This is a genomic window from Amycolatopsis sp. NPDC005003 (genome assembly GCF_053600695.1).
The window spans coordinates 1-224,200 of the sequence record NZ_JBSGAI010000007.1 but is presented as its reverse complement, the minus strand read 5'-3'; the positions used below and the strand labels follow the sequence as shown (position 1 = coordinate 224,200).

218 protein-coding genes, 2 tRNA genes and 1 rRNA gene (1 of these 221 cut by a window edge) are annotated in these 224,200 nt (G+C 71.1%); 135 read left to right on the top strand and 86 right to left on the bottom strand.

Features of this window, described 5'->3' with window-relative positions:
• The 4 genes in view from ACWED2_RS11365 to ACWED2_RS11350 are tightly spaced (at most 52 nt apart) and all read right to left on the bottom strand, a layout consistent with a single transcriptional unit that may run on beyond the window.
• Positions 1–2,401, bottom strand: the 5' portion of a protein-coding gene (locus tag ACWED2_RS11365; protein ID WP_449690328.1) for an ATP-binding protein. Its footprint begins 290 nt before the window's first position; the window shows 2,401 of its 2,691 coding nt (coding positions 1–2,401); it begins with the start codon at positions 2,399–2,401; its stop codon lies beyond the left edge, outside the window.
• Positions 2,398–3,789: an alpha/beta fold hydrolase gene (locus ACWED2_RS11360; RefSeq protein ID WP_449690327.1), complete on the bottom strand. Its 1,392-nt coding sequence runs from the start codon at positions 3,787–3,789 to the stop codon at positions 2,398–2,400. Before ACWED2_RS11360 ends, ACWED2_RS11365 begins: the two co-directional genes overlap by 4 nt.
• A 52-nt stretch (positions 3,790–3,841) precedes the next feature.
• Positions 3,842–4,480 carry a pyridoxine/pyridoxamine 5'-phosphate oxidase gene (locus tag ACWED2_RS11355; RefSeq protein WP_449690326.1) on the bottom strand — a complete coding sequence of 213 codons (639 nt, stop codon included), beginning with the start codon at positions 4,478–4,480 and terminating at the stop codon, positions 3,842–3,844.
• Between the two features lies 1 nt (position 4,481).
• Positions 4,482–5,132, bottom strand: a complete 651-nt coding sequence (locus ACWED2_RS11350; RefSeq protein WP_449690325.1) for a hypothetical protein — start codon at positions 5,130–5,132, stop codon at positions 4,482–4,484.
• 82 nt (positions 5,133–5,214) lie between these two features.
• Here ACWED2_RS11350 and ACWED2_RS11345 point away from each other — a divergent pair, with 82 nt between their 5' ends.
• Together ACWED2_RS11345 and ACWED2_RS11340 are read left to right on the top strand one after the other, a co-directional pair.
• Positions 5,215–5,745 (top strand): DUF2020 domain-containing protein, encoded by a 531-nt coding sequence (locus tag ACWED2_RS11345; RefSeq protein WP_449690324.1) that lies wholly within the window; start codon positions 5,215–5,217, stop codon positions 5,743–5,745.
• A gap of 146 nt (positions 5,746–5,891) precedes the next feature.
• Positions 5,892–6,344 carry a DUF6918 family protein gene (locus tag ACWED2_RS11340; protein ID WP_449660347.1) on the top strand — a complete coding sequence of 151 codons (453 nt, stop codon included), beginning with the start codon at positions 5,892–5,894 and terminating at the stop codon, positions 6,342–6,344.
• Between the two features lie 63 nt (positions 6,345–6,407).
• Here the strand turns inward: ACWED2_RS11340 and ACWED2_RS11335 are convergent, their stop codons facing one another.
• The gene (locus ACWED2_RS11335) at positions 6,408–6,947 is read right to left on the bottom strand and encodes a hypothetical protein (RefSeq protein WP_449690323.1); all 540 of its coding nucleotides are present in this window, start codon (positions 6,945–6,947) and stop codon (positions 6,408–6,410) included.
• 154 nt (positions 6,948–7,101) lie between these two features.
• Between ACWED2_RS11335 and ACWED2_RS11330 the strand changes: the two genes are divergently transcribed.
• Positions 7,102–7,620, top strand: coding sequence for a peptidylprolyl isomerase (locus tag ACWED2_RS11330; RefSeq protein ID WP_449690322.1), 519 nt, complete (start codon positions 7,102–7,104; stop codon positions 7,618–7,620).
• 197 nt (positions 7,621–7,817) lie between these two features.
• The gene (locus tag ACWED2_RS11325) at positions 7,818–8,612 is read left to right on the top strand and encodes a rhomboid family intramembrane serine protease (protein WP_449690321.1); all 795 of its coding nucleotides are present in this window, start codon (positions 7,818–7,820) and stop codon (positions 8,610–8,612) included.
• Here the strand turns inward: ACWED2_RS11325 and ACWED2_RS11320 are convergent.
• Both ACWED2_RS11320 and crgA read right to left on the bottom strand, forming a co-directional pair.
• Entirely contained in the window at positions 8,609–8,986 is a 378-nt protein-coding gene (locus ACWED2_RS11320) for a PH domain-containing protein (RefSeq protein WP_449690320.1), read from the bottom strand. The two genes, ACWED2_RS11325 and ACWED2_RS11320, sit on opposite strands and share 4 nt — an antisense overlap.
• Positions 8,987–9,098: 112 nt before the next feature.
• A complete protein-coding gene (crgA, locus tag ACWED2_RS11315; RefSeq protein WP_043787021.1) occupies positions 9,099–9,365 on the bottom strand; it encodes a cell division protein CrgA in 267 nt (88 codons plus the stop codon).
• A gap of 243 nt (positions 9,366–9,608) precedes the next feature.
• On the opposite strand from crgA, the gene ACWED2_RS11310 reads away from it, so the two are divergent.
• From ACWED2_RS11310 to ACWED2_RS11295, 4 genes are read left to right on the top strand one after another with little or no spacing between them, the layout of a single operon-like run.
• On the top strand, positions 9,609–10,631 hold the full coding sequence (locus ACWED2_RS11310; protein ID WP_449690377.1) for a class E sortase: 1,023 nt from the start codon (positions 9,609–9,611) through the stop codon (positions 10,629–10,631).
• Positions 10,631–10,786 (top strand): hypothetical protein, encoded by a 156-nt coding sequence (locus ACWED2_RS11305; protein ID WP_086853103.1) that lies wholly within the window; start codon positions 10,631–10,633, stop codon positions 10,784–10,786. Before ACWED2_RS11310 ends, ACWED2_RS11305 begins: the two co-directional genes overlap by 1 nt.
• A 53-nt stretch (positions 10,787–10,839) precedes the next feature.
• Positions 10,840–11,334, top strand: coding sequence for a protein-tyrosine phosphatase family protein (locus tag ACWED2_RS11300; protein WP_449690319.1), 495 nt, complete (start codon positions 10,840–10,842; stop codon positions 11,332–11,334).
• Entirely contained in the window at positions 11,331–12,320 is a 990-nt protein-coding gene (locus ACWED2_RS11295) for an LLM class flavin-dependent oxidoreductase (protein ID WP_449690318.1), read from the top strand. The genes ACWED2_RS11300 and ACWED2_RS11295 overlap by 4 nt, the downstream gene beginning before the upstream one ends.
• Here the strand turns inward: ACWED2_RS11295 and ACWED2_RS11290 are convergent.
• From ACWED2_RS11290 to ACWED2_RS11280, 3 genes are all read right to left on the bottom strand, one after another.
• A complete protein-coding gene (locus tag ACWED2_RS11290) occupies positions 12,289–12,681 on the bottom strand; it encodes an SCO5389 family protein (RefSeq protein WP_449690317.1) in 393 nt (130 codons plus the stop codon). The two genes, ACWED2_RS11295 and ACWED2_RS11290, sit on opposite strands and share 32 nt — an antisense overlap.
• Positions 12,682–12,778: 97 nt before the next feature.
• Positions 12,779–13,513, bottom strand: coding sequence for an ABC transporter permease (locus ACWED2_RS11285; protein WP_449690316.1), 735 nt, complete (start codon positions 13,511–13,513; stop codon positions 12,779–12,781).
• Positions 13,510–14,223, bottom strand: a complete 714-nt coding sequence (locus tag ACWED2_RS11280) for an ABC transporter ATP-binding protein (protein ID WP_449690315.1) — start codon at positions 14,221–14,223, stop codon at positions 13,510–13,512. Before ACWED2_RS11280 ends, ACWED2_RS11285 begins: the two co-directional genes overlap by 4 nt.
• Before the next feature lie 169 nt (positions 14,224–14,392).
• Between ACWED2_RS11280 and ACWED2_RS11275 the strand changes: the two genes are divergently transcribed.
• Together ACWED2_RS11275 and ACWED2_RS11270 are read left to right on the top strand one after the other, a co-directional pair.
• Positions 14,393–16,216: a histidine kinase gene (locus ACWED2_RS11275; RefSeq protein WP_449690314.1), complete on the top strand. Its 1,824-nt coding sequence runs from the start codon at positions 14,393–14,395 to the stop codon at positions 16,214–16,216.
• Positions 16,156–16,809, top strand: a complete 654-nt coding sequence (locus ACWED2_RS11270; RefSeq protein WP_449690313.1) for a response regulator — start codon at positions 16,156–16,158, stop codon at positions 16,807–16,809. The genes ACWED2_RS11275 and ACWED2_RS11270 overlap by 61 nt, the downstream gene beginning before the upstream one ends.
• On the opposite strand, the gene ACWED2_RS11265 is transcribed toward ACWED2_RS11270, so the two are convergent.
• The gene (locus ACWED2_RS11265; protein ID WP_449690312.1) at positions 16,806–18,125 is read right to left on the bottom strand and encodes an FAD-dependent oxidoreductase; all 1,320 of its coding nucleotides are present in this window, start codon (positions 18,123–18,125) and stop codon (positions 16,806–16,808) included. The two genes, ACWED2_RS11270 and ACWED2_RS11265, sit on opposite strands and share 4 nt — an antisense overlap.
• A 112-nt stretch (positions 18,126–18,237) precedes the next feature.
• Between ACWED2_RS11265 and ACWED2_RS11260 the strand changes: the two genes are divergently transcribed.
• The 3 genes from ACWED2_RS11260 to ACWED2_RS11250 are packed head-to-tail and all read left to right on the top strand — an operon-like array spanning position 18,238 to position 20,299.
• Positions 18,238–18,882, top strand: coding sequence for an aminodeoxychorismate/anthranilate synthase component II (locus ACWED2_RS11260; protein WP_449690311.1), 645 nt, complete (start codon positions 18,238–18,240; stop codon positions 18,880–18,882).
• Complete coding sequence (locus ACWED2_RS11255) at positions 18,879–19,670, top strand: ABC transporter ATP-binding protein (RefSeq protein WP_449690310.1); 792 nt, start codon at positions 18,879–18,881, stop codon at positions 19,668–19,670. The genes ACWED2_RS11260 and ACWED2_RS11255 overlap by 4 nt, the downstream gene beginning before the upstream one ends.
• Entirely contained in the window at positions 19,658–20,299 is a 642-nt protein-coding gene (locus ACWED2_RS11250) for a hypothetical protein (protein ID WP_449690309.1), read from the top strand. Before ACWED2_RS11255 ends, ACWED2_RS11250 begins: the two co-directional genes overlap by 13 nt.
• Before the next feature lie 144 nt (positions 20,300–20,443).
• On the opposite strand, the gene ACWED2_RS11245 is transcribed toward ACWED2_RS11250, so the two are convergent.
• Positions 20,444–21,373, bottom strand: coding sequence for a helix-turn-helix domain-containing protein (locus ACWED2_RS11245; RefSeq protein WP_449690308.1), 930 nt, complete (start codon positions 21,371–21,373; stop codon positions 20,444–20,446).
• Positions 21,374–21,462: 89 nt separating this feature from the next.
• Between ACWED2_RS11245 and ACWED2_RS11240 the strand changes: the two genes are divergently transcribed.
• On the top strand, positions 21,463–22,050 hold the full coding sequence (locus ACWED2_RS11240; RefSeq protein WP_449690307.1) for a DinB family protein: 588 nt from the start codon (positions 21,463–21,465) through the stop codon (positions 22,048–22,050).
• A 1-nt stretch (position 22,051) separates the two neighbouring features.
• Here the strand turns inward: ACWED2_RS11240 and ACWED2_RS11235 are convergent, their stop codons facing one another.
• The 3 genes from ACWED2_RS11235 to ACWED2_RS11225 are packed head-to-tail and all read right to left on the bottom strand — an operon-like array spanning position 22,052 to position 23,145.
• On the bottom strand, positions 22,052–22,252 hold the full coding sequence (locus ACWED2_RS11235) for a helix-turn-helix domain-containing protein (protein WP_449690306.1): 201 nt from the start codon (positions 22,250–22,252) through the stop codon (positions 22,052–22,054).
• 33 nt (positions 22,253–22,285) lie between these two features.
• Positions 22,286–22,774 (bottom strand): NUDIX domain-containing protein, encoded by a 489-nt coding sequence (locus ACWED2_RS11230; protein WP_449690305.1) that lies wholly within the window; start codon positions 22,772–22,774, stop codon positions 22,286–22,288.
• Positions 22,775–22,821: 47 nt separating this feature from the next.
• On the bottom strand, positions 22,822–23,145 hold the full coding sequence (locus ACWED2_RS11225; protein WP_449690304.1) for a hypothetical protein: 324 nt from the start codon (positions 23,143–23,145) through the stop codon (positions 22,822–22,824).
• A gap of 263 nt (positions 23,146–23,408) precedes the next feature.
• On the opposite strand from ACWED2_RS11225, the gene ACWED2_RS11220 reads away from it, so the two are divergent.
• Positions 23,409–23,726, top strand: coding sequence for an effector-associated constant component EACC1 (locus ACWED2_RS11220; protein WP_449690303.1), 318 nt, complete (start codon positions 23,409–23,411; stop codon positions 23,724–23,726).
• Positions 23,727–23,791: 65 nt separating this feature from the next.
• Here the strand turns inward: ACWED2_RS11220 and pknB are convergent, their stop codons facing one another.
• From pknB to ACWED2_RS11185, 7 genes are all read right to left on the bottom strand, one after another.
• A complete protein-coding gene (gene pknB, locus ACWED2_RS11215) occupies positions 23,792–25,765 on the bottom strand; it encodes a Stk1 family PASTA domain-containing Ser/Thr kinase (protein ID WP_449690302.1) in 1,974 nt (657 codons plus the stop codon).
• Positions 25,762–27,108, bottom strand: coding sequence for a serine/threonine-protein kinase (locus ACWED2_RS11210; RefSeq protein ID WP_449690301.1), 1,347 nt, complete (start codon positions 27,106–27,108; stop codon positions 25,762–25,764). Before ACWED2_RS11210 ends, pknB begins: the two co-directional genes overlap by 4 nt.
• A 3-nt stretch (positions 27,109–27,111) precedes the next feature.
• Positions 27,112–28,581, bottom strand: coding sequence for a peptidoglycan D,D-transpeptidase FtsI family protein (locus ACWED2_RS11205; protein ID WP_449690300.1), 1,470 nt, complete (start codon positions 28,579–28,581; stop codon positions 27,112–27,114).
• Positions 28,578–30,065, bottom strand: a complete 1,488-nt coding sequence (locus tag ACWED2_RS11200) for an FtsW/RodA/SpoVE family cell cycle protein (protein WP_449690299.1) — start codon at positions 30,063–30,065, stop codon at positions 28,578–28,580. Before ACWED2_RS11200 ends, ACWED2_RS11205 begins: the two co-directional genes overlap by 4 nt.
• Entirely contained in the window at positions 30,065–31,462 is a 1,398-nt protein-coding gene (locus ACWED2_RS11195; RefSeq protein ID WP_449690298.1) for a PP2C family protein-serine/threonine phosphatase, read from the bottom strand. Before ACWED2_RS11195 ends, ACWED2_RS11200 begins: the two co-directional genes overlap by 1 nt.
• A complete protein-coding gene (locus tag ACWED2_RS11190; protein ID WP_003079002.1) occupies positions 31,459–31,920 on the bottom strand; it encodes an FHA domain-containing protein FhaB/FipA in 462 nt (153 codons plus the stop codon). The genes ACWED2_RS11195 and ACWED2_RS11190 overlap by 4 nt, the downstream gene beginning before the upstream one ends.
• A 100-nt stretch (positions 31,921–32,020) precedes the next feature.
• Positions 32,021–33,256 carry a DUF3662 and FHA domain-containing protein gene (locus ACWED2_RS11185; protein WP_449690297.1) on the bottom strand — a complete coding sequence of 412 codons (1,236 nt, stop codon included), beginning with the start codon at positions 33,254–33,256 and terminating at the stop codon, positions 32,021–32,023.
• 130 nt (positions 33,257–33,386) lie between these two features.
• Between ACWED2_RS11185 and ACWED2_RS11180 the strand changes: the two genes are divergently transcribed.
• A tRNA-Leu gene (locus ACWED2_RS11180) sits at positions 33,387–33,469 on the top strand.
• Positions 33,470–33,635: 166 nt separating this feature from the next.
• Here the strand turns inward: ACWED2_RS11180 and ACWED2_RS11175 are convergent.
• The 3 genes from ACWED2_RS11175 to ACWED2_RS11165 form a co-directional block, all read right to left on the bottom strand.
• Entirely contained in the window at positions 33,636–34,367 is a 732-nt protein-coding gene (locus ACWED2_RS11175) for a S1 family peptidase (protein WP_449690296.1), read from the bottom strand.
• A 115-nt stretch (positions 34,368–34,482) separates the two neighbouring features.
• Positions 34,483–35,235: a S1 family peptidase gene (locus ACWED2_RS11170; RefSeq protein ID WP_449690295.1), complete on the bottom strand. Its 753-nt coding sequence runs from the start codon at positions 35,233–35,235 to the stop codon at positions 34,483–34,485.
• A 145-nt stretch (positions 35,236–35,380) separates the two neighbouring features.
• A complete protein-coding gene (locus ACWED2_RS11165; protein ID WP_449690294.1) occupies positions 35,381–35,755 on the bottom strand; it encodes an FKBP-type peptidyl-prolyl cis-trans isomerase in 375 nt (124 codons plus the stop codon).
• 142 nt (positions 35,756–35,897) lie between these two features.
• Here ACWED2_RS11165 and ACWED2_RS11160 point away from each other — a divergent pair, with 142 nt between their 5' ends.
• From ACWED2_RS11160 to ACWED2_RS11145, 4 genes are all read left to right on the top strand, one after another.
• Positions 35,898–39,116, top strand: coding sequence for a penicillin acylase family protein (locus ACWED2_RS11160; protein ID WP_449690293.1), 3,219 nt, complete (start codon positions 35,898–35,900; stop codon positions 39,114–39,116).
• A gap of 84 nt (positions 39,117–39,200) precedes the next feature.
• Complete coding sequence (locus ACWED2_RS11155) at positions 39,201–40,241, top strand: trans-sulfuration enzyme family protein (RefSeq protein WP_449690292.1); 1,041 nt, start codon at positions 39,201–39,203, stop codon at positions 40,239–40,241.
• Positions 40,242–40,301: 60 nt separating this feature from the next.
• Positions 40,302–41,099 (top strand): hypothetical protein, encoded by a 798-nt coding sequence (locus ACWED2_RS11150; protein WP_449690291.1) that lies wholly within the window; start codon positions 40,302–40,304, stop codon positions 41,097–41,099.
• The gene (locus tag ACWED2_RS11145) at positions 41,096–41,680 is read left to right on the top strand and encodes a class F sortase (protein WP_449690290.1); all 585 of its coding nucleotides are present in this window, start codon (positions 41,096–41,098) and stop codon (positions 41,678–41,680) included. The genes ACWED2_RS11150 and ACWED2_RS11145 overlap by 4 nt, the downstream gene beginning before the upstream one ends.
• Here the strand turns inward: ACWED2_RS11145 and ACWED2_RS11140 are convergent.
• Both ACWED2_RS11140 and ACWED2_RS11135 read right to left on the bottom strand, forming a co-directional pair.
• A complete protein-coding gene (locus ACWED2_RS11140) occupies positions 41,666–42,706 on the bottom strand; it encodes a patatin-like phospholipase family protein (protein ID WP_449690289.1) in 1,041 nt (346 codons plus the stop codon). The genes ACWED2_RS11145 and ACWED2_RS11140 overlap by 15 nt on opposite strands.
• Before the next feature lie 75 nt (positions 42,707–42,781).
• Positions 42,782–43,525: a FadR/GntR family transcriptional regulator gene (locus tag ACWED2_RS11135; protein WP_449690288.1), complete on the bottom strand. Its 744-nt coding sequence runs from the start codon at positions 43,523–43,525 to the stop codon at positions 42,782–42,784.
• 66 nt (positions 43,526–43,591) lie between these two features.
• On the opposite strand from ACWED2_RS11135, the gene ACWED2_RS11130 reads away from it, so the two are divergent.
• The 9 genes from ACWED2_RS11130 to ACWED2_RS11090 all read left to right on the top strand — a co-directional run bounded on the left by ACWED2_RS11130 (position 43,592) and on the right by ACWED2_RS11090 (position 51,936).
• Complete coding sequence (locus ACWED2_RS11130; protein ID WP_449690287.1) at positions 43,592–45,082, top strand: ABC transporter substrate-binding protein; 1,491 nt, start codon at positions 43,592–43,594, stop codon at positions 45,080–45,082.
• Positions 45,079–46,023, top strand: a complete 945-nt coding sequence (locus ACWED2_RS11125; RefSeq protein ID WP_449690286.1) for an ABC transporter permease — start codon at positions 45,079–45,081, stop codon at positions 46,021–46,023. The genes ACWED2_RS11130 and ACWED2_RS11125 overlap by 4 nt, the downstream gene beginning before the upstream one ends.
• The gene (locus tag ACWED2_RS11120) at positions 46,023–46,829 is read left to right on the top strand and encodes an ABC transporter permease (RefSeq protein WP_449690285.1); all 807 of its coding nucleotides are present in this window, start codon (positions 46,023–46,025) and stop codon (positions 46,827–46,829) included. Before ACWED2_RS11125 ends, ACWED2_RS11120 begins: the two co-directional genes overlap by 1 nt.
• The gene (locus tag ACWED2_RS11115; protein WP_449690284.1) at positions 46,826–47,557 is read left to right on the top strand and encodes an ABC transporter ATP-binding protein; all 732 of its coding nucleotides are present in this window, start codon (positions 46,826–46,828) and stop codon (positions 47,555–47,557) included. The genes ACWED2_RS11120 and ACWED2_RS11115 overlap by 4 nt, the downstream gene beginning before the upstream one ends.
• Positions 47,554–48,324 (top strand): ABC transporter ATP-binding protein, encoded by a 771-nt coding sequence (locus ACWED2_RS11110; protein ID WP_449690283.1) that lies wholly within the window; start codon positions 47,554–47,556, stop codon positions 48,322–48,324. The genes ACWED2_RS11115 and ACWED2_RS11110 overlap by 4 nt, the downstream gene beginning before the upstream one ends.
• Positions 48,317–49,078, top strand: coding sequence for an SDR family NAD(P)-dependent oxidoreductase (locus ACWED2_RS11105; protein WP_449690282.1), 762 nt, complete (start codon positions 48,317–48,319; stop codon positions 49,076–49,078). Before ACWED2_RS11110 ends, ACWED2_RS11105 begins: the two co-directional genes overlap by 8 nt.
• Positions 49,079–49,087: 9 nt before the next feature.
• Entirely contained in the window at positions 49,088–50,473 is a 1,386-nt protein-coding gene (locus ACWED2_RS11100) for an amidase (protein ID WP_449690281.1), read from the top strand.
• A gap of 79 nt (positions 50,474–50,552) precedes the next feature.
• Complete coding sequence (locus ACWED2_RS11095) at positions 50,553–51,074, top strand: RNA polymerase sigma factor (protein WP_449690280.1); 522 nt, start codon at positions 50,553–50,555, stop codon at positions 51,072–51,074.
• Positions 51,067–51,936, top strand: coding sequence for a CU044_5270 family protein (locus tag ACWED2_RS11090; RefSeq protein WP_449690279.1), 870 nt, complete (start codon positions 51,067–51,069; stop codon positions 51,934–51,936). The genes ACWED2_RS11095 and ACWED2_RS11090 overlap by 8 nt, the downstream gene beginning before the upstream one ends.
• Positions 51,937–51,975: 39 nt before the next feature.
• On the opposite strand, the gene ACWED2_RS11085 is transcribed toward ACWED2_RS11090, so the two are convergent.
• Together ACWED2_RS11085 and ACWED2_RS11080 are read right to left on the bottom strand one after the other, a co-directional pair.
• On the bottom strand, positions 51,976–52,827 hold the full coding sequence (locus ACWED2_RS11085; RefSeq protein WP_449690278.1) for an HpcH/HpaI aldolase/citrate lyase family protein: 852 nt from the start codon (positions 52,825–52,827) through the stop codon (positions 51,976–51,978).
• Complete coding sequence (locus ACWED2_RS11080) at positions 52,824–53,894, bottom strand: HpcH/HpaI aldolase/citrate lyase family protein (RefSeq protein ID WP_449690277.1); 1,071 nt, start codon at positions 53,892–53,894, stop codon at positions 52,824–52,826. Before ACWED2_RS11080 ends, ACWED2_RS11085 begins: the two co-directional genes overlap by 4 nt.
• Before the next feature lie 422 nt (positions 53,895–54,316).
• Between ACWED2_RS11080 and ACWED2_RS11075 the strand changes: the two genes are divergently transcribed.
• From ACWED2_RS11075 to ACWED2_RS11065, 3 genes are read left to right on the top strand one after another with little or no spacing between them, the layout of a single operon-like run.
• Positions 54,317–54,970, top strand: a complete 654-nt coding sequence (locus ACWED2_RS11075) for a hypothetical protein (protein WP_449690276.1) — start codon at positions 54,317–54,319, stop codon at positions 54,968–54,970.
• A 32-nt stretch (positions 54,971–55,002) separates the two neighbouring features.
• Positions 55,003–55,653: an SDR family oxidoreductase gene (locus tag ACWED2_RS11070; protein ID WP_449690275.1), complete on the top strand. Its 651-nt coding sequence runs from the start codon at positions 55,003–55,005 to the stop codon at positions 55,651–55,653.
• Positions 55,650–56,600: a ribose-phosphate diphosphokinase gene (locus tag ACWED2_RS11065; RefSeq protein WP_449690274.1), complete on the top strand. Its 951-nt coding sequence runs from the start codon at positions 55,650–55,652 to the stop codon at positions 56,598–56,600. The genes ACWED2_RS11070 and ACWED2_RS11065 overlap by 4 nt, the downstream gene beginning before the upstream one ends.
• On the opposite strand, the gene ACWED2_RS11060 is transcribed toward ACWED2_RS11065, so the two are convergent.
• Positions 56,597–57,892, bottom strand: a complete 1,296-nt coding sequence (locus ACWED2_RS11060) for a D-arabinono-1,4-lactone oxidase (RefSeq protein WP_449690273.1) — start codon at positions 57,890–57,892, stop codon at positions 56,597–56,599. The genes ACWED2_RS11065 and ACWED2_RS11060 overlap by 4 nt on opposite strands.
• Positions 57,893–57,977: 85 nt before the next feature.
• Here ACWED2_RS11060 and ACWED2_RS11055 point away from each other — a divergent pair, with 85 nt between their 5' ends.
• Entirely contained in the window at positions 57,978–59,162 is a 1,185-nt protein-coding gene (locus ACWED2_RS11055; protein WP_449690272.1) for an amino acid deaminase/aldolase, read from the top strand.
• Between the two features lie 694 nt (positions 59,163–59,856).
• Here the strand turns inward: ACWED2_RS11055 and ACWED2_RS11050 are convergent.
• The gene (locus tag ACWED2_RS11050) at positions 59,857–60,504 is read right to left on the bottom strand and encodes a TetR family transcriptional regulator (RefSeq protein WP_449690271.1); all 648 of its coding nucleotides are present in this window, start codon (positions 60,502–60,504) and stop codon (positions 59,857–59,859) included.
• 130 nt (positions 60,505–60,634) lie between these two features.
• Here ACWED2_RS11050 and ACWED2_RS11045 point away from each other — a divergent pair, with 130 nt between their 5' ends.
• Together ACWED2_RS11045 and ACWED2_RS11040 are read left to right on the top strand one after the other, a co-directional pair.
• Positions 60,635–61,951 (top strand): GH1 family beta-glucosidase, encoded by a 1,317-nt coding sequence (locus ACWED2_RS11045; protein ID WP_449690270.1) that lies wholly within the window; start codon positions 60,635–60,637, stop codon positions 61,949–61,951.
• Positions 61,952–61,976: 25 nt separating this feature from the next.
• Positions 61,977–63,236 carry an MFS transporter gene (locus ACWED2_RS11040; protein ID WP_449690269.1) on the top strand — a complete coding sequence of 420 codons (1,260 nt, stop codon included), beginning with the start codon at positions 61,977–61,979 and terminating at the stop codon, positions 63,234–63,236.
• 385 nt (positions 63,237–63,621) lie between these two features.
• Here the strand turns inward: ACWED2_RS11040 and ACWED2_RS11035 are convergent, their stop codons facing one another.
• Both ACWED2_RS11035 and ACWED2_RS11030 read right to left on the bottom strand, forming a co-directional pair.
• On the bottom strand, positions 63,622–64,038 hold the full coding sequence (locus ACWED2_RS11035; protein WP_449690268.1) for a hypothetical protein: 417 nt from the start codon (positions 64,036–64,038) through the stop codon (positions 63,622–63,624).
• Between the two features lie 12 nt (positions 64,039–64,050).
• Entirely contained in the window at positions 64,051–64,389 is a 339-nt protein-coding gene (locus ACWED2_RS11030; protein ID WP_103342174.1) for a hypothetical protein, read from the bottom strand.
• A 330-nt stretch (positions 64,390–64,719) separates the two neighbouring features.
• On the opposite strand from ACWED2_RS11030, the gene ACWED2_RS11025 reads away from it, so the two are divergent.
• The gene (locus ACWED2_RS11025) at positions 64,720–66,105 is read left to right on the top strand and encodes a helix-turn-helix transcriptional regulator (protein WP_033261021.1); all 1,386 of its coding nucleotides are present in this window, start codon (positions 64,720–64,722) and stop codon (positions 66,103–66,105) included.
• 22 nt (positions 66,106–66,127) lie between these two features.
• Positions 66,128–67,015: a phosphotransferase family protein gene (locus ACWED2_RS11020; RefSeq protein WP_449690376.1), complete on the top strand. Its 888-nt coding sequence runs from the start codon at positions 66,128–66,130 to the stop codon at positions 67,013–67,015.
• A gap of 211 nt (positions 67,016–67,226) precedes the next feature.
• Here ACWED2_RS11020 and ACWED2_RS11015 read toward each other — a convergent pair whose 3' ends face one another.
• From ACWED2_RS11015 to ACWED2_RS11000, 4 genes are all read right to left on the bottom strand, one after another.
• A complete protein-coding gene (locus ACWED2_RS11015) occupies positions 67,227–68,255 on the bottom strand; it encodes a copper resistance D family protein (protein WP_449690267.1) in 1,029 nt (342 codons plus the stop codon).
• Positions 68,255–68,803, bottom strand: a complete 549-nt coding sequence (locus tag ACWED2_RS11010) for a copper resistance CopC family protein (RefSeq protein ID WP_449690266.1) — start codon at positions 68,801–68,803, stop codon at positions 68,255–68,257. The genes ACWED2_RS11015 and ACWED2_RS11010 overlap by 1 nt, the downstream gene beginning before the upstream one ends.
• Positions 68,804–69,556, bottom strand: a complete 753-nt coding sequence (locus ACWED2_RS11005; RefSeq protein WP_449690265.1) for a YcnI family copper-binding membrane protein — start codon at positions 69,554–69,556, stop codon at positions 68,804–68,806. It abuts the gene before it with no gap.
• Positions 69,557–69,626: 70 nt separating this feature from the next.
• Complete coding sequence (locus ACWED2_RS11000) at positions 69,627–70,127, bottom strand: hypothetical protein (protein ID WP_449690375.1); 501 nt, start codon at positions 70,125–70,127, stop codon at positions 69,627–69,629.
• A 292-nt stretch (positions 70,128–70,419) separates the two neighbouring features.
• Between ACWED2_RS11000 and ACWED2_RS10995 the strand changes: the two genes are divergently transcribed.
• Genes ACWED2_RS10995 through ACWED2_RS10980 form a run of 4 tightly spaced genes read left to right on the top strand, consistent with a single transcriptional unit; the run spans position 70,420 to position 73,961 of the window.
• Complete coding sequence (locus tag ACWED2_RS10995) at positions 70,420–71,067, top strand: ABC transporter permease (protein ID WP_354813638.1); 648 nt, start codon at positions 70,420–70,422, stop codon at positions 71,065–71,067.
• Positions 71,060–72,226, top strand: a complete 1,167-nt coding sequence (locus ACWED2_RS10990) for an ABC transporter ATP-binding protein (protein WP_449690264.1) — start codon at positions 71,060–71,062, stop codon at positions 72,224–72,226. Before ACWED2_RS10995 ends, ACWED2_RS10990 begins: the two co-directional genes overlap by 8 nt.
• Positions 72,223–73,005 (top strand): ABC transporter permease, encoded by a 783-nt coding sequence (locus ACWED2_RS10985; protein ID WP_449690263.1) that lies wholly within the window; start codon positions 72,223–72,225, stop codon positions 73,003–73,005. Before ACWED2_RS10990 ends, ACWED2_RS10985 begins: the two co-directional genes overlap by 4 nt.
• A complete protein-coding gene (locus tag ACWED2_RS10980) occupies positions 73,002–73,961 on the top strand; it encodes a glycine betaine ABC transporter substrate-binding protein (RefSeq protein ID WP_449690262.1) in 960 nt (319 codons plus the stop codon). The genes ACWED2_RS10985 and ACWED2_RS10980 overlap by 4 nt, the downstream gene beginning before the upstream one ends.
• A gap of 488 nt (positions 73,962–74,449) precedes the next feature.
• Here the strand turns inward: ACWED2_RS10980 and ACWED2_RS10975 are convergent, their stop codons facing one another.
• The gene (locus tag ACWED2_RS10975) at positions 74,450–74,911 is read right to left on the bottom strand and encodes a DUF6474 family protein (protein ID WP_449690261.1); all 462 of its coding nucleotides are present in this window, start codon (positions 74,909–74,911) and stop codon (positions 74,450–74,452) included.
• Positions 74,912–75,001: 90 nt separating this feature from the next.
• Between ACWED2_RS10975 and ACWED2_RS10970 the strand changes: the two genes are divergently transcribed.
• The 3 genes from ACWED2_RS10970 to ACWED2_RS10960 all read left to right on the top strand — a co-directional run bounded on the left by ACWED2_RS10970 (position 75,002) and on the right by ACWED2_RS10960 (position 78,006).
• Complete coding sequence (locus tag ACWED2_RS10970; protein WP_449690260.1) at positions 75,002–76,642, top strand: TM0106 family RecB-like putative nuclease; 1,641 nt, start codon at positions 75,002–75,004, stop codon at positions 76,640–76,642.
• Positions 76,643–76,722: 80 nt separating this feature from the next.
• The gene (locus ACWED2_RS10965) at positions 76,723–77,352 is read left to right on the top strand and encodes a PadR family transcriptional regulator (protein WP_449690259.1); all 630 of its coding nucleotides are present in this window, start codon (positions 76,723–76,725) and stop codon (positions 77,350–77,352) included.
• Between the two features lie 6 nt (positions 77,353–77,358).
• Positions 77,359–78,006, top strand: a complete 648-nt coding sequence (locus ACWED2_RS10960; RefSeq protein ID WP_449690258.1) for a class I SAM-dependent methyltransferase — start codon at positions 77,359–77,361, stop codon at positions 78,004–78,006.
• A gap of 42 nt (positions 78,007–78,048) precedes the next feature.
• On the opposite strand, the gene ACWED2_RS10955 is transcribed toward ACWED2_RS10960, so the two are convergent.
• Positions 78,049–78,807 (bottom strand): SDR family NAD(P)-dependent oxidoreductase, encoded by a 759-nt coding sequence (locus tag ACWED2_RS10955; protein WP_449690257.1) that lies wholly within the window; start codon positions 78,805–78,807, stop codon positions 78,049–78,051.
• Positions 78,808–78,953: 146 nt separating this feature from the next.
• Here ACWED2_RS10955 and ACWED2_RS10950 point away from each other — a divergent pair, with 146 nt between their 5' ends.
• From ACWED2_RS10950 to ACWED2_RS10940, 3 genes are all read left to right on the top strand, one after another.
• Entirely contained in the window at positions 78,954–80,258 is a 1,305-nt protein-coding gene (locus ACWED2_RS10950; protein ID WP_449690256.1) for a UDP-glucose dehydrogenase family protein, read from the top strand.
• Between the two features lie 124 nt (positions 80,259–80,382).
• Complete coding sequence (locus ACWED2_RS10945) at positions 80,383–80,775, top strand: VOC family protein (protein WP_449690255.1); 393 nt, start codon at positions 80,383–80,385, stop codon at positions 80,773–80,775.
• 27 nt (positions 80,776–80,802) lie between these two features.
• On the top strand, positions 80,803–82,569 hold the full coding sequence (locus tag ACWED2_RS10940; protein ID WP_449690254.1) for a gamma-glutamyltransferase family protein: 1,767 nt from the start codon (positions 80,803–80,805) through the stop codon (positions 82,567–82,569).
• A 66-nt stretch (positions 82,570–82,635) separates the two neighbouring features.
• Here ACWED2_RS10940 and ACWED2_RS10935 read toward each other — a convergent pair whose 3' ends face one another.
• Entirely contained in the window at positions 82,636–83,421 is a 786-nt protein-coding gene (locus ACWED2_RS10935; RefSeq protein WP_449690253.1) for an SDR family NAD(P)-dependent oxidoreductase, read from the bottom strand.
• An 86-nt stretch (positions 83,422–83,507) separates the two neighbouring features.
• On the opposite strand from ACWED2_RS10935, the gene ACWED2_RS10930 reads away from it, so the two are divergent.
• On the top strand, positions 83,508–84,365 hold the full coding sequence (locus ACWED2_RS10930) for a helix-turn-helix transcriptional regulator (RefSeq protein WP_449690252.1): 858 nt from the start codon (positions 83,508–83,510) through the stop codon (positions 84,363–84,365).
• A 39-nt stretch (positions 84,366–84,404) separates the two neighbouring features.
• On the opposite strand, the gene ACWED2_RS10925 is transcribed toward ACWED2_RS10930, so the two are convergent.
• The 3 genes from ACWED2_RS10925 to ACWED2_RS10915 are packed head-to-tail and all read right to left on the bottom strand — an operon-like array spanning position 84,405 to position 86,144.
• On the bottom strand, positions 84,405–85,295 hold the full coding sequence (locus ACWED2_RS10925) for a VOC family protein (RefSeq protein ID WP_449690251.1): 891 nt from the start codon (positions 85,293–85,295) through the stop codon (positions 84,405–84,407).
• Positions 85,288–85,812, bottom strand: coding sequence for an RNA polymerase sigma factor (locus ACWED2_RS10920; protein ID WP_449690250.1), 525 nt, complete (start codon positions 85,810–85,812; stop codon positions 85,288–85,290). Before ACWED2_RS10920 ends, ACWED2_RS10925 begins: the two co-directional genes overlap by 8 nt.
• Positions 85,809–86,144: a hypothetical protein gene (locus ACWED2_RS10915; RefSeq protein ID WP_449690249.1), complete on the bottom strand. Its 336-nt coding sequence runs from the start codon at positions 86,142–86,144 to the stop codon at positions 85,809–85,811. The genes ACWED2_RS10920 and ACWED2_RS10915 overlap by 4 nt, the downstream gene beginning before the upstream one ends.
• Before the next feature lie 85 nt (positions 86,145–86,229).
• Here ACWED2_RS10915 and ACWED2_RS10910 point away from each other — a divergent pair, with 85 nt between their 5' ends.
• Both ACWED2_RS10910 and ACWED2_RS10905 read left to right on the top strand, forming a co-directional pair.
• Positions 86,230–87,081: a helix-turn-helix domain-containing protein gene (locus ACWED2_RS10910; protein ID WP_449690248.1), complete on the top strand. Its 852-nt coding sequence runs from the start codon at positions 86,230–86,232 to the stop codon at positions 87,079–87,081.
• Between the two features lie 19 nt (positions 87,082–87,100).
• Positions 87,101–87,298, top strand: coding sequence for a DUF397 domain-containing protein (locus tag ACWED2_RS10905; RefSeq protein WP_449690247.1), 198 nt, complete (start codon positions 87,101–87,103; stop codon positions 87,296–87,298).
• Here the strand turns inward: ACWED2_RS10905 and ACWED2_RS10900 are convergent.
• Positions 87,264–88,688 carry an MFS transporter gene (locus ACWED2_RS10900; protein WP_449690246.1) on the bottom strand — a complete coding sequence of 475 codons (1,425 nt, stop codon included), beginning with the start codon at positions 88,686–88,688 and terminating at the stop codon, positions 87,264–87,266. The genes ACWED2_RS10905 and ACWED2_RS10900 overlap by 35 nt on opposite strands.
• Positions 88,689–88,790: 102 nt before the next feature.
• On the opposite strand from ACWED2_RS10900, the gene ACWED2_RS10895 reads away from it, so the two are divergent.
• From ACWED2_RS10895 to ACWED2_RS10875, 5 genes are all read left to right on the top strand, one after another.
• Positions 88,791–89,624: a helix-turn-helix transcriptional regulator gene (locus tag ACWED2_RS10895; RefSeq protein ID WP_449690245.1), complete on the top strand. Its 834-nt coding sequence runs from the start codon at positions 88,791–88,793 to the stop codon at positions 89,622–89,624.
• 74 nt (positions 89,625–89,698) lie between these two features.
• Positions 89,699–90,805 (top strand): sensor histidine kinase, encoded by a 1,107-nt coding sequence (locus tag ACWED2_RS10890; RefSeq protein ID WP_449690244.1) that lies wholly within the window; start codon positions 89,699–89,701, stop codon positions 90,803–90,805.
• Positions 90,802–91,470, top strand: a complete 669-nt coding sequence (locus ACWED2_RS10885; protein WP_449690243.1) for a response regulator — start codon at positions 90,802–90,804, stop codon at positions 91,468–91,470. Before ACWED2_RS10890 ends, ACWED2_RS10885 begins: the two co-directional genes overlap by 4 nt.
• Positions 91,471–91,674: 204 nt before the next feature.
• The gene (gene gmd / locus ACWED2_RS10880; protein ID WP_449690242.1) at positions 91,675–92,670 is read left to right on the top strand and encodes a GDP-mannose 4,6-dehydratase; all 996 of its coding nucleotides are present in this window, start codon (positions 91,675–91,677) and stop codon (positions 92,668–92,670) included.
• On the top strand, positions 92,667–93,581 hold the full coding sequence (locus ACWED2_RS10875; protein WP_449690241.1) for an FkbM family methyltransferase: 915 nt from the start codon (positions 92,667–92,669) through the stop codon (positions 93,579–93,581). Before gmd ends, ACWED2_RS10875 begins: the two co-directional genes overlap by 4 nt.
• Positions 93,582–93,585: 4 nt before the next feature.
• Here the strand turns inward: ACWED2_RS10875 and ACWED2_RS10870 are convergent, their stop codons facing one another.
• The 6 genes from ACWED2_RS10870 to ACWED2_RS10845 form a co-directional block, all read right to left on the bottom strand.
• On the bottom strand, positions 93,586–95,961 hold the full coding sequence (locus ACWED2_RS10870; RefSeq protein WP_449690240.1) for a glycosyltransferase: 2,376 nt from the start codon (positions 95,959–95,961) through the stop codon (positions 93,586–93,588).
• On the bottom strand, positions 95,958–97,094 hold the full coding sequence (locus ACWED2_RS10865) for a hypothetical protein (protein ID WP_449690239.1): 1,137 nt from the start codon (positions 97,092–97,094) through the stop codon (positions 95,958–95,960). The genes ACWED2_RS10870 and ACWED2_RS10865 overlap by 4 nt, the downstream gene beginning before the upstream one ends.
• A 24-nt stretch (positions 97,095–97,118) precedes the next feature.
• The gene (locus ACWED2_RS10860) at positions 97,119–98,396 is read right to left on the bottom strand and encodes an alginate O-acetyltransferase AlgX-related protein (RefSeq protein WP_449690238.1); all 1,278 of its coding nucleotides are present in this window, start codon (positions 98,394–98,396) and stop codon (positions 97,119–97,121) included.
• Positions 98,393–100,777, bottom strand: coding sequence for a glycosyltransferase (locus tag ACWED2_RS10855; protein ID WP_449690237.1), 2,385 nt, complete (start codon positions 100,775–100,777; stop codon positions 98,393–98,395). Before ACWED2_RS10855 ends, ACWED2_RS10860 begins: the two co-directional genes overlap by 4 nt.
• 1 nt (position 100,778) lies before the next feature.
• Positions 100,779–101,996: a hypothetical protein gene (locus ACWED2_RS10850; protein ID WP_449690236.1), complete on the bottom strand. Its 1,218-nt coding sequence runs from the start codon at positions 101,994–101,996 to the stop codon at positions 100,779–100,781.
• A gap of 108 nt (positions 101,997–102,104) precedes the next feature.
• Positions 102,105–103,262: a hypothetical protein gene (locus ACWED2_RS10845; RefSeq protein ID WP_449690235.1), complete on the bottom strand. Its 1,158-nt coding sequence runs from the start codon at positions 103,260–103,262 to the stop codon at positions 102,105–102,107.
• Positions 103,263–103,477: 215 nt separating this feature from the next.
• Between ACWED2_RS10845 and ACWED2_RS10840 the strand changes: the two genes are divergently transcribed.
• The 4 genes from ACWED2_RS10840 (at position 103,478) to ACWED2_RS10825 (ending at position 107,209) form a co-directional block, all read left to right on the top strand.
• Complete coding sequence (locus ACWED2_RS10840; protein ID WP_449690234.1) at positions 103,478–105,259, top strand: hypothetical protein; 1,782 nt, start codon at positions 103,478–103,480, stop codon at positions 105,257–105,259.
• A gap of 98 nt (positions 105,260–105,357) precedes the next feature.
• Positions 105,358–105,981 carry a hypothetical protein gene (locus tag ACWED2_RS10835; protein ID WP_449665879.1) on the top strand — a complete coding sequence of 208 codons (624 nt, stop codon included), beginning with the start codon at positions 105,358–105,360 and terminating at the stop codon, positions 105,979–105,981.
• A gap of 220 nt (positions 105,982–106,201) precedes the next feature.
• Complete coding sequence (locus ACWED2_RS10830) at positions 106,202–106,774, top strand: DUF2716 domain-containing protein (protein WP_449690233.1); 573 nt, start codon at positions 106,202–106,204, stop codon at positions 106,772–106,774.
• A gap of 33 nt (positions 106,775–106,807) precedes the next feature.
• On the top strand, positions 106,808–107,209 hold the full coding sequence (locus ACWED2_RS10825; protein WP_449690232.1) for an immunity 7 family protein: 402 nt from the start codon (positions 106,808–106,810) through the stop codon (positions 107,207–107,209).
• A 245-nt stretch (positions 107,210–107,454) separates the two neighbouring features.
• Here the strand turns inward: ACWED2_RS10825 and ACWED2_RS10820 are convergent.
• A tRNA-Gly gene (locus tag ACWED2_RS10820) sits at positions 107,455–107,527 on the bottom strand.
• A 187-nt stretch (positions 107,528–107,714) separates the two neighbouring features.
• Here ACWED2_RS10820 and ACWED2_RS10815 point away from each other — a divergent pair.
• The 11 genes from ACWED2_RS10815 (at position 107,715) to ACWED2_RS10765 (ending at position 119,484) form a co-directional block, all read left to right on the top strand.
• Positions 107,715–109,337, top strand: coding sequence for a zf-HC2 domain-containing protein (locus ACWED2_RS10815; RefSeq protein ID WP_449690231.1), 1,623 nt, complete (start codon positions 107,715–107,717; stop codon positions 109,335–109,337).
• A gap of 128 nt (positions 109,338–109,465) precedes the next feature.
• Complete coding sequence (locus tag ACWED2_RS10810; RefSeq protein WP_003076880.1) at positions 109,466–109,906, top strand: hypothetical protein; 441 nt, start codon at positions 109,466–109,468, stop codon at positions 109,904–109,906.
• A gap of 12 nt (positions 109,907–109,918) precedes the next feature.
• Positions 109,919–110,779 carry an Fpg/Nei family DNA glycosylase gene (locus ACWED2_RS10805; RefSeq protein WP_449690230.1) on the top strand — a complete coding sequence of 287 codons (861 nt, stop codon included), beginning with the start codon at positions 109,919–109,921 and terminating at the stop codon, positions 110,777–110,779.
• A 99-nt stretch (positions 110,780–110,878) separates the two neighbouring features.
• Complete coding sequence (locus ACWED2_RS10800; protein ID WP_449690229.1) at positions 110,879–112,204, top strand: histidine kinase; 1,326 nt, start codon at positions 110,879–110,881, stop codon at positions 112,202–112,204.
• An 83-nt stretch (positions 112,205–112,287) separates the two neighbouring features.
• Complete coding sequence (locus ACWED2_RS10795; protein WP_449690228.1) at positions 112,288–113,133, top strand: S49 family peptidase; 846 nt, start codon at positions 112,288–112,290, stop codon at positions 113,131–113,133.
• A gap of 145 nt (positions 113,134–113,278) precedes the next feature.
• A complete protein-coding gene (locus tag ACWED2_RS10790; RefSeq protein WP_449690227.1) occupies positions 113,279–114,667 on the top strand; it encodes a glycoside hydrolase family 16 protein in 1,389 nt (462 codons plus the stop codon).
• Positions 114,668–114,749: 82 nt separating this feature from the next.
• A complete protein-coding gene (locus tag ACWED2_RS10785) occupies positions 114,750–115,583 on the top strand; it encodes a LytR/AlgR family response regulator transcription factor (protein WP_449690226.1) in 834 nt (277 codons plus the stop codon).
• Positions 115,584–115,596: 13 nt separating this feature from the next.
• The gene (locus ACWED2_RS10780) at positions 115,597–116,130 is read left to right on the top strand and encodes a hypothetical protein (protein WP_449690225.1); all 534 of its coding nucleotides are present in this window, start codon (positions 115,597–115,599) and stop codon (positions 116,128–116,130) included.
• Between the two features lie 31 nt (positions 116,131–116,161).
• The gene (locus ACWED2_RS10775) at positions 116,162–117,952 is read left to right on the top strand and encodes a sodium/solute symporter (protein ID WP_449690224.1); all 1,791 of its coding nucleotides are present in this window, start codon (positions 116,162–116,164) and stop codon (positions 117,950–117,952) included.
• A 132-nt stretch (positions 117,953–118,084) separates the two neighbouring features.
• Positions 118,085–118,444 (top strand): rhodanese-like domain-containing protein, encoded by a 360-nt coding sequence (locus ACWED2_RS10770; protein ID WP_086847539.1) that lies wholly within the window; start codon positions 118,085–118,087, stop codon positions 118,442–118,444.
• A 2-nt stretch (positions 118,445–118,446) separates the two neighbouring features.
• Positions 118,447–119,484 (top strand): DUF4328 domain-containing protein, encoded by a 1,038-nt coding sequence (locus ACWED2_RS10765; RefSeq protein ID WP_449690223.1) that lies wholly within the window; start codon positions 118,447–118,449, stop codon positions 119,482–119,484.
• On the opposite strand, the gene ACWED2_RS10760 is transcribed toward ACWED2_RS10765, so the two are convergent.
• Positions 119,481–120,071: a TetR/AcrR family transcriptional regulator gene (locus ACWED2_RS10760; protein ID WP_449690222.1), complete on the bottom strand. Its 591-nt coding sequence runs from the start codon at positions 120,069–120,071 to the stop codon at positions 119,481–119,483. The genes ACWED2_RS10765 and ACWED2_RS10760 overlap by 4 nt on opposite strands.
• A gap of 95 nt (positions 120,072–120,166) precedes the next feature.
• Between ACWED2_RS10760 and ACWED2_RS10755 the strand changes: the two genes are divergently transcribed.
• Complete coding sequence (locus ACWED2_RS10755) at positions 120,167–121,516, top strand: DHA2 family efflux MFS transporter permease subunit (protein WP_449690221.1); 1,350 nt, start codon at positions 120,167–120,169, stop codon at positions 121,514–121,516.
• Positions 121,513–122,349 carry a mycothiol conjugate amidase Mca gene (gene mca, locus ACWED2_RS10750; RefSeq protein ID WP_449690220.1) on the top strand — a complete coding sequence of 279 codons (837 nt, stop codon included), beginning with the start codon at positions 121,513–121,515 and terminating at the stop codon, positions 122,347–122,349. The genes ACWED2_RS10755 and mca overlap by 4 nt, the downstream gene beginning before the upstream one ends.
• Positions 122,350–122,618: 269 nt before the next feature.
• Here the strand turns inward: mca and ACWED2_RS10745 are convergent, their stop codons facing one another.
• The gene (locus tag ACWED2_RS10745; protein ID WP_449690219.1) at positions 122,619–123,785 is read right to left on the bottom strand and encodes a cytochrome P450; all 1,167 of its coding nucleotides are present in this window, start codon (positions 123,783–123,785) and stop codon (positions 122,619–122,621) included.
• Between the two features lie 53 nt (positions 123,786–123,838).
• Here ACWED2_RS10745 and ACWED2_RS10740 point away from each other — a divergent pair, with 53 nt between their 5' ends.
• The 4 genes from ACWED2_RS10740 (at position 123,839) to ACWED2_RS10725 (ending at position 127,081) form a co-directional block, all read left to right on the top strand.
• Positions 123,839–124,720 carry a DUF5926 family protein gene (locus tag ACWED2_RS10740; protein WP_449690218.1) on the top strand — a complete coding sequence of 294 codons (882 nt, stop codon included), beginning with the start codon at positions 123,839–123,841 and terminating at the stop codon, positions 124,718–124,720.
• Positions 124,721–125,180: 460 nt separating this feature from the next.
• Positions 125,181–125,534, top strand: a complete 354-nt coding sequence (locus ACWED2_RS10735) for a DUF952 domain-containing protein (protein ID WP_449690217.1) — start codon at positions 125,181–125,183, stop codon at positions 125,532–125,534.
• Between the two features lie 210 nt (positions 125,535–125,744).
• Positions 125,745–126,257 carry a SigE family RNA polymerase sigma factor gene (locus tag ACWED2_RS10730; protein ID WP_449690216.1) on the top strand — a complete coding sequence of 171 codons (513 nt, stop codon included), beginning with the start codon at positions 125,745–125,747 and terminating at the stop codon, positions 126,255–126,257.
• On the top strand, positions 126,254–127,081 hold the full coding sequence (locus tag ACWED2_RS10725; protein ID WP_449690215.1) for a hypothetical protein: 828 nt from the start codon (positions 126,254–126,256) through the stop codon (positions 127,079–127,081). Before ACWED2_RS10730 ends, ACWED2_RS10725 begins: the two co-directional genes overlap by 4 nt.
• 103 nt (positions 127,082–127,184) lie before the next feature.
• Here the strand turns inward: ACWED2_RS10725 and ACWED2_RS10720 are convergent, their stop codons facing one another.
• From ACWED2_RS10720 to ACWED2_RS10710, 3 genes are all read right to left on the bottom strand, one after another.
• The gene (locus ACWED2_RS10720; protein ID WP_449690214.1) at positions 127,185–127,739 is read right to left on the bottom strand and encodes a ferritin; all 555 of its coding nucleotides are present in this window, start codon (positions 127,737–127,739) and stop codon (positions 127,185–127,187) included.
• 150 nt (positions 127,740–127,889) lie between these two features.
• On the bottom strand, positions 127,890–129,077 hold the full coding sequence (locus ACWED2_RS10715; protein ID WP_449690374.1) for an arginine deiminase: 1,188 nt from the start codon (positions 129,075–129,077) through the stop codon (positions 127,890–127,892).
• A gap of 40 nt (positions 129,078–129,117) precedes the next feature.
• Complete coding sequence (locus ACWED2_RS10710) at positions 129,118–129,930, bottom strand: CPBP family intramembrane glutamic endopeptidase (RefSeq protein ID WP_449690213.1); 813 nt, start codon at positions 129,928–129,930, stop codon at positions 129,118–129,120.
• Positions 129,931–129,952: 22 nt separating this feature from the next.
• Here ACWED2_RS10710 and ACWED2_RS10705 point away from each other — a divergent pair, with 22 nt between their 5' ends.
• Positions 129,953–130,414, top strand: a complete 462-nt coding sequence (locus ACWED2_RS10705; protein ID WP_449690212.1) for a PPOX class F420-dependent oxidoreductase — start codon at positions 129,953–129,955, stop codon at positions 130,412–130,414.
• Here ACWED2_RS10705 and ACWED2_RS10700 read toward each other — a convergent pair.
• On the bottom strand, positions 130,406–131,200 hold the full coding sequence (locus tag ACWED2_RS10700; protein ID WP_449690211.1) for a DUF2470 domain-containing protein: 795 nt from the start codon (positions 131,198–131,200) through the stop codon (positions 130,406–130,408). The genes ACWED2_RS10705 and ACWED2_RS10700 overlap by 9 nt on opposite strands.
• Before the next feature lie 151 nt (positions 131,201–131,351).
• Here ACWED2_RS10700 and ACWED2_RS10695 point away from each other — a divergent pair, with 151 nt between their 5' ends.
• Positions 131,352–132,377: a hypothetical protein gene (locus tag ACWED2_RS10695; RefSeq protein WP_449690210.1), complete on the top strand. Its 1,026-nt coding sequence runs from the start codon at positions 131,352–131,354 to the stop codon at positions 132,375–132,377.
• Here the strand turns inward: ACWED2_RS10695 and ACWED2_RS10690 are convergent.
• From ACWED2_RS10690 to ACWED2_RS10670, 5 genes are all read right to left on the bottom strand, one after another.
• Positions 132,344–133,582: an MFS transporter gene (locus ACWED2_RS10690; RefSeq protein ID WP_449690209.1), complete on the bottom strand. Its 1,239-nt coding sequence runs from the start codon at positions 133,580–133,582 to the stop codon at positions 132,344–132,346. The genes ACWED2_RS10695 and ACWED2_RS10690 overlap by 34 nt on opposite strands.
• Positions 133,583–134,029: 447 nt before the next feature.
• Positions 134,030–134,518 (bottom strand): DUF4231 domain-containing protein, encoded by a 489-nt coding sequence (locus ACWED2_RS10685; protein ID WP_449690208.1) that lies wholly within the window; start codon positions 134,516–134,518, stop codon positions 134,030–134,032.
• A gap of 44 nt (positions 134,519–134,562) precedes the next feature.
• Complete coding sequence (locus ACWED2_RS10680) at positions 134,563–135,300, bottom strand: hypothetical protein (protein WP_449690207.1); 738 nt, start codon at positions 135,298–135,300, stop codon at positions 134,563–134,565.
• Between the two features lies 1 nt (position 135,301).
• Entirely contained in the window at positions 135,302–137,110 is a 1,809-nt protein-coding gene (locus ACWED2_RS10675; RefSeq protein ID WP_449690206.1) for a substrate-binding and VWA domain-containing protein, read from the bottom strand.
• Between the two features lie 83 nt (positions 137,111–137,193).
• Entirely contained in the window at positions 137,194–138,363 is a 1,170-nt protein-coding gene (locus tag ACWED2_RS10670) for a homogentisate 1,2-dioxygenase domain-containing protein (RefSeq protein ID WP_449690205.1), read from the bottom strand.
• Positions 138,364–138,448: 85 nt separating this feature from the next.
• On the opposite strand from ACWED2_RS10670, the gene ACWED2_RS10665 reads away from it, so the two are divergent.
• Positions 138,449–139,303, top strand: a complete 855-nt coding sequence (locus ACWED2_RS10665; protein WP_449690373.1) for a hypothetical protein — start codon at positions 138,449–138,451, stop codon at positions 139,301–139,303.
• The gene (locus ACWED2_RS10660) at positions 139,300–139,941 is read left to right on the top strand and encodes an IclR family transcriptional regulator (RefSeq protein ID WP_449690204.1); all 642 of its coding nucleotides are present in this window, start codon (positions 139,300–139,302) and stop codon (positions 139,939–139,941) included. The genes ACWED2_RS10665 and ACWED2_RS10660 overlap by 4 nt, the downstream gene beginning before the upstream one ends.
• Here the strand turns inward: ACWED2_RS10660 and ACWED2_RS10655 are convergent.
• Together ACWED2_RS10655 and ACWED2_RS10650 are read right to left on the bottom strand one after the other, a co-directional pair.
• Positions 139,938–140,576 carry a DUF998 domain-containing protein gene (locus ACWED2_RS10655; protein WP_449690203.1) on the bottom strand — a complete coding sequence of 213 codons (639 nt, stop codon included), beginning with the start codon at positions 140,574–140,576 and terminating at the stop codon, positions 139,938–139,940. The genes ACWED2_RS10660 and ACWED2_RS10655 overlap by 4 nt on opposite strands.
• 56 nt (positions 140,577–140,632) lie before the next feature.
• A complete protein-coding gene (locus ACWED2_RS10650; protein ID WP_449690372.1) occupies positions 140,633–141,220 on the bottom strand; it encodes a TMEM165/GDT1 family protein in 588 nt (195 codons plus the stop codon).
• 186 nt (positions 141,221–141,406) lie between these two features.
• On the opposite strand from ACWED2_RS10650, the gene ACWED2_RS10645 reads away from it, so the two are divergent.
• The 5 genes from ACWED2_RS10645 (at position 141,407) to ACWED2_RS10625 (ending at position 149,817) form a co-directional block, all read left to right on the top strand.
• Positions 141,407–142,366, top strand: a complete 960-nt coding sequence (locus ACWED2_RS10645; RefSeq protein WP_449690202.1) for a S41 family peptidase — start codon at positions 141,407–141,409, stop codon at positions 142,364–142,366.
• Between the two features lie 79 nt (positions 142,367–142,445).
• Positions 142,446–143,918: a cytochrome ubiquinol oxidase subunit I gene (locus tag ACWED2_RS10640; protein WP_449690201.1), complete on the top strand. Its 1,473-nt coding sequence runs from the start codon at positions 142,446–142,448 to the stop codon at positions 143,916–143,918.
• Positions 143,919–144,146: 228 nt separating this feature from the next.
• Positions 144,147–145,154, top strand: coding sequence for a cytochrome d ubiquinol oxidase subunit II (gene cydB / locus ACWED2_RS10635; RefSeq protein ID WP_449690200.1), 1,008 nt, complete (start codon positions 144,147–144,149; stop codon positions 145,152–145,154).
• Positions 145,151–148,372, top strand: coding sequence for a thiol reductant ABC exporter subunit CydD (gene cydD, locus ACWED2_RS10630; protein WP_449690199.1), 3,222 nt, complete (start codon positions 145,151–145,153; stop codon positions 148,370–148,372). The genes cydB and cydD overlap by 4 nt, the downstream gene beginning before the upstream one ends.
• Positions 148,373–148,431: 59 nt before the next feature.
• Positions 148,432–149,817 carry a histidine kinase gene (locus ACWED2_RS10625; RefSeq protein ID WP_449690371.1) on the top strand — a complete coding sequence of 462 codons (1,386 nt, stop codon included), beginning with the start codon at positions 148,432–148,434 and terminating at the stop codon, positions 149,815–149,817.
• A 208-nt stretch (positions 149,818–150,025) separates the two neighbouring features.
• Here ACWED2_RS10625 and ACWED2_RS10620 read toward each other — a convergent pair whose 3' ends face one another.
• Positions 150,026–150,652: a response regulator gene (locus ACWED2_RS10620; protein ID WP_410562524.1), complete on the bottom strand. Its 627-nt coding sequence runs from the start codon at positions 150,650–150,652 to the stop codon at positions 150,026–150,028.
• Positions 150,653–150,937: 285 nt separating this feature from the next.
• Here ACWED2_RS10620 and ACWED2_RS10615 point away from each other — a divergent pair, with 285 nt between their 5' ends.
• Positions 150,938–151,405: an excalibur calcium-binding domain-containing protein gene (locus ACWED2_RS10615; RefSeq protein WP_449690198.1), complete on the top strand. Its 468-nt coding sequence runs from the start codon at positions 150,938–150,940 to the stop codon at positions 151,403–151,405.
• Positions 151,402–152,052: a class F sortase gene (locus ACWED2_RS10610; protein WP_449690197.1), complete on the top strand. Its 651-nt coding sequence runs from the start codon at positions 151,402–151,404 to the stop codon at positions 152,050–152,052. The genes ACWED2_RS10615 and ACWED2_RS10610 overlap by 4 nt, the downstream gene beginning before the upstream one ends.
• Here ACWED2_RS10610 and ACWED2_RS10605 read toward each other — a convergent pair.
• Both ACWED2_RS10605 and ACWED2_RS10600 read right to left on the bottom strand, forming a co-directional pair.
• The gene (locus tag ACWED2_RS10605; protein ID WP_449690196.1) at positions 152,022–154,292 is read right to left on the bottom strand and encodes a helicase-associated domain-containing protein; all 2,271 of its coding nucleotides are present in this window, start codon (positions 154,290–154,292) and stop codon (positions 152,022–152,024) included. The two genes, ACWED2_RS10610 and ACWED2_RS10605, sit on opposite strands and share 31 nt — an antisense overlap.
• 14 nt (positions 154,293–154,306) lie before the next feature.
• On the bottom strand, positions 154,307–155,122 hold the full coding sequence (locus ACWED2_RS10600) for an excalibur calcium-binding domain-containing protein (RefSeq protein ID WP_449690195.1): 816 nt from the start codon (positions 155,120–155,122) through the stop codon (positions 154,307–154,309).
• A 191-nt stretch (positions 155,123–155,313) separates the two neighbouring features.
• On the opposite strand from ACWED2_RS10600, the gene ACWED2_RS10595 reads away from it, so the two are divergent.
• Both ACWED2_RS10595 and ACWED2_RS10590 read left to right on the top strand, forming a co-directional pair.
• A complete protein-coding gene (locus tag ACWED2_RS10595) occupies positions 155,314–156,693 on the top strand; it encodes an exonuclease domain-containing protein (protein WP_449690194.1) in 1,380 nt (459 codons plus the stop codon).
• 51 nt (positions 156,694–156,744) lie between these two features.
• Positions 156,745–157,080, top strand: coding sequence for a DUF3024 domain-containing protein (locus ACWED2_RS10590; RefSeq protein WP_449690193.1), 336 nt, complete (start codon positions 156,745–156,747; stop codon positions 157,078–157,080).
• Here the strand turns inward: ACWED2_RS10590 and ACWED2_RS10585 are convergent.
• Complete coding sequence (locus ACWED2_RS10585; protein ID WP_449690192.1) at positions 157,077–157,394, bottom strand: nucleotide pyrophosphohydrolase; 318 nt, start codon at positions 157,392–157,394, stop codon at positions 157,077–157,079. The genes ACWED2_RS10590 and ACWED2_RS10585 overlap by 4 nt on opposite strands.
• Before the next feature lie 145 nt (positions 157,395–157,539).
• On the opposite strand from ACWED2_RS10585, the gene ACWED2_RS10580 reads away from it, so the two are divergent.
• From ACWED2_RS10580 to ACWED2_RS10570, 3 genes are all read left to right on the top strand, one after another.
• The gene (locus ACWED2_RS10580; protein WP_449690191.1) at positions 157,540–158,460 is read left to right on the top strand and encodes a nitrate- and nitrite sensing domain-containing protein; all 921 of its coding nucleotides are present in this window, start codon (positions 157,540–157,542) and stop codon (positions 158,458–158,460) included.
• An 88-nt stretch (positions 158,461–158,548) separates the two neighbouring features.
• Positions 158,549–159,880, top strand: a complete 1,332-nt coding sequence (locus ACWED2_RS10575) for a DUF6880 family protein (protein ID WP_449690190.1) — start codon at positions 158,549–158,551, stop codon at positions 159,878–159,880.
• Positions 159,881–160,108: 228 nt separating this feature from the next.
• Positions 160,109–161,614, top strand: coding sequence for a hypothetical protein (locus ACWED2_RS10570; RefSeq protein ID WP_449690189.1), 1,506 nt, complete (start codon positions 160,109–160,111; stop codon positions 161,612–161,614).
• A gap of 3 nt (positions 161,615–161,617) precedes the next feature.
• Here the strand turns inward: ACWED2_RS10570 and ACWED2_RS10565 are convergent, their stop codons facing one another.
• The 3 genes from ACWED2_RS10565 to ACWED2_RS10555 all read right to left on the bottom strand — a co-directional run bounded on the left by ACWED2_RS10565 (position 161,618) and on the right by ACWED2_RS10555 (position 163,662).
• Positions 161,618–161,773, bottom strand: coding sequence for a hypothetical protein (locus tag ACWED2_RS10565; RefSeq protein ID WP_449690188.1), 156 nt, complete (start codon positions 161,771–161,773; stop codon positions 161,618–161,620).
• A 219-nt stretch (positions 161,774–161,992) separates the two neighbouring features.
• Complete coding sequence (gene coaA, locus ACWED2_RS10560) at positions 161,993–162,925, bottom strand: type I pantothenate kinase (RefSeq protein ID WP_449690187.1); 933 nt, start codon at positions 162,923–162,925, stop codon at positions 161,993–161,995.
• A gap of 116 nt (positions 162,926–163,041) precedes the next feature.
• Positions 163,042–163,662, bottom strand: coding sequence for a macro domain-containing protein (locus ACWED2_RS10555; RefSeq protein ID WP_449690186.1), 621 nt, complete (start codon positions 163,660–163,662; stop codon positions 163,042–163,044).
• Positions 163,663–163,760: 98 nt separating this feature from the next.
• On the opposite strand from ACWED2_RS10555, the gene pheA reads away from it, so the two are divergent.
• The 3 genes from pheA to ACWED2_RS10540 all read left to right on the top strand — a co-directional run bounded on the left by pheA (position 163,761) and on the right by ACWED2_RS10540 (position 166,039).
• Complete coding sequence (pheA, locus tag ACWED2_RS10550) at positions 163,761–164,669, top strand: prephenate dehydratase (RefSeq protein ID WP_449690185.1); 909 nt, start codon at positions 163,761–163,763, stop codon at positions 164,667–164,669.
• On the top strand, positions 164,666–165,283 hold the full coding sequence (locus ACWED2_RS10545) for a histidine phosphatase family protein (protein WP_449690184.1): 618 nt from the start codon (positions 164,666–164,668) through the stop codon (positions 165,281–165,283). The genes pheA and ACWED2_RS10545 overlap by 4 nt, the downstream gene beginning before the upstream one ends.
• Positions 165,284–165,400: 117 nt before the next feature.
• Positions 165,401–166,039 (top strand): DUF4232 domain-containing protein, encoded by a 639-nt coding sequence (locus tag ACWED2_RS10540; RefSeq protein WP_449690370.1) that lies wholly within the window; start codon positions 165,401–165,403, stop codon positions 166,037–166,039.
• Between the two features lie 51 nt (positions 166,040–166,090).
• Here the strand turns inward: ACWED2_RS10540 and ACWED2_RS10535 are convergent, their stop codons facing one another.
• From ACWED2_RS10535 to ACWED2_RS10520, 4 genes are all read right to left on the bottom strand, one after another.
• A complete protein-coding gene (locus ACWED2_RS10535; protein ID WP_449690183.1) occupies positions 166,091–166,567 on the bottom strand; it encodes a hypothetical protein in 477 nt (158 codons plus the stop codon).
• Between the two features lie 39 nt (positions 166,568–166,606).
• Entirely contained in the window at positions 166,607–167,872 is a 1,266-nt protein-coding gene (locus ACWED2_RS10530; RefSeq protein ID WP_449690182.1) for an MFS transporter, read from the bottom strand.
• 164 nt (positions 167,873–168,036) lie between these two features.
• A complete protein-coding gene (locus tag ACWED2_RS10525; protein ID WP_004558570.1) occupies positions 168,037–168,387 on the bottom strand; it encodes a metallopeptidase family protein in 351 nt (116 codons plus the stop codon).
• Positions 168,387–169,415 (bottom strand): septum formation family protein, encoded by a 1,029-nt coding sequence (locus ACWED2_RS10520; RefSeq protein WP_449690181.1) that lies wholly within the window; start codon positions 169,413–169,415, stop codon positions 168,387–168,389. Before ACWED2_RS10520 ends, ACWED2_RS10525 begins: the two co-directional genes overlap by 1 nt.
• Before the next feature lie 154 nt (positions 169,416–169,569).
• On the opposite strand from ACWED2_RS10520, the gene ACWED2_RS10515 reads away from it, so the two are divergent.
• The 4 genes from ACWED2_RS10515 to ACWED2_RS10500 are packed head-to-tail and all read left to right on the top strand — an operon-like array spanning position 169,570 to position 172,698.
• A complete protein-coding gene (locus ACWED2_RS10515) occupies positions 169,570–170,109 on the top strand; it encodes a hypothetical protein (RefSeq protein ID WP_091305857.1) in 540 nt (179 codons plus the stop codon).
• Positions 170,110–171,276, top strand: a complete 1,167-nt coding sequence (locus tag ACWED2_RS10510) for a glutathionylspermidine synthase family protein (protein ID WP_449690180.1) — start codon at positions 170,110–170,112, stop codon at positions 171,274–171,276. It begins immediately after the preceding gene.
• A 37-nt stretch (positions 171,277–171,313) separates the two neighbouring features.
• Positions 171,314–171,766, top strand: coding sequence for a DUF350 domain-containing protein (locus ACWED2_RS10505; protein WP_449690179.1), 453 nt, complete (start codon positions 171,314–171,316; stop codon positions 171,764–171,766).
• Positions 171,767–171,789: 23 nt separating this feature from the next.
• The gene (locus ACWED2_RS10500) at positions 171,790–172,698 is read left to right on the top strand and encodes a haloalkane dehalogenase (RefSeq protein ID WP_449690178.1); all 909 of its coding nucleotides are present in this window, start codon (positions 171,790–171,792) and stop codon (positions 172,696–172,698) included.
• 130 nt (positions 172,699–172,828) lie between these two features.
• On the opposite strand, the gene ACWED2_RS10495 is transcribed toward ACWED2_RS10500, so the two are convergent.
• The gene (locus tag ACWED2_RS10495; RefSeq protein WP_449690177.1) at positions 172,829–174,121 is read right to left on the bottom strand and encodes an aspartate aminotransferase family protein; all 1,293 of its coding nucleotides are present in this window, start codon (positions 174,119–174,121) and stop codon (positions 172,829–172,831) included.
• 118 nt (positions 174,122–174,239) lie between these two features.
• On the opposite strand from ACWED2_RS10495, the gene serS reads away from it, so the two are divergent.
• Positions 174,240–175,502 carry a serine--tRNA ligase gene (serS, locus tag ACWED2_RS10490; protein WP_449690176.1) on the top strand — a complete coding sequence of 421 codons (1,263 nt, stop codon included), beginning with the start codon at positions 174,240–174,242 and terminating at the stop codon, positions 175,500–175,502.
• A gap of 64 nt (positions 175,503–175,566) precedes the next feature.
• Entirely contained in the window at positions 175,567–176,568 is a 1,002-nt protein-coding gene (locus ACWED2_RS10485; protein ID WP_449690175.1) for a DUF3558 family protein, read from the top strand.
• Here the strand turns inward: ACWED2_RS10485 and lhgO are convergent.
• Together lhgO and ACWED2_RS10475 are read right to left on the bottom strand one after the other, a co-directional pair.
• Entirely contained in the window at positions 176,565–177,755 is a 1,191-nt protein-coding gene (gene lhgO / locus ACWED2_RS10480) for an L-2-hydroxyglutarate oxidase (RefSeq protein ID WP_449690174.1), read from the bottom strand. The two genes, ACWED2_RS10485 and lhgO, sit on opposite strands and share 4 nt — an antisense overlap.
• A 62-nt stretch (positions 177,756–177,817) precedes the next feature.
• Complete coding sequence (locus ACWED2_RS10475; protein WP_449690173.1) at positions 177,818–180,934, bottom strand: BTAD domain-containing putative transcriptional regulator; 3,117 nt, start codon at positions 180,932–180,934, stop codon at positions 177,818–177,820.
• Positions 180,935–181,060: 126 nt separating this feature from the next.
• On the opposite strand from ACWED2_RS10475, the gene ACWED2_RS10470 reads away from it, so the two are divergent.
• The 7 genes from ACWED2_RS10470 to ACWED2_RS10440 all read left to right on the top strand — a co-directional run bounded on the left by ACWED2_RS10470 (position 181,061) and on the right by ACWED2_RS10440 (position 187,888).
• Positions 181,061–182,194, top strand: coding sequence for a DegT/DnrJ/EryC1/StrS family aminotransferase (locus tag ACWED2_RS10470; RefSeq protein ID WP_449690172.1), 1,134 nt, complete (start codon positions 181,061–181,063; stop codon positions 182,192–182,194).
• A 23-nt stretch (positions 182,195–182,217) separates the two neighbouring features.
• Positions 182,218–183,147 carry an NAD-dependent epimerase/dehydratase family protein gene (locus tag ACWED2_RS10465; protein WP_449690171.1) on the top strand — a complete coding sequence of 310 codons (930 nt, stop codon included), beginning with the start codon at positions 182,218–182,220 and terminating at the stop codon, positions 183,145–183,147.
• Between the two features lie 32 nt (positions 183,148–183,179).
• On the top strand, positions 183,180–184,376 hold the full coding sequence (locus ACWED2_RS10460; protein WP_449690369.1) for a glycosyltransferase family 4 protein: 1,197 nt from the start codon (positions 183,180–183,182) through the stop codon (positions 184,374–184,376).
• On the top strand, positions 184,363–184,992 hold the full coding sequence (locus ACWED2_RS10455) for an acyltransferase (RefSeq protein WP_449690170.1): 630 nt from the start codon (positions 184,363–184,365) through the stop codon (positions 184,990–184,992). Before ACWED2_RS10460 ends, ACWED2_RS10455 begins: the two co-directional genes overlap by 14 nt.
• 250 nt (positions 184,993–185,242) lie before the next feature.
• Positions 185,243–185,752, top strand: coding sequence for a SigE family RNA polymerase sigma factor (locus ACWED2_RS10450; protein WP_449690169.1), 510 nt, complete (start codon positions 185,243–185,245; stop codon positions 185,750–185,752).
• Positions 185,749–186,462, top strand: coding sequence for a hypothetical protein (locus tag ACWED2_RS10445; protein ID WP_449690168.1), 714 nt, complete (start codon positions 185,749–185,751; stop codon positions 186,460–186,462). Before ACWED2_RS10450 ends, ACWED2_RS10445 begins: the two co-directional genes overlap by 4 nt.
• 85 nt (positions 186,463–186,547) lie before the next feature.
• Entirely contained in the window at positions 186,548–187,888 is a 1,341-nt protein-coding gene (locus ACWED2_RS10440) for a M20/M25/M40 family metallo-hydrolase (protein ID WP_449690368.1), read from the top strand.
• Here the strand turns inward: ACWED2_RS10440 and ACWED2_RS10435 are convergent.
• Both ACWED2_RS10435 and ACWED2_RS10430 read right to left on the bottom strand, forming a co-directional pair.
• A complete protein-coding gene (locus ACWED2_RS10435) occupies positions 187,885–188,841 on the bottom strand; it encodes a Gfo/Idh/MocA family protein (RefSeq protein ID WP_449690167.1) in 957 nt (318 codons plus the stop codon). The genes ACWED2_RS10440 and ACWED2_RS10435 overlap by 4 nt on opposite strands.
• On the bottom strand, positions 188,838–189,944 hold the full coding sequence (locus ACWED2_RS10430) for a DegT/DnrJ/EryC1/StrS family aminotransferase (protein WP_449690166.1): 1,107 nt from the start codon (positions 189,942–189,944) through the stop codon (positions 188,838–188,840). The genes ACWED2_RS10435 and ACWED2_RS10430 overlap by 4 nt, the downstream gene beginning before the upstream one ends.
• Positions 189,945–190,093: 149 nt before the next feature.
• On the opposite strand from ACWED2_RS10430, the gene ACWED2_RS10425 reads away from it, so the two are divergent.
• The 10 genes from ACWED2_RS10425 (at position 190,094) to ACWED2_RS10380 (ending at position 200,698) form a co-directional block, all read left to right on the top strand.
• Positions 190,094–190,813: a UDP-N-acetylglucosamine acyltransferase gene (locus ACWED2_RS10425; protein ID WP_449690165.1), complete on the top strand. Its 720-nt coding sequence runs from the start codon at positions 190,094–190,096 to the stop codon at positions 190,811–190,813.
• Between the two features lie 10 nt (positions 190,814–190,823).
• Positions 190,824–191,069 (top strand): acyl carrier protein, encoded by a 246-nt coding sequence (locus ACWED2_RS10420; RefSeq protein WP_326945597.1) that lies wholly within the window; start codon positions 190,824–190,826, stop codon positions 191,067–191,069.
• Positions 191,062–191,799 carry an SDR family NAD(P)-dependent oxidoreductase gene (locus ACWED2_RS10415; protein WP_449690164.1) on the top strand — a complete coding sequence of 246 codons (738 nt, stop codon included), beginning with the start codon at positions 191,062–191,064 and terminating at the stop codon, positions 191,797–191,799. The genes ACWED2_RS10420 and ACWED2_RS10415 overlap by 8 nt, the downstream gene beginning before the upstream one ends.
• Entirely contained in the window at positions 191,796–193,190 is a 1,395-nt protein-coding gene (locus ACWED2_RS10410; RefSeq protein WP_449690163.1) for an AMP-binding protein, read from the top strand. Before ACWED2_RS10415 ends, ACWED2_RS10410 begins: the two co-directional genes overlap by 4 nt.
• Positions 193,187–194,239, top strand: coding sequence for a LuxE/PaaK family acyltransferase (locus tag ACWED2_RS10405; protein ID WP_449690162.1), 1,053 nt, complete (start codon positions 193,187–193,189; stop codon positions 194,237–194,239). The genes ACWED2_RS10410 and ACWED2_RS10405 overlap by 4 nt, the downstream gene beginning before the upstream one ends.
• On the top strand, positions 194,236–195,477 hold the full coding sequence (locus ACWED2_RS10400; RefSeq protein WP_449690161.1) for an acyl-CoA reductase: 1,242 nt from the start codon (positions 194,236–194,238) through the stop codon (positions 195,475–195,477). The genes ACWED2_RS10405 and ACWED2_RS10400 overlap by 4 nt, the downstream gene beginning before the upstream one ends.
• A gap of 12 nt (positions 195,478–195,489) precedes the next feature.
• Positions 195,490–196,449, top strand: coding sequence for a lysylphosphatidylglycerol synthase transmembrane domain-containing protein (locus ACWED2_RS10395; RefSeq protein WP_449690160.1), 960 nt, complete (start codon positions 195,490–195,492; stop codon positions 196,447–196,449).
• 242 nt (positions 196,450–196,691) lie between these two features.
• Positions 196,692–198,485, top strand: a complete 1,794-nt coding sequence (locus tag ACWED2_RS10390; RefSeq protein WP_449690367.1) for a hypothetical protein — start codon at positions 196,692–196,694, stop codon at positions 198,483–198,485.
• Positions 198,482–199,960, top strand: coding sequence for a glycan biosynthesis hexose transferase WsfD (gene wsfD, locus ACWED2_RS10385; RefSeq protein ID WP_449690159.1), 1,479 nt, complete (start codon positions 198,482–198,484; stop codon positions 199,958–199,960). The genes ACWED2_RS10390 and wsfD overlap by 4 nt, the downstream gene beginning before the upstream one ends.
• A gap of 9 nt (positions 199,961–199,969) precedes the next feature.
• Positions 199,970–200,698: a lysophospholipid acyltransferase family protein gene (locus ACWED2_RS10380; protein WP_449690158.1), complete on the top strand. Its 729-nt coding sequence runs from the start codon at positions 199,970–199,972 to the stop codon at positions 200,696–200,698.
• Between the two features lie 16 nt (positions 200,699–200,714).
• On the opposite strand, the gene ACWED2_RS10375 is transcribed toward ACWED2_RS10380, so the two are convergent.
• On the bottom strand, positions 200,715–201,512 hold the full coding sequence (locus ACWED2_RS10375; protein ID WP_449690366.1) for an HAD family hydrolase: 798 nt from the start codon (positions 201,510–201,512) through the stop codon (positions 200,715–200,717).
• A gap of 96 nt (positions 201,513–201,608) precedes the next feature.
• Here ACWED2_RS10375 and ACWED2_RS10370 point away from each other — a divergent pair, with 96 nt between their 5' ends.
• Positions 201,609–202,490, top strand: coding sequence for an LLM class flavin-dependent oxidoreductase (locus tag ACWED2_RS10370; RefSeq protein WP_449690157.1), 882 nt, complete (start codon positions 201,609–201,611; stop codon positions 202,488–202,490).
• 127 nt (positions 202,491–202,617) lie between these two features.
• Here ACWED2_RS10370 and ACWED2_RS10365 read toward each other — a convergent pair whose 3' ends face one another.
• Entirely contained in the window at positions 202,618–204,627 is a 2,010-nt protein-coding gene (locus ACWED2_RS10365) for a DUF6541 family protein (RefSeq protein ID WP_449690156.1), read from the bottom strand.
• 79 nt (positions 204,628–204,706) lie between these two features.
• Between ACWED2_RS10365 and glf the strand changes: the two genes are divergently transcribed.
• From glf to ACWED2_RS10340, 5 genes are all read left to right on the top strand, one after another.
• Positions 204,707–205,930, top strand: a complete 1,224-nt coding sequence (glf, locus tag ACWED2_RS10360) for a UDP-galactopyranose mutase (protein ID WP_449690155.1) — start codon at positions 204,707–204,709, stop codon at positions 205,928–205,930.
• Positions 205,923–206,441, top strand: coding sequence for a phosphatase PAP2 family protein (locus ACWED2_RS10355; protein ID WP_449690154.1), 519 nt, complete (start codon positions 205,923–205,925; stop codon positions 206,439–206,441). The genes glf and ACWED2_RS10355 overlap by 8 nt, the downstream gene beginning before the upstream one ends.
• A complete protein-coding gene (locus ACWED2_RS10350) occupies positions 206,438–207,403 on the top strand; it encodes a decaprenyl-phosphate phosphoribosyltransferase (protein ID WP_449690153.1) in 966 nt (321 codons plus the stop codon). The genes ACWED2_RS10355 and ACWED2_RS10350 overlap by 4 nt, the downstream gene beginning before the upstream one ends.
• 107 nt (positions 207,404–207,510) lie before the next feature.
• Positions 207,511–208,035 (top strand): hypothetical protein, encoded by a 525-nt coding sequence (locus ACWED2_RS10345; RefSeq protein WP_449690152.1) that lies wholly within the window; start codon positions 207,511–207,513, stop codon positions 208,033–208,035.
• A 75-nt stretch (positions 208,036–208,110) separates the two neighbouring features.
• The gene (locus ACWED2_RS10340) at positions 208,111–209,628 is read left to right on the top strand and encodes a hypothetical protein (RefSeq protein WP_449690151.1); all 1,518 of its coding nucleotides are present in this window, start codon (positions 208,111–208,113) and stop codon (positions 209,626–209,628) included.
• Positions 209,629–209,842: 214 nt separating this feature from the next.
• Here ACWED2_RS10340 and ACWED2_RS10335 read toward each other — a convergent pair whose 3' ends face one another.
• Complete coding sequence (locus tag ACWED2_RS10335; protein ID WP_449690150.1) at positions 209,843–210,736, bottom strand: IS982 family transposase; 894 nt, start codon at positions 210,734–210,736, stop codon at positions 209,843–209,845.
• A gap of 178 nt (positions 210,737–210,914) precedes the next feature.
• Here ACWED2_RS10335 and lpdA point away from each other — a divergent pair, with 178 nt between their 5' ends.
• From lpdA to lipB, 5 genes are all read left to right on the top strand, one after another.
• Positions 210,915–212,288, top strand: coding sequence for a dihydrolipoyl dehydrogenase (gene lpdA / locus ACWED2_RS10330; RefSeq protein ID WP_449690149.1), 1,374 nt, complete (start codon positions 210,915–210,917; stop codon positions 212,286–212,288).
• 55 nt (positions 212,289–212,343) lie between these two features.
• Entirely contained in the window at positions 212,344–214,140 is a 1,797-nt protein-coding gene (gene sucB, locus ACWED2_RS10325; RefSeq protein WP_449690148.1) for a 2-oxoglutarate dehydrogenase, E2 component, dihydrolipoamide succinyltransferase, read from the top strand.
• Between the two features lie 97 nt (positions 214,141–214,237).
• Positions 214,238–215,113: a TIGR01777 family oxidoreductase gene (locus ACWED2_RS10320; RefSeq protein WP_449690147.1), complete on the top strand. Its 876-nt coding sequence runs from the start codon at positions 214,238–214,240 to the stop codon at positions 215,111–215,113.
• Positions 215,110–215,733 (top strand): phosphatase PAP2 family protein, encoded by a 624-nt coding sequence (locus tag ACWED2_RS10315; protein WP_449690146.1) that lies wholly within the window; start codon positions 215,110–215,112, stop codon positions 215,731–215,733. The genes ACWED2_RS10320 and ACWED2_RS10315 overlap by 4 nt, the downstream gene beginning before the upstream one ends.
• Complete coding sequence (lipB, locus tag ACWED2_RS10310; RefSeq protein ID WP_449690145.1) at positions 215,730–216,470, top strand: lipoyl(octanoyl) transferase LipB; 741 nt, start codon at positions 215,730–215,732, stop codon at positions 216,468–216,470. The genes ACWED2_RS10315 and lipB overlap by 4 nt, the downstream gene beginning before the upstream one ends.
• 109 nt (positions 216,471–216,579) lie before the next feature.
• Here lipB and ACWED2_RS10305 read toward each other — a convergent pair whose 3' ends face one another.
• Together ACWED2_RS10305 and ACWED2_RS10300 are read right to left on the bottom strand one after the other, a co-directional pair.
• A complete protein-coding gene (locus ACWED2_RS10305; protein ID WP_449690144.1) occupies positions 216,580–217,515 on the bottom strand; it encodes an LLM class F420-dependent oxidoreductase in 936 nt (311 codons plus the stop codon).
• Between the two features lie 5 nt (positions 217,516–217,520).
• The gene (locus ACWED2_RS10300; protein WP_449690143.1) at positions 217,521–218,132 is read right to left on the bottom strand and encodes a TetR/AcrR family transcriptional regulator; all 612 of its coding nucleotides are present in this window, start codon (positions 218,130–218,132) and stop codon (positions 217,521–217,523) included.
• Between the two features lie 130 nt (positions 218,133–218,262).
• Between ACWED2_RS10300 and ACWED2_RS10295 the strand changes: the two genes are divergently transcribed.
• The 6 genes from ACWED2_RS10295 (at position 218,263) to ACWED2_RS10270 (ending at position 223,674) form a co-directional block, all read left to right on the top strand.
• Positions 218,263–218,784: a hypothetical protein gene (locus ACWED2_RS10295; protein WP_449690142.1), complete on the top strand. Its 522-nt coding sequence runs from the start codon at positions 218,263–218,265 to the stop codon at positions 218,782–218,784.
• A gap of 19 nt (positions 218,785–218,803) precedes the next feature.
• Positions 218,804–219,754 (top strand): oxidoreductase, encoded by a 951-nt coding sequence (locus ACWED2_RS10290; RefSeq protein WP_449690141.1) that lies wholly within the window; start codon positions 218,804–218,806, stop codon positions 219,752–219,754.
• A gap of 24 nt (positions 219,755–219,778) precedes the next feature.
• Positions 219,779–220,780, top strand: coding sequence for a lipoyl synthase (lipA, locus tag ACWED2_RS10285; RefSeq protein WP_449690140.1), 1,002 nt, complete (start codon positions 219,779–219,781; stop codon positions 220,778–220,780).
• A 44-nt stretch (positions 220,781–220,824) separates the two neighbouring features.
• The gene (locus ACWED2_RS10280) at positions 220,825–221,472 is read left to right on the top strand and encodes a DedA family protein (protein WP_449690139.1); all 648 of its coding nucleotides are present in this window, start codon (positions 220,825–220,827) and stop codon (positions 221,470–221,472) included.
• Positions 221,473–221,489: 17 nt separating this feature from the next.
• Entirely contained in the window at positions 221,490–222,359 is an 870-nt protein-coding gene (locus ACWED2_RS10275; RefSeq protein ID WP_449690138.1) for a patatin-like phospholipase family protein, read from the top strand.
• Between the two features lie 103 nt (positions 222,360–222,462).
• Complete coding sequence (locus tag ACWED2_RS10270) at positions 222,463–223,674, top strand: L,D-transpeptidase (RefSeq protein WP_449690137.1); 1,212 nt, start codon at positions 222,463–222,465, stop codon at positions 223,672–223,674.
• 436 nt (positions 223,675–224,110) lie between these two features.
• Here the strand turns inward: ACWED2_RS10270 and rrf are convergent.
• Positions 224,111–224,200: ribosomal RNA gene (gene rrf / locus ACWED2_RS10265) — 5S ribosomal RNA — on the bottom strand; the annotation flags it as partial.

The window sequence follows — 224,200 nt, the reverse complement described above, 5'->3', positions numbered from 1 at the left end:
AGTGCGCACGGGATTCGCCGACGTCCTCGGCGAGGTAAGCGAGCAGGTCCTCGGCCACCGCCCGGACGATGGCGCGTTCGGCGTCTTCGCCCAGCATCGCCGTCGCGACGTCGAGCTGGCGACGCGCCTGGACGGTGTCACCGCTCCAGCGCGCGAGCTCGGCCTTGGCCAGGGCGAGCTCGGCCTGCGCGTTCGGCCAGGCCACCCCCTCCGCGCACCGCTGGGCCTCGGCCAGCGCGGCCGCGCTCGCCTTTTCGTCGCCCAGCAACCAGTACAGCTGGGCCTGCCGCGACCGCATCCGCACGACGTCCTCGATGGCGCCGACCTCGGTCACCACCTCGATGGCCTGCTCGTAGTACTCGCACGCTTCCGCGAACTCCCCGCGCACGGTGATGCGGTCCGCCAGCTCGGTGAGGGCGAACGAGGTGCCCCACCGTTCGCCGAGTGCGCGGAACTCGGCGACGGCCGTCTCGAGCAGCGTGTCCGCTTCCCGGCCGCCGTGGCCGAACTGGACGCGCATCTTGCCCAGCTGCAGCCGGGCCACCGCGCGCACCCACGGGTCTTCGTCGGCGAGCAGCGGCTCGAACGCCGTCAGCGCTGCCTCCGGTCCGTGCAGCAGGCGCTCCAGCGCCGCGGCGAACCGCAAGGCCAGCGGCGGGTTTTCGACCTGCACGCCGATCTCGTACGCCTTGCGGATCCAGTCCTCCGCGCGGTACTCGTCGCTCTGCTGCCCGGACGTCACGAACTGGACGACGAACGTGTAGACCAGACCGCGGATCTCGTCGGGCACCTCGCCGGGCACGGCCGTGGCCGCCATGACCAGCTCGTTGCCCTCCGCCCGGTGCCCGGCGAGCCACCAGTACCAGCCGGCGGTGGCCGCGAGCCGCATCGCCTCGGCCGCTTCGCCCGCCGCGAGTGCTCCGCGCATCGCCGCGGTGATGTTGTCGTGCTCCGCCTCGAGCGTGGCGAGCCACGTCAGCTGCTCGGCGCGGCGAAGGTGCGGCTCCGCGGTCTCGACGAGCTCGGTGAAGTACGCCAGGTGAGCACGCCGGGCCACGTCCGTCTCGCCGGCCTCGGCGAGCCGCTGTCCGGCGTACTCCTTGATCGTGCCGAGCATGCGGTAGCGCTCGCCGACGACCACCACCAGCGACTTCTCGGTCAGCGACGTCAGCAGGTCGAGGACGTCGAGGGCGTCGTCGTTGCCGCAGATCCGCTCGGCCGCCTCCAGGCTCGCCCCGCCGGAGAACACCGAGAGGCGTCGCAGCACGACGCGTTCGGCGTCGGAGAGCAGCTCCCAGCTCCAGTCGATCACCGCGCGCAGCGTCCGGTGCCGCGGGAGCGCGGTCCGGCTGCCGCCGGTGAGCAGGCGGAACCGGTCGTCGAGCCGGTGCGCGAGCTGGTCGAGCGACATCGTGCGCAGGCGCGCGGCGGCGAGTTCGATGGCCAGTGGCATCCCGTCCAGCGCCCGGCAGACGCGCGCCAGGGTGCCGGCGTCCACCGCGAGGTCCTTGCGCACCGCGCCGGCCCGGTCCCGCAGCAGCCGGACCGCCGGAGCGGCCTCGATCTCGGCCGGATCCGCGTCCTCCGCCGGCAGGACCAGCGGCGCGACCTGCCACAGCGCCTCACCGGTGATGCCGAGCGGCTCCCGGCTGGTCGCGAGGATCCGCAGCCGGCGGCACTCCCCGAGCACCCGGTGCGCGAACGCCGCCGCGGACTCGATGACGTGCTCGCAGTTGTCCAGGATCAGCAGCATCGAACGCTCGCGCAGGGCGGCGATGACCCGTTCCGTCGGCTCCGCGTCCGGTGCCTCGCCGACGAGCGAGTCCCGCAGCTTGAGCGCCCCGAGCGTGGCCTGGGCGACGTCGTCACCGGGGCCGATCCCCGCCAGCTCGACCAGCCACGCGCCGTCCGGGAAGTCGCCGAGCAGCGTGCGCGCGGTTTCCGTGGCCTGCCTGGTCTTCCCCGAACCGCCCGGCCCGATCAGGGTGGTGAGCCGGTGTTCGGCGACGAGCGCGCGGACCGCGGCGACATCGGCGTCCTTGCCGACGTAGCTGGTCAGCTCGGCCCGCAGGTTCGTCTTCCGGGTCTCTTCCCGACGGCCGAGCTCGCCGCGCAGCAGCGCGACGTGCACTTCGGACAGCTCCGGTGACGGGTCGACGCCGAGGGAGTCGGCCAGGGTCTCCCGCGTGCGCTCGTACGCGAGCAGCGCCTCGGTGTCGCGGCCGGTCGCGACCAGTGCACGCATCAACGCGGCGACCAGCCGTTCCCGCATCGGGTGCGCGGCGACCAGGTCGGTCAGCTCGGTGACCAGCTCCGCGCCGCCGCCGAGCCGGACCTCCGAACAAGGGCGAGGGACACCGTCCGACACCGAAGTGCGGGACGCGGTCTTCGCGGCCCTCACCGCAGGAAGCTGAGCACCGCGTCCCGTCCCGCGTGGCCGCGCTCGCGGTTCTGGATCGAGTGCGACTCGCCCGGCACGACCACCAGCTCGCCGCGCGGGGCGCGGGCCGCCTCCTCGCGGGCCCACTCCACCGGTGTCGACAGGTCGCGGTCGCCGTTGAGCAGCAGGACCGGGACGTCCGGCAACGACCCCGCCGGGTTCGAGCCCGGGCGTTCCGGCGGCCACGGCAGGCAGCTCTGGATGAACCCCTGCTGCGTCGCGACGCCGGTCGTGTACGGCCAGGTCGCCGACTCCGGCAGCGCGCGGGAAGCCAGCGACAGCAACGGACGGCGGAGCGCGAGCGGGGTCGCGGCGGAGCCCCACGGGAACCGGCCGTCCGCGCACAGCGTGGCTGCGTGGAGGCCGGCGCTGAACGCCGCCGGGTCGTCGCCGCCGGACTTGTACGCCTCCAACAGGTCGTCGAGCCGTGCCGGGGCGCCGCCGCGGGCTTGGTGCAGCGCGCCGATGATGTCGCCGGCCGCCGGGTTGCGGTAGGTCGGGTCGGCGAATTCGTACGACACCACCGTGTCGAAGATCCGCACCCCGTCCGCCGTGCTCCGGTGGCGGACCACCCACGCCAGGTCCTCGGCCGGGTCGTAGCCGCACGCCGGGGCCACCGCGCACGCCTCGCGCAGCACGCGCGCCTCCGCCGTCATGCCCGTCAGGTACAGCGACGCCGAGGCGGAAGCGTGGTGCGGCAGCACCGAATCGAGGATGACCTTGCTGACGTGGTCCGGGTGCGCGATCGCGTACCGCGCCGCCGTGAAGGAGCCGTACGAGACGCCGTCGACGACCAGCTTCGGCACCCCGATTGCCTGCCGGAGCTGGTCGAAGTCCGCCACGCTCTGGTCGGTCGAGTACAGCGGTGCCGTGTCGCCGAGGATGCGCGCGCACTCCTGCACCGCGCCCACGGACGGCGTTGCGATGTCCGAACTGCCCATCTCGGCCTGCAGCCCAGGACACTGCAACGCCCCCGACGGCCCGGTGCCGCGCTGGTCGAGCATGACGATCCGGTAGTCCCGCGCGACTTCCGGCAGCCGGAGCTTGGCGATCCGCGAGATGGTGCGGACGCCGTCCTGGCCGGGGCCGCCGGTGAGGAACAGCAGGACACCCTTGGGCGCGTCGGCGTTGTCCGCGGTCGCCACGGGTAGCCGGAGGGTGCCCGGCACGCGGCCGGTGTGGTCGAGCGGGACGGTCAGCATCGAGCACGTGAAGCCCGGTTGTCCCGGGCACGGGTGCGGATCCGTCAGCTTCGGTCGTCCCCCAGGACGCGCGTCGGCCGCGGCCACACCCCCGAGTGCGGCGGTCAGCGCCAGGACCAGCCCGGCGGTCAGGATCTTCGAGCGCATGCCTGCATCATGCGCACACGCGCGCCGGGCACGCATACCCCCGAACGGCTCGTCACGGCCAGAGGCGCTCGCGGACCCAGCCCTCGCCCGACTTCCGGTACCGCAGGCGGACGTGCCGCCGGTCGTGGCGGGCCTGCCAGAACTCGACCTCGTCCGGGTCGACGAAGTACCGCGTCCACGTTTCCGGGGCCACGTCCGGGTTGTCCTCGACCCAGCGCTCCGCCTCGGCGGCCGCGGCGTCGAGCTCCGCCGGGTCGGGCAGCACCTGGGACTGGTGGCCGATGAACGCCTCGACGCGCGACGCCGGCGGCCGGGCGAGGAAGTCCGCCGCCGACACCTCGGGCGCGGCGGGGGAGACCGGGCCGCGCAGCCGGACCTGCCGGCCGCGGCCGGGCCAGAAGAACGTCAGCGCGGCTCGCGGGTCCTTGCGCAGCTGCAGCCCCTTCGGGCTCTCCGAACTGGTCGCGACCGCCCAGCCGGCCGGGCCGACGTCCTTGAGGATCACCACGCGCGCGTCGGGCGCGCCATCGGCATCCACTGTGGACAGCGTGACCGCGTGCGGGGCGAGCACGTGCTCGCCGGCTTCGGCCAGCCACTCGAGGAACAGCGCCTGCGGGTCCGGCGGCGCCGTTTCCGGCGTGAACACGGGGAGTTCTTCGGGGAACGACGGCCAGCCGCGCAACTGCACCATGTCAGTAACCGTACGGACCCTGCTGGGGCGCCTGCCCGGGCGGTGGGTAGACCGGCGGCCGCGGACCGGTCGGGCCGGCGTACGGCGGAGGCGGCACCTGCGGCGCCGGCGGCGGCATCGGGTGCTGCGGCTGCTGCTGGGCCTGCTGCCACTGGATCTGCTGGTAGACCTCGGCGGGCTGCGGGAAGCAGTACGTCAGCTTGGCGTTGACCGAGCCCTGGACCGCGGCGCCCCAGAACTTGCCGCCGACGAACGCGTACATCTGCCCGGCCGAGAGGTCCACCGCGACCATCCGCGTCTCGCCGCCGAACTGGTTGCCCGACTTCGCCGACGCGGCCTGCGCGGCGTCCGGGTACACGCGGCCGCCGACCAGCCCGGCGATGACGACGGACGCCGCCGTCAAACCCATGGTGCCGACCAGGTTCGCGCGGGCGTGCTGGGTGGCGCGGCCGGTGAAGTCGTACAGCGCGGCCGCGGTGACCTCGGGAACGGCGGCGGCGACCACGCAATAGTTCATCGTCGAGAGCAGCACCGACTCGGTGAACAGCCCGACGACGGCCGTGGCGGGCCCGATCTGCACGGTGTTCAGCCGGCCGCCGGCCCGCTGGATGCGCTCGGCCATCGCGCCGAGGTACTGCTCGGGGGTGAGCACGCCGCCATCGTCGCACGCCCGGTCGTCACGCCGACGTCAGCCAGCGGTTTTCACACACGCTTCGTGGTTCACTGTCCCCGCTATGCGACGACTCGTACTTCTCGCGCCCGCCGTGGCCCTGCTGGCCGGCTGCAGCGCCACCATCGTGACCGGCACCGCGGCGCCCAGCCCGCCGTCCGCGTCCACCGCAGCGGGCACCGGCAGCCTGCCACCGGACCCCCAGCCCGGCGCGACGGAAGACTGCCCGTACCTCGACAGCGAGTTCGTGGCCGAGTCGAACGGCCAGCACGTGTCGAAGGTGCGCGTGTCCGCCGACCAGCCGCACCCGGCGTGCTTCTTCTACCGCCCGGACGGGAAGGTCCAGCTCACCGTCCGTGTCTACGTCGGGGACGCGAAGACGGCGACGGCGCTGGTCAACAAGGCGGCGCCGCTCGACTCGTCCAACCCGGCGAGCGACCCTTCCGGCTGGAAGGGAGGCTATTTGTCGACCGACGACGGCGCTGTCTACGCGGTCGCGAAGGGGGCTACGGCGGTCATCGCTTCCACCAACCAGAAACAGAGCGTAAAGGCACGCACAGTGGTCAAGAAGGCTATCGCTGCCCTGAAGCTCTAGGTAGCGACCTCCGCACGGGTGAGTGATGTTGATCTTGTATTACCCTGTGCGTCACGCGCAGGCTTCGTGGACTCGCGCACCGCAGCCGCCGGGGACCCCCACCCCGGGGCGGGGCACCAACTCTGCAACGACAAAGGACAAGATTCGTGGCTGACACCCTCAAGGAAATCCTGCTCGACTCCGGCCGTCGCCCGGCTGTCGTCTCCGACTTCGAGAGCCTCGTCGACGCCGAGGTCTCGGACAAGGGCGGCGTTTCGGGTGCCGTCGTGAAGACCGGCTTCGCCGCGGTCAAGAAGATCAAGCCGGGCATCATCCCCTCGGCCGTCGACACGCTGCTGCCGGACTTCGCCTCCGCGCTCGAGCCGTTCTACGGCGACTACCGGGCCAAGGGCGGCAACGACTTCGGCGCCTACCTGTCCAGCCGCTCGGACGAGGCTTCCGACGCGCTGCTGAGCGTCACCGACTCGCGCGCGGAGAAGAGCAGCCGCGACAGCATCAAGAAGGTCTACTCGAAGCTGCGCCCGAACGGCAAGAAGAACGTCGAAGAGGCGCTGCCGCGGCTCGGCCAGCTGATCGACAAGCACGCCGCTGCCGTCTGATCGGTTTCAGGCACGACTGAAGAGGCCCCCGGTTGCACCCCCGGGGGCCTCTTCGCGTCGTGTTCAGTTCTTCTTTTCGGCCGGCGCCGCGGACGGAGCCTTGCCGTTCGCCTGCGCGGCCGGCTTCGCCGGTTCGGCGGGCTTCGGCGGTGCGGGCGGGGTGGCCTTCGGCGGCGCGGGCGCGACCGGCGGCTCCTGCTTCGAGCGGACGACGTAGGCGGCACCGGCGCCGACCACGACCAGGCCCAGCAGCCACGGCCACTTGCGACGGCTGCGAGTGCCCTTGGCGGCCGACTTGGCCTCGGACACAGCGGCGTAGAAGTCCTTCTTCGCCGCCTTGAAGTCCTTCTTGCCGCGGCGCTTCGACTCGCCGGCCGCCTTCGCGGCCTTGATGGCGGCCTTCTTCGCCTTGCGACCCGGCTTGCGCAGCTCGGACAGGCGCGCGAGCGCCTCCTGGCGAGCGGCCTTCGAGCTCTTCTTGAGCTCCTTGCGGGTCAGTTCCGTCTTCTTCGCGAGCTTCTTCTGCGCGCGCCGCCCCTGCTTGACACCCTCGGTGACGAGTTTGTCGGCGGTCTCGACGGCCTGGGCTGTCGCCCGGGACATGGGCTTCACCTCATCATTCGTTTTGGCACTGCTCTGTTACCCGTAACCTATCGTGCCCCTTTTTCCGCTCGCCCGCTCTGCCCTTCTGGGGTCAAACCCCAGACCCCAGCCGGGGGGAGCCCCCCGACCCCCCAAAGCCGCGTGAGATGGCACGATGGCATTCGTGAAAGCTACGCTGCACACCAACCAGGGTGACATCCACCTCAACCTGCTCCCGGACCACGCGCCCAAGACGGTCGCGAACTTCGTCGGGCTGGCGGAAGGCACCAAGGAGTACACCCAGCCGAACGCGGCGGGGACGAACTCCGGTCCCTTCTACGACGGGTCGATCTTCCACCGGGTCATCGACGGCTTCATGCTGCAGGGCGGCGACCCGACCGGCACCGGCCGCGGCGGCCCCGGCTACAAGTTCGGCGACGAGTTCCACCCGGAGCTGCAGTTCAGCAAGCCGTACCTGCTGGCCATGGCCAACGCCGGGCCCGGCACGAACGGCTCGCAGTTCTTCATCACCGTCGCGCCGACCACCCACCTGAACTTCCGGCACACGATCTTCGGCGAGGTGGCCGACCAGGAGTCGCGCAACGTCGTCGACGCGATCGCCCGGACCGCGACGGGGCCGGCGGACCGCCCGCTGACCGACGTCGTGATCGAGAAGGTCAGCATCGAGCACTGACGGCTTCGTCGCGAGGGTTTCGGTAGGTTGGTCTCATCGTGAACCAACCGCCGAACCCCGCCGCCGAACAAGCCGCGCTCCCCGGGTGCTGGTGGCACCCGAACCGCCCGACCGGACTGAGCTGTTCCCGGTGCGGGCGTCCGGCGTGCCCGGATTGCCTCCGCGAAGCCCCCGTCGGTTTCCAGTGCACCGACTGTGTGCACTCGGGCGGCCAGGAGCAGCGCCGCCAGCACCGGGGGTACCAGGAGGCCGGCTTCGGCCAGCGCACCGTCTTCGGGGCGCGCCTCTCCCAGTCGGTGCTGGTCACCCAGGTCATCCTCGCGGTGAACGTCCTGGTCTTCCTCTTCACCGCCTTGCAGGCCCAGAGCCTCAACGACAACGACTTCTCGGCCGCCTTCCAGCGCGGCAGCCTCTACGTCGACGCGACCCTGGGGCACGGCGAGTGGTGGCGGGTCCTGACCAGCGGGTTCCTGCACTACGGGCCGATCCACATCGCGGTCAACATGTTCTCGCTGTGGATGATGGGCCGCGCCCTGGAGCAGATCTGCGGCCGCGGCCGCTACCTCGCGCTCTACTTCACCTCGATGCTCGGCGCGTCCGCCGCGGTCCTGCTCTTCGACGACCCCCAATCGCGGACGGCCGGCGCGTCCGGCGCGCTGTTCGGCCTGATGGGGGCCTACGCGGTGATCGTGGTGAAGCTGCGGCTGAACCCGACCGGGCTGATCATCACGCTCGCGCTGAACGCCTTCATCACCTTCGGCATCTCGGGCATCTCGATCTACGCGCACGTCGGCGGGCTGGTCACCGGAGCGCTGGTCACCGTCGCCCTGCTCTACGCGCCGCAGGTCAACCAGGCGCGCTGGCAGGCCGTGGGGCTCACGATCATCGTCCTGGCGATCGTCGGCCTGCTGGCGTACCAGTCCGCGCAGTACGGGTCGGTGACCTGCGGATTCGTCCCGTACCGCGGTATCCAGACCTACTTCTGCGCCTAGCCGCGCGCCCGCAGTGTGCTGAGGACGTCCAGGACGTCTCGCGGGTCTTCGCCGAGGTCGAGCCACCCGAAGACGTACAGCTGCTCGTCGTGCTCGATCTCCAGCGTGACGCCGTCGCGGCCGAATCGCCTGGTGGTGCGCAGCCGGGTGCGCGTCCGCGCCCACGGCAGCCGGTGCGTGCCACCCAGCGTCCGGGCCACCAGGCCCTCGGCGTCGGCCGCCAGCCGCGGGCGGACGACCGTGGCGTGGGCGGCGAACGCTCCGACGGCGACGGCGGCCAGTGCGAACAGCACCAGCCCGCCGCGGTCGCCGGTCAGCGCGTCGATGACCACGCCGGCCAGCAGCAACGCGGTGACGGCCCAGGCCGATACCACAACGGCCTGCCGAGGCGCCCAGGAGGTGGGGTAGTTATCCACAGGGGTTATCCACACTGGGGATGAGTCACACCGCTGTAATTCGACGTCAAGCCGCCGATCGGAGTAACAATCAACGCCAGCGCATCGTCATGAGCAGACCCGCGATCATCAGCGCGAACCCGCCGGCGAAGTTCCAGTTGCCCAGGTCGGCCATCCAGGAGATCTTGTCCCCGGCGATGTAGTTGACCAGCAGCCACACCAGCCCGAGCAGCATCAGCCCGAACATCGGGATCTTCCAGGCCAGGCCGGTCGGCCCGGCGGCCCGCACCTTCACCGGCGTGCGCCGGTCGGCGGGCGGGGTGTACGCGGTCTTCTTGCGGACCTTGGACTTGGGCATCGTGTGTTCCTCGCGGTGCTCTTCGGGCTCGTCTGGTGGCGATGTCCCGCTGAGGGTGCGCAACCGGCGCCACGTGCACACGTTAACGTAAACGACCGCAGGAAAGCAGCGGCCGGGAGTGGTCGGATTTCCCGTACCGTGACGTCGGGGTCACCAAGTGTTGGACGCGGCTTGAGAGGAGCTTGCGTGACTACGCGCGAAGGGCCGGATGACGACCGGCGCAGAACCCCCGGTCAGCGGCCCATGCCCCCGCGCCGTCCCGTGCCGCCGCCGCGCGGCCAGGTGCCGCCTCGCCAGCCCCAGCGCGGCCCCCAGGGGCAGCCGCCCCGGCGTCCGCAGGGCCCGCCGTCCCGCCGCTACACGAGCCCGCCCCCGCCGCCCGGCTCGAGCGAGGAGACGGTCGTCTTCGCCCCGGTCGGCAAGGGCGGCACCGCGACCGCGGAGAAGCCCGGCCCGGCCCCGCTCGGCAAGGGTGGCGTCGCCATCCGGACGGCCGGCGAAATCCTCATCACGCTGGGCCTGGTCGTGCTGCTGTTCATGGTCTACGAGCTCTACGTGACCGACCTGTTCTCGGCGGGCAAGCAGTCCGAGGCGAGCGACCAGCTCGACGGCGAGTGGGCGCACGACCGCACGCTGCACCCCGAGCTGATCGACGGCAAGGCGTTCGCCCGCATCCACATCCCCAGCTTCGGCGTCGACTACAACTTCACCATCCAGGAAGGCACCGACGACGCCGCCCTCGAGGTCGGCCCCGGCCACTACAAGGGCACCTCGCTGCCCGGCGAGCCCGGCAACTTCGCCGTCGCCGGCCACCGCGTCGGCAAGGGCGCCCCGTTCAACGACCTGGACAACCTCTCCTCCTGTGACCAGATCGTGATCGAGACCTCCAGCGACTTCTACATCTACAAGGTCCTGCCCTACGACGACGAGGTGAAGGACTGGGCCGGCGGCAAGGGCGCCGACCCGAAGTGCAAGGGCGTCTCGACCCTCCGCGACCCGAACGCCGAAGACGGCGGCGCGTACAGCGAGACCTTCGGCCGCAAGGTCGTGCTGCCCAGCCAGGGCACCGCGGTGAACCCGGTCCCGTACAAGGGCGCCGACGCGCTGCCGAAGGCCCAGCAGGCCGCGCTGCTCACGCTCACCACCTGCCACCCGCAGTTCTCCGCCAAGGAGCGGCTCATCATCACTTCGGTGCTGACCCAGCAGGTGCCGAAGGACCAGGTCAAGAACTACGGCGACCTGCTCGCGAAGATCGGGGAGGCCTGATGTACGCCTGGATCTGGCGGAAGCTCCCCGGCCCGTTCGCGGCGAAGCTGACGATCTCGGTCGTGCTGGTGCTCGGCGTGATCGCGCTGCTGATGTTCGTGGTGTTCCCGTGGCTGGAGCCGCGGCTGTGGTTCAACGAGGTCGCGGTCAACTGAGCCGGAACCCGGCGGCCGCGCGGTCCGTTCCCTCTCTCGGGAGAGGGGAAGCCGTGAAAACACGCCAGAAGGACCGGGACAACCGGCCGCCGGAAGAGCCCTGGAACGAGATCCGGCCGGGCCTGTGGATGGGCGGGCATGTCCGTGCGGGCGAGGAGCCGGTCGTGGTCGGGCTCGAGTTCGACCTCGTGCTGAGCCTGTACCAGCGTGCGGGCCACGGTCCGCCACCCGGCGTCGAGCACCACTTCGCCGAGATGCCGGACGGGCCGCTGACCGAGGCCCAGATCGCCGAAGTCGAGCGCTTCGCCGTGCTGGCGGCGGCCGCGGTGCGCGCCGGCCGCAAGACCCTCGTCCGCTGCCACGCCGGGCTCAATCGGTCCGGCCTGGTCGTCGCGCAGACGCTCGTCGAGCTCGGGCTCGGCGTGCCGGAGGCGATCGCCCTGATCCGGCAGCGGCGCTCGCCGTGGGCGCTGCACAACCCGCTCTTCGTGGAGTACCTCGAGAGCGGGCTGCCGATCGCGCGCCTGCTCGTCGGGCTGGACGCTTGAGGTTCGGGGTCTTCCTGGTCAGCGGCCGTTTTCCCGGCCAGGCGGACGCCGACGTCCTCCGCCGGTCCGTCCGCGCGGCCGAGCTGGCCGAAGAAGCCGGCTTCGACGACGTCTGGTTCGCCGAGCACCACTTCGTGCCCTACGGCGTCTGCCCGTCCGCGATCACCCTCGCCGCGCACGTGCTCGGGCGGACGTCGCGGATCGGCGTCGGTACGGCGGTCAGCGTCCTGTCGACCACGCACCCCGTCGCGCTGGCCGAACAGTGGGCGATGCTCGACGCCGTTTCCGGGGGACGGCTGCGGCTCGGCGTCGGCCGCGGTGGGCCGTGGCAGGACCTCGAGGTCTTCGGGACCGGGCTGGACCGGTACGAGACCGGCTTCGAAGAGGCCCTCGACGTCTTCCTGCGCGCGACCACCGGCCGCGTCGACGCCCGGGGGAGGCACTTCGCCTTCCGGGAGGTGCCCGTGGTGCCGACGCCGGAACGGCGGCCGGACGTCGTGGTGGCGTGCGGTGGGCCGACGTCGGACGCCGTCCGGCAGGCGGCGGACCGCGGCTTGCCGCTGCTGCTCGGCCTGCACGCGGACGACGAGGAAAAGGCCAAGACGGTCGCCGCCTACGGGAAGCCCGCGGCCCACGTCTCGACCGTGCTCTGCCAAGTGGGCGATCCCGACGTGGTGCGAAAGACCCTGCCCGGCTGGCTGAAGGACGGGCTCGGAGCGCACGTCACGGTCGACGGACGGCCCGGCCCCCGCCGGGATCCGGGTGAGTACACCGAACGGCTCTGCGCGATTCACCCGGTCGGGGACGCGGCGCACTGCGTCCGGACGCTGGGAACGAGCCTCCGGCGTACCGGCGTCTCCCACGTGCTGATGCTCGTGGAAGCTTCGGGTACGCCGGAAGGCACGTTCGAGAACATCGCGCGGATCGGCGCCGAGGTGCTGCCGGCGCTGCGGGCTAGCAGTCCCGCAGCTCCGGGCTCTGGTTGAGCAGCTGACCGCGCGGCGAGACGAACGCGCGGTAGCGGTCGCTCTCCAGTTCGGACTGCTTGAACACGGCGACCCGGTGGCAGTTCTGGAACGCCAGCTTGACGCCGAAGTGCCGCTCGAGACCACCGCGGATCGCGTCCGAGGCCAGCGCCCGCAGCAGCTGCCCGCGGGCGGCCTCGCTCGGCGGCGGCGTCTCGTTGTCGGCGAAGCCGTCCGCCGCGCCCTCGGCGTCGGCGATCACGCCGGTGATGACTTCCCAGGCGTACGGCAGGGATTCCTTGACGCAGGTGACGAACTCGGCGTCGGTGACCTCCCCGCGCTCGGCCTTCTCCAGCAACGCGGGTGACACGTCCAGGGACATCGAACCTCCAGTTTGAGCAGGGCCACCCTCTTGGCTACCGGCCGGGTGGCCCGCCCACAAGAGAAAACGATGATCATCACCACTTTGGCGGAAGGGGTCACTCCCAGCGGAACAACCGGGTCGCCAGCGCCGTGCCGAGCACCGCGAACGCGGCGAGCGCGGCCAACTGCAACGGCTGCACGCCCGTCCCGACCCAGGTGTCCTGCAGGGCCTGCGAACCCGGCGGGAGGTAGTCGCCGATTCGCTGCAGCACCGACGGCAGCAGCGGGCGCGGCAGGTACACGCCGCCGAAGAACATGATCGGGATGAACATGACCATCGCCAGCGCACCGGCGCTCTTGGCCGTGCCCGCGATCGAAGCCGTGATGAGGCCCAGCGAGAAGGTCGAAACCACCCCGAGCAGCAGCGTCACCGCGAACATCGGCGGGTGCTCGGGCAGCGGGACGTCGTAGACGACATTGCCGACGCCGAGTACGAGCGCGATGCCGGCCAGCGCCACCGCGACGTGGATCACCAGCTGGGCCACCAGCAGGTTCGCCGGGTGCACCGGGGTCGTGGCCAGCCGGCGCAGCACGCCCTGCTCGCGGTACGCGGCGACGGCGGCCGGGATCGACTGCAGTGCCAGCATCGCGAGGGTGATGACGATCAGAGACGGCACCCACGCGTCGATGAACCGGTGACCGCCCGCCTTTTCACTCGGTTCGGTCATGCCTGGGATCGCGCCGATCGCGAGCAGCAGGACCGACGGCAGCAGGAGACCGGAGAGCGCCATGAACGGCGTCCGGAGGAAGATCTTCGTTTCGGTGGCGGTGATCTTGGCGAAGGTGGTCATCGGGCACTCCTGGTCAGCGAGACGAACGCGTCGTCCAAAGTGGAGGCTCCGGCCGCGGCGCGGAGCTCGGTCGGGGTGCCGGTGGCGACCACGCGCCCGGCGTCGAAGATCGCGACGCGGTCGCAGAGCCGCTCGGCTTCGTCCATGAAGTGGGTGACGAGCAGCACCGTGACGCCGATGGCGCGGACGCCTTCGACGAGCCGCCACGTTTCGCGGCGGGCGTGCGGGTCGAGCCCGGTGGTGAGTTCGTCCAGGATCGCCAGCTCGGGCCGACCCACCAGGGCCAGCGCGATCGAGACGCGCTGCTTCTGGCCGCCGGACAGCTTGCCGAAGTAGCTGCGGGCGTGGTCCCGCAGGTCGAGCTGGTCGAGCAGGACGTCGATGTCGGCGGACTCGGGGTAGAAGGAGGCGAACAGTTCCAGCGCCTCGCGCACCCGCAGCTTCGCCGGCAACTGGCTCTCCTGCAGCTGGACGCCGACGCGGCGGGTCAGCGCCGCGCGGTCGGTCGCCGGGTCCAGGCCGAGGACGGCGATCGTGCCGCCGTCGGCCTGGCGGAGCCCTTGGAGGCATTCGACGGTGGTGGTCTTCCCGGCGCCGTTCGTGCCGAGGATGCCGAAGATTTCGCCGCGCTCGACGGTGAAGGAAACGCCGTCGACCGCGACCCGGGTGCCGTAGCGCTTGCGGAGGTCGGTGACTTCGATGAGTGGCATGGGAATCAAGCTACGAACCGGGCACCGCTTCGGTAATGACGCTGAAACCCCAGCTCAGGTAGCGTTTTGCTGAAGCGGGGGTGGGGCTGGGCCCACCCCGTTCGTGGGGCTTCGGGCAGTGCGCGGGCGCGCGCCGATCGGCGAGGATCGCGGGGGAAGGAGGTGCCGGATGCCGTACCTGCGTGCGCTGGGCCGGGCGCTGGCGCTGGCCGCCTTCTCCTTGCTCAGCTGGCTCGACGTGCTCGTCGAGCTGATCGCCTTCGCGCTCCTGTGCGTCGGCCTGGTGTTCTTCCTCGGCCCCGCGGTCGAATGGGCGCGTGGCCGGTCTTCGGTGGCGCGGGCGCTGGCTGCGCGCTGGTGCGGCGCCGAGATCGCCTCGCCGTACCGGCCGGAACCGCCGGAGCCGGTGCGCGAGCGCGACGGCTGGTACCGCGACGGCAACCAGCTCTACAAGCGGGCGTTCTGGATCCGCTGGCAGCACCGGCTCACCTGGGCGCTGGAAGACCCGGCGGCCGGGCGTGAGTTCACCTGGCAGCTGGTCAACCCGCTCGTCACGGTGCTGCTGCCGGTCGCCGTGCTGCTCGGCGGGCCACGGGTGCTGCGTGGCTACGGCCGGTGGACGCGCTGGTGGCTCGGGCCGCGCCCGGCTGTGGAGCGCGGGCGCAAGAACTGGGTGCACCGGCATCTCGAATCCCTCGGCCACCAGTTCGGCATCTTCGTGCTTTCTCTGTTGCAGCTGCTCTTTTCGGCGATCCAGCTGGTCGTCATGGTCGGCGCCCCGATGCTGGCGGCCCGGGTCGTGCAGTGGAGCCGGTCGACCACGGACACGCTGCGCCGCGAGGTGGAGAACTGGACGGCGGTGCGGATCCCGCGTCCGTACCTGCCGCCGCCCGCGTTGCCGGTGCCTCGCGCCGACGGGCTCTACCAGGTCGGCAGGCAGTTGTACGAGGAGCCGTTCTGGCCGGTCCAGCAGGCCCGGATGCGGTGGATCATGCGTGATCGGGCCACCTGGCGGGACATCGCGGGCGGTGCACTGAGCACCCTCGTGTCGCTCGTGTGCTCGCTGCCGGCGCTCGCGTTGTTCGGCTGGGCCATGACCGGCCTCGCGCAGCTCTGGCTGTGGCGGCCGTTCGTGTCCGCGCGCGCGGAGTGGTTCCCGCTGCCCGCGGTGACGACACACCTCGGCGCGCTCGCGCAGACGCCGTTGATCCTGCTGGCGTTGGCCGCCGCACTGGCGCCGGCACCGTGGTTCGCTCGCCAGCAGGCGCGCTTCGCCCGCCTGTGGTTCGGGCCGACCGAGTCGTCCCGGCTGGCCCAGCGCGTCGAACGGCTGAAGCAGACCCGCTCCGACGTCACGGTCACGCAGGCGGCCGAGCTGCGCCGGATCGAGCGCGACCTGCACGACGGCATCCAGTCCCGGCTGGTCGCCATGGGCATGAAGCTGGGCGCGGTCGAAGCGCTGGTGGACACCGACCCGGCGGCGGCGAAACGGCTCGCCGCGGAGCTGCGCGCGGCGTCGTCGGAAGCGCTCACCGAGCTGCGGGTGCTGATCCGGGGCATCCACCCGCCGGTGCTGTCCGAACGCGGGCTGCTGGACGCCGTGCGGGCGCTGGCGCTGGACAGCCCCCTGAAGGCGCAGGTCACCGGGTCGTTGCCGGGACGGGTCGAGGAGCCGGTGGAGGCGTGCGTGTACTTCGCGGTGTCGGAGCTGCTGGGCAACGCGGCGAAGCACGGCGCGAAGCGGGTCACCATCGAGGTGGGGTTCGCGGACGAGCTGCTGACGGTCGTGGTGACCGACGAAGGCCCGGGCGGCGCGAACCCGGCGCTCGGTTCGGGGCTCCGCGGAATCGAGCGCCGGTTGGGCGGCTTCGACGGTAGGTTGACGCTGACCAGCCCGATCGGCGGCCCGACGAAGGCGACCCTGGAGATCCCTTGTCAGATCGAAAAAGAACCCTCGTCGCCGAAGACCAGTACCTCCTCCGAGACGGCCTGACGCATCTCCTGACCGCGCACGGCTTCGACGTCGTCGCGGCGGTTGCCACCGGCCCGGAACTCGTGGCGGCGTTGCGTGAGCACCGGCCCGAGGTGTCCATTGTGGACGTCCGGATGCCGCCGACGAACACCGACGAGGGACTGCAGGCCGCGCTGGCGGCCCGCCGGGAAGTTCCCGGGCTGCCGATTCTCGTGCTGTCCCAGCACGTCGAGCAGCTGTACGCGCGCGAGCTGCTGGCCGACGGCACAGGCGCGATCGGCTACCTGCTCAAGGACCGCGTGTTCAACGCCGAGCAGTTCATCGACGCCGTCCGCCGGGTCGCCGCGGGTGGCACCGTGATGGACCCCGAGGTGATCGCGAAACTGGTGGCGGGCAACGCTTCCGATCCCCTCGCCGCGTTGACCCCGCGCGAGCGCGAGGTCCTGGCGCTGATGGCGGAAGGCTGCTCCAACGCGGCGATCGCCTCCCGCCTGCACTTCAGCGAGGGAGCGGTCGGCAAGCACACGGCGAACATCTTCGCGAAGCTCGACATCACGGCTTCGGACGACACGAACCGCCGCGTGCTGGCCGTCCTGGCGTACCTGGGTTCCTAGCCGCGCGAGATGCGGGTCATCTCGTCGCGCTCGACGACCTTGATCCGCTCCCGGCCCGCCGCCGCGCCCAGCGACTTCTCGTGCGCGTCGAGGCGGCCCCAGCCGTCCCAGTTGGTGAACGGGATGCCGCGCGTCTCGAGGAAGTCGAGGATCGCGTCCGGGTTCGCGTGCTTCGGGGCGGAGAGGGTGTCCGCGTCCGCCAGGAGGCTGGCGATCGTCTCCGCCGCGTCCCCCTTCGTGTGGCCGATCAGGCCGATCGGGCCGCGCTTGATCCAGCCCGTCACGTACACGCCCGGCAGCTGGTTCTCGTCCAGGTCCAGCACGCGCCCGGCCTGGTTCGGCACCACGCCTGCCACGTGGTCGAACGGCAGCTCCGGCAGGTGCGACGAGAGGTAGCCGACCGCGCGGTACACCGCCTGGACGTCCCAGTCGTGGAATTCGCCGGTGCCGCGGACGTTCCCGTCGCCGGTCAGCTCGGTCCGCTCGGTGCGCAGGCCGGTCACGCGACCGTCCTCGCCGAGGACCTCGGCCGGCGAGTGGAAGAAGTGCAGGTGCAGCCGTCGCGGGCGGGAGCCCGGCTCGCGGATGGCCCACTCCTGCAGCGTCTTCACCACCATGTCGATCTGCTTCGACGCGCGCAGGGCCGCGATGCTGCCCTCGTCGAACTCGATGTCCTCCGGGTGGACGATGACCTCGACGTTCGGCGAGTGGTCCAGCTCCCGCAGCTCCAGCGGCGTGAACTTCGCCTGCGCCGGGCCGCGGCGGCCGAACACGTGCACGTCGGTGACCGGGCTGGCCTTGAGCCCCTGGTAGACGTTGTCCGGGATGTCGGTGGGCAGCAGCTCGTCGGCCGTCTTCGCCAGGACGCGCGCCACGTCCAAGGCGACGTTCCCGACGCCGAGGACCGCGACCGAAGAGGCGGTCAGCGGCCAGGTGCGCGGCACGTCCGGGTGGCCGTCGTACCAGGACACGAAGTCGGCGGCGCCGTAGCTGCCGTCCAGGTCGATGCCCGGGATGTCGAGGGCGCGGTCGGCGGACGCGCCGGTCGAGAAGATCACCGCGTCGTAGAACTCGCGCAGCTCGTCGAGCTTGATGTCGGTGCCGTAGTCGATGTTGCCCAGCAGCCGGATGTTCGGCTTCGAGAGCACCTTCTCCAGCGCCGTCACGATGCCCTTGATGCGCGGGTGGTCGGGCGCGACGCCGTAGCGGATCAGCCCGAACGGCGCGGGCATGCGCTCGAACAGGTCGATCGTGACGTCGGCGTCGGACTTGTCCAGGATGTCGGCGGCGTAGATGCCGGCAGGACCAGCGCCCACCACGGCCACACGAAGAGATCGGCTCACTCGCTCCACGGTAAGTTAGGGTCGCCTTACTTAAAATGTGATTTGGCGTACGGTCCACGGACTGGGAGCCGGTAAGCTCGGCGGTATGCGCGTTCTCGTCGTCGACAACTACGACAGCTTCGTCTACAACCTGGTCCAGTACCTGGCCCAGCTCGGCGCCGACTGCACGGTCTGGCGCAACGACGTCGTGGACCTCGACCGCGTTCCCGAGTTCGACGCCGTGCTCGTCTCGCCCGGCCCGGGGACGCCCGAACGTGCCGGCCAGAGCATGGACGTCATCCGGAAGTGCGCCGAGACGCGCACGCCGATGCTCGGCGTCTGCCTCGGCCACCAGGCGCTCGGCGTCGTCTACGGCGCGACCGTCGACCGCGCGCCCGAGCTGCTCCACGGCAAGACGAGCCAGGTGCGCCACACCGGCGCCGGCGTCCTCAAGGACCTGCCGGAGGAGTTCACGGCCACCCGGTACCACTCGCTGACCGTGCTGCCCGAAACGATCGCCGACGACGTCTTCGAGATCACCGGGCGCACCGAATCGGGCATCGTGATGGGCATGCGCCACCGCGAGCTGCCCCTGGAAGGCGTCCAGTTCCACCCGGAGTCCGTGCTCACCGAGGGCGGCCACCGGATGCTCGCGAACTGGCTGGCCACCGCCGGTCACCCGGTCGATCCGGCGCGGGTGAACGAGCTCGAGCGGGCGACCAAGGCGCTCCAGAAGGCCGCTGTTGCGTGATCCGGCTGGAGGGGGTCGGCAAGCGGTACGGGCGCGGTGACTTCGTGCTGCGCGACGTCGACCTGACCGTCGAGCCCGGGCACGTCGTCGGCATCCTCGGCAGCAACGGCTCGGGGAAGTCGACGCTGCTGCGGATCATGGCCGGCGTCTCGCACCCGACCACCGGCACGATCGGCGGCACCCCGCGGATCGGCTACCTGCCGGACCGCTTCCCGGCCGGCCAGCGCATGGGTGCCCGCGCCTACCTGCGGCACATGGCGCGCATCCACGGGCTCGCCGACCTCTCGGTGATCGACCCGCTGCTCGAACGGCTCGCCCTCGTCGGCGGCCCGACGGCGCCGCTGCGCACGCTGTCCAAGGGCAACGCGCAGAAGGTCGGGCTCGCCCAGGCCGTGATGGTCCGGCCCGACCTGCTGATCCTCGACGAGCCGTGGTCCGGCCTCGACGCCGGGACGCACGCGATCCTCGGCGAGCTCGTCGCCGAGACGCGGGCGCGCGGGGCGAGCGTCGTGTTCACCGACCACCGGCCACAGGTGGTCCACGACCACGCCGACGTCGTCCACCTGATGACCGAAGGCCGGCTGACGGCCGAGAGCGCGGAGCCGACCACGCGGATCGTGCTGCGCGGCGGCGGCACCGGCTGGACCGACGAGCCGGGCGTGCGGCACGCCGTCGCCGAAGGACCCCAGGTGGTGCTGACGGTCGAAGTCGCCCGCGTCGACGCGGTGCTGAAGCGGGCCCTCGACGGCGGCTGGTCGGTGCGGGAGGTGGCGCCGTGCTCGCCATGACCCGGTACTACCTCGCGCTGCTCGGCCATTCGCAGCGGTACCTGCCGGCGTTGCTGGCCTACCTCGCGCTGTGCGTGATCCTCTACGCCGATCCGCATTCGCCGCCGCTGCCGCTGTTCGGCATCAGCGCCGGCGGGTTGCTCGTGGTGTCGTGCTGGCTGACGATCGCGCTGCTCGACATCGAAGACCCGGTGCAGCGCCTGGTGACACTGAGCCACGCACGCCGGTGGCGCCGGATGATCACCGGCGCTGTGGTGACGGTGCTGGCCTGTTCACTGGTCCTCACCGCGATCACCGAGGTGTGGTCGGCGCTCAAGTCGTTCAAGATCCAGCCGGCCGCGCTCGGCATCGGGTTGCTCGCGCACCTCGCGTGCGCGGTGCTCGGCATCGCGATCGCCCTCCCGTGCTCACGGCTGCTGGTCCACCGCATCGGCTGGACGGTGCTCGCCGCGGTGATCACGCTCGTCGTCGTGCTGCTGGCGAAGATCCCACTGGTCCACCCGCTGTTGCACGCACTGACCGACGAAGAGCCGGTCGCCGGCTCGCTGGTACTGGCCCTGGTGACGGCGGTGGCGATGCTGGCCGTCAGCTACTTCGCCGTCTCGGAACTGGTGCGCCGCCGCTCTTGAGTTGTGCTACGTCGGCCACTGGCTCAGGGATGACCTGCAGGACCGGCTGAACGCTCCTGCAGCCCGTCCCGCACGACCACGATGGTGCAGGCCATCCTCGTCCTGCACCATGTCCAGAACCCGATCTACCCAGGTTGAAAATGCTCAGTGATGGTGATCGCGGGCAAACTGGGCCGGCGTCTGGCCGTAGTAGCGACGAAACATCCGGATGAAGTGGCTGCTGTCGGCGAACTGCCAGTGTGCCGCGATCTCCGAAACCGTGGGGTGGGACGGCGAGAGGAGCGCGCGGCGCGCCTGCTCGAGGCGACGTCGGCGGATGTACGCCGCGACGGGCTCGCCGGTTGACGCGAAGGCCCGGTGCAACGTTCGCAGCGAGACCTTGAGGTGGCGCGCCAGCAGCGCTGGTGTCAGGTCCGGGTCGGTGAGTAGTTGATCGGCGAGGTTGCAGGCCGCGTGGACCAGCGGGCCGGCAAGGCCGGGTTCGGTGCCGTCGAGGTACCCGTGCAAAACCCCGCGGACCAACTCCACCAATGCGTTGCGGCTGGCGTGGACGCCGCCATCGCTGAGGTCGCCGAGTGTCGCGTGGACAACACTCGTGTGTGCCAGCAGCATACGAACCTCCGCGGCGCTGGCCGGGCCGGTCGCTTGCGTGCCGTCGGCGAACAAGCCCAGCGCCTCGGCCGGCAGCCCGATCACCTGGGCGGTAGTGCCCGCGGCGACGTCGTAGCCGGTGAACCCAGTCGAGCGGCTCAGCAGGAACTGGCCGGCGTCGACAGCTATCGTGTCGCGTTCACGTCTGAGGATGTAGGCGCCACGATGCACCACGTAGAACCGCAGTTCGCCACTGTCGGGAAGCGCGGAATCGACCCGTACATGCGTGGCGGTTTCGAAGTTTGTGATGACCGAGTCCCCGACGCGGGAGGCAAGACCACGAACGACGGCTCCGGCTGTGGCTTCGTGGTGGAACGCGGGCAACGTGAAACCGTCGCCGACCTGCGCTTCCCAGCCGTCGCGGAAGGCGTCGACACCGAACCGTTCGGTGTCCAGCCGAACCGAGCCCCGCCCTGAGTCCATCCGGCCATCCAACCACGTGGCACGCATCGTCGATCGAGACGGCACGCGTGTCCAAGACCGCGGCGGTACCGGATTTCTAGGGTCGGGACGTGGATCCGAAAATCTATCTGCACCTGTACTTGCAGCAGGTGCGCGACGTCCTGGTGTGGAAACTCGACGGCCTGTCCGAGTACGACGCGCGCCGGCCGCTCACCCCGACCGGAACCAATCTGCTCGGACTGGTGAAACACCTGACGGGCAACGAGTTCGGCTACTTCGGCGAAGTGTTCGACCGACCCGCCCACGCGGGGGAGTGGCTGGTCGACCGCACTCAATCAGAGGACTTCCTCGCCCGCCCCGACGAGACACGCGAGGACATCATCGCGCAGTACAAACGGTCGTGGGAGCACGCTGACGCCACCATCGCGGCACTCGATCTCGACTCACCCGGCAACGTGCCCCACTTTCCCGAAGGCATGCGCGACGTGACCTTGCAGTGGATGCTCGTCCACATGATCACCGAGACCTGTCGGCACGCCGGTCACGCCGACATCGTCCGCGAGCTCATCGATGGCCACGCCGGCTACCACCCAACGGTCAGCAACCTTCCCGACGGGTGGTCCGAGTTCCACGATCGTGTCGAGATCGCGGCACGTGAGGCCGCCCGTATCACCGGCGACCGCACGCAGGACACATAGTTCAGAACGTCCGCAGGGCGAAGAAGCCGCCCACCACCGGGCGAGCCTGAGTGGCGGGGCGACTAGTCGTCCGAGTGCCCTGCTCGATGCGCGCCACGGTGTCGACACCGACTGAGGCGGCCTCGACGAGCCCTTCCTGCGAGAAGTCGCGGGCCTTGCGGATGCGCGTCAAGTTCTCGGCGAGCGGGTTGTGAGCGGTCATCCGTCCTCCGACTGCGTGCGCACGGTAACGAGACTATCGCGCTATGCGCCTGCCGTCTTCGCAGATCAGCAGCTCACCGGCACGCACAGCGTCGAGCGCAGACGCCATCCGCCGGGCGAGGACCGGCTTAAGTCGCGGCGTCGCGACGTCGAGCGGCAGCAGCGCCACCGACAGGATCTCGGGGTCCGTGATCGGCAGTGCCTTGATCTCGGCCTCGGTGACGAGGCCACCGTCGAAGACGAACGCCATCCCCTCCGGCATTCGAGAGTCGTCCGGGATGTAGTCGATCACCAGCAGGTTGCCGAGGGGTCGGTCGATGCCGACTTCCTCGGAGGTCTCGCGGGCCGCGGTGCGCCAGGGCGGTTCGCCCTCTTCACAGGAGCCGCCCGGGATGTCCCGGTGCGACTTGTACGACGGCTCGACGAACAGCACGCGGTCGGCCTCGTCACGGAACAGGACGCCGGCGGACATGCGTTTGCGGTTGAGCGAGCGCACGTAGTCGTCGAACGGGAGCAAGTCCACCAGGCGAGGCTACCGGCGGCGAGCGAAGGCCCGCTGATCTATGCCTTTCAACGTCGAGCGGAGGGTTCGATGACCGCGTTGGACGACGGGCCGATGACCGACGCCGACTCGGGCCAGGACTTCCGGGAGTGGCACGAGTTCACCGGGGCGACGGGTGGGCTCACCTCTACCGGCACTCGGAGATGGCCAACCCGCGGCTGGTCATGCTGCTTACCCTCCAGCCGGACGACGCAGCCTACGTCGCCGGCCTGCGCACCCTCGGCCGCCAACTCCTCCACATCGGCGCAGCCCTCACCCACCGCGCCGAGGAACTGGACGGCACCGAACTCGACGTCCCATTCCTGCTCACCGCCCCCGGCACTGAAATCCACGACCGAACGCAGCGCCGGCGCCCTCGCCGTCGCGCTGCGCCGCCACCATGGCGCCGCCCTGTACTTCCACCCACCAAACCGCCCTGACCACCTGCGAACAGACAGCCCAGGCACTACGACGAGAACGCGTGGCCCTAAGCCCCAGTCGACGCGTCCTGCCTGACTGCAAATTGCAGAGTTCAATTTCCGGCCCGGGCTTCCAGCGGGACCGCGCGGCCGACTAAGGTTCGTGGCCTCTCCGGTTCTGGGTGAAGGGAGATCGGGTGACGGCTGGGATCGTCGCGATCACCGTGCCAAACTCCGGCGGCGAGCTTCCGGGGCTCGCCGAATGGCTGCGCGGCGAAGACGAACTCCGCGGCCGCGTCCAGGTCTTCGATTCCGTCGTGGTCGGCGTTTCGAGCACCTCGGCCGGCGTCTTCTGCCGCTCGCTTTTCGCGTGGCTGACGCGGTACCGGGAAGCCAGCGTCTCGCTGAAGGTCAAACGCTCGGGTGCGGCCGAGGAACTCGAACTCGACTTCGGGGCCGCGAGCGACGCCGAGCAAGTTCTCGGTGCGGTGCAAGGGTTTCTCGACCAGCCCTGACCAACGGCAGTCCTGACCACAGGAAAAGGCCCGCACGGCGAACCGTGCGGGCCTTTTCCTGTGGATCAGCGTGACGTTGTCGTTGTGGGGAAGGTGATGGACGGGAAGCCGTTGCCTTCCGACACGTTGACCGTGACGTTCTGGTCCCGGTTGATCATCGTGCCGGCCTGCGGGTTCTGACCCGTGATCGTGCCCTCGGGCGCGTTGCTCTGCTTGTCGGACTTCTGGTTCAGCTTGCCGGTCCAGCCCATGCTCGACAGCTTGTCCTGCGCTTGGTCGAAGGTCATCCCGGCCAGGAGCGGCATCTGGATCTGGCTCGAGCTGTCCGGACCGCTCGACACCGTCAGCACGATCTGGCTGCCCACCGTCAGCTGCCCGCCGTTCGGGTTCTGGGTGATGACCGTGTCCTTCGGCACCGTGTCCGAAGGCTGGTCGACCCGCCGCGTCGTGAAGCCCTGGCCTTCCAGCGTCGACTTGGCCTTCGAGTACGGCTGGCCGGTGAAGTCGGTGACCGCCTTGAGCTGCTTCGACTTGCCGACCGTGATTTTCACGGTGGCGCCCTGGTCGACCTGGGAGTTCGCGGCCGGGGTCTGCGTCTGCACCAGGCCGGCCTGGTTCGGGTCGCTGACCTCGGTCTCCTGGACGTTCGAGTCGAGGGTCAGCTTCGCGTCGGCGATCAGCTGCTCGGCCTCCGCGCGCGTCTTGCCCTTGAGGTCCGGCACGTTCGCCTTGCCCGGCGCGACGCCGACGTACAGCGTGATCGTCGTGTTGGGGGCGACCGAAACCCCGACCGCCGGATCGACCTTGACGATCCGGTTGACGTCGTCCTGGGTGCACGACGGGCTGCCGTCGGTCGGCTGCACCCCGCAGGTCACCGGCTTCTGCTCGATCTTGCCGTTGAACCCGCTGCTGCTCAGCATCTCCCGCGCCTGCGGGACGGTCTGGTGCACCACGTTGGGGATCGCCACGGTGCTCGGGTCGTTGCTCTTGAACGCGTTCGACAGCCACATGATCAGCAGCACCGAGCCCAAGACGAAGATCGCTGCCAAAACAGCGAAAATCGTGCGGCGGCGCCGCTTGGCCTTCGGGTCTTCATCGTCCGGCTCGCTGTACTCGTCGTAGCGCTGCGGCTGCCGCCGGTCGGCGTTCATCACCTGCGTGCGCTCGTCTTCGGACATCACCATCGGCGCCACCGGGCGCTGGCCCGAGAGGGTGCGCACCAGGTCCGAACGCATCTCCGCCGCCGACTGGTAGCGGTTCGCCGGACCCTTGGCCAGCGCCTTCAGCACGACCGCGTCCAGCTCCGGCGCCACGGCCGGGTTCACCGACGACGGCGGGTTCGGGTCCTCCCGGACGTGCTGGTAGGCGACCGCGACCGGGGAGTCCCCGGTGAACGGCGGCTCGCCGGTGATCAGCTCGTAGAGCACGCAGCCGGCGGCGTAGACGTCGGACCGCGCGTCGACCGATTCGCCGCGGGCCTGCTCCGGCGACAGGTACTGCGCCGTGCCGATCACCGCTGCCGTCTGGGTCATCGAGGCCTGGCCGTCGTGCATCGCCCGCGCGATGCCGAAGTCCATCACCTTGACCGCGCCGTTCTTCGTGATCATCACGTTGGCCGGCTTGACGTCCCGGTGCACGATGCCGTGCCGGTGCGAGAAGTCCAGCGCCGCGCAGACGTCGGCCATGACCTCCATCGCCCGCTTCTGCGACATCGGGCCCTCGGTCTTGACGATGTCGCGCAGCGTCCGGCCTTCGACGTACTCCATGACGATGTACGGCAGCGGCCCGAACTCGGTGTTCGCCTCACCGGTGTCGTAGACCGCGACGATCGCCGGGTGGTTCAGCGCGGCGGCGTTCTGCGCCTCCCGGCGGAAGCGCTCCTGGAACTGCGGGTCCCTGGCGAGGTCGGCACGGAGGATCTTGATCGCGACTTCCCGGCCGAGACGCACGTCGTGGCCGTGATGGACCTCGGACATGCCTCCGTAGCCGAGCGTTTCGCCCAGCTCGTACCGGTTGGAGAGCAGTCTGGGTGTGCTCATCTCTGGATGCCGTTCCATTCCGTCCAAGGTGTGGTCATGAGGCCTCGCCGGCCATCGTCGGTCGGGCCGGGGGTGTCGGCCGGGTAGAAGCCCGAAGACTGCTCCGCGGGCACCTGTCTGCCCGGGACCACCTGGCTCTGCGGCTGGCCGTTGTGCGGCGAGCCGTTGCCGGCACCCAGCATCTTCGCCACCAGCACGATGCCCGCCACCAGGACAACGAGCAGGATCGCCGCGAGAAGCGCCCACCAGCCCCACTGCGTCTTCTTCCGGGCGGCCGGCAGCATGACCTGCCGCGGAGCGGGGCGGGACGGCGGGCCGATGGCGATCATCGGGTTCATCGCGGGTGACGGCGGGCCGCCCGGCATCGGCTGCTGCTGCGGGGGCAGCTGCTGCTGGGGGATCGGCACCGGCATCGACGGTGGCGGCGGCTGCTGCTGCACCTGCGGCGGCACCACGGGCTGCTGGCCCGTCGTGTAGGTGGCGTTGACCAGCCCGGACGGCGTCGGCAGCGGCATTCCGGCGCGGACCGCGGCGACGGCGGCCGCGAACTCGCCGCCGTTGTTGTAGCGCTGCCGCGGATCCTTGACCAGCGTCGCCTCGATCACCGCGCGCGCCGCGGGCGGCACGTCCGGCGGCAGCGGCGGCGCGATGTCGCGGATGTGCATCATCGCGACCGTCACGGCGTTCTCGGACAGGAACGGCCGGTGCCCGGCGAGGCATTCGTAGCCGCACACCGCCAGCGAGTAGACGTCGGACGCCGGCTCGGCCGGCTGCCCGAGCGCCTGCTCCGGGGCGATGTAGTGCGCGGTGCCCATGACCATGCCGGACCGGGTGACCGGGGCCGCGTCGGCCGCCTTCGCCACGCCGAAGTCGGTGATCTTCACCTGCCCGGCCGACGTCACCAGGATGTTGCCCGGCTTGACGTCGCGGTGGACCAGGCCGTGGGAGTGCGCCGCCTGCAGCGCGTTGCCCGCCTGCTCGAGCATGTCGAGCGTGAACTCCGCGGACAGCCGCCCGTGCTTGGCCAGCAACCCGGCCAGCGGGTCGCCGTCGACGAGCTCCATCACCAGGTACGCGATCGACAGGTCGCCGTCGAGGATGGTCTCGCCGTAGTCGTGCACCGCGGCGATGCCGGGGTGGTTGAGGGACGCCGTCATCCGCGCTTCGGTGCGGAAGCGGTGGAGGAATTCGGCGTCGCCGGAGAGTTCGGTCTTGAGGATCTTGACCGCCACGGTCCGGTCGAGCCGGGTGTCGCTGGCCTGCCAGACCTCACCCATCCCGCCGACGGCGATCCGGCTCGTCAGCTTGTAGCGGTCGGCCAGCAGCTGACCGGAGGACAGCATGCGCTATCCACCCCCGAGCTTCGCGTTGATGGCCGCGCGGCCGATTTCCGCCGCGACCGTGCCGCCGGTGGCCGCGAGGCCGCGGTTGCCGCCGTCCTCGACGATCACAGCGACCGCGATCTGCGGGTTGTCGGCCGGGGCGAAGGCGGTGTACCAGGCGTGCGGGGCGGTGTTCTTGGAGTCCGTGCCGTGCTCGGCGGTGCCGGTCTTCGACGCGATCTTGACGTCCGCGCGCTTGCCACCGCCCTTGGTGAAGCCCTCGGAAGCGATCATCATGTCCTTGAGGATCGCGGCGTTCGACGACGACAGCGCCGCGGTGCCGGTGAGTTCGGTGGGGCTGTAGTCCTCGATCGTCGACAGGTCGGGGGCCAGCACCGACTGCACCAGCTGCGGCTTCATCGCCATCCCGCCGTTGGCCACGGTGGCCGCGAGAATGCAGTCCTGCAGCGGGGTCAGCCGGACGTCCCGCTGGCCGATCCCGCTCTGGTAGAGCGCGCCCTGCGAGTCGAGCGGGCCGACCGTCGACGGGGCGACCTTCATCGGCACGGTCAGGTCGGTCTGCCCGATGCCGAAGTTGGCCGCCGTCTTCTTCATCTTGTCCGCGCCCAGCTGGCCGGCGAACTCCGCGAACGGCACGTTGCAGGAGTGCGCGAGCGCGTCCTTGAACGTGTTGCCCGGGCAGGTTTCGCCGCCGTAGTTCTCCAGCGTGACGTTCGTGTTGGGCAGCTTGGTGTTCGGTGCGGTGCTGACCGGGGTGTCCGGCCCCTTGCCGTCTTCGAGCACGGCCGCCGCGGTGACCAGCTTCATCGTCGAACCCGGCGGGTAGGTCTCGGAGATCGCCCGGTTCAGCATGGGCTTCTTCGGGTCCTTGTTGTTCGCGTTCCAGGCGTCGGTCTGCGCCTTCGACGTGTGCGAAGCGAGCTGGTTCGGGTCGTACGACGGCGTCGAGACCATCGCCAGGATCCGCCCGGTGCTCGGCTCCATCGCGACGACGGCACCGGTGTAGTTCTTCTGCGTCATCAGGTCGTACGCGGCCTTCTGCACGGCCGGGTCGATGGTCAGCCGGACGTTGCCGCCGCTGGGGTCGCGGCCGGTGACCATGTCCGACAGCCGCCGCACGAACAGCCGCGGGTCGGAGCCGTTGAGGACGTCGTCCTCGGCGCGCTCCAGGCCGCCGGCGCCGTAGTTGATCGAGTAGTAGCCGGTGACCGGCGCGTACATCGGGCCGTCGGCGTACGTCCGGATGTACTTGTACTTGTCGTTCGACGGGTTGATGCTGGCCAGCACCTCGCCGTTGGCCTGCGACACGATCTTGCCGCGCTGGCGGGCGAACTCGTCGTAGAGCACCCGGGCGTTGCGCGAGTCGGTGCGGTAGTCGTCGGCCTTCACCACCTGGATGTAGGTGGCGTTGGCCAGCAGGAGGACGACCATCACGAGCATCGCCATGCCGACCTTGCGGAGCGGGGTGTTCATGCCTGCGCGCCCCCCTCGGCCGGCGGGCGCTGCACGAGCACGGTGTGCGCCTCCGCGATCGGGGCCTGCGGCTGCTGCTGCGGCTTCGGGCGGGCGGCGGGCTTGCGGGCCGCGTCGGAGATGCGGAGCAGCAGCGCGACCAGGATGTAGTTCGCGAGCAGCGACGAACCACCCTTCGACAGGAACGGGGCGGTGATACCGGTCTCCGGGATGAGTTTCGTGACCCCGCCGACGACGACGAAGATCTGCATGACCATGGTGAACGCGAGCCCGCCGCCCAGCAGCTTGCCGAACGTGTCGCGCACGGCCAGCGCGCTGCGCATGCCGCGCATCGCGACCAGCAAGTAGAGCATCAGGACGGCGGCCAGGCCGATGAAGCCGAGCTCTTCGCCGATCGCCGCGGTGATGAAGTCGGTGTTGGCCTCGGGCACCATGTCCGGCCGCCCGGCGCCGAGCCCGGTGCCGCCGACGCCGCCGGTGCCGAGCCCGAACAGGCCCTGCGCGAGCTGGTAGCCGCCGCCGGCCTGGTCGTAGGTGGCCAGCGGGTCCAGCCAGTTCGCGACGCGCTGCTGGACGTGCTTGAAGAGGTTGTAGGCGATGATGCAGCCGACCGCGAAGAAGCTGAGGCCCAGGACGACCCAGATGACCCGCTCGGTCGCGACGTACAGCATCACCAGGATGACGCTGAAGAACAGCAGCGACGTGCCGAGGTCCTTCTCGAACACCAGGATGCCGATGCAGGCGAACGCGGCGATCAGGATCGGGCCCAGGTCGCGGGCACGCGGGAGCTCGACGCCGACGAGCTTCTTGCCCGCCACCATGAACAGGTCCCGCTTCGACACCAGGAACGAAGCGAAGAAGATCATCAGCAGGATCTTCGCGAATTCGCCGGGCTGGATCGAGAAGAACGGCAGCTTCAGCCACACCTTGGCGCCGTTGACCTCCGACAGGCTGGAGGGCAGCAGCGCGGGCAGCGCGAGCGCGACGATGCCGACCAGGCCGGCGGTGTAGCCGTAGCGGGTCAGCGTCCGATGGTCGTTCACCACGATCAGTACCACGACGAAGAACACGAGCGAGATCACCGTGAACAGCACCTGTGCGGTGACCGCGGGCGTGTAGTCCTTGCCCTGCTGCGTGGCGCGCTCGGCCAGGGCCAGGTCGATCCGGTGGATCATCACCAGCCCGATGCCGTTCAGCAGCGCGACGCAGGGGAGCAGCACGGGATCGGCGTACGGCGCCCACTTGCGGACGGCCAGGTGTGCCGCGCCGAAGATCGCGAGGTAGGCGAGGCCGAGCCAGATGATCGACCAGGTCAGCTCCTGCTCCTGGTTCGCTTCGACCAGGACCAGCGCGATGGTGACGATGAAGGCGGCGAACCCCAGCAGCACCAGCTCGGTTCCGCGGCGGGTCGGGACCTCGCGCGGCGGGTTCGTCTGGAACTGCGCGGCAAGCGGCTCGGCGGCGCGCGCGGCAGGCTGGCTCATCAGTTACCGCCTCCCGTCGTCGGTGCCGTCGAACTCGGCGTCGAGCAGTCCCTCCCCGCTGGCTGGTTCGCCGACGACGGAGCAGTAGAGCCGGCCGGAGCCGACGTGGTCGTCGTCGGCGTGACCGGAGGGGTCGGCGTCGGGGACGGCTGACCGCCCGCCGGCGCGCAGTTGTTCAGGCGCTTGCGCAGCTGCAGGAAGTCGTCGATGTACTTCCGCGCTTCGTCGAGGCTGTCTTTCTTGACGCCGTTCTGCACCGCCAGCCGCGCGTCCTCCTGGAGCTGGGTGACGCGCAGCTTGTCCGTGCACACCTGGCTCGGCGGGCACGACCCCTGCTCGTAAGCGTGCAGGTCGATGCCGAGAATGCTGCCGGGGACGCCGCGGTAGATCACGACCTCGCCGTCCGATCCCTCGCCGACATAGTACTGACTCAGCACGAAGTAGCGGGTCGCGATGGCCGCGGCGGCGAGCACCACGAGGACGACGAGCGCGCCGGCCAGCCACCGGAACCGCTTCCGGCGCCGGGCCTTCGGGTCTTCCTGGGGCTGCGGCAGTTCCTGGCGCGGCGGCGGGGGCGGCTGGGTGAGCGCCCTGGCCCGCGCCGCGGGCGAGTCGCCCTGGTGCCGTTCGTCGCTGCCGTCCCCGGCGGCGCCGCCCACGATGGGCGCGTCCTCGCCGAAGTCGACGTCGACCACGTCGGCGATGATCACCGTGACGTTGTCGGTGCCGCCGCCCTTGAGCGCCAGCTCGATCATCCGGTCCGCGCACTGCTGCGGGTCCGGGATCTGCACGGCCTCGGCCAGCGTCTCGTCGCTGACCATGCCGGACAGGCCGTCCGAGCAGATCAGGTACCGGTCACCGGCACGTGCTTCGCGCACGGTCAGGCTCGGCTCTACTTCGTGGCCGGTGAGCGCCTTCAGCAGCAGGGACCGCTGCGGGTGCACCGCCGCCTCTTCGGGCGTGATCCGGCCCTGTTCGAGGAGCTCGTTGACGAAGCTGTCGTCCCGCGTGATCTGCGCGAACTGACCGCCGCGCAGCAGGTAGGCCCGCGAGTCGCCGACGTGCACCAGCCCCAGCCGGGTGCCGGCGAACAGGACGGCGGTGAGCGTGGTGCCCATGCCGTCCAGGTCGGGGTCCTGCGAGACGAGTTCGGCGATCGCGGCGTTGCCGTTCGCCACCGCCTCGCGGAGCTGGGCGAGGAGGTCATCGCCCGGCTCGTCGTCGTCGAGCGGGGCGAGGGAGGCGATGACGACCTTGCTGGCGACTTCACCCGCCGCGTGCCCACCCATGCCGTCGGCGAGCGCGAGCAGGCGAGGGCCGGCGTACACGGAGTCCTGGTTGCTCGAACGCACCAGGCCCCGGTCGCTGCGGGCTGCGTAGCGGAGGACGAGAGTCATGGGCGAAGCTCGATCACCGTCTTGCCGATCCGGATGGGGACTCCGAGCGGGACCCGGAGGGGTGCAGTGACCTTAGCCCGGTCGAGATAGGTGCCGTTCGTCGAGCCCAGATCTTCCACGTACCAGTCCTCGCCGCGCTGGGCGATCCGCGCGTGGCGGGTCGACGCGTAGTCGTCGTCGAGGACCAACGTGGAGTCGTCGGCCCGGCCGATCAGGATCGGCCGGCCGTCCAGCGCGATGCGCGTCCCGGCGAGCGCGCCGTGGGTCACCAGCAGCTGCTGCGGCGACTTGCTGTTGCGCGGCTTCTTCTCCTTCTTGCGCCCGAAGGTCGGCACCTGGACGCGCATGCCCGACGCCGCGTAGAGGTCCGACCGGACCACTCTGAGCGCGGCGAACACGAAGAGCCAGAGCAGCACGAGGAAGCCCACCCTGGTGAGTTGTACGACCAGCTCTGGCACTTGGTGTGTCCGCTCCCGACTCTTCCGCGCAGCCGCGACGCGGGTACGCCGCGGTCCCCCCGCACGTCAATTCTGCGGGAACAGTATTCCGTGCCCTGAGTCAGCCCTGTGTACGGAACACGAGGGACGAATGACCCACCCGGATGACGTCGCCGTCGGCGAGCTGCCAGGTCTGGACCGGGGTGCCGTTCACGGTCGTGCCGTTCGTCGAACCGATGTCGGCGAGCGTGGCGCTCTGGCCGTCCCAGGTGATCTCCAGGTGGCGGCGCGAGACCCCGGTGTCCGGGAGGCGGAAGTCCGCGTCCTGGCCGCGGCCGACGACGTTCCCGCCCTGCTTCAGCGAGTACGTGCGGTTCGAGCCGTCGTCCAGCTGCAGGCTCGCCGCGAGCTGGCGGCCCGGCGCGGGCTGGCCGTAGCCGCCCTGCTGCTGGCCGTACGGGTCGCCGGCCGGGGCGCCGTACGCCTGCTGCTGGCCGTACTGGTCGTACCCGCCCTGCTGCTGGCCGCCGTACTGGTCGTAGCCACCCTGCTGGTAGCCGCCCTGGTCGTAGCCGCCGCCCTGGGGCTGGCCGTAGCCCTGGTCGTACCCGCCGCCCTGGGGCTGCGCGTAGCCGCCCTGGTCGTAGCCGCCGCCTTGAGGCTGGCCGTAGCCCTGGTCGTACCCGCCGCCCTGGGGCTGCTGGCCGTACTGGTCGTAGCCGCCACCCTGCTGCGGCTGGCCGTACTGGTCGTAGCCGCCGCCCTGGGGCTGCTGGCCGCCGTACTGGTCGTATCCACCCTGCTGGCCGTAACCCTGGTCGTACCCGGGCTGCTGGCCACCCTGCTGTCCGTAGCCGTACTGGCCCTGCTGGCCGTACGGGTCACCCTGGTCGTATTGGCCGTAGCCGGGGGGCTGGCTCATTGCTGGGTCTCCTGCGTTGCTGGGTCTGGCCGACCGTGGTGTACCGGCGCCTGAGGGGCGGGCGTCGGGATCGACGGACGAACGGGTCTTGAACTGTCCAGTATGCAGCGCCTCGTTGCGCTCGAGTGATACGACGACGTCACCATAGGTGTCCAGGCCCTCGGCGGCGAGGTGTTCCGCCACCGCCTTGGCCAGCACCTGGGTGACCCGGTGCTCGTCGCCGGCCATGCGCTCGTGGTCAGCCGCCCCCAGGGACACGATGTAGTGATTCGGGGCGAGCTGCCGACCGCCTGCCAGCTCACGAACGTTCTCCTCACTCTCTCGCTCCAGGGCGATCGCCACTTCCTGAGTGACGACGTTGCCACCGAACATGCGCGCGAAAGTGTTCCCCACCAGGTTCTCGAGTCGCCTGTCGAATCGTTCGGCGCGGCCCACCGGGGAAAACCTCCTCACACGTGTGCTTCCGCACCGATCCTATCCGGGTGAGCCAGCCCGGACACGGCCCCCGGTGAAACCCACGAAAACGACCTGCTAGTCTTCTCATCGCTGCCAGAGAGAAGCACTCGGGCGAGTGGCGGAATGGCAGACGCGCACGGTTCAGGTCCGTGTGTCCGAAAGGACGTGAGGGTTCAACTCCCTCCTCGCCCACGCTGTTCAGAGGCCCGATCGCTAGCGCGATCGGGCCTCTTCCCATTTGCCCTATGTCTCCCGGGGGGCCGAGCCCCCCGGACCCCCACGGTGCCTCCCGTCGCCTCCCAGCGTGGTCCGGGAGGCGGCTCGTGGGGTACGTCACCTGTGTTCGCCCTGGGCGAAGTTACGCCGTGTGGGTGGTGATCCAGTCCGCGATCACGTCCGCGCGGCTCGTCGTCTCGATGCCCGCGTGGGGGCAGTTCGGGCCCGTTGCCTCCAGGGAGACCAGCTCGTCGCCCGTGAAGTACGGGGCTCCCGAGTCGTACGTGCAGGCGCTCGTCGTGATCTCCGGGGCCGCGCCGCGGACGCCCAGGGTCGTCGGGTCCACCTTCGCCACCGACACCGTTCCCTGCTGGAGGCGGGTGGCCGGCTTGGGGTTGTCGGGAGTCAGGCTGCCCCAGCCCGCCAGGGTCAGCTGCCGGCCGACCTTCGGGACGGTACGGCTCACCGTCAGGGGCGTCACCGCGGTCACCGGGGAGTCGAGGCGGATCAGGGCGACGTCGTTCTCCTCGGCCTGGAGCACCTCGGTCGCCTTGCGGGCGATGCCGGACTCCGTGGCTTCGTCGGTCAGGCCCAGCGTCACCGTCGTCGGGTACGGGATCTTGCCCGACACCCGGTTGCGGTTCGCGTCGTGGAAGCAGTGGCCGGTCGTCACCACCCAGGCGGGCGCGATGAGCGCGCCCGTGCAGTAGCTGCTGTACGTCGAGCCGTCCGGGCGCGGGATCTTCGTCATCGCGAGCTTCGCGACGAACCCGTACTGGCCCGGCGGGACGTCGGAACCGTGGGCGACGGCCCAGGCGGCGGGAGCGGTGGAGACGGTCAAAACGGCAGCGGCGAGCAGGGCGCGCAGGCGCATTCTTCCCCTTCGTCGAGTCGGTGGTCGACGTTCGACGTTAGGGCCGCCGCCGCGGGCGGGGAATTCCCTGGCCGGGCGTCACCCGGTGGTCCATCGGGTGACGCCCGGCGACGGGTCAGCCGGTGTGCGCGGCGATCCAGTCCGCGATGACGTCCACGCGCGAAGTGGTCTCGAGCTGGTTGTGCGGGCAGTCCGGCCCGGAGGACTCGATCGACACGAGCTGCCCGCCGGAGCCGGCCGCGACGAAGTACGGCGCGCCCGAGTCGTAGACGCAGGCGCTCGTCGTCGACGTCGGGGCGACGCCACGGACACCGAGCGTCGCGCCGGCGACCTGGCCGACCTGCACGGTGCCCTGCTGCAGCTTGGTCGAAGGCGCCGGGTTGACCGCGGTGAGGCTGCCCCAGCCGGCGAGGGTCAGCAGCTGGCCCACCGACGGCGTGACGCGGTTGACCGTCAGCGGTGTGATGTCGGTGACGTCCGCGTCGAGGGTGGCGATCGCGATGTCGTTGGCGCTCGACTGGTAGACGATGACGACGTTGCGGGTCACCCCGGGTGCGCCCTGGTCGACCGTGCCGAGCAGCACGGACGTCGGGTACGGCACCGGCCCGGAGACCCGGTTGCGGTTGGCGTCGTGGAAGCAGTGGCCGGCGGTGATGATCCAGTTCGCCGCGATCAACGCGCCGGAGCACGCGCTGTTGTACTTGGTGCCGTTGGGCCTCGGGATGTCCGTCATGGTGAGTTTCGCGGCGAAGGCGAACTGGCCCGCCGGGACGTCGGAGCCGTTCGCCACGGCCGAAGCCGGCGCCGCGGTGGCGAGCCCGGCGGCCAAGGTCAGGAGAGCAGCGGAAAGCACTGCGCGAACGCGCATCGGTGGATCCCCCTTGTCGTGCACCGGCGATGGTTGCCGGTGATCACTCGCGAGGGTAGCGACGGCGAGGGGGCCGGGAATGCCCTGCTCGGAGCAAAAATCCGGCCCCGGCGCGGTACGCCGGGGCCGGTTTGCCGGAAATGCGCTAGTTCACGCCGACCAGGTCGACGACGAAGACGAGGGTCTCGCCCGGCTTGATCACGCCGCCCGCGCCGCGGTCGCCGTAGGCCAGGTGCGGCGGGATCACGAGCTTGCGGCGGCCGCCGATCTTCATCCCCGCCACGCCCTGGTCCCAGCCGGAGATGACCTGGCCGGCACCGAGGCCGAAGCGCAGCGGCTCGCCGCGGTTCCAGGACGCGTCGAACTCTTCGCCGGTCGAGTGGGAGACGCCCACGTAGTGCACGGTGACGGTCTTGCCCGCCGTGGCCTCCGCGCCGTCACCGACGGTGATGTCGGTGATCTCGAGGTCGGCCGGAGCGGGTCCGTCCGGGCGGTCGATGAGGGGCTTTTCCAAGGTCATGGGCCTCACCGTACCCACGCCCCGGACGCTGCGCCGATCGGACTACGCCCAAAGAGGGGAGAAACGCGAAAAGTCTTCACACTTAGCCTACTGCTCGGTAGCGTGCGCTTCGTCACTCTTCTGGACTGAGGGGAGCCCCGGTATGCGACGAGGCATCCGCGCCCTGACCGTTACGGCACTGGGGGCCCTCGTGGCCGGGCTCACCCAGGTCGCTGTCTCCGCACCGGCCGCGGAGGCGGCCCTGTCACCCGACGACTACTGCGGGGGGCAGTGCAGCGACATCCTCCCGCCCGGCGAGCAGGGCAGCGCCACTCTCGCGGAGATCCTGGCGCACAAGCTGCTCGGCACCCGCCCGGCGCACTCGGCCGACCAGCTCGGGAAGTACTCCTCGCTGGCCAACGGGTACAAGACGCTGACCACGAGCGCGATCAACCAGTACTTCAACGACTCCTCGTTCGGCGTCCCGGCCGACCAGGTGGCGAGCACGTCGAAGCCGCGTGCCGACGTCACGATCGTGCGCGACAAGGCGCTCGGCGTCCCGCACATCACCGGCACCACCCGCGCCGGCACCGAGTTCGGCGCCGGGTACGCGGCCGCGCAGGACCGGCTGTGGCTGATGGACGTGCTGCGGCACGCCGCCCGCGGCCAGGTCACCTCGTTCGCCGGTGGCGCACAGGCCAACCGCGAACTCGAGCAGCAGTTCTTCGCGAACGCGCCGTACACCGAGGCCGAACTGCAGCAGCAGATCGACCGGACGGCCGCCAGCGGCCCGCGCGGCGCGCAGGGGCTCGCCGACGCGCAGGCTTACGTGGAGGGCATCAACAAGTACATCTCCGACTCCTACAACGGCCGGTACTTCCCCGGCGAGTACGTGCTGACCGGCCACGTCGACTCGATCACCAACGCCGGCTCGATCGAGCCGTTCAAGCTGACCGACCTGGTCGCGCTCGCCTCGCTGATCGGCGCCGAGTTCGGCGCGGGCGGCGGCGGCGAGGTCCAGAACGCCATCGCGAAGCTCGCGCTGCAGGAGAAGTACGGCGTCGTGCAGGGCGAGAAGGTGTGGCAGAGCCTGCGCTCGGAGGACGACCCCGAGGCGGTCAAGACGCTGCACGACGGCCAGACCTTCCCGTACGGCAAGACGCCGGCCAACGCGGCCGGCCGGGCGATGCCGGACAAGAACTCGGTGACGCCGCAGCCGCTGGTGTTCGACCAGACCGGTTCGGCCGCCACCGCGACGCCGTCCACTGTGGACGTCGCCGCGCCCGCCGAGCAGGAGCCCGCCCGCGGGATGTTCGAGAACGGCGTGCTGCCGGCGAACCTGCTGAGCGAGAAGCACGGCATGTCGAACGCGCTGCTCGTTTCCGGCGCGAAGACGGCCAGCGGCCACCCGGTCGCCGTGTTCGGCCCGCAGACCGGCTACTTCGCGCCGCAGCTGCTGCTCCTGCAGGAGCTGCAGGGCCCGGGCATCAGCTCGCGCGGCGCGGCCTTCGCCGGGCTGAGCATGTACACGCTCCTCGGTCGCGGCCAGGACTACTCGTGGAGCGCGACGACGTCGGCGCAGGACATCATCGACACCTACGCGCTGCAGCTGTGCGACCCGAACGGCGGCACGCCGACGAAGGACTCGAACTACTACACCTACCAGGGCAAGTGCCTCCCGATGGAGACCGTGGAGGTCAAGAACGCCTGGAAGCCGACGGTCGCCGACGGCACCGCGGCCGGGTCCTACACCCTGCGCAGCTACCGGACCAAGTACGGGCCGGTGCAGAGCCGGGCGACCGTCGGCGGCAAGCCGGTGGCGTACGCGGCGCTGCGGTCGTCCTACTTCCACGAGGTCGACTCGCTGATCGGGTTCCAGGAGCTGAACGACCCGACCTTCGTCAAGTCCGCGGCGGACTTCCAGAAGGCCGCGTCCGACATCAACTTCACCTTCAACTGGTTCTACGCCGACTCCAAGGACATCGCCTACTTCAACTCCGGGGCCAACCCGGCGCGGCAGTCCGATGTGGACCCGAACATGCCGGTGTGGGGCGACCAGGGCCACGACTGGGCCGGCTGGAACCCGGCGGGCAACCTCGCGACCTACACGCCGGCGGCGCAGCACCCGCAGTCGGTCAACCAGGACTACTACGTCAGCTGGAACAACGCCCAGGCCAACGGCTACGCCGCGGCCGGCGCGGACAAGTCGGCCGTGCACCGCGTCGACCTGCTCGACTCGCGGGTGAAGCAGCTGATCTCCAGCGGCACCAAGGTCACCCGGGTGAACCTGACCCAGGCGATGGCGGACGCCGCGCTGGCCGACCTGCGGGCCGAGCGCGTGCTGCCGCTGCTGCTGCAGGTGCTCGACAAGACGCCGACGACCGGTGCGGCGGCGGACGCCGAGGCGAAGCTCAAGACGTGGCTCTCGAACGGCCACCTGCGCAAGGAGACTTCGCCGGGTAGCAAGACGTACGCCGACGCCGACGCGATCCGCATCTTCGACGCCTGGTGGCCGCTGCTCGTCCAGGCCGAGTTCAAGCCCGGCATGGGCGACGCCGCCTACAACGCGATGACGAGCGTGCTCGGCATCAACGAAAGCCCGTCCGGCTGGCAGAACGGCAACGGCCAGCACACCGGCCAGCCCCACAAGGGCTCGTCGTTCCAGTACGGCTGGTGGGGTTACGTCAGCAAGGACATCCGGCAGGTGCTCGGCCAGCCGGTGGCGGGCCCGCTGGCGCAGACGTTCTGCGGCGGCGGCGACGCCACCGCGTGCCGCCAGGCGCTCGTCGACTCGCTGACCACGGCCGCCGGCCAGGCCGCGAACACCGTCTACCCCGGTGACGCGAACTGCTCGGCGGGCGACCAGTGGTGCGCCGACTCGATCATCCAGAACCCGCTCGGCGGCATCACGCAGGACAAGATCAGCTGGCAGAACCGGCCGACCTTCCAGCAGGTCGTCGAGTACGCGGCGCACCGCGGGGACAACATCGCCAACCTGGCGGCGACGAAGACGGTCAGCGCCACGAGCGCCGAGACCGGCTTCTACAACTCGCCGGCGTCGAACGCGATCGACGGGAACGCCTCGACCCGGTGGGCCAGCGACTGGAGCGACGACCAGGCGATCACCGTCGACCTCGGTTCGGTCCAGCAGGTCTCGCGGGTGGTGCTCAACTGGGAGGCCGCGTACGGCAGGAGCTACCGGATCCAGCTCTCGCCGGACGCGGTCAACTGGACGGACGCGGCGGTGGTGACCGACGGCGACGGCGGTCAGGACAACCTCGCCTTCGCCGCGACCCCGGCCCGGTTCGTCAAGATGCAGGGCGTGCAGCGCGGCACCAAGTACGGCTACTCGCTGTACGAGTTCGAGGTGTACGCCCACTGAGGTCCTCTGCCGCGGCTCTCGTGAGTGGTAATTCGGGTTCTAACCCGAATTACCACTCACGAGGGGGTGCGTACCGTGAGGCGCATGGACGACTGGACGCCTCGCACCAAGGCCATCGCCGCCGGCCGGCCGCACGGCCCCGGCGAGCCGCTGAACACCCCGCTCGTCGCCACCAGCACGTACCAGGCAGGTGGCGACTTCGCGTATGCGCGGGGTGACGGGACGCCGACCTGGCACGCGCTCGAGGAAGCCGTCGGCGCCTTGGAAGGCGGGCACGCGACGGCGTTCGCGTCCGGCGTCGCCACCCTCTCCGCGGTACTGGACCTGCTGCCGGTCGGGTCACGGGTCGCCGTGCCGACGTTCAGCTACGCCGTGACACGCGGGGTCCTGGCCCACGCGCAGCAGCTCGGCAAGCTCGCCGTCACCGAGCTCGACCCCACCGACACCGAGGCCTGGGTCGCCGAGGCCGCGACGTCCGACCTGGTCTGGCTGGAGTCGCCGACCAACCCGACCCTCGACGTCATGGACATCGGGACGATCGCGGCCGCCGCGCGCGGCCGGGTCGTCGTCGACAACACCTTCGCGACGCCGTTGCAGCAGCGGCCGCTCGAGCTCGGCGCGGACGTCGTCGTGCACAGCGCGACCAAGCTCATCGGCGGGCACAGCGACCTGCTGCTGGGCATCACCGTGGCCGAGGACCCGGCCGTCGCGGCCGAGCTGCGGGGCGCGCGGACGCGGGTCGGGTCGACGCCGGGGGCCCTCGAAGCCTGGCTGGCGCTGCGCGGGCTGCGGACCATGCCCGTGCGGCTCGCCGAGCAGTCCCGCACCGCCGCGCTGCTGGCTTCGCGGCTCGGCGAGCACCCGGCGGTGCGGCGGGTGCGTTACCCGGGCTTCGGGATGATGGTCTCCTTCGACCTCGCTGACGCCGAGACGGCGGACCGCTTCTGCGCCTCGGTCCGGCTGATCCGGTCGGCGACGAGCCTCGGCGGCGTCGAAAGCCTGGTCGAGCGGCGGGCGTGGCTGGCGGGCGAGGAGCGCGTCCCGCCCGGGCTGATCCGGTTCAGCGTGGGCCTGGAAGATCCCGACGACCTGTGGGACGACTTGGTGATCGCCCTACCGGCGTAACGCATGCCTCCGAATCGGCGATAGTCGCAACATCGCAGGTCACGGCGTTGGGAGTACATTGTGGGCAGAACGCTGAGCAGGGTCGCCGGGGTCGTTTTCGCGGGTGCGCTCGCCACCTTCGCCGCCACGCCCGCCGCGCTGGCGCAGACGGAAACCAGCACGTCACCCACGGAAACCACGACGTCCACTTCGGAGACGTCGACTTCGGAAACTTCGACCTCGAGCAGCCCGACGAGCACCACGGCGCCTTCGTCCACCTCGGCGACGACCCCGTCGCAGCGCACGAACGGTGACGTCAAGACCACCGAAAAGCAGCGGGTCGCGCCCAAGGCGGAGCCCGAGCTCAAGGGTGACACCCAGGAGCTCCCGAAGGGCGACGGCTACCAGGACAACGTCGGGCACGGTTTCGTCGGCCTCGGCGGCGAGGGCGTCCTGGTCATCGCCTGCGCGGCCGGCCGGCCCGGTGCGGTCGCCACCCAGTACCTCAGCGTCACCGGCGGCCCGGACCAGGACGAGGCCGACGGCCGCCTGTGGAACTACTCCGTGCGCGTCGTCGACGCCCCGGCCGGCACCACCACCGCGAAGTTCAGCTGGACCTGCGGAGGTGTCGAGGGCAACGGGACCGTCGAGTTCGAGCAGAAGCCGCAGCCGCCGACCTCGACCGTGACCGTGACGGCGACCGCGACGAGCACGGCCACGAGCACGGTCACCAGCACGCCGTCGTCCGGCGCCCCGGCCTCGAGCACCGCGCCGATCACGACCGGCTCCACGCCCGCCGGCAACGCCGCTCCGAAGGCCCAGGTCAAGGTCGCGCCCAAGGGCGGGGTCGAGACCGGCTTCGGCGGCACGGCCTGGTGACGGCTCGCCGGGCGGGTGCGGCGCTCGCCCTGGTGCTGGCCCTCGCCGGGTGCGGCACTGCCGAGCCGTCGCCGGCCGCGGCGCCCGCCCCGGTCCCGTCTTCGGTGCCGTTGACCGTGCCGTTCAAGGGAATCCGCCCGACGTCGGTGAAGATCCCGAAGATCGGCGCCGAGTCGAGCCTGCTCGCGGTCGCCGTGAAACCGGACGGCTCGATCTCGGTGCCGTCGGTGCACACGCCGATGCAGGCGGCCTGGTACAAGCTCTCGCCGGTGCCCGGCGACGTCGGCCCGGCGATCGTGCTCGGGCATGTCGACGGCGACAAGAAGCCCGGCATCTTCTACAAGCTCAAGGACCTCGCGCCCGGCGACGAGGTCGACATCGACCGCAGCGACGGCAAGCAGCTGAAGTTCGTCGTCGACCGCGTCACCCAGGTCCCGAAGGAGACGTTCCCGCGCGACGCCGTCTACGGCAACAGCGACAAACCGGAACTGCGGCTGATCACCTGCGGTGGCGCGTTCGACCACGCCGAGCACAGCTATAAGGACAACATCGTCGTCTACGCGAAGCTAGCCAACGCCTGAGCCCGGGTACGGGAACTCCGGCTTCAACGACGTCCCGGGGCACACCCAGCGCCGCATGCCCGCGTCGCAGACCGCGTAACCCCAGTTGATCAGCTGGTCCTGCGTCGTTTCGGACATCCGGGTCAGCCGGGTCTTCGTCTCGGCGAGCTTCCTGGTCTGCCCGACGGGGGCGGGCAGGGCGTCCGGCAGTTCGAAGTTCTCGATGTCGCTGTAGGTCGCCCAGTACGTCCCGGCGTACGTCTTGTCCTCATAGGACTTGAGCAGTGAGCCGGTGCGCAGCTCGCGGACCTGGTTGTCCATCACGGTCAGCACGCGCAGCAGCTGCATCGGCCAGTTGTGCCTCGGCTTGGCCTCGTGCCTCATCTTCTTGCCCGCGTCGCTGACCAGAACGGTCGCCCGCTGGTTCTCGATCGGGTCGAGGCCGAGGTTGTCGTACACGCCCGCGTCGCTCAGGACGATCTTGCGGCCGGGCTGGTGCGGGTCGTCGATGACGACCGGCGAGAGCATCGGCGGGAAGGCCGACGACGCCGCGACCGCGGTGGCCAGCGGGATCTGCCCGTGCGGGCCCGGCTGCCGGAAGAACCACCACAGCGAGCCGTCCTGCAGGCTGGTCGCGGTGAACACGAAGTTCGGCCCGGCCGGGTCGAGGTCCGCGAGGCAGCAGTCGCCGAAGAGGTGCTTCGCGTAGCGGCGCGCGAGTTCTTCTCCGGCGCTTCGCCACGGCATGAACATCGCCTTCAGCGTGACCGGGACGTCGAGGTTGGTGCGGGCGAGTTTCCGCAGCGGCTGCACGACTTCCTTGCCGAAGTTCTCCGCGACGCCGTCCTCGCCGAAGTACAGCTTGTGCCACGCGTGCGCGAGCACCCCGGCCGCGATCGAACCGCCGGAGACGCTGGAGACGGTGGTCAGCTTCGGTAGCCAGCCGAGCTCGTTGAGCCGCCACAGCGCGCCGGCGTGGAAAAGCATTGCGCGATAGCCACCGCCGGAAAGCGCGAGGCCGACACCGTCCCGTTTCGCCGCGTCCACGTGGCCGAGTTTAGGACCGCAGCTTTCGGGGGCTCCGGGTGGCGGAGCCCCCGGCCCGGGGCGAAGCCCCGGAGGTCACTGCAGCAACGGCGCGAGCAGCGGGCGTTGCCCGGCCGGGACGTATTCGGCGTAGTTGTCGTACAACGCCTGTTTGGCCAGGTGCGCCGCGGCCGTGCCGTCGGCCGCGCGGATCGCGTCGAGCACCTCGGCGTGGTGGGCGAGCCAGGTGCGCATCAACGACGTCCGGTTGCTGGCGTGCTCGAGCTTGTCCTCGATCAGTTCCAGCACGACCCCGCGCACGACCTCTTCACTGACCACCAGCAGCGGGTTGCGGGAGATGCGCGCGATCACCTCGTGGAAGGCGACGTCGGCGCGGCTGAACTCGGCATACCCGCGCGAGACGCCTTCGCGCATCGATTCCAGGGCCGCGTCGAGGCCGGTCAGGTCGGCTTCGGTGCGGAGCTCGGCGGCGAGCAGGTGGGCCGAGCCGTCGAGGATCATCCGGAACTGCAGCAGCTCGGCGAGCCCGACGTGGTCGGCGCGGGCGAGCCGGTGCATCGAGCGGTGCAGCGCGGCGGGTGAGGCGGCCAGCACCTCCGGGCCGCGCGGGTCCCCGGGCCGCGACCGGATCATCTCGGCCGCCTGCAGCACGCGCAGGGCTTCGCGGATGGTCGAGCGGCCGACGCCGAACTGCGTCATCAGCTCGCGCTCGCTCGGCAGGCGTTCCCCCGGTTTGAGCGCGCCGCTGACCACGGCCTGCTCGATCTGCTCGACGACCCGCTCGTACGCGCGGACCGGAGCCACCGGTTCGAACCGCATCCCTTGACCTCGTCGTGCGCTCGGTGCAGGCTACTGGTCAGACCAGTGTACTTACCCGGAGGCTGGATGAAAGCCCGACTTCACGTGCTGGCAGCGACGCTGCTGCTCGTGGTGTCCGGTTGCTCGGCCGGCTCGTCGGCCAGTGTTTCCGCTGGTCCAGGCACGCTTTCCGTCGGCTTCACCGCGGAACCGGCGAACTTCGACTTCACCCGCACCGACGGCGCCGCCATCCCGCAGGCCTTGCTCTACAACGTCTACGAAGGACTGGTGAAGCTCGACGCGCAGGGCCGGATCGTGCCACTGCTCGCGCAGTCGTGGACGATCAGCCCGGACCGCCGCACCTACGACTTCCAGCTGCGGCAAGGCGTCGAGTTCAGCAACGGCGCGCCCTTCACCGCGGAGGACGTCAAGTTCTCGCTGCTGCGCGTGAAGACCGACTGGACCATCTCGATCAAGGCGAACATGGACGTCATCGACCACGTCGACGTCGTCGCGCCGGACCACGCGCGGGTCGTGCTCTCGAAGCCGTCCAACGGCTGGCTGTTCAGCCTCACCAGCCGGCTCGGCGCGATGTTCAGCCCCACCGGCGTCGCCGACCTGGCGAACAAGCCGGTCGGCACCGGGCCGTACGTCGTTTCGGCGCGCAAGCGCGGCGACTCCGTGGTGTTGAAGGCAAATCCCGGGTACTGGGGCCGGAAACCGGCGTACTCGACGGTGGTCCTCAAGTACATCAAGGACCCGACCGCGCTGAACAACGCATTGTTCAGCAACGGCATCGACGTCATCTCGGCGATCACCGCACCCGATTCCATCCCGCAGTTCCAGGCCGACGACCGGTTCCAGGTCGTCCAGGGCACGACGAACTCCGAAGTCACCCTGGCCATGAACAACGCGCGGCCGCCGCTGAACGACGTCCGCGTGCGCCAGGCCCTGACGTACGCGATCGACCGGAAGGCGTTGCTGGACACGGCCTGGGCTGGTCGCGGCACGCTGATCGGCAGCATGGTCCCGCCGACCGACCCCTGGTACGAGGACCTTTCGAACGTTTATCGCTTCGATCCCGCGCACGCCAAAGCGTTGCTGTCCGAAGCCGGCGCGACGAACCTGAACCTGCGGCTGCGGATCCCGAACCTGCCCTACGCGGTGTCGGCCGCGCAGGTCGTCCAGTCGCAGCTCGCCGACGTCGGCGTGCGGACCACGATCGAGCCGCTCGACTTCCCGGCCGTCTGGCTCAAGCAGGTGTTCACCGACCACGACTACGACCTGTCGATCATCCAGCACGTCGAGGCCAGGGACATCACGACGTTCGGGAAGCCGAAGTACTACTGGGGTTACGACGGCAAGCGCGTCCAGCAGTTGCTCGCCGAGGCCGACAGCGGGACGCCGGAGCAGCAGGTCGCGGACATGAAACAGGTGGCGCGGCAGCTGAACGCCGACGCGGCCGCGGACTGGCTCTTCCTGTTCCCCAACGTGATCGTCGCGAAGACGAAGGTCGGCGGGTTCGTCCAGAACCAGGTCAGCGAGTCCTTCGACCTCACCGGGCTGGCGCCGCGATGACCGCCCGGGTGCTGCGCCGGGTGGCGATCTTCGTGGTCAGCGTGCTGGTCGCGTCGATCGTGGTGTTCCTGTTCATGGCCGTGCTGCCGGGCGACCCGGCGCAGGTCGCGCTCGGCGTCAACGCGACGCCGGAGCTGCTGGCCAAGACCCGCGCGGAGTTCGGCATCGACCGCCCGCTCGTGACGCAGTACTTCGACTGGATCGGCGGCGTGCTGCACGGCGACTTCGGCCGCTCGTACGTGACGCGCGAGGCGATCGGCCCGCAGCTGCTCGACCGCCTCGGCGTGACGCTGTGGCTGGTCGGCGCGGGCATGCTGGTGGCGCTGGTGATCGCCGTTCCCGCAGGCACGTTCGCCGCGGTGAAGCATCGGAAGGCGGCCGGCGCGGGTGTGTCCGGGCTGTCGCAGATCGGCGTCGCGGTTCCCGCGTTCCTCGCCGGGATCATCCTCGTGCAGATCTTCGCCGTGCAGCTGCGGTGGCTGCCGTCCGGCGGGTGGACGCCACCGAACCAGGACTTCGGCGAGTTCTTCCACGGGCTGATCCTCCCGGCCTTGTCACTGGGGCTGGTCCAAGGCGCGGTGCTCACGCGGTACGTCCGGTCGGCGGTGCTCGACACGCTCGGCCAGGACTACCTGCGCACCGCGCGGTCCAAGGGACTGCGGCCGGGACAGGCGTTGGTGCGGCACGGTTTGCGCAACGCGTCGGTTCCGGTGGTGACGGTCCTGGGTCTCCAGCTCGCGACGCTGCTGATCGGCGCGGTCGTCGTCGAGCGCGTGTTCGTGCTGCCCGGGCTGGGCTCGATGCTGCTGGACGCCGTCTCCGCGCGTGACCTGCTGACCGTGCAGGGGATCGTGCTCGTGCTGGTGGTCGGCGTGCTGCTGGTCAACTTCGTCGTCGACGTCCTCTACACCGTGCTCGACCCGCGATTGCGAGGTTCCTGATGCGCAATCTGGTGCTGGGCGGGGTGCTCGTCGGGCTGGTCGTGGTGGCCGCGTTGCTGTCGTTCGCGTGGACGCCGTTCGACCCGGTGAAGGTCGACGCGGCCCACCGGCTGCTCGGCTTCACCGGCTCCCACTGGTTCGGCACCGACAAGTTCGGCCGCGACCTGCTGAGCCAGCTCATGGTCGGCGCCCGCACGACGTTGTACGTCGGGGTCGTCGCCGTCGGCATCGCCGCGGTGATCGGCACGCCGCTGGGCGTCCTGGCCGGGATGTCACCGCGGTGGCTCGGCGAGTTCGTCATGCGGGTCAACGATCTCGTGCTCGCGTTCCCCGCGCTGCTGCTGGCCATCATGTTCGGCGCGGTGTTCGGGGCGGACACGCTGACCGCGATGGTCGCCATCGGCATCGCGACGATCCCGTCGTTCGCCCGCATTGCCCGGTCCGGGACGCTGCAGGTGATGAGCACCGAGTTCGTGCTCGCCGCCCGCGCGGGCGGCCGGTCGCGGCTGAACATCGCGCTGCGGCACGTGCTGCCGAACATCTCCGGCCTGCTGATCGTGCAGGCGTCGGTGTCGTTCGCGATCGCCGTGCTCGCCGAAGCCGCCTTGTCGTTCCTCGGCTTCGGCACGCGGCCGCCGACGCCGTCGTGGGGCCGGATGCTGCAGGAGTCCCAAGAGTTGCTGACCGTGCAGCCGCGGCTGGCGCTGGTGCCCGGCATCGCGATCGCCGTCGCCGTGCTCGGCTTCAACCTCCTCGGCGACGGCCTCCGCGACCGCCTGGATCCCCGATTGGCGGCGCGCGTATGACGCTTTCGGTGTCGGGACTCCGGGTCGGTGACCTGGTCCGGGACGTCTCCTTCGAGATCGGTGCCGGCGAACGCGTCGGGCTGATCGGCGAATCCGGGTCCGGGAAGTCGCTGACGGCGCTGGCGATCATGGGCCTGCTGCCCGAGGAGCTGCGCGCGTCGGGTTCGGTGCGCCTGGGTGACCGCGAGCTGCTCGGAATGTCCGAAAAGGACTTGTCGCGGTTGCGCGGCGACGAGCTGGCCATGGTCTTCCAGGAGCCGATGACGGCGTTGAACCCGGCCATGCGCGTCGGCCGTCAGGTCACCGAACCCGGGCGGATCCACGGCCGCCGCCACCGCGCGGAAGAGCTCCTCGACGCGGTGGGCCTGCCGGGCACCGCCCGCGCGTACCCCCACCAGCTCTCCGGCGGGCAGCGGCAGCGGGTCGTGCTCGCGATGGCGCTGGCCAACGAGCCGTCGCTGCTGATCTGCGACGAGCCGACCACCGCGCTCGACGTCACCGTGCAGGCCCAGATCCTTTCGCTGATCAAGGCGTCGTTGCCCGCCGAGAGCGCGTTGCTGTTCATCACGCACGATCTCGCCGTCGTGGCGTCGGTGTGTGAGCGCGTGCTGGTGATGCTGGACGGCGAGATCGTCGAAGCGGGCTCGACGCGCGAAGTGCTGACGTCGCCTTCGCACGCCTACACGCGGAAGCTCCTCGACGCCTCGGACCTGGGGGCCCGGCGATGATGATCGAAGTCCGCGACCTCGAACGCCGCTACGCCCGCCGGGACGTGCACGCCCTGCGCGGCGTCAGCTTCGACGTCGAGGCGGGGGAGCGGTTCGGCATCGTCGGGGAGTCCGGCTCCGGGAAGTCCACGCTGGTCCGGCTGCTGGCCGCGCTCGACAAGCCGACGGCAGGCACGGTCTCGTTCCAGGGCAGGCGCATCGACGACCTGCCCGAACGCCGCCTCGGCTTCCTGCGCTCGGAGCTGCAGATCGTCTTCCAGGACCCGATGGGCTCGCTCGACCCGCGGATGCGTGTGCTGGACATCGTTTCCGAGCCGCTCGGCCGCCGGGAGCCGGACCGCGTCGCCGAGCTGCTCGCCGCCGTCGGCCTGCCCGCGGACGCGGCGGGGCGTTATCCGCACCAGTTCTCCGGCGGTCAGCGGCAGCGGATCTCGATCGCCCGCGCGCTGGCCCCGAACCCGAGCGTGCTGATCGCCGACGAGCCGGTCAGCGCGCTCGACGTCTCCGTGCGCGGCCAGATCCTCGACCTGCTCGGCTCGCTGGTCGAGCAGTTCGCGCTGACGCTGGTCTTCGTGTCGCACGACCTCGGCGTCGTCCGGCACGTCTGCGACCGGGTCGCGGTGATGCGCCGGGGCGAGATCGTCGAACTCGGTGACGTGTCGCAGGTCTACGACGCGCCGGAGCACGAGTACACGCGAGAACTGCTGGCCGCCGCGCCGAACCTGCGCGCGGAGCTGGCCCGCCTGCGCGGAGGTGTCGATGACTGACGACTATTCGAGGCTGTTCCGGCTCGACGGCCGGCGGGCCGTCGTGCTCGGCGCGGGCGGCATCGGCCGCGAAGCCGCGCGGGCGCTGGCCGCGCACGGCGCTTCGGTGGTGTGCGCGGACGTCGACCTCGAGGCCGCGCGCGAAACCGGCGCCGGCGAGGCGTACGAGGTCGACCTGCTCGAACCCGGCGCCGTCGATCGCGCGGCGGCCGACCTCGGACCGCAGGACATCGTGGTGCTGACCGCGGGGGTCAACGTCCGCAAACGCTTGCTCGACTACACGCGCGAGGAGTTCGACCGGGTCGTCGCGCTGAACCTCGGCGTGGCGTTCGAGGTCGTCCGCGTCTTCGGCGCCGGCATGGTCGCGCAGGGCCGGGGGAGCATCATCGGCTTCTCGTCGATCCGCGGGACGACCGTCGAGCCCGGCCAGGGCCCGTACGCGGCGACGAAGGCCGGGCTCGTCCAGCTGTTCCGGACGGCGGCGGCGGAGTTCGGGCCGTCCGGTGTCCGGGTCAACGCGATCGCGCCCGGCGTCGTCGAGACCCCGCTGACCGCGCAGATCAAGGCGAACCCCGAGTGGTACGACGCGTACGCGGCGAAGGGCGCGTTGGGCCGTTGGGCGCGTCCGGAGGAGCTGGCCGGAGCTGTCGTGTACCTCGCTTCGGACGCTTCGTCGTTCGTGACCGGCTCTGTCCTGGCCGTGGACGGTGGCTGGACCGCCGTCGACGGCCGCTTCGACCCGCCAGCTTCGTGAGGAGCGTCCATGACCGAGCTGCCTGACCTGACCGCTGTCGAGCTTGTCGCCCAGTACCGCGCGAAGACGCTCTCGCCCGTCGAGGTGACCGAAGCCGTTGTCGCGCGGATCGAAGCGCGAGAGCCGGAGCTGCACGCGTTGTACGCGTACGACCCGTCAGGCGCTCGCGAAGACGCGAAGGCGTCCGAAGCACGCTGGGCGGCCGGCGAACCACTGGGCCCGATCGACGGCGTTCCCCTCACGCTCAAGGAGAACATCGCGACCCGCGGCACGCCGGTGCCGCTGGGCACGGCGGCGACCGCGCTGGTCCCGGCCACCGAGGACGCCCCGGCGGCCGCGCGGGTCCGCGAGTCCGGCGCCGTCGTGCTGGCCAAGACGACCATGCCGGACTACGGCATGCTGACGTCCGGGCTGTCGAGCTTCCACCCGACGGCCCGCAACCCGTGGCAGCTCTCGGCCACGCCCGGCGGGTCCAGCGCGGGCGCCGGCGCCGCGGCCGCCGCGGGCTACGGCCCGCTCCACGTCGGCACGGACATCGGCGGCTCGATCCGGCTGCCCGCGGGCTGGTGCGGCCTCACCGGGCTGAAGCCCAGCTTCGGCCGGGTGCCGGTCGTCCCACCGTTCCTCGGCCGCGTCGCCGGCCCGATGACCCGGACGGTCGCCGACACGGCGCTGCTGATGAGCGTGCTCTCGCGCCCGGACCCGCGCGACCACCTGTGCCTGCCGCCGTCGGAGTTCGACTGGGCTTCCCTGGATCTCCCGGTGGCCGGCCTGCGCGTCGGCCTGCAGCTCGAGTCCGGTCCCGGGCTCCCGGTGGACCCGGCGATCCGCGACGCCGTCACCGCGGCGGCCCGGGCGTTCGAAGCCGCGGGCGCGGTCGTCGAGCCGGTCGAGCCGTTCCTCACCCGCTCCATGCTGACGGGGCTGGACGTGTTCTGGCGCACGCGGGCGTGGTCGGACATGACGGCCCTGCCGCCCGACCGCCGCGCGAAGGTCCTGCCGTACATCGCGGACTGGGCGGCGGGCGGCGCGAACGCGTCCGGTGTGGACGTCTACCGCGGCTTCGCGCAGATCGACGAGATCAGTGTCGCGGCCCTGCGCGCGACCTCGGCGTTCGACGTCGTGCTGTCCCCGACCTGCCCGGTCGCGGCGCCGCCGGCGGAGTGGGCGTCGCCGACGAACGACCCGGCCCGGCCGTTCGAGCACATCGCGTTCACCGTGCCGTACAACATGTCCGGCCAGCCCGCGGTGTCGCTGAACTGCGGCTACACCGACGACGGCCGCCCGATCGGCCTCCAGCTCGCCGGCCGCCGCTTCGACGACCTCGGCGTCCTGCGCGCCGCCGCGGCGTACGAGCGGCTCCGCCCGCCGCAGCGGCCCTGGCCGATCGGGTAGGGAAGGAGTTCCGGACCTTCGGCGAAGCAGGGGTGAAGCTGTCGCCGACGGGAAGGAACCCCATGACAGAGGCAGCCCCATGACGGCGGCCCCGGTGCTCGGCAGCGAGCAGTTCACCGAAGTGCACGACCGCTACTTCGCGGACATCCACCGGTACGTCGCCGGGCGCCTCGGCGCGCAGGTGGCGGAGGACGTCGCCGCGGAGACGTTCCTCGTCGCCTTCGACCGCCGGAAGACGTTCGACGCCACCCGTGGCGACCTGCGTGCCTGGCTCTTCGGCATCGCGACGAACCTGGTCTCCCGCCACCGCCGCAAGGAGGCCCGGCACTACCGCGCGCTCTCCCGGCTCGACCCGCGTGAGGCCGCCGAAGGCCACGAAAGCCGTGTCGTCGCTTCGGTGACGGTCGCGCGGCTGGGAAAGGCGTTGGCCCAGCTGTCCGTCGGCGAGCGCGACGTCCTGCTGCTCGTCGCGCTCGGCGACCTCGGTTACGCCGAAGTGGCCGAGGCACTCGGCATCTCCCCGGGCACGGTCGGCTCCCGGCTGACGCGGGCCCGCAAGAAGCTCACCCCCGTTCTCGCCCAGGAGGCCTCCGATGAATGACCTGCAGACGTTGCGCGCCGCGCTGGCGCCGGGCGAAGTGCCCCAGGACGTCGTCGACCGGAGCCGGCACCGGCTGCGCAATCACATGCTGGCGGCACCACGCCGCCGGGTGCGCCCGCTGGCGATCGGCGCCGGCCTGGTCGCCGCCGCGGCGGCGGCAGCCGTCATGGTGGCAACTCTGCCCGGCTCGCCGTCACCCGCTCCGCAGCCGCAGGCCGTGGCTCCGGTCGTCACCGGTCAGCAGGTCCTGCTGGCGGCGGCCACGGTGGCCGAGCGGTCCCCGGCGGGCACCGGCAAGTACTGGCACGTCAAGACGGCCACGGACGACCTGGTCTACGAGGACTGGTACTCGGCCGACGGCCACCTGTGGTTCCGCGGCGAGAAGTCCGGCGGCAAGGTCCTGCCGCTGGGGCTGGCCCCGCTGCGGCTGGCCGGCACCACGGTGAGCTTCGAGCAGCTCAGGACCCTGCCCACCGACCCGGCGGCGCTGCGTGACTGGCTCGTGAACGCGATCGCCCACAGCGGCGCCCGGACGAGCGCGGGCCCGTTCACCGCGGAGGACCGGGAACGGGAGCTGCTGCTGTCGACGGTCTCGCTGGTGTCGACGTTGCCGGCGCCCCCGGCCGTGCGAGCAGCGGCCTTCCGCGCGATCGCGGCGTACCCCGGCGTCCAGGACCTCGGCCCCGTCCCGGGCGGCCGAGGTTTCCTGCTGCCCGGGGACTACCGCCTGGTGGTCGACCCCGCAACGGCACGCATCAGCCACACCTCGATGTTCGTAACCGCGGACGGCGCCATCTACGGAGCCACCGGCCCACAGGGCGCGGAGGTCAGTGCCGAGTGGACGGACTCGCTGCCGAAGTGAGCCACCCCGGTGGCCGGGCGACCAGCCCGGCCACCGGGTTCAGCCCTTGACGGCCTCGGCCAGCGCCAGCACCCGCCGCGCGTTGTCGACGTGCAGGTTTTCGATCATCCGGCCGTCCACCGTCACCACGCCGCGGCCGTCCTTCCGGGCTTCCTCGAAGGCCTCGATGATCCGCCGCGACCGATCGACCTCCTGCTCGGACGGCGCGAAGATCCGGTTGCACGGCTCCACCTGCGCCGGGTGGATCAGCGTCTTGCCGTCGAACCCGTACTGCCGGCCCTGCTCGCACTCGGCCTCGAAACCGGGCAGGTCCTTCACGTCGTTGTAGACGCCGTCGAGAATGACGCGACCGGTCGCGCGCGCGGCCAGCAGGCACAGCGACAGCCCGCCCAGCAGCGGCCCGCGGCCCGGGACGAACTCCGCGTGCAGCTCCTTGGCCAGGTCGTTCGTGCCCATCACCAGCACGGTGAGCCGCTCGGACGCCGCCGCGATCTCCTCGGCGTGCAGCATCGCGACCGGCGTCTCCACCATCGCCCAGATCTTCGTGTGGTCCGGGGCCCCGCCCAGCTCCAGCGCGCGCTCGATGTTGTGCACCTCGGCCGCCGAATTCACCTTCGGCACGACCACCGCGGCCGGCCCGGCCGAAGCGGCCGCGCGCAGGTCGGCGTCGTGCCATTCGGTGTCCAGGCCGTTGACCCGGATCGTCACCTCGCGGGAGCCGTACGAACCGACCGCGGCGCACACCCGCTCGCGCGCGGCTTCCTTGGCGTCGGGGGAGACGGCGTCCTCGAGGTCGAGGATCAGCGCGTCCGCCGGGATCGTCTTGGCCTTCTCCAGCGCGCGTTCGTTCGCGCCGGGCATGTACAGCACCGAACGCCGGGGCGTGGTCATCCGAGGGCCTCCTTGGTGGCCGCGTCGTAGGCGGCCGCGAGTTCGGGGTCGTCCGCCGCGAGGGCGTCGGCCAGTTCGGCGACCACGCGGCACTGCTTCACCGACGCGTCGTCCTGCATCTTCCCGTCGATCATCACCGCGCCGGTGCCGTCGCCCATCTCGGCGATCACCCGGCGCGCCCAGGCCACATCGGACGGCGAAGGCGAGAACACCTTCTTCGCGATGTCGATCTGCACCGGGTGCAGGCTCCACGCGCCGACGCAGCCGAGCAGGAACGCGTTGCGGAACTGGTCCTCACAGGCCACGACGTCGCGGATGTCCCCGAACGGCCCGTAGTAGGGCAGGATCCCGTGCATCGCGCAGGCGTCGACCATCCGCGCCACCGTGTAGTGCCAGAGGTCCTGCTGGTAGGTCGTCCGGCCCGCGGTGAGGTCGTCGCCGACCGGGTCGGTGCGCACCAGGTAGCCGGGGTGCCCGCCGCCGACGCGGGTCGTCTTCATCCGGCGGCTCGCGGCCAGGTCGGCCGGGCCGAGCGAGATGCCCTGCATGCGCGGGCTCGCGCCGGCGATCTCCTCCACGTTGGCCACACCGCTCGCCGTCTCGAGGATGGCGTGCACCAGCAACGGCTTCGTCAGCCCGGCCCGCGCCTCGAGCTGGGCCAGCAGCCGGTCGACGTAGTGGATGTCCTGCGCGCCCTCGACCTTCGGCACCATGATCACGTCGAGCTTGTCGCCGATCTCGGTGACCAGCGTGACCAGGTCGTCGAGCACCCACGGCGAGTCCAGGCTGTTGACCCGGGTCCACAGCTGCGTCTTCCCGAAGTCGTTCGCCTTGGCGATCGCGACCAGCCCGGCGCGCGCGGCCTCCTTGCGGTCGGCGCGCACCGCGTCCTCGAGGTTCCCGAGCAGGACGTCGACCTTCTTCGCGATGTCCGGCACCTTGGCCGCCATCTTCTCGTTGCCGGGGTCGAAGAAGTGGATCATCCGGGACGGCGTCACCGGGATCTCCCGCACGGGTGCGGGCGCGCCCAGGGCGAGCGGGGCGAAGAAGTCCTTCGGGGAGCGCATCGGTCCTCCACGGCGGCGGCTAAGTGACTGGCCGGTAACTTTAGTACCGAGCGCGCCGGACCGCTGCGGTGCAAGTCACCGCCATGTGGGTGACGGCGGACAACCGCAGCTCAGCGACCCGCGTCCACTGTGGATTTTGCCGTTGTTGCGCCATCCGGGCTAGTCGGACCCGGTTTGGCCGCTCGTGCCCCGGGTAATCGACCGTTGCCGGTCCGTAATGCCACTCACCCCGCGATCACTCGGTTGGCCGCACCGTTCGACCGAAGTCCGATGACCGCCTACCGACCGGTCATCGACCGCTGGGCGCCGCCGATCGCAGCCACTCGCACTACCCGGCGACGTCGCGCCGCCGCGCTGTTAGACAAGTGAGGTGCCGGTTTCCCCCGGTCACGAAGCGGTGCAGGTTAGAAGGAGGCGGACTCGTGGCGGCTACACCTCAGAACACCGAGCGCTCGACGGTCGCCGGTGGCGCGAAGCGCAGCCGGTCGATGCCGAGCCGCGTGGTGCCGCCGATCGAGCTCCCCGCGAGCGTCGACGAGCTCGCCCGCGCCGCCGCCGCCCAGCTCGGCTGGAACGGCATCGTCCTCCCCGAGACCACGATCCTGGGCCGCAAGGTCTGCGTGGTCGCCAAGCTCCGCACCGACGTGCACGCCGAACGCATCGCGATGGGTGCCGGCCCGGTGGCCGACCGCGCCACCGTCGACACCTGGACCTGGCCGGAGCTGGCCGGAACCGCCCCCGCCCCGGCCGCCGAGATCGTCGGCGTCCTGGCCGTCGCGCGCCACTGGCGCACCGCGATGGCCTCCGCGGTTCCGTTCGCCCGCTACGGCGAGGCCGCGATGGTCCTCCCCTCCCCGGCGGTGCTGACCGAGGACTACGTCGGCAACTGCCTGCCGCGCGCTCGCGCGTACGGCCTCGCCGTCGTGACCGCCGACCCGAACGCGGTCGTCGACCTCGACCTCGAGGGCCGTACCGAGCGCGTCATGCTGGCCGAAGACCCGGTCTCCCGCCTGGTCAACGAGCTGGTCTACGACCACCTGCTCCGCACCGCCGAGGTCCCCGCGTCGCTCGACTGACGGGCTCCTTCGCACCGGGATAGGGTCGGCTCATGCGAGTCGTCATTGCAGGTGGACACGGTCAGATCGCGCTGCGGCTCGAGCGGCTGCTCGCCGCGCGCGGCGACGAAGCGGTCGGGATCATCCGCAACCCCGCCCACGCGGCGGACCTCGAAGCCGCCGGTGCCCAGGCCGTCGTGCTCGACCTGGAAAACTCCGATGTGGACGCCGTCGCCGAGGTGCTGAAGGGCGCCGACGTGGCCGTGTTCTCGGCGGGCGCCGGGCCGGGCAGCGGCACCGCCCGCAAGGACACAGTGGACAGGGGCGCCGCGGCGCTGTTCGCCGAAGCGGCCGAGCGAGCCGGGGTCCGGCGGCACGTCCAGGTCGGCTCGATCGGCGCCGACAACCCGGAGAATCCCGACGTCACCGAGGAATTCCGGCACTACCTGCGTGCCAAGCGCGCGGCCGAGGACGACCTCAAGGCCCGCGACCTCGACTGGACCGTCCTCCGGCCCGGATCGCTCACCAACGACCCCGGCACCGGCCTGGTCCTGCTGGCCGAGAAGACCGGCCGCGGCCCGATCCCGCGTGACGACGTGGCGGCGGTGCTCGTCGCCCTGCTCGAGGCGCCCGCTTCGATCCGCCGCACCCTGACGCTGATCTCGGGCGAGGACGCCATCGGCGAAGCGATCGCGGCGCTGTGATCACCCAGGCCTCGAGAGACATCGCCGTCTTCAGCGGCAGCGCGCACCCCGAGCTGGCCGAAGAGATCTGCGAGCACCTCGGCGTGCCGCTGCGGCCGGTCGAGATCCAGCGGTTCGCCAACGACTGCCTCGAAGTGCAGCTCCAGTCCAACTGCCGCGAGCGGGACGTGTTCATCATCCAGCCGCTGGTGAAGCCGGTGCAGGAGCACCTCGTCGAGCTGCTGCTGATGCTCGACGCGGCGCGCGGCGCGTCGGCGTCCCGCATCACCGCCGTGATCCCGCACTACTCGTACGCGCGCTCCGACAAGAAAGACGCGCCGCGCATTTCGATCGGCGGCCGGCTGGTCGCCGACCTGCTGGTGACCGCCGGGGCGAGCCGCGTGCTCGCGATGACCCTGCACTCGCCGCAGGTCCACGGCTTCTTCAGCGTGCCGGTGGATCACCTGCACGCGCTGCAGGAGCTGGCCAAGCACTTCCGGCAGTACGACCTCTCGCGCACCACCGTCGTCTCGCCCGACCTGGGCAACGCGAAGGAGGCGTCGCACTTCGCGCGGCTCCTCGGCGTCCAGGTCGCCGCGGGGGCGAAGGAACGCTTCCCCGACGACCGCGTCCAGATCACTTCGGTGATCGGCGAGGTCACCGGCCGGGACGTGATCGTGCTCGACGACGAAATCGCCAAGGGCAGCACGGTCCTCGAGCTGCTGGACAGGCTGGCCGAGCTGGAGCCGCGCTCGATCCGGGTCGCCTGCACGCACGGGCTGTTCGCGGCGAAGGCCATCGAGCGCATCGGCAGCCGGCCGGAGGTGCTGGAGATCGTCTGCACGAACACGGTCCCGGTGCCCGAGGAGGAACGCACCGAGAAGCTGAAGATCCTCTCGATCGCGCCGGCCATGGCCGAGGCGATCCGCCGCATCCACAACGGCGAATCGGTGTCGGCGCTGTTTTAGGCCGGGCCGAGCACCCGGTCCAGGTAGGTGTTGGCGAAGACGCCGTTGGGGTCGGTTTCCTTGCGCACGCGCAGGAAGTCGTCGAAGTGCGGGTAGCGCGAGCGGAGGACGCCGGCGTCGAGGTCGTGCATCTTGCCCCAGTGCGGGCGGCCGCCGACGGCACCGGCGATCTTCTCGAACGCGCCGAAGTACTCGCGGTAGGGCATGCCGACGAACTGGTGGATGGCGATGTAGGCGGAGTCGCGGCCCTGCGCCGTCGACAGCCAGATGTCGTCGGCGGCGGCGACCCGCACCTCGACCGGGAACATCACCGGGTCCTTCAGCGTCGGCACTACCGCCCGTAGTTCGGCAAGCACGTCGAGCACTGATTCACGTGGAACAGCGTATTCCGTTTCGGTGAAGCGGACGTTGCGCGCGGTGACGAAGACCCGGTGCGAGACGTCGCTGTACTCCCGCGCGCTCAGGACGTTGGAGGCGAAGCTGCCGAGCGACGGCACGAGCCTGGGCATCAGCCGTCCGGTCCGGCAGAGCCCGCCGAAAGCGACGTTCTCCATGATCCGGTAGTCGACGAACTCGCGGACCTTGCTCAGCGGCTGCGCCGTCTCCGTCCGGTTGTTGCGCTTGACCAGGGCGTTCTTGCCGTAGGGGAACCAGTAGAACTCGAAGTGCTCGTTTTCGTCGGCGAAGTCGTGGAAGCCCTCGAGAACCTGCTCCAGTGGCTCCGGCCGTTCCTGCGCGCGCAGCACGAAGGACGGTTCGCACTTGAGCGTCACCGTGGTGATCACGCCGAGCGCGCCGAGCCCGACGCGGGCGGCGGCGAAGAGGTCGGGCTTGTCGTCGGCCGAGCAGGCGACGACCGAGCCGTCCGCGAGGACGAGTTCCAGCGCGACGACCTGGGTGGCGAGGCCGCCGAGCTTCGCGCCGGTGCCGTGGGTCCCGGTGGAAATCGCGCCGGCGACGGTCTGCGCGTCGATGTCACCCAGGTTGGTCATGGCCAGCCCCAGCGCGTCGAGGGCGGCGTTGAGTTCCCGGAGCGTGGTGCCCGAACGAACGGTGACGTGCCCGGTCTGGAGGTCGGCTTGTTCCACGCCGGTCCAGTGCCGCAGGTCGAGCGCGTCGGAGTCGGCGGCCGCGATGGCGGTGAAGGAGTGCCCGCTGCCCCAGGGGCGCACGGTGCGGCCGGCCGCGGCGATGCTCGCGACCGTCGCCGCGAGCTCAGCCGGGTTGCGCGGCTGGTGCACGTGTTGTGGCGAGGCGGAGGCCGTGCCCGCCCAGTTGGTCCACCGGGTCATGCGCGCGCACCCTTCATCCGTGAGTGCCGAAACAGTAAGTGAATAGTATTCGCGTTTCAAGCCTTCGTGTCGTACTTTAGACCTCGTGACCAGTGCGACGGTGTACGACTTGGCGACCAAGGACCTCGATCCGCCCTTGGCCGTGGTCGACTTAGCGGCGTTCGACGCGAACGCCGCCGACCTCCGCCGCCGCGCGGCGGGCAAGCCGATCCGCGTCGTCAGCAAGTCGGTCCGCTGCCGGGCGCTGCTGGAGCGCGCGCTGACGATGCCGGGCTTCGAGGGCCTGATGTGCTACTCGCTGGCGGAAGCGATCTGGCACGTCGAGCAGGGCACGACCGATGACATCGTCGTCGCGTACCCGACGGCGGATCACGAGGCCCTCCGCCGCCTGGCCGCCTCCGAGCGCGCCCGCGCGGCGATCGCGATCATGGTGGATTCCCCTGCGCACCTCGACCTGGTGGACGCCGCTCTCGGCCACGGCCACCCGGAGATCCGGGTCTGCCTGGAGCTGGACGCCTCGTGGCGCCCCTTCCCGGGCATCCACGTCGGCACCCGGCGCTCACCGGTGTTCACGGCCAAGCAGGCTTCGACGTTCGCGCGCCAGATCGTCGCCCGCCCGGGTTTCCGCCTGGTGGGCGTGATGGCGTACGAAGGCCAGATAGCGGGCCTCGGCGACGCGGCCGGCCCCCGCCTGAACCGGGCACTGGTGGGCTGGATGCAACGCCGATCGGCGGCCGAGCTGGCCCGCCGTCGCGGCGACGCGGTCCGAGCGGTCCAGGCGGTGACGCCCCTGGAGTTCGTCAACGGAGGCGGAACGGGCAGCCTCGAGTCAACGGGCGCGGACGCGGTGGTCACGGAGATAGCGGCCGGCTCGGGCTTGATCGGCCCCACGCTCTTCGACGGCTACACGCGTTTCAAGCCCCGCCCGGCGGCGTTGTTCGCCCTGCCGGTGGTCCGCCGCCCGACCCGCAACATCGCAACGCTCTTCTCGGGCGGCTACATCGCCTCGGGCCCGACCGGGCCGTCGCGCCAGCCGGAGCCGTACCTGCCGAGGGGCCTGAAGTTCCTCGGCTTCGAGGGAGCGGGCGAGGTCCAGACCCCGGTGACGGGCCGAGCAGCCCGAACGCTGAACCTGGGCGACCGCGTGTGGCTCCGCCACGCCAAGGCGGGCGAGCTGGCGGAGCGGTTCACCCACTACCACCTGGTCCTGGGCGACCGGGTGGAGCGAACGGTCCCGACGTACCGGGGTGAGCACCAGAACTTCGGCTGACTCAGGCGCCGGATCCCGAAGAAACGCCCGGAACGTCGAACCTGCCCCCGGGGGAGACTCCCGAAAAACGCCCCACCCTCCCGGGCAGGGTTCCGGCAAAGTCGTTGTGCAGGTCGTGTGGGGATTCGGAGGGCCGCCGGGCGGTCAAAGGTGCCTCGGGCCTTTTCGGGCAGCGAGCGGGTCGGTGCCCGCCACCCCGAAGCCGGGATTGTGACTACGGCCGGCAGTACCGCGTCAAGGCGGGAAAGCGTGCCTTGACCCGGCACTGCCGGCCGTGTTCTGGCTTCGGATCGGGGTTGCGGGGAGGTCTGGGTGGTGCAGGTCAGGCTGGCAGTTCGCCCCTCACGCCGGCGGCCTGCCGCTCACGCCGGTCAGCCACCCGACCACGCCGGTGAGTCGCCCCGACCAGGCCGGTGAGCCAGTCCGACCAGGCTGGTGAGTCGCCCCGACCACGCCGGTGAGTCACCCCGACCACGCCGGTGAGCCACCTGACCACATCGGTAGGTCACCTGAAAGGGCCCTCGACTTTGCCGGTCAACCAGCCGATCGGCCCCCGCCCGCCGCCCCGCGCGCGCGGCCCACCCTCCCTGGGGGAACCCCCACTTCCAGTCTATCGGTCCCCACCGACAACCCACCCCGAAACCACCACGTTGTCCACAGGTGTGCATACCTGTGGACAACTTCTGTGGACAACCTAAGACCGCTCCCCGAACCGAGCCGCCAGGTACCCCTTCACCACGTACTTGGCCTCGGCGACGATCTTCTCGTCGCCGCTGGGCTCCCGACGGAACGCCAGCTTCATCAGCGCGTCGGCGACCTCGTTCGCGATCGTGATCGCGAACCGCAGGTCCTCCACCGGCCGGTCCACCTGTCTGGCCACCAGGTCGGTCAGCGAATCCACGATCACCGCGTTGTTGTCGCGCGTCTCGTCCAGCAGCTGGCGGTCGATGATGTCGCCGAAGTGGACCTTCGAGAAGCCCGGCACCGTGCGGTGCATCTCCAGGTAGATGTCGAGGATCGAGTCCACGACGTCCCACCAGTGCTCCGGCCCGAGCTGCTTCAGCCGCTCGTTCACCGCTCCGACGAAGCGCTCCAGGTTGCGCGCCGTCAGCGCCTGCACGACCGCGCGCTTGTCCGGGAAGAACTGGTACAGCGAGCCGACCGCGACCCCCGCTCTCTTGGCGATCAACGTCGTCGTCAGCGCGTCGTAACCGAGCTCGTCGATCAACGCCGCGCTCGCGTCGAGCATCTGCTCGACCCGCTTCGCGCTTCGTTGCTGGACCGGCTGGCGGCGTAAGGGGGTGGCTTCTGCCGGCACCTTCGCGGCCTGGATGTCGGACACGGCGCTCCTCCTCGTCTGATCTGGGACTTTATCGTGCCGACGGGCTTCCCCACGGACGAGTGAAGACCTAGTATATGAGAACTTTTCATGTTCACCCGTACGGGTGCCCTGACGAAGGGGCCAGCAGCCGGTGCAGAACCCGATTTTCCCGCCCGACTTCCTTTGGGGTGTTTCGACTTCGGCGTTCCAGATCGAAGGCGCCACCAGCGAAGGTGGGCGCGGACCGTCCATCTGGGACACGTTCACCGCGACCGAGGGCAAGATCGCCCGCGGTGAACAAGCCAACGTAGCCGCCGACCACTACCACCGCTACCCCGAAGACATCGCGCTGATGGCGGAACTCGGCGTCGGCGCCTACCGGATGTCCATCGCGTGGCCCCGCATCCAGCCCGACGGGAAGGGCGCGCCCAACCCCGAAGGGCTCGGCTTCTACGACAAGCTGATCGACGCCGTTTGCGAAGCCGGCATCGCCCCCGCCGTCACGCTCTACCACTGGGACACCCCCCAAGCCGTCGAAGACGAGGGCGGCTGGCTCTCCCGGGCGACCGCTGAGCGCTTCGCCGAGTACGCCCAAATCCTCGGAGAGCGCTTCGCCGATCGGGTGAAACTGTGGATTCCGCTCAACGAGCCCATGGTCATGTCCATCTTCGGCTACGGCATCGGCGAGTACGCGCCCGGCAAGGTCCTGCTGCTGGACGCCATCCCCACCGCGCACCACCAGAATCTCGCGCACGGCCTCGCCGTGCAGGCCCTCCGCGCGGCCGGGGCGACGAACATCGGCACGGCCAACAACCACTCGCCCATCTGGCCCGCGGACGACGACGCACAGGACGCGGCGGACTACCTGGACGCCCTGCTCAACCGGCTCTACGCCGACCCGATGTTGCTCGGCAGCTACCCCGAACAGCTCCACCAGCACCTCCCCGCCGGGTTCGCCGACGACCTGGCCACCATCGCGCAGCCGCTCGACTTCTACGGCGTCAACTACTACGAGCCGCAGGGGGTCGCGATGCCCGGCCCCGGCAACCCGCTGCCCTTCGAGCTGCGCGACATCGAGGGCTACCCGATGACGACGAACGCTTCGCCGATCGTGCCGCACGCCCTGCGCGAGCTGCTGCTCGACTTCCACCACCGCTACCAGGACAAGCTGCCGCCGATCCAGATCACCGAAAACGGCTGCAGCTTCGCCGACGAAGTCGCCGAAGACGGCGGTGTCCACGACCCCGAACGCATCGACTTCCTGCACAGTCACCTCGTCGCGCTGCGCGAGGCGATGGACGCCGGTGTCGACGTCCGTGGCTACTTCTGCTGGTCCCTGATGGACAATTTCGAGTGGTCCAAGGGGTATGCGCCGCGCTTCGGCCTGGTGCACGTCGACTACGAGACCCTGCGGCGGACGCCGAAGGACTCGTTCCACTGGTACCGGAAGCTGGTGCGGCATGAGTGAGCTTGCGAACGAATCAGGTCGGCGCATGAGTGAAACGACCGAAACCCTGCCGGAGGCGCTCGCCGAACCCACCGTGCGGGTGCGGCCCGGCTGGATGAGCCTGCTGTTCTTCGCGAACATCGCGCTGTGGCTGGGCGTCTACGCGCCGATCCAGGTGCTGCTGCCGAAGCAGGCCGAGCTGCTCGACGCCGCGAACAAGGAAGCCGTGCTCGGGTTGGTGATGGGCTTCGGCGCGGCGGTGGCGCTGGTCGCCAACCCCGCGATCGGGCTGCTGTCCGACCGGACCTGCTCCCGGTTCGGCCGGCGGCACCCGTGGACCGTCGGCGGCGCGATCGTCGCCGCCGGCGGGCTGGTGGTGCTCGCGTTCGCGCCGAACGTCGCCGTGATGATCGCCGGCTGGTGCCTCGTGCAGGGCGGCCTCAACGGCATGCTCGCCGCGCTCATGGCGGCCTTGCCCGATCGGGTGCCGGTCAAACAGCTGGCCGTGGTCGGCGGCCTCGTCGGCATCGCGCAGATGCTCGGGACGGTGCTGGGCGCGGTCGTGGTCGTTGTCGTGCTCGGCATCGCCGGATTGCCGTTGGCCTACGCGGTCTGTGCCGGAATCGTGCTGATCGGCGCCGCGTTCTTCGTCCTCCGGACGCCGGACGCGCGGCTGCCGGCGGAGTTCCGCCCGCCGTGGGTGCTGCGCCAGGTGCTCCGGGACTTCTGGGTTTCGCCCCGGAAGTACCCCGACTTCGCGTGGGCCTGGAGCTGCCACTTCATGATCAACCTCGGCAACGCGTTCGGCACGCTCTACCTGTTGTTCTTCCTCCAGGACGCGGTGCACTACCCGGACCCGGAGAACGGCCTGCTGATCATGATGGCCCTGTACGGCGTCGCGCTCGTCGGCGGCGCCGTGGTCGCCGGGCACTTCTCCGACAAGTCCGGACGGCGCAAGCCGTACGTCCTGGCGGCTTCCGGGGTGATGGCACTGGCCGCCCTGCTGCTGGTCGGCTGGCAGAGCTGGCCGGTCGCGCTCGCCGCGTCCCCGCTGCTCGGCGTCGGTTTCGGGGCGTACATGGCGGTCGCGCTGGCGATGCTGACGCAGGTGCTCCCCGCGGCGCAGAACCGGGCCAAGGACTTCGGGATCATCAACATCGCGAACTCGCTGCCGCAGGTGGTCGCGCCGCTGCTGACGCCGCTGCTGCTGGCCCACGTCGGCGGCTACCCGGGGCTCTTCGCAGCTTCGGCCATCGCCACGCTCCTGGCCGCGGTGCTCGTGTTGCGCGTGAAGGCGGTCCGCTAAAACCCGACAAACAGTGAAGCCACCCTCGGACTGCCGAGGGTGGCCTTCACTGCGTTGCGAGGTATGGAACCGCGGGCCGGTGCCGGTCGGGGGAGGGGAGTGCAACGGCACCGGCCCGCGGAATTCGAGGGCCGCTCAAGGGCGGGTCACGAGCGCGATCACCTGCATGATCACTGCTGTGTGTGTTGATCAATCTAGCGGGGGATTACCGCCTGGGCTAGGCCTAACGCGGATTTTTTTCGATTAATCGCGGTGGGGACCGGGTGTTGGCCGAGGACTGGTTCGCGCTGCTCGGGGGTGCGGGCGAAACAGCCCTCGGCCGGGGCGAGTGCGGACGCCGGGTCCGATGGGGCGATCGGCCGGCCGCGGCTCGCCTGTCAGGGGGTCAGGCCGTGACCGCTCGGCGCGGATTCACGAGCGCGTGGCGACCGGTGGTCTCGGCCGCGGTGGGCGGCGCGGGGTGGGTGGGGACCGGGCTCTTGCGGCGACCCTGCAGGCGGCTGTCCGTCGCGGACTGTTGCTGCGGGGCGAGGCCGCCGGCCACGAGGTGTTCGTGCGCGACCTGCCAGACCGAGCACGGCGCCTTGCAGCGGTGCCACCGGGTCGAGCAGGTCGGGCAGTCGCCGCGCTCGTCGGGCTCGTGCATCTTCAGCATCGCGCGCCACGCCTCGGTCAACCGGGGCAGTTCGGAGCGCGCGACCGAGACGAGCGACTGGGCGTCGGCGCGGTTCGCCAGGTCGGTCAGCATGTCGAGGCGCTCCCAGACCGCGTTGCGGAGGACCTGCCCGAGTACCTGATCCATGTCAGCTCACCGTTACCTTTCCGCCATCTTGGCGGCTTCGTTGAGCGCGGCGCGCAGCTGTCCGAGCTGGCCGGACGTCAGCCGCGCGGTCTCACCGGGAGGCGAGACCAGTACCACCTGGTTGTCTTCGACGAACACCGTCACCGCCCGCTCGCGGCTGATGAGGTCGCCGCACTGCACCCGCCACACGAGCTGACCGCCCTCGTAGTGGCGGACGCTCGCGGTGCGGGGATCCACCGCGGCGGCGGGGGTGACGGGGCGGACGGCGGAGACGGGCGGGACCGTCGCCGGCCGCACGGCGCGGGTGGCCGTGCCGGCATGTCCCCCTGCGAACGAGTCCACGAACTCCACGCCCTTCTCCGCTCTGTCGAAAGTCTCCGAAGATGCCTTCTGCAACATCGCACCTGGTACGCACCCTGTACGACACTGCGGTTTTCGTAGCTCTCCGTGATCGCTACCGGTGTGCGGCCGGTGACGGAGATCTGACAACTACAGTGAGGTGAAACCGAGTGCGATAGAAGGTGGAATCGGCGTCATAGCGGTGACTGGACTCGGTTCCACGGTAAGCGGTCAGCGGACTTCGCCCGGACCGATCAGGGCACCAGTTCGGCTGTTCACACGGTTCACCAGGTTTGCCTACGCTGTTTCTCAGACGCCCGACCGGACAGTGGAGGGGGCGCGATGGACGCCAGTAACGGTGGCAGTGCCGAAGCCCGGCAGAGCCACGCAGTTCCCGCTGACGCGTGGGAGCAGCCGGAGATGAGATCGGCTCTCGCGTCTCGCGAGATCAGCGCCGTCTACCGGCTCCTGCGCAAGCACGGTGTCTCGCAGCGCCAGATCGCCGCGATGACCGGCCAATCCCAGTCCGAGGTGTCGGAGATCCTCAAGGGTCGCCAGGTCATGGCCTACGACGTGCTCACGCGGATCGCCGACGGCCTGGGTGTCCCGCGTGGATACATGGGCCTCGCCTACGACGAGGCCACGGCGATACGCGTCGTCGGCTCCGCCGACGGCCAGCAGGCTGAGGAGGACGAGTCCGTGAAGCGACGGAGGTTCCTCGCGCACGCCGCCCAGGTCACGATGGGTGCGGCGGTGTTCGGTCCGGAATCGGGCACCTGGTCGGCCGGGCCGGCCAGGACGCCGGCGCCCGGGCGCATCGGCATGACCGACGTCCGGCAGGTCGAAGCGGCGACGCGGGCGCTGCGCGCGCTCGACTACCAGTACGGCGGCGGGTTCTGCCGCGACGCCGTGGTGGCGCAGCTGTCCTGGGGCCAGCAGATGCTCGAGGCGCACGGCACCGAGATCGTCAAGAACCGGCTGTACGTGGCGCTCGCCGACCTCCACTCGCTGGCCGGCTGGACCTCCTTCGACACCGGCCTGATGGACTCCGCCCGCGGTCACTTCGCGAACGCGCTCGACCTGGCCAAGCAGGGCGAGAACCACCCGCTGGTGGCCAACGTGCTCTACCGGATGGGCCGCGTCTACCTGCACCAGGACGCCCCGAACGACGCGCTGAAGCTGTTCCAGCTGGGCCAGATCGCCGCCCAGGAAAGCGGTTCCGAGCTGGCCGTCTCCGTGCTCTGCGCGAACGAGGCCTGGGCCTACGCGATGATGGGCAACGAGGAGCAGGCGGTGAAGCTGCTCGGCCGGAGCAAGGACGAGTTCGAGCGCGCCAACCTGGCCGAAGCCGAGTCGTGGGTCAAGTTCTTCACCGAGACCGACGTCTACGCCATGGTCGGCACCGTCCACACGGTGCTCGCGCAGAAGAACGCCGAGCACACCAAGTACGCCATCCCCGCGCTGACCAAGGCCGTCGAGTCCTACGACGACGAGATGGCCCGCTCCAAGACGTTCATGCTGAGCGCGCTCGCCACCAACCACCTGCTCGACGGCGACCTCGACCACGGCGCCAAGGTCGGCGGCAAGGCCATCGACTGCGCCGAGGGCATCAAGTCCGAGCGGGTCAAGGACCGCATGCGGCCCCTGCAGGAAGAGGCCGAGCGCCGCCGCAACAACGCCGACGCCCGTGACCTCGCCGACCGCCTCCACGCTTTCTACGCCGCCTGACGCCGAAGGCGCCGGCGCGGTTTTGGACGGCCGGTTCACCTCTGGGAAACTGCGCGGCGTCCTGGCCGAGACCTGCGCGCTGCTGGGCCTCGACCCGGCGGGCGCACGGCTGCTGCGGTTCACCAACAACGCGGTGTACGCGCTGGTCACCGCCCCGTTCGTGGTCCGGATCGTCGGCTCGACGCAGCTGCGGCACCGGGTCGGCACCGTCGTGCGCGTGGCCCGGCACTTCGAGCGCCACGGCGTTCCCGCGATCCGGCTCCTCGGCGACGTCGAGCAGCCCCTGGAGGTGGGCGGGCACCTGGTGACCGTGTGGCACCAGGTGCCGAGCATCGGCCGGGCGGCGACGTCGGTCGACCTCGCCCGGCTGCTGCGCCAGGTGCACGCGCTGCCCGCACCGCCCGGCCTGGCCGAGTGGGCGCCGTTCGCCGCGGTGCGGGCCCGGGTGTCCGACGCCGAAGAGCTCGGCGACGCCGACCGGGAGTTCCTGCTCGAGCGTTGCGCCGAGCTCGAGGCCGAGCTCGGCGCGCTGGAGTTCCCGCTGCCCAGGGGCATGGTCCACGGCGACGCGTACCCCGGCAACGTCATCCCGGGCCCGGACGGTCCGGTGCTCTGCGACTTCGATTCCTCGTGCGTCGGCCCGCCGGAGTGGGACCTGACGCCGCTGGCGGTCGGCCGCGAGCGGTTCGGCGACCCGCCGGTGGCGTACCGGACGTTCGCCGCGGCGTACGGCTTCGACGTGACGTCGTGGTCCGGCTTCGCCGTGCTCCGCGGCATCCGCGAGCTGAAGCTGACGACCAGCGTGCTGCCCATCCTGCGGAGCCGGCCGCAGGTGCGGCCGGAGCTCTTCCGCCGTCTGGACGATCTTCGGAGCGGCCGGACGGACGCACGCTGGACGCGTTACCGCTGATCGTCATCTGTCACTTGGTGTGATCGACAGCACATCCTGCACGTGCATTCGCCGACTGCAAATGACCGTTCGTCGCATCCAAAAGGCAGTCAGCTCTGGGTAGAAAGTTCTGCCCGACCGGTCACCCCCAATGGATTACCGGTCAGTCCAATGCGCAAGTTGCAGCTACTCGCCGTGACTTCGCACCGGCTCTCACCTGCGGAGACGAGTTTCAGGAGACGGCGACCGGCGCCCGAGTCAGCACGACGGCGAACCCGAACGCCAAGCCCATCACCGTCAGCTCGAGCGTCGCCCAGGCGGCGAGCGCCGTCCGGTCGTGCCGGACGATCCGCGGCATCAGGCGCCAGCGGACGTTCGCGCCCAGGAGCGCGATGACACCGGTGCAGGCGACCTTCAGGATGAGCAGCTGCCCGTACGGCGTTGTGAAGATCGCCGCCCAGAACCCGATGGTGGGGTTGAGCGAGATCTCGACCAGGCCGTTGAACAGCCCGGTCGCCGCGGAGAGGACCAGGCACAGGGTCGCGAGCTTCGAGAACCGGGGCAGCGCGTGCGCCAGCAGCGTCCGGTTCGCCACGAGGAGCACGGTCATCGCGCCGAGGCCGCCGGTCCAGGCGACGGCGCTCATCACGTGCAGCTCCATCGAGATCATCGTGTAGTCGTGGTAGTTCCAGTTCGACGCGTGCCCGGTGACCGGCAGCGGCAGCAGCGCGAACAGGCCGAGCCCGACGCGGACCTCGGCGGGCACCTTCTCGCCGAAGCGCAGCGCCAGCGCGCCGATCCCGGCGTGGACGAGGGCGAGCACGGCGACGATGACGAGCGCCTTCCCGGCGCCGACCTCGGCGATGTACCGGCCGATGTCGGACGCAGAGAGCGTCGACGAGCCCGGCTTGAACTCCGCGGTCTGCAGGATCAGCGCGACGACCGCGGCGGTGGCCCAGACGAGCGCGGCCGCGACGCCGGCCGGGCGGGCCAGCCGCATCACCGGCTCGGTCAGCTTCGGCCGGTCGTAACCGACCAGCACGGACAGCAGCGCGAGGCCGATGGTGGTGACCGCGGCGAGGTCGAGCAGGACCCGGACGACCGGGATGCCGGCCGAGACCACCGCGTCGGGCTCCACCACGCCGGGCACCGGGGCGGTGGACATGAGCGCGACGCCGATCAGGGCGCCGAGCAGGCCCGCCGTCACGACGCAGAGCAGCGTCGAATAGCGGGGTTTCGCGGTGGTCTCGGCCTGGGTCATCAGTTCTTCTCTTCGATCCTGCCGCCGGAGCGCAGGGCCACGGTCAGCCCGATCGCCAGCAGCACGACCGCCCCGGCGATCCAGACCCAGATCGGCACCCCGGTCGACGACGACTGCGGTGCGGCCTGGGCGGAGCCGCCCGGCGACCTCGCCGCGTCGACGGTCGCCGGCGTGCCGGTGCCCGCTGTCGTCAGGGTGAAGGTGAGCTCACCGGTCACCGGGTGGCCGTCCGCGGACAGCACCCGGTAGCCGACGGTGTACTTCCCGGCCGGGCCGAGCGGCCGCAGGGGCGCGCTGATGACGTTGTTCACCACGCTGATCGGGCCCTCGGCCCACTGGCCACCGCCGGGCCCGGTCACCGCGATCTGGTTGACGTCCGCGCCCTGCACGTACTGGTCGAAGGTCAGGCTGAGCTTCGCCGGGCCGGCGGCGACGGACGAGCCGTTCGCCGGGTCCGAGGAGATCAGCACGTTGTGCGCCAGCGCCGGGGTGGCCGTGCCGAGCACGGCCACCCCGGTCAACGCCAGCGCGACGAGCGCCTTCCGCATTTAGCTGTTGCCTCCCGACTTGGCCGTGGCCTTGCGGGCCCGGATGGTCGCGCCGGCCCCGACACCGAGGCCGATGGCGCCGACCAGCAGGCCGGCCCCGCCGAGCCAGCGGGCCGTGCTGTCGGACGACGCCGCGGCTTCAGTGTGCTCTCCGGTGGTGGTGGCCGTGTTCGCGGCCATCCCGTGCTCGTCGCCCTCGGACTTAGCGGCCAGCTTCACCGCCGGCGCCGGGTGCTCCGGCTCTTCGCCGCCGGGCGGGGTGGCCTGGTTCCAGTCGACGACCTTGCCGTCGCTGTAGGTCTGGTGGGCCGGGAACTCCACCTGGTCCACGTTCGGCAGCGGGCCGAAGCTCACCGAGAACTCCTGGTAGTCGGTGGCCTTGAGTTCGCTGCCCGGCTGCGCGGTCCAGGTCACCGCGGTGACGGCTTCGGTGATCTGCGTGCCGTTGTCCTTGGTGATCGGGGCGGGCAGCTTCGACTTCGTCACTTCGGCGGTCCAGCCGGGGACCGGCTTGGTCCGCACCGAGCCGATGCCGTAGTCCGCCTTGAAGTCGACGGCGACCTTCGTGGTGGTGACGGGGTCCTTCTCCTCGCTCGGCACGCGGAAGACGATCGCCGCGTAGCCGCCCTTGGTGGGCTGCGGGCCGTAGACGTTGGCCGTGACGTGCGCGGAGGCGACACCGGTGCCGAGGAGACCGGCGACACCGACGGTGGCGGCGAGGAAACCGGCGCGCTTGAAGACGTGCTGGGACATGGGTTCACTCCTGATGAACGCAAGAAGGGGCAGCGGACCCGGGGTCCGCTGGTTCGGGGAAGAGCTGGGTTCAGGAGTGGGCGGGCGGGCCGCGCCGCCCGCGGATCCGGCGCAGGTCGACGCCGACGAGGTGGTCCGGACCGCCCGGGCGGGCGGGGACGAGCGCGGGCGCCGCCGCGGGCACCGGCAGTGGCGTGAGCAGCCTCGGCAGGATCGCTCGCAGCACGGCCAGCACCGTGAGGAGCATCGTGTCCGCGCGGGCGAGCAGCAGGGCGGTGAGCAAGGTTGCGACGGCGTGCGCGACGGTCATGCCGAGCCCGGCGCGGCCGGGCGTCGCGGCGATGTCGTGCGCGCGGTGGCCGGCGAGCGTGGTGAGCAGCAGGTGCATCACCAGCTGGGCGGTGCCGAGCAGGGCGACCGTGGCGAACGGTCCGCGTGCCTTGCGGGCGAGCGCGGTCGCGGTCCAGCCGAACAGGCCGGTGAGCAGGACGGTCATCGCCGGATCCGGCAGGCCGCCGTCGGCAATCCGGTGCGCGGTGACGGAGAGCACCCCAGCGCTCACTGCCAGCAACACGCCACGGGTGGCACCCAGCACGGCGGGACGCCGTGCCGGATCGCTCATGAGGAGCAGCCTAAGGGAGCTGCCCCGCCGTGAGCGTGTGATCCCGTGAAGTGAGCACACACCGAGTTCACGTCACACCGGGCGCCTCGGTTCAGCGGGATTTGTTGCCGATCTCGGTGAGCTGGGCCACGGTGGGCCGAAGACGGGGGTTTGGGCCGGCCGTGTCGTGGGTACTGAGCCGTCGGTCAGGAACTAGCCCGTTCGGGTGAAGGCCGGCGCGAAGGGCGGGAGAGCCACACGGATGAACCTCTTCGACTACATCTCCGACCGGGCGAGCAAGCTGTGGCTGGAGGCCTACCTGCACACCAGCATGGTGGTGCAGTGCACCATCATCGCCGCGGTCCTCGGCGTGCTGATCGGGGTCGCGGTGTACCGCAGCCCGATCGGTTCGGCGGTGGCCACGGCGCTGGCGAGCACGATCTTGACGGTTCCGTCGTTCGCCCTCCTGGGCCTGCTGATCCCCCTCTCGGGGCTCGGTCCGACGACGGCCGTGATCGCGCTGGTGCTCTACGGCCTGCTGCCGATCGTCCGGAACACCATCGTCGGGCTCGACGGCGTCGACCCCGCGATCACCGACGCCGCCCGCGGCATCGGGATGAGCCGCTTCGGCGTGCTCACCCGGGTCGAGCTGCGGCTGGCGTGGCCCGCGATCCTCACCGGCATGCGGGTCGCGACCCAGATGCTGATGGGCATCGCGGTGATCGCCGCCTACGCGAAGGGGCCCGGCTTCGGCGCCGAGGTCTTCTCCGGGCTCACGAACGCGGGGAGCACGAACTCCCTGAACCAAGCCGTCACCGGCACGGTCGGGGTGGTCATCCTCGCCCTGCTCCTCGACGGCGTCTACGTCCTGATCAAGCGCTTCACCATTTCTAGGGGTGTCCGTGGCTGAGAACGAGGAAGTCTCCGGCGTTGAAATCGAGCTGGAGCACGTGACCAAGCGGTACCCCGGCACCCGCGAAGCGGCCGTCGACGACTTCTCGATGGTCGTGCCCGCGGGCAAGATCGTGGTCTTCGTCGGCCCGTCCGGCTGTGGCAAGACCACGACCATGCGGATGATCAACCGCCTGGTCCAGCCGACGTCGGGCAAGATCACCATCGGCGGCGAGGACGCGCTCAAGCTCGAAGTCGACACGCTGCGCCGCCGGATCGGCTACGCCATCCAGCAGGCCGGGCTGTTCCCGCACTTCACCGTCGCGCAGAACATCGCGGTGGTGCCGGGCCTGCTCGGCTGGGACAAGAAGAAGGTCAACGACCGGGTCGAGGAGATGATGGACCTGGTCGGGCTCGACCCGGCCGACTTCCGCGACCGCTTCCCGCGCCAGCTCTCGGGCGGGCAGCAGCAGCGCGTCGGCGTCGCGCGGGCACTGGCCGCGGACCCGCCGGTGCTGCTGATGGACGAGCCGTTCGGCGCGGTCGACCCGATCACCCGCGGCAACCTGCAGGACGAGCTGCTGCGCCTGCAGGGCGAGCTGAAGAAGACGATCGTGTTCGTCACGCACGACTTCGACGAGGCCGTGAAGCTGGGCGACAAGATCGCGGTGCTCGGCAAGCAGTCGTCGATCCTGCAGTACGACACCCCCGAAGCGATCCTGGCGAACCCGGCGGACGACACGGTCGCGGGGTTCGTGGGCGCGGGCGCGTCGCTGAAGCAGCTGACGTTGCTGCGCGTCCGCGACGTCGAGCTCCAGCAGGACGCGCTGACCGTGACCGTCGACGAGTCGCCCGCTTCGGTGCGGGAGAAGCTCGACAAGTCGCGCCGGCACTTCGCGCTCGTGCTGGACGCGCGCCGCCGTCCGACGCGGTGGGTGCACGCGCGTGAACTGACGTCGGCGTCTTCGCTGGCCAACCTCGGGAAGCCGCTGCGCGACGTCGTCAGCCTGCAGTCGACGCTGCAGGACGCGCTCGAGGCGATGCTCGCCGAGGGCGGCTCGGTGCCGGTCACCGGCGCGCGCGGCGAGTACGCGGGCACCATCCAGCTGGACACCGTGATCGCGACCATCCAGCAGCTGCGCGAGGAGCACACGAACGGCGAAGAGGTGTCCGCATGACGACGGCCGCCGTCGACACCGGCTTCAGCACCGAGTCCGGCTCGAAACGCGCGGAACGCGTCCGGCTGTTCGCCCAGCCGATCGCGGTGCTGGTGATCGTCGCGGTGACCCTGGTCGCCGTGTTCTCCAGCGGGCTGAACGCGACGGAGAAGGAGACGCTGAACGCGCCGACCCTGCTCACGGCGTTGTGGGACCACGTGCTGATGACGCTCGTGGTGACCGCGATCGTCGTGCTGGTCGCGGTGCCGCTCGGCATCCTGGTGACGCGGTCGTGGGCGCGCTTCCTGGCGCCGATCTTCCTGGCCATCGCGAACATCGGCCAGGCCGCGCCCGCGCTGGGCGTGCTGGTGCTGTGGTTCATCATCACCGGCGCGACCGGCGGGATCTGGGTGGCGGCGCTGCCGCTGGCGTTCTACTCGCTGCTGCCGGTGCTGCGGAACACGATGGTCGGCATCCAGCAGGTCGACCCGGCCCTGATCGACGCGGGCCGCGGCATCGGGATGTCGGCGGGCGCGGTGCTCTGGCGGGTCGAGCTCCCGCTGGCCGTCCCGCTGATCCTGGCCGGCCTGCGCACATCCCTGGTGCTGGCGGTCGGCACGGCGACGTTCGGCATGTTCGTCAACGCCGGCGGCTTCGGGCTCCTGATCGACACCGGCTACAAGCTGAACCTGACCCCGGTGCTGGTGACCGGCTCGGTGCTGGCCGTCGCGCTGGCGCTGCTGGTCGACTGGCTGGGCGCGGTCGCCGAACAGTACTTCGGACCGAAGGGGCTGCGATGAAACTCCGGCGACTGGCCGTCGTGGCGCTGCTGGGCGTGACGTTGTCGTCCTGCGGGCTGACGGTCAACCAGGCGGTGCCGTACGACATCAAGCCGGGCTCGATCCAGCCGATCCCGGCGCTGCAGGGGGTGAAGGTGACGGTGGGGTCGAAGGACTTCACCGAGAACATCATCCTGGCGTACATGGCCGAGATGGCCCTGACGGCGGCCGGCGCGGACGTGGTGGACCTCTCGGACATCAAGGGGTCGAACTCCTCGCGCCAGGCGCTGCTGTCCGGCCAGACGGACGTCACGTGGGAGTACACGGGCACGGGCTGGATCAACTACCAGGGCAACGAGCTCCCGGTCCCGGGCGGCGAAAAGGCCCAGTACGAGGCGACGGCCAAGGCGGACGCGGAGAAGTTCGGCGTCACCTGGCTCAACTATTCGCCGCTGAACGACCAGTACGCGTTCGCGGTGACGGAGAAGTACGGCGCGGCCAACAACCTGAAGACGACGTCCGACCTGGCGGCGTTCATCAAGCAGAAGCCGGACCAGGCGGTGTTCTGCCTGGAGACGGAGTTCACCAGCCGCCAGGACGGCTTCCCGGCGGCGGTGAAGGCGTACGGCTTCCAGAACCCGACGGTGAAGAACTTCGGCATCGGCACGATCTATTCGGCGGTGGCGAGCGGAACCTGCCCGGTGGGCGAGGTCTTCACGACGGACGGCCGGATCTCGGGGTTGAACCTGCGCGTGCTGGAGGACGACAAGAAGGCGTTCCCCCAGTACAACGCGGTGGCCACGTTGCGCACGGAGTGGCTGAACCAGCACCCGGAGGTCCGCGGCCCGTTGGAGAAGGTGAGCGCGGCGATCGACAACGAGCAGATGGTCGAGCTCTGCAAGCAGGTCGACGTCGACGGCCAGGACGCGGGCAAGGTCGCCCACGACTGGATGGTCAAGAAGGGCTTCATCCAGTAACCGAACAGCCGGGCAGCAACGCCGCTGCCCGGCTGTTTGTCAAGTCAGCCATCCACAGGCCCAGCCACATACCCGGAGTTGTCCACAGATTTCCGGCACACCGGTTTTTGGCCCCTACCGCCGATAAACTGGACCAGGGGACGCCCCCCCCGGGACAGGGTGGGGGCTGCCTGGTTAGAGGCCGAGGGCCCTTTGCAGGTGGCTGACCGGCGTCAGCGGCACGCCGCCGGCCTGCACCCCAGCCAGATCTCCCCGCAACCCCGATCCGAAGCCAGAACACGGACGGTGGTGCCGGGTCAAGGCACGCTTTCCCGCCTTGACGCGGTACTGCTGTCCGTAGTCACAATCCCGGCTTCGGGGTGGTGGGCGCCCACCTGCCCGTCGGGCCAAAGAGACCCGGTACAGCCCCGGCCCCCAGCGACGAATCCCCACACGACCTGCACAACGACTTGCCGGAACCCTGCCGGGACAGGGTGGGGGCTGCCCGGTCAGAGGCCGAGGCGGCTCAGCAACTGCCCCTCGAGCCGCTCCAACTCCCCAGCCACCGCCCGGTGCACCGACTTCCGCCGCGCGGCCGGCATCCGCTCCGCCGCCCGGACCGAAGCCGACAGCTGCTCCAGTGTCCCCAGCGCGTCCCGAGCGAACTCCTGGTCCGCCTTCGAAGCCTTCTCCGACTTCTGCAGGTCCTGGCAGCCGTCCGCCACCCCCGCGATCCGCGCGTGCAGCGCCGCGCCGCGGCCGGTGTACTCGCCCAGGCGGTCGACCGAAACCCCGAGCTTGCGCGCCTGGTAGCGGTCGTACGCCTCGCGGGCCGCGCCCGCCGCGCGGACCGCCAGCGGGGCCACCACCGGGATCACCGCCGGGCCGAGCACCTTCGCCACCGCGACCGCGTTCTTCGCCCTCTTTGGGGTGAACCTGGCTTCACCCTCGACCTTGGCCTTGCGCGCCATGGCACCTCCTGCGACGTGTCGAGGTCGAACTTACTGGTCGCCTGGGTGGCGGGCATGTCGGCTCGGCGGTGGGAATCTAGAGTGATCTCCATGAACACCGAGGTGGTACTCGACGCGGGCGCGGTCAGCCGCTGCCGTCGCCGGGTGCACCTCGAACACGATCCCGCCATGCGCGAGGTGCCGCTTTCCCCGCCCGACCCCACCGCGCAGCAGCGGATCGCCGACGCCACCGCCCACCGCGAAGACATCGTCACCCGGCTGATGGCCGCCAACGACGACCACTGGGTGAAGATCGGCCGCGACCTGCCCGCCCACGAGCGCGTCGAGCAGACCCTGCAGGCCTTCGCCGACGGGGCGCGCTACATCTGGGGCGCGCTGCTGCCGGTCGACGCGGCCGGGCACCGGCGTGGCGGCGTCGACCTGCTCGTCCGCACCGGTCGCGGCTACGTCCCGGTGCTCGTCGTGCGGCACCGGATCACCGATCGCGGTGCCGGCGCGATCGTCACCGACCTCACCGATCTCGACCCGGGAAACCGCACAGCCGATGAGGGCCGCAAGGTCCGTTCGCAGCCGCGCGACCAGCTCCGGCTCGTGCACGTCCGCCGCATGCTGCAGACGCTCGGGCAGGCCGACGAGAGCCTCACCCTCGGCGGTGTCATCGGCCTCGATGCCGACGTCGTCGTCTGGCACGACCTCGCCGCGGGCACCTGGCCCGGCGGGCGCACCGCGCTCACCGAGTACCAGGCCCGGTTCGCCGACCGGCTGGCCATCGCCACCGCCGCGGCGAACGGCGAAGAGCCCCTCGCCGAGCCGTCGCGCGTGCTGGAGTGCCGGCGCTGCCCGTGGTGGCCGACGTGCGAGGTCGTGCTCACCGAGACCCGCGACGTGAGCCTCGTCGTGCGCGGCGAGGACGCCGTCGAGCTGCGCCGCGCCGGCGTGTCCACTGTGGACAAACTGGCCGCGCTCGACCCGGCGGGCGAGCCGCCGGCGGTGAACTGGACCGGCGTCACCTTCCCGGACGCCGTCGTGCTCGCCCGGGCCTGGCTGGCGGACCTGACGCTGGTGCGCCGCGTCGAGGCGGTCGAGGTGCCGCGCGCCGACGTCGAGGTCGACGTCGACATGGAGAGCTTCGGCGACGCCGGCGCGTACCTCTGGGGCTGTCTGCTCAGCGGCGCCGACATCGGCGTCCCGCACGGCTACCGCGCCTTCGCGACGTGGGACCCGCTGCCGACCGACGACGAGGCCCGGTCGTTCGCCGAGTTCTGGGCCTGGCTCACCGACGTCCGCGAGCGCACCGAAGCGGCCGGTCTCACCTTCCGCGCCTACTGCTACAACGCGCTCGCCGAGAACCGCTGGCTCTTCGGCTCGGTCGAGCGCTTCGGCGACCACCCCGGCGTCCCGTCGAAGAAGGCCATCCAGTCCTTTGTGGATTCCGCGCAGTGGGTGGACCTCTTCCGCAGCGTCACCGACCAGTTCCTGTGCTCCCACGGCAAGGGCCTGAAGGTGATCGCCCCGGTGGCCGGCTTCTCCTGGCGCGACCCCGAGGCGGGCGGTGAAGCGTCGATGCGCTGGTACCGCGACGCCGTCGGCATGGACGGCGAGAAGCCGGACGACGACCAGCGCGAGCGGCTCCTGCGCTACAACGAGGACGACGTCCTCGCGACGCGCGCGTTGCGCGAGTGGATCGACAGCCGGGCGCAGGCCGAAGTGCCGTACATGTTCGATCTCTGAGTAGTTCATCGACTAAGACACTTGCTCGCCGGCGCGTCTTCCGTATACTCGTCTGCGAGTACTCGTGAACGAGGAGTGGCGTGAAGAAGCGGAAGGTCGGCAGCATGCTGGGCCTCGCCGTGCTGTCCGTCGCGCTGGAACGCGCGATGCACCCGTACGAAATGGCGGCCGTGCTGAAGGAACGCGGCAAGGACGCCGACATGCCGATCAAGTGGGGCTCGCTCTACACGGTCGTCGCGAACCTGGAGAAGCACGGCTTCCTGGAGGCCGTCGAGAGCGTCAAGGACGGCGGGCGGCCCGAACGGACCGTCTACCGGATCACCCCGGCCGGGCGCGAAGAGTTCGAGGACTGGGTCCGCGAGCTCGTCGGCACGGTCGACCGGGAACCGCCGCGGTTCAAGGCAGGGCTGTCGATGATCGGTGTCCTGGGTCCGGACCAGGCGATCAGCCGGCTGCGGGAGCGGCTCGAGCAGCTCGAAGAACGCGCGGAGGCGCACCGCGCGACGCTGGAACAGCTGCGGCCGCTCATGCCGCGGCTGTTCCTGGTGGAGGCCGAGTACGACCTCGCGATGACGAAAGCCGAAGCGCGCTGGGTGCGCGGCTTCCTCGAAGAACTGACCACCGGCGCCCTGCCGGGCCTGGATGCCTGGCGGCGCTACCACGAAACCGGCGAATTCCCGGACGAACTGGGGGAGTTCGTGGAGAGGTAGGAACCGATGGAGACGACCCGCAAGCACAAGGTGCCCGAGATGGAGGGCTTCCAGGCCCGCTGGTACGCGAAGAACCGCGGCACGGAAGCGCAGCTCGCCCAGTACCGGCGGCAGGCGGCCGAAGTGACCGCCGGGCTGCCGGAGGGCGCCGAGATCCTGGAGGTGGCGCCCGGGCCCGGCTTCTTCGCCGTGGAGCTGGCGAAGCGCGGCTACCGCGTCACCGGGCTCGACATCAGCCACACGATGGTCGAAATCGCCCGGGACAACGGCCCGGACGTCGACTTCCGGCAGGGCGACATCACCCACGCGCCGTTCGAGTCCGAGTCGTTCGACTTCGTGGTCTGCCAGGCCGCGTTCAAGAACTTCCGGCAGCCGGTGACGGCGCTGAACGAGATGCACCGCGTGCTGCGCCCGGGCGGGTTCGCGGTGATCCACGACCTCAACCACGAGGCCACCGGCGCGGACATCGCCCGCGAGGTCGACCGGATGCACGTCGGCGCGGTCGCCGGGTTCACCGTCCGGCAGACGCTGGCCTGGCTCCGGCGCCGGGCGTTCACCCGTGCGCAGTTCGAGGAGCTGGCCGCGGAAAGCGCGTTCGGCGGCTGCTCGGTCACCACCGACGGCATCGGCCTGGAAGTCCGCCTCACCCGCTGAACCACGACCGCCGGGGCACGAGAGCGTGCCCCGGCGGGGTGGTCAGCGCGGGGCCATCCGCAGCGAGCCGTCCATCCGGACGACCTCGCCGTTCAGGTAGTCGTGGTCGATGAGCGACAGCGCGAGCTGCGCGTACTCGTCCGGCCGCGCGAGGCGCTTCGGGAACGGGACGCCGGCCGCGAGCGACGCGCGGAACTCGTCGCCGACCGTGGCGAGCATCGGGGTGTCGACGATGCCCGGCGCGATGGTCAGCACGCGGATGCCGTGCGAGGCCAGGTCGCGGGCCGCGGGGAGGGTCATCCCGACGACGCCGCCCTTGGACGACGAGTAGGCGACCTGCCCGATCTGGCCGTCGAACGCGGCGATGGACGCGGTGTTGATGATGACGCCGCGGGCGTCGTCTTCGAGGGGCTCGGTCTTGGCGATCGCCTCGGACGCGATGGTCAGCACGTTGAAGGTGCCGACGAGGTTGATCTGGATCACCTTCGCGTAGAGCGCGAGGTCGTGGCGGCCCTTCTTGGACAGGATCCGCGCGGACGGCCCGATGCCGGCGCAGTTCACCACCGTCCGCAGCGGCACGCCGGAGCCGGCCGCGGTCCCGACGGCGGCCTCCACCTGCTCGACGTCGGTGACGTCGGCTTCGACGTAGGTGATGCCGTCGATCTGCTCGGCCTTCTCGATGGACGACGCCAGGTCCAGCGCGAACACCCGTGCGCCCTTGGCCGCGAGGGCCTTCGCCGTCGCCCCGCCGAGGCCGGACGCGCCGCCCGTGACGAGCGCCGCGGTGTCGGTGATCTGCATCAGTGCCGTTCCCTTCGCCTGGTCCGATTCGCCGACCCAGGTTAACGCTCGTTCGCATCGGCGGCGTTCGTGTCTTCGCTCACCGCTCTCGGGCTCGACTGGTTCCGTTAGCGCGGTGGTCAACTCCGGCTGTCACCTTCTGCACCATGACGCCAGCTCGCATCGTGGTGGTAGGAACCGGATACGTCGGCTTGACCACGGGGGCCTGCCTGGCCGGTCTCGGGCATTTCGTCACCTGCGTGGACGTCGACCGCGCGAAGGTCGCCCGGCTGGCCGCCGGCCGCGTCGACATCCTCGAACCCGGGCTCGCCGACCTGGTGCACCGCGGGGTCGCGGCCGGGCGCCTCCAGTTCGTCGTCGGCGCGCGGGACGCGGTCCGCCACGCGCAGGCGGTGTTCCTCTGCGTGCCGACGCCGATGGGCGCCGGTGGCTCCGCCGACCTGCGCGCGGTCGAGGCGGTCACGGCCGAGATCGGCGACGTGCTGCCCGCCGGCTGCGCGCTGGTCACCAAGTCGACCGTGCCGGTCGGCACGTCGAAGCGGATCCGGGAGCTGGTCGGCCGGGCCGACGTGCCGGTGGTGTCGAACCCCGAATTCCTCCGCGAAGGCACCGCGGTCGCGGACTTCCTGGGCCCCGACCGGATCGTCGTCGGCTCGGACGACCTCGCCGCCGCCCGCTGGGTCGGCGACCTGTACGCCGAGCTGGACGCGCCGGTCGTCGTCGCCGACGCCGCCAGCGCCGAACTGGTCAAGTACGCCGCGAACTGCTACCTCGCGCTGAAGCTGTCCTACGTCAACTCGATCGCCGAGCTGTGCGAACGGCTCGGCGCGGACATCGACCTCGTCACCGAGGGGATGGGGTACGACCGGCGGATCGGGCGGACGTTCCTCAAGCCCGGCCCCGGCTGGGGTGGTTCCTGCCTGCCGAAGGACACCAGCGCGCTGGTCAAGGTGGCCGAGTCGGTGAACTATGACTTCACGATGCTGACCTCCGCCATCGACGAGAACCTCGCCCAGCGCGACCGGATCGTCGCGAAGATCGCCGGCGCGGCCGGCGGGACGCTGGCCGGCGCCCGGATCGGCGTGCTGGGCCTGGCGTTCAAGGCGGGCACCAACGACCTGCGCGACTCGCCCGCGCTCGCCGTCTCGTCGGTGCTGTGCGCGCTGGGCGCCGAGCTGATCGCCTACGACCCGGCGGTCGACGGTGAGATCGCCGGGATGACCGTGGTCGACGACGCCTACCAGGTCGCGAAGGACGCGGACGCCGTCGTCGTGCTGACCGAGTGGGCCGAGTTCAAGCACCTCGACTGGGCGGCGATGGCCGAGCTCATGGAGGGGATCGACGTCGTCGACACGCGCAACCTGCTCGACCCGCGGGTGATCGTCGACGCGGGGCTGTCCTGGCAGGGTGTCGGACGGCCGCGGGCGGCGGCGCGAATCAAGGTTTCCTGAGTGCCCCCGGCCCGCTAAGGTGATCGTTACGGCATCGCGTGTCGGTCACCGGCTGGGTGAGGCATGGAGGTGGCGGGAGTGCCCGTGGAGGCATTTCACCGTGTCAGTTTCCGTTTCCGTTGAATTGAACCACCTGATCGTCCCGTCCCGGAACAACCGGGAATCCGCCGAATTCCTGGCGAACCTGCTCGGCCTCGAAGTCGGGGCGGAATGGGGTCCGTTCATCCCCATCGAGACGCGCAACGGCGTCCGGCTGGACTTCGCGACCATCCCCGAAGAGGACCTGCGCCTGCAGCACTACTGCTTCCTGATCCCGGAGGACGACTTCGACGCCGTCTTCGCGCGGCTCGTCGAAACCGGCGTGACCTACCACGCCGATCCGATGGGAAAGCAGATCGGCGAAATCAACCACAACCACGGCGGCCGTGGCGTCTATTTCCTCGATCCCGGCGGCAACGGGATGGAAATCATCACGCAGCCGTATGAACCGGAGCGGCGCCGTCCGAGCACTTGGTAGTTCGTTAGCGTTGCGTACTATCGGGGCATGTTCACGACGAGGCCGGAGCTGACCGGCACCTTCGGGATGGTGGCATCGACGCACTGGCTGGCTTCGGCCACCGGGATGGCGGTGCTGGAGGACGGCGGCAACGCGTTCGACGCGGCGGTCGCCGCCGGCTTCGTCCTCCAGGTCGCCGAGCCACATCTCTGCGGCCCGGCGGGCCAGGTGCCCGGCCTCTTCGTGACGGCGGACGACCCGACCCCGCGGGCGCTGGCCGGACAGGGCCCGTCGCCCGCGGGGGCCACGCCGGAGCACTTCGCCTCGCTGGGGCTGGACCTGATCCCGGGCAGCGGGCTGCTCCCGGCGACCGTGCCGGGCGCGTGGGATGCCTGGCTGTTGCTGCTTCGCGACTACGGCACGAAGTCGCTTCGCGAGGTGCTGTCGTACGCGATCGGCTACGCGCGCAACGGCGTCCCGCTGGTGTCGCGAGTCGGCGACACGATCCGTGCCGTCTCGCAGCTGTTCACCGAGCACTGGCCGACGTCGGCGGCGCTCTGGATGCCGGACGGCAAGCCCGCGTCCGGCCTGCACCGGAACCCGGCGTTGGCGGACACCTGGGAGCGCCTGCTGCGGGAGGCGGAGTCCGTCACGGGGCGGGAAGCGCAGCTCGACGCGGCCCGTCGTGCCTGGTCACAGGGCTTCGTCGCCGAAGAGATCGAGTCGTTCAGCCGGACGGCGTTCCGTGACGACTCCGGCCGAGACCACGCCGGCCTGCTGACCGGCGAAGACCTGGCGTCGTGGTCGGCGTCGTACGAGGAACCGGCCTTCGTCGACGTCGGCGACTGGCGCCTGGTCAAGCTGGGCGGCTGGACGCAGGGACCGGCGCTGCTGCAGCAGGCCCTGCTGCTGCACGGCTTCCGCGACGAGTTGTCCTATGTGGACGGCGTGCCGTCGGAGCGCACGGTGCACCTGGCCACCGAAGCCGCGAAGCTGGCCTTCGCGGACCGCGAGGCCTGGTACGGCGACACCGACGTGCCCTTGGACGTGCTCCTTTCGCCGTCGTACACCGATGCCCGCCGCGCGCTGATCGGGGATTCCGCGTCCCCCGAGCTGCGTCCGGGCGACGCCCGCGGCCCGGCGCGGCTCCCGGCGATCCTGGACTCGTTGCGGGGCATCGAGGCGGGCGGCGGCGCCACGGGCGAGCCGACGGTCGGCCCTCAGGGCCAGACCCGCGGCGACACGGTCCACCTCGACGTCGTCGACGCGGCGGGCAACCTGGTGTCGTTGACGCCGTCGGGCGGCTGGCTGCAGTCCAGCCCGACGATCCCTTCGCTGGGCTTCTGCCTGGATTCCCGCGGCCAGATGTTCTGGCTGGAGCAGGGCCTGCCCAACTCCCTGGCGCCCCGCAAGCGCCCGCGCATCACGCTCTCGCCGTCACTGGCCCTGCGCGACGGAGTCCCGGCGCTGGCCTTCGGCACCCCGGGCGGCGACCAGCAGGACCAGTGGCAGCTGTGCTTCTGGCTGGCCCACACCTACGGCGGCTTGAACCTCCAGGAGTCGATCGATTCGCCGGCCTGGCACACGACGGCGTTCCCGAGCTCGTTCTACCCGCGCTCGTGGAACCCGCGCGAGCTGGTGGTGGAGTCGCGGCTGGGCAAGTCCACATTGGACGCCCTCCGCGCCCGCGGCCACCAGCTCGTGGACGCGGGCGACTGGGCGCTGGGCCGCCTGTCGGCGGTTTCCCGCTCCGGCGGTGTGCTGCGAGCGGCGGCCAACGCGCGAGGGATGCAGGGCTACGCGGCGGGCCGTTAGAGCACGAGCAAGGCGTGCTCGGCGAACCCGGCGAGATCCCCGCGCAGCAACGCAAGCCGTCTCCTTTCAGGCCCCCGCGCCGCCGTCGACCGGCACGATCGCGCCGGTCACCATCGAGGCGCGGTCGCTGAGCAGCCACGCGGCCACCTCGGCGATCTCGTGCGGCTCGGCCATCCGGCCGAGCGGGATCGTCGCCGTCATCTGCTTGACGACGCCGGGAGTCGCCGCCTCCCACGTGTCGATCATCTCGGTGGCGGTGCCGCCGGGGGTGATGCCGTTGACCCGGATGCCCGTCGGGGCCCAGTTCACGGCGGCGGTCTCGGTGAGGCTGTTCAACGCGCGTTTCATGGCGCCGTAGGCCGGCAGGGCGGGATTCGCGCGGCGGGCGCCGATGCTCGAGGTGTTGACGATCGCGCCGCCACCGTGGCGTCGCATGAGCGCGGCCTCCGCGGTCATGGCGGTCCAGTGCCCGCGGAAGTTCACCGCGTACTGCTCGTCGATGTCCTCGTCGGTCGTGGTGTCGACCGGGCCGAACCCCCGCTGGGGCACCGCACCGTTGTTGAACGCGCCGTCGAGCCGGCCATGCAGCTCTTCGACGCGGTTGACAGCGGCGCGGATGCTCGCCGGGTCGGCGAGGTCCAGGGTGACGGCGTCGGCGACGCCACCGCCGTCGCGGATCTCGGTGACGATGCGGCCGAGGGCGTCGGTGCTGCGGGCGGCGAGCACGACGGCGGCGCCCTCCCGGGCGAACAGCCGCGCCGCAGCCGCGCCGATGCCGCGGCTGGCGCCGGTGATGAACACGACCTTGCCGGTGAGCAGGCCGACAGGGCTGGAGTTGCTGTTGTCTGTCATGCCAACACTGTCATCCCGGGCCGAGGCCCGGATGCAGGCACAGTCAGTACTACGATCCGCCGCGCGAAGCGGGCACACTTCGGGGGATGGACAAGCAGGAGCTCGGGGCCTTTCTCCGCAGCCGGCGCGAGCGGCTGCTGCCGCAGGACGTCGGCCTCCCCGCCGGGCCGCGGCGCAGAACCCCCGGGCTTCGCCGGGAGGAGATCGCGGTGCTCGCGCACATCTCCACCGAGTACTACGTCCGGCTCGAGCAGGGCCGGGCACCGCGGCCGTCGGGCGAGGTCCTCGCCGGGATCGCGGGCGCGCTGCGGCTCACCGACACCGAGTCCGAGCACCTGCACCTCCTCGCCGGCACCGCGCCGAACCGGACCGGCCGGCACCGCCGCGATGTCCGCCCGAGCATCCTCGCGCTGCTCGAACGGCTCCCGCAGACGGCGGCGATCGTGCTGTCCGCGGCGTTCGAAGTGCTCGCCTGGAACGATCTCGCGGCGGCCCTGATGGAAGACTTCACCGGCCTCACCCCCAGGGACCGCAACCTCGCCCGCAAGGCGTTCCTGCGACCGGCGCGACCTGACACGGCCCCGTACGGGATCTCCGACGAAGCCGACTTCCGGCACGGCGTCGTCATGCAGCTGCACGCCACGCTCGCCCGGTACCCGACGGATCCCACGGTGACCGGCCTCATCGACGAACTCCGCGACGCCAGCGCCGACTTCGCCCGGCTCTGGCAACGGCACGACGTGCAGGCCGCACCGACGCTCCGGAAAACCTTCCGGCACCCGGCCGTCGGGGAAATCACCCTGGACTGCGACACCCTCGCGCTCACCGACCGCGACCAGCACCTCGTGCTCTACACCGCGCCACCGGGATCCCGTGACGCCGAGACGCTGGCCCTCCTGAACGTTCTGGGCCCCCACCGCAGCAACGCGAGCAAACCGCACTGACCAAGCCGGACACCAAGCCCCAGACCGGCCGGCGAGTTGTCACTCCCGGCTCGGCTTCTCCCAAAGCCAGAACTCGATGCCCTGGTTGTCGGTGCAGTCCGCGGTCGTCCCGTACGGGTGGTTCTCCACTTCGCCCGCCTGGCCGCCCTGTTCCCGCACCCGGGCCAACGCCGACTCCAGGTCATCCACCGCGTACATCAGCTTCCAGCCCACCTGCCGGTCGCCGGCCCACAGGCCGCCCTCCAGGCCCGGGCCCGCGAAGCCCCACGCGTCGGACACCGAGCCGGGCGTGAACTGCCAGCCCAGCACCGCGCCGTAGAACGACTTCGCCGGCTCGGCTTCGGGCACCTGGAACGTGAAGTACATGGCCTCGCCGTGCCGGGCGGGCTTCGGGCCCGCGGCCGGGGTCGCCGCCTGCGAGACCAGCCAGCGCTGGCCGAACGGGTCGCGGAACGAGCCGCCCCGGCCGTACGGCGAATCGCTCACCGCCCGGATCAGCGTTGCGCCGCGCTCCAGGGCCCGGGCGACCGAGGCGTCGACGTCCGGCACCTCGACCCGCACCGACGCGCCGCCCTCGCGCGGGGCCACGTGGCCGATCTCCGGGTATTCCTCGGCGAGCATCAGCACCGCGTCGCCGATGGCCAGCTCCGCGTGCCCGACCCGGCCGTCGTCCATCAGGATCGGCTCGCCGCGGCGGACCGCGCCGAAGACCTCGACGTAGAAGTCGAGCGCCGCGCGGGCGTCGGAAACCGCGAGGTAGGGCGTCAGCGAACGCAGTGACGCGGCGGCAGCCGGCGCCTCGGAAGTGGTCGTCATATCGGCTCCGTTCAGGATGGCGCGACGCAGGTCGTCGCGCAGTTCGGCGGCGAAGTCCGGGTCGGGCGCGACCCGCTCGGAGGGACGGCGAAGCGCGTCGAAAGGCTCAGGCATCGCGACCCTCCTTCTCCTCGTAAGCGCGCCGGAACGCGGCACGGGCCCGGACGAGCAACGCCTCGGTGGCGTGCACGCTGCGCCCCAGGTGGCCGGCGACCTCGGGGACGCCGAGGCCGTCGACGTACCGCAGGGTCAGCGCCGCCCGGTGGTGCGGCCCCAGTGATTCGAGCACCTGTCTCGCGCGCAGGGCGTCGAGCTGCTCGTCCCACGGGTCATCGACGTCGGGCTCGCTGTCGTGCACGAGCCGCAGTCCGCGTTCCTCGCGTTCTCTGCGCCGCCAGTGGTCGGCGAGCTTGTGCCGGGCGACGCCGATCAGCCACCCGGTGCTCACTGGAGGTGCGTACTCCTTGCGACAGGCGGCGACCGCCCCGAGGAACGTCTCGGACGTCAGTTCCTCGGCGAGTGTGCGGTCGCCGCACCGGGACAGCAGGTACCCGTAGACCTCCGGCAGGGCCGTCTCGTACAGCCCGAGCAGCGCGAAGGCCGGGTCCGGTCGTACCCGAGGTTCCGTCACACCTTCATAGTCGTCCGGCGGCCAGGTTTTCCGACGGGTGAACTTCCGGGTTTTTCCGGCGGCCAGTTCACCCGGACGGTGACAACGTGGTCCCGCCGCTCCGGGAAGAGCCGGTACACGCTGACGACGAACGTGCCGGGCCGAGCCTGCTTCCGGGACAGGTAGTCGTGCGCGCACGCGGTCCCGTACCGGGCGGTCCAGCCTTGGTACCGATCGCTGCGGTGCTCCAGGACGAACCCCATGTCGTCGACGAGCTCGGTGTATTCGTGCACCCGCACGCCGCCGGCTTCACGCCGGTACTCCAGCTCGTGCGGATAGCCGTACCTGTCCATGACCAGCAGGTTCTCGCCGCGAATCGCCGCGACACGGCCCGCGCGCGGGAATCCCACATCGGGCTGCCCGTCTTACGATTCGTGGTTGACCGACAGCGAGGGGTGTTCCATGGACCGGCCGGCCAAGCCGAACTACCGGCGACGCCAGCTCGGCCGCACCCTGCGCAAGCTACGGGAGGCGGCCGGGCTCAGCCAAGAGGACGCCGGCCGCCCGCTGCGGTTCTCCACCTCGAAGATGAGCCGCATCGAACAGGGGTACATCCCGGGCTACAACGACTTCCTCGCCCTGCTCGACCGCTACGGGATCATCGCCTCGGACTACGACGAGTACGTGCGGATGTTCGACTACGCCAAAGAGAAAGGCTGGTGGCACGCGTTCGGCCTGAGCGACCGCGGATTCGTGAGCGTGGAGGCCGAAGCATCGCACATTCGCAACTACCAGCTGGGTTTCGTCCCCGGGTTGCTCCAGACCGAGCCGTACATGCGCGCGACCTTCGCTGGTGCTCGGGACCCGTTCGAGGGAAGCAAGCTGGAGGCTGAGATCCAGGTTCGGCTGCGCCGCCAGCGTCGGCTGATCGATCCTCCGCAGCTGAAACTGCACGCGGTGATCGACGAGTCGGTGATCCGGCGGGATCCGTGTGATGGGGCGCAGCTCCGCCGCCTGATCGAGGCCGGTGAGCTGCCGAACGTCGACTTGCAGGTGCTTCCGCAGGCGGCAGGCTCACATGACGGCCTCTACAGCAACTTCATCCTCGCGAGCTTCCCCGACAAGTCCGAACCGGACTTGGCCTACGTGCAGTACGGATTCGGGTCGCTCCAAGTCGAGAAGGATGCGGAGGTGCGCGCTGCTAGCCTGATGTTCGACCATCTCGCCGACTTGGCACTGGACCAGGAAGACTCGCGCACGCTCATTGCCGGGGTCCTCGCCGAGATGTAAGACCGACTGAGAGGCGACCGTGGACTGGCGCAAGAGCAGCTACAGCGGCGGGTCCGGCAGCAACGATGATTGCGTCGAGGTTGCTTTCACCAGCGCCACCATCGCCACCCGGGACTCGAAAGCCCCCGCGGCCGGGGCACTCGAGGTGCCGCCGGCCGCGTGGTCCGCCTTCCTCTCCGCCGTCACGACCGGGGGTCCGGCAGCCGCCGCCCGGTGATCGCGACGATTGCCGCCAGCACCGCCACCGCGCCGATCACCAGCGCGAACGCGTCCCGCGAGCCCAGCGAACCCGAAAGGGCCGCGTACAAACTCCCCAGCGTCGCCACGCCCAGGGCCAGCGACGTCTGCTGGTTCGTCGTCATCACGCCCGACCCGACACCCGCGAGGTTCGTCGGCACGTGGGACAGCACGATCCGGAACAGCGTCGTCATCGCCAGCGCGTTCCCGACGCCGATCGCCACCATCGACGGGGCCAGGTCGAGGATCGTCACGTGCGGCCACGCCGACAGGGTCGTGCACAGCAGCGCCACCATGCCCAGCGCCGTGATCGCGCCGCCCACCGGGACGACCTTCTGGCCGTAGCGGGCCACCAAGCGGCTGCTCAGCATCGACACCGTGAAGTACGCGACCGCCAGCGGGGTCAGCGCGCCGCCCGCGCCCAGCGGGCCGAAGTGCAGGCCCTCCTGCAGCGTCATCGCGACCACGAACATGAACGAGCCGAACGCGCCGAAGAACGGCACGGCCACCATCAGCCCGCGACGCACGCTCGGCAGCCGCATCACCGACGGCGGCAGCAGGGGCGTGCCCCCGAGACGCTCCAACCGCCGCTCGACGTGCACGAACGCCGCCGCCGCGAACGGGAACAGCGCCAGCAGGACAACGGTCCACACCGGCCAGCCCAGTGCCCGGCCCTCCATCAGCGGGACCAGCAACGACAGCAGCGTCACGGCCAGCAGTCCGGTGCCGAGCCGGTCGACGCCCAGCGGGTTGTGCGCGCGGCTTTCCGGCAGCTTGCGGGCCAGCACCAGCACCACCAGGCCGATCGGGACGTTCACCAGGAAGATCGGCCGCCAGCCGGTGCCCCACAGGTCGGCCGCCACCAGCCCGCCGCCGAGCAGCTGGCCGACCACCGTCGAGATGCCGCCCGTCGCGCCGAACAGACCGAGCGCGCGCGACCGCTGCTCGCCGGAAGTCGTCGCCTGGATGATCGAGAGCACCTGCGGCAGCAGCAGGGCCGACGCCGCCCCCTGCGCGGCGCGGGCCACCACCAGCGTGCCGGCCGTCGGGGCGATTCCGCAGGCCAGGGACGTCAGCGTGAACAGCCAGAGGCCCGCGATGAACAGCCGCCGCCTGCCGAACGAGTCGCCGAGGCGGCCGCCGACCACCAGCAGCACCGCGTACGCGATGCCGTAGGCCGCCACCACCAGTTCAAGGGTGGCGGTGGACGCGTGGAGGTCGGCATCGATCGTCGGCAGCGCGACGTTGACGATGAAGAAGTCGATGATCGGCAGTGCTGCCCCCAGCAGCACCGTGACCAGGCCGGCGGGGGTCAGTCCCAGCCGGGCGGGGGCGCCGGTGGTGCTCGGCGCAAATTCGGTCGTGGTCATGGGTACTACGATCGACCCGCTGGGAAACTGGTACCAGTTGTTGTTTATCCAGGTACTACCCACTACCTGGTACCAGGTTCCGGAGCGTGTCATCCTGGCACCATGACCACCGCCGTCGAATCCGGCCTTCGCCGCCAAGAGCTGGCGAGGTTCCTGCGCAGCCGTCGCGAGCGGATCACGCCCGAGCAGGTCGGCCTGCCGATCGTGGGCCGCCGCCGGACGCCGGGGCTGCGCCGCGAAGAGGTCGCGCAGCTCGCCGGCGTCGGGGTCACCTGGTACACGTGGCTCGAGCAGGGGCGTGACATCAACGCGTCCGAGCAGGTCCTGCAGGCGATCGCCCGCACCCTGCGGCTCGATCCGCACGAGCACGTCCACCTCTTCCGCCTGGCCGGGGCGCCCGAGCCGGAGTGCGAAAAGGACAGCCAGGTCATCACGCCGATGATGGAGCTCATGCTCCGGAAGCTGGAGCCGTACCCGGTCGCCATCCGCAACGCGCGGTGCGACCTGCTCGCCTACAACCGTGGCTACACCTGGCTGATGGGTGACGTCGACGCCATCCCGTTCGGCGACCGGAACACCCTGGTCCAGTGCCTGCTCAACCCCGAGTGGCGCAAGCGGATGCTCGACTGGGAGGCGAACATCCCGCGCGTGATCGCGTCCTTCCGCGCGGCGATGGCCGACCACGTCGCCGAGCCGGCGTGGAAGCAGCTGGTGAAGCGCCTCAAGGCCGAGTCGCCGCTGTTCGCCGAGCTGTGGCCGCACCACGACGTCAACTCGGAGCCGATCCGCACCAAGCGGTACCTGCACCCGGACGTCGGGCTGCTGCAGTTCAACTTCACCTACCTCTACTACGGCCGCCGGTCCGAGATCACCATGTCGACCTACACCCCGGCCGACGAAGAAACGGCGGCGAAGCTGCCGCTCGTGTTCGACTGAGACTGACGACGTACGCCGGCCGTGCGCTCCGGGACGGACGCGCGGACCGGGGCGTGACCGGTAGTTTTCGCGGCATGAGATGGCCGCCGTGGGTGGTACGCGTGGTGCGCACCGTCGTCGTCACCGTGTTCGTGCTCGGGGCGACCAGCGGTTCGTCGCGCTGGCAGCCCGGCGCCCCGCCGATGACGCCTCTCGCGGCCGTGTGGCTGGCCGCCACCGGGCTGACGCTGCTGGTCGTGCACCGCTTTCCGCTCACGGTCTTCGTGGTGACCACGGCGTCCGCGTTCGGCTACTACGCCTCCGGGCTGCCCGGTGGCCCGATCATCATCGTCCCGACCGTCGCGTTGTTCCTGCTCACCCGCCAGCGCGGCCCGCTCACCGCCGGGATCACCGGTGCCTCCGCGCTCGCCGTCCTCTTCCTGGCCCACTTCCTGACGTCGGGGTCGTTCACGCTGGCGGTCGGCGCCGGGTTCCTCGTCGTCTGGCTGATCGCGGTGATCGGTATCGGCACCGCCGTCCGGTACCAGCTCGACGCGCTGGCGGCCCGCCGAGCGCAGGCCGACGAACACCGGCACCGGCTCGCGGAGCAGGAACGGCTGCGCATCGCCCGGGAGGTCCACGACGTCGTCGCGCACAGCCTGGCGATGATCAACGTGCAGGCGGGGGTCGCCGCGCACGTCGCCGACCGGCGCCCCGAGCAGGCGAAGGAAGCACTGCTCAACATCAAGGCGGCCAGCGCCTCCGCGCTGAACGACCTGCGCGCGACCCTCGCCGTGCTGCGCTCGGGGGAGGACAAGGCGCCCGCGCCGAGCCTCGCCCAGGCCGGCGAGCTGCTGGGCCACGCTCGCGACGCCGGGCTCGTGGTCGAGGTCCACGGCGAACCCGGCGACCTCCCGGCGCCTGTCGACGCCGCCGCCTACCGGATCCTGCAGGAGTCGCTGACGAACGTCGTCCGGCACGCCGACCGGCCGGAACGCGTCGACGTCCGGTTTCAGCGAAAACCGGGGACCTTCACGCTGCGGGTCCGCGACGACGGCCGCGGCACCGCCCGGCCGGCGCCGGGCCACGGCCTGCGCGGCATGTCCGAACGCGCCGCGGCGCTCGGCGGCCGGTGCACCGCCGGGCCGGTCGACGGCGGTTTCGAAGTGTGCGTCGAGCTACCGATCGAGGGGGAAGCATGATCCGCGTCCTGCTGGCCGACGACCAGGTCCTGGTCCGCGCCGGGTTCCGCGTGCTGCTGGAGACCGAAGACGGCTTCGAGGTCGTCGGCGAGGCCGGCGACGGCGAGCAGGCGGTCGCCGGCGCGATCGAGCACCGGCCGGACATCGTCGTGATGGACGTCCGGATGCCCGGCGTCGACGGCCTGGAAGCGACCCGGCGGATCACCGCGAACCCCGAGCTCGCCGCGACGAAGGTGCTGGTCCTGACCACCTTCGACGTCGACGAGTACGTCTACGAAGCCCTGCGCGCGGGTGCCAGCGGGTTCCTGCTGAAGGACACCGAGCCGGTGGAGCTGCTGCGCGCGCTGCGAGTGGTCGCCCGCGGGGAGGCGCTGCTGGCGCCGACGGTCACCCGGCGGCTGATCCAGGAGTTCGTCGGGCGCCCGGAAAACCGGCGCATCGACACCAGCGCCGTCCGCGAGATCACCGACCGCGAACGCGAGGTCCTCGGGCTGGTCGCGGGCGGGCTGTCGAACGACGAAATCGCCGCCCACCTGGTGATCTCGACGGCGACGGCGCGCACCCACGTCAGCCGCATCATGACGAAGATCGGCGCCCGCGACCGCGCCCAGCTGGTGGTGCTGGCCTACGAATCCGGGCTCGTCACACCGCGTCGCCCCGCCTGACCCGGCGCACCACGCGGACCGCGCGCACCAGGAACACCACGGCGAGGACGCCGACCAGGCAGATCCAGATCACGGCGCCTCCTCTCCCGGCCGATGCTCTGCTCAGTGGGCGTCCAGGAGGGGGAGGGCGTTCACCGACACGGCGGAAGTCACACCTTCGGGCTAACCTGCTCGACCGCGTGGTCACCCGGCTATCCTCAGCGAGTGCGTCGTGCGTTGATCACCGGTATCACCGGTCAAGATGGCCAATACCTCGCCGAGCTCCTCCACGAGCAGCAGTACGAGGTCTTCGGCCTGGTCAAGGGGCAGAACAACCCCCGGATCGACATGATCCGCACGGAGTACCCGTTCGTCGAGATCGTCGAGGGCGACCTGCAGGATCTGTCCAGCCTGGTCGGGGTCCTGGAGCAGGTGCAGCCGGACGAGGTCTACAACCTCGGCGCCATCTCCTTCGTCGCCCTGAGCTTCAAGCAGGCCGAGCTCACCGCGAACGTCACCGGGCTCGGGGTGCTGCGGCTCCTCGAAGCCGTCCGGATGGTCGGCGGCAGCCAGAACAACCCCATCCGCTTCTACCAGGCCTCCAGCTCCGAGATGTTCGGCAAGGTCCGCGAGTCGCCGCAGACCGAGGCCACGCCGTTCTACCCCCGCTCGCCCTACGGCGTCGCGAAGGTCTTCGGGCACGACATCACCGTGAACTACCGCGACAGCTACGGGCTGTTCGCCTGCTCGGGCATCCTGTTCAACCACGAGAGCCCGCGCCGCGGCATGGAGTTCGTCACCCGCAAGGTGACCAACGCCGTCGCGCGCATCAAGCTGGGGCTGCAGGAAAAGCTGATGCTGGGCAACCTCGACCCGCGCCGCGACTGGGGCTTCGCCGGTGACTACGTCCGCGCCATGTGGCAGATGCTGCAGCAGGACACGCCGGGCGACTACGTCGTCGCGACGGGCCGCACGCACAGCGTCCGCAACTTCGTCGACCTCGCGTTCAAGCACGCCGGCATCGACGACTGGGAGCGGTTCGTCGAGCAGGACCCGCGGTTCTTCCGGCCCGCCGAGGTCGACCTCCTGGTCGGTGACGCCACCAAGGCCCACACCGAGCTGGGGTGGAAGCCGGAGGTCGGGTTCGAGGACCTCGTCGCCATGATGGTCGACCACGACCTGCGGCTCGAAGCCAAAAAGGCCGGGATCTCGCTGCCGTGATCTCCTACGCGCAGAACGCGGAAGACGTCGTACTGGCCCGGGTCTTCGCCGGCCAGGCCTCCGGCCGCTACGTCGACCTCGGCGCCGGGTACCCGGTGCTGGACTCGGTCACCAAGCACTTCTACGACCTGGGCTGGCGCGGGATCAACGTCGAGCCGGAACCGACGCTCGCCGCCGAGCTCGACCGCGCCCGTCCCGAAGACGTCAACCTCCGGGTCGCCGTCGGGGCGCGGCCGGGGACGACCGTGCTGCACGCGGTCGACGGCCAGTGGGGCCGGTCGACGGTCGACGACTCGCTCGCCGCGCGGTACCGCGAGGACTGGGCGATCCGGGACATCGAGGTGCCGGTGGTGACCCTGGCCGCGCTCCTCGACGAGCACCCCGGGCCGGTCGACTTCCTCAAGATCGACGTCGAGGGCGCCGAGCGCGCGGTGATCGAGGGCGCCGACTGGAGCCGGCACCGGCCGCGGGTCGTGCTGGTCGAGGCGACCGAACCGGGCTCGCCGAAGCCGGCCCACCACGGGTGGGAGCCGATGCTGCTCGACGCCGGGTACCGCTGTGCGCTCTTCGACGGGCTGAACCGCTTCTACGCCCAGTCCGGCGACGCGGACGCACTGACCGCCCTGTCGGCTCCCGCGAACGTCTTCGACGACTACGAGCCGTACGCGATGGTCCTGCTGCGGGAGGAGGCCCGGCAGAGCCGTCCCGCCGAAGCTGCCTACATCCGGCGGCTCGAGGCGGCCGTCAAGACGGCCGAAGAGGGGCGCGCCGAGCTGGGCGAGCAGCTCGAGGAACACCGTCGTGAGCTGGCGCAGGCCCGGCGTCAGGCGGAGGAGACCTGGCGTCGTTCGGTGGCACTGGAACACCGCGTCGCCGAACTGGAGGCCCAGCTCGGCGCGCGGCGTTCCTGACTCCTCAGCTCCGCACCTTCACCGGTACGCCGTCGCGGGCCAGCTGGGCCAGCCGCTCGGTCATGATCCGCCCGACCGCCGCCGGGCTGCACCGGTCCCGGATCGCCTCGACGGCTTTCGCGCCCATGGCGGCCCGCAGCCGCGGGCTCGCGGCCAGCTTCCGCAGCCAGCGCGCCGCCTGGTCGATGTCCGGCTCGGCCCACAGCTGGCCGACGGTGTACCAGTCGCCGAACTCGGCGCCGAACCGGTGGTCGTGCTTCGAAATCGGGCGGACGTCGTAGCCGACCACCGCGGCCGAGCCCGGCGGCATGAAGTCGATGTTGCCGCCGAAACCGGTCGCCACCACCGCCTTGCCCATGGCCATCGCCTCGGCCATCCCGAGCCCGAACCCTTCCGACCGGTGCAGTGACGTGTACACGTCACAGGTCGCCAGGAGGGTGTCCATGTCGTCGCGGGACATCTCGCGACGCAGCAGCGTCCCGTTCACCGAGGCGACGGCCGCGCTCAACGCGGTGTCCAGCTCGGGGAAGCGTTCCAGGTTGTTGGCCTTGAGCACCAGGTGGGCCTTCGTGCCGCGGTCTTCGGCCGGGAACGCCCGGCGGAAGGCCTCGATCACCGCCCACGGGTTCTTCCGGGCGTCACTGGAGGACGCGCTGAAGGTGAACAGCACGATCAGGCCGGTTTCGGGCAGGTCGAACTTCGCCCGGTTCCCGGCGATCGCCGTCGCCTGCGGGACCACGCTCGGCACGACGGTGATCGGGATGTCCGTCACCGTCCGGAAGGAGTCCGAGACGAACGACGAAAGCACCCACAGTTCGTCGATCCCGGGCAGGTGGGGCATCGCGTGCACCGGGGGTTCCGGCAGTTCCCACGCCCACAGGCCGATCGTGTAGCGGTCGAGCGCGTGCTCCGGGATCAGCTGCCACTCGTTGACGTTGACGATCCACAGGTCGACGTCGAACTCCTTGCCGCGGCGCAACGCGGCGACGTCCGGCGGCACCGGGATCGACCGGTAGGGCGCCTGGCTGTTGAACTCGGTGAAGGTGAGGTTCGCGCCGGCCGCGGTGAGGGCCTGGACGTGGCGGCGAGCGGACTCGGACAGGCCCGTGGTCGCCCGGACGTCGGCGAAGACGTTCACCCCGGGCGGCCGCCGCACCTCGGGCACCGGTGCCGCGAGGCTGCGCCCCGCCTCGATCGCCGCGATGTAGCCCCGCGCGGCGATCGGCCAGGTCGCGTTCTCGCGCACCCACTCGCGCGCGAGCTTCCCGGCCGCGCGCAGCTCCTTCGGCCACAGCATCGCCCGCTCGATCAGCCGGTACAGTTCCGCGGCTTCACCGGCCGGCTCGGTCGGCACGGTCCAGCAGAACGACGCGTCGAAGTGGCGGTGCTGCGGCAGGTCGCTGGTGAGCACCACGCGACCGGCGCCGAACGCCCGCATCATCGTGCCGCTGGTCTCGCCCGCGGTCGGCCAGCGCAGGCTGATCACCGCGTCCGAGGCCAGGACCAGGTCGTCGAACCGGGGTTCGGCCGGCGACAGTTCGAAGTGGACGGACTGGGCGAAGCCGCTCCGGTCGATCGTTTCCCGCAGCTGAGCCAGCAGCGACGGCACCCCGGCGTGCCCGGCGATCAGCAGCCGCGCGTTCGGCCAGCGGCGGCGCAGCTCGACGAAGGCCAGCACCGCCGCGGTGACCCGCTTGTGCTCGGCCAGGCTGCCGAAGACGGCGAAGACCACCTCGTCGTCGGTCCACCCCAGCTCCGCCCGGACCGGTGCGCGGCGGGCTTCGTCGAGCAGGTGCGCGCCGTGCGGCACCGCGTGCACCGGAACGCCCGGGTAGCGGGCCCGCAGGAACTCCGCCGTGTGCGGGTCGTGCACGAGCACCCCGCGGCTGCCGGTGACGAGCCGGCGTTCCATGGTCAGCGTCGCGTGGTCGAGGGTCTTGACGCCGTCGACCTCGATGGCCGGCATGCCGCGGAGCAGGGCCGGATCGTGCGAGTGACCCCAGATCGGGCCGTGCGCGTACCGGACCTCCCGGCGGAACTCGTCCGTGTCGACACCGCCCGACAACCCGGCGTGGAGGTCGAGCAGGGAGGGGTCGTGGAGCACGACCAGGCCCGGCCGGGCAACGGCCTGGCGGTAGATCCGGGCGTGCACCCCGGCGTGGTTGCCGATCTGGTAGATCGGCAGCCCGCCGGCCTCCTCGTCCGGGCTCAGCAGGGTGACCCCGTCGGGCACCCGGGCCGTCGCCGCCGGTTCGGCGACCGCGGCGACGTCCGTCAGTTCGGCCAGTGCCTCGAGCAGGTGGTAGCTGTAGTCCGCGATGCCGCTGGTCTGCGGCGGCAGCGGGCTCCACAGCACGGCGCGATGGCTGGCGGCTTTCATCGGCGGGCGATCAGGCACAGGCGCTCGTCCAGTCCGTGTGCGGCCTCGGAAGCGCGGACCTCGACCTCGGCGAAGCCGGCCGATTCGGCGAGGAACCGCAGGTAGACGGCGTCCAAGGGCTTGCGGGCGAACGGGTCCAGCCGGAAGTCCGCCGCCGCGTCCGGGCCCGGTGTCTCGACGAGCAGGACGCCACCGGGCTGCAGCGCGGTGGCGGCCAGGTCGGTGAAGCGGGCGAGCGTGTCGGGCGCCAGCCGTTCGGCGAACCGGAACGCGGTCACGGCCCCCAGCGAACGTGCGGGCTGCCCGGCCAGCGCCGCCAGCGCGTTCTGCGCGGTGACGTCGAAGCCGAGCTTCGCGCAGTGCCGCCTGACCAGCGGGTTGTCCGACGCGGCCGCGTACGGCAGCCCGGCCGCGCGGAGGACCTCGAGCCATTCGCCCCGGCCGGCCGCGACGTCGAACACGGGGCCGGTGGCGCCGGCGTCCCGGGCGGCGTTGATCAGCGGCAGGTGGTTCCGGCGGGCCTCGCGGACGCGGTCCGCGGGCCCGTCGAGCAGCTCCGAGAGCGCGAGTTCGAGGAACGACTCGCGGTCGGCGACGTCGGCGGCGACGTCCTCCACCGCCGTTCCCGCACGAACCCGGTCGAGCGCGAGATCCAGCTGTGCGTGGCGGAGCCGGACGTCGGTCGCAGCCGACGCCGACGCGGCCGCCTGCACTTCCAGTGCCTTCAGCCGCTGGTCGGTGTCCTGGCCGGTCTCCTCCGTTTCGGCCTGGCGCAACCGCAGCTCGCCCAGCTCGGATTCGAGCCGGCCCAGGCCGGAGTACAGCCGCTGGTTGAGCCCGGCGGTCATGGTCTGGTCGTACCGGCGCAGCTGGTCGACTTCGTGCGCCAGCTGCTGCTGGTTGACCAGGTCGCGAGTTCCGGCCAGCTGGTCCTGGTGGTCACGGAGGAGCTGGTGGACGGCGTCGAGCGCGTCACGAACGGCGAGGTTGGCTTCGATTTGCCACTTCACCTGGCGCTTCCACAGGAAGCGCATTGCCAGCCGGCCGAGCAGGTCGCTCTTGCGCAGCGGCAGGTGCAGTTCGCGGTGTTCGTCCAGGCGGGCCAGTGCGGTGGCCACGCGATCAGCAGACATGTGGTTTCCCCGGGGTCGGTCCAGTCATCGGGCAAGCTTGCTGGCGATGTTCTGCTGCACCTGCGGCAGCAGGAGCGACACCGCGCCGGAGGCGAATCCGCGTTCGGTCAGCTCGATGACCACGACGTCGCTGCGCTGCAACAGGTTCCCGATGGCTTCGCCGCCGTCGTGGTCGGCCGTGCTCGTGTGGAGCGCGGTCAGGTCGCCGAAGGCCGCGGCGAGGTAGGGGAGGGCGCGGATGGTGAACGAGTCGCCGATCCACGCCGTGCGCAGGCCGTAGGTGCCGTCGCCGTGCGTGCTGTCGGTGTGCACCGGGGTGACGTAGTCGTTGGGCATCGGCCGGGTCCGGTCGGTCTTGCCGTCCGGCATCAGCGCGTAGTGCGTGCCCTCGGTGACGCCAGTCCGGCCGATCAGCGGCGGCAGGTCGGCCGGCAGCTGCCAGTCTTCCTTCGGCTGCAGCCGCCACTTCGCGCTGATCCCCGGCCGCAGCTTCTCGGCGACCGCGCGGACGGCGGTGATCGCGCCTTCGTCGGACCAGTGCGCGTCCTGCGGACCGTAGAGCGCCTCGCCCTTGCGGTTCGCCCAGTCCTGCATCGGGCCGCGCACGTCGATCATGAAGTTCTCGGCGTCCACCCGGCGCCAGAACTCGTCCGCCACCTTGTCGCGGCAGTCCTTGCCCAGGTAGGAGCCGGGCAGGTGCTGCGGAACCATGCCGATCTTGTCGGGCGCGACGACGACCGCGAACTGCCGTCCCGACGCCTCCACCGCGTCGCGGAAGGCGCGCAGGCGGGCGAACGTGGTGTCCAGGCTGACCGTCTGCACGCAGTGGCTGGTGGCCTCGTCGCCGAGGTAGAGCCAGCCGTCCTTGCCCTCGATGACGTCGGGGAACTGGCGCGGGTCCAGCTTGGCCGGCGCGGTGTCGGCGGGCACCTGCAGCGGGCCCTGTTGGTTTTCCTGGTGCAGCGGCGGCGGCTCGCCGAACACCCCGCGGCTGATGCCGTCGGCGGCGTGCACCGCCTGCTCGCGGAACACCAGGTGGTCGGTCGTCCACTGGCTCAGCTGCGGGAAGAACGACCAGCCCTGGCCGATGCTGGGAAACGGGGTGAGCTTGCGGTTCTCGAACTCGGACGGCCGCGCGCCGAGGATCGCCGACAGGGCGGGCGTGGCCAGGAAGATCGTCGCGCACACCAGCGCGGTCAGCTGCTTGCGGCCGTGGCGCGGCCGGTACAGCGCGTGTTCGCGCGGGAGGAAGGCTTCGTAGACGGGCGGCATCGTGGGCTTCGGCCCCTGGGTCCTCGTCACGCCGTCACCCCCAGCCGCCGGGCGGCGGCGCGGACCGGCCGGAGCACCCGGCGGACACCGGCGACCAGCGGGTGCCGCGGGGCCGGCCGAGGCGCCCGCCCGGCCAGCCAGGCCTGGTGGGCTTCGGTCAGCCGCTCCCGCAGCCACCCCGCGGCGGTCTCCGTCGAGCGGGTCCGCAGGATGTGTTCGCGGGCGGCCCGCCCCCGCCGCCGGGCCTCGGCGGGGTCGTCGGCGACCGCGCGCATCGCCGCGGCCGCGACGTCGAGATCCGGGTCGGCCCACCGGCCTTCGGGGTGGTAGGGCGGCCACCCGGGGCCGACGTCGATCATCGTGGCGGGCACCGGCCAGCCGTGCTCGGGCCCGAAGAACTCGGTCGTACCCGAGTAGTCGGTGGCGATCACCGGTATCCCCCTGACCATCGCCTCCGCGACCGTGAGCCCGAAGCCCTCGCTGCGGTGCAGCGAAACGTAGGCGTCGGTCCTGGCATACAGGGCGCCGAGTTCGGCCACGGTGAGGTAACGCTCCAGGAGCTCGATCCGCGGGTCGCCGCCGATCGCGCGCCGCAGCCGCTCGACGGCGGGCGTGTTCAGGTGCCCGTTCGTGGCCTTGAGCACCAGGCGGACGTCTTCGCGGCCGGGGAAGGCGCGGTGGAACGCCTCGACGACGCCCCACGGGTTCTTCCGGCCACCGGTGGAGTTGAAGTCGAAGATGAAGAGGAACTGCGTGCCGGGAGCGGGTTCCCGCACGGGTTCACCGGGATCCGGCACGGGCACCGGAATGGTCCGGACCGGCACCGGCGCGTGCGCCGCGATCGCCCGGGTGGCGAACTCGCTGGGCGTCCAGATCTCGTCGACCAGCGTGAACCCGTCGTGCATCGCCGCCGGGAAGTCCTCCAGCTCCCACGCCCACAGCCCGATCCGGTAGCGGTTCGCGCCGGTGTCCGGGTGGGTGTCGAGGATCAGCCGGGTGAAGTCCGAGTTCACGGTCAGCAGGCTGACGCCGAACCGGGGCACGCCGACGTCGTCCGGGGCCGCCAGGCCGGTGCGGACCGATCCGGACAACGAGTGTTCCTCGACGACCGACACCATCGGCACGCCGGCCGCGGCGATCGCCCGCTGGACCACCCGCGCCATTTCGCCGAGCCCCAGCTCCGCGGTCAGGTAGCCGGCGACGTTGACGCCGAAGTCGGCCACCGGCGGGACGGGCGGCGGTGGCTCGGCCGGCACGGCCCACGACGGCAGCAGGCCTTCCTCGACCCCGTGCGTGGCGCACCACTGCCGGAAGGCCGCGCGCTGCGCGCCACGCGGGTGCGGGAACACCGCCTGCAGGTCGACCCGGGCGAGCCAGACCGCGGCGGCCAGCCGGGTCAGCCCGGTGGCGGCGTCCAGCGGCGAAGCGGGCTCGGTCAGCCACTGCCGGAACGCGCGCCCGCCGTCGTCGCCGAACGGGTGCGGCGGCGGTTTTTCGGCGACCCGGCCGAGCGGATCCGGTGTGTCGCGGAAGCGCTCCGAGCGGCTCCACGCGTCGTGGTACAGCTGCCGCATCACGCTCGTGAGCGGCGTGCCGCCGGGCAGCGTGGCGTACGGCGAATCGCCGTGCGCGCCGGCCCCGATGCGTTCGCCGTAGCGGTCGCAGAGTTCGCGCAGCACCGGGTCGGCGGAGAGCCGGACCCGCGGCCGCTGCCGGCAGTCGGCGGTCAGCAGCCACGGCGTTTCGGGGTCGTAGCCGCGGAACGCCAGGAACTTCGGGCCGGTCGCCGGGCGCTCGTGCCGGTTCCAGTAGCCGACAGCGAGGCCGGGATCGCGGACGACGAGGTGGTCGAACACGCCGGGCAGGAGGTCCGGCCACCGCCAGGTCGGCTCGGTCCGGTGCGGCGCGCGCCGCCGGGCCCGGTCGGCCCAGTGGTCGAGGAACGGCCGGGCGTCCTGGCCGGCGGTGAGGAACCCGTCGAAGACGCCGGGCACGTGCTCCGGTTCCAGGCCGTCCTGCGGCAGCGGTTCGAGCAGGGCCGCCGCGACGACCAGCCCGTGGCCGGCCGCGAGCGCGGCGACGTCTTCGAACGGCGCGTGGATCTCGATGTCCGGGTCGAGCAGGACGACCACGTCGGCCGCGTCCAGCAGGCTGCGCACCAGCAGCGGCCGGAGGACGTCGACGAGGTCCGCGCCGGCGTGGCAGGTGACCAGCCGGTGGTATTCGTCCGGGTCCAGGCCGAGCTCGGCGGGCGTCGCCTCGTCGTCGGCGACCAGCACGGTGAAGGCGTGCCCGGGGTGGTGGGCGCGGTAGGACTCGGCGAGCACGTCCGCGACGGCTCGCCGATCCCGGGTGACGACGGTGCAGGCGGCGAACCGTGGCGCGGGATCTCCGGACCGGTTCCCGGCCATGTCAGCCGGTGACAGGCAGCTCGGTCAGCTGCTTCGCGAGGATTTCGTCGAACACCTTCGAGACGGTGGCCAGGTCGGGACCGTCGACGTGGACGCGCACGACGGTCTGCTTGTGCACGTAGTGCACGCGGACCAGCGCGGTGCCGTCCTCCTTGACGAGCTGCATGACCTCCACGCCGGCGGGCGCGGTGCCGGTGTACTTGACGAGCTTGAACTTCACCTGCTGCTCGGTGAGCTGCTCGACGGCGTTGGCCGCGTTGGCCGCGCCGGCCGTCTTGAGGGTGAGCACGACCGCGGTGGCGCCGGAGGGCAGCTTGGACACCGACTGGCGCGCGCTGGTCACCTTCGCGTCGGTGAGCGCGTTGTACTCGCCCTCCGTGAGCACGTTGGCGGCCTTGAGCTCGTCGAAGCTCCCGAAGTCGGTCGTCGAAAGGACGTTCCCGGGCAGCTTGGCGATCTCCAGGTCGTCCTTCGGCTTCTGCGTCGGCGGCGGTGGCGCGCTCGAGGACTGCGCGGCCGGCGGGTTGTTGTCCGAGTTGCCGGAGAACAGGAAGTACCCGCCGACGCCGAGGCCGGCGAGCACGACGACGGCGAGGACGATCGCGAGGACCTTCTTGCCGCCCTTGGCCGGGGTGGTCTCGAACGACGGCTCCGGGCCCTGCGCGACCCAGTTCGTGTCGGCCGGGAACTCGGAGCCGCCCCACGGGGTGCTCGTGTCCTGGCTCGGCGCGTTCCACGGCATCTGCTGCTGGCCCTGCGGCGGGTGGTACTGCGGCGTCTGCTGGGCGGGGAACCCGCCGGAGCCCTGGCCCTGCGGCCGGTACCCGCCGGCGACCGCCTGCGGCGGCACACCCGGCACGACCTGCGTGCGCTCGGCGTCGCCGGGCTGTCCGCCCGGGGCCCAGCCCTGCGGCGCCCCGCCCTGGCCGACGGCCTGGGTGCGCTCACCGCCACCGAAGGAGGAGTTCACGATCTGGGTCTGGTCCGCCGAAGTGGCGCCCCCGGGCTGCTGCGCCGGGGTCGGCGCGCTTTGCGGCGGGGTCACCGGGGCGATGATCTGGGTGCTCTCCGCCGGGTTGCCCGCGGCGGGTGCGGCCTGGGCGTCGGCGTTGACGGCCGCGGACAGGACACCGTCCCGGCGCACGCGGTAGTCGTCAGCCGAAATCTGGCCAGCGGCCAGCTCTTCGTCCAACCGGCGCAGTTCCTCCTGCCAGGACAAAACCCGGCCCCCTTCTCGTCAGCGGTTGCCAGCCGAGCCAGCTCACGCATCATTGTGCACTCAGCCCTGCTCACCGGGGCCCGGAGGGTCGTTTCGTGACCTCGGCCGTCAACCGGCGGGCAGGACGCTTTCGAACTGCTTCACGAGCGCGTCCAGCTGGCCGCTCATGCCGGACTGGCCGCGGTAGGGCAGGCCGACGCCGATGATGACGACGTTGCTGCCCGAGCCGTACCAGCTCGTGTTCAGGAACTTGTCCTGGAAGCGGCCGGAGACGGTCCGGATTTCGGCGGTCACCGGGCGCATCCCGGACGCCAGCCCCTGCTGGTACAGAGTTTCGACGACGGTCTGCGCGTTGGCGGAGCTGCCGGTCGGGACGACCAGGGTCAGGTACGAGACGTCCCCGTCGGCGGACCCCCGGAACACCACTTCCTTCGCCCCGTTCGCGGTGAACAGGTCGGCCGTCGGCTTCGGGAACAGCCCGAAGTCACGGGCTTTCGCGATCGACATCGTGGAGTTGTTCGAGTTGGCCACGCCGGGGGGCGTCGGCAACCGGTCTTCCAGCGGTTCGGACCGGACGCCGGCCGGGCTCGACTGCGGTGGCCGCGTCGGCGTGCTGGGCGCCGCCGAATCGGTGCCCGAACCGAGCCACGCGGTCACCCCGGCGATCATCGTCAGCACGACCAGCACGCCCAGCGCGACGAACAGCCAGGTCGGCCGCCGCCGGCCGGTGGTCTCGTCCGAGCGGTGCTTCCCCGGTGCCTCTTCGGGCTCGCCGGGCTGGTGCGCCGGGTGGCCGGCGGGCGGGGTCACCGGCGGGAACCGGCTGACCGCGGACACCCCCGGCACCTGGCCCTCCACCTGCAGGTAGCGGGTCGGGACGATGTCGGCCGGGCTCGGCGCGGTCGTCAGGTGGTCGGGGAACTCCGGGAGGGCGCGGGGAGCGGCCGCCTTCTGCGGAGCCGCACCCGTCCGCTGCCACGGCGGCGCCGGGGGAGCCGGGGGCTGCTGCGGCCGGTACTGCGCCGGAGACGGTGATTCGACCCGCTGCGGCGGCGCCGTCGGCGGCTCCTGCTGCGGCGCGGCGGGGTTCGTGCTGTGCCACGAGGTCGGCGCGGGCCGGCGCAGGGGCGAGGGCACCGGCGACGGCACGGTGGACCCCGATGCCTGCGCCAGCAACTCGTCCCGCTCCTTGCGGTGCGCGGCCGGCTCGATGCGGCCCGTCGCCAGGTCAGCGTCGAGTCGGCGCAGGTCCTCCTGCCAGCTCATGGTTAGACCCCCATCCACCATTCGGGGCGTCAGTTTGGCACGTGTGCGGCCGACCTGCGCGGTTGCAGTTTGAGGTTGATCGGCAACGTAGCGCAAGAGTCGCTCCGGCGGGAGTCTTCCCGGTCACGAACCGGCTCCACCAGGTCGGGTATCGTCCGGCTGCCCTGGTGACGGCCCGTGCGCGCCGCGCCCGGTGGCGACGAGGGGAGTCGGGGTTGATCACTGAAGAGCTGCCTGACGCGAACGACGTCACCGGCGGTGTCCGGGAGGGACGCGGCCGACGCGCGAGGATCCGCGAGGGCGGGTTCGCCGTCCTGGCCGGGCTCCTCCTTTCCGCGCTGTTCAACCTCCCGGTGGTGCTGCACCCGCGTTCCCTGGTCACCGGTGACCTCGGTGATCCGCTGCTGCAGGCCTGGCAGCTCGCGTGGCAGCACCACTTCGTCACCGCCGGGGGCGATCTGTGGACCGGCAACACTCTGTACCCGGCGACCGGCAGCTTCGCCTTCTCCGACTCGTTGCTCGGCTACCTGCCGCTGGGGTTGTTCGGCGACGGGCCGTACTCCGCGATCATGCGTTACAACGCTGTCCTCGTCTTCGCGTTCGCGCTGGCGTTCGCCGGCGCGTACCTGCTGGTGCGGCAGCTGGGCGGCAACTGGCAGGCCGCGGCGCTCGCCGGCGTCGTCTTCGCCTGGGCGCCCTGGCGGCTCACCCACATCAGCCACCTGAACATCCTGTCCTCCGGCGGGATCGCGCTGGCGCTGTTCGCGCTCGCCCGCGCGCACGGCTACTCCCTGCGGTACGGCCGCCGTCCCGAGCTGGCCCGGCCGGGGTGGGCGGTCGCCGGCTGGCTGATCGCGGCCTGGCAGGTCACGCTCGGGTTCGCGGTCGGCATCCCGTTCGTCTACCTGCTCGGCGTCATCGGCCTGGTCCTGCTCGGCACGGCGGTCCGGGGGTGGCGGCGGTTCGGTACCCGGCTGTTCGTCGCCGACGCCGCCGGCGCGGCCGTGTTCCTCGTGGTCACCTACCTGATGACCATCCCGTACCGGCAGGTGGTCGAGCGGTACGGCTTCACCCGCGGCTGGGACGAGGTGCAGCTCTACTCACCGCCGCCGCAGGGACTCCTCGGCACATTGAGCTCGACCTGGCTCTGGCAGGACACCCCGCTGGACCCGCGCACCGGCGCGTTCGCCGACCCCGCCTGGACGGCCCTGCCGGGCGTGGCCGAGAAGCTGCTGTTCCCCGGGCTGGCGGTGCTGCTCGTGGCGCTGGCGGGGCTGTTCTTCAGCGTCTGGTCGGTCCGCGTGCGGGTGTGGCTCGGCGTCGCGACGGTCGTGGTGACGGTGTTCGCGCTCGGCTCGCAGTTCTTCGGCGGCGACTACACCTACTTCCTGCTGTGGCGGTACCTCCCCGGCTGGGACGCGCTGCGCACGCCGGGCCGCCTGATGCTCTGGGTGCTCCTGCTGCTGGCCGTGCTGGCCGCCGGCGCGCTCACCCGCACGGCCGAGTGGCTGCGCACCCTCGACGCGACGTACGACCGGGGCCGGTTCCTCCAGGCCCTGCTCGTGGTGCCGGTGCTGGTCGCGGTGCTGGAGGGCGTTCCGGACCAGGCGTACCCCTCGCCGCCGGGCATCCCGCCGGACGTCGCCAAGTCCTTCGAAACCGATTCCCGCCCCGCCCTCATGCTGCCGATCAGCCAGGACCCCGGCCAGTTCAGCGAGTTCGTCTACCAGTTCTGGTCGACCGACGGCTTCCCGCCGCTGGCCAACGGCCACAACGGGCTCCTGCCGCCGAGTTACGGCGAGATCGTCGAGGCGGGCAAGACCTTCCCGGACGCGCACAGCGTCGCCGTGCTGCGGAAGTACGGCATCCAGCAGGTGCTGGTGCTGAAGGTCGCGGCCACCGGCACGCCGTACGAAGCCGCGCTCACCCGCCCGCTCGACGGGCTGCCGCTCACCCGCTCCGAATCGACGGACCTCGTCACCTTCACCCTGCGCTAGTCCTTCCCGTCACCCGTCAGGCCCCGGAAACTGTCGTACATATGTTCTAAAATGGGCGTTGTCCAGGGGAGATGCCGCCCGCGTCCGCGGGTGGCGTGATGGAGGAAGGCAGGGCCATGGCCTACATCACCCTGTCCACGTTCGTGGGCTACAGCGCGAGTTCCGGGCCGTCGCGGTCGTCGTTCGTCCGGCGGCAGCGCCGTCAGTACGAAGACCCGGCGCGGGCGGCGTTCAACTACTACCGGCGGGCGGCCAACGCGGTGCGGTCCGGCCGGGCGGCGAACCAGGACGAGGTGGCGCTGCGCGCGCTCGTCAACGCCGCCGACGAGCGAACGAAACCGCACTACGCGGCGATCGCCGAGGGCTGGCTGCGCTACCTCGGCCGCCGGTCGCCGCGGCTGGTCGACGTGGGCCGCGGGCGGTGCCGGATCGGCGAGCTCGAGATCGGGGTCAGCCCGCAGCTGGGCCTGCGCAAGAGCGACGGCCGCCGGTACGCGACCTGGCTCTACTTCAAGGAGGAGCCGCTGGCGAAGGCCTCGGCGCAGCTCGCGCTGTGGGTGCTGGAGCAGGCGATGCCGGACATCCTGCCCGGTGGCGAAGCGCTGGTGATCGACGTCCGCCGGGCGAAGGAGTACCAGCTCTCCGCGCGCGACCGGGCCCGGCTGCGGCCGTGGGCCCGCAGCGAGGCGTCGGCGTTCCTCACCCTCTGGGACGCGGCCTGAGCCCGGGAGGCGCCGGGCGTACTCCGGCGCCTCCCGGCGGGCCGCTGAGCTGCGCGGACCCGGCCGGCGGGCGCGGCGGGCCGGGGTGGTGACAACTTGGCGTAACCCACCCGGATGAGTGACACAGCTCGCGGTCGGCGGACGGGGACTGGACAAACCGGAGGCCGAACACGAAGCTTTCGCGTGTTCTTCCGCGCCTGGCCGACTCGAGGTCTCAACCGTGAATGCTGCCTGGGAAGCCGTCTCCCGTGTCGTAGACGAGCCCGCCTGGTACTGGGTGTACGACAAGCTGGCGTTCTGGCCGAGCACGTACGCACACGCCTGGCCGGGGTTCCGGGAGCCGGTGCCGTCGCGGACGTGGGACCTTTCGCCGGGGAACCTGGACCGCGCTTCGGCGGAGTTCCGCCTCGGCCCGTACGCGGTCGAGGAGCACCAGGTCGGGACGATCGCGCTGGCGGCGTTCCGCGAGGTCTGCGGTCCGGACGACTGGATGTGGGCGCTGCACTGGCAGCACCAGTCCTACCGCGTCCGCCCGCACCTGATGTCCGGGAGTGCCCGGTGGCCGGTGCCGGTGTTCCCGCGCGCGGACTACCACCTGTTCCTGGCGGCGGACTTCTCGTTCGGCACGCTCGGGCACCCGTGGGAGCGGACGCTGTGCGTGTTCGGCGAGAAGCTGGTGCCGGCGTTCGAGCGGCTGGGCGAAGGGGTGCTGTCGAACGTGCTGCGCCGTGACGGGAAGCCGTCCGAGGCAACCGGGGCTTCGCCCCGGGAGCCCTCCGAGCTGGCCCGCTGAGCGGCCGGTTGATCTCTTGCTACCGTTCTGCGGGTGTTCGAATATCACGGCTGGGTGACCATCCAGGCGACCGCGAGCGGCGATGACGACGCGGCGCTCCTGGAGCGCCTGGTCGACCGCGTGCACCGCGCAATCCGCGACGCGGGTGACTTCGATCTGGTCGACCTCCGCTGGAGCGCCGGGATCCCCATGCTCCACTTCGGCGGGTTCGACAAGCACGGCGGACCGATCGCCCCCGAACTCCTGCAGTTGTTCACCCGGGCGGGCGAACTTGCGCCGGGCTCGTACGGCCTCCTGCACACGTGGGACGACCAGGACCCGGAGAACGACAACAACTTCCGGGTCTACCGAATGGCCCGAGGCCAGGTGACAGAGCGCGAAGACGCCCACCTGACCCCAGTGGCCCCCACAATCCTCGACACCTACGAGCTCTGACCCAAACCGGCAAGCCCCGCCTCGCCAAAGCCGGTCACCCTCAAAAATCCGGCCAGCCAGGGCCCACCAAAGTCTGGTTTCCCAAAGTCCCGGGGAACACCCGGAGGTCTGGCCAACCAGCGCCGGGGAACACCCGCGAAGTCTTACGTAGGCACCGTGGGGGGTCCGGGGGGCTCGGCCCCCCGGGTGAAATGGCGAAGGGGTCGTGGCAGACGCTTTCCGCCTGCACGACCCCTTCAACCCCGAGCGGATGACGGGATTCGAACCCGCGACCCTCACCTTGGCAAGGTGATGCGCTACCAGCTGCGCTACATCCGCGTTGTCCTGCTGATGGGGAGAACTCTATACCCACGCCTGAGGCGGCCGTCGGCGGGGTCCCCCTCTCCCCGGACCGGTGCTTCGGCGTCACAGCTGGCGTACAAGGGGTGACGACGGCTGATTCCCTCCGTATGGTGTCTCCATTCGACCGAATGGGGAGACCTTCGGGGAGGAGGTGCCGGGCCGGATGACCGAGCTGGGCACGGTGCCGCCACCAGCGGCCTCGGAATCCGACGAGCAGGCACTGCTGCAACGGCTGCGCAACGGCGAGGACGCCGCCTTCGGGGAGCTGTTCGAGCTGCACGCCGCCGCGGTCCGCCGGCTCGCGCAGAGCCTGGCCGCTGATCGGTCCGAGGCCGAGGACATCACCGCGGAGACGTTCTTCCGCGTGTTGCAGGCCCTCCGCCGGGGCGCCGGTCCCCGTGACTACATCCGGGCCTACCTGCTGACCGTCGCCCGCCGGGTGTCGTGGGAGTGGCACGGTGCGCGCCGGGACGTCCCGGTGTCCGACGACGAACTGACTTTCCGGGCCGGTGCGGGTGCCGACACGCATGCCCGCACGGCCGAGCACACGCTGATCACGACCGCGTTCACGAGTTTGCCGGAGCGGTGGCGGACGGTGTTGTGGCAGACCGAGGTCGAGGGTGAGCAGCCCGCGATGGTCGCTCCCCATTTCGGGTTGAGCGCGAACGCGACGGCCGCGCTGGCTCGCCGGGCGCGGCAGGGGTTGCGTGCGGCGTACCTGCAGGCGCACCTTTCGGTGAACCGCGGGCCGGACTCGTGCCGGGCGGTCGTCGAAAAGCTGGGTGGGTTCACCGCGGGCAGTGTCACCGGCGCCGAGGCCGAGCGGATCAAGGCGCACCTGCACGGCTGTCCGTCGTGCCGCGCGACGCAGGACGAGCTGCGGGACGTCTGCTCGTCGCTGCGGGCGCACGCCGGGGTGCTGGTGCTGCTGGTGCCGGCCGCCGCGTCGCTGGGTGGCGGTGGGGTGCTGGCCGGGCTGGGTGCGACGGTGAAGGGCGTCCTGGTCGGTTCGAAGGTCAAGATCGGGCTGGCGCTGGCGTCGACCGCCGCGGTGGGTGCGGTCGGTGTCGCGGCCGGGCCGGTGCTGTTCGCGGCCGGGCCGGTGCAGGACGTCGGGTTGCCCGGCGGGGCGCCCGAGCTCGTCGTGGTGCCGCCGTCGGAGACGCAGCACCAGCCGCCGCCCCAGGTGCCGCCGGAGCCGCGGATCGGGATCGGTGTGCTCAACGGCCGCGGGGTCGATCCCGTGGTCCCGGCCCGGTCGGCGGGCGGGGCGCAGCAGGTCGCCGCGAACGAAGTGCCTCAGCTGCCGGTGGCCGGGGACGTCCCGGTCGCGGTCGTGGGCGGCGCCGCTGCCGGTGACCAGCCCGCCCCGCGGGAAGACCTGGCTTCGTCGGCTCCCGTCGAGCCCGGACCGCAGGCGTCGTCGCCGCGGCTGGACTCGTCGAGGCCCGCGATGACGATGACGACGGAGTCGTCCGACGCTCCGGTACCGGAGGACGCCGACGTGCCCGAGGTGTCGCCGACCGGCCGGCCCGGCAAGCCGGCGCCGTCGTCGGATCAGCCGTCGGACCACCCGAAGAAGCCGGTGCCGAAGGACGACGAGACCGGCGCCACCGAGACGCCGGAGGAAACCTCGACGGACCCCTCGACACCGGACGCTTCGGCACCGGAGACCTCGACCACGGTGACGCCGACTTCGGGGAAGCCCTGCCCGGGCACCACCTCGGCCGTCACCGGGTCGGGCGAACCGGCGGACCCGGCTCCGGCCCCGCCGACGAGCTCTTGATCAGCGTTGATGGGCTCCACCGGGCGAGATGTCCGGTTCCTCCCTCGCGCGGGTGAGGTCGCGCAAGGTACCGTTCAGTTGTCTACGCTTGAGTCGCTCACCCTGCGGGCGCCCCGGGAGGCAACTGAATGAACCGGCTGGTACGCGGCGAAGACGGCCGCGACTGGGTGGTCCGTGCCCAGATGGAATGGCGCGCGCCGGCGACGGCCGACGACTTCGAGCACGACGTCGCGGGTAGCTACGGGCCCGGGATCGCGATGATCGTCGTCACCGCGCTGCTGGCGGTGATCCTCGTCGTGTGGACGCCGGACCAGGTCAACGTCCCCGCGTGGGTGCTGCTGGCGTTGCTGCTCGTGGTGCTGTTCTTCCCGCTGCGGTGGATCCTGCGCCGTCCGTGGACGGTGGTCGCGGAGACCGAGGGCGACGTGACCGGGGACAGGCCGTCCGAGCGCTGGGTCGGCACCATCCGCGGCATGTTCACCGTGCAGGGCGAGGTCAAGAAGATCTCCAAGACCATCCAGCGGCACTCGCTGCCCGACTTCGACGGGCCGCTTCACCCGGTCGAGTAGGACACTGGAGCCATGCCCGAGCTACCCGAGGTCGAAGCACTGGCTCACCACCTGCGCGAGAACGCCGTGGGCCGGACGATCTTCCGCATCGATGTCGCATCGCTGAGCGTGCTGAAGACGGCGACGCCGCCGTGGACGGACCTGCACGGCCGGGAGATCACCGGCGCGACCCGGCACGGCAAGCACCTCGACGTCGTGGCGGGCGACCTGCACCTGGTCGTGCACCTGGCCCGGGCGGGCTGGCTGCGCTGGTCCGACGGCCTCGCCGCGGCGCCGCTGAAGCCGGGGAAGGGCCCGATCTCGCTGCGGGTGCACCTCGAGTCCGCCACCGGGCCCGGCTTCGACCTCACCGAAGCGGGCACGAAGAAGGGCCTCGCGGTATGGGTCGTCAAGGACCCGCAGGAGATCGCGAGCGTGGCGCGGCTGGGGCCGGACGCGCTCGCCGTGGACGCCGCCCGGCTGCGTGAGCTGTTCGCCGGGAAGAACACCCGGCTGAAGTGGGCGCTGACCGACCAGTCGCTCCTCGCCGGGATCGGCAACGCCTACTCCGACGAGATCATGCACCGCGCGAAGCTCTCGCCGTACGCGACGATCGGCAAGCTCGACGAAGGCGCGCTCGAGACCCTCGCCGAGGCGATCCACGAGATCGAGTCGGACGCCGTCGAGCGGTCGGTGGGGCAGAAGGCGGCCCGGCTGAAGGGCGAGAAGCGGTCGGGCCTGCGGGTCCACGCGCGCACCGGGCTGCCGTGCCCCGTCTGCGGCGACACGATCCGCGAAATATCCTTCGCCGACAAGTCGTTCCAGTACTGCCCGACCTGCCAGACCGGCGGCAAGCCCCTCGCCGACCGGCGGATGTCCAGGCTGCTGAAGTAGCGGCTTCCGGACGCTCGGTAGGGTCTCCTCTACCCTCGGTCATCGCAGTTGGACAGAAAGTGGGATCAGGCCTTGCACCCGGTCGTTCGAGCGCAGAGCATGGACGCCGTGTCCGGGTTCCCGCTTGCGCAGATCGTCCCGTGGGGTCTTGTGGTGCTGCTCGGCGTCACGGTGATCGTCCTGGTCGTGAAGCTGCGCAAACCAGGCAGCGAGGTCGAGGACGCCATGCTGCAGGCGGTGCACCGGATGTCGAAGGCGGCGCCGAACCTGCGCGCCGGCCTGGACGAGGACGCCGCCGACAAGATCACCACGCAGCTGCTGCAGATGCTCGACTGCGTCGCCGTCGGCATCACCGACAGCGAAGGCACGCTGCTGTCCTGGGACGGCGAGGCGAACGAGCACTACGTCGACCTCGTCGACGCGATCGGGGCGGCGATCCGCAAGCACCGCCGCGAGGTCGTCGCGCACGACCGGATGCCGTGCAACCACCGCGGCACCTGCCGGATGAAGACCGCGGTGATCGTGCCGCTGCTGGTGGAGGGCGAGACCGAGGCGGCGCTGATCGTCGTGGGCCGCACCCGCGGCCGGCTGGTGCAGATGGCCGACGCCGTCGCCCAGTTCGTCTGCACCCAGTTCGAGCTGTCCCGGCTCGACGAGTCGAAGCAGCAGCTCCAGCAGGCCGAGATCAAGGCGCTGCGGGCCCAGATCTCGCCGCACTTCGTCTACAACGCGCTGAACACGATCTCCGCGCTGATCCGCACGGACCCCGAAGAGGCGCGAGAGCTGCTTCAGGACTTCGCCGACTTCACGCGCTACTCGTTCCGGACGTCGGGCATGTTCACCTCGCTCGCCGAAGAGCTGCGCAACATCGACCGCTACCTGACCATCGAGAACGCCCGCTTCGGCGGCCGGCTCGAGGTGCGGATGAAGATCGCGCCCGAGGTGCTCAGCGTCGTCGTGCCGTTCCTGATCATCCAGCCGCTGGTGGAGAACGCGGTCAAGCACGGCCTGGCCAGCAAGCCCAGCGGCGGCTGCGTCACGGTGATCGCGCAGGACTACGGCACCGAGGCGCTGATCAGCGTCGAGGACGACGGCATCGGCATGGACCCGCGGCGGCTCAACGACCTCAAGAGCGCCCACCGCACCGGCGCGCACGTCGGGCTCGGCAACATCAACCAGCGCATGCAGCAGGTCTTCGGCAGCGACTACGCGGTGATGGTCGAGACCGCGCCCGGCGCCGGCATGAAGGTGACGCTGCGGGTGCCGAAGTTCGTCCCGGGCGTCCGGCCGAACATGCCGGACTACAGCTCGGAAGCCGACACCGGCGAGGCCGACGTCCCGGCGCAGGGCGGTCCGGCCCAGCTGAACGGCGCCGAGGTGAACGGCGTCAACGGCACGCGCTCCGGCATCCTCCCGATGAGCTGAATCCGGCTGTGACATCCGGGGCTTCGCCCCAGGCCGGGGGCTTCGCCACCCGGACCCCCGAAAGATCCGGCTAGCCTGGCTGCATGAGCGTTACGGACAAACTGGCTTCGCGGATCCCGGTGCTCGCCGACCGGGTCGAGCGCAAGGACGTCGTGGCCGTGGTGAAGCTGCACGGCGTGATCACCCCGTCGCCGTCGCCGCTGGCCAGGGGCGCGATCAACCTGGCCGCGGTGGAGTCGGCGCTGACCAGGGCGTTCGGTCACGAGCGGCTGAAGGCGGTCGCGTTGCTGGTGAACTCCCCGGGTGGCGCGCCGACGCAGTCGGGCCTGGTGGCCGAGCGGATCCGGCAGCTGGCCGACGAGAAGAACGTGCCGGTGCTGGCGTTCTGCGAGGACGTCGCCGCGTCGGGCGGGTACTGGCTGGCGTGCGCCGCCGACGAGATCTACGCCCACCGCACGTCGATGGTCGGCTCGATCGGCGTGATCAGCGGCGGCTTCGGGTTCACCGGCCTGCTGGAACGCTTCGGCATCGAGCGCCGCCTGCACACCGCGGGCGCGAACAAGTCGCGGCTGGACCCGTTCTCACCGGAGAAGCCCGAAGACGTCGAGTGGCTCAAGAAGATGCACGCCCAGCTCCACGAGCTGTTCGTGAACTGGGTGAAGGAGCGCCGCGGCGACCGCCTGACCGACTCGGAGGACCTGTTCACCGGCGACGTCTGGCTGGGTGCGAAGGCGGCCGAGCTCGGCCTGGTCGACGGCCTGGGCAGTCTCCGGCAGATCATCACCGAGCGCTACCCGGACGCGGAGATCTCGGTGGCCGAGCCGAAGAAGCCGCTGCTCGCCCGCCTCGGCATCGGCGCGCCGGCGGCCGCGTCGGCGGTGCTGGACGCGGTGACGCAGAAGGCGGCCTGGTCTCGCTTCGGCCTCTGATCGAGTGGCCTTCCGGGCAGACTTTGTGACCTGAATCACCCAACCCCTGTAACGCCTCTGGAATCGCGACGAGGGCTCAGGTCTCCTTGTCGACGGGCTTTGTTGTGAACGGCAACAAATCCGGTCGACAAGGAGGTCGTCCCCGATGCCCCACTCCCGCAGACTCGTCCTCGGCGCGGTGCTCGGCGCCGCGCTCATCGCCGTCCCGCTGACCCTGCCCGCCGCCGCGTCGATCCCGCCGCCCGAATCGGGCTGGACGACGGTGTTCGCCGACGACTTCACCGGCGGCTCCGGCTCGCTCCCCTCGAGCGCGAACTGGCTGATCGACACCGGCCACAGCTACCCGGGCGGCCCCGCCAACTGGGGTACCGGTGAAATCCAGAACTACACCGCCAGCACGGCCAACCTCGCTCAGGACGGTGCCGGCAACCTCCGCATCACGCCGTTGCGCGACGGCGCGGGCAACTGGACGTCGGCGCGGATCGAAACCCAGCGCACCGACTTCAAGCCCCCGGCGGGCGGCGTCATGCGGATCGAAAGCCGGATCCAGATGCCGGACGTCACCGGCGCCGCCGCGCTCGGCTACTGGCCCGCGTTCTGGGCGCTCGGCGGCCCCTACCGCGGCAAATACTGGAACTGGCCCGCCATCGGCGAGTTCGACATCATGGAGAACGTCAACGGGATCAACTCCGTCTGGGGCGTCCTGCACTGCGGCGTCAACCCGGGCGGCCCGTGCAACGAGACCACCGGCCTGCCGAACAACCGCGCCTGCCCGGGCAGCAGCTGCCAGTCGGCCTTCCACACCTACCGCTTCGAATGGGACGCGAGCAGCAGCCCGCAGGTGTTCCGCTGGTTCGTCGACGGCCAGCAGTTCCACTCGGTGAGCCAGAACCAGGTCGACGCGACGACCTGGGCGAACATGACCACCCACCAGGGTTACTTCGTGCTGCTGAACGTCGCCATCGGTGGTGCGTTCCCGAACAACAACTCGGGCACGACCACGCCGGGGCCGGGGATCGTGCCGGGCCGCCCGATGGTCGTCGACTACGTCACGGTGACCACCCGCGGCGGCGGTGGCGGCACGACGACCCCGCCGGCCACGACCACGCCGCCCTCCGGTGGCGGCAGTGCCTACAGCACCATCCAGGCCGAGTCGTTCGGCCAGCAGTCCGGGGTGATCACCGAAGCCACGTCCGACACCGGCGGCGGGCAGAACATCGGCGCGGTGGCCAACGGCGACTGGACGCTCTACCCGAACATCGACTTCGGCGGCAGTCCGGCGACGAACTTCCAGGCGCGCGTGGCGTCCGGGGCCGCGAGCGGGGTCAGCGGGCTCGTCGAAGTGCGGCTCGACAGCCGGTCCAACGCACCCATCGGCAGCTTCGCGGTCGGCAACACCGGCGGCTGGCAGAGCTGGCGGACCGTCCCGGCGAACATCAGCGCGGTCACCGGCGTGCACAACGTCTACCTGACGTTCACCAGCGGTCAGCCCGCGGATTTCGTGAACCTCAACTGGTTCACCTTCGTGCACTGAGACGGGGGCCCGCGGCCCCTGGCCGCGGGTCTCCTCACTTCAAGCGGACGGGGGCTGGACATTGCACTCGGCAATGGGCAGGATGCGTTTCACTGTGAGTGCTCACGATGACACCCGGAAGCTCGTGGTCCTGGCCGTGGACGACGAGCCGAACGGTCTTGACGAACTCGTCCACTGCCTGCGCAACAGCCCGCACGTGGCGAAGGTGTTCCCGGCGATCGACGCCTCCGAGGCGCTGCGGTTGCTGTCCACCGACGACCCGCGGCTGCGCGAGCGCAAGGACCGCGGCCTGCCGATCGTCGACGCCGTCTTCGCGGACATCGACATGCCCGGGCTGTCCGGCATGGAGATGTCCCGCGTGTTCGCCGCGCTCCGGCCCTCGCCCGCGCTGGTGTTCGTCACCGGGCACGCCGAAGAAGCCGTCAACGCCTTCGACCTCGGCGCGCTCGACTACGTGCTCAAGCCCTACCAGCAGGACCGCCTCGACCGCGCGATCACCCGCGTGATGGACAAGCTCGCCGCCGCCGCGGCGCCCCCGCCCGGCGCGATGGGCGGGGAGCCGGTCAAGAACGACGACGAGGTCATCCCGGTCGAGCTGGCCGGCACCACCAAGCTCATCCCGCGCTCGTCGGTCCGCTGGGTCGAGGCGCAGGGCGACTACGCACGGCTGTTCACCACCGAAGGCAGCCACCTGGTCCGCATCCCGCTGGCCCAGCTCGAAGAGCGCTGGGAGAAGGCCGGGTTCGTCCGCATCCACCGGTCGTTCCTGGTCGCCCTGCCGCTGATCACCGAGCTGCGCATGGGCCAGGGCGGTTACCAGGTCGTCATCGGCAACGAGGAGAAGGTGCTGCCGGTGAGCCGGCGGCACACCCGCGCGCTGAAGGACCGGCTGGTCGGTTCGGGCCGGAACGGCTGACCCGGGACCGGCCATGACCGACGACTTCTACGAGCGCCGCGCGAACGGCGTCCGCGAACCGGATCCGACCCTCGGCAGGCGCGGCCCCCGGCACCGGCCGCTGCCGCAGCCGGCGGAGCGGGCCGTCGTCGAGCACCTGCCGCCGGCACCGGAGAGCGAGCCGGCCCCGAAGCCGGAACACCACGCGAAACCCAAGCGGGAGCGGGTGATCCTCGCCGACCCGCGCCGCGGTGCCGGCACCCTGCGGGCCCGGGTCGAGCTGGAGGAGCAGACCAGCTGGGGGAAGCTGCTGGTCCGCGACCACCTGGTGAAGGTGCAGCTGCGCACGGCGTTGCTGCTCGCCCTGCTCGTCGTCGGCGTCTTCGGCTCGCTGCCCGTGCTGTTCTACCTCGTGCCCGGGTTCTCCCAGGCCAGCCTGCTCGGCATCCCGGTGGCCTGGCTGATTCTCGGCGTGCTGCCGTTCCCGTTCCTGTTCGGCGTCGGAATCTGGTACAACCGGCTCGCCGAACGCAACGAACGCGCGTTCGTGGACATGATCGAAAACTAGTTTCGCACTGACTCGTGCGAGGATTCCTCCCGTGCAGTTGAACCCGTGGGCCTTGACCGGCATCGTGCTGGTCGCCGTGGTGACGCCCTACCTCGGTCACCGCTCCTCGCGGTCGGCGACGAGCACGCACGACTTCCTGGTCGCGCGGCGCACCGTGCGGTCCCGCCGCAACGCCGCCGCGATTTCCGGCGAGTACCTGTCCGCGGCTTCCTTCCTCGGCATCGCCGGGATCGTGCTCAAGGACGGCGCCGACGCACTGTGGTTCCCGATCGGGTTCACCGCGGGGTACCTCGCGCTGATGCTGTTCGTGGCGGCCCCGCTGCGCCGGTCCGGGGCGTACACGCTGCCCGACTTCGTCGAAATGCGGCTCGGCTCGCAGGGCCTGCGCCGGTTTTCCACGGCGTTCGTCGTGTTCATCGGGATCCTGTACATGGCCCCGCAGCTGCAGGGCGCCGGCCTGACCCTGGCGACGGTCGTGCCCGTGCCGGCCTGGGCGGGCGCCATCGCGGTGATGGTTCTGGTGGCGTTCAACGTGATCTCCGGCGGGATGCGGGCGATCACCGTGGTCCAGGCCTTCCAGTACTGGCTCAAGCTGTTCGCGATCGCGGTGCCCGCGTTCGTGCTGTGCATGGTCTTCTTCGCCGGCGGCGGGCCGGACGGGTTCCGGCCGCTCGGCTCGCCCGCGCCGCCGGTGTTCGTCACCGACACCACGGTGGACGTGCAGACCGACGTCACCCTGCGCGTCACCGCGGACACCTACCTCTACGCCTACGGCCGCACCGACAACGGCCCGGCGGCCGGACAGACGCACTGGACGCCGCTGGCGCCGCACACGGTTTCCGAAGGCACCAAGCTGAAGTTCGTGGCCGGCACGCCGGTCCCGGTGGTCAGCGACTCCGTCGCCGACAACGCGGACTGGCTGCACCCGGGCTCGGGTAGCGTCACCGACCTGCTCCAGACGTACTCGCTGATGTTCGCGACGTTCCTCGGCACGATGGGCCTGCCGCACGTGCTGGTGCGCTTCTACACCAACCCGGACGGCAAGGCCGCGCGTCGCACGACCGTGCACGTCCTGCTGCTGCTCGGGCTGTTCTACCTGTTCCCGACGCTGCTGGGCGCGCTGTCGCGGATGTACGTCCCCGAGCTGCTGGTCACCGGCAAGACGGACGCGGCGATCCTGCGGCTGCCCTCGGCGATCCTGCCCGGGGTCGGCGGCCAGATCCTCGGCGCGGTCACCGCGGCCGGTGCGTTCGCCGCGTTCCTGTCCAGCACGTCCGGCCTGCTGGTGAGCGTGGCCGGGGTGGTCTCGACCGATCTGCTGCCCGGTCGGGTGCGGGACTTCCGGGTGGCGGCCGGGCTGGTCGCGCTGTTCCCGATCGCGCTGGCCGTCGCGCTGCGGCCGGAGGACATCTCGCTGTCGATCGGGTTGACGTTCGCCCTCGCCGCGTCGACGTTCAGCCCGCTGCTGGTGCTGGGCATCTGGTGGCGCAAGCTGTCCTGGCCGGGTGCGCTGGCCGGGATGTTCGTCGGCGGCGGCCTGGTGCTGGCCGCGCTGGTGGTCAACGTCGTGAGCGGCTACACCGGCGGCTGGGCGCCCTGGTTCGTCAACCAGCCCGCGCTGATCACCGTCCCGGCCGCCTTCGTGACGACCTACCTGGTCAGCCGCGTGACCGGGTACGGCCGCCCGGAGCACGTCCACGACATCATGCTGCGCCTGCACGCGCCGGACCCGCTCGGCTTCATGCGGGACAGGGCCGTCGCGAGGTTCGGCCAGGCCGAGGAGAAGACCCGCGTCTCCGGCCGCGGACGACACCGCAAGTGACCCCGTGTCGCCCCTCCGATCACGCGTGATGCCCTCCCAGTCACGCGTGATGCCCCGCAGATCACGCGAGCTGCCCGGAACCGCACGGGTGATCCGCTACCTCACGCGCGGGCAACGCCTCCGCATGGCAGCATGGGAATCGTGGTGAGCCCTGCTGAACTGCCGACCGCCGAGGTCCGCGACCTGCCCAAGGACGGCCTCGTGCTGCTCGATGTCCGCGAAGACGACGAGTGGGCCGCCGGGCACGCTCCCGGCGCGGTGCACATCCCGATGGGGGAGCTGCCCGCCCGCGTCGGCGAGCTGGCCGACCTGCCCGACGACCAGCCGATCCACGTGATCTGCCGCAGCGGCGGCCGGTCCGCGCGGGCGGCCGCGTGGCTGAACCAGAGCGGCTGGGACGCGGTGAACGTGGCCGGCGGCATGGGCGCGTGGCAGCGCGAAGGCCGTCCGATGGTCGGCGAGCACCCCGGCATCGAACCCGAAGTGATCTAGCCTTGCACCCGGGGCAGCCTCCCGCCGGGCAGCCGTACCCGCCCGGGTACTGGCCGCGCCAAGCGGCGCCGCCGACCGCCCAGCAGCTGCAGGGCCGGACGCTGGCCGCCCAGCCGGAGCCGTACCCCTACCACCGCCGTCCGGGGCACCGGCCGAGGCTGCGCTGGGTGGCGACCCCGCCGCCCGGCGCGTGGCCGCGCCGCCGCGTCGTGGCGCCCGAGCCGTACCTCGGGCCACCGTCGTACCCGGTGCCGCCGCGCTGGGGGTTCCCGAACCTGGTCTGGCGGCGCCCGACGTCGGTGCCCGGCACGGCCTCCGACGAACTCCGCCCGATCGACCGGGTGCCGGTGCTCAGCCGCAGCGTGGTCGTCGTGCTCTTCGCGTTCGCGGTGCTCGCCGTGGCCGCCGCGAGTGCGGAGATCTGGCGGTACGTCCTGCTCATCCAGGGCCGGGAAGCCGCGTTGTCCCGCTCGGTGGTGGCGTTCTCCGACGGTTTCGTGCTCACCGCGGGCCTGCTGGCCTCGATCCTCGCGCTGCTGCCCGCCGGGCTGTCGCTCTGGTGGCTGCTCGTCGCGCGCCAGGCGGCGGCGGACGTGTCGGGCGACGACCCGCCGCGGCCGGTGTGGCAGGTGCTGGTCGGCGTCCTGGTCCCGGTGGCGAACCTGCCGCTGGCGCTTTCGGTCGTCGGCGAGCTGGAGCACGCCGTCCTGGGCCGCTCGCGCGACGACCGGCCGAAGCCGTCGCGCCAGGTGCTCGCGTGGTGGGGCGCCTGGCTGCTGAACTGGATCCTGCTGGGCGTGTCGATCTTCTGGCGCTTCCGCGACGACGTGCAGTCGATGGCCGACAGCGTCGTCATCGTCGCGCTGACCGACCTGTCCGCGGCCGCGCTGGCGGTGCTGACGGCCCTGGTGGTGCGGCGGTTCTCCGCGCTGCTGGCGCCGTCGGAGGCGCTGGCCGTGCGTGAGATGCGCGTGCTGAAGGTCCAGGGCGCGCCCGAGCCGGAACTGCGGGCTTCGCGGCCGGCCGGCGCCGCGCGCTAGTAGCGGCCGAAGACCGGTTCGAGCTGGTCGAAGGCCTGTTCGGCAAGGGGCCAGAGTTCGTCGACGATCGTCTTCTCGTTCTCGAGCGACCGGTCGAAGACCTCCTGGAAGAGCACGCGCAGGACCGTCGTGAGGTGCGCGGCGGCGAGCGTGGGGCCGAGGTCTTCTTCGGGGTGACGCCGGATGAGGAGGTCGGTGAGCGCCGTCTCGCGCTCGCGGTGCATCTCGTGCAGCGCGTTCGTCAGGACCGGGCTTTCCTTGATCATCCGGACGAAGCCGGGGCCGGAGAAGCCGACCAGCGCGTGCTCGGCACCCAGTGCTTCGAAGTAGAGCTCGCGCGTGTCGTGGAAGACGCTGTCCCGGATCAGGGCGGCGGGCCAGGACGCGAAGTCTTCGCGGATGTCGAAGACCAGGTCTTCCTTGCGTGGGAAGTGGTTCGTCACGGTCATCTTGGCGACCCGCGCCTCGGCGGCGATGTCCGCGATCGTCACGTCCTCGAAGCCGTTGCGGATGAACAGCCGCGTGGCCACGTCGGAGATGGTCTTCCTGGTCTCGTGCTTCTTCTGGGCCCGGAGTCCCTCGCTCATGGCGTCACCCTACTGGGTTCGACCCAAGATTGTGCTTGACCCAGTGAATGGGTCGGACCTAATCTGAGGTTCGACCTAATCACCTGGGGGTGAGCATGACGACGGCGGTAAGGCCCGATGCGGCGCTGTGGCGGCTCGGCGGGGTGCTGATCATGGGCGCGGTGCTGTCGATCCTCGACGCGACGATCGTGACCGTCGGGATCGGCTCGATCGCCCGTGACCTCGGCAGCCCGCTGACCACGGTGCAGTGGGTGGCGAGCGCGTACCTGCTCGCGGCCTCGGCGGCCATCCCGCTGTCGGGCTGGCTGACCGACCGGTTCGGCGGCCGTGCGGTCTGGCTGGCGGCGGTGGCGATCTTCACGGCGGGCACGCTGCTGTGCGGCTTCGCCTGGTCCGCGCCTTCGCTGGTGGCCTTCCGGGTGCTGCACGGGCTCGGCGGCGGGTTGATGCAGCCGGTCGGGCAGGCGGTGTTCGCGCAGGAGGCGGGGCCGGTGCTGGGCCGGATGATCGGCGTGATCACCCTGCCGGCCGCGGTGGCGCCGGTGCTGGGCCCGATGCTCGGCGGCGCGCTGGTGGCGGACTTCGGGTGGCGCTGGATGTTCTTCGGCGTCGTCCCGCTGGGCGTGGTGACGTTCCTGTGCGCGCGGCGGCTCCTCCCGGCGCCGCCACCCGGCGGCGCGAAGGCCGCGTTGGACATCCGGGGAATCGCGTTGCTCTCGCCCGGGCTCGGTGTGCTTGTCTACGGGCTCGCCGAAGGAGTCGTCGTCGCCTGGGTGGCCGGGGCCGCGCTGCTGGTGGCGTACGGCGTCCACGCTTCGCGGGTGGCGTCGCCGGTGCTCGAGCTCGCGTTGTTCCGGAACAAGGGGTTCGCGGTCGCGAGCGCGAGCACGTTCCTGCTGGGAGCGTCGCTGTACAGCTCGATGCTGTTGCTTCCGCTCTACTACGAGCAGGTCGAGCACGCGAGCCCGCTGCGCGCCGGGCTGCTGCTGGCGCCCCAAGCGCTGGGCTCGGCAGCGGTCATGCTGATGAGCGGCCGGCTACTGGCCCGGTTCGGGCCGCGCCGCCTGATGCTGGCCGGGATCGCGCTGTCCCTGCTGGGCACGATCGCCTTCACTCAGCTCGGCTCGGCGCCCGGCGGCGTCCTGCTGACCCTGTCCCTCCTGACCCGCGGCGTCGGCCTGGGCGTGGCGACGGCTCCCGGCATGACGACGCTGTACGGCTCGCTGGAGCGGTCCCGGATCCCCCGGGCGGCGAGCGCGTTCAACGTGGTCAACCGCATCGGCGGCTCGTTGGGCACCGCGCTGCTGGCCGCGATCCTCCACCGCGAGCTCACGGCCGCCGCACCGGCCGCGGCGGCGTTCGGCACCACGTTCACGTGGGCGCTGGCCCTGTCGGCGCTGACCTTGATCCCCGCACTTTTCTTTCCGCAGAGGAGCATCCGGTGACTTTCCGCCTGTTGAGCGTCCACGCCCACCCGGACGACGAGTCGAGCAAGGGCGCGGCCACCCTGGCCCGCTACGCGGCCGAAGGTGTCGATGTCCTGGTCGCCACCTGCACCGGCGGCGAGCGCGGCGACATCCTGAACCCGGCCTTGGACACGGCGGAGACACGGGCGGACCTCCCGGCGATCCGCCGTCGCGAGATGGCCGCGGCCGCCTCGATCCTGGGGGTCCGCCAACGTTTCCTGGGCATGGTCGACTCAGGCTTGCCCGGCCCCGGCGAGCCGCTGCCCGAGGGCTGCTTCGCGGCCCTGCCGCTGTCCGAGGCAGCGGCCCCGCTGGTGGCGCTGATCCGCGAGTTCCGCCCGCACGTGGTGATCACGTACGACGAAACGGGCGGCTACCCCCACCCGGACCACATCCGCACCCACGAGGTGACCCTCGAAGCCTTCACCGCGGCGGCCGACCCCGCCCGCTACCCCGGCGCGGGCGCACCTTGGCGCCCCCAGAAGCTGTACTACCAGGCAACCCTGAGCCGCGCCTGGTTCCAGGCCATCCACGACGCCACCCTGGCCGCCGGCCTGGAGTCGTCGATGGCCGAGGTCCTGAACGAGCTCCCACCCGACGAAGTCCCGGTCACCACGAAAATCCGCTGCGAGGCCCACTTCGCCACCCGCGACCGGGCCCTCCTGGCCCACGCCACCCAGGTGGACCCGGCCCACCCGTTCTTCGCCCACTCACGCGAAATCGAACGCCAGGTCTGGCCCCACGAGGATTACCACCTGGCCCACCCAGCCCCAACCCCCGAAACCGACCTCTTCACCGGACTAACCCCATGACAACCCGTGCCGTCCCAACCACATGTGATGCCCCTCCAATCACGCGAGATGCCTCCCCAATCACGCGAGATTCCCCTCCAGACACGCGAGATCCGCCTCCAATCACGCGAGGTCCGGCCCGAGTCACGCGAGATCGGGCCCGAGTCACGCGAGATCCGGCCTGAATCACGCGAGATTCGGCCCGAGTCACGCGAGACCCGGCCGCGGTCACGCCAGTTGGGGCCCGAATCTCGGGAGACCAGGCCTGACCACGCGATGGCGGGCTTCGGTCACGCGGTGACCCGAAGCTCCCGCAACCCGCGGATCACGAACTCCGGCCGCCGCGGCGGCGTCCCGGCCAACCGCAGCCCCGGCAGCTTCTCCGCCAGCGCACTGAGCGCGGCGGCGATCTCCACCCGAGCGAGAGGAGCACCCACGCAGTAGTGGATCCCGAGACCGAACCCGAGGTGGGCGTTCGGCGTGCGGCCGATGTCCAGGCGGTCCGGCTCGTCGAACACCTCCGGATCGCGGGCCGCGGCACCCAGCAGCGCCCCGATCTTCTCGCCACGAGGCACGACATATCCGCCGATCGACACGTCCTCGGTCGCCGTCCGCTCGAACAGCTGCAGGGGCGCGTCGAACCGGATCAGCTCCTCGACGCACGAATCCAGAAGGGCAGGTGAGGCCAGCAGGCGCTCCCACTGGTCCCGGTGCGTCAGCAGGGCCGTGATGCCGTTGCCGAGCACGTTGACCGTCGCCTCGTGGCCGGCCATCAGCAGCAAGACCGCCGTCGCCACCAGCTCGTCGGGGGTCAGCTCGCTGTGGAGGAGGTCGCTGATGATGTCGTCCCCCGGCGAAGACGCGCGGGCGGCCGCGACCGACCGGACGTAGGAAACGAACTCGGCCGCGGCTTGCTCGGCCGCGTCGCGTCCTTCCTCGGACAGGCCGTACTCGTACATCTTCACGATGGCGTTCGACAGCTGGACCATCCGCGGCCCGTCCGCGCCGGGGACACCCAGCAGTTCGGCGATCACCGCGACCGGCAGCGGCTGAGCCAGGTGCTCGAGGAGGTCGGCGCTGCCGTCGGCGGCGATCGCGGCCGCCAGGTCGTCGACCATGCCGGCGGCCAGCTTGGCGACCATCGGGCGCAGCCGTTGCACGTGGCCGCGGCCGAACGCGCCGGCGATCAGGCGGCGCAGGCGGGTGTGCGCCGGCGGCTCGTTCTCCAGGAGGGAGTTGCGGTGCAGCAGGTTGAACGACGCGAACCGCTCGAGCGGCTGGGCGTCCTGCCAGATCCGGCCCAGGCCGCGGTGGCGCAGCACGGCCGACGACGCGGCGTGCGACACCGCGATGGCGATGCCGAGCCCTTCGTGGAAATGGACTTCGCCGCGTGCGCGCAGCGCGGCGAACGCCGGGTACGGGTCTTCCAGGAACGCGGGATCGCGGGGGTCGAACACGTCGCGAGACTAACCCTTCGATAGCGTCTGAAGCCGAGCCAGAGGAGGCAGCAGTGGGCAAGGGCGCGCGCAAGAAGGGTCCCAAGCAGGCGTCGGACCGCAAGCCGAAGGTGCGCGACGTCTTCGTCGGCCAGCCGTTCGAAGGGCTGGCGGCGGAGCCCGAGCTGATCGCGCTGCGCGAGTTCGTGCCGTCCGCGACGGCGCAGCTCACCCTCGCCGACGGCGGTGACGTCACCCTCGGGACCGTGCTGCCGATGGCGGCCGCCGCCTTCGTGCGCTCGGACGGCCGGCGCTACCTCGGCCTGCAGGTGCAGACCCGCTCGTCCGACATCAGCCGTGACCTCGGCCGGTCGCTGAAGTGGCTGCTGGACGCCAAGGAGGGCGACGTCCTCGGCGTGCCGGACACCACCACCCCGCCGGCCGCCGACGAGCACGCGCGGCTCCAGGACCTGCTCGCCCCGGGCGCCGAACTCGACGTCACGTTGCACACGGACTTCGGCTGGTGGCTGCCCGAGGACGCGGACGCCACCGGTGACGTCGCCGTGTCGCTCGAGCGCGCGAACGCCGCCATCATGCCCACCGAACGGCTCGGCTCGGGCGCCTACTGGGTCCTCGCCGGCGAGAAGGCGCACCTGCGCTGGGTCCGGCCGGAGCCGGAGAACCTGCTGCTCCAGGCCCTCGCCCGGCTCTCCGCGGCCGGCGAGCTCGGCCTCGGCGAGGGCTCGCGCTACGCGGGCTCCTTCCGGGCGCACGGCCTGCTGGTCCCGGTCTGGGACCTCGACCCCGAGGCCCACGCCCGCGAGTGGGCCGAAGCCAAGGACGCCCTCGGCGCCCGGCTCGAGACGGCGCTCAAGTCGCTCGACGACGAGCCGCTGAACGCGACCGAGCGCCGGGCGCGCGACGGCCTCATCGGCCGGCAGCTCACCCTGCGCTGACCCTCGTCGCCCGGCTGCCAACGCTGCGCCGGCCGGCCGCCGGGGCTGTGCTGGCCCTCGTCGGGTGGCTGCCGACGCTGCGCCGGCCTTCGCCGGCTGGTCGCGGGGTTGTGCTGGCTCTCGTCGGCTGGTCGCGGGGTTGCGCTGGCTCTCGTCGGCCGGCTGCCGACGCTGCGCTGGCCCCCGTCGGGCGGCTGCCGACGCTGCGCTGGCCCCCGTCGGGCGGCTGCCGACGCTGCGCTGGCCCCCGTCGGCTGGTCGCGGGAGCGATGCAGGCCGTCATCGGCCGGCCGCGGGTGCGCTGCGCCGGCCCTCATCGAACTGCCCACTGACCCTCCTCAGCGGGCGCCGGGCCACCGGGCGAACCGGTGGGCCCAGCCCACTCGATGAGCGTTCAACCAGGCATTATGTGGCGCAAGAGACACCGACGCCGGATCGTGCCGGTGGGACGATTCTCGGCGTGATACTTCACATCTGCGGGGCGGCCGACTGGGCCGAAGTGCGTGAAGGCGGCGAGTTCCGGGCGCCGTCGCTGGGGGAAGTCGGGTTCATCCACTGTTCCGACTTCGGCGCGGTGCACCTGCCGGCCAACATCCGGTACCGCGGCCGGACCGACCTGGTGCTGCTCGAAATCGACCCGGCGAAGGTCGACGCGCCGGTCCGGTGGGAGGAAGGCGTGCCGCCGCATCCGGATGGGCTGTGGTTCCCGCACGTCTACGGGCCGATCCCGCACGCGGCGGTCGTCGGCGTGCACGAATTCCGTGAGTCCGAAGGCGGCGGTTTCCGGCTGCCCGACTCGCTCGCCCGCCGCTGACGTGGGCAGACCATCACCCGGCCGACCAAGAGCGAATTCGGCCGGGGACGCAGGCAACCTGAGGGGGCTGTGATGCGTGTTGGGGAGGAAAGCGAGCCTGCTTCCGGCTACCCGACCCCGATGGGAGGCGATACGGTGACCGCTGCGGCACCCGTCTTCACCGGGGGAGAAACCTGGGTGACCAGCGCAGGCCGAGGGAGGGCCGCGACGTTGCCTGGCGAATTCGTCGACTTCGGCGACTTCGTGCAGGCCACCCTGCCCGGGTTGCTGAGGTACGGCCACGCGCTCACCGGCAACCCGCACGACGCCGCGGACCTGGTGCAGACCGTGCTGGAAAAGATCGGTTCGCGCTGGTCCTACGTCCACGAGAAGACGGGCGACCCGCTGGCCTACGTCCGCCGGTCGATGGCGAACGCGCACGTGAGCCGCTGGCGCCGGACGCGCCGCGAGAACCTCGTCGCGGACTTGCCGGACACCAGCCCGCACGTGCCGGCCGACCCGTTCGAGCACGAGCCGCTGTGGCGTGCGTTACGAACGCTGCCGCCGAGACAACGGGCCGTGATGGTGCTGCGTTACTACGAAGGTCTCTCGGAAGCGGAGATCGCCGGTGCCCTCGGGATCACCCAGGGCACCGTGAAGAGCCAGGCCAGCAAGGCGATCACGTCGTTGCGGATGAAGCTGAAGTCGGCCGACGGCGAGGGCGAAGGGAGTGGTGCGGGTTGAACATCTCCGAGGACGAACTGGAGCAGCGCCTGCGCGCGCTGTTCGCCGACGAGCGGCTGGACCTGCCGCCGCCGCCCGACGCCGGCACCGTGATCGTCACCGGTGCGCGTCGACGGCGCCGTCGACGCCACGCCGTGCAGGCCGTGGCCGGGGTCGCGGCCGCGGCGGTCGCCGTCGCCGGTGGGCTGACCGTGTTCCGGGTCCACACCGAGGACGGCACGGCGGCGATGTCCGCCCCCGGCACCGGGGCCAGCACCAAACCACCCGAGAACCTCACGCAGGGCCGGCCACCGGAGCCGTCGACGCCCGGGCCGACCGGTACCCAGAGCATCCAGGCTTCCGCGCCGCCGGGATCGTCGACGTCGACGCCACCGCGGCGGCCGTCGGCCACCCCGGCGCCGTCCACGCTCGCCGACGTGACCAGCGGGCCGCTGCTCGCGGCGGACGGCTTCGGCAAGCTCAAGCTGGGTATGTCCGAGGCCGACGTGGCCGCGCAGAAGGTCACGCTCAGCGACCCGCGGGCCGGCGCGGGCTGCACCGTCTACAAGGCACAGGGCGCCGGGGTCCCCGTGTCCGCGAGCGTCGTCATTTCGAAGGCGGCCGGGCTCGTCGTCGTCACGCCGGACGTGGCCGCGCACACCGCCGAGGGCATCGGCGCCGGGTCCACGAAGGACCAGATCCTCGCCGCCTACCCCGCGGCCAAGGCCGAAGCCGGCGGCGTCGTCGCCCCGGCCGGGACGGCGGCCGAGTACCGCTTCCGGCTCGGCGAGACCGGAGTCGTGCAGACGAGCCTGACGAGCGCCGCCCAGGACTGCGCCGGCTGAGGGCCGGCCGCATGCAGGAACCCGGGCTGTCCACAGGGGGAGAGCCCGGGTTTCCTGTTCGTCCACGCCTCGCCGCCACCCGCGGCGGAAGCTTACGAAAGCGTCAGAGCGCGCCGCCGGCCACCGGCGGCATCTGCGCGTCGGTGCCGCCGTCGCCGACGGACTCGCGGTACAGGTGGTTCTCGACCTCGAACAGGTTGCCGTTCGCCCGCTTGACGACGTTCAGCAGCGTGTTCATCTGCGAGATCTCTTCGACCTGTTCCTTGAGGAACCACTGCGTGAACTGCTCGCTGATGTAGTCCTCTTCGGCGCGCGCGGCCTTCGCCATCGCGGAGATGTCGGCCGCGACCTCCTTCTCCTGCTCGAGCGCGAGCTCGATGAGCTCGGTGACGCCGGAGAAGTCGTTGCGCACCTCCCCGGTGCCGGGGATCTCGACGTGGTGGTCGCGGTCGAGCATGTACTGCACGAGCGCCATCGCGTGGTTGCGCTCTTCGACGGACTGCTTGTAGAAGTGCTTCGCCAGCTGCGGCAGGTCCTCGGCGTCGAACCACACCGCGAGCGCGATGTACTGCTGGGACGCGTTGAACTCGTTGTGGATCTGCGCCTGCAGCAGTTCGTAGAACTTCGAGCGCGGCTCTTTCTTCTTGGTGAGGGCCATGGAGATCAGAATAGATCAAGATAGGCCGGAATGCCACTCGGTACTGGTGATCTACCCCCTATTAGGGTTACCATTCCTAAAGAAGACGAACCTTATTTAAGTAAGCCTTCCCTAAATTGTTGAATGCAATTTAGGGAAGGCTTGCTTTATTCAGCGCAGAGGGTCGCGGCGGATCGGGCACGACATGCACCGCGGCCCGCCCCGGCCGGATCCCAGCTCCGAGCCCGCGATCGGCAGCACCTCGATGCCGGCCGCCTCCAGCCGCTCGTTCGTCTCGACGTTCCGCTCGTAACCGACGACCACGCCGGGCGCCAGCGCGAGCGTGTTGTTGCCGTCGTCCCACTGTTCGCGTTCGGCCGTCACCGGGTCGAGGCCGGTGTCGATGACGCGCAGCCGGTCGATCTCCATCGCCTCGGCCGCCGCCACCAGGAACGGCGCCGGGCCGGCGACCTTCACCCCGCCGTCGCCGGTCGGGCGCAGCGTGAACGCCGTCAGCGAGTCGCGCGCCAGCGGGTACATCACCACCGCGTCGGCGTCGACCATCGTGCACACCGTGTCCAGGTGCATGGTCGCGCGGGACTGCTCGATCGGCACCGCCAGCACGGTGTGCGCGATGCCGTCGGCGAACACCGACCGCGCGAGCGACTCCGCGCCGGCCGCCGTCGTCCGCTCGCCGACGCCGATGGCGAGCACGCCCGGCGCCAGCAGCATCACGTCGCCGCCCTCGATCGGCGCCGAATGGGCGCCGTACGCACGAGCGGCGTGGCGGAACTGCGGGTGGTAGGCGTAGATCAGGTCGAGCACCGCCGTCTCGCGCCGGCGCGCGGGCATGGTCAGCGACGAAATCGCCACGCGGTCGGCGATCCACACCGACGAGTCGCGGGTGAACAGCAGGTTCGGCAGCGGATCGACGGCGAAGTCGTGCGGGTGGTTCATCATCCGCACCAGCGACGCGCCCTCCGCCGACGGCAGCTCCTCGAACGTCATCCCGGCCATCAGCACCTCGGCGAGACCGGCCGCGTCGACGCCCGAAAGGTGTGACCGCAGCGAGTCGGCCAGGTCGCCGCCGAGCCGCCGGTCGTCGACCGCCGCGTGCACGCCCGCCGCGTGCGCCCGGTCGTCCTCCAGGGCCGTCCGGAGCGCGTCGGCCAGCAGCAGGACGTCGACCCCGCGGCCGCGCAGCACCTCGGCGAACCTGTCGTGCTCGTCCTGGGCCCGGTCGACCCACGGGATGGAGTCGAACAGGAGCTGGTCGTTGTTGCGGGGCGTCAGCCTTTTGAGCTCGTTGCCGGGCCGGTGCAGCAGCACCGCGCGCAGGGGTCCGACTTCGCTGTCCACCCGGGGAGGTGCCGTTTCGTCGATCACGCCATGAGCTTAGTCAGGGCAGCCAGGAAACGTGCCCCTTGAGCAGCGAGTATCCGACGAACGACACGAAGTCGAACAGCGTGTGCGCGGCGACCAGCGGCCACAGCCGGTTGGTCTTCTGCCACAGCCGCCCGAACACCAGCCCCATGACGAAGTTCCCGACGAACCCGCCGAACCCCTGGTAGAGGTGGTACGACCCGCGCAGCACCGCGGCGCCGAACACGGCGGTGTTCTCCCGGACGCCGAGCTGCCGCAGCCGGGTCAGCAGGTAGCCGATGACCAGCACTTCCTCGGCGAAGGCGTTGCCGAACGCCGAGAGCGTCAGCGTGATCGGACGCCACCAGGTATCGCCCAAAGTGGACGGTTGCACCGCCAGGCTGAACCCCAGGTGGTAGGAGACGAAGTACAGCGCCAGGCCCGGGATCCCGATCAGCGCGGCGAGCACGACGGTCAGCAGCGTGTCGCGGCCCGGCGACCGGCGGTCCAGGCCCAGCCGGGTGACCTTGATGCCCGCGCGCCACAGCAGGTACAGCCCGAGCGCGCCCCAGCCGACCAGCTGCGCCGCCGACAACAGCTGCTTGAGCAGGTCGATCAGGCTCGCCGCGGCCTGCGGCACGTTCAGCTGGGTCTGCTGCTGGGCCAGCGGCACCGGCTGCAGCAGCGAGTCCACAAGGGACAGCAGGCTGCGCACGCCGGACATGCCGAGCGTGATCCCGAAGACGATCAGCAGCTCGACCTTGATCGCGCGGCGCTCGGCCGGGTCCTCGATCGTCCCGGGGAACTCCGGGCGGGCCGGGGCCAGCCACGATCGCGCGGTGAACGTCATGGACGCACGCTACCTTCGGGGTATGCCGAGGAGCATCGCCACCAACGAAACCGTCGACCGCGCCGCGCTGGCCGAGTTCCTGTCGACCCGCCACCGCGCGATCCTGCTGACCACCAAGGCCGACGGCGGCCCGCAGCTGTCGCCGGTCACCTGCGGCGTCGACGCCGAGGGCAGGCTGGTCGTCTCGACCTACCCGAAGCGCGCGAAGGTCGTGAACGTCAAGCGCAACCCGAAGGTCTCCGCCTGCATCCTGTCCGACGAGTGGAACGACCAGTGGGTGCAGCTGAACGGCACCGCCGAGGTGCTGGACATCCCGGATTCGGTCGAGCCGCTCGTGGAGTACTTCCGCGCCATTTCCGGCGAACACCCGGACTGGGACGAATACCGCGAGGCCATGGTCAAGCAGGGCAAGAGCATCATTCGCGTCACGATCGAGAGCTGGGGCCCGATCGCGAAGGGCGGCTTCCCCGCCGAACTAGCCTGACCGCCCGCGCAGGAACGGGCAGCCGACCAGCCGGCGCAGCTCCGACGCGAGCTGCGCCGGGCTGTCGACGGACTTCGAGAACGCCAGCCGCACGTCGTGGTCGCCGGTGTCGGACTCGACGCGCAGCCGCAGCCCGAACCGGTCGAGCCCGAGCGGGCGGATCCGGCCGCCGCGCAGCGTGGCCGGCAGGTGCTTCGCCAGCTGCTCGACGACGTCGGAGTGGTCGCTCTCCAGGTGCCGCAGCCACTGGGCCTCGTAGTCGTGGAACGGATCGGGCGGCGCGGCGCTGAACATGTGCGGGCGCAGCGAGTGCGTGCCTTCGGCGTCGGCGAGCACGAGCGACGCCGGGGTGAGCCGCAGCAGCGTGACGCCGTGGCCGACGTCGAGGAGCCGTTCGTCCGGCCGCGTCTCGGCGATCGCCACCGCCCGCGCCCGGGCCGAAACCGGCGAGAGCGGCCGCAGCCAGCCGGTGATCCACAGCAGTCCGCGGATCGGTTCCCGCAGGTCGACCGGGGCCTGGTCGGCGAGCTCGACCAGCACGGCCAGCTCGCCGCGCTGGGTCCGCTTCGCCGCGTGGACCATCGGGTGGTCGTCGGGCAGCAGCACGCTGACGCTGCCGCTGTGGTGCACGTGGTGCAGGACGGGCACGACGCGCTCGCCGCTCAGCTCCGTGCGATCGCAGGTGGGCAGCAACGACGCGGGGCCGTTGCGGGTCGCGATCGTCTTGGCGCGCTCGGCGGGATTCGGCGCCGGCGGGCGGCGGACGGATGTGGGTGCCTCGGTCACGGCTCACCTCCTACTTAGGTGAGCCTAACCTGAATTTGCCGGTCTGGGTAGTCGTGGCGATCACGTCTCTTCCGCTGATCGGCGCATCCGGTAACGCCGGTGCCCACTTTGCCGAAAAGAGGATGACAACCCGACCCCCTGGGGGTTCCGCGTGCCGATCGTCCCGGTCCCCGAGCGCGTCCGCGCTTTCGAACTCGACCCCGCCATGCCGTCCGGGGCCCTCCCGATCTTCGGCGAGTACCTCGACCGCCTCGGTCGCAACGCCGCCAACCAGCGGCTGCTGTCCTGGTTCTTCCTGGCGTTCGGGGTCGCCCAGTTCTTCACCGGAGCCGGAGTGGCGCTGCCGGTCGGCATCCTCGCCCTGGTGGGCTCGGTCGAGGCCTGGTGGCGGTACCGCGCTTACGTCCGCGTGCCGGACACCCGGCTGAAACGCGAGGCCTTCCGCCAGGTGGACATCGCCGCCGACGGCCTGGTCGCCGCCGGCCGGTCGGTCGGGGTGCGGCTGCCCGACGGCCGGTGGCTGCGCGTCCGGCTCGACGAGCCCTACCGGCTGCTGCTGGCCGCGCACCGGCGGGTGTGGCTGCTCGGCCGGGGACCCAAGGTGTTCATCGGCTTCCCCGGCGTGATGCGGGTCCGCCGCGCGCGGATCTTCGACGCGCCCCCGGCGGCCGCGGTGGCCGTGCCTCCGGCGGCGGGAGCGTATTCGCCGCGGCTCGACCCGGTGCTGACGGCACACCGGCGCCGGATCGCCCGCGACCACCGCGCGCTGGCCGCGTTCCTGCTGGTCCTGGCCGGGTTCGTGAGCTGGGTCGGGCTCGGCTTCCCGGCCAGGGGCTGGATCGCCTGGACGTTCGCGGGCGCGGCCCTGCTGACCGCGCTGGTGGCGGCGGCTCGTTCGGTCGCCTACCGCCGCCCCCTCCCGGCGGACCACTGGACGGAGCTGCGCGCGGTGCTCGACGGCCCGGTCCGGATGGGACCGCGCGGCGCCCGGCTGAGCGGCTTGACGATGCTCGCGGACGGAACGGTGGTCGGCTTCCGCATGCCGACGGCGGACCCCTCGATGGCGGCGAACGTCGCCGCCACCGGCCGGCTGTGGATAGCGGGCGTCCCCCGCCCCGGCGGAGCGACGGCGGGCGTGCCGGGCTACCCGGTACTGGGCACGGTCTGGCTCGGCTGAGCGGGCGTCCGGTCGCGGCGGGGCAGTAGCAACGGCGTCGCCAGCACGAGGATCCCAGCGATCCCGATGGCCCAGCGCGGCCCGGTGAGACCCGCGAGCAGGCCCCAGACCGCGGTCAGCGTGGCGATCGCCGCCTTGGTGCTGACCGACCACGCCGAGAGCGTCCGCGCGACACGGTCCGCCGGGAGCTGCTCGAGCCGGTAGGTCGCGAGCACCGGGTTGAAGATGCTGCAGCTGACGATCAGGCCGAGTTCGACGGCCATGACGTACACCAGCCCGCCGGTGCCGGCCGGGATGAAGGCCAGGGCGAGCAGCCAGCACGCCCTGATCGCGCCGGCCGTCACCAGCACCGGGTGGCGCCCGAACTTTTCGACGAGCCGCGGGGTCAGCCGCGAGCCGGCGAGCCCGCCGAGGCACGGGACGGCGAACGCGAGCCCGTACTGCCACGGCGTGAACCCGAGCTGGTTCAGCAGCAACACGGCGAGCAGCGGTTCGGTGCCCATGACCAGGCCGTTGAACACCATGGCGTTGAAGAGCAGCGGCCGCAGCCCCCGGTGGGCCAGCAGGAAGCGCCAGCCGTCGGCGAGATCGCGCGGGCGCAGCCGGGCGGCGTCGCGCGGGCGCGGCTCGCCTCCGCCGATCGCGCGGATCCCGAGTGCGGAGAGCAGGAAGCTGACGGCGTTGGCGACCACCGACGTCACCGGCCCGAACAGCGCGAACGCCGCCCCGCCGAGCGGGGGGCCGAGGGCGGTGGCGGTCCAGTTCGTGGCTTCGAACCGGCCGTTCGCGACGAGCAGGTCGCCGGGCGGCACGAGCCCCTTGAGGAAGGCGCCGCTCGCGGAGGTGAAGGTGATGTCCGCCGCGGCGACGACCACCGAGACGGCCAGGAGCTGGGCGAAGCTCAGCACGCCGAGGGCATACGCGGCCGGCACGCTGATCAGCGCGGCGAACCGCACCAGGTCCATGGCGACCATGACCGGCCGCTTCCGGCGGTGGTCGACCCACGGGCCGAGCGGCACGGCGACGAGCGCCCCGACAGCGGGCCCGACGGCCGCCAGCGCCGAGACGGCCGCGGGCCCGGCGTGGAGGACGAGGATCGCGAGCATCGGGAAGGCCCCGAAGCCGAGCCACGTGCCGAACGCGCTCACGGCGTAGGCCGACCAGAGCCACCTGAACCGCGGCCCCAGCGACCGCCCGCGCACCACGTCGGAGATCAAAGCCGGGAACGGCCTCGCGCGGCAACCGACATGCCGCGAAGCAGCCGACATGCCTCGGTGGGAACAATTCTCCCCAGGGGGCACCGGATGTGGACAACTCCGCCGGTGAGCTCGGCTTTTGGGTCTTTCGTTGCGCCCCGCCGGTAGGATGGACTTGGGGACGCCCCCTGGGAGTGGCGGGGATGTCTGGATCTTCTGGGGGCCGCCCTCACAGCGGCTTCGGGTTGTCGCCGCCGTGGAGGCGGGCCGTTCCAGGACGCCGCCACCGACCTGTCGATCGCGCAGTAAGCCGAGCGGCGGGTGCCGATCGAAGCGCCCATGCCGGTGTACCGCATTCGCTGGTGTGGCGCCGGGGCAGCGCCTACCCCGGGCTCGCCGCGCTTCGACGTCACCTCGCGAAGATCGAGCGTGGTGGCCGAGCTGGGCGAGGTGATTTCAGCCCGTCGTCGTGCTGTCCCGGGTGTTGCCGTAGGACAGGCGGAGGGCGACCCAGCCGTCGCGCTCGCCCGCGCAGATCTCCTCGACCGTCTCCACCAGGATGGCCGCCGCGCCCGGGTTCGCGTAGTTGCCGTGCTTGGCGGCGAAGAGCGCGATCTCCTTTTCGATCGCGTAGCGGGCACGGGTGCGGCTGGTCCAGTTCTCCTTGTAGCCGCCCAGCGCGCGGATGCCGTTGACCAGCACAGCGAGCGACCCCACCGCGGCAATGAGCCGCGCGTCGACGGCGAACGCCGCGAGCACGGGAATCGTGGCGGTCACGATCAGGCTGGTGACCTCGACGATGGAGTGCCGCCGCCGTGCGGCCCACGAGGACCGCTGGTAGCGCTGCCATTCGGCGAGCACCGACGGTGGCACGGGCTCGTCGTCCACCCCCTTCGCGTCGACAACCCACTGACTACGCGCGATCGAGCGCGGCTTTGCCTTCATGGGACGAAAGTTCACCGCACCGGGCGGTCCGGTCAAGCAAGTGGTCAACCCAGCGACTTCCGCGTCGCCTGTTCCGTCTCCAGCACGCCCTGCCGGATGCCTTCCAGCTGGTCGCTCAGCTCGCGCACCGCGCCGGTGTCCACCGTGACGTCCGACGTCGACGCCGTCAGCTCCGCCACCCTCGCCACCAGGCTGTCCAGGCCGAGCGCGCCGGACTGCAGCTGGGCCAGCAGCTTGTCGCGGGCCCCGGACAGCCGGGCGTGCACGTCCGCCTGGGCCTGGACCGCCGTCAGGGCCTGCTCCAGGTCGCCGCGCACTTCCGCGCGAGCCGTGCGCAGCTCGCGCTGCAGCCGGCGCCGTTCGTGCGCGACGGCGTCGAGGTCGACCCTGGCCAGCGCCTGGCCGGTCGCCGAAGCCCGGCCGGCCAAGCGCTGCAAGGTCGACAGCGTCTCCCGGACCACCGGCTCCATGTCCGCGACGCGCTCGGCGAGCGGGCCGGACGCGAGCGAGTCACTGAGCGAGGCGAAGCCGTCCGCCGCGGCCGACGCCCGGTGCAGCCAGTTCTCCTCGGCCGACCCGGGCGTCACGTCCAGCACCCGTGCTTCGCGCAGCGGGGGTTCCTTCTCGCGGGTTGCCACGGCCACGCCGGCCCGCGCGGCGAGCACCGCCACCCCGACCCCGACGGCGGCGACGACCGGCAGCTGCACGGCCCACGCCACCCCGGCCGACGTGGCGGCGAGCAGCAGCCCCCACGGTTCGGCGAGCTCACGGGCGAACTTCATGTCAGAAATTGGAGATCACGGAGGTGAACACCTGGTTGATCGAGTCCGGTTTGGACGAATCGTACTCCGAACCCGCGGTCGCCTCCGCGATCTGCTTGAGCACGTTCTGGTCGGCGTCCGAGCCGTAGGCGATCGTGAACAGGCGGACCGTCTCCGCGTTGCCCTCCGGCCGCAGCTGCGGCACCAGGTGCTCGAGGTCGACGCCGCCGGAGTCCTCGTTGCGGCCGTCGGTGAGCACCACGACCGCGTTGATCGCCGTCGGGTCCAGGTGGGCGTTCATGTACTGGTACGCGGCCAGCGACGAGTCGTACAGCCCCGTGCCGGACTGGGGGGTCAGCCCGCTCAGCCGCTGCGCGAGGGTCTCCTTGCCGCTGTTCCCGAGCGCCTGCACCGGCATCAGTTCCTGGTAGTCCTTGTCGCCGTCGAGGTGGGTCGAGAACTGCCAGAGCCCGACCTGGTCACGCGGCACGAACTGGCCGAGCGAGTCGATCGCGGCCTGTTTCGCCAGGTCGATCTTGCTCTTGCCGGTGCCCTTCACCTCGGTGCCCATCGAGCCCGAGACGTCCACGACGAGCAGCACGTTCGCCTTCTTGCGCAGGTCCGTCCAGGAAGCCAGCAGCTTGGACAGCACCGACGGCGCCGGCGGCCGCAGGAAGCTGATCTTCGCGTCCGGCTGGACGCCGTTGGCGGGCGTCGCCTGCGGGCCCGGCTTGCCCTCGAACGACCGGAAGCCGAGCGCGGCGAACTTCGCCTGCGTCTCGTCTTGGCGCAGGTAGCCGAGGAAGTCCGCGGCGATCTGCTTGCGCGTCGGATCCGCCCAGTTCAGCGTGACGAACGGGTGGTCGGAGTTCAGCGTCCCGTCACCCGGGTAGACCGCCACCAGCGGCACCTTCGGCGGCCCGTGCTGCCCCACCTTGGCCGGGTCGTTCGTCGGGTTGCCCTGGTTGTAGCCGATCAGCGAGTTCTCCTCGACGGTGACCGCCGAGATGTACGACAGCGCCGCGCCCTTGTCGTCGGCCTTCTGCAGGTTGGTCAGGAAGGTGAGCGTGGTGTCGCCGTAGTGCACGATCGCCTGCTCGATGTTCGTGACGAACTGCTTCGCGTCCGGCTTCTCGAGCGCGGCCGCGGTGAGGTCGGACGACGTGCCGGTGGCCGCGTAGTACGCGCCGATCGTCGCGTTCAGCCCGGACGTCGAGATGTTCGGGTTCGTCTTGCCCAGCCGGAACCTGCCCCACTCCGGGTGGCCGTACTTCGCCCAGCCGGCCGGGTCGGTGGCCAGCGCGGCGAGGTCCTTCCAGCCGATCGCCTTGCCGGGCCAGCCGAGCGCCTCGGCCATCGGCTTGGGCATCGCGACGACCAGCGGGGCGTTCGCGACCGACGGCGGATCGCTGTCCGGCACGAGCGAGCCGGTGTCACCCTTGGCGTTGACGCGCAGCAGGTTGACCCAGCCGCTCGCGGCCGGCGTCCAGACGTCCGGGCGCGGCCCGTCGGTGGCTTCGTTCCAGCCGTTCGCCAGCGCCTGCATCGCCACGCCGGACGACTTCGACTTCACGACCACGTCGACGCAGTGCCCGGCGACCGACCGTCCGGAGTAGGCCTTAGCGGCTTCTTGGACGATTCCGGCCTTCTCCGGCGAAGACGCGATGTTGAGCGAGATCGCGTCCGCGCCCGAGCACTTCGGCGCGTCGGCTTCGTCACTCGACCCGCTGGTCCAGTACCGGATGCCGATGATCAAGGCGATGGCGACCACGATCGCCGCCAGGAACGGGAGGACTTTTCTCTTGCGCCGCGTTGGTTGGGAATTGATCATCGAATCCTCCCCGTTCCGCCACCCGGAAGTTCATTATCCGGGCGCCGGAACGAGGAGGGGACGGTAATTCCGAATCTTGACTATTACTTGGGACCGCGGCGCGACCAGGTCCACGCGTAGCCGGGGTCTTCCGACGCGTCGGCGGCTTCGCCGAGCTCCAGCGGCGCGAACGTGTCGACCATGACCGCCGTCTCGTCGAAGAACTCCGCGCCGATCGACGCCTCCGCCGCGCCCGGCTGCGGTCCGTGCGTGAAGCCGGACGGGTGCAGCGAGAGTGAGCCGATGCCGATGCCGGAGCCCTTCCGGGCCTCGTAGTTGCCGCGCACGTAGAACATCAGCTCGTCGGAGTCGACGTTCGCGTGGTTGTACGGCACCGGGATGGCGCCCTCGTGGTAGTCGACCTTCCGCGGGCAGAAGGAGCAGACGACGAAGTTCGGCCCCTCGAACGTCTGGTGCACGGGCGGCGGCTGGTGCACGCGGCCGGTGATCGGCTCGAAGTCGTCGATGTTGAACACCCACGGGTACAGGCAGCCGTCCCAGCCGACGACGTCGAACGGGTGCGTCGCGTAGGTGTAGCGGGTCAGCCCGGCGCGGTGCCGCACGAGCACCTCGACGTCCTCGCCGTCCTCCAGCAGCGGCTCCTCCGGCCCGCGGATGTCGCGCTCGCAGTACGGCGAGTGCTCCAGGAACTGCCCCTTCGCCGACAGGTAGCGCTTCGGCGGCCCGATGTGCCCGCGGGCTTCCAGCGTGAAGAGGCTGACCTCGCCGTGGGGGACGACCCGGTAGGTGCACGACGTCGGGATCACGACGTAGTCGCCGTCGCCGACCTCGAGGCGGCCGTAGATCGTCTCGAAGGTCGCGGAGCCGCCGTGGACGTAGAAGAGCTCGTCGCCGGCCGCGTTGCGGTACAGCGGGCTGGGCGCGGTCGCCGTGACGAACCCGATGGTGACGTCGTTGTTGCCGAACAGCCGGCGCCGGTCGGTCACCGCGTCGGCCTCGCCGCCGAACTTGAGGTCCTGGGTCCTGAACGCGCGCGGCTTGAGCGGGTGGTTCGGGGTCAGCGACCCGCGGTCCTCCTCGACCGCGACGGCGTCGACGATCGCCGTCGGCAGGCCGCGGTGGTAGAGCAGCGCGGAGTCGGCGGAGAAGCCCTCGACACCCATCAGCTCTTCGGCGTAGAGGCCACCGTCCGGCTTCCGGAACGCGGTGTGCCGCTTGTGCGGGAGCTCGCCTACCCGCCGGTAGTAAGGCATCGACGTCCCCTTCTGACGTGTTCGTTGTGCGAACGATTTTGTCCTGATGTCGTACGCTACTAGCGTGTCAGTCGTGTCAAGCGCTGTGGAACTCACGCCCCCCGGCCCCCGTGGAATTCCTCCCCTGTTCGCGAGGCTCGTCGACGACTCGGCGCTGTTCCCTCCGGGCGATGCGGCCATGCCCGAAGCGCTGCGTGCGCACTTCGCCAGCCGGGACTCCGAACACGCCGGTGTACTGGGGGTTTTCCTCTGCCAGGCGTCGCGGCTGCCCGAGCTCATCACCGAGCTGATCAAGATCAAACCGAAGCAGCCGCTGCCGCTTTCGCTGATCATCGACACCGGCCTGGGTGGCGTCCCGAAGGCCATCTCGATCGTCGAGTCGCGCAGCGAGCTGCTCGCGCTGCGGATGGTCGAGATGCCGGCGCCGTCGGACGTCGACGAGGTGTGGCTCGAGCGCGTCTCGGAGTTCGTGCCCGAGGACGTCATCCGGGTGGTCGAGCCGCGGCGCGGCGTCGGCTGGCTCGACGGCGTCCGGAAGGTGATCGAGCACGGCAGCTGGCCGAAGATCCGCTGCGGCGGGCAGGCGGGCGAGAACTTCCCCAGCGTCGACGAGGTGGCGGACTTCCTGGCCGTCGTCAGCGGGTCCGCCGGGGCGTCGTTCAAGGCGACGAACAGCCTGCACCGCGCGGTCCGGCACACCGACCCGGACACCGGGTTCGTGCACCACGGCTTCCTGAACCTGCTCGTGGCCTCGGCGCGCAGCCTGGCCGGCGGCGACGTCCGGGCGGCGCTGGAGTCGACCGACGCCCAAGCCCTGGCCGACGAGGCCCGGGCGCTGTCCGAGCCGGCCGCGAAGGCCGTGCGGGCGCTCTTCGCGTCCTACGCGGCGGCGACGTTCGAGGAGCCGGTCTCCGACCTGGGCGAACTCGGCTTGCTGTGACCAGCCGGGAGGGGTCGCTGACGCTCGACCGGGGGTTGGCGCTGCTGCAGGCAGTCGCCGACGCCGGTGGTGACGCGGCGACCATCTCCGAGCTGGCCGTGGCCATCGGGGCCAGCCGGGCGGCGGTCTACCGGCTGCTCGTGCCGCTTTCCGAGCGCGGGCTGGTCTGGCGCGACGGCACGAAGGTCCGGCTCGGCGTCGGGCTGCTCCGGCTGGCCGGGCAGGTGCTGCCGCAGCTGCGGGACGCGGCCGGTCCGGTGCTGCGCGAGCTGGCCGAGAAGGTCGGCGCGACCGCGCACCTGTCGGTCGCGCAGGGGGCGCAAGCGCTTGCGGTGGCCGTCGTCGAGCCGTCGTGGACCAACTTCCACGTCGCCTACCGAGTGGGCAGCCGGCACTCGCTCACCGCCGGCGCGGCCGGCAAGGCGATGGGCCTGCGGCCGGGCGGCGATGGCTGGGTGACGTCGACGGGCGAGCTCGAAGCAGGCGCGTCCGGCGTCGCCGCGCCGGTGCGCGGGGTGCCTGGCCTGCGGGCTAGCGTCGGCGTCGTTTCGATGGAGCCGCTCAAGGCGGCCGAGGTGGGCCCGCAGGTCGTCGCGGCCGCCACCCGGCTGGCCGACATCCTGAAGACGGACGGCTAACGCCGCGAGACCGCCACCAGCGGCCGGACCATCGTCAGCAGCAGGGCGACGTCGACGGTGAACAGCAGTCGCTCGAACAGGCCGAGCGTCAGCGTGAAGACGAACCCGCCGAGCACCACGCCGACGGCCACGAGGCTCGCCGTCGCCAGGCGCCGGATCGTCGTCCGGCGAGGCTCCCAGGGGCAGCGCTCGCGGTCCTTCTTCGTGAGCACGAAGGCGGCCACGGGCAGCGCGATGAACGCCGTCAGCGCGGCGATGTTGTGGACCTGCCCGGCGAGCGACCGCGCTTGGCCGTCCGGGTCGACGGGTACCAGGCCGCACACGAAGAGCCCGGCCGACCAGACCCCGAGCAGCCCGCAGACGGCCGTCGTGCCGGGGCGGTGGGCCTTCGCGATGCCGGCGAGCAGCGCCACCGAGCCGAGGGACAGCGCCAGGCACATGATGCTGAACAGGGGAGCGGCCGAGGACGTGCCGAGCTTGCCGTAGACGTACTCGGACAGCGTCTGCCAGATCGGGCTGACTTGGCCGGACAGCCGCAGGTGCAGATCGATCGAGATGGCCACGGCGAGGCCGATCCCGCCGAGCGCGATCCGGCCGTGCAGTGGCGAGACGGCGTGCGTCTTCGGCGAGTTCACCCGGCGCTCTCCCTTTCGTTCCCGAAAGGTTACCGGGCGAACCTGTGAAGGATCGGTCAGAAGGCCAGCTGGACCAGGGCGAACGCCGCGAACCCGGCGAACGCGAACCCGGCGCAGCGCTGGATCAGCTTCGGCTTGATCCGGCTGCGGATCTTCCCGCCGATGAACACGGCGAGCCCGGCGACCACGACGAGCGCGGTGAAGGCGCCGACGCCGACGGCGAAGGGGTTGCCGATCCGGGCCGCGAGGCTCGCCGTCGCGAGCTGGGAGGCGTCACCCCACTCGGCGGCGAAGAGCACCCCGAACGACGTCATCGCCGAGCGCGTGAAGGACAGCGGCGAGGGGCCGGTCCGCGATGCGTCTTCACCTGCTTCGTCGGCTTCGCTGAAGCCCTCGCGGAGGAGCATGAATGCGCCGAGGCCGAACATCGCGGCGACGACCAGCGAAAGAACGACGTCCGGCAACAACGTCAACACGCTGCCGAACGCGACCGCTATGACGCATTGCACGGCGAACGCGGCGCACACCCCGGCGAAAACCGGCCAGCCGCGGAAACGGGTGGTCAGCACCAGGGTTGCGACGAGCGTCTTGTCCGGCAGTTCCACGGCGAGGACCAGGCCGAACGCGCTGATCAGCGCCACCATAGCGGCAGTCATGAGTTTTCGTCGCCCCTTTCACTGCAACGATAAAGGGGAGGTTTAGAACGCCGCAAGCTGATGGCCCGCGCGAAATTGCCTGATCGGCGGCCATGAATTTGGCATCCAGGGGTGTCGCACAAATTTTTTCGGCGTGCCGAATTTTCGGTTGTGGCCTGCGGTAGGTTCACCGGCATGGGGTCACGGGCGCGTGCTGCGCAGGTCGAAGAGGTCATCCGCCGGTTGGAAGCTCACTACGTCTTCCCGGACGTCGCCGCGAAGCTCGCGAAGGTGCTTCGCGCGCGACTCGACGAAGGCGCGTACGCCGACCTCGACGAGGCGGAATTGGCGACGGCCGTCACAACCGACCTCCAGTCGGTGAACGGCGACAAGCACCTGCGGCTGCGTCACCACGTCGACCCCGTGGCCGTGGACGGTGACGCGGAACACGCCTCCGAGGACTTCCGGCGCGCGGCCGAGCTGGAGAACTTCGGGATCGCGGAGGTGCGGCGGCTGCCGGGCAACGTCGGCTACCTCGACACGACCATGCTCTACCCGATCGACCTCGCGGCCCCCGCCTTCTCGGCCGCGATGACGCTGGTCGCGCCGGCCGACGCGCTGCTGATCGACGTCCGGCGCAACCGCGGGGGTGACCCGGAGACCAGCGCGTTCCTGCAGAGCTACCTCGTCGACGAGCGGACCCACTACCTCGACTTCTACGAGCGCGACGGCGACCGCGTGACCCAGATGTGGACGCTGCCGTACGTCCCGGGGCCGAAGTTCGGCGGGGCCAAGCCGATCTGGGTGCTCACCGGCCCGGTGACGTTCTCCGGCGGCGAGGACCTGGCCTTCTCGCTGCAGCGGCAGGGCCGCGCGAAGACCGTCGGCGAAGTGACGCGGGGCGGCGCGCACCCCTGCGACCGGTACAAAGTGGACACCTACCTGGACGTGACCGTGCCGATCGCCCGCTCGTACGACCCGCAGTCGGGGGAGAACTGGGAGGGCGTCGGCGTGTCGCCGGACATCGAGGTCTCCGCGGACAAGGCGTTCGACACGGCCTACGCGCTGGCTCTCCGGCACGTCCTCGAGCTGGGCGAAGACGGCCCGCGGCGGGTCGTGGCGGACGAGGCGCGGAAGGCGCTCGACCAGCTGTAGTCACCCGGGACGTTGGTCCTGCCCCGGACGGGACCAGTTGATCTGGCCGGCCCCCGGCCCCCGGAGCACGCTGGACCACGTGGAGGTCCTTGAGCTAGCGCGGTGGCAGTTCGGCATCACCACCGTCTACCACTTCCTGATGGTCCCGCTGACCATCGGGCTGTCGATCCTGGTCGCGGCGATGCAGACCGCTTGGGTCCGCACCGGCGAGCTGCGGCACCTGAAGATGACCAAGTTCTGGGGCAAGCTGCTGCTGGTCAACTTCGCCATGGGCGTGGTGACCGGGATCGTGCAGGAGTTCCAGTTCGGGATGAACTGGAGCGCGTACTCCCGCTTCGTCGGCGACGTCTTCGGCGCGCCGCTGGCGATGGAAGGGCTCGTCGCGTTCTTCGTCGAATCGACGTTCCTCGGCCTGTGGATCTTCGGCTGGGACCGGCTGCCCAAGAAGGTGCACCTGGCGTGCGCGTGGGCGTTTTCGCTGGCCACGATGGCTTCGGCGTACTTCATCCTGGCCGCGAACTCGTGGATGCAGCACCCGGTGGGCGTGACGTTCGAGAACGGCAAGCCGACCATGAACTCGATCTGGGCGGTTCTGACGAACAACACGGCACTGGCCGCGATCCCGCACACCCTCGCGGGCGCGTTCTCGGTGGCGGCGGCGTTCCTGGTCGGCGTCGCCGGCTGGCACCTCTGGCGCAAGCGCGGTCACGAGGATGTCTGGCGCTCGTCGCTGCGCCTCGGTGGCTGGGTCGGCGTGGCCGCGTTCGCGGTACTGGCGATCACGGGTGACACGCAGGGCAAGCTGATGTTCGAGCAGCAGCCGATGAAGATGGCGTCGGCGGAAGCGCTGTGCCACACGGAAAAGCCGGCGAGCTTCTCGATCATCGCGATCGGCGACGTCTCGGGCGCGAACTGCGAGGACGTGAAGACGTTCAACGTGCCGGCGCTGCTGTCGTTCCTGGCCCACAACGACTTCACGACCGAGGTCAAGGGCGTGGAGAACCTGGTGACGGAGTACCAGGCCAAGTACGGCACGAACTACCCGGACGACCCGGCACTGGGTTCGCTGGCGGGCAAGCCGATCGACTACGTGCCGAACCTGCCGGTGACGTACTGGGGCTTCCGCATGATGATCGGCTTCGGCGCGGTCTCGGCGGGCATCGGACTCCTGGCCTTGTGGCTGACCAGGCGCGGCCGCGTCCCGGGCGGCCGCTGGTTCCCCTGGCTGGTCCTCGGCGGCATCGCCACCCCGTTCCTCGGCAACAGCGCGGGCTGGATCTTCACCGAAATGGGTCGCCAGCCGTTCGTGGTGGCCCCCAACCCGACCGGCGTGGACGGCGTGTGGATGTTCACCGCCCAGGCCGTCTCGAGGCTGACGACGGGCGAGGTCTGGACGTCCCTGATCGCCCTGACCACGGTGTACGCGGCGCTGGGAGTGGTGGAGCTCTACCTGATGCGCAAGTACATCCGCGGCGGCGTCGACGCGGTGATGCCCCCACCGAAAAAGGACTCCGACGAGGCCGAGGGCGACACGCTCGCCTTCGCGTACTGAGGAGGTCAAGATGACAAACCCGCAGCTCAGCAGCTGTGCAGCAGGCCCAGACTTCCCAAAAGCAGCCCCCGCCCTTCCCGGGGGGCGTCCCCGAACCCAGTGTATCGGCTCGGTCACTCTCCAGGGTTACCCACAGCAAATCTGTGGACAACTCGACCCGTTGTGGATAACTCACGGCCACCAGGCCGCGCAGAGCCGGATGCGTCCGACCGGTGTGGTAGGTGCCCGATGACCCTGGAAATCGTCTGGTTCGTCGTCATCGCCTTCTTCTGGCTCGGCTACCTCTTCCTCGAAGGCTTCGACTTCGGCGTCGGCATGCTGCTGCCCGTCCTCGCGAAGGACAACACCGAGCGGCGCGTCATGGTCAACACCATCGGGCCCGTCTGGGACGGCAACGAGGTGTGGCTCATCGTCGCCGGCGGGGCCATGTTCGCCGCCTTCCCCGCCTGGTACGCCGGGCTGTTCTCGGCCGCGTACCTGCCGCTCCTGCTCGTGCTGCTCGCCCTCATCGGCCGCGGCGTCGCCTTCGAGTACCGCGGCAAGGTCGACTCCGACCGCTGGCGCCGCAACTGGGACCGCGTAATCATGATCGGCTCGTGGATCCCGCCGCTCGGCGTCGGCCTCATCCTCGCCACCACCGTCCTCGGCCTGCCCCTCGACGCCGCCGGCAACCGCGCCGGCGGAGCGTTCGCCGCCGTCCGCTGGGACACCCTGCTCGGCGCCGTCGCGATCGCCGCCTTCTCGATCACCCACGGCGCCGCGTTCCTCGCCCTCAAAACCAGCGGTGAACTGCGGGAACGTGCGCGCACCCTGGCGCTGAGGCTGCTGCCCGTCGCCATGGTGCCGGTGGTCGCCTTCCTCTCGGTCGTCCAGTGGCGCGCCGGCACGCTGTGGACGCTGCTCGCGTTCGGGATCAGCGCGGCCGCGGCGGCGGTCGCCTGGCTGCGGCTGCGCGCCGACCGCGACGGGCAGGCGTTCGCCGCGCTCGGCGTCGTCATCGCCGGGGCCGCGGTGGTCATGTTCGGCTCGCTGTTCCCGAACGTCCTGCCGTCGACCCTCGACGCCGCCAACACCCTCACCATCGAGGGCGCCGCGTCGAGCCCGTACACCCTGACCGTGATGACGTGGGTCGCCGTCTTCGGTGCCCCCGCGGTGCTGATCTACCAGGGCTGGACGTACTGGGTGTTCCGCAAGCGCATCGGCACCCAGCACATCCCGGCGGTTCACGCACCATGAGCAAACTTCCCGGGCGCGCAACCCTTCTCGCCTCGGAGTCCACAGTGGACTCGGCGCGGCCGGGAAAGGGCCCGCTCGGCGCGCTGCCGGCCCTCGTGCCGGCCGTGCGCCGAGCGCTGGCCCTGGTGGGCTTCCTGTCCTTCCTCCACGCCGCCGCGCTGGTCGCACAGGCATTCCTGCTCGCCGACGTCCTCGCGACGATCGTCGGAGCAGGTTCCGGGGGACGCACCGCCCAGCTGGCCGCGCTGCTCGCGCTCGTCGCGACGCGCGCGCTGACCGGCTGGGCGGTGCGCACGGTCTCCGCCCGCGCCGCCGCGACGGCGCAACGCGAGCTGCGCGCGAAGGCCGTCGACCACGCGCTGCGCCTGGGTCCCGAGTGGATCGCCCGGCGCGGCCACGGCGAGCTGACCGCGCTCACCACCCGCGGCCTCGACGCGCTCGACGCCTACTTCCGCGAATACCTCCCCGCCCTGGTGACGGCGGCCGTCGTACCCCTCGGCGCCGGCGCGGCGATCCTGTTCGCCGACTGGCCGTCCGGCGTGATCGTCGCGCTGACCGTGCCGTTGCTGCCGATGTTCGCCATCCTCGTCGGCAAGTACACCGCCGACCGCGTCGCCGGCGCGACCGACGCGACGCACCGGATGTCCGAGCGGCTCCTAGAGCTCGTGCGCGTGCTGCCGGTGCTGACCGCGTTCCGCCGCGCCGCCGCGCAGGCCGAGACGGTCGGGCGGCTCTCCGAACGCCACCGCCGCGCGACGCTCAAGACGTTGAAAGTCGCCTTCTCCTCGGCGTTCGTGCTCGAACTGGTCGCGACGCTCTCGGTGGCGCTGGTCGCGGTGGTGATCGGCGTCCGGCTCGCCGGCGGCCACCTGCCGCTGGCCATCGGGCTCGGCGTGCTGATCCTCGCGCCGGAGTGCTACCAGCCGCTGCGCGCGGTCGGCGCCGCGTTCCACGCCAGCGAGGACGGCGTCGAAGCGGTCCGGCGCGTCGCCGACCTGCTGGCTCTCCCGGTGCGTCCGGCGGGAACCGCGATCCCGTCTCGCGGTGCGCTGCGCGTGTCCGCCCTCCGGGTGGCGCGCCGCGGCGGCTTCGCTCCGGACGGCGAGTCGTTCGCGGTCCGGCCCGGCGAGACGGTCTGGCTCCGCGCCCCGAGCGGCGGCGGCAAATCGACGACGCTCTCGGCCCTGCTCGGCTTCGTCCCGGCGCACGACGGCGCCATCACGGTCGGCTCGACGGACCTCGCCGACGCCGACCTCGTGCGCTGGCGCGAACAGGTCGCGTGGGTGCCGCAATCGCCGGTGTTCACCGGCGGGACGGTCCGCGAGGAGGTGGGCTCCGCCGGCGCGGTGCTCGCCGAACTCGGGTTGGCCGGGCTCGCCGACCGGCCGGTTTCCCAGCTGTCCCTGGGCCAGCGTCAGCGCGTCGCCGTCGCCCGGGCGCTGAACCGGGTGCAGCACGGCGCCTGGCTGCTGCTGCTCGACGAGCCGACGGCCCACCTCGACGAGGCCAGCGCCCGCCTGGTGCTCGACGCGGTGCAGCGCGCGGTCGACAGCGGCGCCGCGGCGATCATCGCGTCCCACGAGCGCACCGCGGCGGTCGACCTGCCGCCCGATGCCGCTCCCGCCGCCGAAGCGTCCACTGTGGACTCGTCGGCCGCGCCGCTGAGCTGGCGTGCCCTCCTCGACGGACGGCTCTTCGGCGGCGCCGCCCTGGGCGCGCTCGCGCTGCTGGCCGGGGTGGCGCTGACGGCGACGTCGGGCTGGCTCATCGCGAAGGCGTCCCAGCAGCCGCCGATCCTGACGTTGACGGTCGCGGTGGTGGGCGTCCGCGCGTTCGGCCTCGGCCGCGCGGGCCTCCGGTACGTCGAACGGCTGGTCACGCACGACGCCGCGTTCCGCATCGCCGGCCGCGTCCGGGTGCGGCTGTGGAATTCCCTGGTCCGGCTCGGACCGGCACGCAGCCTGCGCGCGGGCGAAGGGCAACGCCGGCTGGTCGGCGACGTCGACACCGTGCGCGACCTCCTGCCGCGGGTGGTGTCGCCACCGCTGGTGGTGGCCCTGGTCGCGGCCGGGGCGATCGCCGTCCAGACGTGGGTGCTGCCGGCGGCGGGGTTGACGCTCGCGGCGGCGGTGGCACTCGGACTGTGCGCGCCGTGGGTCGCCTTGCGTGCCGAGCGCCGGGCGACGTCGGCGCTGGCGGACGGCCGTCGTGACGTGGCCGCCCGGGTCTTGGTGCTGTTCGAGGCAGCGGCCGAACTGCTGGCGTTCGGGAAGGCGGCCGACCGTCGGCGCGCGCTCGCCGAGGCCGACACCCGCTTGGTGACGCAGGCGCGCCGCCAGGCGTTCGGCGCGGGCGCGGCGGAAGCCCTGGTCACGCTGATCTGCGGAGCGGCGGCGGTGGTCAGCACGGCGCTCGCCGCCCAGGCGGTCGCGGGCGGGCGGCTCGACCCGGTCCTGGCGCCGCTGCCGGCGCTGGTCCCGCTGGCGCTGGCGGAGGTCTTGGCGCTGCTCCCGCCGGTGGCGCAGCACTGGGACACGCTGCAAACGGCGCGTCGCCGCCTCGCCGACGCACCGGAAGCGCCTGTCGCGCGGGTTTCGGGGACGGCGGTTGCGCTGCGCGGTGCTGACCTCGGCTGGCCGGGTGGCCCACTGGTGCTGCACGACGTGGACGTGGAGCTCGCGCCGGGCACCTATGCGGCGGTGGTCGGCCCCAGCGGGGCCGGCAAGTCGACACTGGTCGCGGCGTTGCTGGGGTTCCTCGCGCCGCGGCGTGGCGAAGTCGCGGTCCCGGAGGCGGTGGCCTGGGCCCCGCAGGAGCCGATGCTCGCGGCGACGACGATCGCCGAGAACCTCCGCCTGGCCAGCCCGACCGCGACCGAGGAGGACCTTCGCGCGGCGTTGAGCGGCGCGGCGCTGACCGACGTCTCGCCGGAGACGCTGCTCGGTAGCGGCGGCACGGGGCTGTCCGGCGGCCAGGCCCAGCGGGTGGCGCTGGCGCGGGCGCTGCTCGGAGCGCCGTCGGCGGGGCTGGTGCTGCTGGACGAGCCCACCGCACACCTGGACGAGGTGACGGCACAGGCGGTGCGCGCGCACCTGCGGGAGGCGCTGGCGGGCCGGACGGTGGTGCACGTGACGCACGTCGCCGAGGAGGCGGCCGGAGCCGACGTGGTCCTCGAGGTGCGCGACGGCCGGGTCGTCACCAGGGTGCCGGTCCGGTGATCGATTTCCCTGGTGTCCTTGCCGTGCCGCCACCGCGCCGCGCGATAATGACCGAACTCATGGATCCGACGCTTGCCGCGCGGGCACTGTCCGCAGCCACCGAGATCACGAGCACCGCCCTGTCCGGCGACGACCCGGGAGCGGTGCTGGACACGGTGGTGGCAAGAGCAGCCGAACTGGCCGACGCCGACTTGGGTTTGGCGATGGTGAGCACCGAGGACGGCCGAGTGGTGGTCGAGGCTGCGCACTACGCAACGCCCGCCGAGCCGAACACCGGCTCCGCAGCGCCTGCGGGCTCTGGTGGCCCGGATGCAGCTTCGCTCGGCGACGCCAGCGCAACCGGTCCCTCCTCGCCTGCGGGAGGTGCGCGCCCTGCGGGCTCTGGTGGCCCGGACACAGCTCCGCCCGGCGACCCCAGCGCAACCGGCCCCACCACGCCTGCGGGCGAGGCCTTCCCCAGCCGCGCCACTCAGGCGTCCGGCAGCCCCGAGCCTGGAGTCTCCGCCGGTGAGTCGTTGCGCGGGCTTGCTCTTCCCGCCGACTCCGCGGCCGGGCGGGTGGCTCGTGGGGGCGAACCCGTCTCCAGTGAAGACTTCACCATCGATCCGCGGACCGCGCCCTATGTGCCCGCCGAGCTTCGCGGCTATGGGCCCTTTGCCGCCGCGCCCTTTGGGTCCGGGGGGCGGGTTCTCGGGTCTCTCACCGTCTACCGGAAGCGGGGGCGCGAACCCTTCTCCGCCGGGACCGTCGAGATGCTCGTGGCCTTCGCCGCCCAAGCCGGTGTTGTCCTCGCCCTTGCCGAAGGCGCCAACGCGCGCCACCGCGTTGCTCTCTACGAAGAGCGGGAGCGCATTGCCCGCGAGCTGCACGACGTCATCGTCCAGCGGCTCTACGGTGCCGGGATGCAGCTGGACCGGGTCCGGCGCAACATGCGCAAGCGGTTCGCCCAAGCCGATGGGGCCCGGCTCTCCGACGCCATCGACCAGCTCGACCAGACCATCGAAGAAATCCGTGGCACCGTGCGCGCGCTCAGGTCACCGGAGCCTCGCCACGACACCGGCACGCCTACCGACCTCGCCGAGTCGGCGCGCGGCGAGGTCCGCATCGCCGGCGAGCTGCTCGGCTACCCGCCGACCCTCGAGCTGTCCGGCGAATTCGCCGACATCCCCGCGGAACGCGCCGACCACATCCGGGCCGCGCTGCGCGAGGCACTGTCCAATGTGGTCCGGCACTCCGGCGCCAGCGAAACCCGCGTGACGCTGACCAGGGATTCCGGCGGCGTCAAACTCCGCGTCCGGGACAACGGTTCCGGCGTTCCCCAAGGCGTCGCCACCCGCGGTCTGCGTCATCTCGCCGAACGTGCGGACGCCGCGGGCGGGAAGTTCTTCCTGAACTCCTCACCCAGCCTCGGCACCCTCGTCGCGTTCGACCTGCCGCTCGACTGATCCGTACCTTCCGCGACTCACCCTTCTCGGGTCATCCAGCCTCCCTTCCACGCCCTCGGCAACGATCTTATCGGCTGGTCGAACATATATTCGACTCACGTTCGAGTGAATCTTTACCCGAAAACGCCCGGATCGACGTGGCTGACCGTGACGAGGCTTGAAAAGGTCGCAGCGAACGGCGGATTGCGGCCGCGCCGGCCGCGGACGGTTACTTCTCGCGCCGCGCGATCCAGGCGGCCGCCTGCGTCCGGCGCTGCATGCCGAGCTTCGCCAGCACCGACGTGACGTAGTTCTTGACCGTCTTCTCCGCGAGGAACAACCGCTCGGCGATCTCCCGGTTCGACAGGCCCTGCCCGATCAGTTCGAGCACGTCGCGTTCGCGCTCGGTGAGCGTCGCCAGCTCGTCCGTCGGCGGGTGCCGCATCTTGTCCAGCACGCGCGCGGTGCTCACCGGGTCCAGCAGCGACCGGCCGGCCGCCACCTCGCGGACCGCGTTCACCACGTCCTGCCCGCGCACCTGTTTCAGCAGGTAGCCCGCGGCGCCGGCCATGATCGCGCCGACCATCGCCTCTTCGTCGTCGAACGCGGTGAGCATCAGGCAGGCCGGCGGGTTCGGCTTCGACCGCAGTTCGCGGCAGAGCGTGATGCCGTCGCCGTCGCCGAGGCGGACGTCGACCACCGCGACCTCCGGTTCGACGTGCATCGCCACCGCCAGGGCCTCTTCGACGCTGCTCGCTTCGGCGACGACCTCGATGTCGGGCTCGTCGCCGAGGAGGTCGCGGAGCCCGCGGCGGACCACTTCGTGGTCGTCGACGAGCAAAACCTGGATCGGCATACCCCGAGGTTACGGGGTGCCCGGGTGCCGCGGCGGCGGCCGGTCGTCACTGTCACACGTGGATTACCTCAAAGGTGTGACCGCGAACCGCGTAACATCCCGGCCGGTATGCATTCCTGATCGGCAAATCCGCAGGTCGGGGTGTAAGTGCGAAAGAATCACGGAACCCGCCGCTCTTCGTGGGGCGCTGGCATTTCCGGAATTCCGGAAACGTCCGTAACGGCGTGGACGAGGTGGCGATAGTAACCACGCAATCGCACCGAATCCCGTTCGGAAGGAATTCCGTTGTCCCTGTTTCGCCGTGCCTTGACGACGGCCGCCGCTGTCGCCGGGTTCGCTCTCCTCGGCCCCGTCCCCTTCGCCTCCGCCCAGCTCGCGACGCCGCTCGACGGCGACAAGAACTGCTCGGACTACCAGTTCCAGGAAGAAGCCCAGGCCGTCCTCGACGCCACTCCGGGCGACCCGTACGGCCTGGACCGCGACAAGGACGGAATCGCCTGCGAATCACTGGCGCACCGTCCGAAAGAGCCGGCCACCACCACCGCGACGGCGGAAAAGCCCGCGCCGAAGACGTCCACCAAGAAGCCCGCCACCACCGGCCACCAGGTGAAGGTCAAGCCGGTCGGCGGGGTCGCCACCGGCGGTGGTGAGCCGGACGGCGAAGTTCCCGGTTTCCTCGTGGTCAGCGGCACGCTGCTCGCCGCGGCGGTGTCCGGCGGGATGGTGCTCTACCTGCGCCGGCGCCCGAGTTGAGGCACCCGCGCCTGTGGCCCGCGGTCACGGCGGTCGTCGCCGCGCTCGGCGTGGTGCTGGCCGTGGCCCTCGTCCTGGTCCTGTCACCGAAGGCGCCGCAGGAGGTCGCCCCGCCGAGCCCGCCCGCCACGAACCCGGCGGGCACCGCCAGCGTCGCGCACACCCCGGCAGCGACCGCCGACGGCCTCCCCGCGGCGAAACCGGCGTCACTGACCATCCCGGCGATCGGCGTGCGGGCCGAGGACATCAAGGACCTCGGCCTCACGTCCGGCGGCGCGCTGGAGGTCCCGGGCGACGCCACCACGGTCGGCTGGTTCACCGGCGCGCCCTCGCCCGGGGAGACCGGCCCGGCCGTGCTGGCCGCGCACGTCGACTACAAGCACGTGCCCGGCGCTTTCTCCCGTCTGAAGGACCTGCGCCCCGGCGAGCAGGCCAGGGTCGGCCGCGCGGACGGCCGGATCGCCGTCTTCACCGTCTACCGCGTCGACCGCTACCCGAAGGCCACGTTCCCGACCGACGAGGTCTACGGCGACACCCCGGACCCCGAACTGCGGCTGATCACCTGCGGCGGGGCGTTCGACCGGGAGAGCGGCAACTACCTCGACAACGTCGTGGCCTACGCGAGGCTCACCGCCGTCGAGGCCTGAGCCAGCTCGACATCCGACAGCTCGAGCCGCCGGTACGCGCGTTCCACGAGCGACCAGACGTCCAGGATCTCGCCGTCGAGCTCGGGGTAGGCGATGACGAGGTGCTCGCCGCGGTAGGTGATGTCGACCGGCAGCCCGGCTTCGAGCTGCCAGCAGAGTTGTTGCTGCTTCGGCGTGAGCCGGCCCGCGTAGCGGTCGCTCATCGCCCGCGCGAGCTGCCCGCGCAGCAGGGCCGGGCCGCTCGCCGGGCCGGCCAGCAGGCGTTCGGCGTGGCCGGCGGGATCAGGCGGCAGCTCGCCGGGTTCGGGGTCGCGGACGGCCACCGTCGGCTCGGCCTGGTCACGGGCGGGGAGCACGATGCTGCCGTCCGCGGCGTGGCGGGTCGGCGCGTAACCGGCTTCGCGCAACGCCTCCAGTGTGCGCGCCGCGTCCACAGTGGACGTCAATACGGTCGGTGCCACCGCACGCAGGCCGAGCTTGGCGAGCTTGCGGTGCGCGGCGAGTTCGGCCAGCACGGCGGGTTCGCCGACGACGACGCTCGCGACGTCGATCACCTGCGCCTCGCCGTGCCGCCGCGCGACGTCGTTGACCAGGTACACCAGCGGTTGCGGCAGCTCACCCGCGGCCACGGCACGCAGGTCTTCGAGCAGCCCGCCGGTCGTCGCGCCCTGGTCGAACGCCCGCCGCACGGACGACGGCGAGAACCGCCAGCTGGTCGCGGTGCCCTGCGCTTCGCGGTCGGCGACGCGGTCGAGCAGCGCGGCGAGCCGGGCGTCGGGCGAGCCGGGCACGATCGCCGTCAGGTCGGTGCCGAACAACGCCGTCGTGCGCGCCCGGGAGACCAGCTCGTCGGTGACTTCGACGAGCCGTTCCGGGGCGAGCAGGGCACGCCCGGCCGCGGTCGCCGCGCCGTGCGCGAGGACGCCGAGCAGTTCGCCTTCTTCGAGCGCCATCCGGACGTGCCCGGCCAGATCGTCGGTCGGCAGCATCGGCGCGTGCCACTCGGCGAGCCGGGTCAGCGAGTCCACGTCGAGCGCGTCGCCGGGAGCGAGCCGCGCCGTCAGCCGCACGACCAGCCGCCGCACCAGTGCGTCGACGTCGACCTCGAACTCCGGTGCGGCCAGGTCCCACCAGGTCATCAACAGCAGGCGGTACAGCAGGGCCGGCTCGGGCCGGGCGAGGTCCGGGTCCGGGGCGAGCGTGGGCGCGGGTGCCTTCTGGCCGCGGCGCGGCGGCGGTGGCTCGTCGGCCAGCAGCAGCCCGGCCTGCGCGGCGAGGTCGATGGCCAGCTCGATCTCCGCCGGGTTGGCCCCGGTGTCCTTGGCGAGCTTCTTGACCAGCCGGGCGCCGATCGTGCCGTCCTTGAGCAGCGGCAACGGTTGCGCGGCCGCCAGGTCGAGCACCGCCGACACGCGGTCGAGCAACCGCAACGCGGCAGCCGACGACGCCGCTTCGGCCGCTTCGGCACCGGTGTGGGTGACGGCGTACCCGGGTTCCACCGGGGTGAACGGCAGCTGGTGGTCCGGGCCGCGCAGCGCCAGCGACACCTCGATCGGCATGGTGGCGGTGCCGAAGTAGGTCCCGAACAGGAAGCCGTGGTCGAACGCCCAGCCCGCCGGCGCCACGCCCTCCACCTCGGGAACGCCGTCGGCCATGTCCCGCAACGGTTTCCGCGTCTCTTCGGGCGCGGTGGCGAACAGCTCGCGGACGCGCTCACCGTCCCGGAAGAAGCCGACGAGCTCGCGCAGGAGCTCCGGTTTCCGGCCGGAGCCGGGCAGGCCGAGGGCGCGGGACAGCGCCGCCAGCCGGCTCGTGCCGAGTTCGCCGAGCAGGTTCGCGACGGGCTGACCGAGGCCTTCGGCGCCGAAGCCGGTGCGGTGCAGCAGGGCCGGCAGCGTGATGCCGTTCGCGTCCCGCCAGAGCAGGGCGCGGTCGGCCAGTTCGTCCACATGGGACTCGACGTCCGCGGCACCGAGCAGCCGGGCGACTTCCGCGACGGGCACGGGCCGCCGCCCGATCGCGTGACACAGCTGGACGGCCCGCAGAACCTGCACCAGCGGCAACGGCAACGCGAGCAGCGCGGCATCGACCGACTCGGCCGAGGCGAGCCGCGCGGCGACGACGTCCAGCCGCCGCGGCCACGGCTCGGCCAGCACGTCCGGCCGGTGGGCCAGCACCTTGGCCAGTGCGTCCTTGTCCAGGCCCGCGAGCCTGCCGAGCAGTTCGTCGGCGGTCGTCATCGGCCCAGGCTAAATCACCGCTCGCAGGCGACGCCGTCGCCGTCGCGGTCGAGCCCGGACCGGTAGCCCGGTTCGCCGCGGTACAGCGGCGCCGCGCCGGCGGCCTTCGCCTCGGAGCAGTTCGCGTAGTAGGCGCTGCGGGCCGGAGCTTCTTCGGTGGTCTCCGCGGGCGGCGGCGGGGGAGCCGCCTTGGTGGCCGGGGCCGGCTTCGGTGCCGGGGTGGGCTTCGGTGCCGGGGTGGGCGTCGGCACCGGGGCGGGCGTCGGCGCGGGCGCGTCGATGGTCCCGTTGCACGGCGGTCCCCACAGCCCGCTGACGGCGGCTTTCGCCGCGGTTTCGGTGGCGGCGAGCGCGGGCGAAGCGGCGGAGGCCGCGTACTTGAGATAACCCATTCGAATGGCCAGCGTCGCGTAGTCCTGCCCGTCGGCGAGCGTCAAGGAGATGCCCTGCGCGGTTTCCGCGCCGAGCGTGACGGCTTTGCCGGAAAGCGTCGAGGCGGCCCACCCGAGCGATTCCGCCGCATAGCAACCGGTGCCGGCGGCCGGGGCGAGCACACCGAGGACGTGCACCGTTTTGCTGGTGCCATCGCTGCCGTTGACCACGACGGTCGCGCCGTCCGGCACGCTGCCGACGGTGTAGGTGACGGCCGCCGTCGTCGGCGTCGAGGACGTGGTCGTGCTGGTCGGCGGGGGTGCCGAGGACGCCGGAGCGGCGGCGGTCGTGAGCTTCGGATCGGGTGCCTCGCCGAAGATCGCGCCGAGCACGAACAGGACCGTGAACGCGGCCAGGACGATCTTCAGCCAGTTCGGAAAGCGCTTCTTCGGCTGCATGCGGGATTTCCTCGTTCCTCGAGCGACGTGCCGACGGTGTACTCGGGAAATCTCCCGCCGTCGTTACGCCCGAGCTCGTTATCGACCACCAGTCGTTATCCGGCGGAATGTTGCCGTCACGATCACGTCACGAACCGCGGCCGCACGCCGAAAAGCTGTCACAACGACGGATCGGGAAACGACCTGCGGACGTGATCGAATCCCTCCCGCTGCTGGGCGCCGGCGGCCACCCCGCGCACGGCCTCGACTTCACCGCACTGGAAATCCGGACCACCGGCCTGCGGCCGGGACGGGTCGTGGAGCTGGCCGCGGTGCGGGTCCACGCCGGCGGTTCACTCGTCGGCGAGCTGTCGACGCTGGTGGACCCCGGGCCCGGCGTGCCGCCCGGACCGGCGCTCGTGCACGGCATCACGCGCGGCGAGCTCGACGGCGCGCCGTCGTTCGGCGAGGTGCTTGGACCGCTGCTCGACCTCTGCGCCGGCAGCGTGGTCGTGGCGCACGACCCCGCGTTCGCCGGGCCGTTCCTCGAGCGCGAGATCGCGTCGGTCAGGGTCCGGGTGCCCGCGCTCCCGGGCGTCTCGGTGACGGCGGCCGCCCGCTCGGTGCTGCGGCTGCCCAACTACCGGACGGCCACCGTGGCGCACGCCCTCGGCGTGCCCACCGGGCCCTCGGCCCTGTCGGCGGCGAGGACGCTCGCCCGGCTGGCGACCGTCCTGTTCGGGCGGTACGGCCTGACGTTCGCGACCCCGCCGGTCTTCCCCGGCCTGCCGCGGCTCACCGGCGGCCGGCTGCTGCCCCGCGCCGAGGAGCTGCCCGCCGAGCCGGGGTGGATGGCCGAGGCCGTCGAGCGGATCCCCGACGGCGGATCCGGGAACGCCTACCTCGACCTGCTCGCCGGAGCCATCGCCGATCAGCACCTGACGGCCGACGAGGTGACGGCCTTGGCGGCGTCGGCGAGCGAAGCCGGGTTGTCCGCCGCGCACGTGCGTGCGGTGCACGAGCGGCTCGTCGGCGCCCTGCGGGAGATCGCGGAGCGGGACGGCGTGGTGACCGCGGCGGAGGCACGCGAGCTGCGGCAGGTGGCGACCGCGCTCGGCGTCGCCGACGCCGGCGACCTGCGGCCCACCGCCGGCGGGAAACCGACCCGCGTGCTGGTGCTCGGCGCCGGCGTGGCGGCGGACCGGCTGCGGGCCCGCGTCCTCGCCGAGGGCGGCCGGCTGGCCAAGAAGCTGACCGCGAGCGTCACCCACGTCGTGGCCGACGAGACCGTGCCCGCGAACGAGCCCCGGCTGACGCGGGCCGCCGAACTGGGCGCCGCGCTGCTCGACGTCGGTGCCGCCCCGGTCGCCCTCGGCTTCGAGCGGCCGGCCGCGCCGCCGGCTGTGGCGCGCGCCAGGACGTCGAAGCTGGTGGGCGGGCGGATCCTGATGGGGATCGGCCTGCTGCTGATGTTCATCGTCGTCGTGGCGATGTTCGGGGGAACGCCGGTGGCCGCCGGGATCTTCTTCGCCGCGTTCGGGGTGGGTGCCCTGCTCGGCGGTTGGTGGCTCGCCGAGCCCGCGCCGCGCTAGCCGTGCTTGCCCACCTGCGCGCCCGCTGACCGAGTCCGGTTCACTGGTCCCATGGCAATTCCGGAGCTCGCGCTGCGGCAGATCGAACGGTGGTGCGCGCAGCGCGTCCCCGAGCACCTCCAGGACCGGATCCGGGTCGAGTGCCGGGCCCGGGGCCGCGCGGTCACCATCGTCGAACGCCGCGCGCCGTGGTCGCCGCAGGCCGGGCCCGACTGGACCGAGCAGAAGATCGCGCAGCTGCGGTTCGACGAGTTCGGCATCTGGTCGGTGTGGTGGGCCGACCGCAACGGGCGGTGGCTGAGCTACCCGGACGCGCCGGTCGCCAGCACGCCGCCCGCGCTGCTCGACGAGATCGACCGCAACCCCGGCGGGGTGTTCTGGGGCTAGGCCGGCGGCGGGAAGCGGACCTCGTTGCGGTCGATCTTCGCGTGCGCCGCCGCGGCCAGGTCGACGCCCAGGCGGTCGGCCAGCTGCAGCAGGTACAGCGTGACGTCCGCGATCTCGTCCAGCACCTGCTCCGCCAGCGCCGGGTCCGCGCGCCACGCGTCGGACTCCTCGGGGGTCAGCCACTGGAACAGCGAGGTCAGCTCGCCGACCTCGCCGGAAAGCGCCATCACGAGGTTCTTCGGGGTGTGGTACGGCTCCCAGGCGCGGGCCGCCGCGAAGCCGCGCAGGCGCTGGGTCACGTCGTCGAAGGTCACGGGCGCGATTTTGCCGCGTCGCCGCCCCGTCGTCACAGCCAGCTAACGGCCGTATGGCGGACTGCCGTTGACCGGTGAATCTCTCACTCAATAGGTTGAATCCCGTCGGGATTGTTGCGGGGACCAAGGCTGGGAAGGGAACGTCTTGAAGTACCTGCGATCCGTCCGCGGCCGCATGCTGGGCATCGCGTTCATCCCCGGTGGCGCGCTCGTCGCCGTGGCTGTCGTGATCGCGATTCTCCTGATCCACCAAGCGGTTCGGACGCGGGACATGGCCGTGGAGACGGCGGCCGCGGCGGACCGGACGGCCCGCGCGGTGGTGGCGCTGCAGGCCGGGCGGAGCGCGGCGATGGCCGCGCCCGAGCAGCGGAGCGCCGCGTTCGCGACGTACACCCAGCGGATCGAGTCCGCCATCGCCGGCCTGCGCGACTACGCGCGCCACGCGCCGGACGCCGAGTCCGCCTACCAGCAGACGACCGCCGTCGAGCTGCTTTCCGTCGCCGAAGGCATGGATCGCTCCGATTCCCTCGCTCTGGCCGGGCTGGACAACGTCACGCGGGGATCCTTCACCTCCGCCGTCGCCTCCTACCGCGCCGAGCTGGCCCGGGTCGTCCCGCAGCTCACCGAGAGTGGCCGGATGGCGTACGAATCGCTCACGCGTAGCGCCGAATGGAGCAGGCTGACCGCCGCCGAGAACGCTTTCACCGCCGCCGAACCGCTTCCGGTCGCCGAGTCCGCGTGGCGCAGTGCCGCCTACGCCGTGTCCGCTCAGCTCGGCGGGCTGTACACGCAGCAGAGCCAGTACGCCGTGCAGCTGACGCTCGACGACGGCCGCCGCACCCTCGCCGGCGCGCTCGCGGCGGGCACGGCGCTCCTGCTGTTCGCCGTGCTCCTGATGGTGGTGGTCCGGCGGCTGGTGGCGCGGGTTCCGGTGCCGGTGGTCCCGATCATGGTGCCGACCGTGGGCGCGGCCATCCCCCGGCCCCGCCACGCACGGTCACGAAGGCCGGGGCTGCCGGATCCCTGGCCGCTGAAAGCCGTGTTCGACGACTTACGACGTCGATGAGCTGCTTACTCAGAGTCATAGATTACTCCGAAAAGACTACGCGGTTGGCCCACACGCGTGCTAGCGCGCGTCGGGCAGACTGGTGCGCGTGAGTCCCCACTCGGATCTTCGCCCCTACCTGCGCACTTTGGACGCGGAGACGCTGGCGGACCTGTTGCACGCCCAGGCCGAGCGCGATCCCGAGTTGCGGCATTCGCTCGAACTGCGCGCGGCCACCCAATCCGGTGACGTCAGCGAGGCGCACCGGCTCCTGGACACCGCGGTGACCGACGGGAACGTCGAGTACACCGCGAAGATCGGCGCGGTGCTCGACACGCTGCAGCGGATGCTCGACGCCGGCAGCCGCGCCGACCTGGCCCCGCTGGCCCGGCGCACGGTCGACGACATCAGCGAGGTGCTGGAGCAGTCCGGCGACCACGCCGGCGACCTCGCCGACCGGCTGGACCGGGCCGTCGAGCTGTACGCCCGCGCGTGCGCGGCCCGGCCACCGGACCCGGAGAAGCTGGCCGACTGGATCCTCGAGGTCGAGTTCGACGGACCCGGCCGCCCGGTGATCGACCTCGCCGAGTTCGCGACCGCGCTGGGTGAGCCGGGGCTCAAGCGGATCAAGTCCACTGTGGACGACGTGCTCGCGGCGAACGGGCCGGGGCACCGCCGCGACGTGGCCGAGCGGCTGCGCGAGCAGCTGGCCGAGGTGCTCGGCGACGTCGACGAACTGGTGGCGATCCTGTCGGCCAAGCCGCCGCGGGTGGACGTCAGCCTCAAGATCGTCCGGGTGCTGCGGGCCGCGGGACGCCACAGCGAGGCCATCGCGCACGCAGCCCGCGCGTTGACCCACGACAAGCAGCCGCCGGCGCTGTCACCCGGGCCGGAGAGCGAAACGTCCCGCCGTCGCAAGGAATTCGACGCGAATCCGGGCCGCGAGACGTTCGCCGTCCTGCGCGAGGCCGCGACGAAGGACGGGAAGTGGACGGTGCAACGCCGGGAAGCGCTTGCTCGCCTGCGCGAACGCGCCGCCGAGGGCGTCGAGCAGGCCGACGAGCTGGTCCGCGTGCTGCTCGACGACGGCCGTCCGGACGAAGCCTGGCGAGCCTGCGTGCGGTTCGGCGCGTCCGCCGAGCTCAAGCTCGAGCTGGCCGAGCAGCGCGCGGCCGAGCACCCGGCCGAGACGATCCCGGTCTTCCGCGAGCACGTCGACGAGCTCATCGAGCGCAAGGACCCGCAGGCGTACCAGGAAGCCGCGCGGCGGCTGAAGCTGTTGCGCACCTTGCACAAACGGGCCGAAACGCCGGACGAATTCACCGCTTACCTGGCCGCGCTGGTGGAAAACCACCGGCGGAAAACCCGGCTCATCACGGAAATCCGGACCGCCAGAATCGCCATGCCGAAGGCCGTAACCTCCCCGCGCACCCCTCGTTGAGCCGGGAGAACCGGTGATACACGTGCACCGGGACATCGTGAGCGCGCCAAGGCGTCGCGGTGGCCCAGTTCCGTCGCCCCGGCTCGGCGCCTCCCCGCCGGGCACGCGGCGGGACCCGCGCCAGGGCCACCGCGACCCCCTCGCGGTGTTGAACCGGGGCTTCGCCCCGGGCCGGGGGCTTCGCCACCCGGACCCCCACAAGAAGTGGGTGAGTGAAACCATGAGGCCATGAGCCCGGTCAGTCGCGCCCGCAAGAGGCAGCCGCAGCCCGTCACGCACAGCGTGACCGGCCTGTTCAAGGACGTCCTGAACGACTTCTCGGCGCTGGGTGCCGACCCCGCGCCCGTCGACGTCGAACTGCTCGCCTCCGAGGTGCTCGGCCAGTTCCGCGACCTGCCGGTCGAGGACGGCGAGGAGCCGCTCGGCCTGGAGCTCATCGCCTTCGCGCAGCGCAAGATCACCCCGGGCGCCGCCGCGCTGCTGGCCGCGCTGAAGGTCGTCGCCGAGACCGACGTCGAGCGCAAGGCCGCCGACGCCGGGCTGCAGGTGGTCCTCGGCCGCGGCATCCCCGAGCCCGCCTTCGCCGCCGGGCTGGGCCAGGTCACCGCCGGCGAGTGCTGGCGGACCGGCGACGTCTACGGCGACGAGTCGTCCCTGCTCTGCGTCTTCTCCCACGGCGACCAGGCGTACGGCCTGCTCGCGCTGCTCGACTTCACCGAGGGCGGCCGGGTCCGGGACCTCGTCGTGATCGACGGGCCGGCCGACGTCATCGCCGAGATGCGCGAGCAGTCCGACGCCGACCCGGAGCTCGTGCTCTTCGAGGCCGTCGACCCCGCCGAGGCCCACCGCCTGATCGCGGACGGCCTCGCCGCCACCGACCACGTCGACGAGGCCGACGTCAGCGAGGACTACGCCCGCTTCCACGCGGTCGCGCTGACCTGGTGCCGCGCGCTGCCGGAGCCCGCGCTCGTGCCCGAGGTGGCCGAGTGGTCCGACGCCGAGCGCGCCGCCGTCGTCGAGCAGTTCGTCGCGGCGAGCGGGGAGGACGCCGATGCCGCCCGCGCGCTCGGCGGCCTGCTGCTGGAGCACGGCCTGCGCACCGACCCGGGCAACCCGCTGCGCGTCGGCCCGGAGAAGATCGCGCGATTCCTCGAGGGCCTGCTCGGCGAGGAGTACGAGCTCGACGCCGACCACGAGGACGCCGTGGAGCCGGTCGTGCTGGCCTGGGTGCAGTGGACGGGTGAGCGGGCACACCTGACCGAGACCGCGATCGCCGCGCTCGACGAGGCCGTGCAGGACTACCTGAGCGAGTACGCCGACGACGACTCGCCGCTGGAGCGCTACTTCGCCGACACCGACGAGCTGTCGCCGACCGAGCTCGCCGACGCGCTGGAGCGCCGGATGTTCGCCGTGCCGTCGACGACCACGGAGATCGACGAGGAAGAGGTCGACCTCGACCCCAAGGACCCGGAGCAGCGCCGCGCCCTCGTCATCGCCGAGGCCGACGAGGACGAGGAAGAGCAGCGGCTGATCCTGCGCGCGACGATCGTCGACCAGCTGTGGGACAACGAGCCCGCCGAGGTCTGGCCGGCCGTCGAGCGCCTGCAGGAGGGTGAGCTCGACCGCGACGAGATTTTCGAGCAGCTCATCGATGCGCTGGAAAACAGCCTGCTCGACGGGGAAAACCTCGAATACGACGCCGACGCCTACCTGGAGGCGCTGGCCGAACTCTGATCGCTAGGGGAGGGGGCCTGCCGGTTCGGCGGGCTTCCCCTTGCGGCGGCGCTCCTGGAGCCGGTCGTCGAAGTCGACGGCGAACGTTCCGGCAGCCATCGCGATCAGCAAGACCAGACCGAGCACCGCACCGACCCACGTGAGGATCATGGTGAACATCGTGGGCCTCCTCCCCAGCTCAGAGCCGTTTTCCTGACTCCTTCAGGGTCGCTTTCACAACGCACGCCCGGTATCGGCCAACCGGTTACGGCTGAACGGGCCACCTCGGCCGATCGGCCGGAATCCGGCGCGGAGAGTCGCCGGGACGCAACGAATCGTGCCTGCGCACTCGCTCAGCGTGCGAATGTGCGGCATGTGGGTGACGAGGTGCGTGACCTTCTAGAGCTTGCGCAGCCGGACCCGGTTGATCGTGTGGTCGCAGTCCTTGCGCAGCACCAGGGTCGCCCGCGGCCGGGTCGGCTTGATGTTCTCCATCAGGTTCGGCTCGTTGATCGAGTGCCACAGGTGGCGCGCCTCGGCGCGGGCCTCGTCGTCGGGCAGGCCGGCGAAGTGGTGGAAGTGCGACGCCGGGTCCGCGAACGCCGTGTGCCGCAGCTCCAGGAACCGCTCGATGTACCAGCGCTGGATGTCGTCGGTGTGGGCGTCGACGTAGATCGAGAAGTCGAACAGGTCGGACACCATCAGCCGCGGCCCCGGCTGCAGCACGTTCAGGCCCTCGACGATCAGGATGTCCGGCTGCTGCACCACCTGCTCCTGGCCGGGCAGGATGTCGTAGGCCAGGTGCGAGTACACCGGCGCGGCCACCCGCTCGGCGCCCGACTTGACCTCCGTGACGAACCGCAGCAGCGCGCGGCGGTCGTAGCTCTCCGGGAAGCCCTTGCGGTGCATGATCCCGCGCCGCATCAGCTCGGCGCGCGGGTACAGGAACCCGTCGGTGGTGACCAGGTCGACGCGGGGGTGGTCCGGCCAGCGGGCGAGCAGCGTGCGCAGGAGGCGCGCGGTGGTCGACTTGCCGACCGCCACGCTCCCGGCGATGCCGATCACGAACGGGACCTTCGTGCCGCGGGAGTCGTCACCGAGGAACGTCGTGGTCGCTTCGTAGAGCCGCTGGCGCGCGGCGACCTGCAGGTTGATCAGCCGGGACAGCGGCAGGTAGACGTCGGCCACCTCGGCCAGGTCGACCTGCTCACCGAGGCCGCGCAGCCGCAGCAGCTCGGCCGCCGTCAGCGGCAACGGCGTCGAACTTCGCAGTTCTTTCCATTGTTCCCGGTGCAGCTCGACATACGGGCTGAGTTCGCGGACCCGGGTCATCGCACACTCCTCCGGCCGTCGCCTGCACTGGCGGACGTTTCACCTGCGTTGATTAACGGTAGGGCTTACGGCCGGTTAAAGCGCTGTGATGTAGTCCACCTCCCAGGTGGGGTTGATCACCGAGCGTCACGCTCTCCGAAGACCTCGTCCCAGGCCGCCGCGACCTGCCGGGCGCAGGTGGCGGGAGCGAGACCGCCGACGCCGGTGCCGAGCCCCGGCATCGCGATCGTCTCGACGTACTCCCGCACGGGCCCGTGGTCGAGCCGGCCGTCGCGCCAGGTCTGGAACACCGCCCGGGCGGCGAGGTACGGGTGGACGGTGTCGGCGGGCAGCCGCTCGCCGGGCTCCCGCATGGTCGGCGCGCTGATCAACCACTCCGGCTCGGCCTCACCGGTGGGCACCACCACGGCGTCGCCGATCGGCAGCTCACCGCCGTGGAAGGCCAGGACGGCGCTGCGGACGCGCTGCTCCACGCCCGGGAACGCCTGCGCGTAGACGGCGTCGATGCCGCCGCGCATCCAGCCGTAGGAGTTGGCCGGGCTGACCACCGCCTGGGCGACGACGTCGAGCACCGACCCGCGGTGCACCCGGACCCGGCCGGCCAGCTTCTGCGCGGCGGCGGTCCAGGCATCGGCGAGTGGTTCATCGACGGCGCACAGCACCAGCTCCGGTGCGCGAGGGGCGACCGGCGGCTTGGCGCCCTCACGTCCGGCGTGCGTGCCCGATTCGGCGGTCACGCCCTCAGCATCGCAAAAAATGCCACCCGGCGTAACCGGTTCGCGTACCGGCTGTCCGAGTGAATGTCGCCACGGCCAGGCCCCGTAGCCTGGGAGCTGTGTCACGGATCGCATACTTCGGCCCGCAAGGGACCTTCACCGAACAGGCCGCGCGGGTGCTCGCCGCCGGCGAAGAACTGATCCCCTACGAGACCGTGCGGCTCGCGATGACGGCCGTCCGCACGGGCGAGGCGGACGCGGCGTGCGTCCCCATCGAGAACTCGGTCGAAGGCGTGGTGCCGGCCACGCTGGACGGGTTCAGCGAGTCGACCCCGCTGGTCGCCGTGGCCGAGACGATCCTGCCGGTCCGCTTCAGCGTGCTGACCCGGCCCGGAAACCCGGAGATCCGGACCGTCGCCAGCCACCCGCACGCGCTGGCCCAGGTCCGCGAGTGGCTCGAGGCGAACCTGCCGGGCGCCCACGCGGTGGCGTCGTCGTCGACGTCCGCCGCCGCGGTCGGCGTGCTGGACGGCGACTTCGACGCGGCGGTCTGCGCGCCGGTCGCGGTCGAGCACTACGCCCTCGACGTGCTGGCCACCGAGGTCGCCGACGTCGCCGACGCCGCGACGCGGTTCCTGCTGGTCCGCCGGCCGGGCGAGCTGCCGGAGCCGACGGGGGCCGACCGGACGTCCGTGGTCGCCGCGGCCGCGAACCGCACCGGCACGCTCGCCGAGCTGCTCACCGAGCTGGCCGGCCGCGGCATCAACCTGACCCGGCTCGACGCCCGGCCGACGCGCAACAACTTCGGCGAGTACCGCTTCTTCATCGACTTCGAAGGGCACGTGGCCGAGCCGCGGGTCCTCGACGCGCTGACGGCGTTGCGCCGGCACTGCCGCAACCTTCGGTTCCTCGGCTCGCACCCCCGCGCCGACGGCACCCCCACCACGATCGAGGCGGGTTTCGGCAACGACGACTTCGTCGACGCCGCCGCGTGGGCCGAGGCGGTCCGCAAGGGGGCCCAGGCATGAGGCTGCTGCTCATCCGCCACGGGCAGACCGACGGGAACGTCCGCGGCGCGCTGGACACCGCCCTGCCCGGCCCGCCGCTGACCGACCTCGGGCGACGGCAGGCGGACGACCTCGCGGCGCGGCTGGCGGAGGAACCGCTGGTCGCGGTGTACGCCTCGCAGGCGACCCGCGCCCAGCAGACGGCGGCACCGCTGGCCGCGCGGTTCGCGCTGGACGTGCAGGTCGTCGACGGGGTGCACGAGGTCGTCGCGGGTGACCTCGAAGGGGCGACGGACCACGCGTCGATCCGGACCTACATGGAGACGGTCCGGCGCTGGACGCTCGGCGAACTGGCGCCGTCGCTGCCCGGCGGCGAGAGCGGCACGAGCGTCCGCACCCGGATGCTGGACGCGGTCGGCCGGCTGCGCGCCAAGCACGAGCAGGCCGACCCGGACGGCGTGCTCGCACTGGTCAGCCACGGCGGCGCGATCCGGCTGGCCGCGGAGTGGCTGGCGCCGAACGTGCACGCGGACGTCGCCAACGCGGCGCTGATCCCGAACACCGGCCTGGTGGAGCTGGAGGCCCGGCCGGAGGGCGAGTGGCGCTGCCTGACCTGGGTCGACACCCCGCTCTGAAGGTATCGAACGTGTGATCCCGTCACGTTTAGAACACGTTTGGTGGGGAATTTACGAAAGCAGCCAACCCGCCCGCGCCCCGGTACGTCTACCCCGCAGCACCACACCAGGGAGGCGATTGACATGAAGCTTTCACGGTTGTTCCCGGTCGTCGCGGCTTCGGCGGGCGTCCTCGCGCTTTCCGCCTGCGGCGGTGGCGGCACCACCAACGCGGCGAGCAGCTCCACGCCGTCGAGCTCGGCGACGCCGACCGCGACCACCACGGTCACCACGACCACGCCGAGTCCCACCGCCACCCCGGCCGAGCCGCCGGCCGCCCAGCCCGCGGACAACGGGCTGTGCAAGGCCGGAGACGTCAAGCTCTCGCTGGGCCAGGGCGACTCGGGGGCCGGCTCGACGTACCGGCCGCTGCTGATCACGAACTCCAGCTCGAAGCCCTGCACCATCCAGGGCTTCCCCGGCGTGTCCTACGTGGCCGGCGCCGACGGGCACCAGGTCGGCAAGGACGCCTTCCGCGAAGGCACCAAGGGCAACGCCGTCAAGCTGAACCCCGGCCAGACCGCGGCCGCCGACATCCAGTTCGTCAACGTGCGCAACTTCGACCCGGGCACCTGCGAGCCGACGCCGGTCAAGGGCCTGCGCATCTACCTCCCGCAGGAGACCGCGTCGAACTTCGTGCCGAGCGACGGCACCGGCTGCGCGAGCACGAAGATCCCCGGCAACCAGCTCGCGGTGAAGACCGTCCACCCGGCCTAGCCCGGACCCCGCCCCACCGCCACCCTCAACGGACGGGCTTCGCCCGGCTGTTCAGATCCTGCCGCAGATCTCCTTGGCTTCGGTCAGGTGCCGCTGCCCGGAGATGTCGTTGAAGTGCAGGCTGAGCACCATCCGGCTGACGCCGTCGATGTGGTCGGCCAGCGGCTGGTAGTTGGCGTTCACCTGGGCGGCCGCCGCCGCCAGCTCGCGTGCGGCCATCATCCGGTGCAGCCGCTCCGAGCTGAGACTGGGGGTCAGCGACGGCTGCGTGTCGCGGCTCGTGTCGGGCAGCTCACCCACCCGGTCGAGCGCCTGGCACGCCGCCACGGCGTCTTCGAGCGCGCCAGCGTGCACTCCGGACAGCCCCCACAGGAGCCCGAGCACGCTGCCGCCCAGCACGAACCCGGCCACCGCGCACAGCACGAGCAACCGGCGTGACGGCGGGGGTGACGCGGACTCGGCCTCCTCCGAAGACTCGTCGAAATCGGGATCGGCGTCGGTGCCGGTCCCCGGGTCCAGGGTGCGCATGACTGCCTCCTCACCACCTGGGTGAGGAGCTATTTCAGCTCACAATCCCGGATCGTGGTGGGTCAGCGCCGCGGCTGAGTCCGATTTGTCACCGAGGGAGTGGCGCCGCAGCGCGCCGAACGCGAACGCGGCGATCACCAGCATCGCCGCGCCCGACACGGCGAAGGTCCGCGCGGCCGAGCCGAGCCGCTCGGTGAGCACGCCACCCAGCAGCGCGCCGAGCGGGATCGCGCCCCAGACGACCGTGCGCCACACCCCGAGCACCCGCCCGAGCAGCTCGCCGGGCACGAGCGTGTGCCGGGCCGTGGCCAGCACGACGTTGACCGCCACCACCGCGGCCGCGAACAGGCCGAACAGCGCCGCGGCGGCCACCGGCGAGCGCACCAGGCCCATCCCGCCGAACCCCAGTCCGCAGCAGAGGATCCCGCCGGCGACGACCGGGAGCCGTCCGGTCGCCTGCACCAGCCGGGGGGCGACACCGGCGCCGAGCAGGCCGCCGATCCCGCCGACGAAGGCGAACAACCCGAAGGTCGCGTCGGACAGGTGGAGGTCTTCCAGTGCGTAGAGCACCAGTTGTGCCTGCGCGAGTTCGCTGACCAGGCTGAGCAGGCCCGCGACGACGACCAGCCGCAGCAGCAGCGGGTGCCCGCGCAGCCAGCGCAGGCCGTCGGCGAGCTCGGTGCGGAGTTTCGCCGGCTCGACCGGCGCCTCCGGCTTGCCGCGGTAGGTGCCCGCCAGCCCGAGCAGCACGGCCGCCGCGATCGCGAAGCCCGCGGAGTTGAGGACGAACGGGAGGGCGGCGAAGAGCGCGAACGTCAGGCTGCCGACCGGGCCGCCGAGGAACGTCTGGCCGACGATCTCGCAGGCCTGCAGCTTGCTGTTCGCCGCGTCGAGGGAACCGTCGCCGACGACCGCCGGGATCAGCGCGTTCGCCGCGCTGTCCGCGATGGTCTCGGCGGTCCCGATGATCAGCGCGGTCAGGTAGACCAGCCAGATCGTCATCCCGCCGGCGGCGACGAGCACGGCCAGCGCGCCGACGGCGGCCGCCCGCGCGGTGTTCGCGACGATCATCGCGCGCCGCCGGTCGATCCGGTCGACGAGCGCGCCGGCGACCGCGGCGAACAGCAGCCAGGGCAGGAACTGGGTGGCGGACAGGCCGGCGATGAGCACCGGATCGCGGGTCAGCGTCGTGGCCAGCAGGGGCAGGGCCACCTTGCCGATGCCGTCCCCCAGGTGGGACGCCGCGCTCGACGTCAGCAGCCACCTGAGTCTTCGGCCACCGCCGTCGTTCCGGGCTTCGTTCACTGTGCCTCCCCGCACGAATCGACGCCCAACGACTTCGGGTACGAGGATAACTGCGGAGATGGCTGCGCGTGGTCACGTTGTCACTACTGGTGAAACTCGCGACAACTTCCGGGAGCAAGCGCGAAATTCGGTGGAACGTGGCGGGGCGACGGGGGAATCCGCGCTCAGCCCCAGCCGAGCTCGTGCAGCCGGGCGTCGTCGATGCCGAAGTGGTGGCCCAGCTCGTGCACGACGGTGATCAGGACCTCCTCGACGACCTCGTCCTCGTCTTCGCACATGGCGAGGATCGGCTGCCGGTAGATCGAGATCCGGTCGGGCAGCACCCCGCCGTACGACGACGTCCGCTCGGTCAGCGCGATCCCGTGGTAGAGCCCGAGGATGTCCGGCGCCTCGTCGTTGAACTCCTCGACGAGCACGACGACGTTGTCCATCGCCTTCGCGAACTCGGGCGGTACCTCGTCCAGGGCTTCGGAGACCAGCTCTTCGAAGCGTTCCCGGCTCATCTCGACCGGCATCAGCCGCCCTGCTTCGCCGTCGAGGGGGCGGGGTTCGGCGTGGCCGGGCCACCGCCGCCGTCCGACGGTGGGCCGCCGTCCTGGGGCTGGCCGCCGTCCGTGCCCGCCGGTGCGGCCTTGATGCTGCCGGTCACCGCCTGCAGGCCGCTCTTGTCGGGCAGTGCCGAGGCGACCTTGCAGTTGACCTTGGTCGAACCGGCGTCCCAGCTCTCCTGTTCCCGCAGGTCCCAGGTCAGGATCAGCTTCTTCGCGTCGAGGTCGGCGCCGCCGGTGTAGCTGCCCGCCGCCTTGTTGCACTCGGTGTCGAGCCAGGCCTTCTGGTTGTCCTGGGAGGGGTAGCTGTCCTTGAAGTTCGACTTGAGGTCCAGGGTCGCGACGATCTCGTACGAGTGCGGCTTCGTGCAGTCGATCGGATCGCCGACGCCCTTGCCGAGCAGCGCCAGGCAGGTGCCCGGCTCGAAGACCAGCGACTGGTCCTGCTCCTTGGCCGGTCCGGTGGTCGGCAGCAGCCGGCCGCCGGGGCCCGCCCACTGCAGGCCGCAGCGCAGCTGGCGGTCGCCGTCCTCCCACTGCGACGGCGTCGGGCGGAGCAGGTTCGTGGTGAGCTTGCCGTACGGGTCGAGCTTGTGCCCGAGGTAGGGCTTCACGTCCGCGGTGCACTTCTGCTGCGCGATCTGCTGCCACTGGTCCAGCGAGGGGACGGGCGCGCCCTCCGGGAACTGGGCGCCGATGTCCACCAGCGTGGTCACCTCGAACAGGTGCGGCTGGGTGCAGTCGACCTTGCGCGCGTCGCTCGCGTCCGGGTTGTCCCAGGTCAGGCAGCTGCCGGGTGGGGAGTGGAAGGCCTCTTGGGCGGCCGCGGAAAGCCGGCCCGCGCCGCCGCCGGACCCGCCGACGATGCCGTCGCTCCAGGAGAACACGACGCTGAGCGCGAGCGCGATGAGCGCGCCCGCGAAGATCCCGCCCATCACGACGCGGGTGCGCAGCGTCTGGGTGGCGGTGGGGAACCGATCGGCGCTGGAAGACATCGCACTCCATGATGCCCGCGCCGCGCATGACGTGCGCGGTCCGGGTGGTTAGGGTGGTCAAGGTTTCGCGGTGGCCGGTGATTACGGAGCGCACATGACGCAGGACAACAATACTGGGGACCAGCCGCCCCCCGAGCCGCCGAAGCGCGGCTCGATGAGGTTCCAGGACTCGAACACCCAGCCTCGCCAGCCCTCGCTGGCCGAGCAGCGGGCGCGTCAGCAGGCGCTGGCCCAGGAGGAGCGCAACGAGGAGCTGGCCCGCCAGGCCGACGCCAAGGCGGCGACGCGGCGCAAGATCCTGATCGGCAGCGGCGTCACGGTCGGGCTCGTCGGCCTGGTCGCGACGTACTACACGGTCGCGAAGACCGAGAACGTCACAGCCGTCTGCACGGACAAGGACGGAGTAGTCGTCCAGAACGACGACTACTGCGACGACAACTACGTCACCAGCCACGGCGGCTACCACAGCGGTGGCTTCCTGTTCCTGCCGATCCCGGGCGGCGGCTACAACAGCTACCGCTACAACTACGGCGGCACCGGCGTGGTCGGCCAGCGGGTGACCGGTGGCTCGTACGACGCGCCGTCGTCCCGCGCCAACGTCACGACGAAGAGCGGCAAGTCCGTCCAGCGCGGCGGGTTCGGCATCAGCGGCAAGAGCGGCAGCGGCGGCAGCGGCAAGAGCGGGGGATCGTAGGTGTACCGGGACCGGCGTGAGCCGCGGCGCGACTGGCAGCGGATCGTCGAAGAGCAGGGGCTCGTCTACGGCACGCCGGCCCGCGACAGCAGCGGCCGGATGCGGCCGTACTGGGACGAGTCCGTGCACTACGTCTTCGACATGGACGAGGTCCTCTCGCTCGAGGCCGACGTCGAGCTGCTCCACTCGATGTGCCTGGAAGCCGTCGACAACGTCGTGACGACCGAGGGCTACCAGCGCTTCGGCATCCCCGAGTGGGTCTGGCCGCACATCGCCGAGTCGTGGAAGCGGCAGGATCCGCACGTCTACGGCCGGTTCGACCTGCGCTACGACGGCAAGTCGCCGGCGAAGCTGCTCGAGTACAACGCGGACACGCCGACCACGCTGCTGGAGGCGTCGCTGCTGCAGTGGCACTGGAAGACCGACGTCTTCCCGGACGACGACCAGTGGAACTCGATCCACGAGAAGCTCGTCGAGCGGTGGTCGTTCCTGCGCGACAAGCTGCCCTCGAACGAGCTGCACTTCACCTGGTCGGCGGCGGACCCGTCCGGCGAGGACAACGTCACCACCGCGTACCTGCAGGAGACCGCGGCCGAGGCGGGGCTCGACACGGTGGGCCTGGCGATCGAGGAGATCGGCTGGGACCCGGTGCTCAAGCGGTTCGTCGACCTCGAAGAAGCGCAGATGGCGACCGTGCTGAAGCTGTACCCGTGGGAGTGGGTGGTCGACGAGGAGTTCGGCCGCCACGCCGTCGAGTCGCTGCCGCGGACGCTGTGGATCGAGCCCCTGTGGAAGATGATCCTCTCGAACAAGACGCTGCTGGCGATCCTGTGGGAGAACTACCCGGGCCACCCGAACCTGCTGCCCGCGTTCGCCGACGACCCCGGCCTGCTGACGGAGTACGTCCGCAAGCCGAAGCTGGGCCGCGAGGGCGCGAACGTCCAGATCGTGGCGACCGGCTACGAGACCCAGACCGACGGCGTCTACGGCGCCGAAGGCTTCGTCTACCAGGCGTTCGACCCGCTGCCCGAGTTCGACGGCTACCGGCCGGCGCTCGGCGCGTGGATCGTCGGCGACAGCTCCGCCGGCCTGGGCATCCGCGAGACCGGCGGCCTGGTGACCGACGACGGCGCGGCCTTCGTCCCACACCGCATCGTCGAGTCGTGATAAAACACCCCATCGCTGACCTTCCGGGAGAAAACTCGTGACCTCGACGCTTGCGCTGTCCGACACGTTCGGCTCCGACCTCGTGCGGGGCATCGGCGCGATCCTGCTCTACGGCGTCATCGGCCTGCTGCTGATGTTCGCCGGCTTCTACGCGATCGACTGGACGACGCCGGGCAAGCTGTCGAAGCTGGTCACGCAGGGCTTGCCGAACGCGGTGATCGTGACCGCGTCGGGGATGCTCTCGATGGCGTTCATCGTCGTGGTGGCGATCTTCAACTCGGCCAGCGACCTCACCGAAGGCCTGATCACCTCGCTGGTCTACGGCCTGCTCGGGATCATCGTCCAGGTGATCGCGGTCCGGCTCCTGGAGTGGGCGACCCGCATCGACGTGGCTTCGACGATCGAGAGCGAGAAGTTCGCCCCGGTGAGTATCGTCGTCGCGGCGGCGCACCTCGGCCTGGGCCTCGTGGTGGCGGTCGGCATCTCCTGACGTTCGCCACTACCGTGGGGTCCGTGCGCCTGCTGAGGACACCGGACGACCGGTTCACGGACCTGCCCGACTTCCCGTTCGAGCCCCGTTACGCGGAGCTGGCGGACCCCGACGGCGGCCGGATCAGAGTGGGGTACGTCGAGGCGGGCCCGGCGGACGGCCCGGTCGTGCTCCTGTTGCACGGCGAGCCGAGCTGGTCGTTCCTGTACCGCAAGATGCTCCCGGTGCTGGCGGACGCGGGCTTGCGCGCGATCGCACCGGACCTGGTGGGCTTCGGCCGATCCGACAAGCCGGCGAACGTGGCGGACCACAGCTGCGCCCGCCACGTCGAGTGGATGCGCGGCTTCGCGTTCGACGCGCTGGACCTGCGGGACGTCACGTTGGTCGGCCAGGACTGGGGCGGGCTGATCGGGCTGCGGCTGGTGGCATCGTCGCCGTCGCGGTTTTCGCGCGTGGTGGCGTCGAACACGGGGCTGCCCACCGGCGACGTCGACATGCCTCCGGAGTGGCACGCATTTCGTGCGGCCGTCGAGAAGGCGCCGGTGCTGGACGTGGCGCGGTTCGTGCAGTCGGGGTGCACCTCGGTGCTTTCGGACGCCGAGCGCGCGGCTTACGACGCGCCGTTCCCGAACGAGATGTACAAGGCGGGCCCGCGGGCGATGCCGTCCCTGGTGCCGTACCGGCCGGACGACCCGGCGTCGGCCGCGAACCGGGAGGCGTGGAAGACGTTGACGGAGCTGGAGATCCCGTTCCTGGTGGCGTTTTCCGACGGCGACCCGAACACGGGCGGGATGGCACCGATCCTGCGGCGGTCCATGCCGGGGGCTTCGGGCTTGGACCACCCGGTCATCGCTGGAGCGGGGCATTTCCTGCAGGAGGACAAGGGCGAGGAGCTGGCTGAACACGTGGTGCGGTTCGTGCGCGGCTCCTGATTTCCACGCTAGCGGAGGGCACTGAGGGCATCGGTGCTCGTGGGTGGGGTTGTCCTGCCGCGGCTGAAAGAAAATACTGTCCTCGCTGGACGCGCAGGCTCCGGGATGACCACCCCGCTCCTCTCTTGGGTCAAGCCAGTGCTGCGCGCGTTGCCGCCAGTGCGTCCACCAAGATTTCCAACCCCTCTTGGGCCTCGTCCGCGGTCAGCGTCATCGGGGGGCCGAGCCGCAGGACGTTGCCGTGGAGGCCTCCCTTGCCGATCAGGAGCCCGCGCTTCTTCGTCTCCTCCAGCATCCTGGCCGCCGCCGGGATGTTCGGCTCTGTTGTCCCCGGCTTGATCAGCTCCACTCCGATCATCAGGCCCTTTCCGCGCACCTCCGCCACGATCGGCGACTCGGCCGCCCGCAAGCCCGACAGCAGCTGCTCTCCCCGGGCCGCGCAGTTCGCCTGGAGGTCGTGGTCCTTGATGTAGTCCAGGACGGCCGTCGCGCCGGCCATCGATACCGGGTTGCCTCCGAACGTCGAGAACGACTGGGCCTGGAAGCAGTCCAGGACGTCGCCGCGTGCGACCACGCCGCCGACCGCCAGGCCGTTGCCCAGCCCCTTCGCGAACGTCATCATGTCCGGTGTCACGCCGTGCGCTTCGATGCCCCAGAAGTGCTCGCCCGTGCGGCCCCAGCCCGTCTGGACCTCGTCCGAGATGAAGAGCACCCCGTACTCGTCGAGCACCTCCTTCATCGCCCGGAACAGGCCGTCCGGTGGGAGGCTGAAGCCGCCAACGCCCTGGATCGGCTCCGCGATCAGGCAGGCCACGTCGCCCGCCGTTGCCGTGTTCAGGACGTCCACCAGGTCCGCCACGCACGCGTCGATGTAGTCCGCGTCGGAAAGCGAACGGAACGGGCTTCGGTACCGGTACCCACCGTGGACGTAGTTGACCTTCACCGGGCTCAGTGCCGATGCCGACCAGCCGCGGTTGCCCGTGATCGCGACGGTTCCGAACGAGCGGCCGTGGTAGGAGTTGCGCATCGCCAGCACCTGGTTGCTGCGGCGGTACTGGGTCGCCAGCATCAGCGCCGTGTCGTTGGCCTCGCTGCCCGAGTTCGTGAAGAACACCTTGGCGTCCGGGATGCCGGACAGCGCGGCGATCCGCTCCGCCAGCTCGACCTGGGACCTGATCAGGTACAGCGTCGAGGTGTGGAGGATGCCCGTGTCGAGCTGCTTGCGGACCGCGTCGCCGATCTCGGCGACGTCGTAGCCCATCGAGTTGGTCAGCACCCCCGCGAAGAAGTCCAGGTAGGTGCGCCCCTGGGAGTCCGTCATGCGGCGGTCGTGCGCGTGCACGATCTCGATCGGCTCTTCGTAGAGCAGCGACATCCAGGACGGCATGACTGCGCGGTGCCGGGCGAGCAGCTCATCGGTCATCGAACGCCTCCTCGGGGTCTCAAGCGAGTATGAGGAGGCCGTGAACAGCGCTTCAACGATCAGACTGTCGGGATAACCCAGTAGGGACGCACAGTCTGTACGGACTACCCTCTGACCCGTGATTGACCCCAGGACTCTGCGCGATGACCCGGAAGCCGTGCGCGCGTCGCAGCGCGCTCGTGGTGAAGACGAGGGAGTGGTCGACAAGCTGCTCTCCCTCGACACCCGGCGCCGGTCTTCGATCGCGGCCGCCGACAAGCTGCGCAACGAGCAGAAGCTACTGGGCAAGCAGATCCCGAAGGCGCCGCCCGAAGAAAAGCAGCAGCTCCTGGCCACCGCCAAGGAGCTCGCCGCGCAGGTCAAGGCGGCCGAGGCGGAGCAGAACACCGCGTCGGAGGAGTTCGACACGCTGTTCCGGACCGTGCCGAACCTCGTCCACCCGGATGCCCCCGTCGGCGGCGAGGACGACTTCGCCGTCGTCAAGCACGTCGGCGAACCGACCAAGCTCGGCTTCGCCCCGAAGGACCACCTCGAGCTGCTCGAAGGCCTCGGCGGCGTCGACATGGAACGCGGCGCGAAGGTCTCGGGCTCGCGGTTCTACTTCCTCACCGGCGTCGGCGCGCAGCTGCAGCTCGGCCTGCTCAACATGGCCATCGCGCAGGCGCTCGAGAACGGCTTCACGCCGATGATCACGCCGTCGCTGGTCCGGCCCGAGATCATGGCGGGCACCGGCTTCCTCGGGCAGCACTCGAGCGAGATCTACCACCTCGAGGACGACGACCTCTACCTCGTCGGGACGTCGGAGGTGCCGCTCGCCGGCTTCCACGCCGACGAGATCCTCGACCTGAACGACGGCCCGAACCGCTACGCGGGCTGGTCGTCCTGCTACCGCCGCGAGGCCGGCTCGTACGGCAAGGACACCCGCGGCATCATCCGCGTCCACCAGTTCGACAAGGTGGAGATGTTCGTCTACGCCAAGCCGGAAGACGCCGAGGCGGAGCACGAGCGGCTGCTGGGCTGGGAAGAGGAGATGCTCGCGAAGATCGAGGTGCCCTACCGGGTGATCGACACCGCGACCGGCGACCTCGGCACGTCCGCGCACCGCAAGTTCGACTGCGAGGCGTGGATCCCCACCCAGGAGACCTACCGCGAGCTGACCTCGACGTCCAACTGCACGACGTTCCAGGCCCGCCGTCTCTCGGTCCGCTACCGCGACGAGAACGGCAAGCCGCAGATCGCCGCGACGCTCAACGGCACCCTGGCCACCACCCGCTGGATCGTCGCGATCGTCGAGAACCACCAGCAGGAAGACGGCTCGGTCCGGGTACCGGAGGCGCTGCGCCCGTTCGTCGGCGGCAAGGAAGTCCTCACGCCTCGCTGATTCGGGCGGATCCGCGGTGCTGCTCCGTTCGTCCCAGTACAGTCCGGGCCGAACGGGAGGACACATGCGGATGAAGTGGCGGGTCGCGGTCGCGCTGGCGGCCGTGACCGTGGTGACCGGCTGCACGGTGACGGTCGGCGGCTCCGCGTCGCCCGTCCCCGGCCAGGGGCCGATCGTCAAGGCCGTCGACGCCTGCACGCTGCTCGACGAAGCCCAGGTCGACGCCCTCGGCTACAAGTCCCCGGGGAAGCCGGTCAAGGAGAACAAGGCCCGGCTCCAGCCGCCGATGTGCCTGTGGAACTCGAAGGACGACGTCGAGCCGCTGGCCGTCCTGAACGTCGGCCTCGCCACGGACATGGACTTCAACGAGTACGTCGCCGGCGCGGTCAAGAAGTCCGAGCCGCAGCAGATCGGCGGGCTGAGCTGGACGCAGTACGCCTCGATCCTGCCCGACGACTGCACGTTCTACGCCCTGCTCGGCGCCAAGTCGTTCGCCTACGTCGGCGTCTCGGCGGGCAAGCTCGACCGGTCGTGCGAGCTGGCGAAGCTCGCGATCCCGCAGGCCGCGGCGCACCTGCCGGGCGGGCAGGACGCCCCGCCGGTCACGCCGTCGACGTCGGCGAAGCCCGAGCCGGGCGGCCCGCTGCTGGCGGCGGACCCGTGCACCGCGCTGAAGCCGGACCAGGTGTCCCAGCTGAAGGACATCTCGCCGGACGGGAAGAAGGACAACTCGTCCACGGTGCCGAACGCGTCGTTCTGCCTCTGGGACGACACCGACGGCGACGGCGGCCAGAAGGCGTTCGAGGTCTGGTTCGGCCCCAGCACACCGGTCGGGGAGTGGCCGGGCGCGAAGGGCGTCACCCCGACCGAGACCGTCGACGTCGGCGGCCGGAAGTGGGGCCTGTTCCCGAACATGGGCGGCCTGCGGGTCACCTGCGGCGCGACCCTGGCGATCACCGACACGTCGTCGGTGCAGGTGGTCAGCGGGTTCGTCGGCGACGACGCGAAGACCTGCGACCTCGTGAAGCAGGGCCTGCCGCTGGTGACCGCGAACCTGCCGGGCTAACTCTCCGAAGACACCTGGTCGGCGATGTGGCGCGCGATCTCCAGCGCGCTCGTCGCGGCCGGCGACGGCGCGTTCAGCACGTGCACCTGGTCGCGCGTGGTCTCGATGAGGAAGTCGTCGACGAGCGAACCGTCGCGGCGCATCGCCTGGGCGCGCACGCCGGAGCCGTGGCGGACGATGTCGTCCTCGGTGACGGCCGGGACGAGCCGCGCGAGGCTCGCGGCGAACCGCTTCTTCGAGAACGAGCGGCGGACCTCGTCGAGCCCGGTCGGGAACGCGTACTTGCGCGCGAGCCGCCAGGCGCCGGGGAAGGCCGCGACCTCGGCGACGTCCTTCGCGGAGAAGTCGCGCCAGCGGTAGCCCTCGCGGCGCAGCGCGAGCACGGCGTTCGGGCCGGCGTGCACGCTGCCGTCGAGCATGCGGGTGAGGTGCACGCCGAGGAACGGCAGCGTCGGGTCCGGCACGGGGTAGATCAGGCCCTTGACCAGGTGCCGCCGGTCCGGCTTGAGCTCGTAGTACTCACCGCGGAACGGCACGATCTTCGCCGACGGCGTCAGCCCGGCCAGCCGCGCGACGCGGTCGGAGTGCAGGCCGGCGCAGTTCACCAGCGCGTCGGCCTGGACGACGTCGTCACCGGTCGCGACCTCGACCCCGCCGTTGCGGCCGGCCCGGATGGCCAGCGCGGGCGAGTCGAGCCGCAGGTCGACGCCGGCTTCGTCGAGCAGCCGGACGAGCGCGTGGCAGACGGCCGGGAAGTCGATGATCCCGGTGGATTCGACGCGCAACGCGGCGACGCAGGCGACCTCGGGCTCGTACTCGCGCGCTTCGGCGGGCGAGATCTGCTTGGCCGGGACACCGTTGGCCTCGGCGCGCTCGGCGAGGGTGTTGAGCGCGGGGATCTCTTTTTCATCGGTGGCGACGACGAGCTTCCCGCACACCTCGACGGGCACGCCGTACTGCCGCGCGAAGTCCACGATGGACCGGTTGCCGGCGACGGACATCCGCGCCTTGAAGGACCCGGGCTTGTAGTAGAGCCCGGCGTGCACGACGTTCGAGTTGTGCCCGGTCTGGTGGGCCGCCCAGCGGGATTCCTTTTCCAGGACGGTGACGTCCAGCCCGCGCCTGGTCAGCTCCCAGGCCACGGCCAGACCGACGATCCCGCCCCCGACGACTACCACGTTACGCACGGTCGATCAGGCTACGCGAGTCTCACCAGGTGGTTAAGGAAGGCCCGCCAAGCCGGCGGTCGCTATTCGCCGGCCAAGGCCGCCGGTTCGACCCCTTCGATTTCGCCGGCGAGCCGGCCGATGAACGCTTGGGAATCGGTCATCCCCAGCCCCGTCCGGTACGCCCGCTCGAACCCGTCCACCCCGAGCGACTCCACCAGCCGCCCCCGGACCGCCGTCACGTCCGGGCCGCTGATCTCCGTGCCCCTCACCGCGGCCGCCGTGCCCAGCAGGACCGCCGCCTCCGGGGGCCGGGTTGCTCCCGCAAGGCCCTCCAGCGCGAGCGCCACCACGTCACTCGCGTTCCACTGCCGTCCGATCAGCACCGCCGAGCGGTGCAGCGAGACCGCCGATGACCGGTCGCCCTCGGCCAGCGCCAGCCAGCCCAGTGAAACCAACGCCGTCGCGCGGACGGCCTCCGACGAGAACGAGCCTCCCGCGCACTCCGCCAGCGCGCGCTCGCCCAGCTCCCGGGCCGCGGCCAGATCGCCCGACTGCCGGGCCAGGTTCGCCAGCCCGACGTACGCCGCCGCGCGGGATTCCGGCATGCCCGACCGGCGGGCCGTCGCCGCCGCCAGTTCGTAGTCCGCGCGGGCGCGGGCGTGGTCGCCCGACAGCAGGTGCGTCCACGCGCGGCGGCAGATCAGGTCGGCCATGTCGTCCGTCGCGCCGATCTCGTGCATCAGGCCCAGTGCCTCGTCCATCAGCGGCAACGCCGCCGCGTACTCACCCCGCCAGGTCAGCAGCTGGGAAAGGTGGTCCAGGGCCATCGACAGGCCCCACCGCTCGCCCAGCGCGCGGAACTGCGCCGCACCTTCGCGCAGGCCCTCCTCGGCGCCCGCCAGGTCGCCCGACATCATCGACCGCAGGCCCATGCCCATCGGCAGCAGTGCCCAGCCCCACGCGTCACCGGCCGTCAGCAGGCCTTGGCCGAGCTGCTCGGCGTCGTCGCCCGGCGGGCCGACCACCACGCCCAGCAGCATCACCAGCATCGGGTTGCGGGGTGCCCACGAACCGTCCGTCGCGTACCGGTGCACCAGCGGCAGGTACTGCTCCAGCGACTCGTGCCGCTGCCCGGCCAGCGCGCCGAGCACGCACACCAGGAACTCCTCGACGTACTCCTCGCGCAGCTCGGGCGGGCACCGCGACACCACCGCCAGCGACAGCCCGGCGCCCTCGAACCGGCGCCCGCGCATCCACCAGTACATCGCCAGCAGCGGCACCAGCCGCAGCGCCAGCACCACGTCGTGCTCGGTCGACCAGCGCAACGCCGCCAGGATGTTGTCGTAGTCGGCGTCGAGCCGCGCCAGCCAGTCCAGCTGCTCCGCCGTCCGCAGCTTCGGGTCCGCCTCGGCGGCGAACCGCAGGAAGTACTCGGCGTGCGCGCGGTGGAACTCCGTCGCCTCGCCCGCTTCGGCGAGCTTCTCACCGCCGAACGCGCGGATCGTCTCCAGCATCCGGAACCGGCCGCCGACCGCTTCCACCAGGGACTTGTCGGCCAGCTCCGGCAGCAGGTCGACGCCGGCGCCGCACACCTCGGCGGCGGCCGCGGCGGTCGCGCCGCCGGAGAACACCGCGAGCCTCCTGGCCAGCGAGCGCTCCTCGCCGGTCAGCAGGTCCCAGCTCCACTCGACGACGCCGCGCAGCGAGCGGTGCCGGGCCTCGGCCGTCCGGCTACCGCGGGCCAGCAGGCGGAACCGGTCGTCGAGCCGGGCGGCGATCTCGCCGAGGGACAGCGTCCGGACACGGGCCGCCGCCAGCTCCAGGGCCAGCGGCAGGCCGTCGAGGGCCGCGCAGACGTGCTGGACGTCGCCGATGGTCGACTCGTCGAGCGTGAACGCGGGATCGCTCGCCGCCGCGCGGTCGGCGAACAGCCGGACGGCCGCGAACTCCCGGCTGCGCTCAACCGGCGTCCCCGGCGGCGGAACGGCCAGCCGCGGCACCGGCGCCAGCTGCTCGCCGGTGATGCCGAGCGGCTCCCGGCTGGTGGCCAGCACCCGCAGCCCCGGGCAGGCGGCGAGCAGGCGCGCGGCCAGCCGGGCCGCCACGTCGACGACGTGCTCACAGTTGTCGAGCACCAGCAGCACCGGGCGGTCGCGCAGCGCCGACACCAGCCGCTCGACCGGGTCCTGCGGGCCGCCGCGCGAGCTCTCGCGCAGGCCGAGCGCGGCCAGCACCGCGCCGGCGACGTCGCCACCGCCGTGCGGGGCGAGCTCGACGAACGCCACCGGACCGGCCTGGGCCGCGGCGACCTCGACGGCGAGCCGGGTCTTGCCGGCGCCGCCCGGGCCGGTCAGGGTCACGAGCCGGGCCCGCGCCAGCAGCTCCGCCACCTGCCGCAGCTCGGCATCGCGGCCGACGAAGGTGGTGAGCTGGGCGGGCAACGCCGGGAGGACCGGCTTCTCGGTTTCGCCGCGAAGCACCGCGAGGTGCGCTTCGGCGAGCTCCGGGCCCGGGTCGGCGCCGAGCTCGTCGGCCAGGGTGCGGCGGGCGTCCTCGAACGCGGCGAGCGCGTCGGCCGGCCGTCCCGCGGCGGCCAGCGCCCGCACCAGCTGCGCGCGCGGCCGTTCCCGCAGCGGCTGCGCGGCGACGGTCTCCCGCAGGCCGGCGAGCACGTCTTCGGCCTGCCCGAGCGCCAGCCGGGCCTCGACGTGGTCGTCCACGGCGTCCGCGCGCAGCTCTTCGAGCCGGGTGGCCTGCGCGGTGGCGAAGGGCGCGTCCGCCAGGTCGGTGAACGCGGCCCCGCGCCACAGCGCCAGCGCCTCGCCCAGCACCGTCGCGGCCCGTGCGTGCTCACCGTTCTTCAGCAGCGCGCGGCCTTCGCGGACGAGCCGTTCGAAGCAGTGGACGTCCACTTCGTCCGGTGCGACCGCCAGCCGGTACCCGGCCGCGGTGAACTCGACCGGCGCGAGGTCCTTCAGGGCCGTCCGCAGCCGCGACACCTGCGACTGGAGGGCGTTCGCGGCGCCGTCCGGCGGGTGTTCGCCGTACATGCCGTCGATCAGCCGCTCGGCCGGCACGAACCGCCCGGCCTCGAGCGAGAGCAACGCCAGCAGCGTCCGCGACCGCGGGCCGCCCACCGCCACCTGCGTGCCGTCCCGGCGCCACGCGGCGACGGCCCCCAGCACCCCGAATCGCATGGACCCAGCCTAAGACGTCCCCGACCTGCGGCGAAGGTCACTCCAAACGGGAGTTCGGCGTGGTCCTGTGAATCACCTGAGTGTGCGTATATACACTTCGCCAGGTCCCCACGCAATGGGAGAGGTATGTCGTCCGAGAGCATTGCCCTAGGTCAACCCACCGTGGGCGAAGAGGAGCTCGCTGCGGTCGCCGAGGTCTTCCGATCCGGGTGGCTGGCCGGTGCCGGACCGGCGTGCCGTCGTTTCGAAGAGCGGTTCGCCCAGGTCACCGGCACGGCGCACGCGTTGACGACGGCGAACTGCGGTTCGGCGCTCTTCCTCGGGCTCAAGGTCCTCGGCGTCCGGCCGGGCGACGAGGTGATCGTCGGCGACTACACGTTCCCCGCCACCGGCCACGCCGTCGTCCAGGCGGGCGCGAAGCCGGTGTTCGCCGACATCCGCCCGGACGTCTTCAGCGCGGACCCGGCGCACGTCGAAGCCCTGATCACGCCGAAGACGGTCGGCATCCTCGCGGTCGACGTCGCCGGCCAGCCCGGTGACTTCGACGAATACCGCGCCATCGCCGACAAGCACGGCCTCTGGCTCTTCGAGGACGCCGCCTGCGCCGCCGGGGCGACGTACAAGACGCGCCCGGCCGGCAGCCTCGCCGACCTCGCCGCGTTCTCCTTCCACGGCCGCAAGGGCATCACCGCGGGCGAGGGCGGCGCGCTGGTCTCCGACCGCGAAGACCTCATCGCCCGCGCCCGCAAGCTGCACACCTACGGCATCGAGCCGGCGATCAGCCGCGAAGGCTCGGACACGCTGCCCATCCCGGAGTTCCACGAGCTCGGCTACAACTTCCGCCTGTCGGACGTCCAGGCCGCGATCATGAACGTCCAGCTCGACCGCCTCCCCGACCTCCTCGCCGCCCGCCGCTCGGTCGCGAAGCGATACCACGAAGCCTTCGCGGACGTCGACGCGCTGACCGCGCCGGTGGAGCTGCCCGACCGCGAGCACCCGTGGCAGGCGTACCTGCTCACGGTCGCGCCCGAGGTCAGCCGCGACACGCTCGCCCTGCGGATCCGCCAACAAGGTGTCCAGTGCAACTTCGGCACCTACGCCTCGCACCTGCAGCCGATCTACGGGCCTCAGGCCCCGCTGCCCGTCTCGGCCGACGCGTTCGCGCGTCAGCTCGCCATCCCGATGCACGCCAACCTCACCGACGCGGAAGTCACCCGGGTCGCCGAGGTCGTGCGCGAAGCCGTGCAGTCCCTGTCCTGAAGCCGCCTACCGAGGAGAAATTGGTGTCCGACAAGAAGGTGCTCTTCACCGGGGGCGGTGGCTTCATCGCCGCGCACGTGATCCCGCTGCTGCTCGAGGGCGGCTACACGGTCCGGATCTTCGACAACATGACCCGCGGCGACCGCGCCCGCGTCAACGAGTTCGTGGCCACCGGCAAGGTCGAGCTGGTCGAGAAGGACGTCCGCTACGGCGGCGCGGTGCGCGAGGCGATGCGCGGCTGCACGCACGTCATCCACTTCGCGACGGTGTCGATCAACAAGTCGATCGCCGACCCGCACGAGTCGATCGACATCAACATGATCGGCAACCACAACGTCTTCGCCGCGGCCGCCGACGAGGGCGTCGAGCGGCTGGTGTTCGCTTCGACCGCGTCGGTCTACGGCGATCCGAAGCGGCTGCCGATGCACGAGGACGACGAGCTGCGCCCGCTGACGCCGTACTGCATCTCGAAGCGCGCCGGCGAAGACCTGCTCGCCTTCTACGAGCGCCAGAAGGGCCTGTCCTGGAACGCGCTGCGGTTCTTCAACGTGTACGGCCCCGGCCAGAAGATCGAGGCCTACTACACGTCGGTGATCAACCACTTCATCCAGCGCCTGCGCGCCGGCCAGCCGCCGATCATCGACGGCCGCGGCGACCAGTCGATGGACTTCGTGCACGTCACCGACCTCGCGCGGGCCGTCGTCGCGGCGCTGGAGTCGGAGAAGGCGAACGTGCCGATCAACATCGGCACCGGCATCGACACGTCGATCGCGGCGCTGGCCAAGATCCTCATCGAGGCGGTCGGCGTCGACGTCGAGCCGCTGTTCAACGAACGTGACGTGCTGGTCTCGCGGCGCGCCGCCGACATCAGCCGGGCGCGTGACGTGCTGGGCTGGGAGCCGCGGATCACCGTCGAAGACGGGATGCGGGATCTGGTCAAGGAAACCGAGTGAGCACCACCGCGGGGCCTGCCCAACGGCGTGCGATGCGCATCGCGGTGGTGAACAACTTCTTCCCGCCCCGCGTGGGCGGCAGCGCGCACATGGCGGCGTCGCTGGCGGCGCAGTTCGCCGCGGCCGGGCACGAGGTCCTCGCGATCACGGCCGCGTACGGCGATGCCCCGGCCGAAGAGGAGCGCGACGGCTACCGCGTCGTGCGCTTCCCCGCGGTGAAGATGCCGCAGATCGGCCTGTCGATCGACTTCGACATGAGCTTCGCGTCGCCGCGGCCGGGCAACTGGCGGCGGCTGTGGAAGCTGCTGGACGAGTTCAAGCCGGACGCGATCCACCTGCACGGCCAGTTCTTCGACCTGTCGTGGCTGGCCGGGATCTGGGCGCGGCGGCGCGACGTCCCCGCGCTGCTGACCATCCACACCCTGCTGATCAGCGACAACAAGCTGTACGGCGGGGTGTTCCGGCTGCTCGACGCGGTGCTCGTGCGGCCGATCCTCGCGTACCTGAAGCCGCGGTACGTCATCCTCGACAAGCTGGGTGTCGACTACTGCGTCGACCGCTACGGCACCAGCGACGCGAACTCGGAGTACTTCCCGATCGCCGTCGACACCGGGCACTTCGCGAAGCCGGTGACGAAGGACGTCCGCGCGGAGCACGGGATCGGCGACGCCCCGCTGATCGTGTCACTCGGGCACGTCATCCCGCTGCGCAACCGGCTGCCGCTGATCGAGGCCCTGCCGTCCATTTTGGACAAGCACCCGGGTGTCCGGGTGGCCGTCGTCGGCCGCGTGTACCACGACGCGTTCCTGAAGCGGGCCGCCGAGCTGGGGGTTTCGGACGCGCTGGTGGTCACGGGCGCGGTGCCGAAGGAGGACGTCCCGGCGTACTTCGCGGCGGCGGACATCGTCACGCACGACCTCAACGGCGGCTGCGGCACGGCGTCACTGGAGGCGATGCTGTCCGGCACGGCGACGATCGCGTCGGTCACCGAGGACAACTACCCGGGCATCGAGCTGCGCAACGGCGAGAACGTGCTGCTGGTGCGTCCCGACGATGCGGAAGCCGTGGCGCGCACGGTGATCGAGCTGCTCGACGACCCGGAGAAGCGGGCCCTGATCGCGCAGCGGGAGAGCGACATGGTGCGGTCGAACTTCGGCCTCGACGTCGTCGCGGAAGAGCACCTCAGGACCTTCGAGAAGCTGGTGTCGGAAGCCGATGTTCTTCGATGACGAGCGCAGCCACCGGCTGCGCCCGCAGATCCTGACCGAGCTCGTCTCGCAGTACATGAACGACGCCGAGCGCGCGCAGTTCTACGGGCTGCCCTCGACGTGCCGCGTGCGCGAGCGCGTGAAGATCATCAGCCCGGAAAACCTGAAGATGGGCGACCACTGCTGGGTGGGTGAAGGAGCGGCGCTCGACGCGAGCGGCGGCCTGGAGATCGGCGAGCACACCAGCATCGGCCTGAACACGCTGATCTTCACGCATTCCAGCTGGCTGGCGAACATGACGCTGCAGAACCATTCGGGCAGCGACCTGATCGAGCGCAAACCGGTCAAGATCGGCAAGGGCTGCTTCATCGGCGGCCTGGTGGTCATCATGGCGGGCGTGACGATCGGCGACTTCGCGACGGTCCAGCCGAATTCGGTGGTGGCCAAGGACGTCCCGCCGCGGACGCTGGTGGCGGGAAACCCGGCGCGGGTGTTCCAGCGCTACGACGAGGAGTACATCCAGTCCGAAGTGGACCGGGTCCGCGCGGAGAACGCGCGCCGCCGGGCGATCGCCGAGGAACGTGGTTCCGGCCGGTCCGGCTGGGGTGCGCCGTCCGGGGACTTCTCGCAGGAGTAGCTCGCGCGTGACATGGATGACGGCGGCGCCGGACACCGGCGCCGCCGTCGTGAAACCGCCCGATCCTCCCGGCGGTGAAGTCCTACGCACGGAACCGCACGGCCCGTACGCAGCACAATCTAGTACTCAGTGACCGAGCGCGAGATATCGGTTACGCAACGTTTCAGGCCGGCCCGGTAACCTCGGAAAAGATCGAGAGGCAACCTTCCGGCGCTTCGGCCGTCGCTGGAAGGACGGAGCGAGGTGATCCATGGCGCGCGGCGACGAGGAGTTCGCGGAGTTCGTCCGCGCGTCCTCGGCCCGGCTCACCCACGCCGCGTTCCTGCTCACCGGTGACCGCCACCAGGCGGAAGACGCCGCCCAGACCGCCTTCACCCGCACCTACGCCGCCTGGTCGCGGGTGCGGCACAAGGACGCCTACGGCTACGCCCGGACCGTGCTGGTCAACCACGTCATCGACGGCTGGCGGCGGCCGATCCGCGAGTATGCCGCCGAAACCGTGCCCGAGCGGCAGGACCGCCTCGACGTCGACCGGGTCGTCACCCAGCGCGCGTGGCTCACCGCCGTGCTCAGGACGCTGACCGACCGCGAACGCGCCGTCGTCGTGCTGCGGCACTTCTTCGACCTACCGGAAGCCGACGTGGCCCGTGAGCTCGGCGTTTCACTGGGTACCGTGAAGAGCACGAACTCGCGGGCGCTGGCCAAGCTGCGGGTCGAGGCGGACCCGGAGGACACGCTGATCGGGAGGAGCGGGCGGTGAACGAGCTCGACGACTTCCGCGCCGCCCTCCGGCAGCCGCCCGAGGAGCCCTTCGCCGAGCCCGACCTGGCCCGGATCATGGCCGGTGGGCGGCGCATCCGGCGCCGGCGCCGGCTCCTGACCGGCACCGCCGGGGTGGCCGCCGCGGCCGCCGTCGTGCTCGTCGTGGTGTTCGCCATCCAGCTGCGGCAGCCCGCGCCCGCGCCGGTCGCGCAGCCGCCGTCCCCGTCCCCGTCGACGTCGGCGGCGCCGATGTCGACCACCCCGGTGGAGCAGCCGATCGGGGACGTCGTCGGCACCGGGATCCGGACCCCGGACGGCGAGATCGTCCTGTACGCGCGGGCCGTCGACGCGCCGGAACTGCCGGGCACCCGCTTCGGCCTGGTGGCCGGCTTCCGGTCCGGGACCTCCTTGCAGTCCGTGCTGGCGACGAACGAGACCCGCGGCTCCGACCGGTCGTTCGGCTTCCACGCCACCGACGGCGGCGAGGTGATCGGCAACCAGGTGATCCCGGTCTTCGGCTACTTCGCCGGCCCGGCGGGGAAGGTCACGACCACGGTGCACGGCCGGACGGTCGAGGCGAAACTGGCCAAGTGGTCGGCGGACCCGAGCGTGGTGTTCTTCTGGTTCAACCCCGACGAGGTCCCGGACTCCGCCGTCCTGACGCCCCTGATCGCCTTCGACGCCGACGGGAAGCGGCTCACCAAGTAGGCGGTACCCGCCCACCCGATGCGGGCGTAAGACGTGAATCGTGACCTCTCGACGAGCGTTCCTCACTGCGTCCGCCGCTCTGGGAATGGCGGCCGCCGCCCCGGCGGGAGCTGCCGAATTCGGCGACCGTGGACCCGGTGTCCCGACGAAGCCCCAGCGTCCCGACGCGGAGTTGCGGGCCCTGCTCCGCCAGGTCGACGAACGGCGGATCGAAGCGACCGTGCGGCGGCTGGCCGCGTTCGGCACCCGGCACACGCTCTCCGCGCAGGACGACCCCGCCCGCGGGATCGGGGCGGCACGCGACTGGCTCTTCGAGCAGTTCCAGCAGGTCGCGACGGCTTCCGGCGGGCGGCTGAGCGTCGAGCTGCAGTCGTACTTCCAGCCGCCGGCCGACCGGATCCCGGTGCCGACGAAGATCACCAACGTCGTCGCGACGCTGCACGGCGCCACCGATCCCGGCCGCGTGTACGTCGTTTCGGGGCACTACGACTCGCGCCGCTCCGACGTCATGGACTTCACCGGGGACGCGCCGGGCGCGGACGACGACGCTTCGGGTGTCGCGGTCTCGCTCGAGCTGGCCCGGGTGCTCTCGACCCGGCAGCCGGCCGCGACGATCGTCTTCGCCGCCGTCGCGGGCGAGGAGCAGGGCCTTTACGGCTCACGGTTCATGGCGCAGCAGTTCAAATCCGCCGGCACCGACGTCCAGGCGATGTTCACCGACGACATCGTCGGCTCGAGCCGCGCCGACGACGGCACGCGCGATCCCTTCACGATCCGCCTCTTCGCCGAGGGTGTCCCGACGGCCGAGACACCGGCCGAGGCGAACCTGCGCCGCAGCATCGGCGGCGAGAACGACTCCCCGCCGCGGCAGCTGGCCCGGTTCGTGAAGTCGGTGGCGGAGAACGACGCGACCGGCATGACCGTCCGGGTCGTCCACCGCCGCGACCGCTACCTGCGCGGCGGCGACCACATCGGCTTCCTGGAGCAGGGCTACCCGGCCGTGCGGTTCACCGAGCCGAACGAGGACTTCGCCCACCAGCACCAGGACGTCCGCGTCGAGAACGGCGTCCAGTACGGCGATCTCCCGGAGTTCTGCGACTTCCCGTTCATCGCGCGGGTCGCCCGGGTGAACGGGGCGGCACTGTGGTCGCTCGCCACGGCGCCCGGCACCCCGAAGGGCGTGAAGATCCGCACGGCGGCGCTGACGAACGACTCGGAACTGCTCTGGACGGCCACCCCGGGCGCGACGAGCTACGAGGTGCTCTGGCGCGAGACGACGGCCCCGGACTGGACGCACGCCATCGCCGTCGGCCCGGCACTGACGGCGAAGATCGACCTGTCCAAGGACAACGTCTTCTTCGGTGTCCGCGCGGTGGGCCCCGGCGGACGGCGGAGCCCGGCGGCGTTCCCGGTGCCGGTGAGTTAGGCCGCGGCCTGCGTCAGCACCTGCTCGACGACGTGGTGCGACGGCAGGATCAGGTCGCGCTCGGCGTCGGCGTCGATCTTGCCTTCGAGGAGGTCGCAGAACCGGTCGAGCTGGGTGGCCAGCGGCTCGCGGGCCGTGACGAGCTCCGGGATCTCGATCACCGTCTGCTGCCGGTAGCCGAGGCCGTCCGGGGTGACGGAGTCGTGCGAGACGTGCCGGTAGATCGTGACGTCGCGGCGCAGCAGGTCGATCTCGATCAGCCGGTCGAGCTCGGACACCACCAGCGAGCGGACCTTCTTCTGCCCCAGCCGCGAGGCCGACACCGTGGCCAGCCCGGTCGGGAACGACAGCACCGTCTCGATGGTGTCCTCGGCGCCCTCGACCGACGACGGGTGGAAGTAACCCGCGCCGGACGTCACCCGCGATGGCGTTGCGCCGCCGAAGAACTGGATCGCCAGGTCGACGTCGTGCACCAGCAGGTCCCACGCCACGCCGGTCTTGATGCGCGGCGCGTACGGGCCGTGGCGGCGGGCCATCAGGTGCACCGGCTCCTGCACCAGCGCCCGCGCGGTCATCACCGCCGGGTTGTAGCGCTCCAGCAGCCCGCACATCAGCGGGACGTCCTTCTTCGCCGACAGCGAGACGATCTCCTGCGACAGCTCGAAGCTGTTGCACACCGGCTTTTCCACCAGCATCGGCTTGTCCTGGCCGAGGATCTCCTGCGCCAGGTCGTAGTGCGCCTCGGTGGCCGAGGCCAGCACCACGGCGTCCACATCGGACAGTGAGCCGATTTCCGGCGTCCACCGGGTTTCGTACCGCTCGGCGACGGCCTTGCCGGCTTCCTCACGCGGATCGATCACGCGGACCAGCTCGACGCGCTCGTTGCCGGCGAGCACCCGGGCGTGGAGGGAACCCATGTTCCCGGTACCGACAAGAGCGATCCGATGCGTCATGCGCCCAGTACCTCGCGAACGGTTTCGATGATGATGTCCAGGTCGGACTCGGTCAGGTGCGGGTGCACCGGCAGCGACAGCGCCTGCTCCGCAACCGCGCGCGCCACCGGGAAGTCCTCGACGCGCGCGCCCGGGATCAGGTCGTGACCCGCGTAGCAGTCGTAGTCGAAGACGATCTTGGGGTAGTAGATGCCGTTGCCGATGCCGCGCTCGGTCAGCGCCGCGGCGAGCTCGTCGCGCGAGAGCATCGCGTGCGGCCCGACCAGCACGGTGTACTGGTGCCACACGTGCTCGCGGCCCGGCAGCACCTGCGGGACGTCGAGACCGGGCGTGCCCGCGAGGCCTTCGGACAGGCGCTTCGCGTTCGCCTGGCGGGCCGCGGTCAGCTGGTCGAGCTTCGCCAGCTGCGGAATGCCCACGGCGGCGTGCAGGTCGGTCATCCGGTAGTTGTGGCCGGCCACCTCGTACTGGTAGCGGGCGCGCATGCCCTGGTTGCGCAGCACGCGCAGCTTGTCGGCCAGCGCGTCGTCGTCCGTGGTGATGACGCCGCCCTCGGCGGTGGTGATGTTCTTGGTCGCGTACAGCGAGAAGCAGCCGATGCCGAACGAACCGGCCGGCTTGCCCTCGAACGACGCGCCGACGGCCTGCGCCGAGTCCTCGATCACCTGCAGGCCGCGCTCGGCGGCCAGGGGAGCGAGCTTGCCCATGTCCGCCGTCTGGCCGTAGAGGTGCACCGGCATGAGCACCTTCGTGCGATCGGTGACCGCGGCCGCGACGGCGTCGGGGTCCAGCGCGAAGTCGTCGCGCCGGATGTCGGCGAACCGGACGGTCGCGCCGGCCTCGAGGATCGCGTTCAGCGTGGCCACGAAGGTGAACGGTGAGGTGATGACCTCATCGCCCGGCTGCAGGTCCAGCACCTGGAGGGCCGCGACGAGTGCGGTGGTCCCGTTGTTGACCGCGATCGCGTGCTTCGTCCCGGAGACCGCCGCGAAGGCGTCTTCGAAGCGCTTGACCATCGGTCCCTGTGCGATGGCGCCGGAGCGGAGCACCTCGACGACGAGGTCCTCCGCGTCGCGGACGTCGACCACGGTGATGGGGATCATGGGCAGTCTCTCTCGGCAGGCGATTTCGGTGCGTCCGGTACAGTGAGCCGCCGGATCTGCGCCCGGCCGCCCTGCTGCAACGCGGGCCACACGTTACCGGGCGCGGCAGCGCGTCCAGTACCCAGCCGCCGACGAACGGATACCCGCCCGTGGCCAACCGCATCCACCCGAGCGCCGTCATCGGCGAAGGCGTCGAACTCGGCGACGGCAACGTCATCGGCCCGTTCGCGGTGATCGCCGGGCCGGCCCGGATCGGCGACGGCAACTGGATCGGCCCGCACGTGACGATCGGCACGCCCGGCGAGGACCGCGGCCGCCCGCACCCGGTGGCCTGGGAAGACGCCCCGACCGGTGACCCGGACCACGACGGCCACGGCGTCGTCGTCGGCGACCGCAACCGGATCCGCGAATACGTGAGTGTCCACCAAGGGACCTGGCGGACGACGACGGTCGGCAGCGACGGCTACTACCTCCGCAACTCGCACATCGCGCACGACTGCCTGGTCGGCGACGGCGTCACGATCGCCTCCAACGCCGTCACCGGCGGCCACTGCCACATCTGGGACGGCGCGAACCTCGGCATGGGCGCGATCCTGCACCAGAAGGTCGTGATCGGGCCCGGCGCGATGATCGGGATGGGCTCGGCGGTGCGGCGCGAGATCGGCGCGTTCACCATCGCCGTCGGCAACCCGGCCCGCGTCACCGGGATCAACGTCGTCGGCCTGTCCCGCCGCGGCCTCGACGAGGAGACGATCGAGGCACTCGGGCCGTGGCTGAAAGGCAAGGAAGGGCTCCCGGACGTCACGCTGCCCGGCGACCTCTCTACCTTGGTAAAGGCGTGGGACGCCCGCCCGCGCGAGGAACACTAGGAGCTGTCAGATGTCGGAAGTCGCCCCCAAGCTGCGCGAGGTCTTCGTCGAGGCGCTGGACCTCGACGGCGACGTGGACGTCGAGAACCTGAAGTACCGCGACCTCGAGGCGTGGGACTCGGTCGGCCACATGGCGCTGGTCGCGGCGATCGAGGACGAGTTCGACGTCGAGTTCGACACCGACCAGGTCATCGACATGTCGAGCTTCAAGGTCGCCGTGGACATGGTGACCGAGCTGCAGTCGAAGAATGACTGATTTGCCGCTGACCGGTCGCGTTGCGCTCGTCACCGGCGGGACGCGGGGGATCGGCCTGGCCACCGTGCGCGCTTTGGTGGAAGCGGGCGCGACGGTGGTGCTCACCGGCCGTGATGAGTCTCGCGCCAAGGAGGCTGCTTCGGCGGCCGGAGCCGCGGCCGGGCTCGCCCTCGACGTCACCGACGCCAAGGCGGTGTCTTCGCTGGTCAGAGGGGTCGCCAAGGAGCACGGCCGGCTGGACATCGTCGTCGCGAACGCCGGGATCATGGAGGACGCGCTCCTCGGCATGATCCGCGAGGAGCTCGTCGACACGACATTGAGCACGAACGTCGCCGGCACGCTGCACACCGTCCAGGCCGCGGCCCGGGCGATGATGCGGAAGAAAACCGGGGCGATCGTGGTGCTCGCCTCGATCGTCGGTGAGCACGGAAGCGCCGGCCAGACCGTGTACGCGGCCTCGAAAGCGGCGGTGGCGAACATCGCGCGTTCGGCGGCGAAGGAGCTCGGCCGGTCCGGCATCCGCGTCAACGCCGTCGCGCCGGGCGTGATCGAGACCGATCTCACGGCGGGCCTGAGCGAAGACGCGAAGGCCGAAAACGCCGGCAAGACGCCGCTCGGGCGCCTGGGCCGGCCCGATGAAGTGGCGAACGCGATCCGGTTCCTGGTGAGCGACGAAGCGTCGTTCATCACCGGCCAGGTGCTGGGGATCGACGGAGGCTTGGTGCTGTGACGTTGCTGGGTGCGGGAGCTCGGCTGGTGGACGTGGCCGGGGGCCGCACGCTGGCGGGCGCGGAACTGTCGGCCGAGGTCGGCCGGGCGGCGGAGAAGCTGGCGGGGCTGCCCACCGGCGTCGTGTTCGCGCGGATGGCAGTCGACCTGCCGAGTGTGCTGACCTACCTGGGCGCGTTCGAGTCCGGCCGGCCGATCGCGCTGATCGACCCGGCGCTCGACGCCGACGTGCTCGCCGGGCTCGTCTCGCGCTTCCGCCCGGCCGCCGTGCTGGCGGCTTCGGGCGAAGCGCCATCCGGTTACTCGGTGCGCGGCGCCGACTGGGTCCGCGGCTCCGCCGAGGGCGTGCAGCCGCACCCCGACCTCGCCGTCCTGCTCCCGACCAGCGGCTCGACCGGCAACCCGAAGCTCGTCCGGCTGTCGCGGCAGGCGATCCTGTCGAACGCCGACGCCATCGCGCAGGTGCTGCACATCGACGCCGGCGAGGTCGCGCCCACCTGCCTCCCGCTGCACTACAGCTACGGCCTCTCGGTGCTGAACTCGCACCTGGTGCGGGACGCGACCATCGTGATCGAGTCGTCCGGCGTGCTCGGCCGCGGCTTCTGGGACGCGGTGAACACCTACGGCGTCACCTCGCTCTCGGGCGTCCCGTACCACTACGAAATGCTGCGGCGGCTCAAGTTCGACCCCGCGAAGTACCCGACGCTGCGGACGTTGACGCAGGCGGGCGGGAAGCTGCGCGACGAGCTGATCGCCGAGTTCAACGAGAAGATGCTCGCCGTCGGCGGCCGGATGTACGTCATGTACGGCCAGACCGAGGCGTCGCCGCGGATGACGACGGTGCCCGCCGAGCGGCTGGCCGAAAAGCTCGGTTCCGCCGGGCCGGCGCTGCCGGGCGGCAAGTTCGCGGTGCGCCGGGACGACGGGTCGGAGACCACGCACCCGAAAATCGTCGGTGAGGTCGTCTACCGTGGGCCCAACGTGATGATGGGCTATGCGGACGACGAGTCCGGACTGGCCAAAGGCGACGAACACGGTGGCGTGCTGGCCACCGGTGACCTCGGGTACCTCGACGAAGAGGGGTACCTGTTCATCACCGGCCGGCTCAAGCGCATCGGCAAGGTCTTCGGCAACCGCGTCAGCCTCGACGATCTCGAGCAGGCCGTGCGCACGGCGGCGGTCGGGATCGACGTGGTGGCCGCGGTGGCGGCCGGCGACAAGGTCGTGCTGTTCGCCGAGGGGGCGGACAAGGAGATCTGCAAGGACGCGTCGCGGGCGCTGTCCGAGCGGCTGCACCTGCACGTCAGCGGGTTCGACGTCCGACCGATCGAAACCGTGCCGCTGCTGGCCAGCGGCAAGATCGACTACCGGACCCTGGAGGGGCGGGTATGAGTGTGTTCACGCGGTCGCAAGCCGACCGGGAAGCCTTGCTGCTGCCCGAGCTGGCTTCGCTCACCGCCCACCACCGGGCGAATTCCGAGGGCTACGACCGGATCCTGGCTTCGCTGGGAATCGCGCCTGACGCAGCTTTCGGTTCGATCGCCGACCTGCCGTGGCTGCCGGTGCGGATGTTCAAGACGCACGACCTCAAGTCCGTGCCGGAGAGCGAGGTGTTCAAGACGCTGACGTCGTCGGGCACCACCGGCGCCGGCGCGTCCCGCATCTACCTCGACAAGGAGGCAGCGGGCGCGCAGACCAAGCAGCTGGGCGCCACGCTGCAGGAGGTCCTCGGCGGCGAGCGGCTGCCGATGCTGATGGTCGACACGATCGGCATCATCAAGAACCGCCGCTCGTTCTCCGCGCGCGGCGCGGGCGTGCTGGGCATGGCGAACTTCGGCCGCAAGCACACGTACGTGCTCGACGAGAACGACGAGCCGGACGTCGAAGCGGTCAAGAAGTTCCTCGCCGAGTACGGCGACAAGCCCTTCCTGATCTTCGGCTTCACCTTCATGGTGTGGCTGTACCTCTACGAAGTCGCGCGTGACCACGGGCTCGACCTGTCGAACGGGATCCTGATCCACTCCGGTGGCTGGAAGAAGCTGATCGACCGCGCGGTGGACAACACCGAGTTCCGGCGGCGGTTCAAAGAGGACACCGGGCTCACCCGGATCCACAACTACTACGGGATGATCGAGCAGATCGGCACGGTGTTCCTCGAGGGACCGTCCGGGAACTCGCTGTACTGCCCGGACTTCGCCGACGTCGTGATCCGCAATCCGGAGACGTGGGAAGAGCAGCCGGTCGGGGAGCCGGGCGTGATCGAGGTCGTTTCGACGCTGCCGCGGTCCTACCCGGGGCACGTGCTGCTGACCGAAGACCTGGGTGTCTACAACGGCATCGACGACGGAGACTGGCCGGGCAAGCACTTCTCCGTGCTCGGGCGGCTGCCCAAGGCCGAGGCGCGCGGGTGCTCCGACACGTTCTCGGGAGCGGCGGCGTGAACCTCACCCAGCGATTCCCGGCCGGTCCGTCGGTCGAGGTCGGCGCGTTGGTCGACGAGCTGCGCGCCGAGCCGCCCGGCGGCCGGTTGCGCGTCGGCGACCCGCGGATCGTCGAGTTCGTCACGAAGTTCGCCCGCAAGCTGCTGGCCCCGGCCACCGCGCGCCGGTTCCCGGAGCTGGCGTCGCTCGGTTTCTTCCTGCGCAAGGGCGAAATCGCGAAGGCGCTGTCCACTCTGGACACTGCAGGGAGCGCGCTGCGGTTCCCGCGCGGGCTGGTGTTCCACGTGCCGCCGGCGAACGTCGACACGATCTTCGTCTACTCGTGGGCGCTGTCCGCGCTGGCGGGCAACCACAACGTCGTGCGGGTGTCGTCGCGCTCGGCGGGGGCGGCCGAGGCGGTGCTGGACGCGCTGAACGCCGCTCTGTCCGAAGTGGACGATTCGGTGGCGGACGCCGTCCGGGCGACCCAGCGGATGGTGACCTACGACCGCAGCGACGAGGTGAGCGGCGCCCTGTCGCTGGCCGCCGACCTGCGCGTCATCTGGGGCGGCGACAGCTCGGTCGCGGCTCTGCGGAAGTACCCACTCGCCCCGCACGCACGCGACCTGACGTTCCCGGACCGCTCGTCCTTCGCCGTCGCCTCGGTGGCGGGGTGGCAGCGGGCGTCCGCCGAAGAGCGCCGCGCGGCCGCCGAGGGCTTCTACAACGACTCGTACTGGTTCGACCAGGCCGCCTGTTCGTCGCCGCGCGCGGTGTTCTGGGTCGGCGACGAAGCCGGCGCCAAGGCCGCGGGCAGCGAGTTCCGCACCCTGCTGGCGGCGGTGCTGGAGACGAAGCAGCACGTCACCGAGCCCGCGATGGCGGTCCAGAAGCGCGTCTCGGCGTATGGCGCGGCGGTCGACGGGCTGGTCAAGGAGATCGCCTTCCAGGGCAACGGCCTGGCCACCCTCGAGCTGACCGACCCGGCGGTGCTGCCGCGCGAATGGCTCGGCGCGGGCACCTTCGCGAACGCCCGGGTGTCCTCGCTGGCCGACCTGGTGCCGATCGTGCTCCGGAAGGACCAGACGGTCAGCCAGTTCGGCTTCACCACCGAAGAGCTGACGGCGTTCGCGCACCAACTCGCGGGCCGCGGCGTCGACCGGATCGTGCCCTTCGGCAGCGCGCTGACGTTCTCGGCGGTGTGGGACGGTTACGATCTGCTCTCCGAGTTCAGCCGCCTGGTCACGGTGCAGGCCTGAGGAGAGCCGTCGATGACGACAGTTGAGGACCTGCCGGCTGCGGGAAAGCCGCCGAAGTCCGTCCGGGCGAAGATCCTCGACGTCGTCCGGTGGGTGGCGATCGTGCTGGTCCTGGGCTTCGCGGCGAAGCAGCTGGCGGCCAACTGGGGCGAGTTCTGGCACACCCTGCGTGACGTCGCGTGGGAGTCGTCGCTGCTCAGCCTGGTGGCCCTGGTCGCGGCGATCCTGGTGTCGACCTGGGGTTGGCAGATGATGGTCGACGACCTGGGCGAGCCGATCGGCTACGCCCGCGGCGCGCAGATCTGCCTGGTCGGCTCGCTCGGCAAGTACGTGCCGGGCTCGGTGTGGGCGTACCTGCTGCAGATGGAGCTGGGCCGCAAGGCGGGCCTGGCCCGCGCCCGGATCTTCACCGGCTCCCTGATCCAGCTCGGCGTGGGCGTGGTCTCGGCACTGGTGGTGTCCCTGCTGGCGGCGCCGGCGGTGTTCAGCCACAGCCCGCGCGCGCTGTGGCTGTTCGTGCTCATCCCGCTCGGCCTGGCGATGCTCCACCCGAAGATCCTCACCTGGGGTACCTCGCTCGTCCTGCGGATCCTCCGGCGGCCGCCGCTGCAGCACCCCCTGGGCTGGCAGGTGATCGGCAAGGTGTTCGGCGCCTCGACGGCGGCGTGGTGCCTGCAGGGCGTCCACCTGTGGCTGCTGGCCAACTCGGTGGGGGCGCCGGGCCTCGGCGGCTTCGTGCTGTGCGTGGGTGCGATGGCCGTGGCGATGACGGTCGGCACGTTCGCGTTCATCCTCCCCAGTGGTGTCGGTGTCCGCGAGGTGGCCCAGGTCGCGGTCCTGACGGCCAGCGGCCTGACGGTCGGACAGGCCACGGCGTTCGCGGTGGCCTCCCGCGTGATGTTCACGGTGGCCGACCTGCTCACGGCCGGGTTCGCGGCGGTCGCGGCCCGCTCGGTGGCCACCTCCGCCTGAGCTCTCCGGCGTCCGGGACCCGCCCCGCTGTCCACAAGTTGTCCACAAGGCGTCTACACCTGTGGACAACACTCGATCGGGTTATGCCGACAGGCGGAATACCCTGCTTGACTGTCGCGGGGATGCGATCCGCCTCGTTCGGGGCCGGGGACTCCACGGGAAACGCCTCGCGGCCGCTGGTCGATAACCTGGCGTGGGCCCGCCCGGCCGGGGCAGGTGCGGTGACGAGGGGAGGGGCCGGGGTGGTCTACGCGGTCGTGGTGGCCTGGCTGGTCGTCGCCGCCGTCGTGGTGCTGACCTGGAACCGCCTCGACGCCGACCGCGGCTGGCGCGCCTTCGTCCTCACCCTCACGCTCGGCCTGTCCCTGGTGCACCAGCTGCTGTTCGCGACCGTCACCGAGGACGCGCTCGTCACCTTCCGGTACGCGCAGAACATCGCCGACGGCAACGGCCCGGTCTTCAACCCCGGCGAACGCGTCGAGGGGTACACGAACTTCTCCTGGCTGGTGCTGGTCGCCCTGCCGCGCGCGGCGTTCGGCGCCGACGTCCGCGCCATGGCCGTCTTCCTCGGGGTCGTCGCCGCGCTCGGCTCCGTGCTCCTGTCCTGCTTCCTGGTCAACCGGGTCGTCGCCGCGGCCACCCCGGACGGCGCCGAGCCGCGACGCGCGATCGGCGTGGCCGCCGCGGTGCTCACCGCGAGCGCCGGCGGCCTCGCCGTGTACGGGGCGTCGGGCTCCGAAGTGCCGCTGTTCGTGCTGCTCGTCCTCGCCGTCGGCTACGCGCTCGCCGCGCGCCGCCCGGTCGTCGCCGGGGTGCTCGTCGCCTTCGCGGTGATGACCAGCCCGGAAGGCCTGGTGGTCGCGGCGCTGGCCGGCCTGTGGCTCGCCGGTGCCGCGCTCCGGGAGAAGCACAGCTGGTGGGCGCCGGTGGGGTACCTGCTGGGCGCGCTGGTGTTCCTGATCCCGCGGCTGGCCTGGCGCGCGACGTTCTACCAGCACTTCCTCCCGGCGCCGCTGGCCGCGAAGCTCGGCGGCCCGCTCGGTGACCACCTCGCCACCGGCTGGCCGTACCTGACCGGGTTCGCGCTGGCGCACCAGGGGTTCCTGCTGCTGGGCCTGGTCGCCGCGGTCGCGCTGGTGCTGCGTCGCACGGGCGAAGCCCGGGTTGACACAGCCGGTTTTTCGGGGGTCCGGGTGGCGGAGCCCCCGGCGCGGGGCGGAGCCCCGGTTGACACAGCGCGCTTTTCGGGGGTTCGGGTGGCGGAGCCCCCGGCGCGGGGCGGAGCCCCGGTTGTCACCGTCGAGGCCCGGGCGTTGCTCTGGCTGCTGTTCGCGATGGCCGCCGGGCTGGCCGCGGCCGCGGTGCTCATCGGCGGCGACCCCGGTCCGTCGTGGCGGCTGCTGGCCCCGGTGCCGCCGCTGCTCGCGGTCGCCGCCGCCGGGACGTACGGCGTGCTGACCGCGGAGATCGCCGCGAAACCGTCGCCGCGGCCGAAGCCCGTCACGCCGCGGCTCGTCCCGGTGGTCGCCTGCGGGCTGGCCGGCATCGCGGTCCTCGTCTCGTTGTTCAGCCCCGAGATGCTCGACCGCGTCCGCGCCTGGCACTCGCACGGCACCGAGCTCGCCGAAATCGGCGGCTGGCTGGGCGACTACCTGCCGCCCGGTTCGGTGGTCAGCGCGGCCGCGCCCGGCGCGCTCGCCACCCGCGGCGGGCAGCTGCTGATCATCGACGTCCTGGGGCGCACCGACGACCACATCGCCCGCGAAGGACGGCACGACGGCGGCGTCGCGACCGACTACGACTACGTGGTCAACGGCCGCCGCCCGACCGTCGCCGTGCCTGCCGACGGCGGCTACGCCGACAGCCAGCACTGCGCCATCGACCCGGTGTACGCGGGGAAGTACCAGGTCGCGACCTTCCGCCGGGTCGGCACGCCCTACTGGGTCTCGGTGTACCCGCGGGCGGAGCAGGCCAAGTCCCTGGTCGCCGACCTCGACAAGGGCCCGGACTTCCGCTACGTACCCTGTCCTTCGTGAAGCTCGAGGCCCCGGACCGGCAGCTGGGCGCCGAGGCGCGGCTCGGGATCGGGGTGTTCGGGGCGTCGCTCGCGCTGTTCGTGGTGCGGTTCCTGGTGCCGCGGCCGATCGCGATGTCCAACAACGGCGACGGCGGCCGCGTGCTGTGCGGCGCCGGGATCACCTGGAAGGGCCTGCCCGAGCCGTTCGTCCACCTCGCCTACACACCGGCCCCGGGTGCGCCGCCGTGCCGCCCGACGTACCTGCTGACGCAGAGCTGGCTCGCGGACCTCGCCGTCGGGATCGGCAGGCTGATCGGCCTCCCCGGCACGTTGAGCCTGGTCGTCCTGGGCCTGCTGAGCAGCGTCATCGCCGCGGCGGCGGTCGCCGCGATCGTGCTCGGCCTGCCGCACCCGCGCCGGACCCGGCTGGCCGTGGCGGCCGGGCTCCTGCTGGTCGTCGCGGACTCGGCGTTCTTCGGGTACTTCGCCGCGATCCTCGGCGAAGGCGCGGCCTTCCTCGGCCTGCTGCTCGCCGTCGGCGGCCTGCTGCTGACCGCGCGCGAGGGCCGCTGGAGCCACGCGGGCATGGCCGTGACGTTCGTGGGCGGCGTCCTCGCGGTCAACGCGAAGGTCCAGACGCTGACCATCCTGCCGGTCCTGGCACTGGCGATCCTGCTGGTCCGGCCCGGTGGGCTGCGAGGGGTGCGGCGGTGGGCGTCGGCGGTGCTGGTGATCGGCGCGATCGGCGCCGTCACGCTCTACGCGCAGCAGAGCGTCGAGCCGGCGCGAGCCCCCGACGGCACGTACACCGCGTTCCCGGGCGACGATTCGCGCGAGATCAACGTCTTCAACTCGATCTTCCTCAACATCGTCGACGGGAAGCACGACACCCTGGCCGATCTGGCCGAGCTCGGGCTCCCGGCGTCGTTCGCGCAGTACGCGGGCAACGGCTGGTGGCACCCGCACCCCGCGACGACGGACCCGCGTTACCCGCAGTACCGCGACAAGATCAGCCGCCGGAACGTCGTGACGTACTTCGCGACCCACCCCGGCCGGACCCTCGCGGTGCTCGACCGGGCCGCCACCGACCAGCTCACCGCGCGCCCGGACTACCTCGGCAGCTTCGAATCCGACGCCGGGTTCCCGCCGCACGCGCAGGAGCACCGGGTGCCGGTGGTGTCGTGGCTGACCGGCCTGATCGCCCCGCTCGGGCTGTTCGCGCTGGTGCCGATCTGGCTGTTCGTGCTGGTCAGGGCCTGGCTTCGCCGGCGAACCGCGCTCGGCGTCGCGCTGGCGTTCCTCTTCGCCGTCTCGGTGACGCAGTTCGGCACGGCGGCGCTGGGCGACGGCATCGAAGGCATCAAGCACCAGTCCATCGCGCTGTTCTCGATCCTGCTCGCGGTGGTACTGGCCGTTCCGCGGTCACCCGGTGTGACCCCGCCCGCTTTGTGTTCTTCCCCGCTGAACGACGGCCGGCAACCTACGGTCCCGTAACCTTGCCGGATGGCCGACCTGGTTTACCCGCCCGTGATCGCGGCGGCCCGGACGATGTTCCGGGTACTCGACAACCGCATCCGGGTCGAGGGCGCGGAGCACATCCCGCGCCGCGGCGGCGCGGTCATCGCGTGCAACCACATCAGCTACCTGGACTTCATCTTCTGCGGTCTCGGCGCGCGCCCGGCCAAGCGGCTGACGCGGTTCATGGCGAAGAAGGAGATCTTCGACAACAAGATCGCCGGGCCGCTGATGCGCGGGATGCACCACATCTCCGTCGACCGCTCCGCCGGGCTGGCCTCCTACCGCGAGGCGCTGGCGAAGCTGCAGGCCGGCGAGGTCGTCGGCGTCTTCCCCGAGGCCACCATCAGCCAGTCGTTCACGGTCAAGGAGATCAAGTCGGGTGCCGTCCGGATGGCCGCGGCGGCCGACGTCCCGGTGGTGCCGATGGCGCTGTGGGGCACCCAGCGGCTCTGGACGAAGGGCCGGCCGAAGGACCTGACCCGCCGCCACGTGCCGATCTCGATCCTCATCGGCGAGCCGATGCACCCGGCCAAGGGTGACGACTGGGACGTCGTGACGAAGGAGCTGCGCACCCGGATGAGCGCGCTGCTCGACCGCGCCCAGGCCGAGTACCCCGACCAGCCCGCGTCCGACGACGAACGCTGGTGGCTGCCCGCCCACCTGGGCGGCACGGCGCCGACCCCGGCCGAAGCGGCCGAGCTCGACCGGCGCTAGAACCAGCTAGAACCGGCTAGAACCAGCGCTCCAGGACCTGCGCGACGCCGTCTTCGCCGGCCGGGCCCGTGATCTCGTCGGCCGCCGACCGGGCCTGCGGGTGCCCGTTCTGCATCGCGACGCCGTGGCCGGCCCAGCGGAGCATCTCGACGTCGTTGGGCATGTCGCCGAAGGCGATCACCCGCTCGGGCTCGACGCCGAGCCGCTCGGCCACGTCGGCAAGGCCGGTCGCCTTGGTGATGCCGTGCGCGGACAGCTCGACCAGCCCGCCCGACGACGAATACGTCACGTCGACGTCCCGGTCGAACAGCGCGTTCACCGCGTCCGCCATCTCCGCCGACGACATCCCGCGGTGGCTGACCAGCAGCTTGATCGCCGGGTGCCCGAGCACCTCGGCGCGCGGCGCGGTGCGGCCTTCGCCGTCACCCCACGGGTTGTGGTAGTCCGGCTCGATCACGAAGTTGCGCATGTCGTGGTCGGCGTCGGTGCCGACGCGCTCGGTGGCCAGCCGGCAGCCGGGCAGGGCCTTGTCCAGTGCGTGCGCGATGTCGTGGAGCAGCTCGGGCCGCAGCAGGCCGTGCACCGCGACGACCTCCTCACGGCCGCAGTCGTACAGGACGGCGCCGTTCGCGCACACCGCGTACCCGGTGAGTTCGAGGGGCCCGGACACGGGCGCGATCCAGCGCGGCGGCCGGCCGGTGGCCAGCACGAACGGCACTCCCGCGTCGATCGCCCGGCGGACGGTGGCGATCGTGCGGCCGGTCAGGGATTCGGAGGGGCCGAGCAGGGTGCCGTCGACGTCGGACGCGATCAACTGGGGTCTCTCCACCCCGCCATTGTCCCTGACTCGTTCGGGGGAAGCCTTCCCCGTCCGTGCGACAGCCGGTGGTAACCGATAGCGTCCGGCATTGTGCGAGTAGGCATCGTCATTCTCCCTGAAGATCGTTGGTGGGCCGCCGAGCCGAAGTGGCGCGCCGCCGAGGAGTACGGCTTCGACCACGCGTGGACGTACGACCACCTGGGCTGGAGAAACCTGGTCGACGGCCCGTGGTTCTCCGCCGTCCCGACCCTGACCGCGGCGGCGATGGTGACGTCCCGCATCCGGCTCGGCACGTTCGTGGCGTCGCCGGTCGCCCGGCACCCCGTGCCGTTCATGCGCGAGCTGAACACCCTGGACGACATCTCCGACGGCCGGTTCATCCTGGGCGTCGGCGCGGGCGTCGACCACCAGCACTACGACGGCGCCGTCCTCGACGCCCCCGAGCTGACGGTCAAGCAGCGCGCCGACCGCTTCACCGAGTTCGTCGAGGCGCTCGACGGGCTGCTGATGACCGACAAGTTCGACTTCGACGGCGAGTACTACCGCGCCCGCGAAGCCCGCAACCTGCCCGGCCCGGTCCAGCGGCCGCGGCTGCCGTTCGTCGTCGCCGCGAACGGCCCGCGCACGATGACCCTCGCCGCGCGCTTCGGCGCGGGCTGGGTGACGACCGGCAAGGGCGGCGCAACCGCCGACGACTGGTGGGCCGGGATCAAGGAGCTCACCGAGCTCTTCGACCGGCGGCTCGACGCCGCGGGCCGCGACCGGGCGAGCATCCAGCGGCACCTCAGCCTGGACGCCTCTCCGGTGTTTTCGCTGAGCAGCGTGGAGGCGTTCCGCGACGCGGTGGGCCGGGCGCGGGAGCTGGGCTTCACCGACGTCATCTCGCACTGGCCGCGGTCGTCGTCGCCCTACGAGGGCCGGGAGGCCGTCCTGGAGCAGGTCGCGAGCGACGTCCTGCCGGAGCTGCGTTAGGCCGAACGAGTGACATCGGGATGATCGGGAAACCGATTCCCGCCCTCCGGGCGTCGGTACTTGCAGACACCCCGGGGGTGCGGGGGCCCTCGTGGCCGCGGAGGGGCGCCGCGGTCACGAGGGCGTTCTACTTCACGATCCGGTAGATGACCGCGCCCGGATTCCGGTACACGACCTGCAGGAAGTCGTGCCCGTCCAGGTGCTGCAGGCCCCATGCGATGGGCGTGTCCCGGCGGATGGTGCCGCTGCCCACCAGCACGTAGTGGATGTTCAGCCGCCGCACGGCCGCGCGCACCTCGGGATCGCTGTCGTAGTCCACGAAGTGCCGGGCGAGGTAGAGCGCGTCCGGGGGCGCGACGCCGGCGTCGTAGTGGCCCGCCACCGGGTGCACGCCGGTCAGGGCGTACATCCAGGCCGTGCCGTCGAGCCGGTCGTTGAGCACCTTCTGGTCGGCGGGGATGCCGAGCGTGCCGAGGTGGTCCATCGCGTCGATCTCGTCCTGGCTGACCGGCGGGACCACCTCGCCCGGCAGGCCGTTGTAGTAGAGCAGCGACACCGTCTTGGCGTTGGCCGCGCGGTAGAACCCGCCGGTCAGCACGCCCATCGCCACGACCAGCAGCACCGCCGTCGCCAGCCCGACCCGGCCGGTCAGCCACGGCCGCGCGCGCACCCACGCGCGCCCGCTCGCCAGCTTCGCCACCCACCGCTGGGTCTCGCTCATGCCGTGCGCGGCGAGCAGGCACAGCGGGATCGACGCCAGCGCCATCAGCCGGAACCGGTCGTTCCACCAGGGCCGCGACAGGCTGACCACCCAGTGTTCGCCGCCGAAGCACGCCACCACCACGAACAACGCCGACAGCCCGAGCGCCGAGAGCACCAGCCAGCGCATCCGCCGCAGCGCCCCCAGCGTCAGGACGCCGATCGCCAGGAACACCGTCAGCCAGATCTGCGGCACCGGCAGCACCTGCTTGAACGTCGCCAGCATGGTCAGTGCCTTCCACACCGGCATGTGCGAGCCCCAAGCGTAGTACGGGTACGAGCCGGAGGTGAAGCCGATCGCGCCGAGGATCATCGGCGCGGCCAGCAGCCCGGCCACCACCATCACCGGCAGCATCCGCAGGACGTCGCCGCCGACGACCCGCCAGGCGCGCTTGCCCTCGGGAACGCCGTCGACGCGGCGGCCACGCAGCACCCGGTACCAGCGCTGCACCACCAGCGGGAACGCGAACAGGATCGCCCCGAAGAGCGCGCTCGAGTGCGCGGCGAGCAGGCCGGTCGCGCTCAGTGCCAGCACCGCGCCGGTGTCGACGCCCGGCCGCGCGACGAACCGCTGGAGCGCGATCACCGCCAGCGGCGTCAGCACGATGCCGAGGGCGAACGGCAGCAGGCCGCTCGACACCGATTCGTACGCCCCGGTCGTCGCCCCGCCCGCGACCAGCGCGGCGCTGCCCGCGAACACCGCGCGGCCGCCGAGCTGGCGCACCAGCGCGGCCATGGCCAGCGCGAACAGCCCGGCGATCGGCATCGTGACCGCGTTCAGCGTGACCGGGATCGACGTCCCGGACAGCTCGTAGACCAGAGCGCCGACCAGGTGGTAGGCGTTCGGGTAGAAGGAGCCCGCCGGGTACCAGTTGATGGTGCCCATGCCGGTCAGGGAGCCGTCGCCGGTCTCGGCGATGTAGCGGATGCCGTTCGCGTGGAACACGGTGTCCCAGCGCTGGAACACCGCGGTCGTCCCGCCGCGGCCGGAGACGACCACGACGATCGACACCGCGACGGCGATCGCGACGCAGGCCCCGACCGCCAGGTGCGCCCGGCGCGTCCACGGCAGCCCCGGCTCTTCGACGCCCGGGGTGAGCCAGCCACGCGCGGTTGCCAGGCGCCGCAGGCCGTACAGCACAGCGGCGAGCAGCAGGGTGACCACGGCCACGCTGGGCGAGCCGTACGGGATGTGGGCCATGGCCAGCCACGGGCCGGCCAGGCCGGTGATGGCGTAGCTGAGCAGCGGCGCGAGCCCGGCCAGGGCCCAGCCGCGCAGGCCGGCGGCCCAGCCGACGACCCCGCCGGGGACCGCCAGCACGGCCAGGTAGGTGGCCACCGCGCCGAAGTAGCTCCAGAAGTCCTCGGGTGCAGGCACTGCTTTCCAGGTGTGTCGTAGGCCGAAATGTGATAGGTGGGTGCGGGCCGCGCGACCGACCTGCGTACCCTCGACGCCCGTGAGCGCGCACACGAACCCCGCCAACATTACTGAAGACGATTTCGCAGGTTACGACCTCGTCGTCGTCGGGTCCGGCTTCTTCGGGCTGACCGTCGCCGAACGGGCCGCGGCCGAGCTGGGCAAGAAGGTCCTCGTCCTCGAGCGACGCAGCCACCTCGGCGGCAACGCGTACTCGGAGCCCGACCCGGAGACCGGGATCGAGGTGCACAAGTACGGGGCCCACCTGTTCCACACCTCGAACAAGCGGGTGTGGGAGTACGTGAACCGGTTCACCGAGTTCACCAACTACCAGCACCGCGTCTTCGCGCGGGTCAAGGACCAGGTCTACTCGTTCCCGATGAACCTGGCCCTGATCAACCAGTTCTTCGGCAAGTCGCACACCCCGGACGAGGCCCGCGAGCTGATCGCGAAGCAGGCGTCGGAGTTCGAGACGAGCGCTGCGCAGAACCTCGAGGAAAAGGCGATCTCGCTGGTCGGCCGTCCCCTCTACGAGGCCTTCATCCGCGGTTACACCGCGAAGCAGTGGGAGAACGACCCCAAGAACCTGGGCGAGAACATCATCACGCGCCTGCCGGTCCGCTACAACTTCGACAACCGGTACTTCAACGACACCTACGAGGGCCTGCCCGTCAACGGGTACACCGCGTGGCTCGAGAAGATGGCCGAGCACGAGAACATCGAGATCCGGCTGAACGTCGACTACTTCGACGTCCGCGAGCACATCCCGGCGGGCACCCCGACCGTCTACACCGGGCCGCTGGACCGCTACTTCGACTACTCGGCGGGCAAGTTCACCTGGCGCACCGTCGACTTCGAGTCCGAGGTCGCGGAGACCGGCGACTTCCAGGGCACCTCGGTCGTCAACTACAACGACCAGGAAGTCCCCTACACCCGGATCATCGAGTTCCGGCACTTCCACCCGGAGCGGGACTACCCCAAGGACAAGACGGTCATCTTCCGCGAGTACTCCCGCTTCGCGGGCGAGGACGACGAGCCGTACTACCCGATCAACACGCCGGAGAACCGCGAGAAGCTCGAGGCCTACCGTGAGCTGGCCAAGAAAGAGGCCCGCGAGAAGAACGTGCTGTTCGGCGGCCGGCTGGGCACGTACAAGTACCTCGACATGCACATGGCCATCGGTTCGGCGCTGTCGGCGTTCGACAACAAGATCGCCCCGCACCTGACCGACGGCGCGCCGCTCGACGGGTCCCTGGATGCTTGAGAAGGGACAGCCCGCCGGCGAGGTGGCAGTCCTCGCCAAGGCGCAGGGCTTTCTGAAGAGTGAAGCTTCGGTGAAGGCTGCGCGCGGCATGTCGCACTTCGGCGAGCACGCGCTGGGCTGGTTCGGCCTGGGCGTGCTCGGCGCCGTCGTCGACAAGAAGCGGCGCAAGGACTGGCTGGTCGCGTCGGCGGGTGTCGTCGGCGCGCACGCCGCGTCCATCGCGGTGAAACGCGTGGTCAGGCGGCCGCGGCCGGACCACCCGAGCGTCGAGGTCCTGGTCGGCACGCCGAGCAAGCTGAGCTTCCCGTCGTCGCACGCGACGTCCACCACGGCGGCGGCGGTGCTCTACTCCGGATTGACCGGGCGTAACCTGGTGCCCGCCCTGGTACCGCCGATGCTGGCCTCGAGGCTCGTGCTCGGCGTTCACTATCCGACAGACGTCTTGGCCGGTGCAGCTCTCGGGGGGCTCGTCGGTGGTCTGATACGACGGAAGCTGAAAAAGAACCCATGAGCGAAACGACCGAGCAGCGCAACAGCGACGAAACTGCCGTGACTCCTGATGCTCCGGTGACCCCGGAGGCTGTGTCACGTGGCCCGTTGGGCCTGGTCGGCGGCGTCATCAAGACGGCGCGGCCGCGGCAGTGGGTGAAGAACGTCCTGGTCTTCGCGGCCCCGTTCTTCGCGTTCTCGAAGTCGACGGATCGCACCGGTCTGCTGATCGACGCGATCATCGCCTTCGTGGCCTTTTCGCTGACAGCGAGCTCGGTCTACCTCATCAACGACGCCATCGACGTCGAGGCCGACCGCGCCCACCCGACCAAGCGCAACCGGCCGATCGCGGCCGGGATCGTGCCGGTCCCCGTCGCGTACGGGGCCGCGGTCGTGTTCTTCCTGGCCGGCCTCGGCGTCTCGTTCCTCGCCAGCTGGCAGCTGGCGGTCGTGCTGGGCGTCTACGAGGCCGTCCAGCTCGGCTACTGCTTCGGCCTCAAGCACCAGCCGGTGGTCGACCTGGCCATCGTCGGCTCGGGCTTCCTGATGCGCTCCATCGCCGGCGGTGTCGCGGGCGGCATCGCGCTTTCGCAGTGGTTCCTGCTGGTCACGGCGTTCGGCTCGCTCTTCATGGTGGCGGGCAAGCGCTACGCGGAGATCATGCTCTTCGAGCGGACCGGCGCGAAGATCCGCTCGTCGCTGAAGAAGTATTCGGCCAGCTACCTCCGGTTCGTCTGGGCGACGTCGGCGGCGATCCTGATCATGTCGTACTGCCTCTGGGCGTTCGAGATCCGCCAGACCGAGCACAACTCCGTGTGGGCGCTGATCTCGATGGTGCCGTTCCTGGTGGCGGTGCTGCGCTACGCGGTGGACGTCGACGGCGGCATCGCGGGCGAGCCCGAGGAGATCGCGCTCAAGGACCGCATCCTGCAGGTACTGGGCGCGACCTGGGTGATCACGCTGTTCCTCGCGTTCTACCTGTGACTCATTGCGGATCGACAGGTTCGGTTCAGCTCGCACACAGCTGAGCGGCGCACCCTGAGGTGGTGGGGGCGGGCACTGCGCCCGTCCCCGTGACCACAGGAGCGACCATGAACGACCAGCCGCGCGAGGAGAAGGCCCCGGACGGGGCCGAGCAGCCGACCGTCGAACACCCGACCGCGGCCACCCCGCCGACAGCGGCGTCCGGCGACCCGGCGGGCACGCCTGCGTCCGAGCCTGCGGAGAGTGCGTCCGACCAGGCGTCCAGCGCCACCGCGGCCGACCAGACCGCCGTCCACGGGCAGCAGCCGCCGCCCGGTCCGCAGTTCGCCCAGCCCGCCCCCGGGCAGCCCTACGCCGCCTGGGGCCCGCCGCCGGCCGCCCCACGGCAACCTGGCGGGTTCCGGCGGTTCGTCGGGCACCGGGCCACCCAGCTCGTCGCCGTCGGTGTGCTCGGCATGCTCGTCGGCGGCGTGATCGTGGGCGGGATCGCCGCCGTCGGCCACCACGGCCCCCGTGACGGCCGCCCCGGCATCCACCGCCAGTACAACGGCCCCGACCAGGGCTTCAACGGCCGCGGACCCGGCTTCGGCGGCCGCGGGAACGCCGGCCCCGGCACCGGGGACGGCAGCTGATCCCGGACTGTGGCCTCGGCCACCCGTACCCCGCTCAGATCACAGAAGCATCACGGGCGGGGTACGGTGGCCGGGATGCGAAGCGCCTCCGCAGAACTCCCCAACGCCGTCCGCGCGCTGCCGGCGGCCATTCCCGCCGTCCGCTCGTGGGCCCTGCCGGCTGGCGCCGCGGCCGCCTCCGCGGTCGTGTTCGCCCTGGTCAGCAGCCATCTCATCGATGACACGTACATCACGCTGTCCTACGCGAAGAACCTCGCCTTCCACGGCCACTGGGGCCTGATCGAGCAGGGGACGGCGAATACCGCGACGTCCCCGCTGAACGTCCTGGCCCTCGGCGCGGTCACGTTCGTCGTACGCGACGCCGTGCTGGCCGCCGGCGTCGTGTTCGTCGCCACGCAGGTGCTGCTCGTGCTCGGCCTGCGCCGCCTGGGCGAACGCACCGGTCTGCCGCCCGCGTTCGCGCCGCTGACCTTCGCGTTGCTGCTGTTCAACCCGCTGCTGCTGTCCTCGGTCGGGCTGGAGGTGGCGCTCGGTGCCACCGGCGTCGTCTGGACGCTGGTCTACGCGGGGGAGCGGCGGGCGCGCCGCCTGGGCGTGGTGATCGGGCTGCTCGCGCTCGTGCGGATCGACCTGCTGCTGATCGCCGCGGTGCTGTTCGCCGCTCGCCGCGAGTTCTGGACCGGCATCTGGCGGACGGCCTTCGCGGCGCTCGCCGTCACGCTGCCCTGGTTCGGGTTCAGCTGGGTGGTGCTCGGCTCGGCCGTGCCGGACACGCTCGTCATCAAGATCAGCCAGCAGTCGTGGGGCCCGTTCAGCTTCGCCAACGGCCCGCTGCTGTACTGGCGCAACTTCCCGGCGGCGGCCGCGCTGTCGTTCCTGCCGCTGTTGCTCGCGGGCCTGGCCGGAGCGGCCTGGGTCGTCCAGTACCGCCGCGGCTCCGAGACGGCCCGCCGCCTGACGCCGTTCGCGGCGCTCGCCGCCGCCGGCGCGCTGCACTACCTGGCCTACAGCCGCCTGGGCGTGCCGCCCTACCACTGGTACTACGCGCCGAGCATCATCGGCGCGACGGTCTTCCTGGCCGCTTGCGCCTCGGCGGTCCCCGAGCGGGTGCGGCGCGCGACGTGGACGGTGGCCGGAGCGGCCCTCGCGGCGAGCGTCGCGGTGTACGCGCTGCCCGGCCTGCCCCGCCAGTTCGCGCCGATCACCAGCAACCACGCGTCGACGACGGAGTACCGCGAGATCGGCCACGAGCTGGCGACGATCGCCCACGGCCGCAAGGTCGAGACGGCGGGCGAAGTCGGCGCGCTGGCGTACGCGTGCGACTGCCAGCTGGTCGACGAGTTCTCCGACCGCGGAGCGGTCGACCCGGCGATCACCGAGACCAAGCGCCGCAGCGGCGACCTGGGCCGGGCGCTGCTGGAGGCCAACTTCCACAACTTCGACCACAGCGTGGCCCCGGCCAGCCCGGACCTGGTCCTGGCGACCACCCGCCGCACGCCGCCCCGGACGGCCCTGGCGAGCTGGCACATCGACTCACCGTGGGTGGGCAGCCAGAACCTCTACCTGGTCCCCGCCCACGCCACCGGCGGCTGAGGAGCCGTCCACAGGCCCCGGCCAATGTGGACAGCTCCCGCGGCAAACGCCTTTCCGGCGAGTTCTGTCGCCCTTCGCCGGTAGAATGGACTTGGGCACGCCCCCCTGGGAGGGCGGGGGTTCCGGCGAAGTTGTTGTGCAGGTCGCTTGGGTGTTCGGAGGCCATCGGGCGGCCAAAGGTGCAGCGGCCCTAGACGAGTAATGCGTAACTCGATCAGTGGTCGTAGGCGGTCAGGGACCGGGTGACGGGCTGGCCAGTAGCGCGGTTGTGCCAGATAGCGGCGGTCAACGCGAGGAGGCGTTGGGCGACGCGGACGCCGACCCCTTCGATGGTGCGTCCGCCGTGTTGTTCGAGGTTGAGCTGGCCTTTGAGGGTGTCGTTGACCGACTCGATGAGCTGGCGGATGGACTTCAGCAGCGGCTCACCGGGATGGGGTCGGCGGTTGCGGTAAGACGGGCGGATCAGCCGGACCCCGCGCTCGGCGAGGAAGCGGTCCAGTTCGGCGGAGACGTAGCCTTTGTCGGCGATGATCAGCAGGCCGGGCCGGTCGGTGAGCAGGCGGGGCTCGTGGTCGCAGATGGCCATGAGCACCTGCCGCTCGTCGACCTTCGGATCAGCCAGCGCCCAGGCGATGGGGAGCCCGGCCGGGGTGCAGACCAGATGCAGCCGCAGTCCCCAGAACCAGCGGGAGTGGGAGCGGCAGAAGCCGTATTTGGCCCAGCCGGCCAGCTCCGAGCGCTTCACGGTGGGCCGGGATCGGCCGCATTCGACTGGAGTGGAGTCGACGATCCAGGTGGTGTCGGTCCACAGGTCGGTATCGACCGCGAGCAGTCTCATGACCTGTTTGACCAGCGGCAGCGCGGCGCGCAGGCGGCGGTTGTAGCCGGACTGGCTGGGCAGATACGGGAACGCTCCGGGCATCCGGGCGGGCAGGAACCGCAACCAGCGGGCCTCGGAGGTGAACCCCAGCAATGCCTGGGCCACGGCCAGGGTCACCAGCTCGGCGTCGGTCAGCTTCGGTGGCCGGCCCGTCCGGCGCCTGCCGGTGAGGTGGTCGTCGATCTTGACGTAGAGTGCGGTGAGAAGGGTGTTCAGGTCTGTCGTCACAAACGGATCTTGGACACCCTTCGTCCGTCTCCGGTCACCGCCCTGACTTACGCATTACTCGTCTAGCTCGCAGCCCCGTCCGGCGTAGTGACAAGATGGCGGTGTCGCGCGCGCGGTTATACCGGGCGCGGGCGCGACGACAGAGCAACACCCCACTGCTTGCCGAGGAGTTAATGAAGTGACCGACACCTCCGCCGACCTCGTGATCCTGGGAGGCGGATCGGGCGGCTACGCCGCGGCGTTCCGCGCGGCCGAGCTGGGCCTTTCCGTCACGCTGATCGAAAAGGACAAGCTTGGCGGGACGTGCCTCCACCGGGGCTGCATCCCGACCAAGGCCCTGCTGCACGCCGCCGAGGTCGCCGACGAGACCCGGGAAGCCGAAGCGGTCGGCGTCAAGGCCGCCTTCGAGGGCATCGACATCGCCGGGGTCAACAAGTACAAGGACGGGATCGTCGCCCGCCTGTACAAGGGCCTGCAGGGCCTGGCCAAGGCGCACAAGGTGAACCTCGTCGAGGGCAGCGGCACGTTCGTCGGCGGCACGACCGTCGAGGTGGACGGCACCCGCTACACCGGCAAGAACGTCATCCTCGCCACCGGCTCGTACTCGCGCACGCTGCCCGGCCTGGAGCTCGGCGGCCGCATCATCGCCAGCGAGCAGGCACTGGCCCTCGACTACGTCCCCAAGAAGGTCGTGGTCCTCGGCGGCGGCGTCATCGGCGTCGAGTTCGCCAGCGTGTGGGCCTCCTTCGGCGTCGACGTCACCATCGTCGAGGCCCTGCCGCGGCTGGTCCCGAACGAGGACGAGTTCGCGTCCAAGCAGCTCGAGCGCGCCTTCCGCCGCCGCAAGATCGCCTTCAAGACCGGCGTGAAGTTCACCGGCGCGAAGCAGGACGACAACGGCGTGAGCGTCTCGCTGGAGTCCGGCGAGACCATCGAGGCCGACCTGCTGCTGGTCGCCGTCGGCCGCGGGCCGAACTCGGCCGGCCACGGCTACGAGGAGGCCGGCGTCAAGATCGAGCGCGGCTTCGTCCTCACCGACGAGCGGCTGCGCACGAACCTGCCGAACGTCTACGCCGTCGGCGACATCGTCCCCGGCCTGCAGCTCGCCCACCGCGGCTTCCAGCAGGGCATCTTCGTCGCCGAGGAGATCGCGGGGCAGAACCCGCGCGTCATCGACGAGAGCGGCATCCCGCGGGTCACCTACTCGCACCCGGAGGTCGCGTCGGTCGGGCTGACCGAGTCGCAGGCCAAGGACAAGTACGGCTCGGACGTCACGACGTTCACCTACGACCTGGGCGGCAACGGCAAGAGCCAGATCCTCAAGACCTCCGGCGGGGTCAAGCTGGTCAAGGCCCCGGACGGCCCGGTCGTCGGGGTCCACATGGTCGGCGACCGCGTCGGCGAGCTGATCGGCGAAGCGCAGCTGATCTACAGCTGGGAGGCCTTCCCCGAGGACGTCGCCCCGCTGATCCACGCGCACCCCACCCAGACCGAGGCCCTCGGTGAAGCGTTCCTCGCCCTCGCGGGGAAGCCGCTGCACGTGCACAGCTGACGTCCCACCAGCAGAATCCAGACCACGCAGAACTTGGAAGAGGAGTCAGCGAACGATGGCCTACTCCGTCACATTGCCGGAGCTCGGGGAGAGCGTCACCGAAGGCACCGTCACCCGGTGGCTTAAGCAGGAGGGCGACACCGTCGAGGTCGACGAGCCGTTGCTCGAGATCTCGACCGACAAGGTCGACACCGAGGTGCCCTCCCCGGTGGCGGGCACGGTCGTGAAGATCAGCGCCCAGGAAGACGAGACCGTCGAGGTCGGCGGCGAGCTCGCCGTCATCGACGACGGCACCGGCGGTGTGCCGGAGTCGTCGGCCCCGGCGCAGGAAGAGCCCGCGGCCTCCGAGCCTTCGCAGCCGGAGCCGGAACCGCAGGCCCAGGCCGAAGAGAGCGCGCCGAGCAAGCCGGACACCGCGCCGGCCGCGGGCGGCGAAGGCACCGAGGTGAAGCTGCCCGAGCTGGGCGAGAGCGTCACCGAGGGCACCGTCACGCGCTGGCTGAAGGCGGTCGGCGACTCGGTCGAGGTCGACGAGCCGCTGCTCGAGATCTCCACCGACAAGGTCGACACCGAGGTGCCGTCGCCGGTGGCCGGCACGGTGCTGGAGATCCGCGCGGGCGAGGACGAGACCGTCGAGGTCGGCGGCGTCCTGGCCGTGATCGGTGACGCCGGTGCGGCGCCGAAGGCCGAGGCGAAGCCGGAACCCAAGCCCGAGCCGAAGCCGGAACCCAAGCCGGAACCGAAGCCCGAGCCCAAGCCGGAGCCGGTTCAGCAGGCCCCGGAGCCCAAGCCGGAACCGAAGCCGCAGGCCGCCCCGGCCTCGGCCGCCACGCAGTCGGCCCCGGCCGCCGCGGCGAAGGACGGCTCGGCGGACGGCCCGTACGTCACGCCGCTGGTCCGCAAGCTCGCGTCGGAGCACGGCATCGACCTCGCGTCGCTGACCGGCAGCGGCGTCGGCGGCCGGATCCGCAAGCAGGACGTCCTGGCCGCGGCCGAGGAGAAGCAGAAGGCCGCCGCCGCACCGGCTCCGGCCGCCGCCGCTCCGGCCGCCGCCGCTCCGGCCGCTGCCGCCGCCCCGTCGGCGCCCGCCGCGCGTCCCGCGGCCGCGGTGTCGCCGGAGCTCGCCGCGCTGCGCGGCACCGTGCAGAAGGCCAGCCGGATCCGCCAGATCACGGCCACCAAGACCCGCGAGTCGCTGCAGATCGCCGCGCAGCTCACGCAGGTCCAGGAGGTCGACGTCACGAAGATCGCCAAGCTGCGCCAGCGCGCGAAGGCGGGCTTCAAGGAGCGCGAGGGCGTCAACCTGACGTTCCTGCCGTTCTTCGCGAAGGCCACGGTCGAGGCGCTCAAGCAGCACCCGAACGTCAACGCGTCCTACAACGAGGACACGAAGGAGATCACCTACCACGGCGCCGTGCACCTGGGCATCGCGGTGGACACCGAGCGCGGCCTGCTCTCGGTCGTGATCCACGATGCGGGCGAGCTGAGCCTGGCCGGTCTCGCGCACCGGATCGCCGACCTGGCGGGCCGCGCGCGGGCGGGCCAGATCAAGCCGGACGAGCTGTCGGGCGGCACCTTCTCGATCACGAACATCGGCAGCGTCGGCGCGCTGTTCGACACGCCGATCATCGTGCAGCCGCAATCGGGCATCCTCGGCACCGGCGCGGTCGTCAAGCGCCCCGTGGTGATCGCGGACGCCGACGGCAACGACACGATCGCCGTCCGGTCGATGGCGTACCTGCCGCTGACCTACGACCACCGCCTGGTGGACGGGGCCGACGCGGGCCGCTTCCTGACGACGATCAAGCAGCGCCTGGAAGAGGGCAACTTCGAGAGCGAACTCGGTCTCTGAGCAACCCCGGACGAAGGCCGCCACGGATTTCCGTGGCGGCCTTCGCCGTGTCCGGGCCGGACGTGCGGTGGCGGAGCGAATGCGCAACGATCGAGGCATGCGAGTACTGATCGCCGGAGCGAGCGGCTTGATCGGGTCGGCGCTGGGCGAACGCCTGCGGCGCGAGGGCCACGAAGTGCGCCGGCTGGTGCGGCGCGAGGCCCGTGAAGGTGGCGAATTCCGCTGGGACCCGCCGTCGGGCACCATCGCGAGCGGTGCCTTCGAGGGCGTCGACGCCGTCGTGAACCTGGGTGGCCAGCGGCTGTTCCCCGGCCGGTGGAGCGCGATGCGCAAGCAGCAGCTCACCGACAGCCGGGTCGAGCCGACCGAGGTGCTCGCCGAAGCCGTGGCCGAACACGGCGTCGGCGTGCTCGTGAACGCGTCCGCCGTCGGGTACTACGGGCACACCGGGTCGTCCACTGTGGACGAGTCCGCGCCGCGCGGCCGGGGTTTCCTCGCCGAGCTGTGCGAAGGCTGGGAAGCGGCGACGGCGGGCGCCGGCGACGCGCGGGTCGTGAAGATCCGCACCGGGCTGGTGCTTTCGGCCAAGGGCGGCCTGTACGGCACGCTGCGGCCGCTCTTCGCGCTGTGCCTGGGCGGCCGCCTCGGTGACGGCAGCCAGTACATGCCGTGGATCTCCCTCGAGGACGAAGCCGGGGCGATCGTCCACGTCCTGACGCACGACGACGTGTCGGGGCCGGTGAACCTGACCGGCCCGGAGCCGGTCACCAACGCCGAGTTCACCCGGGCCGTGGGCCGCGCGCTGCACCGGCCCGCGCCGTGGTGGGTGCCCGGGATCGCGCTCAAGGCGGTGCTCGGGCAGGCCGGGGAGGAAATGGCGCTGTTCGGGCAGCGGGCCGTCCCGGCCGCGCTGGAGCGGTCCGGGTACGCGTTCCGGCACCCGACCCTCGACCGGGCGCTCGCCGCGGCGTGACTGTCCCCGTCAAGCGCTGGCTCGTCGTCGGCTTCGCGCTGGCGGCGGCCTTCGTCGCGCTGGGGCTCGGTGTCGCCCGGCATCCCCTGACCCTCGACTCGCAGGTGGCGAACGCTCTCCACGGCGTCTACACGCAGCCACTCGGGCGGGTCGCGCAGATCGGCAGCGACGTCCTCGGCCCGGTGCTCCCCTGGATCCTCGGGGTGGCGCTGCTCGCGCTGGGGTTGCGGCAGCGGCGGCACACCGGGTTGTGCGTGCGGCTCGCCGTCGTGCTGCTGTTGTGCCGGCTGACCAGCGTGGCGGCCAAGCCGCTCTTCCTGCGGGAGCGTCCGCGCGACTACCCCGACCTGAGCTACCCGAGCGGGCACGTGACGTCGGTGGCGAGCGTCGGGTTCGTACTGGTGCTGCTCTGCGCGTGGCTGTGGCCGCGGCTGGTGAACCGCGTCCTGCTGATCTCCGCGGCGGCGGTGCTGCTGAGCGCCGCCTGCCGGGTGCTGCTGGGCGTGCACTGGGTGAGCGACACGATCGGCGCAGTGCTGGCGGTGACCGGTGTCGGGCTGCTCTCAGCGTGCGCCTTGCGGCTGCTTCCCCCGGGTGACGGGCGTAGCCTCGACGGGTGAGTCCTTCCCGCACCTGCCGCGCCAGCACCGAACCCGTCGACGTCCGCGAGCTCGGCACGATCGACTACACCGAAGCCTGGGAGCTCCAGCGGAGTTTCCTGACCGCGCGTGCGGACGGCACCGCACCGGACACGATGCTCCTGCTGCAGCACCCGTCGGTGTACACGGCGGGCAAGCGCACCGAGGAGAGCGACCGCCCCACGGACGGCACCCCGGTGATCGACGTCGACCGCGGCGGCAAGATCACCTGGCACGGCCCCGGCCAGCTGGTCGGCTACCCGATCGTGAAGCTCGCCGACCCGATCGACGTGGTCCACTACGTGCGGCGGCTGGAGGAGGCGCTGATCCACGTGTGCGACCAGCTCGGCGTGGCGAGCGGCCGGGTCGAGGGCCGCAGCGGGGTATGGATCCCCGCCGACGAGCGCGGGATCGAGCGCAAGATCGCGGCGATCGGCATCCGCGTCCAGCGCGGTGTGACGATGCACGGCTTCGAGCTGAACTGCAACGCCGACCTGGCGGCGTTCGACACCATCGTCCCGTGCGGCATCCGCGACGCGGGGGTGACGTCGCTGTCGTACGAGCTGCAGCGGGACGTGACGGTGGAGGCGGTCCTCCCCCTGGCCCGCGACGCGGTCCTGGCGGCCCTCGAAGGTGAGCTCTCGGTGAGCGAGGACCGCTGGCTCCCCCGCCCGGAGGCCCCGCAGGCCCCCGGCGTCACCTTCGCGCTCCAGAACTGACCCCGACCTTCATGCACAAGGCCGGCCTCCTGTGGACAACAGGAGGCCGGCCCTGCTTCGGCATCCGGAACTGTCAGTCCCTTCCGCCAGCGTGGAAAACGGGGGCTGCTCAGTCCAGCTGCGGAGCCACCTCGGCGGCGACCAGATCGAGCTGGTCCAGGTCCGAAAGGTCCAGCAGCTGCAGGTAGAGCCGGGTGATCCCGGTCTTCTCCCGCCACTGCCCGATCCGGTCGACGACCTCCGCGGGCGACCCGGCCAGCCCGTTGGCCTTCAGCTCGGCGACGTCCCGCCCGAGCACCGAAGCTCGCTGGGCGACCTCCGCGTCGGACCGCCCGACCCCGATGACCAGGGCCACCGAGCGCAGGATCTCCTTCGGGTCGCGCCCGATCTCCGCCGCGGCCGCCTCGACGCGGGCGAACTGGGCGGCCGCCGTCTCGGCGTCGGTGAACGGCAGGTTGAACTCGTCCGCGAACCGCGCCGCCAGCGCCGGCGTGCGCTTCTTGCCGCCGCCGCCGATGATCACCGGCGGGGCCGGGGACTGCGCCGGCTTCGGCAGGGCCGGCGACTCGGACAGCTTGTAGTACTGACCGTCGAACGAATACGTCGAGCCCAAAGGCGTCTTCCACAGCCCGGTGACGATCTCGAGCTGCTCGGCGTAGCGGTCGAAGCGCTCCTTCAGCGGCGGCAGCGTCAGGCCGTATGCCTCGTGCTCGGCGTCGTACCAGCCGGCGCCGAGGCCGAATTCGACGCGCCCGCCGGACATCTGGTCGACCTGCGCCACCGAGATGGCGAGGGGTCCCGGGTGCCGGAACGTCGCCGCGGTGACCAGCGTGCCCAGCCGGATGCGGCTGGTCTCCCGGGCCAGGCCGGCCAGGGTGATCCACGCGTCGGTCGGGCCGGGCAGGCCGTCGGCCGAGCCCATCTTCAGGTAGTGGTCACTGCGGAAGAAGGCGTCGTACCCGGCGGCTTCGGTCGCCTTGGCGACGCGCAGCAGGTCGTCGTAGCTGGCCCCCTGCTGGGGCTCGGTGAAGATCCTCAAGTCCACGAAGATCAGCCTATCGAGGCGTCCGGCTCCGTGCGCCGCAGCCGTACCAGCATGCGGACGATGACGTCCTCGATCTCGGCGCCGACCTTCTTCGGGTCGGGCGAACCGGCGATTTCGGTCGCCGCGCTCGACAGGGCGCCGAACAGCAGCCGCGCGGTGACCTCGACCGGCACCGGCTCGACCTCGCCCGCGTCGATCAGCGACTGCAGGCCGGACCGCACGAGCCCGAAGCTGCACCGCTCCTCGGCCTCGCGCCAGCGCTCCCAGCCCATCACGACCGGCGCCTCGTGGATGGCGATCCGCTGGTAGGCGGGGTCGAGGCAGGCGCGGAAGAACGCGTTGAGCCCGGCGAGCGCCCGCTCCCACGGCGTGCCTTCGCCGGTCATGATCTTGTCGAGCCGGTCGTAGACGAGGCCCTCCACCTGCTCGAACGCGGCTTCGAACAGCGCCTGCTTGCCGCTGAAGTGGTGGTACAGCGCACCCTTGGTCACCCGGGCGCGTTTGGCGATCTCGTCGAGCGAGGTACCCGCGTATCCGCGTTTGGTGAACAGTTCGACCGCGCTGTCGACCAGCGCGGACCGCGTCGACTCGGAGTAGTCGAGTCGTCTGGACCTCATTGTCGCCACCTTCACAACTTTACGCCGGGAACAGCTCTCCATACTCATGGTATGTTCGGCGCGTCAGGTCCGTACCGGGAGTATGCCGCAGACCGGCGGTATGACCCGGGCCACGGAAGGGGAGCCACAGATGAGCTGGACCGACTTCTATCGACGTCAGGAAATCCTCGAAGCGACCGTCCGCCTGGCCGCCCGGAACCCGGGCGCGCCGCTGCCGCTCGAGGAGGTGCCCGGTGCCGAAGAGCACTTCGGCACCGAGGAAAACGTCCTCACCGCCCTGCAGTACCAGTGGACGCGTACGCTGAGCGGCCGTCTGCGCAGCGAGGTCGTCGACCCGGACGACGCCGACGGCCTCGGCGACCACGTCGACGCCGTCACCCGCGCCTGGCGCGCCGCCGTCGACGAGCACGCCGACCTGCACGCGGTCCTCGACGGCGCCTACGAGCGGCACGCGTCGCTGCGCCGGATGCACGAAGGCGAGCTGCGGATGCTCGCCGTCACGGCCGGGCTGGCCGACCCGCGCGAACCGGCCGAAGAGATCGTCAAGGTGGGTCGCGCGTTCGAGGCGCTGCTGCGGGCGAACCGCTCGGAGACCACTCGCCGCCGTCCGGTGATCGGACACCTGCGGCGGCTGCTCGCGCCCAGTGCGTAAACGGAGTTAAGTGTCACCCATGACACAGCGCTGGACCGAAGCGGACATCCCCGACCAGAGCGGCCGCACCGTCCTGGTCACCGGAGCGAATTCCGGCCTCGGCCTGCGCACGTCACAGGTGCTCGCGGGCAAGGGGGCCCGCGTGCTCCTCGCCTGCCGTTCCGCCGAGCGCGGCGCGAAGGCACTCGAAATCGTGAAAGCGGCCGCCGCGGGCGCCGGACCCGAGCTCATCCCATTGGACCTGAGCGAGCTCGCGTCGGTGCGCGCGGCGGCCGTGTCGGTGCGGGAACGCACCGGCGACACGCTCGACGTCCTGGTCAACAACGCCGGCGTGATGGCCACCGCCCGGGGCCGCACGGCCGACGGCTTCGAGCTGCAGTTCGGCACCAACCACCTCGGGCACGCGGCGCTGACCTGGCTGCTGCTGCCCGCCCTGCGCGGCGGACGGCACGCCCGGGTCGTCGCGCTGTCGAGCATCGCCGCCACCGGCGCCCGCATCGACGTCGAAGACCCCAACTTCGAGCACCGCCGCTACAACCCGGCGACCGCGTACGGGCAGTCGAAGCTGGCGAACCAGGTGTTCGCCATGGAACTCGACCGGCGGCTGCGCGCGGCAGGCGACGACGTCGTCGGCGTCGCCGCCCACCCCGGCTACACCGCGACCGGCCTCGGCAGCGGCATGGCGCGCTCGTACAGCAACCCGGTCGTCCGCTCGGTCATCGCCGGCGGCCACAAGATCGGTGAGGCCCTGTTCGCGCAGAACGTCCGCCGGGGCGCGCTGCCGCAGCTGTACGCGGCCACGGCGGACGGCGTCGAAGGCGGCGACTACATCGTCCCCGGCGGCCTCGGCGGCACGCGCGGCAATCCGGTCAAGGGACGTCCCCTGCCGGCCGCGCGCAGCGAGTCGCTGGGGGCCGCACTGTGGGACGTCACCGCGAAGCTGACCGGCGTCACCCCTGATCCCGCGTAGGCCGGACGGGCGTACGGTTGACGTGTGAGTGCTGCGCCTGAAGGCCGGAAGCTGCTGCGTCTCGAGGTTCGCAACAGTGAGACGCCGATCGAGAAGAAGCCGTCGTGGATCAAGACGCGGGTGCGGATGGGGCCGGAGTTCACCGAGCTCAAGGGTCTGGTGCGTCGCGAGGGTCTGCACACCGTCTGTGAGGAGGCGGGGTGTCCGAACATTTATGAGTGCTGGGAAGACCGGGAAGCGACCTTCTTGATCGGTGGGGATCAGTGCACGCGTCGGTGTGATTTCTGTCAGATCGATACCGGGAAACCGGCGGCGCTGGATCGCACTGAGCCGCGGAAGGTTGCGGAGTCGGTGCAGGCCATGGGCTTGCGGTACTCGACGGTGACCGGTGTGGCGCGGGATGACCTTCCCGATGGTGGTGCCTGGTTGTACGCGGAGACTGTGCGGCAGATCCACGCGTTGAACCCGGGCACGGGTGTCGAGTTGTTGATCCCGGATTTCAATGCGGATCCGGCTCAGTTGGCTGAGGTGTTCGGGTCGCGTCCGGAGGTGCTGGCGCATAACGTGGAGACGGTGCCGCGGATTTTCAAGCGGATCCGTCCGGGGTTCCGGTATGCGCGGTCGTTGGAGGTCATCACGGCGGCGCGTGAGGCCGGGTTGGTGACGAAGTCGAACCTGATCCTGGGCATGGGTGAGACGCCGGACGAGGTGGCTCCGGCGATGCAGGATCTGGTGGATGCCGGGTGTGAGATCTTGACGATTACGCAGTATCTGCGGCCGTCGCCGCGGCATCATCCGGTGGACCGGTGGGTGAAGCCGGAGGAGTTCGTCGAGCACTCGAAGGCCGCGGAGGCGATGGGCTTCGCGGGTGTGATGGCGGGGCCGCTGGTGCGCTCGTCCTACCGCGCGGGCCGCCTCTACGCCCAGACCAAGGCCCACCGCGGCGAGGTCCTGCCCGAGAACCTGCGGCACCTGGCCGCCGAAGGACCCGCAGCTCAGGAAGCCGCTTCGCTCCTCGCGAGGTGACCCACGTCACCCCATGGTCCTTAAAGGATCGGTAAAGTGGCGGCATGGCCCTGGTTTCGGACCTCCTCAGCTGGTTGCAAGGACTCCCGGAACCGGGGCTCGTCGCCGCGACCGGCGGCCTGGTGTTCGCCGAGTGCACGATCGGGCTGGGTTTCCTGGCCCCCGGCGAATCCGGCCTGCTCATCGCGGCGACGACGGCGAACACCGTGCCGCGGTTCCTGTCCCTGTGGCTGGTCGTCACCGTCTGCGCGACGGCGGGCGACGCGCTCGGCTACGGCATGGGCCGCCGCTTCGGGCCGCGCCTGCGTGAGACGAAGCTGATCCGCAAGTACGGCCTGGAGGCCTGGGACAAGGCCACCGGCGTCCTCGAACGCCGCGGCGCCTGGGCGGTGTTCTTCGCCCGGTTCCTGCCGGTGATCCGGACGTTGACACCGGCCGCGGCCGGGACGTCCGGGTTGCCGTTCCGCAAGTTCCTGCCGGCCGCCGCGGCGGGCGCGTTCTGCTGGTCACTGGTCCACATCAGCATCGGCGCGGCGCTGGGTGAAGCCGCGAAGCGCATCGAAGGCGCCCTGAACACCGGCGGCCTGATCGTGGTCGCCGTGCTCGCCGCCGTCGCGGTGTTCTTCCTGCTGCGGCTGAAGAAGCGCAAGGCGCTCGCCACCCCCGAGCCGGAGCCCGAACGCGTGCCCTGAGTACTACATTCGGCGGCATGAGTCTCGCGGATCTCCCCCGGCCGATCGGCTTCGTCCTCGGCGGGGGCGGCAGCCTCGGCGCCATGCAGGTCGGCATGCTGCGCGCCCTGACCGAAGCCGGGCTCACGCCGGACGTGGTGACCGGCACGTCGGTCGGCTCGCTCAACGCCGCCGTGCTGGCCCGCTCCGGCACCGACGCGCTCGCGCGGCTGCACGACATCTGGGCGCACATGACGCGCGCCGAGGCGTTCCCCGGCGGCGTGCTGAGCCGCGTCCGGACGCTGACGCAGAGCAAGACCCACCTGTTCCCCAACACCGGGCTGGCCGGGATCATCGCCGACCACCTCGGTGCGGACACCCGCTTCGAGGACCTGGCGCTGCCCCTCGGCGTCGTCACGACGCAGGTCGACACGGCCGAGCCGTTGCTGATCCGGTCCGGGCGCCTGCTCGAGCCGCTCCTGGCGAGCTGCGCGATCCCCGGCATCTTCCCCCCGGTGGAGCACGACGGGCAGCTGCTGTACGACGGCGGGCTCGTCGCGAACGTGCCGATGCGGCAGGCCCTCGCCATGGGGGCGCAGTCGCTGGTGGTGCTCGACTGCGCGTTCCCCGGGAAGCTGCCGTCCGCGCCGCGGACGTTCGCCGAGGTGATGATGTTCACCGCGATGATCAGCATGCGCAACCAGGCGGTGCTGGAAGCACCGCTGGCCGCGGCTTCGGTACCGGTGGTCTACCTGCCGGGGCCGGCACCGGTACGAGTGAACCCGCTGGATTTCGGGCACACGGAAGCGCTGGCGGAAGAGGCGTACACGGCGGCGCGCGAGTACCTCGGCGCGCTTTCGGTGACGGGGCCGGGGCTTTACGGCGCACCCGGGCTCGTCATCACGTGATCCACGTCACGCCGATGCACCGATCCGCCGGCAAGAACGTCATCGCTATCGCGTAGTTTTGATGACGAATGCCCGCCGATCCCAATTCCCAAAAAGAGATAATATGCTCCCCAAGAAGATTTTACTTTCGGTGGCCGGAATCCTCGCCGGAGCACTGCTGCTTTCCGCCTGTTCGTCCGGTGACGACGGCGGCTCGCCGGCCGATGGGCTGCCGGCGCCTGGGTCCGCCTCGCCGTCCGAAGCCGCGGTCGCGGTGACGTTCGACCCCGCGGGCGGCACGGCGGTGAACCCGGCGACGCCGATCGTCGTCAAGGCGGCCAACGGGAAACTCCTCGACGTCACGGTGACGAACCCGGCCAAGGGGAAGACGGTCGCCGGCAAGCTGGCGGCGGACGGGTCGAGCTGGACGTCGAGTGAGCCCCTGGGCTACGGCTCGACGTACAAGATCGTCGCGCACGCCCAGGGCGCCAACGGGAAGCCGGTCGAGCAGGACAACCAGATCACGACGCTGTCGCCGAAGAAGCAGGCGAACGCCAACCTGATCCCGGCGCCGTCCGCGGTGGCGAGCACGGGTGTCGGCGTCGGCCAGCCGATCGTGTTCAGCTTCGGCAAGGTCGCCGTCAAGAACAAGGCGGCGGTCGAGAAGGCGTTGACGGTGGAGTCGACCCCGAAGCAGGACGGCAGCTGGTACTGGATCGACGACTCGAACGTCCACTACCGGCCGAAGGAGTACTGGCAGGCCGGCACAACGCTGAAAGTGACGGCCAAGATCTACGGCGTCGATTTCGGTGGCGGGGTGTTCGGCGCGGAGGACCGCACGGAGACGTACAAGGTGCACGATTCCTGGATCGCGAAGGCGGACGGGAACAGCGAGCAGATGCAGATCTTCCACAACGGCCAGATGGTGAAGTCGATGCCGATTTCGATGGGCAAGGACGCCACACCGACCCACCTGGGCGCCCACGTGATTTCGGACAAACAGGCCAACTACACGATGGATTCGTGCACGTACGGCGTCTGCCCGCCGGACCCGAAGGCGTACCGCTCCAACGAGAAGTGGTCGGAGCGCATTTCCAACGACGGCGAGTTCGTCCACGAGAACCCGAACAGCGTGGGCCAGCAGGGCAGCTCCAACGTGTCGCACGGGTGCATCAACCTGAACGACGCGAACGCCCAGTGGTTCTTCCAGAACATGGGCCTGGGCGACGTCGTGGAGGTCACCAATTCAGGAGGCCCCCAGCTCCCGGTCTGGGACCTCTACGGCGACTGGTCCAAGTCCTGGGCGGACTGGCAAGCCGGCTCCGCCATCAAGTAACCGTCACCTTCAGGGGGTCAGGAGCGCCGCTCCTGACCCCCTTTCTCGTCCACGCTCCCGGCCGAAGCACGTGATGCCCCGCCAATCACGTGTGATGCCTCCCCAGTCACGCGAGATGCCTTTCCCATCACGTGAGTTCCGCCTCCAATCACGTGAGTTCCGCCTTCGATCACGCGAGATTCGGGTCTGATCACGCCGGCGGGTGAGCGGCGAAGGGGCATCAGCTGTGATCCGGGAGGCTTCATGCGTGTCTGGAGGGGCATCTCGCGTGATGGGGGAGGCATCACGGCGGCCGGCCGGGCGGGGTTCGCGTGGCTGGGGCCGGAACTGGCGTGATTGAGGCCGGGTCTCGCGTGATTGCAGGCGGAAATGGAGAAAGGGCCTGGGCCGGGAGACTCGTGGTCTCTACCGGGCCCAGGCCCTCTCTTCACGGTAAGTTCGGCGGTGTCCTACTCTCCCACAACCCTTCGGTTGCAGTACCATCGGCGCTGTCAGGCTTAGCTTCCGGGTTCGGAATGGGACCGGG

What these genes read in the sequence shown, in the direction of transcription:
- ACWED2_RS10545 (WP_449690184.1), top strand. Translation starts at nt 164,666, where the DNA reads ATGAGGCTGCTGCTCATCCGCCACGGGCAGACCGACGGGAACGTCCGC.
- ACWED2_RS10535 (WP_449690183.1), bottom strand. Translation starts at nt 166,567, where the DNA reads ATGCGCACCCTGGACCCGGGGACCGGCACCGACGCCGATCCCGATTTC.
- ACWED2_RS10395 (WP_449690160.1), top strand. Translation starts at nt 195,490, where the DNA reads ATGACGACAGTTGAGGACCTGCCGGCTGCGGGAAAGCCGCCGAAGTCC.
- cydD (WP_449690199.1), top strand. Translation starts at nt 145,151, where the DNA reads ATGAGCAAACTTCCCGGGCGCGCAACCCTTCTCGCCTCGGAGTCCACA.
- ACWED2_RS11260 (WP_449690311.1), top strand. Translation starts at nt 18,238, where the DNA reads ATGCGCGTTCTCGTCGTCGACAACTACGACAGCTTCGTCTACAACCTG.
- ACWED2_RS11070 (WP_449690275.1), top strand. Translation starts at nt 55,003, where the DNA reads ATGCGAGTCGTCATTGCAGGTGGACACGGTCAGATCGCGCTGCGGCTC.
- ACWED2_RS10600 (WP_449690195.1), bottom strand. Translation starts at nt 155,122, where the DNA reads ATGCAGCCGAAGAAGCGCTTTCCGAACTGGCTGAAGATCGTCCTGGCC.
- ACWED2_RS11200 (WP_449690299.1), bottom strand. Translation starts at nt 30,065, where the DNA reads ATGAGCCAGCCTGCCGCGCGCGCCGCCGAGCCGCTTGCCGCGCAGTTC.
- ACWED2_RS10705 (WP_449690212.1), top strand. Translation starts at nt 129,953, where the DNA reads ATGCCGAGGAGCATCGCCACCAACGAAACCGTCGACCGCGCCGCGCTG.
- ACWED2_RS10380 (WP_449690158.1), top strand. Translation starts at nt 199,970, where the DNA reads ATGGCCGACCTGGTTTACCCGCCCGTGATCGCGGCGGCCCGGACGATG.
- ACWED2_RS10795 (WP_449690228.1), top strand. Translation starts at nt 112,288, where the DNA reads ATGAGCGTTACGGACAAACTGGCTTCGCGGATCCCGGTGCTCGCCGAC.
- ACWED2_RS11305 (WP_086853103.1), top strand. Translation starts at nt 10,631, where the DNA reads ATGTACGCCTGGATCTGGCGGAAGCTCCCCGGCCCGTTCGCGGCGAAG.
- ACWED2_RS11360 (WP_449690327.1), bottom strand. Translation starts at nt 3,789, where the DNA reads ATGCGCTCGAAGATCCTGACCGCCGGGCTGGTCCTGGCGCTGACCGCC.
- ACWED2_RS10935 (WP_449690253.1), bottom strand. Translation starts at nt 83,421, where the DNA reads ATGACAGACAACAGCAACTCCAGCCCTGTCGGCCTGCTCACCGGCAAG.
- ACWED2_RS10770 (WP_086847539.1), top strand. Translation starts at nt 118,085, where the DNA reads ATGGGAATCGTGGTGAGCCCTGCTGAACTGCCGACCGCCGAGGTCCGC.
- ACWED2_RS11345 (WP_449690324.1), top strand. Translation starts at nt 5,215, where the DNA reads ATGCGACGACTCGTACTTCTCGCGCCCGCCGTGGCCCTGCTGGCCGGC.
- ACWED2_RS10290 (WP_449690141.1), top strand. Translation starts at nt 218,804, where the DNA reads ATGACACAGCGCTGGACCGAAGCGGACATCCCCGACCAGAGCGGCCGC.
- ACWED2_RS10835 (WP_449665879.1), top strand. Translation starts at nt 105,358, where the DNA reads ATGGAGGAAGGCAGGGCCATGGCCTACATCACCCTGTCCACGTTCGTG.
- ACWED2_RS10520 (WP_449690181.1), bottom strand. Translation starts at nt 169,415, where the DNA reads ATGTCTTCCAGCGCCGATCGGTTCCCCACCGCCACCCAGACGCTGCGC.
- ACWED2_RS11310 (WP_449690377.1), top strand. Translation starts at nt 9,609, where the DNA reads ATGCCCCCGCGCCGTCCCGTGCCGCCGCCGCGCGGCCAGGTGCCGCCT.
- ACWED2_RS10940 (WP_449690254.1), top strand. Translation starts at nt 80,803, where the DNA reads ATGTTCACGACGAGGCCGGAGCTGACCGGCACCTTCGGGATGGTGGCA.
- ACWED2_RS11035 (WP_449690268.1), bottom strand. Translation starts at nt 64,038, where the DNA reads ATGGATCAGGTACTCGGGCAGGTCCTCCGCAACGCGGTCTGGGAGCGC.
- coaA (WP_449690187.1), bottom strand. Translation starts at nt 162,925, where the DNA reads ATGACCCGGGTCCGCGAACTCAGCCCGTATGTCGAGCTGCACCGGGAA.
- ACWED2_RS10470 (WP_449690172.1), top strand. Translation starts at nt 181,061, where the DNA reads ATGTCGTCCGAGAGCATTGCCCTAGGTCAACCCACCGTGGGCGAAGAG.
- ACWED2_RS11285 (WP_449690316.1), bottom strand. Translation starts at nt 13,513, where the DNA reads ATGACCACCTTCGCCAAGATCACCGCCACCGAAACGAAGATCTTCCTC.
- ACWED2_RS10900 (WP_449690246.1), bottom strand. Translation starts at nt 88,688, where the DNA reads ATGACCACGACCGAATTTGCGCCGAGCACCACCGGCGCCCCCGCCCGG.
- ACWED2_RS10680 (WP_449690207.1), bottom strand. Translation starts at nt 135,300, where the DNA reads ATGAAGTTCGCCCGTGAGCTCGCCGAACCGTGGGGGCTGCTGCTCGCC.
- ACWED2_RS10620 (WP_410562524.1), bottom strand. Translation starts at nt 150,652, where the DNA reads ATGCCGATCCAGGTTTTGCTCGTCGACGACCACGAAGTGGTCCGCCGC.
- ACWED2_RS10320 (WP_449690147.1), top strand. Translation starts at nt 214,238, where the DNA reads ATGCGAGTACTGATCGCCGGAGCGAGCGGCTTGATCGGGTCGGCGCTG.
- ACWED2_RS11105 (WP_449690282.1), top strand. Translation starts at nt 48,317, where the DNA reads ATGACTGACGACTATTCGAGGCTGTTCCGGCTCGACGGCCGGCGGGCC.
- ACWED2_RS10975 (WP_449690261.1), bottom strand. Translation starts at nt 74,911, where the DNA reads ATGGCGCGCAAGGCCAAGGTCGAGGGTGAAGCCAGGTTCACCCCAAAG.
- ACWED2_RS10415 (WP_449690164.1), top strand. Translation starts at nt 191,062, where the DNA reads ATGACTGATTTGCCGCTGACCGGTCGCGTTGCGCTCGTCACCGGCGGG.
- ACWED2_RS11280 (WP_449690315.1), bottom strand. Translation starts at nt 14,223, where the DNA reads ATGCCACTCATCGAAGTCACCGACCTCCGCAAGCGCTACGGCACCCGG.
- ACWED2_RS10870 (WP_449690240.1), bottom strand. Translation starts at nt 95,961, where the DNA reads ATGAAAGCCGCCAGCCATCGCGCCGTGCTGTGGAGCCCGCTGCCGCCG.
- ACWED2_RS11090 (WP_449690279.1), top strand. Translation starts at nt 51,067, where the DNA reads ATGAATGACCTGCAGACGTTGCGCGCCGCGCTGGCGCCGGGCGAAGTG.
- ACWED2_RS11245 (WP_449690308.1), bottom strand. Translation starts at nt 21,373, where the DNA reads ATGGACTCAGGGCGGGGCTCGGTTCGGCTGGACACCGAACGGTTCGGT.
- ACWED2_RS11005 (WP_449690265.1), bottom strand. Translation starts at nt 69,556, where the DNA reads ATGTCCCAGCACGTCTTCAAGCGCGCCGGTTTCCTCGCCGCCACCGTC.
- ACWED2_RS10350 (WP_449690153.1), top strand. Translation starts at nt 206,438, where the DNA reads ATGAGCGAAACGACCGAGCAGCGCAACAGCGACGAAACTGCCGTGACT.
- ACWED2_RS10925 (WP_449690251.1), bottom strand. Translation starts at nt 85,295, where the DNA reads ATGCCTGAGCCTTTCGACGCGCTTCGCCGTCCCTCCGAGCGGGTCGCG.
- ACWED2_RS11040 (WP_449690269.1), top strand. Translation starts at nt 61,977, where the DNA reads ATGAGTGAAACGACCGAAACCCTGCCGGAGGCGCTCGCCGAACCCACC.
- ACWED2_RS10460 (WP_449690369.1), top strand. Translation starts at nt 183,180, where the DNA reads ATGCGCATCGCGGTGGTGAACAACTTCTTCCCGCCCCGCGTGGGCGGC.
- ACWED2_RS10845 (WP_449690235.1), bottom strand. Translation starts at nt 103,262, where the DNA reads ATGAGCTGGCAGGAGGACCTGCGCCGACTCGACGCTGACCTGGCGACG.
- ACWED2_RS10525 (WP_004558570.1), bottom strand. Translation starts at nt 168,387, where the DNA reads ATGCCGGTCGAGATGAGCCGGGAACGCTTCGAAGAGCTGGTCTCCGAA.
- ACWED2_RS10420 (WP_326945597.1), top strand. Translation starts at nt 190,824, where the DNA reads ATGTCGGAAGTCGCCCCCAAGCTGCGCGAGGTCTTCGTCGAGGCGCTG.
- ACWED2_RS10650 (WP_449690372.1), bottom strand. Translation starts at nt 141,220, where the DNA reads ATGGTGGCGCTGATCAGCGCGTTCGGCCTGGTCCTCGCCGTGGAACTG.
- ACWED2_RS10960 (WP_449690258.1), top strand. Translation starts at nt 77,359, where the DNA reads ATGGAGACGACCCGCAAGCACAAGGTGCCCGAGATGGAGGGCTTCCAG.
- ACWED2_RS11290 (WP_449690317.1), bottom strand. Translation starts at nt 12,681, where the DNA reads ATGTCCCTGGACGTGTCACCCGCGTTGCTGGAGAAGGCCGAGCGCGGG.
- ACWED2_RS11175 (WP_449690296.1), bottom strand. Translation starts at nt 34,367, where the DNA reads ATGCGCCTGCGCGCCCTGCTCGCCGCTGCCGTTTTGACCGTCTCCACC.
- ACWED2_RS10345 (WP_449690152.1), top strand. Translation starts at nt 207,511, where the DNA reads ATGAACGACCAGCCGCGCGAGGAGAAGGCCCCGGACGGGGCCGAGCAG.
- ACWED2_RS10930 (WP_449690252.1), top strand. Translation starts at nt 83,508, where the DNA reads ATGGACAAGCAGGAGCTCGGGGCCTTTCTCCGCAGCCGGCGCGAGCGG.
- crgA (WP_043787021.1), bottom strand. Translation starts at nt 9,365, where the DNA reads ATGCCCAAGTCCAAGGTCCGCAAGAAGACCGCGTACACCCCGCCCGCC.
- ACWED2_RS10605 (WP_449690196.1), bottom strand. Translation starts at nt 154,292, where the DNA reads ATGACGACCGCCGACGAACTGCTCGGCAGGCTCGCGGGCCTGGACAAG.
- ACWED2_RS11120 (WP_449690285.1), top strand. Translation starts at nt 46,023, where the DNA reads ATGCGCAATCTGGTGCTGGGCGGGGTGCTCGTCGGGCTGGTCGTGGTG.
- cydB (WP_449690200.1), top strand. Translation starts at nt 144,147, where the DNA reads ATGACCCTGGAAATCGTCTGGTTCGTCGTCATCGCCTTCTTCTGGCTC.
- ACWED2_RS11085 (WP_449690278.1), bottom strand. Translation starts at nt 52,827, where the DNA reads ATGACCACGCCCCGGCGTTCGGTGCTGTACATGCCCGGCGCGAACGAA.
- ACWED2_RS10275 (WP_449690138.1), top strand. Translation starts at nt 221,490, where the DNA reads ATGAGTCTCGCGGATCTCCCCCGGCCGATCGGCTTCGTCCTCGGCGGG.
- ACWED2_RS11235 (WP_449690306.1), bottom strand. Translation starts at nt 22,252, where the DNA reads ATGACCGCTCACAACCCGCTCGCCGAGAACTTGACGCGCATCCGCAAG.
- ACWED2_RS10995 (WP_354813638.1), top strand. Translation starts at nt 70,420, where the DNA reads ATGAACCTCTTCGACTACATCTCCGACCGGGCGAGCAAGCTGTGGCTG.
- ACWED2_RS10570 (WP_449690189.1), top strand. Translation starts at nt 160,109, where the DNA reads ATGAGCCCGGTCAGTCGCGCCCGCAAGAGGCAGCCGCAGCCCGTCACG.
- ACWED2_RS11010 (WP_449690266.1), bottom strand. Translation starts at nt 68,803, where the DNA reads ATGCGGAAGGCGCTCGTCGCGCTGGCGTTGACCGGGGTGGCCGTGCTC.
- ACWED2_RS10340 (WP_449690151.1), top strand. Translation starts at nt 208,111, where the DNA reads ATGCGAAGCGCCTCCGCAGAACTCCCCAACGCCGTCCGCGCGCTGCCG.
- ACWED2_RS11165 (WP_449690294.1), bottom strand. Translation starts at nt 35,755, where the DNA reads ATGACCTTGGAAAAGCCCCTCATCGACCGCCCGGACGGACCCGCTCCG.
- ACWED2_RS10440 (WP_449690368.1), top strand. Translation starts at nt 186,548, where the DNA reads ATGGCGGCCGCCGCCCCGGCGGGAGCTGCCGAATTCGGCGACCGTGGA.
- ACWED2_RS10855 (WP_449690237.1), bottom strand. Translation starts at nt 100,777, where the DNA reads ATGGCCGGGAACCGGTCCGGAGATCCCGCGCCACGGTTCGCCGCCTGC.
- ACWED2_RS10915 (WP_449690249.1), bottom strand. Translation starts at nt 86,144, where the DNA reads ATGGACAGGTACGGCTATCCGCACGAGCTGGAGTACCGGCGTGAAGCC.
- ACWED2_RS10890 (WP_449690244.1), top strand. Translation starts at nt 89,699, where the DNA reads ATGAGATGGCCGCCGTGGGTGGTACGCGTGGTGCGCACCGTCGTCGTC.
- ACWED2_RS10885 (WP_449690243.1), top strand. Translation starts at nt 90,802, where the DNA reads ATGATCCGCGTCCTGCTGGCCGACGACCAGGTCCTGGTCCGCGCCGGG.
- ACWED2_RS11015 (WP_449690267.1), bottom strand. Translation starts at nt 68,255, where the DNA reads ATGACCCAGGCCGAGACCACCGCGAAACCCCGCTATTCGACGCTGCTC.
- ACWED2_RS11330 (WP_449690322.1), top strand. Translation starts at nt 7,102, where the DNA reads ATGGCATTCGTGAAAGCTACGCTGCACACCAACCAGGGTGACATCCAC.
- ACWED2_RS10455 (WP_449690170.1), top strand. Translation starts at nt 184,363, where the DNA reads ATGTTCTTCGATGACGAGCGCAGCCACCGGCTGCGCCCGCAGATCCTG.
- ACWED2_RS10270 (WP_449690137.1), top strand. Translation starts at nt 222,463, where the DNA reads ATGCTCCCCAAGAAGATTTTACTTTCGGTGGCCGGAATCCTCGCCGGA.
- ACWED2_RS10405 (WP_449690162.1), top strand. Translation starts at nt 193,187, where the DNA reads ATGAGTGTGTTCACGCGGTCGCAAGCCGACCGGGAAGCCTTGCTGCTG.
- ACWED2_RS11110 (WP_449690283.1), top strand. Translation starts at nt 47,554, where the DNA reads ATGATGATCGAAGTCCGCGACCTCGAACGCCGCTACGCCCGCCGGGAC.
- ACWED2_RS10515 (WP_091305857.1), top strand. Translation starts at nt 169,570, where the DNA reads ATGAGGTTCCAGGACTCGAACACCCAGCCTCGCCAGCCCTCGCTGGCC.
- ACWED2_RS11025 (WP_033261021.1), top strand. Translation starts at nt 64,720, where the DNA reads ATGGACGCCAGTAACGGTGGCAGTGCCGAAGCCCGGCAGAGCCACGCA.
- ACWED2_RS10430 (WP_449690166.1), bottom strand. Translation starts at nt 189,944, where the DNA reads ATGATCCCCATCACCGTGGTCGACGTCCGCGACGCGGAGGACCTCGTC.
- ACWED2_RS11115 (WP_449690284.1), top strand. Translation starts at nt 46,826, where the DNA reads ATGACGCTTTCGGTGTCGGGACTCCGGGTCGGTGACCTGGTCCGGGAC.
- ACWED2_RS11275 (WP_449690314.1), top strand. Translation starts at nt 14,393, where the DNA reads ATGCCGTACCTGCGTGCGCTGGGCCGGGCGCTGGCGCTGGCCGCCTTC.
- ACWED2_RS11080 (WP_449690277.1), bottom strand. Translation starts at nt 53,894, where the DNA reads ATGCGCTCCCCGAAGGACTTCTTCGCCCCGCTCGCCCTGGGCGCGCCC.
- ACWED2_RS10970 (WP_449690260.1), top strand. Translation starts at nt 75,002, where the DNA reads ATGAACACCGAGGTGGTACTCGACGCGGGCGCGGTCAGCCGCTGCCGT.
- ACWED2_RS10300 (WP_449690143.1), bottom strand. Translation starts at nt 218,132, where the DNA reads ATGAGGTCCAGACGACTCGACTACTCCGAGTCGACGCGGTCCGCGCTG.
- ACWED2_RS11210 (WP_449690301.1), bottom strand. Translation starts at nt 27,108, where the DNA reads ATGCTGTCCTCCGGTCAGCTGCTGGCCGACCGCTACAAGCTGACGAGC.
- ACWED2_RS10755 (WP_449690221.1), top strand. Translation starts at nt 120,167, where the DNA reads ATGACGACGGCGGTAAGGCCCGATGCGGCGCTGTGGCGGCTCGGCGGG.
- sucB (WP_449690148.1), top strand. Translation starts at nt 212,344, where the DNA reads ATGGCCTACTCCGTCACATTGCCGGAGCTCGGGGAGAGCGTCACCGAA.
- ACWED2_RS10950 (WP_449690256.1), top strand. Translation starts at nt 78,954, where the DNA reads ATGACGCCAGCTCGCATCGTGGTGGTAGGAACCGGATACGTCGGCTTG.
- ACWED2_RS10450 (WP_449690169.1), top strand. Translation starts at nt 185,243, where the DNA reads ATGGCGCGCGGCGACGAGGAGTTCGCGGAGTTCGTCCGCGCGTCCTCG.
- ACWED2_RS10810 (WP_003076880.1), top strand. Translation starts at nt 109,466, where the DNA reads ATGAACCGGCTGGTACGCGGCGAAGACGGCCGCGACTGGGTGGTCCGT.
- ACWED2_RS10495 (WP_449690177.1), bottom strand. Translation starts at nt 174,121, where the DNA reads ATGACCGATGAGCTGCTCGCCCGGCACCGCGCAGTCATGCCGTCCTGG.
- ACWED2_RS10485 (WP_449690175.1), top strand. Translation starts at nt 175,567, where the DNA reads ATGCGGATGAAGTGGCGGGTCGCGGTCGCGCTGGCGGCCGTGACCGTG.
- ACWED2_RS10980 (WP_449690262.1), top strand. Translation starts at nt 73,002, where the DNA reads ATGAAACTCCGGCGACTGGCCGTCGTGGCGCTGCTGGGCGTGACGTTG.
- ACWED2_RS10780 (WP_449690225.1), top strand. Translation starts at nt 115,597, where the DNA reads ATGACCGACGACTTCTACGAGCGCCGCGCGAACGGCGTCCGCGAACCG.
- ACWED2_RS11125 (WP_449690286.1), top strand. Translation starts at nt 45,079, where the DNA reads ATGACCGCCCGGGTGCTGCGCCGGGTGGCGATCTTCGTGGTCAGCGTG.
- ACWED2_RS10785 (WP_449690226.1), top strand. Translation starts at nt 114,750, where the DNA reads ATGCGTTTCACTGTGAGTGCTCACGATGACACCCGGAAGCTCGTGGTC.
- ACWED2_RS11335 (WP_449690323.1), bottom strand. Translation starts at nt 6,947, where the DNA reads ATGTCCCGGGCGACAGCCCAGGCCGTCGAGACCGCCGACAAACTCGTC.
- ACWED2_RS10955 (WP_449690257.1), bottom strand. Translation starts at nt 78,807, where the DNA reads ATGCAGATCACCGACACCGCGGCGCTCGTCACGGGCGGCGCGTCCGGC.
- ACWED2_RS11170 (WP_449690295.1), bottom strand. Translation starts at nt 35,235, where the DNA reads ATGCGCGTTCGCGCAGTGCTTTCCGCTGCTCTCCTGACCTTGGCCGCC.
- ACWED2_RS10565 (WP_449690188.1), bottom strand. Translation starts at nt 161,773, where the DNA reads ATGTTCACCATGATCCTCACGTGGGTCGGTGCGGTGCTCGGTCTGGTC.
- ACWED2_RS10760 (WP_449690222.1), bottom strand. Translation starts at nt 120,071, where the DNA reads ATGAGCGAGGGACTCCGGGCCCAGAAGAAGCACGAGACCAGGAAGACC.
- ACWED2_RS10670 (WP_449690205.1), bottom strand. Translation starts at nt 138,363, where the DNA reads ATGCCTTACTACCGGCGGGTAGGCGAGCTCCCGCACAAGCGGCACACC.
- ACWED2_RS11155 (WP_449690292.1), top strand. Translation starts at nt 39,201, where the DNA reads ATGGACGACTGGACGCCTCGCACCAAGGCCATCGCCGCCGGCCGGCCG.
- ACWED2_RS10865 (WP_449690239.1), bottom strand. Translation starts at nt 97,094, where the DNA reads ATGTCTGCTGATCGCGTGGCCACCGCACTGGCCCGCCTGGACGAACAC.
- ACWED2_RS11100 (WP_449690281.1), top strand. Translation starts at nt 49,088, where the DNA reads ATGACCGAGCTGCCTGACCTGACCGCTGTCGAGCTTGTCGCCCAGTAC.
- ACWED2_RS11060 (WP_449690273.1), bottom strand. Translation starts at nt 57,892, where the DNA reads ATGACCCGGTGGACCAACTGGGCGGGCACGGCCTCCGCCTCGCCACAA.
- ACWED2_RS11130 (WP_449690287.1), top strand. Translation starts at nt 43,592, where the DNA reads ATGAAAGCCCGACTTCACGTGCTGGCAGCGACGCTGCTGCTCGTGGTG.
- ACWED2_RS10280 (WP_449690139.1), top strand. Translation starts at nt 220,825, where the DNA reads ATGGCCCTGGTTTCGGACCTCCTCAGCTGGTTGCAAGGACTCCCGGAA.
- ACWED2_RS10985 (WP_449690263.1), top strand. Translation starts at nt 72,223, where the DNA reads ATGACGACGGCCGCCGTCGACACCGGCTTCAGCACCGAGTCCGGCTCG.
- ACWED2_RS10475 (WP_449690173.1), bottom strand. Translation starts at nt 180,934, where the DNA reads ATGCGATTCGGGGTGCTGGGGGCCGTCGCCGCGTGGCGCCGGGACGGC.
- ACWED2_RS11205 (WP_449690300.1), bottom strand. Translation starts at nt 28,581, where the DNA reads ATGAACACCCCGCTCCGCAAGGTCGGCATGGCGATGCTCGTGATGGTC.
- ACWED2_RS10720 (WP_449690214.1), bottom strand. Translation starts at nt 127,739, where the DNA reads ATGGCCCTCACCAAGAAGAAAGAGCCGCGCTCGAAGTTCTACGAACTG.
- ACWED2_RS10685 (WP_449690208.1), bottom strand. Translation starts at nt 134,518, where the DNA reads ATGAAGGCAAAGCCGCGCTCGATCGCGCGTAGTCAGTGGGTTGTCGAC.
- ACWED2_RS11135 (WP_449690288.1), bottom strand. Translation starts at nt 43,525, where the DNA reads ATGCGGTTCGAACCGGTGGCTCCGGTCCGCGCGTACGAGCGGGTCGTC.
- ACWED2_RS10435 (WP_449690167.1), bottom strand. Translation starts at nt 188,841, where the DNA reads ATGACGCATCGGATCGCTCTTGTCGGTACCGGGAACATGGGTTCCCTC.
- ACWED2_RS10895 (WP_449690245.1), top strand. Translation starts at nt 88,791, where the DNA reads ATGACCACCGCCGTCGAATCCGGCCTTCGCCGCCAAGAGCTGGCGAGG.
- ACWED2_RS10710 (WP_449690213.1), bottom strand. Translation starts at nt 129,930, where the DNA reads ATGACGTTCACCGCGCGATCGTGGCTGGCCCCGGCCCGCCCGGAGTTC.
- ACWED2_RS10355 (WP_449690154.1), top strand. Translation starts at nt 205,923, where the DNA reads ATGCTTGAGAAGGGACAGCCCGCCGGCGAGGTGGCAGTCCTCGCCAAG.
- ACWED2_RS11095 (WP_449690280.1), top strand. Translation starts at nt 50,553, where the DNA reads ATGACGGCGGCCCCGGTGCTCGGCAGCGAGCAGTTCACCGAAGTGCAC.
- ACWED2_RS11355 (WP_449690326.1), bottom strand. Translation starts at nt 4,480, where the DNA reads ATGGTGCAGTTGCGCGGCTGGCCGTCGTTCCCCGAAGAACTCCCCGTG.
- ACWED2_RS10815 (WP_449690231.1), top strand. Translation starts at nt 107,715, where the DNA reads ATGACCGAGCTGGGCACGGTGCCGCCACCAGCGGCCTCGGAATCCGAC.
- ACWED2_RS10805 (WP_449690230.1), top strand. Translation starts at nt 109,919, where the DNA reads ATGCCCGAGCTACCCGAGGTCGAAGCACTGGCTCACCACCTGCGCGAG.
- pknB (WP_449690302.1), bottom strand. Translation starts at nt 25,765, where the DNA reads ATGAGCACACCCAGACTGCTCTCCAACCGGTACGAGCTGGGCGAAACG.
- ACWED2_RS10675 (WP_449690206.1), bottom strand. Translation starts at nt 137,110, where the DNA reads ATGATCAATTCCCAACCAACGCGGCGCAAGAGAAAAGTCCTCCCGTTC.
- ACWED2_RS11160 (WP_449690293.1), top strand. Translation starts at nt 35,898, where the DNA reads ATGCGACGAGGCATCCGCGCCCTGACCGTTACGGCACTGGGGGCCCTC.
- ACWED2_RS10625 (WP_449690371.1), top strand. Translation starts at nt 148,432, where the DNA reads ATGGATCCGACGCTTGCCGCGCGGGCACTGTCCGCAGCCACCGAGATC.
- ACWED2_RS10645 (WP_449690202.1), top strand. Translation starts at nt 141,407, where the DNA reads ATGGGGTCACGGGCGCGTGCTGCGCAGGTCGAAGAGGTCATCCGCCGG.
- ACWED2_RS10590 (WP_449690193.1), top strand. Translation starts at nt 156,745, where the DNA reads ATGGCAATTCCGGAGCTCGCGCTGCGGCAGATCGAACGGTGGTGCGCG.
- ACWED2_RS10295 (WP_449690142.1), top strand. Translation starts at nt 218,263, where the DNA reads ATGAGCTGGACCGACTTCTATCGACGTCAGGAAATCCTCGAAGCGACC.
- ACWED2_RS10790 (WP_449690227.1), top strand. Translation starts at nt 113,279, where the DNA reads ATGCCCCACTCCCGCAGACTCGTCCTCGGCGCGGTGCTCGGCGCCGCG.
- ACWED2_RS11195 (WP_449690298.1), bottom strand. Translation starts at nt 31,462, where the DNA reads ATGACTCTCGTCCTCCGCTACGCAGCCCGCAGCGACCGGGGCCTGGTG.
- ACWED2_RS10800 (WP_449690229.1), top strand. Translation starts at nt 110,879, where the DNA reads ATGGACGCCGTGTCCGGGTTCCCGCTTGCGCAGATCGTCCCGTGGGGT.